Annotated in this window: 216 protein-coding genes, 2 tRNA genes and 2 pseudogenes (2 of these 220 cut by a window edge); 107 read left to right on the top strand and 113 right to left on the bottom strand. The window is 71.1% G+C overall.

All coding sequences use genetic code 11. The features are described from left to right. The 3 genes from DEJ47_RS20585 to bldG form a co-directional block, all read right to left on the bottom strand. A protein-coding gene (locus DEJ47_RS20585; protein WP_150170415.1) for a sodium-translocating pyrophosphatase crosses the window boundary here: on the bottom strand, positions 1-1,291 show its 5' portion. The gene continues 1,112 nt to the left of window position 1, outside the view; 1,291 of the gene's 2,403 nt are visible here — the first part of the coding sequence; the start codon lies at positions 1,289-1,291; its stop codon lies off the left edge, out of view. A 331-nt stretch (positions 1,292-1,622) separates the two neighbouring features. Next, positions 1,623-2,063, bottom strand: a complete 441-nt coding sequence (locus DEJ47_RS20580; RefSeq protein ID WP_150170413.1) for an ATP-binding protein — start codon at positions 2,061-2,063, stop codon at positions 1,623-1,625. 117 nt (positions 2,064-2,180) lie between these two features. Further along, positions 2,181-2,522 (bottom strand): anti-sigma factor antagonist BldG, encoded by a 342-nt coding sequence (bldG, locus tag DEJ47_RS20575; RefSeq protein WP_003975386.1) that lies wholly within the window; start codon positions 2,520-2,522, stop codon positions 2,181-2,183. Positions 2,523-2,602: 80 nt separating this feature from the next. On the opposite strand from bldG, the gene DEJ47_RS20570 reads away from it, so the two are divergent. After that, positions 2,603-5,065, top strand: coding sequence for a DEAD/DEAH box helicase (locus DEJ47_RS20570; protein ID WP_150170410.1), 2,463 nt, complete (start codon positions 2,603-2,605; stop codon positions 5,063-5,065). A 74-nt stretch (positions 5,066-5,139) separates the two neighbouring features. On the opposite strand, the gene DEJ47_RS20565 is transcribed toward DEJ47_RS20570, so the two are convergent. The 7 genes from DEJ47_RS20565 to ssd all read right to left on the bottom strand — a co-directional run bounded on the left by DEJ47_RS20565 (position 5,140) and on the right by ssd (position 10,191). After that, positions 5,140-5,523, bottom strand: coding sequence for an Rv3654c family TadE-like protein (locus DEJ47_RS20565; protein ID WP_150170408.1), 384 nt, complete (start codon positions 5,521-5,523; stop codon positions 5,140-5,142). Beyond that, positions 5,520-5,942 carry a TadE family type IV pilus minor pilin gene (locus DEJ47_RS20560; protein WP_150170406.1) on the bottom strand — a complete coding sequence of 141 codons (423 nt, stop codon included), beginning with the start codon at positions 5,940-5,942 and terminating at the stop codon, positions 5,520-5,522. Before DEJ47_RS20560 ends, DEJ47_RS20565 begins: the two co-directional genes overlap by 4 nt. Next, positions 5,929-6,180, bottom strand: a complete 252-nt coding sequence (locus DEJ47_RS20555) for a DUF4244 domain-containing protein (protein ID WP_398336668.1) — start codon at positions 6,178-6,180, stop codon at positions 5,929-5,931. Before DEJ47_RS20555 ends, DEJ47_RS20560 begins: the two co-directional genes overlap by 14 nt. 60 nt (positions 6,181-6,240) lie before the next feature. Further along, the gene (locus DEJ47_RS20550) at positions 6,241-6,792 is read right to left on the bottom strand and encodes a type II secretion system F family protein (RefSeq protein WP_398336475.1); all 552 of its coding nucleotides are present in this window, start codon (positions 6,790-6,792) and stop codon (positions 6,241-6,243) included. A 233-nt stretch (positions 6,793-7,025) separates the two neighbouring features. Next, positions 7,026-7,898 carry a type II secretion system F family protein gene (locus tag DEJ47_RS20545; RefSeq protein ID WP_223828423.1) on the bottom strand — a complete coding sequence of 291 codons (873 nt, stop codon included), beginning with the start codon at positions 7,896-7,898 and terminating at the stop codon, positions 7,026-7,028. After that, a complete protein-coding gene (locus DEJ47_RS20540; protein WP_150170402.1) occupies positions 7,895-9,064 on the bottom strand; it encodes a TadA family conjugal transfer-associated ATPase in 1,170 nt (389 codons plus the stop codon). The genes DEJ47_RS20545 and DEJ47_RS20540 overlap by 4 nt, the downstream gene beginning before the upstream one ends. After that, positions 9,061-10,191, bottom strand: a complete 1,131-nt coding sequence (ssd, locus tag DEJ47_RS20535) for a septum site-determining protein Ssd (protein ID WP_150170400.1) — start codon at positions 10,189-10,191, stop codon at positions 9,061-9,063. Before ssd ends, DEJ47_RS20540 begins: the two co-directional genes overlap by 4 nt. 514 nt (positions 10,192-10,705) lie before the next feature. On the opposite strand from ssd, the gene DEJ47_RS20530 reads away from it, so the two are divergent. Beyond that, positions 10,706-11,530 carry an HAD family hydrolase gene (locus tag DEJ47_RS20530; protein ID WP_150170398.1) on the top strand — a complete coding sequence of 275 codons (825 nt, stop codon included), beginning with the start codon at positions 10,706-10,708 and terminating at the stop codon, positions 11,528-11,530. 372 nt (positions 11,531-11,902) lie between these two features. Here the strand turns inward: DEJ47_RS20530 and DEJ47_RS20525 are convergent, their stop codons facing one another. Continuing rightward, positions 11,903-12,718, bottom strand: coding sequence for an oxidoreductase (locus DEJ47_RS20525; RefSeq protein WP_150170396.1), 816 nt, complete (start codon positions 12,716-12,718; stop codon positions 11,903-11,905). Between the two features lie 101 nt (positions 12,719-12,819). Between DEJ47_RS20525 and DEJ47_RS20520 the strand changes: the two genes are divergently transcribed. Further along, positions 12,820-13,800, top strand: coding sequence for an ATP-binding protein (locus DEJ47_RS20520; protein ID WP_150170394.1), 981 nt, complete (start codon positions 12,820-12,822; stop codon positions 13,798-13,800). Positions 13,801-13,891: 91 nt separating this feature from the next. Here the strand turns inward: DEJ47_RS20520 and DEJ47_RS20515 are convergent, their stop codons facing one another. Continuing rightward, positions 13,892-15,163 carry a hypothetical protein gene (locus tag DEJ47_RS20515; protein WP_150170392.1) on the bottom strand — a complete coding sequence of 424 codons (1,272 nt, stop codon included), beginning with the start codon at positions 15,161-15,163 and terminating at the stop codon, positions 13,892-13,894. A 296-nt stretch (positions 15,164-15,459) separates the two neighbouring features. Between DEJ47_RS20515 and DEJ47_RS20510 the strand changes: the two genes are divergently transcribed. The 6 genes from DEJ47_RS20510 to DEJ47_RS36990 all read left to right on the top strand — a co-directional run bounded on the left by DEJ47_RS20510 (position 15,460) and on the right by DEJ47_RS36990 (position 23,483). Continuing rightward, a complete protein-coding gene (locus DEJ47_RS20510) occupies positions 15,460-17,850 on the top strand; it encodes a bifunctional SulP family inorganic anion transporter/carbonic anhydrase (RefSeq protein WP_150170390.1) in 2,391 nt (796 codons plus the stop codon). A 208-nt stretch (positions 17,851-18,058) separates the two neighbouring features. Beyond that, complete coding sequence (acs, locus tag DEJ47_RS20505; RefSeq protein WP_150170388.1) at positions 18,059-20,017, top strand: acetate--CoA ligase; 1,959 nt, start codon at positions 18,059-18,061, stop codon at positions 20,015-20,017. A 231-nt stretch (positions 20,018-20,248) separates the two neighbouring features. Next, positions 20,249-21,652, top strand: a complete 1,404-nt coding sequence (nhaA, locus tag DEJ47_RS20500) for a Na+/H+ antiporter NhaA (protein ID WP_150170386.1) — start codon at positions 20,249-20,251, stop codon at positions 21,650-21,652. A gap of 52 nt (positions 21,653-21,704) precedes the next feature. Next, positions 21,705-22,202 carry a phage holin family protein gene (locus DEJ47_RS20495; RefSeq protein WP_150170384.1) on the top strand — a complete coding sequence of 166 codons (498 nt, stop codon included), beginning with the start codon at positions 21,705-21,707 and terminating at the stop codon, positions 22,200-22,202. Beyond that, complete coding sequence (locus DEJ47_RS20490) at positions 22,199-23,140, top strand: alpha/beta fold hydrolase (protein ID WP_150170382.1); 942 nt, start codon at positions 22,199-22,201, stop codon at positions 23,138-23,140. The genes DEJ47_RS20495 and DEJ47_RS20490 overlap by 4 nt, the downstream gene beginning before the upstream one ends. 154 nt (positions 23,141-23,294) lie before the next feature. Then, positions 23,295-23,483 carry a hypothetical protein gene (locus DEJ47_RS36990; protein ID WP_150170380.1) on the top strand — a complete coding sequence of 63 codons (189 nt, stop codon included), beginning with the start codon at positions 23,295-23,297 and terminating at the stop codon, positions 23,481-23,483. A gap of 33 nt (positions 23,484-23,516) precedes the next feature. Here the strand turns inward: DEJ47_RS36990 and DEJ47_RS20480 are convergent, their stop codons facing one another. The 3 genes from DEJ47_RS20480 to nth all read right to left on the bottom strand — a co-directional run bounded on the left by DEJ47_RS20480 (position 23,517) and on the right by nth (position 26,680). Then, positions 23,517-24,722 (bottom strand): MarP family serine protease, encoded by a 1,206-nt coding sequence (locus DEJ47_RS20480; RefSeq protein WP_150170378.1) that lies wholly within the window; start codon positions 24,720-24,722, stop codon positions 23,517-23,519. Positions 24,723-24,770: 48 nt separating this feature from the next. Next, complete coding sequence (locus DEJ47_RS20475; protein ID WP_150170376.1) at positions 24,771-25,430, bottom strand: NUDIX hydrolase; 660 nt, start codon at positions 25,428-25,430, stop codon at positions 24,771-24,773. 266 nt (positions 25,431-25,696) lie between these two features. Then, positions 25,697-26,680, bottom strand: a complete 984-nt coding sequence (gene nth / locus DEJ47_RS20470; RefSeq protein WP_150170374.1) for an endonuclease III — start codon at positions 26,678-26,680, stop codon at positions 25,697-25,699. Positions 26,681-27,039: 359 nt separating this feature from the next. Here nth and DEJ47_RS20465 point away from each other — a divergent pair, with 359 nt between their 5' ends. Continuing rightward, positions 27,040-27,714, top strand: coding sequence for a Crp/Fnr family transcriptional regulator (locus tag DEJ47_RS20465; protein ID WP_016642758.1), 675 nt, complete (start codon positions 27,040-27,042; stop codon positions 27,712-27,714). Positions 27,715-27,817: 103 nt separating this feature from the next. Here DEJ47_RS20465 and DEJ47_RS20460 read toward each other — a convergent pair whose 3' ends face one another. The 4 genes from DEJ47_RS20460 to DEJ47_RS20445 form a co-directional block, all read right to left on the bottom strand. Further along, positions 27,818-28,648, bottom strand: coding sequence for an MBL fold metallo-hydrolase (locus DEJ47_RS20460; protein ID WP_150170372.1), 831 nt, complete (start codon positions 28,646-28,648; stop codon positions 27,818-27,820). Positions 28,649-28,700: 52 nt separating this feature from the next. Then, on the bottom strand, positions 28,701-29,582 hold the full coding sequence (locus DEJ47_RS20455; RefSeq protein ID WP_150170370.1) for an NUDIX hydrolase: 882 nt from the start codon (positions 29,580-29,582) through the stop codon (positions 28,701-28,703). Positions 29,583-29,680: 98 nt separating this feature from the next. After that, on the bottom strand, positions 29,681-30,151 hold the full coding sequence (locus tag DEJ47_RS20450; RefSeq protein WP_150170368.1) for a RidA family protein: 471 nt from the start codon (positions 30,149-30,151) through the stop codon (positions 29,681-29,683). Then, positions 30,148-30,309 (bottom strand): DUF4177 domain-containing protein, encoded by a 162-nt coding sequence (locus DEJ47_RS20445; RefSeq protein WP_003975360.1) that lies wholly within the window; start codon positions 30,307-30,309, stop codon positions 30,148-30,150. The genes DEJ47_RS20450 and DEJ47_RS20445 overlap by 4 nt, the downstream gene beginning before the upstream one ends. A gap of 82 nt (positions 30,310-30,391) precedes the next feature. On the opposite strand from DEJ47_RS20445, the gene DEJ47_RS20440 reads away from it, so the two are divergent. Both DEJ47_RS20440 and DEJ47_RS20435 read left to right on the top strand, forming a co-directional pair. After that, the gene (locus DEJ47_RS20440; RefSeq protein WP_150170366.1) at positions 30,392-31,372 is read left to right on the top strand and encodes an ArsA family ATPase; all 981 of its coding nucleotides are present in this window, start codon (positions 30,392-30,394) and stop codon (positions 31,370-31,372) included. Beyond that, positions 31,369-32,688: an ArsA family ATPase gene (locus tag DEJ47_RS20435; protein ID WP_150170364.1), complete on the top strand. Its 1,320-nt coding sequence runs from the start codon at positions 31,369-31,371 to the stop codon at positions 32,686-32,688. The genes DEJ47_RS20440 and DEJ47_RS20435 overlap by 4 nt, the downstream gene beginning before the upstream one ends. A gap of 61 nt (positions 32,689-32,749) precedes the next feature. Here DEJ47_RS20435 and DEJ47_RS20430 read toward each other — a convergent pair whose 3' ends face one another. Beyond that, positions 32,750-33,094 carry a WhiB family transcriptional regulator gene (locus DEJ47_RS20430; protein ID WP_030782081.1) on the bottom strand — a complete coding sequence of 115 codons (345 nt, stop codon included), beginning with the start codon at positions 33,092-33,094 and terminating at the stop codon, positions 32,750-32,752. Positions 33,095-33,477: 383 nt separating this feature from the next. Here DEJ47_RS20430 and DEJ47_RS20420 point away from each other — a divergent pair, with 383 nt between their 5' ends. Beyond that, positions 33,478-35,733 (top strand): transglycosylase domain-containing protein, encoded by a 2,256-nt coding sequence (locus tag DEJ47_RS20420; RefSeq protein ID WP_150170362.1) that lies wholly within the window; start codon positions 33,478-33,480, stop codon positions 35,731-35,733. Positions 35,734-35,832: 99 nt separating this feature from the next. Here the strand turns inward: DEJ47_RS20420 and DEJ47_RS20415 are convergent, their stop codons facing one another. Next, positions 35,833-36,297: a GatB/YqeY domain-containing protein gene (locus DEJ47_RS20415; RefSeq protein WP_150170360.1), complete on the bottom strand. Its 465-nt coding sequence runs from the start codon at positions 36,295-36,297 to the stop codon at positions 35,833-35,835. A gap of 162 nt (positions 36,298-36,459) precedes the next feature. On the opposite strand from DEJ47_RS20415, the gene DEJ47_RS20410 reads away from it, so the two are divergent. From DEJ47_RS20410 to DEJ47_RS20370, 7 genes are all read left to right on the top strand, one after another. Continuing rightward, positions 36,460-37,386, top strand: a complete 927-nt coding sequence (locus DEJ47_RS20410; RefSeq protein WP_150170358.1) for a metallophosphoesterase — start codon at positions 36,460-36,462, stop codon at positions 37,384-37,386. Positions 37,387-37,485: 99 nt separating this feature from the next. Further along, positions 37,486-38,298, top strand: coding sequence for a Pr6Pr family membrane protein (locus tag DEJ47_RS20405; protein WP_190415479.1), 813 nt, complete (start codon positions 37,486-37,488; stop codon positions 38,296-38,298). A gap of 56 nt (positions 38,299-38,354) precedes the next feature. Then, positions 38,355-38,428 (top strand) — tRNA-Pro (locus tag DEJ47_RS20400). Positions 38,429-39,477: 1,049 nt separating this feature from the next. Then, the gene (locus DEJ47_RS20385; RefSeq protein WP_150170356.1) at positions 39,478-39,711 is read left to right on the top strand and encodes a DUF4287 domain-containing protein; all 234 of its coding nucleotides are present in this window, start codon (positions 39,478-39,480) and stop codon (positions 39,709-39,711) included. A gap of 427 nt (positions 39,712-40,138) precedes the next feature. After that, complete coding sequence (locus DEJ47_RS20380) at positions 40,139-44,428, top strand: hypothetical protein (RefSeq protein WP_223828421.1); 4,290 nt, start codon at positions 40,139-40,141, stop codon at positions 44,426-44,428. A gap of 364 nt (positions 44,429-44,792) precedes the next feature. Then, a complete protein-coding gene (locus tag DEJ47_RS20375) occupies positions 44,793-45,581 on the top strand; it encodes a GntR family transcriptional regulator (RefSeq protein ID WP_150170354.1) in 789 nt (262 codons plus the stop codon). 5 nt (positions 45,582-45,586) lie between these two features. Then, entirely contained in the window at positions 45,587-46,348 is a 762-nt protein-coding gene (locus DEJ47_RS20370) for a glycosyltransferase family 2 protein (RefSeq protein WP_150170352.1), read from the top strand. A gap of 22 nt (positions 46,349-46,370) precedes the next feature. On the opposite strand, the gene DEJ47_RS20365 is transcribed toward DEJ47_RS20370, so the two are convergent. Beyond that, the gene (locus DEJ47_RS20365) at positions 46,371-47,288 is read right to left on the bottom strand and encodes an FkbM family methyltransferase (protein ID WP_150170350.1); all 918 of its coding nucleotides are present in this window, start codon (positions 47,286-47,288) and stop codon (positions 46,371-46,373) included. Between the two features lie 58 nt (positions 47,289-47,346). Next, positions 47,347-48,570 carry an amidohydrolase family protein gene (locus DEJ47_RS20360; protein ID WP_150170348.1) on the bottom strand — a complete coding sequence of 408 codons (1,224 nt, stop codon included), beginning with the start codon at positions 48,568-48,570 and terminating at the stop codon, positions 47,347-47,349. 164 nt (positions 48,571-48,734) lie between these two features. On the opposite strand from DEJ47_RS20360, the gene DEJ47_RS20355 reads away from it, so the two are divergent. The 5 genes from DEJ47_RS20355 (at position 48,735) to DEJ47_RS20335 (ending at position 51,160) form a co-directional block, all read left to right on the top strand. Then, positions 48,735-49,184 (top strand): DoxX family membrane protein, encoded by a 450-nt coding sequence (locus tag DEJ47_RS20355; protein WP_150170346.1) that lies wholly within the window; start codon positions 48,735-48,737, stop codon positions 49,182-49,184. A gap of 91 nt (positions 49,185-49,275) precedes the next feature. Then, complete coding sequence (locus DEJ47_RS20350) at positions 49,276-49,806, top strand: hypothetical protein (protein WP_161237122.1); 531 nt, start codon at positions 49,276-49,278, stop codon at positions 49,804-49,806. Between the two features lie 99 nt (positions 49,807-49,905). Next, a complete protein-coding gene (locus tag DEJ47_RS20345; RefSeq protein ID WP_150170342.1) occupies positions 49,906-50,397 on the top strand; it encodes a hypothetical protein in 492 nt (163 codons plus the stop codon). Between the two features lie 92 nt (positions 50,398-50,489). Then, complete coding sequence (locus DEJ47_RS20340; protein ID WP_150170340.1) at positions 50,490-50,744, top strand: hypothetical protein; 255 nt, start codon at positions 50,490-50,492, stop codon at positions 50,742-50,744. 101 nt (positions 50,745-50,845) lie between these two features. After that, a complete protein-coding gene (locus DEJ47_RS20335; RefSeq protein ID WP_150170338.1) occupies positions 50,846-51,160 on the top strand; it encodes a hypothetical protein in 315 nt (104 codons plus the stop codon). On the opposite strand, the gene DEJ47_RS20330 is transcribed toward DEJ47_RS20335, so the two are convergent. After that, positions 51,157-52,377 (bottom strand): FAD-dependent monooxygenase, encoded by a 1,221-nt coding sequence (locus tag DEJ47_RS20330; RefSeq protein ID WP_150170336.1) that lies wholly within the window; start codon positions 52,375-52,377, stop codon positions 51,157-51,159. The genes DEJ47_RS20335 and DEJ47_RS20330 overlap by 4 nt on opposite strands. 285 nt (positions 52,378-52,662) lie before the next feature. Between DEJ47_RS20330 and DEJ47_RS20325 the strand changes: the two genes are divergently transcribed. Next, a complete protein-coding gene (locus DEJ47_RS20325) occupies positions 52,663-53,085 on the top strand; it encodes an STAS domain-containing protein (RefSeq protein WP_150170334.1) in 423 nt (140 codons plus the stop codon). An 80-nt stretch (positions 53,086-53,165) separates the two neighbouring features. Beyond that, positions 53,166-53,852, top strand: coding sequence for a M23 family metallopeptidase (locus DEJ47_RS20320; protein WP_150170332.1), 687 nt, complete (start codon positions 53,166-53,168; stop codon positions 53,850-53,852). Between the two features lie 15 nt (positions 53,853-53,867). Here the strand turns inward: DEJ47_RS20320 and DEJ47_RS20315 are convergent, their stop codons facing one another. Beyond that, the gene (locus DEJ47_RS20315) at positions 53,868-54,155 is read right to left on the bottom strand and encodes a hypothetical protein (protein WP_150170330.1); all 288 of its coding nucleotides are present in this window, start codon (positions 54,153-54,155) and stop codon (positions 53,868-53,870) included. A 314-nt stretch (positions 54,156-54,469) separates the two neighbouring features. Here DEJ47_RS20315 and DEJ47_RS20310 point away from each other — a divergent pair, with 314 nt between their 5' ends. The 5 genes from DEJ47_RS20310 to DEJ47_RS20290 all read left to right on the top strand — a co-directional run bounded on the left by DEJ47_RS20310 (position 54,470) and on the right by DEJ47_RS20290 (position 56,950). Beyond that, positions 54,470-54,727 carry a hypothetical protein gene (locus DEJ47_RS20310; RefSeq protein WP_150170328.1) on the top strand — a complete coding sequence of 86 codons (258 nt, stop codon included), beginning with the start codon at positions 54,470-54,472 and terminating at the stop codon, positions 54,725-54,727. Between the two features lie 392 nt (positions 54,728-55,119). Next, positions 55,120-55,368, top strand: coding sequence for a hypothetical protein (locus tag DEJ47_RS20305; protein ID WP_150170326.1), 249 nt, complete (start codon positions 55,120-55,122; stop codon positions 55,366-55,368). Positions 55,369-55,506: 138 nt separating this feature from the next. Further along, the gene (locus tag DEJ47_RS20300; RefSeq protein ID WP_150170324.1) at positions 55,507-56,103 is read left to right on the top strand and encodes a hypothetical protein; all 597 of its coding nucleotides are present in this window, start codon (positions 55,507-55,509) and stop codon (positions 56,101-56,103) included. A 147-nt stretch (positions 56,104-56,250) separates the two neighbouring features. Next, complete coding sequence (locus tag DEJ47_RS20295; RefSeq protein WP_150170322.1) at positions 56,251-56,532, top strand: hypothetical protein; 282 nt, start codon at positions 56,251-56,253, stop codon at positions 56,530-56,532. A gap of 121 nt (positions 56,533-56,653) precedes the next feature. Continuing rightward, entirely contained in the window at positions 56,654-56,950 is a 297-nt protein-coding gene (locus tag DEJ47_RS20290) for a chaplin (protein WP_150170320.1), read from the top strand. Positions 56,951-57,007: 57 nt separating this feature from the next. Here the strand turns inward: DEJ47_RS20290 and DEJ47_RS20285 are convergent, their stop codons facing one another. The 7 genes from DEJ47_RS20285 to DEJ47_RS20255 all read right to left on the bottom strand — a co-directional run bounded on the left by DEJ47_RS20285 (position 57,008) and on the right by DEJ47_RS20255 (position 61,385). Continuing rightward, positions 57,008-57,880 carry a tyrosinase family protein gene (locus tag DEJ47_RS20285; protein WP_150170318.1) on the bottom strand — a complete coding sequence of 291 codons (873 nt, stop codon included), beginning with the start codon at positions 57,878-57,880 and terminating at the stop codon, positions 57,008-57,010. 10 nt (positions 57,881-57,890) lie between these two features. After that, on the bottom strand, positions 57,891-58,268 hold the full coding sequence (locus tag DEJ47_RS20280; protein WP_150170316.1) for a tyrosinase cofactor: 378 nt from the start codon (positions 58,266-58,268) through the stop codon (positions 57,891-57,893). Between the two features lie 25 nt (positions 58,269-58,293). Beyond that, the gene (locus tag DEJ47_RS20275) at positions 58,294-58,956 is read right to left on the bottom strand and encodes a vitamin K epoxide reductase family protein (protein ID WP_150170314.1); all 663 of its coding nucleotides are present in this window, start codon (positions 58,954-58,956) and stop codon (positions 58,294-58,296) included. Further along, positions 58,953-59,456 carry a DUF5949 family protein gene (locus DEJ47_RS20270; protein WP_150170312.1) on the bottom strand — a complete coding sequence of 168 codons (504 nt, stop codon included), beginning with the start codon at positions 59,454-59,456 and terminating at the stop codon, positions 58,953-58,955. The genes DEJ47_RS20275 and DEJ47_RS20270 overlap by 4 nt, the downstream gene beginning before the upstream one ends. 269 nt (positions 59,457-59,725) lie before the next feature. Further along, positions 59,726-60,010 (bottom strand): hypothetical protein, encoded by a 285-nt coding sequence (locus DEJ47_RS20265; protein ID WP_150175755.1) that lies wholly within the window; start codon positions 60,008-60,010, stop codon positions 59,726-59,728. A 157-nt stretch (positions 60,011-60,167) separates the two neighbouring features. Next, positions 60,168-60,875 carry a hypothetical protein gene (locus DEJ47_RS20260; RefSeq protein WP_223828420.1) on the bottom strand — a complete coding sequence of 236 codons (708 nt, stop codon included), beginning with the start codon at positions 60,873-60,875 and terminating at the stop codon, positions 60,168-60,170. 270 nt (positions 60,876-61,145) lie between these two features. Continuing rightward, complete coding sequence (locus tag DEJ47_RS20255; protein ID WP_150170310.1) at positions 61,146-61,385, bottom strand: chaplin; 240 nt, start codon at positions 61,383-61,385, stop codon at positions 61,146-61,148. Positions 61,386-61,689: 304 nt separating this feature from the next. Here DEJ47_RS20255 and DEJ47_RS20250 point away from each other — a divergent pair, with 304 nt between their 5' ends. From DEJ47_RS20250 to DEJ47_RS20210, 9 genes are all read left to right on the top strand, one after another. Further along, entirely contained in the window at positions 61,690-62,766 is a 1,077-nt protein-coding gene (locus DEJ47_RS20250) for a DUF3344 domain-containing protein (RefSeq protein ID WP_190415475.1), read from the top strand. Between the two features lie 59 nt (positions 62,767-62,825). Then, complete coding sequence (locus DEJ47_RS20245) at positions 62,826-63,962, top strand: glycosyltransferase (RefSeq protein ID WP_150170308.1); 1,137 nt, start codon at positions 62,826-62,828, stop codon at positions 63,960-63,962. Continuing rightward, on the top strand, positions 63,959-65,458 hold the full coding sequence (locus tag DEJ47_RS20240; protein WP_150170306.1) for an exopolysaccharide biosynthesis polyprenyl glycosylphosphotransferase: 1,500 nt from the start codon (positions 63,959-63,961) through the stop codon (positions 65,456-65,458). The genes DEJ47_RS20245 and DEJ47_RS20240 overlap by 4 nt, the downstream gene beginning before the upstream one ends. Positions 65,459-65,574: 116 nt before the next feature. Then, complete coding sequence (locus DEJ47_RS20235; RefSeq protein ID WP_150175752.1) at positions 65,575-66,894, top strand: O-antigen ligase family protein; 1,320 nt, start codon at positions 65,575-65,577, stop codon at positions 66,892-66,894. After that, positions 66,891-68,570 (top strand): murein biosynthesis integral membrane protein MurJ, encoded by a 1,680-nt coding sequence (gene murJ / locus DEJ47_RS20230; protein WP_150170304.1) that lies wholly within the window; start codon positions 66,891-66,893, stop codon positions 68,568-68,570. The genes DEJ47_RS20235 and murJ overlap by 4 nt, the downstream gene beginning before the upstream one ends. Further along, positions 68,560-69,351 (top strand): polysaccharide deacetylase family protein, encoded by a 792-nt coding sequence (locus DEJ47_RS20225; RefSeq protein WP_165283205.1) that lies wholly within the window; start codon positions 68,560-68,562, stop codon positions 69,349-69,351. The genes murJ and DEJ47_RS20225 overlap by 11 nt, the downstream gene beginning before the upstream one ends. After that, positions 69,348-70,496, top strand: a complete 1,149-nt coding sequence (locus DEJ47_RS20220; protein ID WP_150170302.1) for a glycosyltransferase — start codon at positions 69,348-69,350, stop codon at positions 70,494-70,496. The genes DEJ47_RS20225 and DEJ47_RS20220 overlap by 4 nt, the downstream gene beginning before the upstream one ends. Continuing rightward, positions 70,493-71,143 carry a lipopolysaccharide biosynthesis protein gene (locus DEJ47_RS20215; RefSeq protein WP_150170300.1) on the top strand — a complete coding sequence of 217 codons (651 nt, stop codon included), beginning with the start codon at positions 70,493-70,495 and terminating at the stop codon, positions 71,141-71,143. Before DEJ47_RS20220 ends, DEJ47_RS20215 begins: the two co-directional genes overlap by 4 nt. Beyond that, entirely contained in the window at positions 71,140-72,318 is a 1,179-nt protein-coding gene (locus tag DEJ47_RS20210; protein ID WP_150170298.1) for a GNAT family N-acetyltransferase, read from the top strand. Before DEJ47_RS20215 ends, DEJ47_RS20210 begins: the two co-directional genes overlap by 4 nt. 30 nt (positions 72,319-72,348) lie before the next feature. Here DEJ47_RS20210 and DEJ47_RS20205 read toward each other — a convergent pair whose 3' ends face one another. Further along, entirely contained in the window at positions 72,349-73,491 is a 1,143-nt protein-coding gene (locus tag DEJ47_RS20205) for a glycoside hydrolase family 26 protein (protein ID WP_150170296.1), read from the bottom strand. Between the two features lie 148 nt (positions 73,492-73,639). Here DEJ47_RS20205 and DEJ47_RS20200 point away from each other — a divergent pair, with 148 nt between their 5' ends. Next, entirely contained in the window at positions 73,640-74,938 is a 1,299-nt protein-coding gene (locus DEJ47_RS20200; protein WP_223828720.1) for an ATP-grasp domain-containing protein, read from the top strand. After that, positions 74,931-76,193 (top strand): FAD-dependent oxidoreductase, encoded by a 1,263-nt coding sequence (locus DEJ47_RS20195; RefSeq protein WP_150170292.1) that lies wholly within the window; start codon positions 74,931-74,933, stop codon positions 76,191-76,193. The genes DEJ47_RS20200 and DEJ47_RS20195 overlap by 8 nt, the downstream gene beginning before the upstream one ends. Positions 76,194-76,578: 385 nt before the next feature. Here DEJ47_RS20195 and DEJ47_RS37540 read toward each other — a convergent pair whose 3' ends face one another. The 3 genes from DEJ47_RS37540 to DEJ47_RS20180 all read right to left on the bottom strand — a co-directional run bounded on the left by DEJ47_RS37540 (position 76,579) and on the right by DEJ47_RS20180 (position 78,409). After that, a complete protein-coding gene (locus DEJ47_RS37540; protein WP_150170290.1) occupies positions 76,579-77,481 on the bottom strand; it encodes a chaplin in 903 nt (300 codons plus the stop codon). A gap of 98 nt (positions 77,482-77,579) precedes the next feature. Continuing rightward, a complete protein-coding gene (locus DEJ47_RS20185; protein ID WP_237527685.1) occupies positions 77,580-77,771 on the bottom strand; it encodes a chaplin in 192 nt (63 codons plus the stop codon). 236 nt (positions 77,772-78,007) lie between these two features. Then, positions 78,008-78,409: a rodlin gene (locus tag DEJ47_RS20180; RefSeq protein ID WP_150170288.1), complete on the bottom strand. Its 402-nt coding sequence runs from the start codon at positions 78,407-78,409 to the stop codon at positions 78,008-78,010. 291 nt (positions 78,410-78,700) lie between these two features. Here DEJ47_RS20180 and DEJ47_RS20175 point away from each other — a divergent pair, with 291 nt between their 5' ends. From DEJ47_RS20175 to DEJ47_RS20165, 3 genes are all read left to right on the top strand, one after another. Next, entirely contained in the window at positions 78,701-79,111 is a 411-nt protein-coding gene (locus tag DEJ47_RS20175; protein ID WP_150170286.1) for a rodlin, read from the top strand. Between the two features lie 141 nt (positions 79,112-79,252). After that, positions 79,253-79,651 (top strand): ATP-binding protein, encoded by a 399-nt coding sequence (locus tag DEJ47_RS20170; protein WP_150170284.1) that lies wholly within the window; start codon positions 79,253-79,255, stop codon positions 79,649-79,651. A gap of 123 nt (positions 79,652-79,774) precedes the next feature. Then, entirely contained in the window at positions 79,775-80,269 is a 495-nt protein-coding gene (locus DEJ47_RS20165; protein WP_150170282.1) for a hypothetical protein, read from the top strand. A 15-nt stretch (positions 80,270-80,284) separates the two neighbouring features. Here the strand turns inward: DEJ47_RS20165 and DEJ47_RS20160 are convergent, their stop codons facing one another. From DEJ47_RS20160 to DEJ47_RS20150, 3 genes are read right to left on the bottom strand one after another with little or no spacing between them, the layout of a single operon-like run. Continuing rightward, complete coding sequence (locus tag DEJ47_RS20160) at positions 80,285-80,626, bottom strand: Asp23/Gls24 family envelope stress response protein (RefSeq protein WP_150170280.1); 342 nt, start codon at positions 80,624-80,626, stop codon at positions 80,285-80,287. Next, a complete protein-coding gene (locus DEJ47_RS20155) occupies positions 80,623-81,297 on the bottom strand; it encodes an Asp23/Gls24 family envelope stress response protein (protein ID WP_223828418.1) in 675 nt (224 codons plus the stop codon). The genes DEJ47_RS20160 and DEJ47_RS20155 overlap by 4 nt, the downstream gene beginning before the upstream one ends. Next, positions 81,288-81,830 carry an RNA polymerase sigma factor gene (locus DEJ47_RS20150; protein WP_150170277.1) on the bottom strand — a complete coding sequence of 181 codons (543 nt, stop codon included), beginning with the start codon at positions 81,828-81,830 and terminating at the stop codon, positions 81,288-81,290. Before DEJ47_RS20150 ends, DEJ47_RS20155 begins: the two co-directional genes overlap by 10 nt. A gap of 177 nt (positions 81,831-82,007) precedes the next feature. Between DEJ47_RS20150 and DEJ47_RS20145 the strand changes: the two genes are divergently transcribed. The 4 genes from DEJ47_RS20145 to DEJ47_RS20130 are packed head-to-tail and all read left to right on the top strand — an operon-like array spanning position 82,008 to position 84,261. Beyond that, positions 82,008-82,532 carry an Asp23/Gls24 family envelope stress response protein gene (locus tag DEJ47_RS20145; RefSeq protein ID WP_223828417.1) on the top strand — a complete coding sequence of 175 codons (525 nt, stop codon included), beginning with the start codon at positions 82,008-82,010 and terminating at the stop codon, positions 82,530-82,532. A 3-nt stretch (positions 82,533-82,535) separates the two neighbouring features. Beyond that, a complete protein-coding gene (locus DEJ47_RS20140; RefSeq protein WP_150170273.1) occupies positions 82,536-82,724 on the top strand; it encodes a hypothetical protein in 189 nt (62 codons plus the stop codon). Beyond that, positions 82,721-83,644, top strand: a complete 924-nt coding sequence (locus tag DEJ47_RS20135) for a DUF6286 domain-containing Asp23/Gls24 family envelope stress response protein (RefSeq protein WP_150170271.1) — start codon at positions 82,721-82,723, stop codon at positions 83,642-83,644. The genes DEJ47_RS20140 and DEJ47_RS20135 overlap by 4 nt, the downstream gene beginning before the upstream one ends. Further along, the gene (locus DEJ47_RS20130) at positions 83,641-84,261 is read left to right on the top strand and encodes an alkaline shock response membrane anchor protein AmaP (protein ID WP_150170269.1); all 621 of its coding nucleotides are present in this window, start codon (positions 83,641-83,643) and stop codon (positions 84,259-84,261) included. The genes DEJ47_RS20135 and DEJ47_RS20130 overlap by 4 nt, the downstream gene beginning before the upstream one ends. Here DEJ47_RS20130 and DEJ47_RS20125 read toward each other — a convergent pair. Continuing rightward, complete coding sequence (locus DEJ47_RS20125) at positions 84,248-85,063, bottom strand: RNA polymerase sigma factor SigF (protein WP_150170267.1); 816 nt, start codon at positions 85,061-85,063, stop codon at positions 84,248-84,250. The genes DEJ47_RS20130 and DEJ47_RS20125 overlap by 14 nt on opposite strands. A gap of 208 nt (positions 85,064-85,271) precedes the next feature. Here DEJ47_RS20125 and DEJ47_RS20120 point away from each other — a divergent pair, with 208 nt between their 5' ends. Beyond that, positions 85,272-85,811, top strand: a complete 540-nt coding sequence (locus tag DEJ47_RS20120; protein WP_150170265.1) for a hypothetical protein — start codon at positions 85,272-85,274, stop codon at positions 85,809-85,811. Positions 85,812-85,814: 3 nt separating this feature from the next. Here DEJ47_RS20120 and DEJ47_RS20115 read toward each other — a convergent pair whose 3' ends face one another. Continuing rightward, positions 85,815-86,648, bottom strand: a complete 834-nt coding sequence (locus DEJ47_RS20115) for a class I SAM-dependent methyltransferase (protein WP_150170263.1) — start codon at positions 86,646-86,648, stop codon at positions 85,815-85,817. 135 nt (positions 86,649-86,783) lie between these two features. Between DEJ47_RS20115 and DEJ47_RS20110 the strand changes: the two genes are divergently transcribed. Then, positions 86,784-88,583 carry a prolyl oligopeptidase family serine peptidase gene (locus DEJ47_RS20110; protein ID WP_150175748.1) on the top strand — a complete coding sequence of 600 codons (1,800 nt, stop codon included), beginning with the start codon at positions 86,784-86,786 and terminating at the stop codon, positions 88,581-88,583. Between the two features lie 134 nt (positions 88,584-88,717). Beyond that, positions 88,718-89,548 carry an SURF1 family protein gene (locus DEJ47_RS20105; RefSeq protein WP_150170261.1) on the top strand — a complete coding sequence of 277 codons (831 nt, stop codon included), beginning with the start codon at positions 88,718-88,720 and terminating at the stop codon, positions 89,546-89,548. 10 nt (positions 89,549-89,558) lie between these two features. On the opposite strand, the gene DEJ47_RS20100 is transcribed toward DEJ47_RS20105, so the two are convergent. From DEJ47_RS20100 to DEJ47_RS20060, 8 genes and pseudogenes are all read right to left on the bottom strand, one after another. After that, a complete protein-coding gene (locus DEJ47_RS20100) occupies positions 89,559-89,930 on the bottom strand; it encodes a hypothetical protein (protein ID WP_150170259.1) in 372 nt (123 codons plus the stop codon). A gap of 64 nt (positions 89,931-89,994) precedes the next feature. Continuing rightward, on the bottom strand, positions 89,995-91,125 hold the full coding sequence (locus DEJ47_RS20095; RefSeq protein ID WP_223828416.1) for a hypothetical protein: 1,131 nt from the start codon (positions 91,123-91,125) through the stop codon (positions 89,995-89,997). A gap of 260 nt (positions 91,126-91,385) precedes the next feature. Continuing rightward, positions 91,386-92,048, bottom strand: coding sequence for a SigE family RNA polymerase sigma factor (locus DEJ47_RS20090; RefSeq protein WP_079075189.1), 663 nt, complete (start codon positions 92,046-92,048; stop codon positions 91,386-91,388). A gap of 349 nt (positions 92,049-92,397) precedes the next feature. Then, positions 92,398-93,456, bottom strand: coding sequence for an aspartate-semialdehyde dehydrogenase (locus tag DEJ47_RS20085; protein WP_150170257.1), 1,059 nt, complete (start codon positions 93,454-93,456; stop codon positions 92,398-92,400). Then, positions 93,453-94,724, bottom strand: coding sequence for an aspartate kinase (locus tag DEJ47_RS20080; RefSeq protein WP_055569707.1), 1,272 nt, complete (start codon positions 94,722-94,724; stop codon positions 93,453-93,455). Before DEJ47_RS20080 ends, DEJ47_RS20085 begins: the two co-directional genes overlap by 4 nt. Positions 94,725-94,964: 240 nt before the next feature. Then, positions 94,965-95,436, bottom strand: a pseudogene (locus tag DEJ47_RS20075) (Uma2 family endonuclease). Positions 95,437-96,473: 1,037 nt separating this feature from the next. Next, positions 96,474-96,674, bottom strand: a complete 201-nt coding sequence (locus DEJ47_RS20065) for a DUF397 domain-containing protein (protein WP_150170255.1) — start codon at positions 96,672-96,674, stop codon at positions 96,474-96,476. Continuing rightward, positions 96,671-97,465 carry a helix-turn-helix transcriptional regulator gene (locus DEJ47_RS20060; protein WP_317850825.1) on the bottom strand — a complete coding sequence of 265 codons (795 nt, stop codon included), beginning with the start codon at positions 97,463-97,465 and terminating at the stop codon, positions 96,671-96,673. Before DEJ47_RS20060 ends, DEJ47_RS20065 begins: the two co-directional genes overlap by 4 nt. 84 nt (positions 97,466-97,549) lie before the next feature. On the opposite strand from DEJ47_RS20060, the gene DEJ47_RS20055 reads away from it, so the two are divergent. Next, positions 97,550-97,945, top strand: coding sequence for a hypothetical protein (locus tag DEJ47_RS20055; protein ID WP_398336395.1), 396 nt, complete (start codon positions 97,550-97,552; stop codon positions 97,943-97,945). Positions 97,946-97,959: 14 nt separating this feature from the next. On the opposite strand, the gene DEJ47_RS20050 is transcribed toward DEJ47_RS20055, so the two are convergent. From DEJ47_RS20050 to DEJ47_RS20040, 3 genes are all read right to left on the bottom strand, one after another. After that, positions 97,960-98,619, bottom strand: a complete 660-nt coding sequence (locus tag DEJ47_RS20050) for a DUF5063 domain-containing protein (RefSeq protein WP_150170251.1) — start codon at positions 98,617-98,619, stop codon at positions 97,960-97,962. Then, complete coding sequence (gene recR / locus DEJ47_RS20045) at positions 98,612-99,211, bottom strand: recombination mediator RecR (RefSeq protein WP_055569715.1); 600 nt, start codon at positions 99,209-99,211, stop codon at positions 98,612-98,614. Before recR ends, DEJ47_RS20050 begins: the two co-directional genes overlap by 8 nt. Before the next feature lie 72 nt (positions 99,212-99,283). Continuing rightward, positions 99,284-99,625, bottom strand: coding sequence for a YbaB/EbfC family nucleoid-associated protein (locus tag DEJ47_RS20040; protein ID WP_079075191.1), 342 nt, complete (start codon positions 99,623-99,625; stop codon positions 99,284-99,286). Between the two features lie 242 nt (positions 99,626-99,867). Here DEJ47_RS20040 and DEJ47_RS20035 point away from each other — a divergent pair, with 242 nt between their 5' ends. Continuing rightward, positions 99,868-100,674, top strand: a complete 807-nt coding sequence (locus tag DEJ47_RS20035) for an SLATT domain-containing protein (RefSeq protein ID WP_150170249.1) — start codon at positions 99,868-99,870, stop codon at positions 100,672-100,674. A 13-nt stretch (positions 100,675-100,687) separates the two neighbouring features. On the opposite strand, the gene DEJ47_RS20030 is transcribed toward DEJ47_RS20035, so the two are convergent. The 6 genes from DEJ47_RS20030 to DEJ47_RS20005 all read right to left on the bottom strand — a co-directional run bounded on the left by DEJ47_RS20030 (position 100,688) and on the right by DEJ47_RS20005 (position 107,591). Further along, positions 100,688-101,302: a dihydrofolate reductase family protein gene (locus DEJ47_RS20030; RefSeq protein WP_150175745.1), complete on the bottom strand. Its 615-nt coding sequence runs from the start codon at positions 101,300-101,302 to the stop codon at positions 100,688-100,690. Between the two features lie 120 nt (positions 101,303-101,422). Further along, positions 101,423-102,073, bottom strand: coding sequence for a hypothetical protein (locus tag DEJ47_RS20025; RefSeq protein WP_150170247.1), 651 nt, complete (start codon positions 102,071-102,073; stop codon positions 101,423-101,425). Between the two features lie 117 nt (positions 102,074-102,190). Beyond that, positions 102,191-104,611, bottom strand: coding sequence for a dolichyl-phosphate beta-glucosyltransferase (locus tag DEJ47_RS20020; RefSeq protein ID WP_150170245.1), 2,421 nt, complete (start codon positions 104,609-104,611; stop codon positions 102,191-102,193). After that, the gene (locus DEJ47_RS20015; protein WP_150170243.1) at positions 104,608-105,303 is read right to left on the bottom strand and encodes a GntR family transcriptional regulator; all 696 of its coding nucleotides are present in this window, start codon (positions 105,301-105,303) and stop codon (positions 104,608-104,610) included. The genes DEJ47_RS20020 and DEJ47_RS20015 overlap by 4 nt, the downstream gene beginning before the upstream one ends. Positions 105,304-105,466: 163 nt before the next feature. Further along, positions 105,467-106,822 (bottom strand): aspartate aminotransferase family protein, encoded by a 1,356-nt coding sequence (locus DEJ47_RS20010; RefSeq protein WP_150170241.1) that lies wholly within the window; start codon positions 106,820-106,822, stop codon positions 105,467-105,469. A gap of 271 nt (positions 106,823-107,093) precedes the next feature. After that, a complete protein-coding gene (locus DEJ47_RS20005; protein ID WP_150170239.1) occupies positions 107,094-107,591 on the bottom strand; it encodes a hypothetical protein in 498 nt (165 codons plus the stop codon). 94 nt (positions 107,592-107,685) lie between these two features. Between DEJ47_RS20005 and DEJ47_RS20000 the strand changes: the two genes are divergently transcribed. Both DEJ47_RS20000 and DEJ47_RS19995 read left to right on the top strand, forming a co-directional pair. Next, positions 107,686-108,411 (top strand): response regulator transcription factor, encoded by a 726-nt coding sequence (locus tag DEJ47_RS20000; RefSeq protein WP_150170237.1) that lies wholly within the window; start codon positions 107,686-107,688, stop codon positions 108,409-108,411. Then, entirely contained in the window at positions 108,411-109,787 is a 1,377-nt protein-coding gene (locus DEJ47_RS19995; RefSeq protein ID WP_150170236.1) for a sensor histidine kinase, read from the top strand. Before DEJ47_RS20000 ends, DEJ47_RS19995 begins: the two co-directional genes overlap by 1 nt. Here the strand turns inward: DEJ47_RS19995 and DEJ47_RS19990 are convergent. Both DEJ47_RS19990 and DEJ47_RS19985 read right to left on the bottom strand, forming a co-directional pair. Next, the gene (locus DEJ47_RS19990; RefSeq protein ID WP_150170234.1) at positions 109,723-110,532 is read right to left on the bottom strand and encodes a VTC domain-containing protein; all 810 of its coding nucleotides are present in this window, start codon (positions 110,530-110,532) and stop codon (positions 109,723-109,725) included. The genes DEJ47_RS19995 and DEJ47_RS19990 overlap by 65 nt on opposite strands. Beyond that, positions 110,529-111,176, bottom strand: a complete 648-nt coding sequence (locus tag DEJ47_RS19985; protein ID WP_150170232.1) for a DUF4956 domain-containing protein — start codon at positions 111,174-111,176, stop codon at positions 110,529-110,531. The genes DEJ47_RS19990 and DEJ47_RS19985 overlap by 4 nt, the downstream gene beginning before the upstream one ends. 166 nt (positions 111,177-111,342) lie before the next feature. Between DEJ47_RS19985 and DEJ47_RS19980 the strand changes: the two genes are divergently transcribed. The 4 genes from DEJ47_RS19980 (at position 111,343) to DEJ47_RS19965 (ending at position 116,053) form a co-directional block, all read left to right on the top strand. Further along, a complete protein-coding gene (locus DEJ47_RS19980) occupies positions 111,343-111,948 on the top strand; it encodes a type 1 glutamine amidotransferase family protein (RefSeq protein WP_150170230.1) in 606 nt (201 codons plus the stop codon). Further along, positions 111,945-112,424, top strand: a complete 480-nt coding sequence (locus tag DEJ47_RS19975) for a MarR family winged helix-turn-helix transcriptional regulator (protein WP_150170228.1) — start codon at positions 111,945-111,947, stop codon at positions 112,422-112,424. The genes DEJ47_RS19980 and DEJ47_RS19975 overlap by 4 nt, the downstream gene beginning before the upstream one ends. A gap of 80 nt (positions 112,425-112,504) precedes the next feature. Next, positions 112,505-114,373: a serine/threonine-protein kinase gene (locus DEJ47_RS19970; RefSeq protein WP_150170226.1), complete on the top strand. Its 1,869-nt coding sequence runs from the start codon at positions 112,505-112,507 to the stop codon at positions 114,371-114,373. A gap of 75 nt (positions 114,374-114,448) precedes the next feature. Beyond that, complete coding sequence (locus tag DEJ47_RS19965; RefSeq protein ID WP_150170225.1) at positions 114,449-116,053, top strand: substrate-binding domain-containing protein; 1,605 nt, start codon at positions 114,449-114,451, stop codon at positions 116,051-116,053. On the opposite strand, the gene DEJ47_RS19960 is transcribed toward DEJ47_RS19965, so the two are convergent. Continuing rightward, entirely contained in the window at positions 116,037-117,320 is a 1,284-nt protein-coding gene (locus tag DEJ47_RS19960) for an adenylosuccinate synthase (RefSeq protein ID WP_150170223.1), read from the bottom strand. The two genes, DEJ47_RS19965 and DEJ47_RS19960, sit on opposite strands and share 17 nt — an antisense overlap. 176 nt (positions 117,321-117,496) lie before the next feature. On the opposite strand from DEJ47_RS19960, the gene DEJ47_RS19955 reads away from it, so the two are divergent. Beyond that, positions 117,497-118,396, top strand: a complete 900-nt coding sequence (locus DEJ47_RS19955) for a diacylglycerol kinase family protein (RefSeq protein ID WP_150170221.1) — start codon at positions 117,497-117,499, stop codon at positions 118,394-118,396. A gap of 18 nt (positions 118,397-118,414) precedes the next feature. On the opposite strand, the gene DEJ47_RS19950 is transcribed toward DEJ47_RS19955, so the two are convergent. The 11 genes from DEJ47_RS19950 to DEJ47_RS19900 all read right to left on the bottom strand — a co-directional run bounded on the left by DEJ47_RS19950 (position 118,415) and on the right by DEJ47_RS19900 (position 129,995). Next, positions 118,415-119,641: a cytochrome P450 gene (locus DEJ47_RS19950; protein WP_150170219.1), complete on the bottom strand. Its 1,227-nt coding sequence runs from the start codon at positions 119,639-119,641 to the stop codon at positions 118,415-118,417. 59 nt (positions 119,642-119,700) lie between these two features. After that, positions 119,701-120,369: a response regulator gene (locus DEJ47_RS19945; protein WP_150170218.1), complete on the bottom strand. Its 669-nt coding sequence runs from the start codon at positions 120,367-120,369 to the stop codon at positions 119,701-119,703. Further along, positions 120,366-121,706, bottom strand: coding sequence for a sensor histidine kinase (locus DEJ47_RS19940; RefSeq protein WP_150170216.1), 1,341 nt, complete (start codon positions 121,704-121,706; stop codon positions 120,366-120,368). The genes DEJ47_RS19945 and DEJ47_RS19940 overlap by 4 nt, the downstream gene beginning before the upstream one ends. A gap of 87 nt (positions 121,707-121,793) precedes the next feature. Next, on the bottom strand, positions 121,794-122,474 hold the full coding sequence (locus tag DEJ47_RS19935; protein ID WP_150170214.1) for a response regulator: 681 nt from the start codon (positions 122,472-122,474) through the stop codon (positions 121,794-121,796). Further along, a complete protein-coding gene (locus DEJ47_RS19930; protein WP_223828415.1) occupies positions 122,471-123,811 on the bottom strand; it encodes a sensor histidine kinase in 1,341 nt (446 codons plus the stop codon). Before DEJ47_RS19930 ends, DEJ47_RS19935 begins: the two co-directional genes overlap by 4 nt. Before the next feature lie 10 nt (positions 123,812-123,821). Continuing rightward, positions 123,822-125,003 (bottom strand): acyltransferase family protein, encoded by a 1,182-nt coding sequence (locus tag DEJ47_RS19925; protein WP_150170212.1) that lies wholly within the window; start codon positions 125,001-125,003, stop codon positions 123,822-123,824. After that, positions 124,996-125,967 (bottom strand): alpha/beta hydrolase, encoded by a 972-nt coding sequence (locus DEJ47_RS19920; protein ID WP_150170210.1) that lies wholly within the window; start codon positions 125,965-125,967, stop codon positions 124,996-124,998. The genes DEJ47_RS19925 and DEJ47_RS19920 overlap by 8 nt, the downstream gene beginning before the upstream one ends. 192 nt (positions 125,968-126,159) lie before the next feature. Further along, the gene (locus DEJ47_RS19915) at positions 126,160-127,038 is read right to left on the bottom strand and encodes an alpha/beta hydrolase family protein (RefSeq protein WP_150170208.1); all 879 of its coding nucleotides are present in this window, start codon (positions 127,036-127,038) and stop codon (positions 126,160-126,162) included. Between the two features lie 90 nt (positions 127,039-127,128). Beyond that, entirely contained in the window at positions 127,129-128,352 is a 1,224-nt protein-coding gene (gene kynU / locus DEJ47_RS19910; protein WP_150170206.1) for a kynureninase, read from the bottom strand. Then, a complete protein-coding gene (locus tag DEJ47_RS19905) occupies positions 128,345-129,238 on the bottom strand; it encodes a tryptophan 2,3-dioxygenase family protein (RefSeq protein ID WP_150170204.1) in 894 nt (297 codons plus the stop codon). The genes kynU and DEJ47_RS19905 overlap by 8 nt, the downstream gene beginning before the upstream one ends. Before the next feature lie 130 nt (positions 129,239-129,368). After that, a complete protein-coding gene (locus DEJ47_RS19900; RefSeq protein ID WP_150170202.1) occupies positions 129,369-129,995 on the bottom strand; it encodes a CGNR zinc finger domain-containing protein in 627 nt (208 codons plus the stop codon). A 90-nt stretch (positions 129,996-130,085) separates the two neighbouring features. Here DEJ47_RS19900 and DEJ47_RS19895 point away from each other — a divergent pair, with 90 nt between their 5' ends. Further along, positions 130,086-131,213, top strand: coding sequence for an NADH:flavin oxidoreductase (locus DEJ47_RS19895; RefSeq protein ID WP_150170200.1), 1,128 nt, complete (start codon positions 130,086-130,088; stop codon positions 131,211-131,213). 137 nt (positions 131,214-131,350) lie between these two features. Here DEJ47_RS19895 and DEJ47_RS19890 read toward each other — a convergent pair whose 3' ends face one another. The 8 genes from DEJ47_RS19890 to DEJ47_RS19855 form a co-directional block, all read right to left on the bottom strand. Next, positions 131,351-131,764: a DUF3151 domain-containing protein gene (locus DEJ47_RS19890; RefSeq protein ID WP_150170198.1), complete on the bottom strand. Its 414-nt coding sequence runs from the start codon at positions 131,762-131,764 to the stop codon at positions 131,351-131,353. 76 nt (positions 131,765-131,840) lie between these two features. Then, a complete protein-coding gene (fbaA, locus tag DEJ47_RS19885; RefSeq protein ID WP_150170196.1) occupies positions 131,841-132,863 on the bottom strand; it encodes a class II fructose-bisphosphate aldolase in 1,023 nt (340 codons plus the stop codon). Between the two features lie 90 nt (positions 132,864-132,953). Further along, positions 132,954-133,502 carry an orotate phosphoribosyltransferase gene (pyrE, locus tag DEJ47_RS19880; RefSeq protein WP_062774598.1) on the bottom strand — a complete coding sequence of 183 codons (549 nt, stop codon included), beginning with the start codon at positions 133,500-133,502 and terminating at the stop codon, positions 132,954-132,956. 10 nt (positions 133,503-133,512) lie between these two features. After that, positions 133,513-134,307 carry an aldose 1-epimerase gene (locus DEJ47_RS19875; RefSeq protein WP_150170194.1) on the bottom strand — a complete coding sequence of 265 codons (795 nt, stop codon included), beginning with the start codon at positions 134,305-134,307 and terminating at the stop codon, positions 133,513-133,515. A gap of 25 nt (positions 134,308-134,332) precedes the next feature. Next, entirely contained in the window at positions 134,333-135,229 is an 897-nt protein-coding gene (locus DEJ47_RS19870) for an SRPBCC family protein (RefSeq protein ID WP_190415470.1), read from the bottom strand. A 60-nt stretch (positions 135,230-135,289) separates the two neighbouring features. Next, entirely contained in the window at positions 135,290-136,858 is a 1,569-nt protein-coding gene (locus DEJ47_RS19865; RefSeq protein ID WP_150170190.1) for a polyamine aminopropyltransferase, read from the bottom strand. Between the two features lie 26 nt (positions 136,859-136,884). Next, a complete protein-coding gene (locus DEJ47_RS19860; protein ID WP_150170188.1) occupies positions 136,885-137,421 on the bottom strand; it encodes a DUF2617 family protein in 537 nt (178 codons plus the stop codon). Between the two features lie 386 nt (positions 137,422-137,807). Next, the gene (locus tag DEJ47_RS19855) at positions 137,808-138,095 is read right to left on the bottom strand and encodes a hypothetical protein (RefSeq protein WP_190415468.1); all 288 of its coding nucleotides are present in this window, start codon (positions 138,093-138,095) and stop codon (positions 137,808-137,810) included. 129 nt (positions 138,096-138,224) lie between these two features. Here DEJ47_RS19855 and DEJ47_RS19850 point away from each other — a divergent pair, with 129 nt between their 5' ends. Continuing rightward, positions 138,225-139,430, top strand: a complete 1,206-nt coding sequence (locus tag DEJ47_RS19850; RefSeq protein ID WP_150170186.1) for a pyridoxal phosphate-dependent aminotransferase — start codon at positions 138,225-138,227, stop codon at positions 139,428-139,430. 78 nt (positions 139,431-139,508) lie between these two features. Here DEJ47_RS19850 and DEJ47_RS19845 read toward each other — a convergent pair whose 3' ends face one another. Together DEJ47_RS19845 and clpB are read right to left on the bottom strand one after the other, a co-directional pair. Then, the gene (locus tag DEJ47_RS19845; RefSeq protein WP_150170184.1) at positions 139,509-140,051 is read right to left on the bottom strand and encodes a YbjN domain-containing protein; all 543 of its coding nucleotides are present in this window, start codon (positions 140,049-140,051) and stop codon (positions 139,509-139,511) included. Between the two features lie 174 nt (positions 140,052-140,225). Next, positions 140,226-142,844: an ATP-dependent chaperone ClpB gene (gene clpB, locus DEJ47_RS19840; RefSeq protein ID WP_150170183.1), complete on the bottom strand. Its 2,619-nt coding sequence runs from the start codon at positions 142,842-142,844 to the stop codon at positions 140,226-140,228. 147 nt (positions 142,845-142,991) lie between these two features. On the opposite strand from clpB, the gene DEJ47_RS19835 reads away from it, so the two are divergent. Then, the gene (locus tag DEJ47_RS19835; protein WP_161235341.1) at positions 142,992-143,447 is read left to right on the top strand and encodes a pyridoxamine 5'-phosphate oxidase family protein; all 456 of its coding nucleotides are present in this window, start codon (positions 142,992-142,994) and stop codon (positions 143,445-143,447) included. A 113-nt stretch (positions 143,448-143,560) separates the two neighbouring features. Here the strand turns inward: DEJ47_RS19835 and DEJ47_RS19830 are convergent, their stop codons facing one another. Beyond that, positions 143,561-143,917, bottom strand: coding sequence for a hypothetical protein (locus DEJ47_RS19830; RefSeq protein WP_150170179.1), 357 nt, complete (start codon positions 143,915-143,917; stop codon positions 143,561-143,563). A 370-nt stretch (positions 143,918-144,287) separates the two neighbouring features. On the opposite strand from DEJ47_RS19830, the gene DEJ47_RS19825 reads away from it, so the two are divergent. From DEJ47_RS19825 to DEJ47_RS19795, 6 genes are all read left to right on the top strand, one after another. Beyond that, positions 144,288-145,277 carry a helix-turn-helix transcriptional regulator gene (locus tag DEJ47_RS19825; protein WP_150170177.1) on the top strand — a complete coding sequence of 330 codons (990 nt, stop codon included), beginning with the start codon at positions 144,288-144,290 and terminating at the stop codon, positions 145,275-145,277. A 52-nt stretch (positions 145,278-145,329) separates the two neighbouring features. Then, positions 145,330-146,253, top strand: a complete 924-nt coding sequence (locus DEJ47_RS19820; protein WP_223828414.1) for a helix-turn-helix transcriptional regulator — start codon at positions 145,330-145,332, stop codon at positions 146,251-146,253. Between the two features lie 38 nt (positions 146,254-146,291). Further along, the gene (locus DEJ47_RS19815) at positions 146,292-147,266 is read left to right on the top strand and encodes a helix-turn-helix transcriptional regulator (RefSeq protein WP_150170173.1); all 975 of its coding nucleotides are present in this window, start codon (positions 146,292-146,294) and stop codon (positions 147,264-147,266) included. A gap of 101 nt (positions 147,267-147,367) precedes the next feature. Next, positions 147,368-148,342: a helix-turn-helix transcriptional regulator gene (locus DEJ47_RS19810; protein ID WP_150170171.1), complete on the top strand. Its 975-nt coding sequence runs from the start codon at positions 147,368-147,370 to the stop codon at positions 148,340-148,342. Positions 148,343-148,920: 578 nt separating this feature from the next. Next, positions 148,921-149,619 carry an ABC transporter ATP-binding protein gene (locus DEJ47_RS19805; RefSeq protein WP_150170169.1) on the top strand — a complete coding sequence of 233 codons (699 nt, stop codon included), beginning with the start codon at positions 148,921-148,923 and terminating at the stop codon, positions 149,617-149,619. After that, positions 149,616-151,862 carry a hypothetical protein gene (locus DEJ47_RS19795; protein ID WP_161236039.1) on the top strand — a complete coding sequence of 749 codons (2,247 nt, stop codon included), beginning with the start codon at positions 149,616-149,618 and terminating at the stop codon, positions 151,860-151,862. The genes DEJ47_RS19805 and DEJ47_RS19795 overlap by 4 nt, the downstream gene beginning before the upstream one ends. A gap of 201 nt (positions 151,863-152,063) precedes the next feature. Here DEJ47_RS19795 and DEJ47_RS19790 read toward each other — a convergent pair whose 3' ends face one another. The 5 genes from DEJ47_RS19790 to dnaK form a co-directional block, all read right to left on the bottom strand. Then, the gene (locus DEJ47_RS19790) at positions 152,064-152,576 is read right to left on the bottom strand and encodes a hypothetical protein (RefSeq protein ID WP_150170165.1); all 513 of its coding nucleotides are present in this window, start codon (positions 152,574-152,576) and stop codon (positions 152,064-152,066) included. Positions 152,577-152,665: 89 nt separating this feature from the next. After that, complete coding sequence (locus tag DEJ47_RS19785; RefSeq protein WP_150170163.1) at positions 152,666-153,121, bottom strand: heat shock protein transcriptional repressor HspR; 456 nt, start codon at positions 153,119-153,121, stop codon at positions 152,666-152,668. Positions 153,122-153,125: 4 nt separating this feature from the next. Then, the gene (dnaJ, locus tag DEJ47_RS19780; RefSeq protein ID WP_150170161.1) at positions 153,126-154,319 is read right to left on the bottom strand and encodes a molecular chaperone DnaJ; all 1,194 of its coding nucleotides are present in this window, start codon (positions 154,317-154,319) and stop codon (positions 153,126-153,128) included. A gap of 33 nt (positions 154,320-154,352) precedes the next feature. Then, positions 154,353-155,078: a nucleotide exchange factor GrpE gene (grpE, locus tag DEJ47_RS19775; RefSeq protein ID WP_150170159.1), complete on the bottom strand. Its 726-nt coding sequence runs from the start codon at positions 155,076-155,078 to the stop codon at positions 154,353-154,355. Further along, complete coding sequence (gene dnaK / locus DEJ47_RS19770; RefSeq protein ID WP_150170157.1) at positions 155,078-156,943, bottom strand: molecular chaperone DnaK; 1,866 nt, start codon at positions 156,941-156,943, stop codon at positions 155,078-155,080. Before dnaK ends, grpE begins: the two co-directional genes overlap by 1 nt. A gap of 361 nt (positions 156,944-157,304) precedes the next feature. Between dnaK and DEJ47_RS19765 the strand changes: the two genes are divergently transcribed. Continuing rightward, positions 157,305-159,572, top strand: a complete 2,268-nt coding sequence (locus DEJ47_RS19765) for a (Fe-S)-binding protein (protein WP_150170155.1) — start codon at positions 157,305-157,307, stop codon at positions 159,570-159,572. 65 nt (positions 159,573-159,637) lie between these two features. On the opposite strand, the gene DEJ47_RS19760 is transcribed toward DEJ47_RS19765, so the two are convergent. Further along, positions 159,638-160,054, bottom strand: coding sequence for an ATP-binding protein (locus DEJ47_RS19760; protein WP_150170154.1), 417 nt, complete (start codon positions 160,052-160,054; stop codon positions 159,638-159,640). A 248-nt stretch (positions 160,055-160,302) separates the two neighbouring features. On the opposite strand from DEJ47_RS19760, the gene DEJ47_RS19755 reads away from it, so the two are divergent. The 7 genes from DEJ47_RS19755 to DEJ47_RS19725 all read left to right on the top strand — a co-directional run bounded on the left by DEJ47_RS19755 (position 160,303) and on the right by DEJ47_RS19725 (position 170,123). Further along, positions 160,303-161,154 carry a helix-turn-helix domain-containing protein gene (locus DEJ47_RS19755; protein ID WP_150170152.1) on the top strand — a complete coding sequence of 284 codons (852 nt, stop codon included), beginning with the start codon at positions 160,303-160,305 and terminating at the stop codon, positions 161,152-161,154. A gap of 3 nt (positions 161,155-161,157) precedes the next feature. Further along, positions 161,158-161,430, top strand: coding sequence for a DUF397 domain-containing protein (locus tag DEJ47_RS19750; RefSeq protein WP_150170150.1), 273 nt, complete (start codon positions 161,158-161,160; stop codon positions 161,428-161,430). Positions 161,431-162,690: 1,260 nt separating this feature from the next. Beyond that, positions 162,691-164,085, top strand: coding sequence for an FG-GAP-like repeat-containing protein (locus tag DEJ47_RS19745; protein ID WP_150170148.1), 1,395 nt, complete (start codon positions 162,691-162,693; stop codon positions 164,083-164,085). A 66-nt stretch (positions 164,086-164,151) separates the two neighbouring features. Next, positions 164,152-165,603: an FG-GAP-like repeat-containing protein gene (locus tag DEJ47_RS37380; protein ID WP_150170146.1), complete on the top strand. Its 1,452-nt coding sequence runs from the start codon at positions 164,152-164,154 to the stop codon at positions 165,601-165,603. 332 nt (positions 165,604-165,935) lie between these two features. Continuing rightward, positions 165,936-167,423, top strand: a complete 1,488-nt coding sequence (locus DEJ47_RS19735) for an FG-GAP-like repeat-containing protein (protein ID WP_150170144.1) — start codon at positions 165,936-165,938, stop codon at positions 167,421-167,423. A gap of 96 nt (positions 167,424-167,519) precedes the next feature. Then, on the top strand, positions 167,520-169,004 hold the full coding sequence (locus DEJ47_RS19730) for an FG-GAP-like repeat-containing protein (RefSeq protein WP_150170142.1): 1,485 nt from the start codon (positions 167,520-167,522) through the stop codon (positions 169,002-169,004). A 126-nt stretch (positions 169,005-169,130) separates the two neighbouring features. Continuing rightward, positions 169,131-170,123 carry a Yip1 family protein gene (locus DEJ47_RS19725; protein ID WP_150170139.1) on the top strand — a complete coding sequence of 331 codons (993 nt, stop codon included), beginning with the start codon at positions 169,131-169,133 and terminating at the stop codon, positions 170,121-170,123. A 103-nt stretch (positions 170,124-170,226) separates the two neighbouring features. Here the strand turns inward: DEJ47_RS19725 and DEJ47_RS19720 are convergent, their stop codons facing one another. Both DEJ47_RS19720 and dcd read right to left on the bottom strand, forming a co-directional pair. Continuing rightward, entirely contained in the window at positions 170,227-170,724 is a 498-nt protein-coding gene (locus tag DEJ47_RS19720; RefSeq protein ID WP_150170137.1) for a phosphoribosyltransferase, read from the bottom strand. Between the two features lie 8 nt (positions 170,725-170,732). Next, the gene (gene dcd / locus DEJ47_RS19715) at positions 170,733-171,308 is read right to left on the bottom strand and encodes a dCTP deaminase (protein WP_055565996.1); all 576 of its coding nucleotides are present in this window, start codon (positions 171,306-171,308) and stop codon (positions 170,733-170,735) included. A 519-nt stretch (positions 171,309-171,827) separates the two neighbouring features. On the opposite strand from dcd, the gene DEJ47_RS19710 reads away from it, so the two are divergent. Continuing rightward, positions 171,828-171,901: transfer RNA gene (locus DEJ47_RS19710), tRNA-Gly, on the top strand. Positions 171,902-171,984: 83 nt separating this feature from the next. Here the strand turns inward: DEJ47_RS19710 and DEJ47_RS19705 are convergent. The 6 genes and pseudogenes from DEJ47_RS19705 to DEJ47_RS19680 all read right to left on the bottom strand — a co-directional run. Continuing rightward, positions 171,985-172,545 (bottom strand): annotated as a pseudogene (locus DEJ47_RS19705) (UTRA domain-containing protein); the annotation flags it as partial. A gap of 415 nt (positions 172,546-172,960) precedes the next feature. Then, entirely contained in the window at positions 172,961-173,947 is a 987-nt protein-coding gene (locus tag DEJ47_RS19700) for a hypothetical protein (protein WP_150170135.1), read from the bottom strand. Positions 173,948-175,225: 1,278 nt separating this feature from the next. Further along, a complete protein-coding gene (locus DEJ47_RS19695; RefSeq protein ID WP_223828718.1) occupies positions 175,226-175,534 on the bottom strand; it encodes a PadR family transcriptional regulator in 309 nt (102 codons plus the stop codon). A gap of 423 nt (positions 175,535-175,957) precedes the next feature. Further along, positions 175,958-176,401: a PIN domain-containing protein gene (locus DEJ47_RS19690; RefSeq protein WP_150170133.1), complete on the bottom strand. Its 444-nt coding sequence runs from the start codon at positions 176,399-176,401 to the stop codon at positions 175,958-175,960. Beyond that, positions 176,398-176,664, bottom strand: coding sequence for a CopG family transcriptional regulator (locus DEJ47_RS19685; RefSeq protein WP_150170131.1), 267 nt, complete (start codon positions 176,662-176,664; stop codon positions 176,398-176,400). Before DEJ47_RS19685 ends, DEJ47_RS19690 begins: the two co-directional genes overlap by 4 nt. Positions 176,665-176,742: 78 nt before the next feature. Continuing rightward, positions 176,743-177,261, bottom strand: coding sequence for a hypothetical protein (locus tag DEJ47_RS19680; RefSeq protein ID WP_150170129.1), 519 nt, complete (start codon positions 177,259-177,261; stop codon positions 176,743-176,745). 303 nt (positions 177,262-177,564) lie between these two features. Between DEJ47_RS19680 and DEJ47_RS19675 the strand changes: the two genes are divergently transcribed. From DEJ47_RS19675 to DEJ47_RS19665, 3 genes are all read left to right on the top strand, one after another. Further along, positions 177,565-178,428 carry a GAF and ANTAR domain-containing protein gene (locus DEJ47_RS19675; protein WP_150170127.1) on the top strand — a complete coding sequence of 288 codons (864 nt, stop codon included), beginning with the start codon at positions 177,565-177,567 and terminating at the stop codon, positions 178,426-178,428. Between the two features lie 18 nt (positions 178,429-178,446). After that, positions 178,447-179,214 carry a GAF and ANTAR domain-containing protein gene (locus DEJ47_RS19670; RefSeq protein WP_150170125.1) on the top strand — a complete coding sequence of 256 codons (768 nt, stop codon included), beginning with the start codon at positions 178,447-178,449 and terminating at the stop codon, positions 179,212-179,214. 114 nt (positions 179,215-179,328) lie between these two features. Beyond that, positions 179,329-180,042 (top strand): DUF4232 domain-containing protein, encoded by a 714-nt coding sequence (locus tag DEJ47_RS19665; RefSeq protein ID WP_150170123.1) that lies wholly within the window; start codon positions 179,329-179,331, stop codon positions 180,040-180,042. A gap of 27 nt (positions 180,043-180,069) precedes the next feature. On the opposite strand, the gene DEJ47_RS19660 is transcribed toward DEJ47_RS19665, so the two are convergent. Then, on the bottom strand, positions 180,070-180,687 hold the full coding sequence (locus DEJ47_RS19660; protein ID WP_150170121.1) for a hypothetical protein: 618 nt from the start codon (positions 180,685-180,687) through the stop codon (positions 180,070-180,072). A 163-nt stretch (positions 180,688-180,850) separates the two neighbouring features. Between DEJ47_RS19660 and DEJ47_RS19655 the strand changes: the two genes are divergently transcribed. Beyond that, on the top strand, positions 180,851-181,216 hold the full coding sequence (locus DEJ47_RS19655) for a PH domain-containing protein (protein WP_150170119.1): 366 nt from the start codon (positions 180,851-180,853) through the stop codon (positions 181,214-181,216). A 93-nt stretch (positions 181,217-181,309) separates the two neighbouring features. Here the strand turns inward: DEJ47_RS19655 and DEJ47_RS36965 are convergent, their stop codons facing one another. Then, positions 181,310-181,510 (bottom strand): hypothetical protein, encoded by a 201-nt coding sequence (locus DEJ47_RS36965; protein ID WP_223828794.1) that lies wholly within the window; start codon positions 181,508-181,510, stop codon positions 181,310-181,312. A gap of 90 nt (positions 181,511-181,600) precedes the next feature. On the opposite strand from DEJ47_RS36965, the gene DEJ47_RS19650 reads away from it, so the two are divergent. The 3 genes from DEJ47_RS19650 (at position 181,601) to DEJ47_RS19640 (ending at position 184,315) form a co-directional block, all read left to right on the top strand. Beyond that, the gene (locus tag DEJ47_RS19650; protein ID WP_317850823.1) at positions 181,601-182,533 is read left to right on the top strand and encodes an abortive phage infection protein; all 933 of its coding nucleotides are present in this window, start codon (positions 181,601-181,603) and stop codon (positions 182,531-182,533) included. Positions 182,534-182,631: 98 nt separating this feature from the next. Beyond that, the gene (locus tag DEJ47_RS19645) at positions 182,632-183,576 is read left to right on the top strand and encodes an SGNH/GDSL hydrolase family protein (RefSeq protein WP_150170117.1); all 945 of its coding nucleotides are present in this window, start codon (positions 182,632-182,634) and stop codon (positions 183,574-183,576) included. Between the two features lie 295 nt (positions 183,577-183,871). After that, positions 183,872-184,315 carry a hypothetical protein gene (locus DEJ47_RS19640; RefSeq protein WP_150170115.1) on the top strand — a complete coding sequence of 148 codons (444 nt, stop codon included), beginning with the start codon at positions 183,872-183,874 and terminating at the stop codon, positions 184,313-184,315. A gap of 2 nt (positions 184,316-184,317) precedes the next feature. On the opposite strand, the gene DEJ47_RS19635 is transcribed toward DEJ47_RS19640, so the two are convergent. Together DEJ47_RS19635 and DEJ47_RS19630 are read right to left on the bottom strand one after the other, a co-directional pair. Continuing rightward, positions 184,318-184,947, bottom strand: a complete 630-nt coding sequence (locus DEJ47_RS19635; protein ID WP_150170113.1) for a MarC family protein — start codon at positions 184,945-184,947, stop codon at positions 184,318-184,320. Positions 184,948-186,121: 1,174 nt separating this feature from the next. Continuing rightward, positions 186,122-187,036 carry a LysR family transcriptional regulator gene (locus tag DEJ47_RS19630; RefSeq protein ID WP_190415464.1) on the bottom strand — a complete coding sequence of 305 codons (915 nt, stop codon included), beginning with the start codon at positions 187,034-187,036 and terminating at the stop codon, positions 186,122-186,124. 168 nt (positions 187,037-187,204) lie between these two features. Between DEJ47_RS19630 and DEJ47_RS19625 the strand changes: the two genes are divergently transcribed. Beyond that, positions 187,205-188,494 (top strand): SGNH/GDSL hydrolase family protein, encoded by a 1,290-nt coding sequence (locus DEJ47_RS19625; RefSeq protein WP_150170112.1) that lies wholly within the window; start codon positions 187,205-187,207, stop codon positions 188,492-188,494. After that, positions 188,494-189,894 carry an MFS transporter gene (locus tag DEJ47_RS19620; protein WP_150170110.1) on the top strand — a complete coding sequence of 467 codons (1,401 nt, stop codon included), beginning with the start codon at positions 188,494-188,496 and terminating at the stop codon, positions 189,892-189,894. Before DEJ47_RS19625 ends, DEJ47_RS19620 begins: the two co-directional genes overlap by 1 nt. Here DEJ47_RS19620 and DEJ47_RS19615 read toward each other — a convergent pair. Together DEJ47_RS19615 and DEJ47_RS19610 are read right to left on the bottom strand one after the other, a co-directional pair. After that, on the bottom strand, positions 189,879-190,277 hold the full coding sequence (locus tag DEJ47_RS19615) for a hypothetical protein (protein ID WP_150170108.1): 399 nt from the start codon (positions 190,275-190,277) through the stop codon (positions 189,879-189,881). The two genes, DEJ47_RS19620 and DEJ47_RS19615, sit on opposite strands and share 16 nt — an antisense overlap. A gap of 39 nt (positions 190,278-190,316) precedes the next feature. Next, positions 190,317-190,742, bottom strand: a complete 426-nt coding sequence (locus DEJ47_RS19610; RefSeq protein WP_150170106.1) for an SH3 domain-containing protein — start codon at positions 190,740-190,742, stop codon at positions 190,317-190,319. Positions 190,743-190,938: 196 nt separating this feature from the next. Between DEJ47_RS19610 and DEJ47_RS19605 the strand changes: the two genes are divergently transcribed. From DEJ47_RS19605 to DEJ47_RS19585, 5 genes are all read left to right on the top strand, one after another. Beyond that, positions 190,939-191,958 carry an ATP-binding cassette domain-containing protein gene (locus DEJ47_RS19605; RefSeq protein WP_150170104.1) on the top strand — a complete coding sequence of 340 codons (1,020 nt, stop codon included), beginning with the start codon at positions 190,939-190,941 and terminating at the stop codon, positions 191,956-191,958. Then, on the top strand, positions 191,955-192,806 hold the full coding sequence (locus DEJ47_RS19600) for an ABC transporter permease (RefSeq protein ID WP_150170102.1): 852 nt from the start codon (positions 191,955-191,957) through the stop codon (positions 192,804-192,806). Before DEJ47_RS19605 ends, DEJ47_RS19600 begins: the two co-directional genes overlap by 4 nt. A gap of 66 nt (positions 192,807-192,872) precedes the next feature. After that, entirely contained in the window at positions 192,873-193,712 is an 840-nt protein-coding gene (locus DEJ47_RS19595; protein WP_150170100.1) for a hypothetical protein, read from the top strand. Between the two features lie 87 nt (positions 193,713-193,799). Beyond that, entirely contained in the window at positions 193,800-194,834 is a 1,035-nt protein-coding gene (locus DEJ47_RS19590; RefSeq protein WP_398336297.1) for an endonuclease/exonuclease/phosphatase family protein, read from the top strand. Between the two features lie 44 nt (positions 194,835-194,878). Further along, positions 194,879-196,882 carry an FUSC family protein gene (locus tag DEJ47_RS19585; RefSeq protein WP_150170096.1) on the top strand — a complete coding sequence of 668 codons (2,004 nt, stop codon included), beginning with the start codon at positions 194,879-194,881 and terminating at the stop codon, positions 196,880-196,882. A 77-nt stretch (positions 196,883-196,959) separates the two neighbouring features. Here the strand turns inward: DEJ47_RS19585 and snpA are convergent, their stop codons facing one another. Further along, the gene (snpA, locus tag DEJ47_RS19580; RefSeq protein ID WP_150170094.1) at positions 196,960-197,619 is read right to left on the bottom strand and encodes a snapalysin; all 660 of its coding nucleotides are present in this window, start codon (positions 197,617-197,619) and stop codon (positions 196,960-196,962) included. 222 nt (positions 197,620-197,841) lie between these two features. Between snpA and DEJ47_RS19575 the strand changes: the two genes are divergently transcribed. Beyond that, complete coding sequence (locus tag DEJ47_RS19575; RefSeq protein WP_150170092.1) at positions 197,842-198,828, top strand: LysR family transcriptional regulator; 987 nt, start codon at positions 197,842-197,844, stop codon at positions 198,826-198,828. 198 nt (positions 198,829-199,026) lie between these two features. Then, positions 199,027-200,085, top strand: coding sequence for a hypothetical protein (locus tag DEJ47_RS36480; RefSeq protein ID WP_161235697.1), 1,059 nt, complete (start codon positions 199,027-199,029; stop codon positions 200,083-200,085). Between the two features lie 75 nt (positions 200,086-200,160). On the opposite strand, the gene DEJ47_RS19565 is transcribed toward DEJ47_RS36480, so the two are convergent. Continuing rightward, positions 200,161-202,272: a PhoX family protein gene (locus DEJ47_RS19565; RefSeq protein WP_150170090.1), complete on the bottom strand. Its 2,112-nt coding sequence runs from the start codon at positions 202,270-202,272 to the stop codon at positions 200,161-200,163. A gap of 299 nt (positions 202,273-202,571) precedes the next feature. Between DEJ47_RS19565 and DEJ47_RS19560 the strand changes: the two genes are divergently transcribed. Next, entirely contained in the window at positions 202,572-204,413 is a 1,842-nt protein-coding gene (locus tag DEJ47_RS19560; RefSeq protein WP_150170088.1) for a VWA domain-containing protein, read from the top strand. A gap of 136 nt (positions 204,414-204,549) precedes the next feature. Next, positions 204,550-206,178 carry a methionine--tRNA ligase gene (metG, locus tag DEJ47_RS19555; protein ID WP_150170086.1) on the top strand — a complete coding sequence of 543 codons (1,629 nt, stop codon included), beginning with the start codon at positions 204,550-204,552 and terminating at the stop codon, positions 206,176-206,178. Positions 206,179-206,256: 78 nt separating this feature from the next. On the opposite strand, the gene DEJ47_RS19550 is transcribed toward metG, so the two are convergent. Continuing rightward, complete coding sequence (locus DEJ47_RS19550) at positions 206,257-206,646, bottom strand: hypothetical protein (RefSeq protein WP_317850821.1); 390 nt, start codon at positions 206,644-206,646, stop codon at positions 206,257-206,259. A gap of 170 nt (positions 206,647-206,816) precedes the next feature. Continuing rightward, positions 206,817-207,221, bottom strand: coding sequence for an ATP-binding protein (locus DEJ47_RS19545; RefSeq protein WP_150170084.1), 405 nt, complete (start codon positions 207,219-207,221; stop codon positions 206,817-206,819). A gap of 246 nt (positions 207,222-207,467) precedes the next feature. Here DEJ47_RS19545 and DEJ47_RS19540 point away from each other — a divergent pair, with 246 nt between their 5' ends. Genes DEJ47_RS19540 through DEJ47_RS19530 form a run of 3 tightly spaced genes read left to right on the top strand, consistent with a single transcriptional unit; the run spans position 207,468 to position 208,836 of the window. Next, on the top strand, positions 207,468-208,319 hold the full coding sequence (locus DEJ47_RS19540; RefSeq protein ID WP_150170082.1) for a helix-turn-helix domain-containing protein: 852 nt from the start codon (positions 207,468-207,470) through the stop codon (positions 208,317-208,319). An 8-nt stretch (positions 208,320-208,327) separates the two neighbouring features. Then, positions 208,328-208,516, top strand: a complete 189-nt coding sequence (locus DEJ47_RS19535) for a DUF397 domain-containing protein (protein ID WP_150170080.1) — start codon at positions 208,328-208,330, stop codon at positions 208,514-208,516. A gap of 50 nt (positions 208,517-208,566) precedes the next feature. Then, positions 208,567-208,836 carry a hypothetical protein gene (locus DEJ47_RS19530; RefSeq protein WP_150170078.1) on the top strand — a complete coding sequence of 90 codons (270 nt, stop codon included), beginning with the start codon at positions 208,567-208,569 and terminating at the stop codon, positions 208,834-208,836. Between the two features lie 28 nt (positions 208,837-208,864). Here the strand turns inward: DEJ47_RS19530 and DEJ47_RS19525 are convergent, their stop codons facing one another. Beyond that, positions 208,865-209,461 carry a TetR/AcrR family transcriptional regulator gene (locus tag DEJ47_RS19525; RefSeq protein ID WP_150170076.1) on the bottom strand — a complete coding sequence of 199 codons (597 nt, stop codon included), beginning with the start codon at positions 209,459-209,461 and terminating at the stop codon, positions 208,865-208,867. Positions 209,462-209,566: 105 nt separating this feature from the next. Between DEJ47_RS19525 and DEJ47_RS19520 the strand changes: the two genes are divergently transcribed. Both DEJ47_RS19520 and DEJ47_RS19515 read left to right on the top strand, forming a co-directional pair. Continuing rightward, positions 209,567-210,451, top strand: a complete 885-nt coding sequence (locus DEJ47_RS19520; RefSeq protein ID WP_150170074.1) for an NAD(P)-dependent oxidoreductase — start codon at positions 209,567-209,569, stop codon at positions 210,449-210,451. 408 nt (positions 210,452-210,859) lie between these two features. Next, positions 210,860-211,039: a hypothetical protein gene (locus DEJ47_RS19515; RefSeq protein ID WP_150170072.1), complete on the top strand. Its 180-nt coding sequence runs from the start codon at positions 210,860-210,862 to the stop codon at positions 211,037-211,039. Positions 211,040-211,133: 94 nt separating this feature from the next. Here the strand turns inward: DEJ47_RS19515 and aspS are convergent, their stop codons facing one another. Next, positions 211,134-212,897: an aspartate--tRNA ligase gene (aspS, locus tag DEJ47_RS19510; RefSeq protein WP_150170070.1), complete on the bottom strand. Its 1,764-nt coding sequence runs from the start codon at positions 212,895-212,897 to the stop codon at positions 211,134-211,136. Positions 212,898-213,084: 187 nt separating this feature from the next. Between aspS and DEJ47_RS19505 the strand changes: the two genes are divergently transcribed. After that, positions 213,085-215,313 (top strand): SpoIIE family protein phosphatase, encoded by a 2,229-nt coding sequence (locus DEJ47_RS19505; RefSeq protein WP_150170068.1) that lies wholly within the window; start codon positions 213,085-213,087, stop codon positions 215,311-215,313. Here DEJ47_RS19505 and DEJ47_RS19500 read toward each other — a convergent pair. The 4 genes from DEJ47_RS19500 to DEJ47_RS19485 form a co-directional block, all read right to left on the bottom strand. After that, positions 215,232-216,332, bottom strand: coding sequence for an AI-2E family transporter (locus tag DEJ47_RS19500; protein ID WP_150170066.1), 1,101 nt, complete (start codon positions 216,330-216,332; stop codon positions 215,232-215,234). The two genes, DEJ47_RS19505 and DEJ47_RS19500, sit on opposite strands and share 82 nt — an antisense overlap. Positions 216,333-216,398: 66 nt before the next feature. Next, on the bottom strand, positions 216,399-217,355 hold the full coding sequence (locus DEJ47_RS19495) for a pirin family protein (RefSeq protein WP_150170064.1): 957 nt from the start codon (positions 217,353-217,355) through the stop codon (positions 216,399-216,401). 83 nt (positions 217,356-217,438) lie between these two features. Further along, on the bottom strand, positions 217,439-218,854 hold the full coding sequence (locus DEJ47_RS19490; RefSeq protein WP_150170062.1) for a glycerophosphodiester phosphodiesterase family protein: 1,416 nt from the start codon (positions 218,852-218,854) through the stop codon (positions 217,439-217,441). 53 nt (positions 218,855-218,907) lie between these two features. Next, positions 218,908-219,399 carry an SseB family protein gene (locus DEJ47_RS19485; RefSeq protein ID WP_127913024.1) on the bottom strand — a complete coding sequence of 164 codons (492 nt, stop codon included), beginning with the start codon at positions 219,397-219,399 and terminating at the stop codon, positions 218,908-218,910. Between the two features lie 128 nt (positions 219,400-219,527). Here DEJ47_RS19485 and DEJ47_RS19480 point away from each other — a divergent pair, with 128 nt between their 5' ends. The 3 genes from DEJ47_RS19480 to DEJ47_RS19470 form a co-directional block, all read left to right on the top strand. After that, positions 219,528-221,354 (top strand): acyl-CoA dehydrogenase, encoded by a 1,827-nt coding sequence (locus DEJ47_RS19480; protein WP_150170061.1) that lies wholly within the window; start codon positions 219,528-219,530, stop codon positions 221,352-221,354. 132 nt (positions 221,355-221,486) lie between these two features. Next, the gene (locus DEJ47_RS19475; RefSeq protein WP_223828413.1) at positions 221,487-222,098 is read left to right on the top strand and encodes a Uma2 family endonuclease; all 612 of its coding nucleotides are present in this window, start codon (positions 221,487-221,489) and stop codon (positions 222,096-222,098) included. Between the two features lie 42 nt (positions 222,099-222,140). Next, positions 222,141-222,428 carry the beginning of a M18 family aminopeptidase gene (locus tag DEJ47_RS19470; protein ID WP_150170057.1) on the top strand. 1,011 nt of this gene lie beyond the right edge of the window, so only the first 288 of its 1,299 coding nucleotides appear in the window; its start codon is at positions 222,141-222,143; its stop codon lies beyond the right edge, outside the window.

Raw genomic sequence — 222,428 nt, 5'->3', positions numbered from 1 at the left:
AGACGGCCGATTCCAGACCGATGGAGATACCGGCGAGGACGACGGTGGCCGGGCCGGTGAGCGAGGTCTTCCCGATGTCCTTGACGGGGCGCCGGGTGGTCTCGGTGAAGTAGCCGGTGAGCTGCTGGATCAGCGCGGCCATCACGATGCCGATGGCGACGGCGACGAGCGCGAGGACCCGCGGATCCCCGTCGTGGCCCTTGATCGCGGCGTCCGTGACACCGTCCAGGTCCGCGTACGTGGACGGCAGGTAGACGAAGACCGCCACGGCCACGAGGACGAGCGAGATGACCGCGGAGATGAAGAAGCCGCGGTTGATGGCGCTCATCCCGCTGCGGTCGGAGCGCCGGGGCGCCACGGCGAAGATGCCGATCATCGCCGTCACGACGCCGATGGCCGGGACGAGCAGGGGGAAGGCGAGACCGGAGTCGCCGAACGCGACCTTGCCGAGGATCAGCGCGGCGACGAGCGTCACGGCGTACGACTCGAAGAGGTCGGCGGCCATACCGGCGCAGTCGCCGACGTTGTCGCCCACGTTGTCGGCGATGGTCGCGGCATTGCGCGGATCGTCCTCCGGAATGCCCTGCTCGACCTTGCCGACCAGGTCGGCGCCGACGTCGGCGGCCTTGGTGAAGATGCCGCCGCCGACACGCATGAACATCGCGATCAGTGCGGCACCGAGGCCGAAACCTTCGAGCACCTTCGGCGCGTCGGCCGCGTAGACGAGCACCACACAGGAGGCGCCCAGAAGACCGAGCCCCACCGTGAACATGCCGACGACGCCGCCCGTGCGGAAAGCGATCTTCATGGCCTTGTGCGAGACAGCGGTGAGATCCTTTTCGGGTTCACCTTCTGCCGGAGTGGCCTCTCGGGCGGCGGCTGCCACGCGCACATTGCTGCGTACGGCGAGCCACATACCGATATAGCCGGTGGTCGCCGAGAACGCCGCTCCGACCAAGAAGAAGATCGATCGTCCGGCGCGCTGATTCCAGTCGTCCGCGGGCAGCAGCATGAGCAGGAAGAACACCACGACGGCGAATACGCCGAGAGTGCGCAACTGGCGGCCCAGATAGGCATTCGCGCCTTCCTGGACCGCTGCCGCGATCTTCTTCATGCTGTCGGTGCCCTCGCCCGCCGCGAGCACTTGTCGTACGAGCACACCCGCGACGACGAGCGCCGCCAGCGCGACGGCTGCGATCACCATCACGATGAGACGGTTGTCATCTGTCAGGACTGCGGCTGCGAAGGTTGTGGGATGGTCAAACTGATGAGGGGTAGAAAGCCCCGCCATTCGTCCTCCTTGACGCTTGGGCTGAGCTCAAGATGTGGACGGATTGTAGGGAGCGGAACCTGATCAAAACAGAGCGCCACAAACGGAATTGACCTGAGATTGCTTCTCAGCAAATGATCGTGCGTCTGGATTGACCCCGAAAGCGGTAATGCCTCAAAACCGTTGACAGTTGACCGGCGAAAGATCGGTTAAAGATCGTCGATCTAGGGCCGTAAATGATCGGAAAAACAAAAGGCCCAGTTCACCGTGGTGGTGACAGGGCCTTGGAGGCAGAACGGGGGTGGGACGGAGCGTATCGGGCCGGGCGGGGTCCGCGTTGAGGCGGGGCGGGTCAGGGCACGAGCGGTGCCGGCGTCGTCGGCCAGCTCATGCGGATGAGGCCTCCCGCCTCACCTGCCGTGACCTCCACGTCGTCCACGAGGCCGCTGATGACCGCGAGGCCCATCTCGTCCTCGCCCTCGGCATCCGCCTCTTCGCCGTCGTCGAGACGCCCGCCGGGCACCCGGTCACCGGGCGCCGCACGGGGAGCCTCGTCGCCGACCTCGATGGAGAACTGCTTCTCGTCCTCGATCAGCGCGACCCGCACCGGCGCCGTCACTCCGCTGCTCTGATGCAGCCCGACGGCGCGCGTGCAGGCCTCGCCGACGGCGAGCCTGACCTCGTCGAGAACGGCTTCGTCCACCCCGGCCCTGCGCGCCACCGCGGCCGCCACCAGACGGGCGGTCCTGACGTGCTCGGGCAGGGCGCTGAAGCGGAGCTCAACGGTGGCCATGCATCCCCCTCGACATACGCACGTGCTGTCAGGGGGCCGGGCCGCAGGCCCGGTCCCCTGCTGTACTGCCGTCCCGGGCCCTGGGGCCCGGGAGGTCCGGCGCTCGGCCGAAGCCACTCAGTCGGTGGCCGCGACCGCTTCCTCGACCGAGGTGTGGATGGGGAACACCTTGGTCAGACCGGTGATACGGAAAATCTTGAGAATGCGCTCCTGGTTGCAGACCAGGCGCAGCGAGCCCTCATGGGCACGCACACGCTTCAGGCCGCCGACCAGCACGCCGAGCCCGGTGGAGTCGAGGAAGTCCACGCCCTCCATGTCGACGACCAGATGAAAACTGCCGTCGTTCACCAGCTCGACCAACTGCTCGCGCAGCTTGGGCGCGGTATATACATCGATTTCGCCACCGACCTCGACGACCGTACGATCGCCGACGGTACGGGTCGACAGGGACAGGTCCACGGATCCTCCAGCACCTTGCTATCGAGCGGTCATCCCTCGGGACACCTCGGCAGAGCCCCCAGGTCGGATCGCCAGCCGCGATGGCATTCAATCACTTACCGGCAGGCGTGCACGACGCCTTCGGACCATTGTCCATCCCGCCAGTGACACACTCGATGCCGATGGCCAAAATTTCTCCTTCCGGAGGACCCCCTGCGGGCGCCCCGGCACGCACGTCCCCGCGGACCGTTCTCGACCGGCTCACCGCGGGGCCGAGCCGTGCATCGCGCGTCACTCATACGGAGCACCTGCCCCCACGTGAGGCTCGGTATGCAGTCTGGCCCGACCGCATCCGGTCCGAGGTCATATCCGCCGTCCAGGCGTGCGGTATCGAGCACCCCTGGGCGCATCAGGCGCTCGCCGCGGAGCACGCCCTGGATGGCGAATCCGTGGTCGTAGCCACCGGCACCGCCTCCGGCAAGTCCCTGGCCTACCTCACCCCCGTCCTCTCCGCCCTCCTGGACGGTTCCGAGGCCCCGAACGGACGCGGCACCACCGCTCTCTACCTCGCCCCCACGAAGGCCCTCGCCGCCGACCAGCGCCGCGCCGTCCGCGCGCTGGCCGCCCCTCTCGGCAACGCGGTGCGCCCCGCCGTCTACGACGGCGACACCCCCTTCGAAGAACGCGAATGGGTCCGGCAGTACGCCAATTACGTCCTGACCAACCCCGACATGCTGCACCGCGGGATACTCCCCTCCCACCCGCGCTGGTCCTCCTTCCTGCGCTCCCTGCGCTACGTCGTCATCGACGAGTGCCACACCTACCGCGGCGTCTTCGGCTCCCACGTCGCCCAGGTCCTGCGCCGCCTGCGCCGTCTCTGCGCCCGTTACGGCTCCGAGCCCGTCTTCCTCCTCGCCTCCGCCACCTGCGCCGACCCCTCGGCGTCCGCGGAACGCCTCACCGGCCTGCCCGTGAAGGAGGTCGCCGACGACGCCTCACCCCGCGGCGACCTCGTCTTCGCCCTGTGGGAACCCCCTCTCACCGAGCTCCACGGCGAGAAGGGCGCCCCCGTCCGCCGCACCGCCACCGCCGAGACCGCCGACCTCCTCACCGACCTCACCGTCCAGGGAGTCCGCTCGGTCGCCTTCGTACGCTCCCGGCGCGGCGCCGAACTGATCTCCGTGATCGCCCAGGAACGCCTCGCCGAAGTCGACCGCTCCCTGCCCCGGCGTGTCGCGGCCTACCGCGGCGGCTACCTCCCCGAGGAGCGCCGCGCCCTGGAGCGCGCCCTGCACTCCGGGGAACTCCTCGGCCTCGCCGCCACCACCGCCCTCGAACTCGGCGTCGACGTGTCCGGCCTCGACGCGGTCGTCATCGCCGGGTATCCGGGCACGCGGGCCTCGCTCTGGCAGCAGGCCGGGCGGGCGGGGCGCTCGGCACAGGGCGCGCTGGCCGTCCTCGTCGCCCGGGACGACCCGCTGGACACGTATCTCGTCCACCATCCCGAAGCGCTGTTCCAGCAGCCCGTCGAGTGCACGGTCCTCGACCCCGACAACCCGTACGTCCTCGCGCCCCACCTCTGCGCCGCCGCCTCCGAGCTGCCCCTGACCGAGGAGGACTTCGCCCTCTTCGGCCCCACCACCGAAGAGCTCCTCCCGCAGCTGGAGGCCGCGAAGCTCCTCCGGCGCCGGACGAAGGCCTGGCACTGGACCCGCCGGGAGCGGGCCGCCGACCTCACCGACATCCGCGGCGAGGGGGGAAAGCCCGTCCAGATCGTCGAGGAGGGCACGGGACGCCTCCTCGGCACGGTCGACGCGTCCGCCGCGCACACGACCGTGCATGAGGGCGCGGTCCACCTCCACCAGGGGCGTACGTATCTCGTCCGCCACCTCGACCTGGACGACTCCGTCGCCCTCGTCGAGGAGGCCGCGCCGCCCTACTCCACGACCGCCCGCGACACGACCGCGATCTCCATCCTGGAAACGGACACGGAGATCCCCTGGGGCGCGGGGCGCCTCTGCTACGGCTCCGTCGAAGTCACCAACCAAGTGGTCTCCTTCCTGCGTCGCCGCGTCATCACGGGTGAAGTACTCGGCGAGACCAAACTGGACCTCCCTCCTCGTACGCTGCGGACGCGCGCGGTGTGGTGGACGGTGACCGAGGACCAGCTCGACGCCGCGCGCATCACCCCCGAGATCCTCGGCGGCGCGCTCCACGCCGCCGAGCACGCGTCCATCGGCATGCTTCCGCTCTTCGCCACGTGTGACCGATGGGACATCGGTGGCGTCTCCGTCCCACTGCACCCGGACACGCTCCTTCCCACGGTCTTCGTGTACGACGGCCACCCCGGCGGGGCGGGCTTCGCCGAGCGCGCCTTCCACACGGCCCGCGAGTGGCTCACGGCCACGCGCCAGGCCATCGCCTCCTGCGAATGTGAGGCGGGCTGCCCGTCGTGCATCCAGTCCCCCAAGTGCGGCAACGGCAACGATCCGCTGCACAAGCGGGGGGCGGTGCGCTTGCTTTCGGTGCTGTTGCGCGACGCGGGCGTCGGCGAGGGCGTGTAACTGCGCGTGGGGGGGCCGGGAACCCCTTGGGTTGGTCTGTGGGTCGGGGTAAACGGTCGGACGGATTGGCGCTCCTACCCGGTAGGGCGCCGTAGCAGCGGCATAGGTGTCGCCGGGCCCGCTCGGGCCCGCACCGTCGCGGTGAAGGGCCCCGCCGAGGAGGAGACCGAGACCTCCGCGGTCTGGCCCCGCACCCCGCACCGGACAACCCGCGCCGCCTGCGCCGCAGCCACCCGCCCCGCTCCCGCACACGCCTCCTCGGAACCCGCCGCCCACCGGTCCGCCGCAGCGAGCGCCGCCAGATCCGCCGCGCCGCCCGCCCGGTGCCGGACGACGACGGCCTGTGTCATCGCGAGCACCGCACCGCAGATCACGCCGAGCACGGCCGTCACGACGACCACCCACACCGTGGCGGCCCCACGATCGCGACCCGCACCGCGCCACGTAGCAACTCTCATACGGTCACCCCCACGCTCTCCTCGGCCAACGCCACCGCTTCGGACCGCAGACGCAAGCCCAGGCCCAGCACTTCCGGGCCCGGCGCGTCCGCCACCACCTCGACCCGCACGAGGCCGGCGTCGCGCCGCACGGACACGTTCGCCCCGCGCGGCGCCGCCTGCCGAGCCGCGGAAACGGCCACGTCGTCGGGATCCTGCCGGGCCGCCGCACGCGCTCCCGCCCTGGCCGCGTCCACGCACTGGATCTGCGCGGAGGCCGCCAGCAGTGTCCAGATCAACGCCATCGTGAAGAGCACCAGCGTCGGCAGCACCACGGCCGCCTCCGCCGTCACGAACCCCCGGTCCGAGAAGCGCGTGTGACGCGTCCGGAGTCGGGCGCGGCACCGCCCGCGTCGAAGGCCCGTCTCAGAACGGCACATCGAGCGCCCTCTCCACCAGCCCCTGCAGCGCCGCCTTGACCCGACCGCTCGTCACCACCTTGTAGAGCAGACCGGCGAAACCCACCGCCGCGATCAAGCCCATGGCGTACTCGGATGTCACCATCCCCGCATCCGAGCCCAATGGCGTCAGCGACCGCCGGGCCCTCCGCCTCGGAGCGCCCAGCCTTCGCAGCATGCGCCCCCGCTTCGCGCTCTTCGTCATACCGACCCCCGTCATCGCAACCTCCGTCATGTTCTGCTCGGTCCCACTTCGTGTTCGTTCGGCTCAGTCAGCCGCTCAGCCCGCCTGCAACAACCCCTCTGCCAGCCCGATCACCACCGGCAGCACCCCGACCGCCACGAACGCCGGCAGGAAGCACAGACCGACCGGGGCCGTCATCAGGACCGCCGCCTTGCGTGCCTCGGCCGTCGCCGCTCTGGCGCGGTTCGCCCTGGCGTCCGCGGCGAGGCGGGCCACCGGGTCCGCCGTCGGCGCGCCGGAGTCGCCCGCGCGCTCCAGGAGGCGGGCCAGCGGCGCGGCGCCCGGTATCGCGGCCAAATGGCGCCATGCGTCCGATGGTTCGCCACCCAGCCGTACCTCGGCCGCGCCCCGGGAAAGCCGGACACCGACCGGCCCCTGCAAGGACTCCCCCACCGCGTGCGCCGCAGCCAGCGGGCTCGCGCCGGACGCGATGCACGCCGCCAGGAGGTCGGCCACCAAAGGCAGTTGGCGGGCGGCCTCCTGCGCCTCGTCACGCCCCGCCGGAGACGACGCACGTCGCTGCCGTACATGGCGCCAGGCCAGGTATCCGACGACCGGCGCCGCCAACGCCCCCAGGACGCCACCCACGAGCACAAACGCCGCACTCGCCGCCCCGGACGCCGTCAGCCAAAGCCGTTGCCGCGCCCAGCGGTTCGGGTGCGGTGGCCTCCGGTCTTCACTCTCCGGTGGCTTTGCTCGGGGCCAGGCTCTCTCCGCCCGCCTTCGCTGTGTCCTCTCCGTGCGCGCGGCCAGACCCGTCAGCGTCAGCCAGAGCACGGCCGCGGCCACCCACACCATCACCCCCAGGCTGTGGACAACGTTCACCGCTCCTCCGCCCTTCGCACGATGCGCAGCGCCCACCACACCCCGACGCCCTCCAGGACTCCGCCCACGCCCAGGCACGCCAGCCCCGGTCCGGTGTGGAGCAGCACCCGCAGTGGTTCCGCTCCCAGCGCGCTGCCCATCAACAGGCCCAGTACGGGGAGGGCGGCCAGCATCACGGCGGTCGACCGGGCGCCCGCCAGTTGGGCCCGCAGGTCTGCGCGTTGGTCGCGTTCGGAGCGCAGGGCGGCCTCCAGTCGGCCCAGCCCGGCGGCGAGACCCGCGCCTCGGTCCACCGCGACCCGCCAGCACGCCGCCAGCCCCAGGAGGCCCTCGGCGCCCGGCTCCCGGGCCGCTGAGCGCAGCGCGCCCGGCACATCACCGCCGAACCGTGCCGCGGCCAGGACCGTGCTCCGGGCGGCTCCCGGGCCTGCGCCGGCGTCGACGGAGTCCTGGAGCGTCAGGCGCAGCGCATCTCCGGGCTGGCGGCCCACCCGCACCTCGGCCGCCAGCTCCCCGAGCCACGCGATCACGGCGGCCCTGCGCCACTCCCGCTCCCGGCGTGCGTCCCGGGCCCGTCGTACACCCGCCGCCAATGGCACCCCGGCCGCACCGACGGCGAGCGGCACCACCGACTCACCCAGCAGCGCCACCGTCGCCCCCGCCGCCAGGCACCACCCTTCGGGACGCAACCGGCCGCGGGCTGCCGTGATCAGCTGTTGCCACCGCGGCATGGGGGACGGTTGCCGGGCGTGTGGTGCCAGGAGCTTTCGGAGGCGGCTCGCCTCCTGGTCCCGGTGGCCCAGCAGCCAGACCGCGGCCCCCGCGCCCATCGTCAGCGCCGCTGTCCACACAGCCGTCAACGTGGTCATCGGCCCTCGCCCCCGCCTGCGAGAAGGGTGTTCAGGCGGCTCCAGCCCCGCTCCCGGGTGAAGCCCCGTTCGCCCCACCTCAGTGCCGGTACCGTCACCACCAGACCCGACGCGGTCCGCTCCAGGACGTGCACCTCGGCCATGCGGCGGCGGCCCGTCCGGTCGCGTACGAGATGGATCACCACGGACAGGGCTGCCGCCATCTGGCTGTGCAGGGCGGCACGGTCGAGGCCCGCGGTCGTGCCGAGGGCCTCCAGACGGGCGGGTACGTCCCCGGCGGCGTTGGCGTGAACCGTGCCGCAGCCTCCCTCGTGCCCCGTGTTCAGCGCGGCCAGCAGGTGCACGACCTCCGCACCGCGCACCTCGCCCACGACCAGGCGGTCCGGGCGCATCCGCAGGGCTTGGCGCACCAGGTCGTCCAGGCCGACGAGTCCTGCCCCTTCCTGGTTCGCGGGCCTGGATTCCAGGCGCACCACGTGCGGGTGGTCGGGTTTCAACTCCGCCGAGTCCTCGGCGAGCACGATCCGCTCCATGGGACCGACCAGGCTGAGCAGCGCGCTCAGCAGGGTCGTCTTGCCGGTGCCGGTGCCGCCGCTGATCAGGAAGGAGAGGCGGGCTTCGAGCAGGGACCGCAGGATTCCGTCGCCGTTCGGCGGGATCGTCCCCGCTTCGACCAGTTCCGTGAGGGTGAAGGCTTTGGGACGTACGACCCGCAGGGAGAGGCACGTCGAACCGACGGCCACCGGCGGCAGGACGGCGTGCAGACGGGTGCCGTCCGGGAGGCGTGCGTCCACCCAGGGACGTGCGTCGTCGAGGCGGCGGCCCGCCACGGCCGCGAGGCGCTGCGCGAGCCGGCGAAGGGCCGCGGCGTCCCGGAACGTGATGTCCGTGAGCTCCAAGCCGCCGCCCCGGTCCACCCACACCCGGTCGGGTGCGGAGACCAGCACGTCGGTCACGGAGGCGTCCGCGAGCAGTGGCTCCAGAGGGCCTGCCCCCACCAGTTCCGAGCGCAGTTGCTCCGCCGCGCCGAGGATCTCCGTGTCACCGAGCACCCGCCCCTGGGCACGCAGGGCCTCGGCGACCCGGGCGGGGGTCGGCTCGGTGCCGCTCTCGGCGAGCCACTGCCGCACTCCGTCCAGCATCCGGGCCCCCACGACGGCACTCATACGCCCCCGCCCACGGCGTCGGCCGGCACCCGGCCCCAGAAGGCGGAGCAGAACCGTGCGAGCGGCCCGCGTGCCACACCACCCGGAGGCGTCCCGGAGGCCTGTTGCGCCGTCAGGCCCGCATCCCAGGGCACCTCCCCGGCCAGCGGAAGCCCGAGGAGTCCCGCGACCTCCTCGACGTCGAGCCCGCCTGGTGCCGGGCCCCGCGCCACCACGACCCGTAGGTCCCGCAGTGCCATGCCCGCCGCGGAAGCCACCCGTCGGGCCCCCGCCACGGCACGCAGCTCAGCGGGGACCACGAGCAGCCCCAGGTCCACCTGGGCCATGGCCTCCGCGACCGCCTCGTCGACGCGGCGCGGCAGGTCCACGACCACCGCGCCGCCGCGCCTCCGGGCCGCGGCGACGACGGCGCGCACGGCCTCGGGGGCGACCGCCACCGCCTCTCCCCGGTCCCAGCTCAGGACCCGCAGCGCGTGCATGTGGGGCAGTGACTCCTCCAGCGCGCCGCCACCGACCCTGCCCCGTGAGGCGGCGAAGGCCGGCCAGCGGAGCCCTTCGGCTTGTTCGGCACCGAGGACGACGTCCAGGCCGCCACCCAAGGGGTCGGCGTCGACGAGCATCGTGCGCCGCCCCTCGCGGGCCGCCGTGACGGCGAGGGCGCAGGCCAGGGTGGAGGCCCCTGCCCCGCCGCGCCCGCCGATGACGCCGACGGTGAGAGCGGGACGCCCCACGCCCTCGGCGACGTCGGCGATGCGGTCCACGAGCCACTGTTCACCGTCCGGCAGGACGAGGACGTGGTCGGCGCCGATCTCCACCGCCCGCTGCCAGACACCGGGATCGTCCTGATCCCGCCCAACCAACACGACGCCACGCCGTCGCACGGCTCCGCGCACCCGGTCCGCCGCGTCGTCCCCGACCAGAACCAGTGGGGCCGCGTCCCAGCTCCCCCGGCGCTCGGGGCCCCCGTGATGCACCTCGGGGAGTACCCCCGCCGCGGCGCACAGCCGCAGCAGGTCATCCAGCAGCTCCACGTCCTCCGTGACGATCAGCGGTCCACCCGGCCCGCCCTCGGCCTGCGCGGCCACGTCACTCGAAAAGACTCCGCCCACGATCCTCGTCCCCCTCATGGCACATGACTCCTGTTAATGCCGCGCTCGTCATCCGCGAAGAACCGGGCAAAGCAATCCGGCCATGAACTTCGCGAGTGGAACGGGCGGAATCAGCGTGCGACGGCGCCGGAAAACATGTGGATCTTGGTCAATAACTGTGGACAAGGCGGAGCCTGTGAATAAACCCATCACCCATACCGGTGACATCCCGCAGCCTTCGCTATGGCTTCCACAGAGCAGCCTCGCGACTACGCACAGTCACGAACCTTGGGCAAGGCGCGAGACGGTCGAGACGGCGACCAGAACGACTCAAGGGCCGAAGGAGGATCGACGGAGGGTTCAAAAACCCATCCGGACATGCGACGACCCCCGCCGGGGGGGAGAGCGGGGGTCGTCCCCACGGTCCGACTCGGGGGGGGAGGAGCCAGACCGGGTTAGCACGGTCGCGAACGATCCGTGACTTCCATGGTGTACCCGAGAGCCTTCTCAGGCAAACCCACGCGCCTCAGCTTACGCCGAATGGTGGGCGCCTATGCTCGGCCTCGTGGAAAACCACTCCCTGCCCCGCACTGCCGCGTTCTTTGACCTGGACAAGACGGTCATTGCGAAGTCGAGCACTCTCACCTTCAGCAAGTCGTTCTACCAAGGCGGCCTGATCAACCGTAGAGCGGTACTGCGCACCGCGTACGCGCAGTTCGTGTTCCTGGCGGGCGGCGCGGACCACGACCAGATGGAACGGATGCGTTCCTACCTGTCCGCGCTGTGCCGCGGCTGGAACGTGGAGCAGGTCAAGGAGATCGTCGCCGAGACGCTGCACGACCTCATCGACCCGATCATCTACGACGAGGCGGCGTCCCTCATCGAGGAGCACCACACCGCGGGCCGCGACGTCGTCATCGTCTCCACATCGGGCGCCGAGGTCGTCGAGCCGATCGGGGAACTCCTCGGCGCGGACCGCGTGGTGGCGACCCGCATGGTGGTCGGGGACGACGGCTGCTTCACGGGCGAGGTGGAGTACTACGCGTACGGCCCCACCAAGGCGGAGGCGGTCAAGGAGCTCGCGCGATCGGAGGGGTACGACCTCGACCGCTGCTACGCCTACAGCGACTCGGCGACCGACGTGCCGATGCTGGAGGCGGTCGGCCACCCGTTCGCCGTCAATCCGGACCGGGCGCTGCGCCGCGAGGCGCTCACGCGCGCGTGGCCGATCCTCGACTTCCACCGCCCGGTGCGCCTGAAGCAGCGCATCCCCGCGCCGCGCCGCCCCGCGCTGGTCGCAGCCGCGGCGGTGGGCGCCGCAGCGGCCACGGCGGGTCTCGTCTGGTTCGCCAGCCGGCGCCGCGCGACGGCGGGCTGACCGCGCCCCGCCGGCCCCGGAGCACGGCCTGCCCGGTTCATGCCTATTTGAACCTAAAAGTAAAGAAGTGCAGCCAGGACTTCCGCTTACCCCAGGACAGGAGTACAAAGGAGTCAACGGCCCGCGAGACCAAGGACATCCGAGAGGATCACCTTCAAACGCAGTAAAGGCCCCACGGACCGAAGCATGGACATCGAGCACCCACGCGACGTCGACCCGTCGATTACGGGCCAGCCGCACCAGGTGACGGGCAACGTCCCGACCTGATGGGCAACATTTCGAGGACGCTTGGTAACCCGGTGAACATGCCAGCGGCGGTACGGATTCCGTACCGCCGCAACCCTGTTCAGGCCCTCGCCCGCCCTTGGCTTCTCACGCCGCCCCGCGCTGCAGCGCCTCACAAACCGCCGTCGACTCCCTGACGCCGAGTTCGACCGCCTTGCCGCAGTGGGCGATCCAGGCCGCCATGCCCTCAGGGCGGCCGGACGCGTAGCCGTCGAGAGCCGCCACGTAGGCCGCACGCCCCAGCTCGCCGTAGCCCGCCTCGGCCGGGCAGACCGACTTCGGGTCGAGCCCACTGCCCACCAGGACGATGCGTTCGGCCGCGCGCGCCACCAGACCGTTGTACGAGCCGAAGGGGCGGAGGCTGGCCAGCTCGCCGTGGACGACGGCCGCCGTCACCAGCGCCGGCGCCGCGCTGCCCGCGATGATCAGCTGTGAAAGTCCCTCCAGGCGGCCCGCCACCTCGTCCGCGTCCGGCACGGGAAGCTCGATCAGCGGTTCGTCGACGGGCTCACCGGCGAGCCGCGGGCGGCCCGCGCCCTCCGCGGAGTCGGCCGCGGCGACCAGATGGAGGCGCGCCAGGACCCGCAGCGGCGACTGCCGCCAGATGGACAGGAGCTGGCCCGCCTCCGCGGTGAGTCGCAGCGCCGCGCCGACCGTGCGCTCCTCGCCGTCACCGCTGAAGTCGGTACGCCGACGCACCTCTTCGAGCGCCCAGTCGGCGCCGGAGAGCGCCGCCGAGCCCCGGGCGCCGCGCAGCGCGGCCTCCGAGGTGATCTCGTTGCTGCGGCGCCGCATGACCCGGTGTCCGTAGACCCGGTCCACGGCCTTGCGCACGGAGTCCACGGAGTCGGCCACGCCGGGAAGTGCCCCGAGGGCGGCAAGAGGATCGGCTGTCGTACTCATGAGTACGACCCTACGTACTTCCGGGCCTCGCTCCACGAAGGAGTGGTCTTCTTCACGCGCGCGACCCACGCAGGGTGAGCGAGCCGCTACGCTTTGTGGTTATGAAAATCGCTTTCGTAGGGAAGGGCGGCAGCGGCAAGACCACGCTGTCCTCGCTCTTCATCCGGCACCTCGCCGGCACCGGCGCGCCCGTCATCGCGGTGGACGCCGACATCAACCAGCACCTGGGACCCGCCCTGGGCCTCGACGAGGCGGAGGCCGCCGAACTGCCCGCCCTGGGGGCGCGCCTGCCACTCATCAAGGAGTATCTGCGGGGCTCCAATCCGCGCATCGCCTCGGCGGACACGATGATCAAGACGACGCCGCCCGGCGAGGGCTCGCGGCTTCTGCGGGTGCGCGAGGACAACCCCGTGTTCGACGCGTGCGCGCGGACCGTGGAACTCGACGACGCCACCGTCCGTTTGATGGTCACCGGGCAGTTCACCGAAGCCGACCTCGGTGTCGCCTGCTACCACTCCAAGACCGGAGCGGTGGAGCTCTGCCTGAACCACCTCGTCGACGGCCGCGACGAGTACGCGGTCGTGGACATGACCGCAGGTTCGGACTCCTTCGCCTCCGGCATGTTCACCCGGTTCGACATGACGTTCCTGGTGGCCGAACCGACGAAGAAGGGGGTCTCCGTCTACCGCCAGTACAAGGAGTACGCCCGCGACTTCGGCGTGAGCCTCGCGGTCGTCGGCAACAAGGTGCAGGGCCAGGACGACGTCGACTTCCTGCGCGAGCAGGTCGGGGACGACCTCCTGGTGACCGTCGGACACTCGGACTGGGTGCGCGCCATGGAGAAGGGGCGTCCGCCGCGCTTCGAGCTCCTGGAGGAGGAGAACCGCCGCTCCCTGCAGGCACTGCAGGGAGCGGTCGACGCCTCGTACGAACGCCGGGACTGGGAGCGGTACACCAGCCAGATGGTCCACTTCCACCTGAAGAACGCGCAGAGTTGGGGCAACGAACGGACGGGAGCGGACCTGGCCGCCCAGGTCGACCCCGACTTCGTGCTCCGCGAGCGCATGACCGCCACGGCCTGAGTGCTCCGCGAGCACATGACCGCCACGGCCTGAGCCCGGAAACGATCGGAATCCAAGCCCGAAATCCAGGCCCGGACCGTGACGCCGGGCGCTACCGCTTCTCCGCCGGAGCGCCCGGGACGCCCTTCGGGGCCGGTGCGGGCTGCGCGGAGAGGAACGCCGTCCAGCCTTCCTTCGGCGCCTTGCCGACCGGCAGCCCGGTCAGCTTCGCGAGGACCTTCGGGTCCTGCGCGTCGAGCCAGTCCGCGAGCTGCCGGAAGGAGACACAGCGCACGTCGCGCTTGGTGCAGACCGCCTCGATGGTCTCCTCGATGGCGCGCATGTACGTGCCGCCGTTCCAGGACTCGAAGTGGTTGCCGATGATCAGCGGCGCGCGGTTGCCCTTGTAGGCGCGTTCGAAGCCCTGGAGGAGGCCGTCCCGCATCTGGTCGCCCCAGTACTCGTGCTGGGACGGATCACCGTGCGAGGTCGAACCGGACTGGTTGACCATGAAGTTGTAGTCCATGGTGAGCGTCTCGAACTTGCGGCCGGGAACCGGCACGAGCTGCATCGACAGGTCCCACAGCCCTTCCTTCTTCTTGGGCCAGACCTGGTTGTTGACGCCGCTGGTGTCGTAGCGGAAGCCGAGTTCGCGGGCGGCCCGCATGAAGTTCTTCTGGCCTTCGAGGCAGGGCGTGCGGGCGCCGATCAGTTCCTTGTCGTAGTCAAAGGGCAGGGGCTGCGCCTTCTTCGAGCCGGTGTTGGTCTTCCAGGCCTTCACGAAGGACTTCGCCTGATTGATCTCGTCCTTCCAGTCCTCGACGGACCACTCGCCCACGCCGCCGCCCTTGCCGCAGAAGTGGCCGTTGAAGTGCGTGCCGATCTCGTTGCCCTCGAGCCAGGCGCCGCGGAGCTGCTCCACGGTGTCCTTGATTCCCTTGCGGTCGTTGAAGCCGATGTCCGAGCTGCCCGCCATGTGCTGCGGCGGCTTGTAGAGCTTCCGCTTCCCCTCGGGGAGCATGTACACGCCGCTCAGGAAGTACGTCATCGTCGCGTCGTTCCGCTTGGCGACCTTGCGGAAGTGCGAGAACAGCTTCTGACTGTCCTCCCCCGCCCCGTCCCAGGAGAAGACGACGAACTGCGGGGGCTTCTGGCCCGGCTTCAGGCGGGCGGGTCTGGGCAGATGCGGCTGCTTGCCGGTGAACGCCGTGGAGCCGTCACCGATCAGGCGGACGGCGTTCTTGGGGGCGTGGGCACCGGCGCCCTTCTTCGGACCCTGTGCGCCTTCCTTCGCTCCGGTGCTGCCGTCGGCGCAGCCGGCCAGTGCCGCTCCGCATGCCGCCAGGGCGGTCAGGCTCGCGGTGATCCTCCGGGTGGCGGCCATGTTCCGCCCACCTACTTCCGTGCAAGTCGGGACAGTTCGGACCGAACCTCGCACGGCATACGGAATCCGATGTTCCGACGAGCCGATTAAATTCTTTATTCACTCATCAGGGTGACCGATTGCACCATTTGCCCTGAAAATCCGTCCCAGACCTTTACTCTGGATTACGATCCGTTTACCGAGAGTTGAGAAATCCCGCCGCTGCACGCCGTGACCCACGGCCGCGCAATGCCCTCCGGAGACCTCCGGAGGACCCCTTGTCCCGCGACCGCGCTGCCCCGGAGGAGACGGGAAACATGTCTGCCTGCGTCCCCACTCGCACCCCTGACTCGGCTCACACGCCTCGCGCCAACAACCCCCACGCCCCGCCACCCGGCAAGAGGTTCCGCATCGCCGGTGCCGACCTCTCCGCGTCGATCGCCGTCTTCCTGATCGCCCTGCCGCTGTCGCTGGGCATCGCCCTCGCCACCGGAGCACCGCTCCAGGCGGGCCTCGTCGCCGCCGCCGTCGGCGGCATCCTCGCCGGAGCGTTCGGCGGATCACCGCTGCAGGTCAGCGGCCCCGCCGCCGGCCTCACCGTCGTCACAGCCGACCTCATCCACCGGTACGGCTGGCAGACCACATGCGCCATCACGGTCATGGCCGGAATCGCCCAACTCGGGCTCGGCCGCCTGCACGTGGCCCGCACCGCGCTCGCCGTCAGCCCCGCCGTCGTCCACGGCATGCTGACCGGCATCGGGGTCACCATCGCCGTCGCCCAGCTGCACATCGTGCTCGGCGGCACCCCGCAGAGCGCCGTGCTCGACAACCTGCGGGCGCTCCCCGCCCAACTGGCCGACCTGCATCTGGCTGCCCTGACGATCAGCCTGCTCACCCTGGCGATCCTGCTGCTCTGGCCACGGATTCCCGGGCGGGCCGGGCGTTTCACCCGCGTCCTGCCCGCGGCCCTCGTCTCCGTCGCCGCCGCGACAGCCGTGTCCGCGCTGGCCGGGCTGCGGGTCGACGAGGTCGACCTGCCGTCCTGGCGCAGCCACGCGCTCGTCGGGCTGCCGGAAGGGCCCGCGCTCGGCCTCGTCGCCGCCGTGCTCACCATCACGCTGGTGTGCAGCGTGCAGTCGCTGCTCGGGGCCGTCGCCGTCGACAAGGTCATCGCCGGGCAGGCCGAGCTCCACCCGGGCGTGCGCCGCTCCGACCTCGACCGCGAGCTGCTCGGCCAGGGCGCGGCGAACATCGTGTCCGGGTCACTCGGCGGGCTCCCCGTCGCCGGAGTCGCCGTGCGCAGCATGGCCAACATCCGGGCGGGCGCCGTGAGCCGGAACTCCACGATGCTGCACGGCGTTTGGGTAGTGGTCGCCTCACTGCTCCTGGTGCCCGTCCTGGAACTGATCCCCCTCGCCGCCCTTGCCGCGCTCGTCATGGTCGTCGGCATCCAGATGGTCAGCCTCAACCACATCCGCACCATCACGCGACACCGCGAGATCGTGGTCTACGCCGTCACGAGCCTCGGCGTGGTCTTCCTCGGCGTCCTCGAAGGCGTGGCGCTCGGCGTCGCCGTCGCCGTGGGCGTCTCGCTGCACCGGCTCGCCCGCACCCGCATCACCCACTGCGAGGACGACGGCGTCCATCACGTGCGGGTGCGCGGCCAGTTGACGTTCCTCGCGGTGCCGCGCCTCAGCAAAGCACTGCACCAGGTGCCCCACGGGGCCGACGTGATCGTGGAGTTGGACGGATCCTTCATGGACCACGCCGCGTACGAATCGCTGCAGTGCTGGCAGGACGCGCACACCGCGCACGGCGGCAGCGTCGAGGTCACCGGCCGCGCCGGGACCCGTATCTCCGTGCCCGCCGGGGGCTCGGGGCCGGGGAGCCGCGAGCTGGTGGGTGCCTCCCACTCCTGTTGCAGGCCGTGGGCGCCGTGGCGCAACCACCACTGCGACCGGCCGCAGGAGGAGCGTCAGGAGGGACAGGAGGGGCGCCGGCCCAGCGGGCACCAACTGGCCAGCGGGATCAGCGCCTTCCAGCGGAACACGGCACCACATGTGCGGGGCGAGCTGGCCCGGCTCGCGCGTGAGGGGCAGCAGCCCGCTCAGCTCTTCCTGACCTGCGCGGACTCCCGCGTCGTCACGTCGATGATCACGTCGAGCGGTCCCGGTGACCTCTTCGTCGTCCGCAATGTGGGCAACCTGGTGCCGCTGCCGGGGGCCGAGAGCGGGGACGACTCGGTGGGCGCCGCCATCGAGTACGCGGTGGATGTCCTGAAGGTGCGGTCCATCACCGTGTGCGGGCACTCCGGGTGCGGCGCCATGCAGGCGCTGCTCAACACACCGCCGGGCGGCGCCCAGACGCCGCTGAAGCGGTGGCTGCGGCACGGCCTGCCGAGCCTGGAGCGCATGGGCGCGCAGGACAGGGCGTGGGCACGTCTCGCCGGACGCGCGCCCGCCGACGCGGTCGAGCAGCTCTGCCTCACCAATGTCGTGCAGCAACTGGAGCACTTGAGGGCGCACGAGTCGGTGGCGCGCCGACTTGCCGAAGGTGATCTTGAACTGCACGGTATGTACTTCCACGTCGGTGAGGCGCAGTCCTATCTGCTGACGGAGGGCAGCGGCGCCGAGCCGCTTCCCGACGAGGTCTTCGACCAGGTGGCGCCCACAGCGCAGGCCGAGGTCGAGCGAACTCCGTCCGGGTGACCCCTCCGGGCCACCCCGCTGCATGATCCCGACGGGCAACCCCGCCGCATGCTCCCGACGGGTCACCCCACCGGGTGACCCGTCGGGCACGCACGAGTAAAGGTCTAAACCAATTTTCGGCAGACCCTTGTCACCACGGGTTGTGTCTGATGAGCTGTGGCTTCGGACACAACGGTCGCCTCCGGCAAAGCAGCGCAAGGGAGATGTCGTGAGCAACGAAAGCCTGGCCAACCTCTTGAAGGAGGAGCGTCGCTTCGCGCCGCCGGCGGAGCTGGCGGCCGCCGCCAACGTCACGGCGGAGGCGTACGAACAGGCCAAGGCTGACCGGCTCGGCTTCTGGGCCGAGCAGGCCCGTCGGCTGGCCTGGGCCACGGAGCCGACCGAGACGCTCGACTGGTCGAACCCGCCGTTCGCCAAGTGGTTCGCCGACGGGAAGCTCAACGTCGCGTACAACTGCGTCGACCGCCACGTGGAGGCGGGCAACGGCGACCGCGTCGCGATCCACTTCGAGGGTGAGCCCGGCGACAGCCGGGCAATCACCTACGCCGAGCTGAAGGACGAGGTCGGCCGCGCCGCCAACGCCCTGACCGAGCTGGGCGTCCAGAAGGGCGACCGCGTCGCCGTCTATCTGCCGATGATCCCCGAGGCGGTCGTCGCGATGCTGGCCTGCGCCCGCATCGGCGCCGCCCACTCGGTGGTCTTCGGCGGCTTCTCCGCGGACGCCATCGCCGCCCGCATCAAGGACGCCGACGCCAAGGTCGTCATCACCTCCGACGGCGGGTACCGCCGGGGCAAGCCCTCCGCGCTCAAGCCCGCCGTGGACGAGGCCGTGAGCCGCGTCGACGGCGTCCGGCACGTCCTCGTCGTACAGCGCACGAAGCAGGACGTGGCGTGGACCGAGGGCCGCGACGTGTGGTGGCACGAGATCACGCGGAAGCAGTCCGCCGAGCACACCCCCGAGGCCTTCGACGCGGAGCACCCGCTCTTCATCCTCTACACCTCGGGCACCACCGGAAAGCCGAAGGGCATCCTGCACACCTCCGGCGGCTACCTCACGCAGGCGGCGTACACCCACCACGCCGTCTTCGACCTCAAGCCGGAGACCGACGTCTACTGGTGCACGGCCGACATCGGCTGGGTCACCGGCCACTCGTACATCACGTACGGCCCGTTGGCGAACGGTGCGACGCAGGTGATGTACGAGGGCACCCCCGACACCCCGCACCAGGGCCGCTTCTGGGAGATCATCCAGAAGTACGAGGTCAGCATCCTCTACACGGCGCCCACGGCCATCCGCACCTTCATGAAGTGGGGCGACGACATCCCCGCGAAGTTCGACCTGAGCAGCCTGCGGGTGCTCGGGTCGGTCGGTGAGCCGATCAACCCCGAGGCGTGGATCTGGTACCGCAAGAACATCGGCGGCGACCGCTGTCCCATCGTGGACACCTGGTGGCAGACCGAGACCGGCGCGATGATGATCTCGCCGCTGCCGGGTGTGACCGAGACCAAGCCGGGCAGCGCCCAGCGCGCCCTGCCGGGCATCTCCGCCACCGTCGTCGACGACGAGGCGAACGAGGTGCCGGACGGCGGCGGCGGTTACCTGGTCCTGACCGAGCCGTGGCCGTCGATGCTGCGCACCATCTGGGGCGACGACCAGCGGTTCATCGACACGTACTGGTCGCGTTTCGAGGGCAAGTACTTCGCCGGCGACGGGGCCAAGAAGGACGAGGACGGCGACATCTGGCTGCTCGGCCGAGTGGACGACGTGATGCTCGTCTCCGGCCACAACATCTCCACCACGGAGGTCGAGTCGGCGCTCGTCTCGCACCCGGCGGTCGCCGAGGCGGCGGTCGTGGGCGCGGCGGACGAGACGACGGGCCAGGCCATCGTGGCGTTCGTGATCCTGCGCGGCACGGCGAACGCCGAGGACGAGGGGCTCGTCGCGGACCTGCGCAACCACGTGGGCGCCACGCTCGGCCCGATCGCGAAGCCGAAGCGGGTCCTGCCGGTGGCCGAACTGCCGAAGACCCGGTCCGGCAAGATCATGCGCCGTCTGCTGCGGGACGTCGCGGAGAACCGCGAGCTGGGTGACGTCACCACGCTCACCGACTCCTCCGTGATGGACCTCATCCAGACGAAGCTTCCGGCCGCTCCCAGCGAGGACTGATTCCCTCCGCCAGACGGCAAGGGCACCCGGCGCCAAGCGCGCCGGGTGCCCTTTTTGCACTTAAGGTGAAGATCACTGGATTCGTCCGGGCGTACGTTAGGTAAGCTAAGGAACGCGTCAACGTCGCGACAAGATCACACGGCGGTACGACGCGCGAGAAGTACCAAGGTGCGCCGGGAAGTCTGGTCGGCATGTGCTCAGCCCTGCCTACCCGACCGGAGGTCGACTCACGTGTCCGCGCCCGTCCCCAGCAAGAACGACCGCAAGGTGCTCGGACGCCTTTCCCTCCCCGAGCGGAACTTCGTCGCGGAAGCCCTGCGCGCCGAGACCGTCGGTGGTGTCCTGCTGCTCGTCGCCGCCGTCGCCGCGCTGATCTGGGCCAACACGGCCGGCGGATCGTACGACTCCGTCCGGAGCTTCCACCTCGGCCCCGGCTCGCTCGGCCTCAACCTCTCCGTCCAGCACTGGGCGGCCGACGGGCTGCTCGCCGTCTTCTTCTTCGTGGCCGGCATCGAACTCAAGCGTGAACTGGTCGCGGGCGACCTGCGCGACCCCAGGGCGGCGGCACTGCCCGTCGTCGCGGCGCTCTGCGGCATGGCCGTGCCCGCGCTCGTGTACTTCCTCACCAACACCGCGGGCGGCGGCTCACTGGACGGCTGGGCGGTACCGACCGCCACCGACATCGCCTTCGCGCTCGCGGTCCTCGCCGTCATCGGCACCTCGCTGCCGTCCGCGCTCCGCGCCTTCCTGCTCACCCTCGCCGTCGTCGACGACCTCTTCGCGATCCTGATCATCGCGGTCTTCTTCACCAGCGACCTCAACTTCGCCGCGCTCGGCGGCGCCGTCCTCGGCCTCGTCGTGTTCTGGCTGCTGCTCAGGAAGCGGGTGCGCGGCTGGTACATCTACGTTCCGCTGGCGCTCGCCATCTGGGGCCTGATGTACAACAGCGGCATCCACGCCACCATCGCGGGCGTCGCCATGGGCCTGATGCTGCGCTGCCACAAGGAGGACGCCGGCGAGGAGCACTCCCCCGGCGAGCACATCGAACATCTCGTACGTCCCCTCTCCGCGGGCCTGGCCGTGCCGCTGTTCGCCCTGTTCAGCGCCGGAGTCGTGGTCACGGGTGGCGCGCTCGGCGACGTCTTCACCCAGCCGGAGACGCTCGGCGTGGTCCTCGGCCTGGTGGTCGGCAAGGCCGTCGGCATCTTCGGCGGCACCTGGCTCGCTGCGCGCTTCACCAAGGCGGAGCTGAACGACGACCTGGCCTGGCCCGATGTGTTCGCCGTCGCCTCACTGGCGGGCATCGGCTTCACCGTCTCGCTGCTGATCGGCGAGCTCGCCTTCACCGAGGATCCGCTGCTCACCGATGAGATCAAGGCGGCCGTCCTGACCGGCTCTCTCATCGCGGCGCTGTTCTCCGGGATCCTGCTGAAGATGCGCAACGCCAGGTACCGCAAGCTGTGGGAGGACGAGGAGCGCGACGACGACCTCAGCGGTGTCCCCGACATCTACGAGATGGACGACCCGGAGTACCACCATCGGATGGCCGCCATCTACGAGAAGAAGGCCGCGGAACACCGAAGGCTTGCCGAAGTAGCGGGTGGGGAACGCGAGGATGGCAACGGTCCGGCATGATCTGAGCAGACACTTCTCAGAAGAGATCAGAAGAGAAAAAGGGGAGAACGCGATGAGCTCACCCGACGGCCCCGTCGGCGCCGAGCGCAGCCTCGGCCAACTGGTCGCCACGGCGACCGGTGAGATGTCCGCGCTGGTCCACGACGAGATCGCGCTGGCCAAGGCGCAGCTGCGGCAGGACGTGAAGCGCGGTGCGATCGGCGGCGGCGCGTTCGCCGCGGCCGGAGCGGTCCTCATTTTCTCGCTGCCGATGCTGAGTTTCGCGCTCGCGTACGGCATCCGTACCTGGAGCGGCTGGAACCTCGCCGTCTGCTTCCTGCTGTCCTTCGCCGCGAACGTGCTGGTGGCCGGGTTGCTCGCGCTGATCGGCGTCGTCTTCGCGAAGAAGGCCAAGAAGGGCAAGGGCCCGCAGAAGGTCGCCGCTTCGGCCAAGGAGACGGCTGCCGTACTGGGGAACGTCAAGCCGCATCCCCGCGCAGTGGGCCCCACGGGTGCCGTCGACGTACGAATCGGTGAGACGGGGGCCACTGTGGCACGCTCGTCCTCATGACGGACCCCGCCGCCCAATCGGCCCAATCCTCCGCCTCGGTCGTACGCATCGAGGGACCCTGGACCCACCGGGATGTGGCCGCCAACGGCGCGCGCTTCCACATCGCCGAGATGGGGGACGGGCCGCTGGTCCTGCTCCTGCACGGTTTCCCGCAGTTCTGGTGGACGTGGCGGCACCAGATGGTGGCGCTCGCGGACGCCGGTTTCCGGGCCGTCGCGATGGACCTGCGGGGCGTGGGCGGCAGCGACCGCACGCCTCGCGGCTACGACCCGGCGAACCTCGCTCTCGACATCACCGGTGTCGTACGTTCCCTGGGTGAGCCGGACGCCGCGCTCGTCGGGCACGACCTGGGCGGGTACCTCGCGTGGACGGCGGCCGTGATGCGGCCCAAGCTGGTGCGCCGCCTCGCCGTCTCCTCGATGCCGCATCCGCGGCGCTGGCGTTCGGCGATGCTGTCGGACCGCAAGCAGACCGCGTCGGCGTCGTACGTGTGGGGCTTTCAGCGGCCCTGGGTGCCGGAGCGTCAACTCGTCGCCGACGACGGGGCCCTGGTGGGCCGTCTGGTGCGGGACTGGTCCGGGCCCGGCCTGCCGGACGACGAGGCGGTCGAGACGTACCGGCGGGCGATGTGCATCCCGTCGACGGCGCACTGCTCGATCGAGCCGTACCGCTGGATGGTCCGGTCGATGGCACGCCCCGACGGCATCCAGTTCAACCGCCGCATGAAGCGCCCGGTGCGGGTGCCGACGCTGCATCTGCACGGTTCGCTCGACCCCGTGATGCGGACGAGGAGCGCGGCGGGCTCGGGCGAGTACGTCGAAGCGCCGTACCGCTGGCGGCTGTTCGACGGGCTCGGCCACTTCCCGCACGAGGAGGACCCGGTGGCGTTCTCGACGGAGCTCGTGAACTGGCTGAAGGACCCCGAGCCCGATCGCTGACGGCCCGTGAGGCGCATCGCCGACGGCCCGTGAGGCGGATCGTCGACGGGTTCATACGAACGCCTGTCCTACGAACGCCAATTGCCTCGCGCATAGGCCAATTGGGGCCCCTGAGCGCGATTACCGACCATGAGGCACGGGCACACGTCGGGGTATGGGCTGGACGCACGACTACAGTGACGTAGCACGCAATCGCCGCTCGGCCGCAGCGCTGAACAGCCGTGAGAGGGGCGTGCCGCAGGACCCGGGTCATCACGGCCCCCCTCAGGAAATGGGCATTCCCCGCATTCTCCGCCGGAGGGCCCGCTGGGTCTCCGCGCGGCTCCGGCACACCCGCGACTGACCCCGCTCCTCCTCCGGGCCCCCGACCGCCGCTCTAGAGCGCGCAGCCCTCGCTGTCGACCTCCTGGTTGGCGGTGCGGCCCTTCTCGATGTCCTCGCGCACCTCGTCCGTCGTCAGCGCATAGCCGGTGTCCGGGTCGTCGAGGGACTTCGCGAAGACCACGCCGTAGACCTTGCCGTCGGGCGTGAGCAGCGGGCCGCCGGAGTTGCCCTGGCGGACGGTCGCGTAGAGCGAGTACACATCACGGCGCACGGTGCCCCGGTGGTAGATGTCCGGGCCCTTGGCCGTGATGCGACCGCGTACGCGCGCGGGACGCACGTCGTAGGGCCCGTCCTCGGGGAAGCCCGCGACGATGGCGCCCGCGCCGCTCGCCGCGTCCTTGGACGTGAACTGCAGGGCGGGTGCCCGCAGCGTGGGCACGTCCAGTACGGCGATGTCGCGCTCCCAGTCGTACAGGACGACCTTCGCGTCGTAGATCTGACCCTGATCGCCTATCTGGACCGTCGGGTCGTCCACGCCGCCGACCACGTGCGCGTTCGTCATCACGCGGCGTTCCGCGAAGACGAAGCCGGTGCCTTCGAGGACCTTGCCGCAACTGCGGGCCTCGCCGCGGACCTTCACGATGGAGCGCTTCGCCTTCGTGGCGACCGGGCTCTTGGCGAGCTTGGGGTCCGGAGGCTTGACCTCCGTGATCGGCTCGTCCGAGAACGGGCTGAAGACCTGCGGGAAGCCGTTGCGCGCGAGGACCGAGGAGAAGTCCGTGAACCAGGTGTCGGCCTGGCCGGGCAGGGCCCGGTCGACGCCGAGCAGCACCTTGGAGTTGCGGACTTCCTTGCCGAGCGTCGGCAGCGTCGCGCCCGCCAGGAGGGAGCCGATCAGCCAGGCGACGAGGAGCATCGCGACCACGTTCACCAGGGCGCCACCCGTCGCGTCCAGGGCGCGGGCCGGCTGCCACGTGATGTATCTGCGCAGCTTGTTGCCGAGGTGCGTGGTGAAGGCCTGCCCGATGGAGGCGCAGACGATCACGATGACGACGGCGACGACCGCCGCGGTCGTGCTCACCGTGGCCGCGTCGTCGTCGTTGAGCGCGTCCCAGACGATCGGCAGGAGGTAGACGGCGACGAGGCCACCGCCCAGGAAGCCGATCACCGAGAGAATGCCGACCACGAAGCCCTGGCGGTACCCCACGACCGCGAACCACACGGCGGCGAGCAGCAGCAGGACGTCCAGCACGTTCACCGATTCAATCCTCGCCTCGCATCGCGGTCGCCGTACCCCGCAACCTTGTCATGCGCGCCAGTCGAGCGGGACCTGCCTGCTGCGGTCCCAGGGGCGCTCCCAGCCCGCGAAGTGCAGGATTCTATCGATCACGCCGGCCGTGAAACCCCAGACCAGGGCGGACTCGACGAGGAAGGCGGGGCCGTGGTGACCACTGGGGTGGATCGCCATGGCCCGGTTCTCGGGGTCCGTGAGATCTGCCACGGGAACCGTGAAGACCCGGGCGGTCTCGTTCGGATCGACGACGCCGACCGGCGTCGGGGTGCGCCACCAGCCGAGGACCGGGGTGACGACGAAGTCGCTGACGGGGATGAACAGGCGGGGCAGCTCGGCGAAGAGCTGGACGCCGCGGGGGTCGAGGCCCGTCTCCTCCTCGGCCTCGCGCAGCGCGGCACGCAGCGGGCCCTCGCCCTGGGGGTCGCCGTCCTCGGGGTCGAGGGCGCCGCCGGGGAACGAGGGCTGGCCCGCGTGCGAGCGGAGGGAGCCGGCGCGCTCCATCAGGAGTATCTCCGGGCCCTTTTCGCCCTCTCCGAAGAGGATGAGTACGGCGGACTGGCGTCCGGCGCCGCTCTCCGGGGGCAGGAACCGGCTCAGCTGGAGGGGCTGGACGGTCTGCGCGGCGTGGATGACCGGGTCGAGCCAGGAGGGCAGACCTGCGGTGCTGAGCAACTCCCCTTGGGCAGCCCGACTCGCGCGGGCCGCGTCGCTCGCGTGGCTTGCCCCGCTTCTCTGGGTCGCCCCGCTCACGTGGGTCGCCCCGCTCACGTGGGTCGCCCCGCTCACGTGGGTTGCCCCGCTCACGTGGGTCGCTCGGGTCGTGTCGCCGTTATCGGTGGCGTTCGTCGTCTCGCTCGCGTGCGTCATCGGCACCCCCGTCCGTCTCTGGACAACGCTCTTTCCCCTGCGGTTCGTTCCACACCTGCGTCGGTGTCACTTCATCCGGCGGCGAGCGGGGGCGCCGGCTTGCCGGGATAGTCCGGCGGCGGCTTGAGGCGCTGGCCGGGGAATCCGCCCATCTCGTACTTCAGCAGCTTCTTCGCCTTCTCCGGGTCGGTCTCCCCCTCCCCGTACGACGGGCAGAGCGGGGCGATCGGGCAGGCGCCGCACGCGGGCTTGCGGGAGTGGCAGATGCGGCGCCCGTGGAAGATCACGCGGTGCGACAGCATCGTCCACTCGCTCTTCGGGAAGAGCGCGGCGACCGCCGTCTCGACCTTCACGGGGTCGGTCTCCTCGGTCCACTTCCAGCGCCGCACCAGACGGCCGAAGTGGGTGTCCACGGTGATGCCGGGGACGCCGAACGCGTTGCCGAGCACGACGAACGCGGTCTTGCGGCCCACGCCCGGCAGCTTCACGAGATCGTCTACGCGGCCCGGGACCTCGCCGCCGAAGTCGTCCCGCAGCGCCTTCGCCAGGCCCATGATCGACTTGGTCTTGGCGCGGAAGAAGCCGGTCGGCCTGATCAGCTCCTCGACCTCCTCGGGGACGGCCGCCGCCAGGTCCTCCGGGGTCGGGTACTTGGCGAAGAGGCGCGGGGTCGTCTGGTTCACGCGCAGGTCGGTGGTCTGGGCGGAGAGGACCGTGGCGACCAGGAGCTCGAAGGGGTTCTCGAAGTCCAGCTCCGGGTGCGCGTACGAGTACACCTCCGCGAGCTCCCGGTTGATCCGCCGGGCACGGCGGACGAGGGCGGCGTGGGACTCCGGCGTCTTCTCGGCGGCGGACGTCTTGGCCGCAGTGGTCTTCGCGGGTGCGGGCGCCTTCTTCACCGCGGTCGTCTTCTTGGCGGCGGTCTTCTTGGCCGCCGTGGACGTCTTCGCCGCGGTCACCTTCTTCGCCGCGCTGGTCTTCTTGGCTGCCGCGGACTTCTTCTTCGCGGGCGTCGCCGCCGCTGTCGTCGTTTCCGTCGTCTTCTTCGTGCTCACAGGGCCGACCTCATCGCCGGGGACATCAGGGAACCTGTCCGATTTGTCGCTTTGTCAGGGGTGTAGGACGCATGTTCGCCCACAGCGGAATCGCGGGGTGCGGCCACCTGCTCAGCCCCCTCGGCCTGCGCTCTCACCGGCTTTTTGGACACCCGGCCAGCCTAGAGCCCAGCACTGACATTCGTCCTTGACCCCCGGGATCGGCCCCCAATTGGCCCCCTCCCGCACAGCTTGCGACGCCGGTGCGGCAGACTTGTGACTGATCACACTGTTTGGACCGTCCGGCAAAATGGGGAACACGGACCCCTGATATGCGGGGGAATCAAGATCCCCTGAGCAGGTCGACAAGGAGAGAACTCGTGGACGACGTTCTGCGGCGCGCCCCGCTCTTCGCGGCGCTCGATGACGAGCAGGCCGCGGAGCTCCGCGCCTCCATGAGTGAGGTGACGCTCGCGCGCGGGGATGCTCTTTTCCATGAGGGTGACCCCGGAGACCGCCTCTACGTGGTCACCGAGGGCAAGGTGAAGCTCCACCGCACCTCGCCCGACGGGCGCGAGAACATGCTCGCGGTGCTCGGCCCCGGCGAGCTCATCGGTGAGCTGTCGCTCTTCGACCCGGGCCCGCGGACCGCCACGGCCTCCGCGCTCACCGAGGTGAAGCTGCTCGGCCTGGGCCACGGCGACCTCCAGCCGTGGCTGAACGCCCGCCCCGAGGTGGCCGCCGCGCTGCTGCGCGCCGTCGCCCGGCGCCTGCGCAAGACCAACGACCAGATGTCCGACCTGGTCTTCTCCGACGTGCCGGGGCGTGTGGCCCGCGCACTGCTCGACCTGTCGCGCCGCTTCGGCGTGCAGTCCGAGGAGGGCATCCACGTCGTGCACGACCTCACGCAGGAAGAGCTGGCCCAGCTGGTCGGCGCCTCCCGCGAGACGGTCAACAAGGCGCTCGCGGACTTCGCGGGCCGCGGCTGGCTGCGGCTCGAGGCCCGTGCCGTGATCCTGCTGGACGTGGAGCGGCTGGCCAAGCGGTCGCGCTGACGCTGTATCTGTACGTGGATGGGTCCCGCCCCTTGGGAGGCGGGACCCATTCGCGTTGTCCCGAGCGTTGTCCGCGCGGTGCACGGGCGGTGTCCCAGCCGCGTCAGATCAGCCCGTGCTCCCGCAGGTAGTCCAGCTGCGCCCTGACGGAGAGCTCCGCCGCGGGCCACAGGGAGCGGTCCACGTCGGCGTACACGTGCGCGACGACGTCGGAGGCCTCCGCGTGACCGTTCTCCACGGCCGTCTCGACCTGGGCGAGGCGCGTGGCGCGGTGGGCCAGGTAGAACTCGACGGCCCCCTGTGCGTCCTCCAGGACCGGCCCGTGGCCCGGCAGGACCGTGTGGACGCCGTCGTCGACCGTCAGGGACCGCAGCCGCCGCAGGGAGTCCAGGTAGTCGCCGAGGCGGCCGTCGGGGTGCGCCACGACCGTGGTGCCGCGGCCGAGGATCGTGTCGCCCGTCAGGACCGCCTGGTCCGCGGGCAGGTGGAAGCAGAGCGAGTCCGCGGTGTGGCCGGGCGTCGCCACGACGCGCATCTCCAGGCCTCCCGTGGTGATGACGTCGCCGGGCGCCAGGCCCTCGTCGCCGAGGCGCAGGGCGGGGTCCAGGGCCCGCACGGGGGTACGCGTCAGCTCGGCGAAGCGGGCGGCTCCCTCGGCGTGGTCGGGGTGGCCGTGGGTGAGCAGGGTCAGGGCGACGCGCTTGCCGAGCTTTTCGGCCGTCTCTATGACGCGGCTCAGGTGGGCGTCGTCCTGGGGGCCCGGGTCGATGACCACGGCGAGCGGTGAGTCCGGCTCGGACACGAGCCAGGTGTTCGTGCCGTCCAGGGTCATCGCGGAGGGGTTGGGCGCGAGAACGTTGACCGCGCGGGTGGTGGCGGGGCCGCTGAGGACCCCGCCGCGGGGCTGCCCGGGGAGGGCGGCTGCATCGGTCATGCGAAGGGGACTCCTGTCTGGGGCGGGCGGATGCCGAGCGGGGGTCGACCCTTCATTCCCCGCCCGCCCCCACCCGCTTGGTGAACTCGTCGTGCCCCGGCCAGGAGAGCACCAGCGTGTCGTCCTCCAGGCGGGCCTGGGCGAGCACCGGCGTCATGTCCTGGCCCGGGGCCGCGGCGAGGGCCGCACGGGGCGTCGGGTGGGCGCTCAGAGAGCGCAGGGTCGCGATGGTGGGCGGCATCATCAGGAGTTCGCCGTCGTCGTATCGGGCGGCCGCCTCCGAAGGACGGATCCAGACCGTGCGATCGGCCTCCGTGGAGGCGTTGCGCGTGCGCTGGCCCTCGGGGAGCGCGGCCACGAAGAAGAACGTGTCGTAGCGCCTGGGCTCGAACTCGGGAGTGATCCAGCGCGCCCACGCGGCGAGCAGATCGCTGCGCAGGTGCAGGTTCCTGCGGTCCAGGAACTGCGCGAAGGAGAGCTCGCGGGCCACCAGCGCCTCGCGGTCGGCCTCCCAGTCGTCGCCCGTGGTGTCGCCGACGACCGTGTCCGGCGTCTGCCCCGCGAGCAGGACACCGGCCTCCTCGTACGTCTCGCGGACCGCGGCACAGACGATCGCCTGGGCCTCCGCCTCGTCGTCGACACCGAGCCTGGCCGCCCAGGACGCGCGCGTGGGGCCCGCCCAACGCACCAGGTGGTCGTCGTCGCGCGGGTCGACGCCGCCGCCGGGGTACGCGTACGCGCCTCCGGCGAAGGCCATGGAGGCGCGTCTGCGCAGCATGTGTACTTCCGGCGCGCCGTTCCCCGCCTCGTCACGCCCGTCCCTGAGCAGCATGACGGTCGCGGCACGGCGCGGCGTCGCCGGCGTCAGCTCGCCGCTCGCGAGGGCGCGGATGCGGTCGGGCCACTCCGGGGGGTACCACTGCCCATTTGCCATGGGCGGAGGCTATCTCCTGGTGAGCTGATGTTCGAGAGGCAACAATCGGGCCCTACGGAGCGCCGCTTGGTGAGAACGGCCACTCCGGAGGGACCGTTTCACGCCTCGGTGAGCTCGACCTGGAACTCGACCTCGACCGGAGCGTCCAGCGGCAGCACGGCGACGCCGACGGCGCTGCGGGCGTGCACGCCCTTGTCCCCGAGAACCTCGCCGAGGAGCTCACTCGCACCGTTGATCACGCCGGGCTGGCCGGTGAAGTCCGTGGCGGACGCGACGAAACCGACGACCTTCACGACGCGCGCGATGCGGTCCAGGTCACCGGCGACCGACTTGATCGCGGCAAGGCCGTTCAGCGCGCAGGTACGGGCCAGGTCCTTGGCCTCCTCCGGGGTCACCTCGGCGCCGACCTTGCCGGTCACGGCGAGTTTGCCCTCCACCATCGGGAGCTGGCCCGCGGTGTGGACGTACACGCCGGACCGGACGGCCGGCTGGTAGGACGCCAGCGGCGGCACGACCTCCGGCAGCGTCAGTCCGAGCTCGGCGAGGCGGGCCTCGACTGCCCCGCTCACGCCTGCTTCTCCCGCTTCAGGTAGGCCACGAGCTGCTCGGGGTTGTTCGGTCCGGGCACGACCTGGACCAGCTCCCAGCCGTCCTCGCCCCAGGTGTCAAGAATCTGCTTCGTGGCGTGGACGAGCAGAGGCACGGTTGCGTATTCCCACTTGGTCATGTGGCCGACTGTAGTCGCTGTGAGGGGCTGCTCAGGGTGGGCTCCTGCGTGGTCCGGGCGGCGACTGGTTAGGCTCGGAAGGGTGAGCAGGCTCCAGGTCGTCAGTGGCAAGGGCGGTACCGGCAAGACCACGGTGGCCGCGGCCCTCGCGCTCGCCCTCGCGACGGAGGGCAAACGCACCCTCCTCGTGGAGGTCGAGGGCAGGCAGGGCATCGCGCAGCTCTTCGAAACCGAAGCGCTGCCTTATGAGGAGCGGAAGATCGCCGTCGCTCCCGGGGGCGGGGAGGTGTACGCCCTCGCCATCGATCCCGAGCTCGCGCTGCTCGACTACCTCCAGATGTTCTACAAACTGGGGGGAGCGGGACGCGCCCTCAAGAAGCTCGGGGCCATCGACTTCGCCACCACCATCGCGCCCGGACTCCGGGACGTGCTGCTGACCGGCAAGGCCTGTGAGGCCGTGCGCCGCAAGGACAAGCGCGGCCGGTACACGTACGACTGCGTCGTCATGGACGCCCCGCCGACCGGTCGCATCACGCGCTTCCTGAACGTGAACGACGAGGTCGCCGGGCTCGCGAAGATCGGGCCGATACACAATCAGGCGCAGGCCGTCATGCGGGTCCTGAAGTCCCCGGAGACGGCCGTTCACCTCGTGACGCTGCTCGAGGAGATGCCCGTCCAGGAGACGGCGGACGGGATCGCCGAGCTGCGGGCCGCGCAGCTGCCCGTGGGCCGCGTCATCGTCAACATGGTGCGCCCGGCCCTGCTGGGCGACGCCTCCCTGGAACCGGTGCTCGACCGCACGCCCCGTACCGCCATCGCCAAGACGCTGTCCGCCGCCGGGCTCGGCGGGGCGCGGCGGGGCGGGGGCGCGGAGCGGCTGGTCGACCCGCTCCTGGAACAGGCCGCGGAGTACGCCGAGCGGTACGCCCTGGAGCGCGACCAGCGCGCCCAGCTGACCGAGTTCGGCCGGCCGCTGCACGAACTGCCGCTGTTCGCGGGCGGAATGGACCTCGCGGGCCTGTACGAGCTCGCCACGGAACTGCGGAAGCAAGGGATCTCATGACCAGGGACCGCACGACCAGGGACCAGACGCCCCAGGAACCGGCACGCACCCTGACCCCCGAACGCACGCTCGACGTGGACGCCCTGATCGACGACCCGAAGACCCGGATCGTGGTCTGCTGCGGCTCCGGAGGCGTCGGCAAGACGACCACGGCCGCGGCCATCGGGCTGCGGGCGGCGGAGCGGGGCCGCAAGGTCGTCGTCCTCACGATCGACCCGGCGCGCAGGCTCGCCCAGTCCATGGGCATCGACTCGCTCGACAACGTCCCGCGCCAGGTCAAGGCGATCGAGCCCGTCGAGACGGCCGATGGCTCGGGCGGGTCCGGCGAGCTGCACGCCATGATGCTCGACATGAAGCGCACCTTCGACGAGATCGTGGAGGCGCACACGGACAAGGAGCGCGCGAAGGCGATCCTCAACAACCCCTTCTACCAGTCGCTCTCCGCGGGCTTCGCCGGCACGCAGGAGTACATGGCGATGGAGAAGCTGGGGCAGCTGCGGTCCCGGGACGAGTGGGACCTGATCGTCGTGGACACGCCGCCGTCGCGCTCGGCCCTGGACTTCCTCGACGCTCCCAAGCGCCTCGGGTCCTTCCTGGACGGGAAGCTGATCCGGCTCCTGATGGCCCCGGCGAAGGTGGGCGGCCGGGCCGGGATGAAGTTCCTGAACGCCGGCATGTCGATGATGACGGGGGCCCTCGGCAAGCTGCTCGGCGGTCAGCTCCTGCGTGACGTGCAGATGTTCGTGACGGCCATGGACAGCATGTTCGGCGGTTTCCGTACGCGCGCCGATGCCACGTACCGGCTGCTGCAGGCGCCCGGCACGGCGTTCCTGGTGGTCGCGTCGCCGGAGCGGGACGCGCTGCGGGAGGCGGCGTACTTCGTGGAGCGCCTGGCCGCGGACGACATGCCGCTCGCGGGGCTGGTGCTGAACCGGGTGCACGGCAGCGGCGCCTCCCAGCTGTCGGCCGAGCGGGCCCTGGCCGCCGCGGAAAATCTTGAGGAGGGCGGCATTGTGGATCAGGAGGACGGGAAGGTAGCTGTTCGTAACTCCCCTGAGAATGACGCGACTTCAGAGACTCCCGCGCCGTCCGACTCCCCCGACCTGTCCGTCGAGAGCCCGTCCGTCGAGCAACTGACAGCGGGTCTGTTGCGGCTGCACGCGGAGCGCATGCAGCTGCTCGACCGTGAGCAGCGCACGCGTGACCGCTTCACCGCGCTCCACCCCGAGGTGGCGGTGGCCGAAGTGGCCGCGCTCCCCGGAGATGTGCATGACCTTGCGGGGCTCCGGGCCGTAGGGGACCGGCTGGCAGGCTGACGGAACGTGGGGTTCATCGGCCCGGATGCCCGGTTGCGCGGTCTGCTCGACCGCCGCCGGTCTACCCGACCGCCGCGTAGCTCTCGTACGTCTCCTCGTCCTCCAAGTCCACGGGCAGCAGGCCCGCGCCGCGCTCGTACTCCGAGCGTGCGGTCTCCAGGAGCCTGCGCCATGAGGTGACGGTGGGACGCCTGCGCAGCAGTGCGCGGCGCTCTCGCTCCGTCATGCCACCCCACACGCCGAACTCGACGCGATTGTCCAGCGCGTCGGCCAGGCACTCGGTCCGCACCGGACATCCGGTGCACACCGCCTTGGCCCTGTTCTGCGCTGCTCCTTGAACGAACAGTTCATCCGGATCGGTAGTGCGGCAGGCCGCCTGCGCACTCCAGTCGGTTACCCAGCCCATACCGGCGCCGTCCTCTCCCGAATCGAGGCTCCCCCACGGCGGCAGCGGCATATGCACCGCCGCCAGTTGAGGACGTTACGGAAGGTGGGCACAGCGCAACACCCCCTTCGGGCCCAATCTTGGATGGCCCGAACGGACTATGGGTAAGCGGCAGATCACCCGACGGAGTGAGCGGGCGACATCCGTGAGGAACCCGGCATTCCGGGACAGTTCAGTTGAGTCACAACGGACGCCGGGCGCCACATAAGGCGAATTCGGACATGATTCCGTCGGATGCGGGAGCGAGCAGGGCTTGGTGCCGAACCACTCTGCTGTGACAGTTGGGAGCAGCTTAGGCCAAGGCATTAAGGCCTGTCCGGCGAATCAGAACGTAGGCTGCACTCATGGGAAAGAAGCGCTCGGGCGGTGGTCTGTCACCTACTCAGCAGGCCGCGAAGTTCCTCGGAGTCAGCGTTCTGGCGGGTGCGGTGCTCGCCGGGATCGCCCTGCCCGCCTTCGGGGCGCTGGGCCTCGCGGCCAAGGGCTCGGTCGAGGGGTTCGACGAGATCCCCGCCAACTTGAAGCAGCCGCCGCTCAGTCAGCGCACCACCATCCTGGACAACAAGGGCGGTGCGATCGCCACGGTCTACTCGCGTGACCGCACGGTCGTCCCGCTCAAGGACATCTCGCCGTACATGCAGAAGGCGATCGTCGCGATCGAGGACGCCCGTTTCTACGAGCACGGCGCGGTCGACCTCAAGGGCATCCTGCGCGCGCTCAACCAGAACGCGCAGAGCGGCGGCGTCTCGCAGGGCGCGTCGACGCTCACGCAGCAGTACGTGAAGAACGTGTTCGTGGAGGAGGCCGGCGACGACCCGACGAAGGTCGCCGAGGCCACGCAGCAGACGATCGGCCGCAAGGTCCGCGAGCTGAAGTACGCGATCCAGGTCGAGGAGGAGCTGGGCAAGAAGCGGATCCTCAAGAACTACCTGAACATCACCTACTTCGGGCAGCAGGCGTACGGCATCGAGGCCGCCTCCCAGCGGTACTTCTCCAAGCACGCCAAGGACCTGAAGGTCCAGGAGGCCGCGCTCCTCGCCGGCATCGTGCAGTCGCCGAGCCGGTACGACCCGGTGAACGACGCGGCCGAGGCCACCAAGCGGCGCAACATCGTGCTGCAGCGGATGGCCGAGACGCACGACATCACGCAGGCGGAGGCCGACGCGGCCAAGAAGACCGACCTCGGGCTGAACGTGAGCCGCCCGAAGAACGGCTGCATCACCTCGGTCCGCGGCGCCGGTTTCTTCTGTGACTACGTACGCGAGGTGTTCCTCAACGACCCGGTCTTCGGCAAGACGAAGGAGGACCGGGCCAAGGTCTGGAACCGGGGCGGCCTGAAGGTCCGCACGACCCTTGATCCGCAGGCGCAGGACTCGGTGCAGGCGTCGATCAAGAATCACGTGAACAAGACCGACGACGTGGCGACAGCCGCCGCCATCGTCGAGCCGGGCACGGGCAAGATCCGCGGCATGGGCCAGTCGCGCCCTTACGGCTTCAAGAAGGACGAGACCACGATCAACCTCTCCGTGGACGACTCCATGGGCGGCGGCGCGGGCTACCAGCCCGGTTCGACGTTCAAGCCGATCGTCGCGGCGGCGGCCCTGGAGGGCGGCAAGTCGGCGGGACAGAGCTACTCGTCCCCGTACGAGATGCCCTACCCGGAGCGGGTCTCCACCTGTGGCGGCAAGCAGTGGGTGAACTCGGGCGGCGCGAAACTGGCCAACGAGAACGAGTCAGAGGTCGGCCCGTACGGCATGCGGGAAGCGACCGCGAAGTCCGTCAACACGTACTACGTGCAGCTCATCGGCGACATCGGCATCTGCCCGGTGACGAAGCTCGCCGCGAAGATGGGCGTCGAGCGCGCCGACGGCAAGAAGATGGACCAGGCGCCGTCGATCGCTCTCGGCACGCAGGAGATGTCGCCGCTGACGATGGCGGGCGCGTACGCGACGTTCGCCTCGCGCGGCACGTACTGCACGCCGATCGCCATCGAGTCGATCGCCACGCTCGGCGGCAAGTCGCTGCCGGTGCCGAAGTCGACGTGCTCGCGCGCGATGTCGGAGAAGACCGCCGACACCATCAACACGCTGCTCAAGGGCGTGGTCGAGGACGGTACGGGCAAGCAGGCCGGTCTCGGCTCCCGCGCCAGCGCGGGCAAGACGGGTACGACGGACTACCGCTACGCCGCCTGGTTCGTGGGCTACACGCCGAACCTGTCGGGCGCGGTCTGGGTCGGCGACCCGATGCACAAGCGGCGCATGGTCGACATCACCATCGGCGGCGTCCCCTACGGCAAGGTCTTCGGTGGCGAGGTGCCGGGCCCGATCTGGCGCGATGCGATGAGCGGCGCGCTCGCGGGCAAGCCGGCGCCGAACTTCCAGACCGTCCACATCCCCGGCGGGGACAAGGACGAGGACGACCACGGTGGCGGCGGTGGCCACGATGACGGCAAGCCTGGTGGTGACGGTGGCGGAGGCGGCCACGGCGGTGGCGGTGGCGGGAACCCGTGGCCCGACATCTCCATCCCCGGCGGGAACGGAAACGGCTTCGGCGGCGGAAACGGCTTCGGCGGCGGGATCGGTGGTGGCTGGCGGAGGTAGCTCCGGCCGGCTCACGGGCTCTGGCTGACGTGAGGCCTGTACGTGGATGAGGGCGCCCCCTGAGCAGGGGGCGCCCTCATCCACGTACCGGGTGGAGACTCAGCCCGCGAGGAGCTTCTTCACCGTGGCGGCGACACGGCCGCCCTCGGCCAGGCCCGCGACCTTCGGGTTCACGATCTTCATGACCTGGCCCATGGCGCGCGGTCCCTCGGCGCCGGCGGCCTTGGCCTCGGCGACGGCCTGGGCGACGATTTCCTGGAGCTCGTCGTCGGAGAGCTGCTTCGGCAGGTACTCGGCGAGGATCTCGCCCTCCGCCTTCTCCTTCGCGGCCTGCTCGGCACGGCCGCCCTCGGCGAAGGCCTCCGCCGCCTCACGGCGCTTCTTGGCCTCGCGGGCGATCACCTTCTGCACCTCGTCGTCGGAGAGCTCGCGGGCCGTCTTGCCCGAGACCTCCTCCTTCGTGATGGCGGTGAGGGTCAGCCGGAGCGTCGAGGAGCGCAGCTCGTCGCGCCCCCGGATCGCGGCGGTGAGGTCTTCGTGCAGCTTCGACTTGAGCGTGGTCATGCGTTGATTGTGGCAGGTGCGGACGATTCTCCGCGCACGGATTTCCCGGGCCTCGACTCCCTTGACACGCGGGCGGGTTGCTCCGGGACCGCCTCCGGGCCGCGCCCCGTCCGCCCCCGGCCACCCCTCAAGGCCACTGCCCGGGTCTGAGACGATGGGGTGATGCGCGCGCGATACGCAGTACCCCTGGGCATCACGGCGACGGCCGCGGCCGGTCTCGCCTATTCAGTGGGCATCGAGCCCCGTTCCTTCCGGCTGAGGCGGGTGACGGTGCCCGTGCTGCCGCCGGGGATGCGTTCCCTGCGGGTCCTCCAGGTCTCCGACATCCACATGGTGTCCGGGCAGCGCAAGAAGCAGCGGTGGCTGCGTTCGCTGGCGGGCCTGCGGCCCGACATCGTGATCAACACGGGCGACAACCTGTCGGACCCGGAGGGCGTGCCGGAGACGCTGGACGCGCTCGGGCCGCTGATGGAGTTCCCCGGGGCGTACGTCTTCGGTTCCAACGACTACTACGGCCCGAAGCCGCGCAACCCCGGCCGCTACCTGATCGAGAAGGTGCAGGGCAGGCACGGCCTGAACGGCAACGCTCCGGCCGTGGGCGTGCCCCGCAACCCGTGGGAGGGCCTGCGCGACGGCTTCGACGCGGCGGGCTGGGTCAACCTCACGAACACGCGGGGCGCGCTGAAGATCGACGGCTACGAGATCGCGTTCACGGGCCTGGACGACCCGCACATCAAGCGGGACCGGTACGCGGAGGTGGCGGGCGGTCCCGAGGCGGGCGCTGACTTCTCGATGGGCATTGTGCACGCGCCGTACCTGCGCTCGCTGGACGCCTTCACGGCCGACGGCTACCCGCTGATCCTCGCGGGGCACACGCACGGCGGGCAGCTCTGCATCCCCTTCTACGGCGCCCTGGTCACCAACTGCGACCTGGACACGGACCGCGTGAAGGGCCTCTCCCGGCACGAGTCCGAGGGCCGGACGTCGTACCTGCACGTGTCCGCGGGGTGCGGGGCGAACCGCTACACGCCGATGCGGTTCGCGTGCCCGCCGGAGGCGACGCTGCTGACGCTGACGGCGCGGGACTGAGAGACCCGGCCCGTACAACCGTCCCGTACACCCGGCCCCGTACTCACGGCCTGTACACACGGAAGGCACGCTTCCGGAGGTCGTGCTTACGGTGGAAGCATGATCGCGCCGACTTCTTCGAAGGACAGGGACCGGGGCAGGGACAGGAGTGGGGGCCGGGGCAGGGGTACGAGCGGACGACGGGACGCGCGCGTTCCCGCGGGGGCGGTCGTGCCCCCGGTCCGCCGCCCCCTCGTGGCCGCGTTCCGTGCGCTGATCGTGCTCGCCGCGGTGACCGGAGTCGTCATCGACCTGGTCATCGGGGACCCGCCGCGCGTCCTCAGCTACTTCACGGTCCAGAGCAACGTGCTGGTGGCGGTGGTGCTGGGGCTCGCGGCGTGGCGCTCGTGGGGAGGCCGGCCCGCGCTCCCGCCCTGGGTGACGGCGGGCACGCTGCTCTTCATCATGATCACGGGCTTGGTGTACCACCTGGTCCTGGCCGACGAGGCGAGCGGCTTCTCGATGACGGAGGGCGCGGCGGCCCTCTCCAGCTGGCACTCGGCGTCCAACCAGCTCCTGCACACGGTGACGCCGCTCGGCGTGGCCCTCGACTGGCTCCTGTTCACCCGCCCGGGCGGCCTCCGCCCGCGCCACGCGGCCCTGTGGCTGCTCTACCCCCTGGCCTACCTGGCCTTCGCCCTGACCCGCGGCGCACTCCTGTCCCCCGGCCCGATGTCCCGCTACCCGTACCCATTCCTCGACGTCGACCTGCACGGCTACACGGGCGTCCTCGCCAACGGCGTCATCTTCGGCCTCGCCTTCTACGCCCTGGCCCTCCTGATCGTCGGCCTCGACCGCGTGCGTCCGGTCCCGCGGGGCCCCGGGAGCGGCCCTACGAAAACCGGATTTCGTCTCCGGCCGCCGGTCCGCTAAAGTAATCGATGTCGCCACGACCTGCCCGCGAGGACAGGCCAGTGGAACAACGACATCGGGGTGTAGCGCAGCTTGGCAGCGCGCTTCGTTCGGGACGAAGAGGTCGTGGGTTCAAATCCCGCCACCCCGACAGCTGAAACACCAGATCAGGGCCAGCTCCTTCAATTGAGGGAGCTGGCCCTGACTCGTTGTGTGAACCTCTCGGGAGTAGACGGGGAGTGGATCAAGGAAATGCACTCCCCGTCATCACCCCGGACGGGCTCTCAGCAAGGCATCGAGCACACGCACCGGTGATCGCGGACGCATGGCCAGACGTGCGTCCAACGCCTCTTCCCACTGAACGGTGAGCTGCTCCATGAGCCGGTTCCTCATCCGCGCAGTGATGTGCGTGTAGCGCCATCGCCAACCTGCGGGTGAGGGCGAACAGCAATGGGGACGTCTTCGGCGACGCCGCAGGCCGCCTCACCGCTGAGGCGACCGGGCGTACCGTCCGGCACACCTATGACGCCGTGGGCCGACCCGTGCGCCGCACGACACCGACGGGTGCCACGACCAGCTGCGCGTACGACGCGGCAGGTAACCGCACCGGACACTCCCACCGGGCATGTCCTCAGCTCCCCCACGACCTCGCTGGGCAGGAACTTCTGCGCACCCTGGACGATGGCACCCAGACCCTTACGCTGCGGCAGAAGACTCGCCTCTCCCGCAAGCCCGACGCCTGACACTACGTCCGCGTCGGCTCCGCCGGTTCCGCTGCGCTCCACCCTTGACTCCCGCCCCTCCACCGCGACCTGCCCTTTGACCCGGACGGCCAGGGTGAGGCGGCGGATCCGGGTGGGAGTCAAGGGTGGAGCGGAGCGGAATCGGCGGAGCCGACGCGTAGCGCAGCGGAGCGCCCTTTACTCGCGGCCCGGAACCGCCACACTCCGGTCCACACCGGGCGGCCCCGGTCACCGTCGAAGACGCAGGGCGGGGTGGTTGCCTGCCCTGCGACGGGTCGAGGGCGTTCGGGACGTCGGCGTTCAGGAGGTTCAGTCCGTCAGTAGCCGAATCCACCGAGGCGCCTGGGGTGGGTTGGCTTGTGGGGCAAGTCACCTCTCAGGCGCGATGAGGCGTTTCGTACGAGGCCGTCTGTACTCGTGACGAGTGATCAGTCAGACCTACGCAGAGGACCCCGCCATGACCCAGACCGCCCCCAAGGGACCCGCCGCCTACTTTCCCTCCATCGAGAAGAAGTACGGGCGGCCCGTCGCCGAGTGGAAAGAGGTCATTCGGGCCTCGCCGCTGCGCAAGCACATGGAGCTCGTGGCATGGCTCAAGGACGAGTACTCCCTGGGGCACGGGCACGCCAACGCGCTCGTCGCGCACACGCTCGCCGAGGCCGCCAAGGATGGCAAGGACGACGGCAAGTAGAGCTCGTACTCCACGTCGTATCGGTGCCGGTCCCTCCCCTCGTGGGGACCGGCACCGATCGACGCGGAGGGCGCCGACCCGTGGTGCTCCCGCGTATCGGCGCGGATCAGGGAAAGTCCGGATTCGCGTTCGATGTGAATGCGGTCCGGGTATGGCCGTCTGCACAAGTCTTCGGAGCCACGCGGCGGCCCCGTCATCACTCCGGCACAAGCCAGGCTCAGAACGATCGGTGGTGTCAGGCGCCTTCGTGAGCAGTGAGCCGGTGACCTGCCAGGACGCTGCGTGGTTGGTTCGCTACTGCGATGAGATCCTGCCAGTTGCGGGTACCGCAGAGGAGGCACCGGATCCGTCCGGACTCCTTCGCCGCAGGTCAGCCGTATAAAGTGAGTTTTCCGGTCCGGATGACCAAGTGCGGCGGAAGTAAGGGGTGGAGGCCTTGAGTTCCGACTCAGGGGCACGCACAAGCTTCGCGGAACGTCTCGCGCTGCTGTACAAGGAAGCCGGCAACCCGCCCCTCAAGCGTGTGGCCGAAGCGGTCGTCCGCCTCCAGCGGGTCGACGAGCGCGGGCGACCCGTACGCGTGTCCGCCCAGCGGATCAGTGACTGGCGGCGGGCCAAGAACGTACCGGCGCAGTTCGCCGCGCTCGCCGCGGTGCTCCACGTCCTCATCCCCGACGCGCGCCGCGAGCGGCCCGCGCCCGTCTCCCCCGGTCTCTACGACATGGCCCAGTGGCACCGCCTCTGGGAGCGCGCCGTCGCCGATCCCGTCGGCGAGCGGTCAGCCACAGCCACGGGTCCCGACGGCACCCCTGACAGGGGAGAGCCGTCAGGGAGTGGGGACGGGGGCGGCCCCGGCGCGGGTGGGTTTGCCGGTGTCTGTCCTTATCGTGGGCTCGCCTCCTACCGGTCTCAGGACGCCCAGTGGTTCTTCGGGCGTGAGCGGAGCACCGACGCCCTCCTCGCCCAGCTCCGCGCCGCCGAGTCGGGCGGTCTCGTCATGCTCGTGGGCGCGTCGGGCGCCGGGAAGTCGTCCCTCCTCAATGCCGGTCTCGTGCCGGCCCTCCAAGGGGGTGCCTCGCTGGCCCGGGAGGAGGGGGGCGCGTGGGTCGCCGGGCCCGTTCTGCAGCTCGTGCCCGGTGCCGATCCCCTCACCGAGCTCACCCGGAACATCCCCGAGCTCGCCCGTGTCCTGCCTGCCGGGGAGGGCGAGCCGGGGGAGGACGAGCCGGCGGTGGACGACCGTGCTCGCGCGTGTGCGCAGAGCGTGCGGGAAGCCGTAGCCGCGTGGGGTGAGCGGGAGAGCGGAACGGCGTCGGCCGGGCGAGAGAGTGGCGCGGCGTCAGCCGGGCGGCAGGACAGCGCGGCGTCCGGCGGCCGGGAGAGCGGCACAGTGTCGGGCGGCCGGGAGAGCGGCACGGCGTCGGGCGGCCGGGGAGACGGCGCGGCGGCCGGTGAGCGCGAGGGCGGCGCGGCGTCCGGCGAGCGTTCCGGTGCCGAGGTGGGCGGTTCCAGCAGCCCCGACACCGTCGCCGTCAGCCGACCCGTCATCATCGTCGATCAGTTCGAGGAGACCTTCACCCTCTGCCCCGACGAAGCCGACCGGCGGGCCTTCATCCGGGTGCTGCACGCCGCCTGTTCGCCCGGGGAGGGCGAGACGCACGCACCGGCCCTCGTCGTTCTCGGGATACGGGCCGACTTCTACGAGGAGTGCCTCGGGTATCCCGAGCTGGCCGACGCGCTGCAGCACCGGCACATGGTCCTCGGGCCGTTGACGACGTCGGAGCTGCGCAAGGCGGTCACCGGGCCCGCCAAGGCCGTGGGGCTCGAACTCGAACCGGGGCTCGCCGAGCTGATCGTGCGGGAGGTGAGCACGGACGGGCCCCGCGGGGCGCACGACGCGGGTGTGCTGCCGCTGTTGTCGCACGCGCTGCTCGCCACCTGGCAGCGGCGGAAGACGGGGCGGCTGACGCTGGCCGGGTACCGGGCGGCGGGCGGCATCCAGGGTGCCGTCGCGGCGACCGCCGAGCGTGCCTGGTCCGGGCTCGACCCGGCGGCGCGGACGGCGGCACGGCTGCTCCTGCTGCGGCTCGTGCGGCTGGGCGAGGACACCCAGGCCACCCGGCGGAGGGGTACGCGTCGGCAGTTGGCCGAGGAGTCGACCGATCCCCACAAGACGGAGGAGTCCCTCGAAGCACTGGTCCGCGCCCGGCTCGTGACCCTCGACGCGGAGACCGTGGAGATCACCCACGAGGCGCTGCTGCACGCCTGGCCGCGACTGCGCGACTGGATCGACGAGGACAGGAACGACCATCTGCTGCGGCAGCGTCTCGAGGAGGACGGCAAGTCCTGGGAGGACTCCGATCGGGACTCGTCGCTGTTGTACAGGGGGTCCCGGCTCGAACAGGCGCGGGAGTGGGCACGGACCGCCGGCGACACGTATCTGACCAAGGGCGCCATGGAGTTCCTGGCCGCCTCCGCGCGGCTGCGCAGGCGCATGGTGTGGATCAGCCGGGGCGCCGTGGCGACACTGGTCGTCCTGGCGATGGTCGCCGTCGTGTCCGCTGTCGTCGCCCGGCAGCAGCGGGACGACGCGGTGTTCGAGCAGGTCGTCGCCGAGGCCGACCGCGCCCAGCACACCGACCCGTCCCTGTCCGCGCAGCTCGACCTGGTGGCGCACCGGCTGCGCCCCGGCGACGAGGGCACCCGCAACCGGCTGATCTCGATCGTGAACGCGCCGCTCGCCACCCCGCTCCTCGGCCACAAGGGCGCCGTCTACCTCACCTCGTTCAGCCCGGACGGGCGGCTCCTCGCCACGGCCAGCTACGACCGGACCGTACGCCTGTGGGACCTCTCCGACCCGACGCACCCCGAACCGCTGGGCAAGCCCCTCACCGGGCACAAGAGCTGGGTGAGCACCGCGGTCTTCAGCCCGGACGGCAACACCCTCGCGAGCGCGTCCGACGACGGCACGATCCGGCTGTGGAACGTACGGGACCCGCGGCATCCCCGGCTCCTCGGCAGCCCGGTGACCGGGCAGGGCGGGGCCATCTATCTGCTCGCGTTCAGCCCGGACGGGAAGACCCTCGCCGCCGCCAACGAGGACAAGGCCGTCCGCCTGTGGGACGTGGACGAGCCGCGCGAGCCGAAGCGGATCGCGAAGCTGACCGGGCACACCGAGGCCGTGCGGTCGGTCGCGTTCAGCCATGACGGGCGGACCCTCGCGGCCGGCGGGGACGACGGCACGATCCACCTGTGGAACACGGACGACCCGAACAGGCCGGAGCCCGTCGACACGGTGCTGCGCGGGCATTCGACCACCGTGCACTCCGTGGCCTTCAGCCCCGACGACGACACCCTCGCGAGCGGTGGCGCCGACAACACGATCCGGCTGTGGGACGTCTCCGACCCGGAGCACGGCAAGGCGCTCGGGACGCCGCTCACCGGGCACACCGGTCCGCTCTGGTCGGTCGCCTTCAATCCGTCGGGCACCATGCTCGCCGCCGCGAGCGCGGACAGCACGGCGAGCCTGTGGAACGTCCGCGACCCGTCGCATCCGTCGCAGGTCGGCGAGTCCCTCTCGGGCAGCAGCGGGGAGATGTACGCCTTGGGGTTCAGCCCCGACGGACGGTTCCTCGCCACCGGGAGCGGCGACAACAAGGTGCGCCTCTGGTCGATCTCGACGGGGGACATGCTCGGACGGATAGGGGCGTTCCGGCCCGACGGGAAGGTGCTGGCGACAGCCTCTCGGGACGAGAAGGTCCGGTTGTGGGACGTACAGCGGCCGGAACGTCCCACTCCGCTGGGCAAGCCGTTCCGTCCCGGGGAGGGCAACGTCCGGGCGCCGGTGTTCTCGCCGGACGGCCGTACGCTCGCCGTGCTGACGGGCAACCGTGCCGTGCAGCTGTGGAACGTCGCCGACCCGAAGCATCCCGTCCCCTACGGGCCGCCCGTCCGGCTGCGCACCCGGTTCGCCGCGGCGCTCGCCTTCAGCAGGGACGGCCGCACCCTCGCGACCCCCTACACCGACCGCACCATCCAGCTCTGGGACATCACCTCGCCCACCCGTCCGCGCAGGCTGGGCGAGCCGCTCACCGGCCATCAGGGGTACGTCAACTCCCTCACGTTCGGGCAGGACGGGCGCACGCTGGTCAGCGGCAGCGCGGACGGCACCGTACGGCTGTGGAACGTGACCGATCCGCGGCGGGCCGTGCCGTTCCAGCCGCCCCTCAAGGGGCACCTGGGTCCCGTCAACACCGTCGTCTACAGCCCGGACGGGCGCACGCTGGCCAGCGGCAGCGACGACGGCACGGTGCGGCTCTGGGACATCGGCGACCCGCGCGAACCCGCCCGGCTCGATGCCTCTCTCACCGGCCACACCGACGCCGTCGTCGCGCTGACGTTCAGCAAGGACGGCCACACCCTGGCGACGGGCGGCAACGACAACACGGTGCGGCTCTGGAACGTCGCCGACCCCACCGACACGTCCCCCATCGGCCAGTCGATGAGCCCCAACACCAAGATGGGGAGCTTCCTGTCCTTCAGCCCGCAGAGCGACATGCTGGGGGTGGCGAGCGGCACGGATACCGTCCGGTTGTGGAACTTGGACACCGAGGAAGCGGTTAAGCGGATTTGCTCGACCACTCGGGGTGTTCTCACCCGCGAGAAATGGGATGAGTATCTGCCCCGGCTCTCGTACGAGCCGCCGTGCGACGAGTAACAGACGGGCCCCACACGGGCTTCACACGGGCCTTTTCGGCCAGGATCCTGCCCGTTCGGGCACGCCGCACGCCTTCTCCGGCGATCGCCCGGGTACGTGATCCCGATCACAACTCCATACTTTATTCGCGGAGTTGACTCCCACTATCCATTCGGGCTTGTTACTGTTGGAACAGAGCCCGATCGCTGGTGCATCCCCCGTCGCCAGCGATCGGGCCCTTCCATTTGCGTCGACGCTTTTACCTTTTAGGCAAGAGATCGTTTCGTACGGAAACTTTCCAGCGCGGTCGTCAACTCCTCTTGAGGAGTCGTAGGGTGTGGGCCGGTCCCGACGGAACGGTCCCCGACGACGGATGGTGAGCGCGATGCCCAAGGCATACGAGCAGATAGCGGACGACATCCGCCGCTCCATCCGCGCGGGCCTGCTGCGGCCGGGCGAGCGGCTGCCCGCCGAGACGAAGCTCGCCGAGCAGTACCGGCGCAGCGTCCCGACGCTCCGCGACGCGCTCCGCCTCCTGCGGGAGGAAGGGCTCATCGAGAAGGAGCACGGGCGCGGCAACTTCGTCCGCAGGCCGCGCGCCGGTGTCGTCCGCGACAACTCCCGCCACCAGTGGGAGAAGAACCGCGTGCACCAGCCGGAAGAGCGCAGGGCGCGCACCGGCGCCACCGAGCACGACACCGGACTCGAACTCCAGGACCTCGTGTTCCACGCGGAGTACCGCGAGGTCCGCGCGGACGCACACCTCGCGTCCGTCTTCGACGTCCCGGAGGGGACACCCCTGATCGAGCGCTCGTACCGGACCCGGTACGCCGCCGAGAACGCCCCCTTCAACCTGGCCACCTCCTACCTGGTCCGCGACCACATCGCCGGGAACCCGGACCTCCTGGACGACACCAAGGAGCCGTGGCCCGGCGGCACGCAGAACCAGCTGTCCACCGTCGGCATCGAGCTGGACCGCGTCGAGGAGCGGATCACCGCACGGCCGCCCACGCCGGAGGAGGCCGCGGAACTGGAGCTGCCGCCCGGCACGTCCGTGCTGCTGCTCCGCAAGACGTCGTACGACACGCAGGGCCGCGTCGTCGAGGTCGCCCATGTCACCCTGCCCGGCGACCGCACGGAAGCCGTCTTCACCACTCCCCTGGAAAGGTGGTGAGTGCCGTGCGCCGGCGCATCATCATCGTCACCGCCGTCCACGCGCCGTCTGCCCCGTTCCTGTCCGACGCGTACGCGTCGCTGCTCGCGCAGGAGCTCCCCGACGGGTGGGAGTGGCACTGGCTGATCCAGGAGGACGGCAGGACGGACCAGGTCGCGCCGCACGTCCCGGACGACGAGCGCGTCACGTTCCGGCAGGGGCGGCCGGGCGGTCCCGGTGTCGCCCGCACGATGGCGCTCGCGCACGCCGACGGGGAGTACGTGAAGGTCCTGGACGCCGACGACCGGCTCGCCCCCGGCGCGCTGGCCCGCGACCTCGCGGCGCTCGAAGCGGACCCGCAGCTCGGCTGGGCCACCTCACGGGTGCTCGACCTGCTCCCCGACGGCTCCACGGTCGGCTTCCCCGGCGACCCGGAGCACGGCCCTGTGGAGCGCATGAGCGTCATCGACTACTGGTCGGGCCACGACTACCGCGCGCCGGTCCACCCCGCGACCCTCTTCGTCCGCCGTGACCTCCTCGTCGCCCTGGGCGGCTGGATGGCGCTGCCCGCCTCGGAGGACACGGGCCTGCTGCTCGCGCTCAACTCCGTCGCGCGCGGCTGGTTCTCGTCCGAGGTGGGGTTGCTCTACCGCAAGTGGGAGGGGCAGGTGACGGGCCAGAGCGCCCACACCGACACCGCGGAGCGGGACGCGCGCATGGCGGTGGTGGCGGAGCGGGCACGGTCGCTCTCCGCGTTGCGGTGGAGCTTCCCGCCGAAGGCGGACTGACTCCGCTCGGGCCAGGAACGCCTCACAGCGTCTCCGCGTCGACCCTGGAGAACACCAGCTCCGTCTCCTCGGTGATCGGCTCCCGCCACCGCACCGGCGGCGCGGGGTGCCGGATCGCCGGAGGGTAGGTCTCGGGGGCGTACTCGTTGATCAGCCGGTACGCGTGGAAGCCCGCCTCCCCCATCGTCTTCATCAGCTCGTCCACCGAGTCGCCGAGCTGTTCCATGCGGTCAGGCGTCACCTCCACAGCGATCTCCACGTCCTCGCGGAGGCTGCCCAGCGCGGGGGCCAGGCCGCGGACGACGCCCCCCTCCGCGCCCTCCACATCGATCTTGATCACGCGCGCGCGGGCCAGCTCGTCGGCCTCCAGGAGCTCGGGCAGCGGTGCGGCGTCCGCGTCGAAGGTGGACTCGGCGGGTCCGTCGTACGGAACGATGCTGTTCGCGCCCATGTTGTGCGAGCTGGCGAGGATGAACGTGAGCCGCTTGTGCGCGTCCGAGACGGCGGCGTTGACCGCGCGGACGTTGGAGCAGCCGTTCAGCTCGGCGTGCAGCAGCACCCGCTCGTGGAACGCGGGCGAGGCCTCGATCGCCACGACGTGCCCCGCCGGGCCCACGAGCCCGGCCCCCAGGACGGCGAAGTACCCCACGTTCGCGCCGACGTCGACGAAGACGTCCCCGGGCCCGAGGCACCCGCGCAGCCACCGTGTCATGTGCGGCTCCCAGGCGCCGAACAGGTACACGTAGCGCTGGATGAGGTCCTGGGTGTCGACGGCGAAGCGGTGGCCGTACCGGTCGGCGACGACGCGGCGGCGAGGGTTCTCGCGGAGGTGCGCGTTCAGGAACCGGGCGGCGAGCGCCGCTTTGCCGACGGTGCCGGGGGCGTCACGCACGTACCGCCGCCCGAGCGTGACCATCGTCTCCGAAAGGGGGGTGCTCATTCGACTGCCTGCCTCTCCGTCACGGTCGAATGAACCGTATCCGCCCCTCCCCCGCCCCCTACCGCCCGGCCCGGTCGAACGGCAGGTCCAGCATGCGGATCGCGTTGCCGCGCAGCAGCTTGTACGCGGTCTCCTCCGGAAGATGGCCGACGTGCTCGGCGGCGACCTCCTTGGTGTGCGGCCACGTGGAGTCGACGTGGGGGTAGTCCGTCTCGAACGTGGCGTTGTCGACGCCGACGGTCTCGATCGCCTCGATGCCGTGCTTGTCGCGGAAGAAGCAGCAGAAGATCTGCCGGTAGTAGTACGTCGACGGGGGCTCCGGGATCAGGTCCTTCACGCCGCCCCACGCCCGGTGCTCCTCCCACACGTCGTCGGCGCGCTCCAGGGCGTAGGGGATCCAGCCCATCTGGCCCTCGCTGTAGGCGAGTTTGAGCCGCGGGAACTTCACCAGGACGCCGCTGAAGAGGAAGTCCATCATCGACGCCATCGCGTTGTTGAAGGAGAGGGAGGCCTGGACCGCGGGCGGCGCGTCCGGGGAGGCGGCCGGCATCTGCGACGACGAGCCGATGTGCATGTTCACGACGGTCCCGGTCTCCTCGCAGGCCGCGAAGAACGGGTCCCAGTACCCGGAGTGGATCGACGGCAGGCCCAGGTACGTCGGGATCTCGCTGAAGGTGACGGCCCGCACCCCGCGTGCGGCGTTGCGTTCGATCTCGGCGACGGCGAGGCCCACGTCCCAGAGCGGGATCAGGCAGAGCGGGATCAGCCGCCCACCGCTGTCGCCGCACCACTCCTCGACCATCCAGTCGTTGTAGGCGCGGACGCAGGCGAGGCCGACCTCCTTGTCCTTGGCCTCGGAGAACGTCTGGCCGCAGAAGCGGGGAAAGGTGGGGAAGCAGAGGGACGCCTCGACGTGGTTGAGGTCCATGTCCGCGAGCCGGGCCTTGGGGTCCCAGCAGCCCTTGCGCATCTGTTCGCGGGTGATGCCGTCCAGCGTCATCTCGTCGCGCGAGAAGCCGACGGCGGCGATGATCCGCTTGTACGGGAAGATGCTGCCCTCGTACTCCCACCAGTCGGTGATCTGTCCCGCCGGGTCGGTCGTGAACCGGTACTTGCCGCCGACGTACTCCAGCTCGCCGATGCCCGCGGTGAAGGGCTTGGGGCCCCGGTCGCGGTACTTGGCGGGGAGCCATGTCTCGAAGAGGTGCGCGGGCTCGATCACGTGGTCGTCCACGCTGATGACCCGGGGGAGTTCCTTGGTGCCGTCCTCGCTGCTGACCACTGTTGTGCCCCCTACTGATCTGACGATCCATCAGATTTGGCGTCGGATCGAGATTATGGGCTCACTCCGCCGGCGGCAAGCGTCCGCCTGCAACTCGGCCCCTTGCGCGTCACGCCCCGATCCGCTGAACTGACGCCCCGTCAGGTTCGTAGGGAGGTCGCGCGATGCAGACGATCTGGCTCGGCGGAGCCGAGTGGGTGGCCGTACTCCGGATCGGGATCGGCCTGTGGTGGCTGGAGAGCTGGCGCCACAAGGACAAGAAGACGTGGTTCGGCGGGGGCGGCATCGGGTGGGCCGCGGGCATCGCCGAGAAACACCGGTGGTCCGCGGTGCGCGAGGGCTTCAACGTGGTGGTCAAGCCGCGGCCGCGCGTGATGGCGTACGTCGTCGCCTACGCCGAACTGGCCCTGGGCCTCGGCCTGATCGTCGGCTTCCTCACCCCCGTCGCCCTGGTCTGCGGATTCGTCCTCAACCTCGTCTACCTCGTCCTGATGATCCACGACTGGGCCGAGCAGGGGCAGAACCTCATGATGGCCCTCGCCTCGTTCGTCGCCTTCTTCGCGATGAGCTGGCAGACATGGTCACTGGACGACGCGCTGGGGATGTTCGTCTGAACACGAGCACGACCCGGCCCGCTCTCGTAAGATCGTCCGGTCATCTCAAGAGGGCACGGCTGGGGGCGGGTTGGGTACCGGAGAGCAACTCGTGACCGTGGGGGCCGTCCTGCTCGGCGCGCTGTCGACGCACGCGACCAACTACCTGATGGAACGCTCCCGCAACCGGCACCAGCTCCTGACCCGCTGGGACGACAGGAAGGTGGAGGCGTACGGCGCCTACGTCGACGCGGCCAAGGCACGGGTCGCCCACGCCGTCCGCCTCTACGAGTTCCGGGAGCACGGGCGCCACACCGAATGGTCGGAGCAGGAACTCCGCGCCGACCTCGCCGACGCGGGCCGCACCTGGGGCAGCGCCTTCGAACGCGTCATGCTCCTCGGCGGCGACGACGCCATCGAGGCAGGTCACGACCTCAACGCCCTGATCGCCGAGATCGACTGGCAGGCCACGGGCCGGATCACCGGGACCCTGGCCGAGTGGCGCGACCGGAACCGCGCCGCGTTCCGCGCCATCAACGACTTCCACGAGGCGGCGCGACGCGACCTCGGCATCCAGGGGAGCGTCATGGGCGAGAAGCACCCGGAGAGGGACCTGCTGCTCCCGCCCGTGGAACGGACCTGAGGTTCCTCCTCACTACGGGCGTACGTATGGCCAGTTGAGGCCCGACCTGTCACCCTGCCGCACATCCGGCACGATCCGCCGACGGACAGGGAGACGGCCATGACGGAACGCAGCCACGCCGCACGTGCCAGGAGCGCGGCCCTCCGCGCCGCCTCGGTCTGCCACCACGTCGAGCGGCACGAGGCGCCGGAGCACGTCGTGTGGAAGGCCGCGCACGCCGCCCGCGTGTCCCTCCAGGCCCTCGCCGTCCTCTCGGAGTCCGCCCCGGACCCGGCGGCGGACTCGCGCTGCGCGCGCAACGCGGCGGCGGCCGCGGCGCAGGCCGCGCAGATGGGGCAGCAGCACGACGGCGACAGCGACCTCGCCGTCGCCGCCTGCCGTGCCGCGCTCGGGGCGTCGCGGGCCGCGTCGGCCGCGGCCGGGCGGGAGGGGCTCGGCGCGGACGAAACCCTGAACGCCGCGGCGGACGAGGCCGAGGCGGCGGCGGTCACGGCCGCCGAACGCGCGGGCTGGATGCGGCCGGGACAGCGGCTCCCCGAGATGTCGACCGGCATGCGCAGCCCCGAGCTGATGTCGATGCTGCACTTCTGACGGACGTACGCGGGTCGCTCGGACGGTGGAATTGCCCGGGTTGCTGACGATGTCGGGCGCACCTTCCCGCCCTCAGCGCCGTTTGAGAGACCATGAACACCTCGAAGCGCATGCTCACCGCCCTGACCCTGACGGCGGCCGCCGCCTCCGTCGCCGCCGCCGCTCCCGCCCAGGCCGACCCCGTCGCCGGTGACGGCACCCGCACCGTGGGCCGTGTCGTCGGCGAGACCCTGATGAACCCGACCGAGACGGGCCGGGACATGCTGGACGCGGGCAAGACCGGTCTGACGGTGGTCGAGACCGGCATGAAGTCCATGCGGAACAGCTCGCGGTCCGTCCACGGCTGAGGTCTGTCGCGGAGCACCGGCGCGGGCGGACGCGACACCGTCCGCGCCGGTGCTCTTCCGTGCCTCAGGACACGGACGGCGGGCCGGAGGAAAATGGAGGCGTGCTGACCGTGCTGGTGCTGGTCGGGCGGGAGCGGGCGACGGAGCTGATCTCCCGGATCGAGAGCATCCCCGAGGTGTGCGTCCTCTCCCACACCCATGACAGCTCCCTGGCCCTTGCCCGCGCCCGGGTGCTGCTGCCGGACGCGCTGGTCATCGACGTGAGCACCCCCTCCGGGGACGCGGACGCGGTCGTCCACCGGGCGCGCGGGCTCGGTCCGGCGAGTGAGGTGATCCTGCACGCGGACGGTCGCCTCCCGCCGGACGGCCTGGTCCGCACACTCACCCGACTGGCCCGCGACCAGCACTCCGTCTAGCGGCCGGGTGTGCGGCGGCTCTGCAGGGTGCGGGCGAGGCGGGGGCCGAGGCTCTGCTTCAGCCGGCGCAGGGGCTGGAGGCGGCCGAGGGCCTGGTCGACGTGGAAGTACAGCTGCGGCGGCACGTAGGGCAGCAGAGGCGAGTGGCGCTGGCCGAGCAGGGCGAACATCTGGTGCGGCGCCAGGGCCATGTAGCGCGGCAGGTTCTCGTACCACTGGGCGCTGTGCCGTGCGGCGCTCTGCACCGGGAGCAGGGCCCGCCTGCGCTCCTGCTCGTACGCGGCGAGGGCGGCGGGCAGCTCCCGCGGTCCGGCGACGGAGCCCACCGCGCGGGCCAGGCTCATCGCGTCGCGCAGCGCGAGGGTGGTGCCGGCCCCGATGGAGTAGTGCGTGGTGTGGGCGGCGTCGCCGATGAGCGCGAGGTTGCCGTGTGACCAGGCCGCGTTCGTGACGGTCGGGAAGGCCTGCCACTGGGCGTGGCTCTCGATGTCCTTGCGGCCGAGGAGCTCATGGCCTTCGAGCAGGTCCGAGAAGAGCTCCTCCAGCAGGCGCAGGGCCTCCGCGTGGCCGAGCCGGTCGAAGCCGAGGGCCGACCAGGTGGTGGCGGAGCACTCCACGACGCAGGTGCTGTGCTCGTCGCTGAAGCCGTACGCGTAGCACCAGATCCAGCCGTGCCCGGTCTCGACGAAGGCGAAGGTGAACGCCGTGAAGACCCGGGTGGTGCCGAGCCAGATGAAGCGGTTGGCACCAGTGGTCACGCGGGTGCCGAACTCCGCCGCGTGTTCCGTGCGGAGCCCGCTGTGCGCCCCGTCGCCCGCGACGACGAGGTCCGCGTCGGGCAGGTCCGCGCGACCGCCGATCTCCCTGCCGAACTCCAGGCGCACGCCCAGGGAGCGGGCCCGGTCGGCGAGGATCGTACGCAGCCGGTGGCGGCCGATGGCGTGGCCGGGGTCGCCGTCGTGCGCGGTGGTGCGGTCGCCGACGTACGCGAACCCGCCCCGCCAGCACACCGACTGCTCCTCGATGAGGCGGGCCGACTCGGGGTCGTGGGCATGCAGGTCCGCCAGGAGGTCTGGCCAGTACGTCACGCCCCAGCCGTAACTGGTGCCTTCCGCGTGCCGCTCGTGGACCGTGACCTCGTGAGCCGGTTCCCGGAGTTTGGCGAGGACGGCCAAGTACAAGGAGGCGGGCCCTCCACCGACACAATCGATCTTCACGCGGGCTCCTGTGTGATCTTCGGGAGGAGCCTCAACGTAAGGGAGGTCGGTACGTGCGGAGTGCGCCACGCTGCGGGACCGGCGCGAGTTCAGCAGATGGGACCGCGCCGACCGGAGCGGTCCGGTGGCCGTACGGGTACGGGTCTCGGCCGTGACGCGTCCGGTGGGCTGACGTCTCTCCGCCGATCCTGTATACCCGCAGAGAGCAGATCGTCCGATCCGGTTCGGTCCTGGTCGGTCACGGTCGGTTCCGCACCCGCTGTCGGCCCCGGAGGTGTGAGGGGTATGTCGCCGCACCGTCTGTCCATCGCGGGCCTCGCGCACTCCGACGTCTGCGCCGTGCTGCGGCTCAGCGGCGAACTCGACCGGGCGTCCGAGAAGTTCTTCATGGACACGCTGGCCGTCCCGGTCGACGCGGGCCGGAGCCACATCATCCTCGACGTGACCGCCCTGACGTTCTGCGACTCGCGTGGTCTGAACTGCCTGCTCGCCCTGCACTGGCTCCTGCGGCGCAGAGCCGGCGCCCTGATGCTCGCGGGCGTGGGCCGCCGCCTCGCCGCGCTGCTCGAACACAGCGGCAGCACGGCCCTGTTCTCGTCGCACACCTCGGTCGGTCAGGCCCTGCGCTCCCTGCCTGAGCCCGCCCGGCCGCACTGGCCGCCGCCCGCGGACCGGAGTTCGGACGAGGGCGTGTCCCCACCCGCGTAGGGGGCGACGTGCTGCCGGACGTACGCCAGGCGGCGCACCCCGAGATGCGATCAGGGCCCCGCACCACTGTGCTGACGGACATGAACGACGACATAGCGAACCCGGTGGAAGCAGCCACCACCCGGCGCCGTGCTCTGGGCGCGGCCGTGGGGCTGCTGGTCGGAGGGGCGGTGCCGCTGACGGCGACGCGCGCGACGGCCAGATCGGACGGCGGGCCGCCGGACGAGTGGGACATGCCGGGCGCGTCCGACCACGTCTGTGCCGGTGAGTACGACCCCGAGTTCGAGGCCGCACTGGCGGCGGCGGACGACCGTCTCGGCACGGAGGAGACGCGGGGCCCACGGGAAGGACCCCCGCAGCAGTACGCGCTGCCGCTGCGCCGCGGGTTCAGGGTCACCGCGCGCTACGGCATCCGCGGCGACTGGCTGGCCGGACACCACACGGGCATCGACCTGGGCGTTCCTCGCGGGACGCCCGTCTACGCCGTGGGCTCCGGCGTCGTGCTCGTGGCGCGGTGGTCGGGTGCGTACGGCAACGCCGTGACGGTGCGGATGCCGGACGGGCACTACGCCCTCGTGGCGCACCTGTCGAGCATCGCGGTCCGTGAGGGCGCGAGGATCGGCGCCGGTGCTCTCCTCGGCAGGAGCGGCGCCACCGGACGTGCCACGGGCCCGCACCTCCATCTGGAGGTGCGGGCCCGCCGCGAGTACGGATCGGACATCAATCCGGTGAGTTACCTGGCCAGGCGCGGAGTGCGGCTCCTGTGACGGTGACGGACGACGTCACTGCACCAGGTTCGTGACGGGGGCCACCTGGTCCGTGAGCTGGTGCAGCTGGCTCAGGTCGTTCAGCCGGTTGAGGCCGGCGAGCTGGTTCGCGAGCCTCGGCATCTGGGCGCGCTGCTCCTCGGGCATGCCGGCCGTCGCGATGCCGTCGACTGTGCTGAGCAGCGAGATCTTGCCGTCGTCGGAGGCGGGGACGGGAGCGGCCGCCTGCGCGGCCGGCGCGGCCAGGGCCGCCGCTCCGGCGGCCAGCGAGACGGCGGCGATGAGTCGTCGTGCTGATGTCATGTCCTCAAAACCTGTCGGACCGCGCGAAGGTCACGGGTTCGCCGCCGCCCTCACTCGGGAAGCTCATCTTCCGTGCCGTGTACGCGTGGGGACGCCCGGCCGCGGCCGGCGGCCACCCGCCCGGACTACTTGTCCCACAGCACGTCATCACCCGCGTCACCCCAGGTCACGGCCGCACGCGCCCGTTGTCGTTCACACGTGCGGACCTGGCACGGATGGTCCGGCCGCGAGCGGACGCCGCAGATCCGGTCCAGCTTGGGTCTGCGCGCGACACACCCGTGCCCGCGTGCACCCGTTCCTCGAAAGGAAGTCTGATGCGCAGCTTCGCCAAGGCCGCGGCCGTGGTCGCCCTCTCCGCTCCCCTCGTGCTGGGTGGTGCCGGTCTCGCCTCCGCCGCCCCGCACGACGACGGCCCGGCCTACGAGAAGTCCGTCCACTCGGCCAGCGCGAACGGCGGTTCGTGCACCAAGATCGTCAGCGGCTTCAAGAACGGCAAGGCCTACTTCTACAAGGTGACCCGCACGGCGGGTCCGCACGGCGCCTGGAGCAGCGGCACGGGTTCGCACTCCTGACGCAGGTGCGGGGCCCCGGCCCGTGTGCTGAGTCTGCGTGGCAACACCGGACGGCGTGTGCCGCCCACGGCGGCACACGCCGTCCTGCGTTTCTCCCCCAGCCGGGCCCCGTCGACAGCGTTCACCCCTTTAGTGCACGCGGGAGAAATCCCCCGGACAGAGGGGTGACCTTGCGTCACCGCAGGTCAACAAAGGGTGACCGAGGCGAACTGACGATCGCACCACGGCGGCCCCGGCATGCTCGGCAGGCATATTCGCCCGGACGCGCACACGGTGGTCTCGGCGGGGCCCAGCGGGCGGGCCCTGACCGTGGCCGGCAGGGCACCTCCTGCTCCCCGTCCTCGGGCTCCCGGTCACTCGGATGCTCGCGTCAACCGAAGGGAATGCGTCACATGCGCAAGCTTGCCAAGGCGATCGCTGTTGGAGCTGTTGTCGTCCCGGTCGTCCTCGGCGGTGCCGCCGTCGCGTCCGCCGACAGTGGTCCGGGCTACGGGAAGTCGGACAACTCGGCGACCGTCTACGGCGGTTCGTCGTCCCACACCCTGAGCGGCTTCAAGGACGGGAAGGCCTACTTCTTGAAGGTCTCGAAGACCGCCGACTCCACCGGTGCGACGGGTAACGCGACCGGTTCGCATTCCTGACCCGGCGGCTCCACCGGAGGGGCCGTAGGGCAGCAGGCCCCGAGGAGCCCTTCCTCGGGGCCTGCCGGTGTGGCCCACTCCCCGCATCCGCACTTCTCCCCCACGCATCCCGCAGCACCCGCCCGAAACGGAGTTCCGATGCCCGCCCCCCGCACCCTGCTGTCCACCATGGCCCTGGCCGTCGCCTGCCTCGCCGTCGGGACCGCCACGACGGCCACCGCCCTGACCGGCCACGAGCCTCAGCCCACAGCCGCGCCCACCGCGCCTGCCGCCGCACCGTCCGCCTTCACGCGCACCGACAGCACCCGCGCCACCTCCGCGATCACCGAACTGTCGGCGGAGGAGATCAGCACGGGAACGACGGCACGTGTGAAGGTCACCGGGCGGCTCGTCGAGGGCTCCACGCTCACCTTCCCGCTGGCCCGGATCCCGCTGACCGTCCAGGTCACCGACGCGACCGCCGGCACGCCCGCGCGCTGCCACGCCCGCACCACCGCCCGCGGCACCTTCGGCTGCTCGGTCGCGGTGACGGCGGGTTCCTCCCGCTCGGTGAAGGCCGCCTTCGCGGGCAACGAACTGTTCGCCCCGAGCACCTCCACGACCAGCATCGACGCCACGGACGACGCCGTGCTCCCCACGGCCCCCGCGACGCCCACGCCCCCGGAGCCCTCGACCGCCCCGGCGAAGGGCACCCCGAAGCACGCCAAGTTCAGCGACACCACCGTCTGGGACTGAAAAGGGCCGGTACTTTGAGCTGATCGGGTTGGATGACCGCATTCCTCACCCCGGCACGGCCGGGGCGCTTCCCACGCCCGCGCACCGGGCGCGCAGAGTAAGACACGTTCGTACTCCTCGCGGCAAGGCCCAGGGAAGGGATGCCTCGTGAAGGCACGTCATCTCCTCATGTCCGCAGTGGCGACGGCCGCCGTCCTCACGGTGGCGGGAGCGCCGTCGGCGCAGGCAGCGCCGAATCCCCCCGACTACAACTCCGAGGCTCCCTCGCCCGGCTGGGCGGGGGAGACCATCTCCTTCGGCAAGGACTCGATGCGGCACACCGTGATCGCTTCCGGGTTCCGCGCGGACGGTACCGCCTACTTCATCAAGAAGGAGATCCGTTTCTCGCCGGACGGAATCTCTTTCAGCAATATCTCCTCGCACTCCTGAAATCGGATCTCCTGCACGGCATTCGGTACGTGTTATGCCGTGACCTCGCCTTGACGAACGGCGTTAGGAATTACGCGGCTGTGTGTAGGCAGCCGCTCTATCCGAGTCAAAGGAGAACGTGATGTCTCGCATCGCGAAGGCAGCCGCTGTCACCCTCAGCACCGGAGCCGTCCTCATCGGCGGTGCCGGCATGGCCACGGCGGACGCCGGTGCGCAGGGCGCCGCGATCGGTTCCCCCGGCGTCCTCTCGGGCAACCTGCTCCAGGCCCCGATCAACGTCCCGGTGAACGTGTGCGGCAACACCGTCGACGTCATCGGCCTGCTGAACCCCACCTTCGGCAACAAGTGCGCCAACGACGGGGGCGGCAAGGGCCACCACGGCGGCCACCACGGCGGCGGCGCCGGCTACGGCAACTGACCGGACCCCGACGAAGCCCCCGGTGCGCGTTCCACCGGGGGCTTCGCGCACGCGGCGCTAATCCCCGTACGCGTAGAGCCCCTCGTGGTCGAGGAGCTCGTCCGGTCCGGCGTCCCACGGCGGCATCGGCTCGTGTCGGGCGACGATGCGTCGGTACTGCCGCTGACCGGGCTCGGGCGGCCGCTCCGGGAGGTAGCGCGCGGAGCGGGGGTGACGGCGCTGCCACCGGTCCCACAGCAGGTCGACGAAGGCGTGGTTCAGCCAGAAGACCGGGTCGTTCACGGAGGCGCCGCCCAGCATGTGTCCGCCGACCCAGCGGTGGACGCGGTTGTGGTTGCGCCAGCGTTCCTTGCCCCGCGCCGACGTCCAGCCCTCCAGCTTGTTGCGGAAGCCCTCGGGCGCCGTCGAGTCCCACGGCGGCACGTCGTAGCGGGGGTCGTCCATGGCCCAGGCCACGTCCCGTGCCGTGGGCAGGTCGATGGGGTCCTGCGGGCGGCCGAAGTCGCGGGTGAGGAACTCGCCGTCGGTGACGTCCTCCTTGATGGTCCAGTGCCCGTTCCGGTACGCGAAGGGACCGGTCATGACCTGCCGGTCGCCCCGGCGTCCGTTGCCGCCCATCAGATCGGCCCCCCAGAGCGTGCCGCCGCGCCCGCGGTCCTTCGTCCAGTCCCAGTAGGGGACGGTGACGGCGGGGTCCACGCGCCGCAGGGCCCGCTCGAACTCCAGCAGGAAGCGGCGGTGCCAGGGGAAGAACGACGGCGTCATGTGGGCGACGCGGAGCCGGTCGTCGCCGTCCGACACGTAGAAGTCGATGTGCGTGCGGACGAATTCGTCGTACTCACCCCGGCGTTTCAGCTTCAGCACCGCGTCGACGAAGCGGCGCCGCTCCGCCCTGCTCAGGCTGCGCTGGTTCCTGCGCACGTGGGTCATGACCGCCCCCTCAGTGTGTGCGGCCGGTGAGGGCGCGGAGGGGGCCGAGCTCGTCGACGGCTCCTTGCGCGGCCGCGAGCGGAGTCGCGTACGACTGGTAGTGGTCCACCATGCTCAGGTAGCTGCCGTCCGCGCGGCGCATGAGGCCGAGCTGCCGTCCGTCGACGGTGATCCGCCAGCCCGCGGAGGCGTGGCCGCCCTGGTGCGCCGTGGGTTCGCCCTGGATGCGCCGCCCCCGGTACGTCTCGTCGAACGGTGTGTCGCCGGACGGGTCCTGCGGGGGCGTGTCCGGTACGGCGCGGGTGATGCCCGCCGCCGCCAGGCACGCCGCGGCGGCGGTACCGATCAGGTGGCGGCGGGTCATGCGGTCGAGGAACGAGGAGCCCATGGCGTCCTTTCGTCGACGGGTCCTGTCAGGCGGTCCAGAAGTCCCACCAGCGCGTCAGGATCAGCATTCCGATGACGCCCAGGTGCAGGGCGGGAAAGACCCACGTGAATTCACCGAGAGCGGTGCGCAGCCATGAGGGTGCGGGCAGGAATCGGGACCGTACGCTGTGCGCTGTCACGTACCAGAACATGAGCGTGGTGGCGGCCCAGGCGAGGCAGCACCAGAGGCACAGTGAATTGATCCGGTAGAGGGACTGGAATTGCAGCCAGCCGCAGAACGCGACACCGAATGCCGTGCCGGCGTTGAAAGTGAGCCAGTACCAACGGGGAAAGCGTGCGCCGCCGATCAGCCCGGCGCCGACGCAGATGACGACGGCGTAGGCGACCAGTCCCAGCATCGGGTTGGGGAATCCGAAGGCCTCGGCCTGTTCGCTCCGCATGATGTTGCCGCAGGCGACCACGGGATTGAGGCTGCACGCGGGGACGTAGTCCGGGTCCTTCATCAGGTGGAGCTTGTCGAGGGTGATGACCCAGGCGGCGAGGAGCCCTGCCGCGCCGGTGACGGCCAGGAGCAGGCCGAGCCGTCGGCCTGCGGCGGGGACGGGCGCGGCGGGTGCGGTGCGCGCCGCACCGGGGGCGCCGACGGCTTGGAGCGGTACCCGGTGCGGCAGGTCGGTGGTGCGGCTCATCGGCGCAGGCTGCGGGCGGGCAGCAGGCAGTGCGCCGCGCTCAGCATGGTCTCCTCGGCCCCGGCGAACTCGGTGAGTCGCTCCTCGGAGACGGGCTCGCCCGGTTTGGCGTCCGGCCACGCGCGCGTGGTGGCCATGAAGTAGGCGTGGCCGCGCTTCTTGACGGCGGCCAGCCATTCCGGCGGTGCCACGCACTGGGCGTTGAGCTGGGGCATGCTGACGACGGCGTGGTCGCCCTCGACGAGGAGGCTGACCGGCAGGGACGGGTTGCGTGCCCCGTCGAGCAGCGGGCCGCCGATGGGCAGTCCGGCGTCCTCGAGGAGGCGGCTCATCGCTTCGGCGGTGGCCTCCGGGCCGCCCTCGGTGTCTCCGAGGGAGTAGGCCAGCAGGAAGGGCATGTCCTTCTCGTCCTCGGGGTGTTCGCCGCTCCAGGCGAGAACAGCCACGGTTCCCAGATCAGTTGCTCGGAAGGGGCGCTGTTCGCTGGAAGTTGAGGTCATGGGGGGAACCGTATAGACGTGTGCGTACGGCTCCGGGCCCGTTGTCACCCGTGTGGCCCAGCGCGGAAACGCCATCACACGATGGGGTCACCCGGTCGGCCGCGGAGCTGACGGCTCGTGCGAACACGGGGTACGAACGCGGCGTGCGGACATGCCGAAGGGCCGGTCCGTGGAAGAGGTGACCGGCCCTTGCGCGCACGGGGCGCTGGCAATGCGCGTGTCCGGGTCCCGGCCAGAAACGTTTGTTCCGCCGGGGAAGGAAGCGCGTTCTACTTGCCGAGGGGGAGTCCGCCGAGGAGCTCGGTGGGGCCGCCCGCGGAGTTCAGGCCGTCCGTGGTGTCCGCGACGGTGCTGACGACCGAGTCCTTGTTCTCCGTGTCGAGCATGTTCGTGCTCACCGGCTTGGTGTCGAGCAGGTGCGGGGTCTGGCCGGCGATGGATTCGAGGCCACCGTTCAGGCTGGTGGGTGTCAGGTCAGCGGCGAACGCGGGCGCGGCGGAGCCGGCCACGGCGATCGAACCGGCGAGAACTGCAGCAGCCTTCAGGGCCTTCATCATGTTCCTTTCCTCGGCGACATGCGTGCCGCCTTTTGGAGCACCGTTCAGGCATCGTTCGCCTGTTGTCTCTTACTCCGGGACTAACGAGCGCGAGACGGTACGGAAACCCCTGGCCCTGAAACTTCCCTGATCCCACTCGAATTCAGAACACGAATCAGAGCGCGGGCGTCCGCGGCAATGCGGGCGTCCTGGGCAGTTCCGGCGTCGTCCCGGGGCCCTCGGCGGGCACCTTGGGCAGAGGCGGCAGGCCCGGCAGGTTCGGCGCGGGAAGTCCGCCGCCCAGGACCGAGGCGACGAGGAAGTTGACGAGGCCGGTGACGACCACCGGGACCTGGGCGACGACCGCCTTGGCGTCACCCGCGGTGGCGGCCTTGAGGAGGCCGTCGACCGCCTTCTGCAGCGCGGCCACCGCGTCGGCCTTGGCGTCGAGCGGCGCCTCGGCGACCCGGGCGGCGACCTGGGGCGCCACCTTCTCGACCGTCTTCGCGGCCGCTTCGTCGGTCGTCTTCGCGGCCGTCTCGTCAGCCGTCTTGGTGGCCCCCTTGGCCGGCGGCTTGGCCGCCGCGTCGAGGGCCGCCTTCACCGCGTCGGCGTGCTTCTTGGCCTCGTCGGCGGAGAGCTTGTTTCCGGGCGCCTTGAGCACGGCGGTCAGCAGTTCGGTGACGGGGGTCAGGACCTTTCCGATGGTGCTCAGCTGCTGGACCTGGGCCATCGGGTCCGGCGCCGCGGGCGCGCTGGTGACGGTCCTGGCCGGGTCGTGTGGGGCGTCGCCGACCGAGGCGAGGGCCGGTCCTGCCGTGCCGAGCAGCAGCGCCGCGCACAGGGTGGTGGTCGCGAGGCGCCGTACAGGCAGAGCGCGCATGGTGTGTCCCTTTCGGTGATGCATCAGATCTTGTGATCACCGTGAAAGCGGTACGCGCCGTCCGCAACCGAGCGACTTCGGAGCGTATCGGCGAGTCGAGGTGCATACGGGCATCTGCGCAGGTGGAGCAGGGATCTGACGGGCTATCGGCCGTTCGGCGACGGCACTCCATTCGGGGCACCGGCGGTCCCGCCGCAGACGCACCGGGACAGGAACGCGGAACGGCCGCCCCCGCTTTGGCGGGGACGGCCGCTCTGAACCGACGGTGCGTCAGTCGTTGACGCACGTGTTGCCGAACGCCGGGTTCAGCAGACCGATGACGTTGACGCTGTTGCCGCACACGTTGACGGGAACGTGGATCGGAACCTGCGCGTTGTTGCCCGAGATCACGCCGGGGGAGTTGGTGGCAGCGCCCTGCGCGCCGCTGTCGGCGGCGGCGACGCCCGCGGAGCCGGCCACGGCGGCGGCGGCGACAGCGGACAGGGCAAGAGCCTTGGTGGTACGGGACATGGAGTGCTGCTCCTTGGTGATGATGCGACGTACGGGCGGGCTGCCCGTCTGGAGGGATCAACTGCCGACGTCGGTGTCGAGTTGTGCGCCCAGACGGGTGATGCGCGGCGGCAACCGCCCGTGACGGGCCTTCACCAATCCGACACACGCCCGGAGGTCGGCCGAGCCTCCCGCGTCAACGGCTACAGTTGCGCTCTCCTTTAGGGCATTCCACTTATATGCCCTCAGACTCCTGCAAACAGGGTGAATCGCCCTTATCTCCGCTGTGGTTCAGAGTTCACACACTCGGAAGGCCAACGCCGTCATGCGTCACTCCCTGGGCCTGCGTCGCGTGTTCGTCATCCCCCTCGCACTGGCCGCGTGCCTCACCGCGACCGGGACCGGCTCGGCCGCCCCGCCCGGCACCGAGAAGACGCGCATCGATTTCGCGCAGCGCTACAGAGCGCTCCAGCACGGCGGGATCGTCCGGGCCGCCAACTCGGCGATCACCTGCCGCCGCGCGGTGGACCGTACGGCGGAGTCCTGCGCCCGTGCGCGAGGCGGCCTTCCGGGTGCGAACGACGACTCCGACATGTTCTACGTCGACGTCGACGACGACCCGAACACCTACAACTCCAGCACGGGCGAGGTCCGGCTGCCCCCGCACTCCCGCGTCTCCTACGCGCGGCTGTACTGGGGCGGCAACCTGCGGGCCGGTGAGCAGAAACCCCCCAAGGACAACGGGCGGGTGCTGATCGCCGAGCCCGGCGGCGCCTACAAGCCGGTCATCGCCGACACCCCGGTCGGCCACCGCGTCACCGACGGCGCCGACGCCTTCCAGGCCTCAGCCGACGTGACCCGGCTCGTCCGCTCGGCGGGCGGCGGCACGTACACCGTGGCGCAGGTCAACGTCGCCAAGGGGCACTCGAAAGCCGGTGCCTGGGGCGGCTGGACGCTGGTCGTGGCGTACGAGAACGCGGCCGAACCGCTGCGCGCCCTCGCCGTGTACGACGGCTTCGACGCGACCGGCGGGCGCGGCCACCGGCACGCGGTGCGGCTGCGCGGCGTGCCGGGTGGGACGGCGGGCACCGTCGGCGTGGTCGCGTACGACGGCGACCGCGGGCGGCGCGGCGACACGGTGGCCGCCTCGTCCGGACGCACCCGCCCCGTGCCGTTGACGGACGCCGCCAACCCGGCCGGTGACGCGCTCAACTCGACCATCAGCGAGCCGGGGGCCCCCGCCCGCAGGACCCCCGCGTACCCGAACACCCTCGGCTACGACTCCGACGTCTTCCCACTGGCCGCGGGCCACAAGCGGCGCGGCGACCTCACGGTCCACCTCGCCTCGCAGGACCCGGCGTGGGTGGGCGTGGTCTTCGCCGCCGTCGCCGCGAAGCGCTAGCACCCGTTGCCCCGCTCCGCTCCGGCGGTGGCCCCGCACCCCACTCGAAGGAGACGCGCATGCCTCTGCCTTCAGCACCCCACCCCCCACGGGTCCTGCACGTCAGCCAGCCCGTGGAGGGCGGCGTGGCACGGGTCGTCGTCGACCTGGCCGCCGCGCAGGCCGCCACCGGCACCGACGTGCACGTGGCCTGCCCCCCGGACGGTTTCCTGCCGGGCGCGCTGCGCGCCCTCGGCGCCGGTGTCCACGTACACCCCTGGACGGCGTCCCGCTCCCCCGGCCGCGGTCTCGGGAGCGAGGTGCGGGAACTGCGGCGCGTCATCGACACCGTGGGTCCCGGCCTCGTCCACGCCCACAGCGCCAAGGCCGGGCTCGCCGCGCGTCTCGCGCTGCGCGGCGGCATCCCCACCGTGTTCCAGCCGCACGCCTGGTCCTTCGAGGCGGTCGGCGGTCCCGCCGCGTTCCTCGCCCGCCTGTGGGAGCGCAGGGCCGCGCGGTGGGCGGCCCGCATCGTCTGCGTCAGCGAGGCCGAGTGGGTGACCGGCCGCCGCGCCGGGATCTCCGGCTCGTACCAGGTGATCCCCAACGGCGTGGACACCGACCGGTTCGCGCCCGCCGGACAGGACCCCACCCACGTCCCGCTGGTGGTGTGCGTCGGCAGGCTCTGCCGCCAGAAGGGGCAGGACGTGCTCCTGCGCGCCTGGCCCGCGGTGGCCGCGCAGGTGCCCGACGCCCGCCTCGTCCTGGTCGGGGACGGGCCCGACGACGCACGGCTGCGGGAGCGGGCCGGGCCTCGGGTGGCCTTCGCGGGCGCGGCGGCCGACGCCGCGCCCTGGTACCGGGCGGCCGACGTCGTCGTCCTGCCGTCCCGCTGGGAGGGCATGGCACTGGCCCCGCTCGAAGCCATGGCCTGCGGCCGTCCCGTCGTGGTCACCGACGTGGACGGGGCGCGGGAGAGCCTGCCGCCGTCCCACCGCCCGCACTCCCTCGTACCGCCCGAGGACCCCGGCGCCCTTGCCGGGGCGCTGGTCGCCCTGTTGCGGGACGGGCGGCTGCGGGACGAGCTGGGGCGGCGGGGCCGCGAGCACGTACTGGACCACCACGACGCACGGCGCGCCGCGGCCGCGGTCGACGCGGTGTACGGCGAGCTTCTGGGCACGGCGCCCACCGAGTACAGGGAGTGCAGCACGACGTGAGTGCGGAACGGACCGTTGCTTCCTCATCGGCTCAGTCACGGCAGGACACCCAGGCCCCGCCCGGCACCTTCGTCGTCGCGCCACGCGAAGCGACGGTCCTGCGCGGCGGGGCGACGGCGCGGCGCCCCGCCCGGCGACGGCGCTCGGCCGCCGCGCTCGTGGCCGTCGACTGCGCCGCCGCCCTGGCCGCCCTGCTCCCGCTCGACGACCCCCTCCGGCAGGCCGTCCTCGCCCCGCTCCTCGTGCTCGGCGTGCTGGCACTGAACGCGCAGGGCCGGCTGTACGAGTACGCCGCGCTGCCCGACACGCTCGGCCAGTTGCCGTCGCTCGCCGGGCGGACCGTGCTCGCCTGGTCGGTCACCGCCGTTCTCGCCACCACCCTGCCCGCCGTCGGACCGCTCGCCCCACGGACGCTGCTCGGCATGGCGGCCCTCCAGTGCCTGCTGAGCTTCTGCGGACGCGCCCTCGTCCACCGGCACCGGCGGACCACCACTGTGCGCAGGCCCCGGCCGGTCCTCGTCCTCGGGCCGAGCGGCCAGGCCCGCGGTGTGGCGGCCGCGCTGCTGCGGCGCCCCGGCTGCGGCATGCGCCCCGTCGGCATCGTCAGCGAGACCGCGGACCCGCCGCAGGACACGGAGGACGGCGCCGAGGCGCAGGCGGGGTCCGGTCCCGAACTCCCCGTGCTCTGCACGGAGGACGAACTCCACCGCGCCGTGATCCAGAACGATGTCGGCGCGGTGCTGATCGTCACCGGGCACGGCCCCGGACCCGCCGGATGGCTGCCGGTCCTGCACGGCCTGGGCTGCGACCTGTGGGAGCTCGAAGCACACCGCGCGGGCCCCGTGCCCGCACCGGACGGGCCACGGCAGTACGTGGCCGGGTTCGCCTGCCGCCCCCTGACGCCCGCCGGGACCGGCCGGACCGGCGTCGGCAAGCGGCTCCTGGACATCGCGGTCTCCGGAGTGCTGCTGCTCGCGGCGGCACCGGTCCTCGCGACCTGCGCGCTGGTGCTGCGGACCGTCGAGGGGCCCGGCGTGATCTTCCGTCAGGAGCGCGTCGGCAAGGACGGGCGGCTCTTCACCCTCCTCAAGTTCCGCACGCACCGGCCCGCCGACCCGCAGGAGGCGGCGACCCGGTGGAGCGTCGCCGACGAGCACCGGATGAGCGCGTTCTGCCGGTTCCTGCGCGGCACCTCGCTCGACGAGCTGCCCCAGCTGTGGAACGTGCTGCGCGGCGACATGAGCCTCGTCGGCCCGCGCCCCGAACGGCCTTTCTTCGTCACGCAGTTCAGCCAGACCTACCCGGACTACGCCCACCGGCACCGCATGCCCACCGGCATCACCGGTCTGGCGCAGATCCACGGGCTGCGCGGCGACACCTCCATCGAGGACCGGTGCCGCTTCGACAACGCCTACATCGACAGCTGGTCGTTCTGGCAGGACCTGTGCATCCTGCTGCGCACCCTCGGCTGCCTCGTCCGCCGCACGGGGAGCTGACCACGGTGACCCACGACCCGTCCGCCGCCGTCCCGTTCGGAGCACGCCTGCAGGACCTGCGCGACGCCCTGCCGCCCGGACTGCGGCGGAACGCCCCGGTGCTTCCCGTGGTGCTCATGATCGCGCTGCTCGCCCTGCCCGCGCCCGCCGAGGGCGTGTCCTCCGGCGGTGGCGGGACCGGCGGCGCGGCCGACGCGGTGTCCGCCCTCGTCGTCGGATACTGCGTCGTCCGCGCCGTGCGCTCCCGGCGGCGGCCGCTGACCCGCACCGCGGCCGTCCTCCTCGGACTGCCCGTCGTGGGCATCACCGTGGCGGCCTTCGGCGCCTCGTCCGCGGCGACCGGCGTCGCGGGGGCCGCCCGCTACCTGCAGATCTTCGTGCTCGTACCGGCCGCCGTCCTGATGCTCGTCCGCGACGCCCACCACTTCCGCCTCCTCGCCTGGTCGTTCGTGGGACTCGGCCTGTGGCAGGGCGTCATCGGCGTACACCAGAACCTCACCGGCACCGGCGCCTCGTACATGGGCGAGGACATCCGCGCCGTCGGCACGTTCGGCTCCACGGACGTCATGGGGATGGCCACCGTCGTGTCGTACGGCCTGGTCTGCGCGATGGCGCTGGCCTTCCGGCCGCACGTGCCGCGTCAACGCACGGTGGCGGTCGTGTGCGCGGGCCTCCTGACGGTGCCGCTCGCCCTGTCCTTCAGCCGTGGCGCGTGGATCGCCACCGCGGCGGCCTGCGTCGTGGTCCTCGTGCTCGCCGGGGTGCGCCGCGCGGCCCGGGTCCTGCTGGTCGCGGGCGCCGCCGCCGTCGTCCTCGTCGCGGGTCTCGGCGTCGGCTCGGCGATGCTCCAGGACCGCCTCAGCAGCATCACCCAGGTCACGGACACCCCCGACCAGTCGGTGACCGACCGCTACACGATGTGGGCGGCCTCCGCCGACATGTGGCGCGCGCACCCGGTGACCGGCGTCGGCCTGAAGGGGTTCCCCGACCACCGCGACAGCCACGCCTCGCTCGCCCTGTCCTCCGGCAGCGACACGGCGGGCGCGGGCAGCGGCTTCGTACGCCAGCCGCTGCTGTCCCCGCACAACATGTACCTGCTGGTCCTCAGCGAGCAGGGGCTGCTCGGCCTCGGCACGCTGGCCGGTGCCTGGGCGGCGCTCCTGGTGTGCGCGGTACGCCGCTGGAATGGGCAGCGCGCGGGGCGGGACGGGGCGGGCGGGCCGCGGCTCGACTGCGCGCTGGTGGCGTGCGGACTGCTCGTCTGGCAGCTGATCGACTTCGTGTACGCCGACATCGGCGGGCCCTCCACCGTCCTGACCGCGATCGCCCTCGGCATGGCCGCCTGGTGGGCGGTCGGCGCCCGCGAGCGTCCCGCGGCGGGCACGGCGGGCACGGCGGAACCGGCGGCCGTTCACGGAGAGGCGGGTACGCGATGACGACCGTGCCGCAGGAGGTGGCTCCCGAGCCGGACGCGCCGCCCACCGCCGGAACCACCGCGCCCACCGCGACGGTCGCGCCCCCGGCCCCGACGCCGGCCCCGGAGCCCGCCGAGAAGACAGGCGGCTCGTTCCTCGCCAAGGCCGCGCTGGTCACCGCCGCGCTGTCCGTCGCGGGATCGCTCCTCGGGCTCGTCCGCGACCAGGCACTCGCGCACTTCTTCGGCGCCGGGACCGACACCGACGCCTTCCTCGTCGCCTGGACGCTCCCCGAGCTGGCGGCGACGCTGCTCATCGAGGACGGCCTCGCCTTCTTCCTCGTGCCCGCGTTCAGCCTGGCCCTCGCGCGCCGCGCGGACGGCCCGCCCCTCGACCCGGTCCGCGAGCTCGTCCGGGCCTCGCTGCCCCGGATGACCCTGTGGTTCGTGGGCACGGCCGTCCTGCTCATCGCGGCCGCCCCCTACCTCGTCGCGGTGCTCGCCCCCGGCCTGCCCGACCCGCGGCTCGCCGTCGACTGCACCCGGCTGACCGCCACCTGCGCCCTCACCTTCGGCCTCACGGGCTACTGCAGCGCCGCGCTCCGCGCCCACCAGCGGTTCGTCGCGCCCGCCACGGTCTACGTCGCCTACAACGCGGCCATCATCGCCGCCCTGTTCGCGCTCGCGGCGCCGTTCGGGGTGCGGGCCGCGGCGGCCGGTGTGGCGGTGGGCGGGGTGCTCATGGTCGTCGTACAGGCGCCGTCGCTGTGGCGGCAGCTGCGGCGCCCGTACCGGCCCGGACCGGGGGCCGCGTCCGCCTCGGCGGGTTCCCCGGACAGGACCCTTCAGACCGCGATCATCTGGACCGTCCTGCTGTTCGCGCTGTGCCGTCAGTCGCAGGTCCTCATCGAGCGGTTCCTCGCCTCGTCGCTGCCCGCCGGGGCCATCTCGCACCTGAACTACGCGCAGAAGGTCGCGCAGATGCCGATGGCCCTCTCGCTCATGATCTGCACGGTCACCTTCCCCGTCGTGGCGCGGGCGCTCGCCAAGGGCGAGACGGAGCGGGCCCGCGAGCGCGTCGAGCGGGACATCGTCCTGGCCGGTTGTGTGGTGCTGCTCGGCGCGGCGGCCGTCGTCGCCGCCGCTCCCCCGCTCATCGAACTGCTCTTCCAGCGCGGCGCCTTCACCGCCCGCGACACCGCCGCCACCGCGTCCGTCATGCGCGTCTACGCCTTCGGCCTGCTCGGCCACACCCTGGTCGGCGCGCTGGCCCGCGCGCACTTCTCGGTGGCCCGCACCACATGGATCCCGCTCTACGCGATGTTCGTCGGCGTCGTCGCCACCGCGGGGATCGGCTTCCTGACCGTCGGCACGTGGGGCGTCCACGGGATCGCCGCGGCCAACGCGACCGGCATCTGCGTCACCGCGCTGCTCCTGCTGCGCGGCATGGGCCCGCGCACCGTGCCGATCAGGACACGGGCCCTCGCCGGACAGCTGGGCCGTCTCCTGGTGGCCGCGGGGTGCGCGGCGGTGCTCGGCGCCCTGTGCGCGCAGCGGGTCGCGCACCCCGCACTCGCGGTCCTCGCGAGCTTCACCGTCGTGACCGTCTCCTTCGTGCTCATCGGGCTGCTCCTGAGGGCGCAGCCCTGGCCGTCCGCCCTTCGCACCGTCAGCAGAAAGCTGCGTCATGTCCGTTGACCTCACTCCGCCCGCGCCGTCCGGCACGGAGCCGTTCCTGCGGCTGCGGCCGCCCCGCACCCCGGCATGGGTGGCGATGTACCACTCCGTCGCGGACCCGTCCGACGATCCGTACGGGATCACCGTCTCCCCGGAGCGGCTCGGCGCGCAGCTGCGCTGGATGCGGCGCCAGGGGCTGCGCGGCGTCTCGATGAAGTACCTCCTGGAGGCGTGCGCGCAGGGCCAGGAGCACAACCTGGTGGGCCTCACCTTCGACGACGGGTACCGCGACTTCACCGACCACGCGCTGCCGCTTCTCCAGCAGTACGACTGCACCGCCACCGTCTTCGTCCTGCCGGGCCGCCTCGACGGCGACAACGCGTGGGACCCGCTCGGCCCCCGCAAGCCGCTGCTCGGCGCCGACGGCATCCGGCACATCGCCGAGTGCGGCATGGAGATCGCCTCACACGGTCTGACCCACGTCGACCTGACCGCCGCCGACGACCGCGTCCTGCGCCGCGAGGTCAGCGGCAGCCGGGCCGCGCTGCACGACCTGACCGGCACCGAGGCGCAGGGCTTCTGCTACCCGTACGGCACCGTCGACGAGCGCGTGCTGACCGCCGTCCGCGAGGCCGGGTACCGGTACGCCTGCGCCATCGCGCCCGGCGCCCTCACCGGCCCGTACGCCCTGCCCCGCGTCCACATCGGGCAGGACGACACCGCCTGGCGGCTCCGCCTGAAGCTGCGCACCAACCGGCTGCGGCGCCGTGCCCTCGTCCGTGCGGCGGTGACGTCCGCATGAGGGTCCTGCACATCATCACCGGTCTCGGTGTGGGCGGCGCGGAGCAGCAGCTGCGCCTGATGCTGCGCCACCTGCCGACGGACTCCGACGTCGTCGCGCTGACCAACGCGGGCACCGTCGCCCAGGGCATCGCGGCCGACGGCATCCGCGTCACCGACCTGGGCATGTCCGGCAACCGTGACCTGGCGGCGCTGCCACGTCTGGTCAGGATCATCCGCGCGGGCCGGTACGACGTCGTGCACACGCACCTCTACCGCGCCTGTCTGTACGGGCGCATCGCGGCCCGCATGGCAGGGGTGCGCGCGGTGGTCGCCACCGAGCACTCCTTGGGCGACTCGCAGATGGAGGGCCGGCCGCTGACCGCGGGGGTCCGCGCCCTGTATCTGGCCGGGGAGCGGCTCGGCCGGGTGACGGTCGCGGTCTCGCCCGCGGTGGGGGCGCGGCTGCACCGGTGGGGCGTGCCGCGGCAGCGGATCCGGGTGGTCCCGAACGGCATCGAGGTGGAGCGCTTCCGCTTCGACCCGGCGAGCCGGGCGCACACGCGGCGGCATCTCCGGCTGCCCGACGGGGCGTTCGTCGTCGGCGGCGTCGGACGGCTCGCCGCGGGCAAGCGCTTCGACGTGCTGCTGCGGGCCGCCGCGCAGCTGCCGGACGACGTGGTCGTCGTCCTGGTGGGAAGCGGTCCCGAGGAGCCGGAGCTCCGCCGTCTCGCGGACCGGCTCGGGCTCGGGGGGCGGGTGCGGTTCGTCGGCGAGTCCACGCACGAGGAGAGCCGCGGGCAGGGCGCCGACGTGCCGGACCTTCCGTCGCTCCTGTCCGCCATGGACGCGCTGGCCTCCCCCTCGCCCGAGGAGGCCTTCGGCCTGGCCCTGGTGGAGGGCCTGGCCAGCGGCCTTCCCGTGCTGTACGCCTCCTGCCCGGCCGTCGAGGGCCTCGACGCGGCGGAGCGGTCCGGTGCCGCGTACTGCCCGAGCGATCCGGACTCCTTCGCGCGGGCGCTGCACGGCCTGCGCGGCGACGTCCCGCCGCACCGCGAGGCACCGGCCGCGGTGCGGCACTACAGCATCAGCCGAAGCGCCGGCCAACTGATGGACGTATACGCGTCAGTTGCCCCCGGCCCGACCCTGGAGGTGACCCCTCGATGAGCGACTCCGTGAACGAGCGCCCGCGCACCCTCGCCCTGCGAGAGCGTGCCGCGCGGCTCCCCCGCTGGTCGGCGCTGCCGGCCTGCGCGGTCCTCGGCGCCCTGGCCGGTGCCGGGTACGGCGCGCTGCAGACGCCGCAGTACACGGCGACGAGTTACGTCGTCGCCGTCCCGCAGGAGAAGGGCGACCCGGCGACGGCGCTCGGCTTCGCGCAGGCGTACGGCCGGGTCGCCACGCAGCTCGCGGTGCTGGGCGACGCGCAGGTGGCGGCGGGCATGTCGGCCACGGAGCTGCAGGACAAGGTGAAGGTCGCCACGTCGCCGGACGCGCCGATGATCGCGGTCTCGGCGACCACGGACAAGCCGTCGTCCGCCGCGATCACCGCCAACGCGGTGGCCCGGTCGCTGTCCACCGGCGCCAACCACTCCAAGGACAGCACGCGGATCAAGCTGATCCCGTTCTCGCGCGCCCTGCCGCCCAACGACCCGGCGTCGCTCTCCACCGGTGTGACGACCCTGGTCGGCGGGTGCGCGGGCGGGCTGCTCGGCGGCCTCGCGCTCCTGGTCCGCCCGCGCGCCCGTACGGAGGCGGTGGCGGGCCCCTCCGTGCCGGGACCCGCGTCCGCGCTGGTGCGGAGCGCCCCGTGAGCACGGCGGCGCGCACGGAGCCGCGCACCACGCCCGACACCCGTACCGCGGCCGAACTCTGCGTGGACGAGGACGAGTTCGACGCGCTCGCGGAGCCGTGGGGCCGCCTCCACCGGTCGTGCGGGGCGGCGACGCCGTTCCAGAGCCACGCCTGGCTGTCGTCCTGGTGGCGGTCGTACGGGAGTCCCGGGCGGCTGCGCGTCCTCCTGGTCCGCGACGGCGCGCGGCTGATCGCCGCGGCGCCGCTGATGCGGGTGGACCGGCCGCTGCCCGCGCTGAAACCGCTGGGCGGCGCGATCTCCGACTTCACGGACGTCCTGGTGGACGACGCGTGCCGTGAGGAGGGCACGGAGGCGCTCCTGGCCGGCCTGTACGCGCTGGCGAGGACCGCGCTGATCGACTTCGGGGAGGTCAGGCCGGGCGCCTGCGTCGAGCACCTCCACGCGCGCTGGCCGGGCCCGCGCCGCACCCTCGCGGCCTCCCCCTGCCTCGAACTCCCCCCGCTGCCCATGGAGGGCCTGCTCAAGCGGCTGCCGACGCCGCGGGCGCAGCGCACCCGCGCCAAGATGCGCAAGCTGTCGGCGCTGGGCGTGGAGAGCCGGGTCGTACCCGCCGACGAGGTGGAGAACTCGGTACGCACGCTGCTGCGGCTGCATCAACTCCAGTGGCAGGGCCGCAAGGTGACCTCCGAGCACCTCCAGCCGCGCTTCCACGAGCACCTGCTGCGCTCGATGCGCCCGATGGTCGCGGCGGGCGAGGCGGTGGTCACCGAGTTCAGTCTGGACGGCGAGGTGATGGCGGCGGACCTGACGCTGCTCTCGGACACGCTGGCGGGCGGCTACCTGTACGGGGCGCATCCCCGGCTCAGGGAGCGGAAGGTCGACGTCGCGACGATGCTCCTCGACGCGTCCACCCGGCACACCGGCGGTGAGCACCCGCGCGCGCTCAGCCTGCTGCGGGGCGACGAGCCGTACAAGCACCACTGGCGCCCGGAACCCGTCGTCAACCAGCGGATCCTCCTGGCCCGCAGGCGCACCGCGCCCCTGGTGTCCGCGGTGGCGTGGGGCGCGGCGGCCCGCCAGTGGGCGAAGCGGCGGCTGCGGGAGCGCGAGGAGCGGCGGAGCGGCGGGGCCGGGCGCGCCGGGAACGGGCGCGGTGGCGGAGCCTCGACGTGACGGCTCGCGCCACCGCGGACCGGCCGGGGGTCAGGACTTCTCCGGGTCCTTCCACCAGTCGAACCGCAGACACAGCTTGCCGCCGAGCCACTTCTCGACCCATTCGCCGAATTCCACGGGCGAACAGTTCGGCGGGTTCACGGGATCGGTCGGCAGCGCGTCACGGCCCGAGAGGAGCTTGCGGTAGATCTCCGCGGACTCCGGATTCTCCTTGCACTGCCACACGCCGTGCGGGCAGTAGTCGGTGACGGTGTTGTACAGCGGCTTCTTCTCCTTCATCCATTCCAGCATGCGGCGCATGTACTCCTCGTTGTCGCCGTTGCGGAACAGACCCCATTCCGGATAAGAGATGGGCTTCTTGTGGGCCGCCGCGAAGTCCACGTGGTGCTGGAGTCCATAGGGCTCCTTCACCTGCTCGTCGAATGACATTCCGCGCGGCTGGTCGTACGAGTCCATGCCGATGATGTCGACCGTGTCGTCCCCGGGATAGCACTGCGTCCACGGAACGGCGTCCCGGCCTCTGCTCGGCGTGAAGTCGAACTGGAACTTCTGTCCCGGCACCGAACGCATCGTGGTGACGATCCTGTTCCAGTACTTCTTCCAGGACTCCGGGTCCGGACCGCAGCGATGGGTGTAGGTCGTGCCGTTCATCTCCCAGCCGAGCACGACCACCGTGTCCGGCACGCCCAGGTCGACCAGGCGCTCCGCGAGCACCCGGTAGTGCTCGTCGAAGGCGCCGGTCGCGCCCCTCTTCAGCATCCCGGCGACCTCGGCGTCGCCGACGCCGTCCTCGTTGCGTTCGAGCATCGGGACGTTGAGCACGAAAAGCCTGTCGCTTTTCGCCTTCCGCCACTCGGCCCATTTCTCCAGGAAGTTCGGAGCGCCCTCGATGTTGCTCCAGAGGTCGCCCGGGAGGTACGTGTGACCGACCCTCAGCTCGGCGCCCCCGAGCCACCGGCTGAGTTCGGTCATCCGCTCGACCCCGCGCGGACCGTAGTCGAGATAGGCGCCGAAGGCGGGGGCCGCGGAGACGCCCCCGGGTGGTTCACCGTCACGTTCCGCATCCGCCGTATGCCCCGGCACGGTCGCCAACGCGAGCGAAGAAACGATTCCCGTGGCGACGAAAGCGACACGTCCACGGCGTCGAAGACGTTGTGGGGTGTGTGATCCCATGCCTGCTCCTCTTTTTCCGGCCTCCGGCCGTGCTCATTCGAACAGCTCACTGACACTCCGTCATATGTATTTCTATTGCGCCAATCGTGCTTCTAATCCTGTGTTCCACCACATCGCCCGCATGGGCGATCGACAATCGAGGGTGACGTTGCAGCCTCTGGATACACGTATTCCTGCCGTCCTGTTGCGGATCGACAGGAATCCCTTTCACCACGGGACGCTCGGCGCCGTACGCTCGCTGGGGCGGGCCGGCGTCGAGGTCCACCTGGTCGCCGACGACCGGCGCAGCCCCGTACAGCGCTCCCGCCACCTCCACCGGATGCACGCGCCCCCCATGCCCGGCGCGTCGCTCGCCGAGGTCGCCGCCGTGCTGCGCCGGGTCTCGCGCCGCCTGTCCGGACCCGCCGTGCTGATCCCCCTGGACGACGCGAGCGCGCTCGCCGTCAGCGCCCTGTACGACGAGCTCACCGACTGCTTCCTGCTGCCCCGCACGGCGGGCAACGTCGCCGAGCGCGTCGCCGACAAGGCGACCCTCGCGCAGGTCTGCGCGCAGGCGGGCGTCGCCCACCCCACGACGCTGGCGCCGGAGTCCGCCGCCGAGGCCGCGGGCGCCGTCGACCGCCTCGGGTCCCCCGTCGTCGCGAAGTGGAGCCGCCCCTGGCTGCTGCCCCGCGACGCCGGCCTGCGCAGCACCACCGTGATCCGGTCCCCGCGCGAGGCCTCCGACCTGTTCGAGCGCCGCGCGGAGGCGGGCAGCCGCCTGCTCCTCCAGGCGTTCGTGCCCGGCGCCCGCGACGCGGACTGGTTCGTGCACGGCTGCGCGGGCCGCGACGGTGTCGTACGCGGCGGGGGCACGGGCCGCAAGCACCGCTCCTGGCCGCGCTCGGCCGGCCTGACGGTGAGCGGTGAGTGGGCCGAGAACCCCGCGCTGCGGTCCGCCGCCGCGCAGGTCGTGGCCGCCCTGGAGTACCGCGGGATCTTCGACCTGGACTTCCGCAGGGACGCCGAGACCGGCGACTACCACCTCATCGACTTCAACCCGCGGCCCGGCGCCCAGTTCCGCCTCTTCGCCGACGGCACGGACACGGACGTCGTACGCGCCCTGCACCTCGACCTCACCCACCGCCCCGCCCCGGCCCCCGACCCCCTGCCCGGCCGCACGTTCCTGGTCGAGAACTACGCCCCGCTGGCCGCCCTGCGCGCCCTCTCCCGCCCCGGCCCGCGCCCGTCGCCCGGCAACGAACTCGCCTGGCACGCCGACGACGACCCGGCGCCGGGCGCCGCCCTGCGCCGCCTGTGGCGCCGCCACGTGACGCGCAGGATCGGCGCAGCCCTGCGCCACCGGACCCACCGGATCCTGACGTCCCTGTCGATCAGGGCGCGGGAGCACGCGCCCGCCGTACTCCCCGGCACGCCCACCAGAGAGCGAGCAGTCACCGATGCATGACCTGCTGATCGTCGGAGCGGGCCCCTACGGCCTCTCGGTCGCCTCACACGCCGCGGCGGCCGGCCTGGACGTACGGATCTTCGGCAGGCCCATGGCGTCCTGGCGGGACCACATGCCGCGCGGCATGTTCCTGAAGTCGGAGCCGTGGGCGTCCGACCTGTCCGACCCCGCGGGCCGCTTCGGCCTGGCCGCGTACTGCGCCCGCGAGAACCTGCCCGCCGAGCACGGCAGGCCCCTGCCCATCGAGCACTTCGCGTCCTACGGCCTCTGGTTCGCCGAGCAGGCGTCCCCACCCGTCGACGAACGCCTCATCGCCTCCGTCCGGGCCGCCCCCGACGGCTACGAGGCACGGACCGAGGACGGGGAGACCCACCACGCGCGTGCGGTGGCCCTGGCCGTGGGCGTGCTGCCCTTCACCGAGATCCCCCGCGCCGTCCGCGGGCTGGGCACCGAGCACGTCTCGCACAGCAGCCACCACGCCGACCTGGCGCACTTCCGCGGCCGGGACGTGACGGTGCTCGGCGCCGGGCAGGCGGCCCTGGAGACCGCCGCGCTCCTGGCCGAACAGGGCACCCGGGTGCGGATCCTCGCCCGGTCCCCGCGCGTGCGCTGGAACACCGTGCCGCCCGCCTGGCAGCGGCCGTGGTGGGAGTCGCTGCGCGCCCCGCACACCGGCCTCGGCTGCGGCTGGCGCAACAAGTTCTACGCCGACACCCCCGGCGCCTTCCGGCTCCTCCCCGAGCGGACCCGCGCCCGCGTCGCCGCCGACGCGCTGGGCCCGGCGGGGGCGTGGTGGGTCAGGGACCGCGTCGAACCGCGGGTCGAGGTGCGGGTCGGCCACCGGATCGCGTCGGCCGACGCCGTCGGAGGCCGCGTCCGGGTGAACACCGTCGCCGCGGGCGGCGGAGGCCTGAGCTTCGCGACGGACCACGTCATCGCCGCCACCGGTTTCCGCGCCACGACCGACCGCATCGGCGTCCTGCCGCCGGAGCTCCGCGGCGGGCTGCGCTCCCTCTCCGACGGCACGCCCTACGTCAGCGACCGCTTCGAGACCTCGCGGCCCGGCCTCTTCCTCGCGGGCCTGACGACCGCGTCGAGCTTCGGGCCCGCCATGCGCTTCGTGTACGGGGCCGCGTTCACCGCCGACCGCCTGGTGCGGGGCGTCGAACGGCACGTAGGGCGCGGACGCCGGACACCCCGGCCGGTCCGGTCGTACGAGGAGCACGCGCGCCGGACGGTGGCGGGCGCACGCTGAACGGGTGGCACCGGGACGCGCGGGGGCGTGGCGACCCGGTGCCCAACTCCGTTGCCTCTAGCCTCGGTTCAGGTGACGCGCCGACGCCACCGGGCTCGGCTTCCGTGTCCGTGATCGCTCCACCGAAGCCGAGCCACCAAAACGGCTCTCTTATGAGTGACACCGCGGGCGAATGGGTGAATGGCTCTTCCCGCGCGGGCCGTGCGGTGATGCACTTGATGCGCTTCATGGGACAGGCCCGGTCGCTTTCCGCCAGCCGTCGGCTTCTATGCCGTGGGTGAGCGACATTCAAAGAGGCAGGTCTCTACCTCCCTTGCGCCGGCAGGGAAGCAATTCCGTCTGCTTCCCTGCCGGCGTATTGCCGTTCCCGCCCCCGCTATTCCGTTCAGCGCCCAGGCGCCGGCATTCCGCGCCGGTACAGAATCGCGCCGCCGAGCAGCAGGGCCACGCTGGTTCCCGCCGCGCCGAGCAGTGTGCCGTCCACGCCCGTCGCCGCGAGCATGTCGCCGGGGGCCGGAGCGGCGTGTGCCGAAGCGGCGTGGACCGGTCGCGCCGCCCGGTCGCCGTGCGGCGCGTGGCCCGGCGCGGTGAACGAGGACGCCTCGGAGTGCCCGTTGGCGCCGGGGTGGCCCGGGGGCATCGCCCGGGGGTGCGTGCCGGGGCCCTGCGGGGTGTGCCCCGCCGGGGGGACGACGCCGGACGGCGGCTGCCGGTGGGGGTCCTGGTGCCGGCCCGGGTGGTGCTGGCCGTGGTGGTGCGACGAGGTACCGGCACCGGCCTCGGCGTTGCAGCCGTTGCCCATGGCGGGAGAGAGGCCGGCCACCACGTCGGCGGTGTTGCCGCAGGCGTTCACCGGCACGTCGGCGGGTGCCTTCGCGTTGTTGCCCGCCAGCACGCCGGGCGAGCGGGCCGCGTCGCCGACGGCGGAGGAACCGGTGGAGCCCGTCGGGCGGGCGGAGCCGTCGGTGGTGTGCGAGGCCGCCTTCGGGGCGCTCGGCACCGAACGCGACGCCCCCGGCCCGGAGTGCGTGTGACCGTGCGCGTGGGAAGAGGAGCCGCACGAGTTCCCGAAGGCCGGATTGCCGGCCCCCGCGCCGTTCACGCTGTTGCCGCAGACATTCACCGGCACCTCCACCGGCGCCTGCACGTTGTTGCCCGACAAGAAGCCTGGCGAACCTGACGCCTGTCCGTTCGCCCCACCGGCGGCGAACGCGGAGGCACCGGACAGGGACAGGATGCTCGTGGCGGCCGCGGCGGAGAGCATTCCTTTGCTGAGGGCCTGTCGCAATCTATTGGTCTTTCTCTGTCGGAGGGTGAAGCCGGCCCCGGCACCGAAAGGGCTGCCGGGGCCGGCTGAGGCACAGCGGGAACAGCTGGGCGCCTACGTCAGTCGTTCACGCACTGGTTGCCGAACGCCGGGTTCAGGAGCGCGATGATGTCGACGGTGTTGCCGCACACGTTGACGGGAACGTGGACCGGCACCTGGATGTTGTTGCCGGAGATGACGCCCGGGGAGCCCACGGCCGCGCCCTCCGCACCGGCGTCGGCGAACGCCGGGGCGCCCATGCTCAGAGCCATGACGGCGCCGGCAATGATCGTTGCGCTCTTCTTGAGCTTCACAGCTTTTCCCTTCTTTCGGGTCACGCCTGAACGGCGACCTGAGTCCTGGTCAACGAGCGGAAGAAGCATAGGGAACCGCGGAGTTGACAATTTTCGGAAGTTCACTCGAATGCGATGACAAGGCATGAAAAAGCTCGGGCCACCCGAGGAGGAAGGAATTCGGGCGGCCCGAGCAATTACTGCGGTGCGGCAGATCAGCCGTTGTGCTCGCCGTTGCCGGCCAGGAGCGAGAGGTCGTCCAGGAGGTGCGACAGCGGCTCGTCGCCCTTGGCCTGGGTCGAGTTCTCGGTGCACTGCTGGTTCTGCGGCGCCGAGAGGATCGGGATGTCCTGGACGCCGACGTTGACCAGGGCCACGATGTTCTGGATGTTGAGCTTGGCCGGGAGGCCGATGCAGGGCTTGTTCAGCGAGCCCTGGACCAGGGACAGCTGCGGGCTCATGTCGCCCTTGGTCGCCGAGTTGCCGAACGACTGGCTGGCGCCGTTGCCGCTCATCGACTCCGTGCCGCTGTCGTTGCCGATGGCCATCGCGGGGGCGGCGATACCAGCGGAAACGGCGACGGCGGCTGCTGCCGTCGCCATAGCCTTCTTAAGCATTTGGGTTCCTTTTCTGGGGCAGACGCTCACGTTACTGCGGCCTGTTCAACTCCCCGCCCCGCGTTTGGTTCCGCGCATTCACTCCATCGGATCGATCAGTGGCCCCCATGACGACGGATCCACCCGGGAAAAGCCCGCACCGAAATAATCGTCTGATTATTCACAGATCACTGTTTCTCACCGCCGCGGGGCCGCGTATTGGGCCATAGGAGTGAATTCCAGCAACTCATCCCGTCCCCGGTAGTTGCTCAGGGCGCTCCGAGGACGGGGCTAACTCAGAGAGGAACACCTGTGATCAAGAAGGTTATGGCTGCAGCTGCGGTCACGGCTTCCGTCGTCGGCATGTCGGCGGCGGCAGCGCCCACGGCTCTCGCCATCGGCGACGACAGCAGCACCGAGACCATGAGCGGCAACAACGCCATGCAGTCGTTCGGCAACTCCGCGACGTACGGCAACATGAGCCCCCAGATGGCGCTCATCCAGGGTTCGCTCAACAAGCCCTGCATCGGCCTCCCGGCCAAGGCCAACATCCAGAACATCGTGGCCCTGGTCAACGTCGGTATCCAGGACATCCCGATCCTCTCGGCGCCGCAGAACCAGCAGTGCACCGAGAACTCGACCCAGGCCAAGGGCGACGAGCCGCTGTCGCACGTCCTGGACGACCTCTCGCTCCTGGCCGGCAACGGCGCCCACAACGGCTGATCCAGCCGACCGGCATCACTCGCCCGGCGGCGCCCTCGGGGCGCCGACCGGGCGAACCGCCCGGACCACGTGTGTGGCGGTGGACTCCTCGGGCAACCGAAGAGTGAACAGTCCCCACACCATCGGTGGGAGTGATGCGCTGTGACAACCGACAGCACGCAGGAAACCTGCGTCCTCACCCGCCCCCGAACCCCGGCCGCCGCCCGGGACGTCGTACGCGCGCTACTGCGCCAGGGGCACAACGACGCCAGTGAAATGGCTGTCGACGACGCGGTTCTGGTGACCTCCGAACTGGTCACCAACGCGCTCAGGCACGGAGGCGGCCTGCGCGGATTCGAATGCCGGGTACGGCCGGGCTTCATCGAGATCGCCGTCGAGGACGGCAGCGACGTGGTCCCACGGTCCCGCCCGCGCACGAGCCTCCTCATGAGCGGCGGACACGGCTGGCCATCGGTGTGCCAGCTCGCCGACGACGTGTCCGTGACACGCCTTCCCGAGGGCGGGAAGTGCATCGTCGCCCGCGTACCGCTGGCCGCGTGAACCACGCCCCCAGGGGCACGGCACGCACCCGTGTGGCTACCGGGCGGACCGGCGGGCACGGGGTTCCATGAGGCCGTACCCCACTCCCTCCCGGAAGGGCCGGTCCCTACGGTGCAGCGATACGTGAAGACAGTCCTCGTGACAGCGGTGGCCGCGGCGACGGCCCTGCTGCCCGGCGCGGCGAACGCCGCCGACCGGCACGAGGTCACCCTGGAGCCCACGGCACGGCTCACCCCGGACGGCACCCGAGCAGTCGTCACCGGCACGTACACGTGCGAGGGCGTCCGAGGGCCCGTACGGCTCAGGGTCACGCTGCGGACGCAGCACAAACGCGAGCTGAACGCGGACGAGAAGCAGGCGGTGTCCGGCCTCTACCAGTGGCTCGGCCTCCCCGAGCTGCCCGTCCCGAAGAAGGCGACGTCGAGCACCTCCAGGGAGCAGATCCTGGAAGGCACCTGCGACGGCACCGCCACGGCCCACCCCTGGCGGCACACCTTCATCGGCGGGGTCGAGAAGGGCACCGAGGCCTCGGTCACCGTGGCCATGACGTCGGTGGACTCGCGTACGGCGCAGACGAAGACGCTGGCCGACGCGACGGGGGACGTCACCTTCGCCTAGGCGGCAGGCGCCGCCTCACACGCGTCCCGTCACCGTCACCGAGACCCGCGACAGCTCGCCGGTCAGCCGGTCCACCGCCTCCGTCACCGCGGCACGCAGCTCGCGGGTGACGTCGAGGGTCCGATGGCCTCGCCGCAGGACGACGTAGACCTCCGCGTGCCAGCCCGCGCCTCCCTTGTCGCGGCCCACGCGGACCGCCGAGGAGCGCGGGGACACGGTGGCGCCGCGTCCCCGCGGGGCGGCGGCGCGGAGGAGGTCGGCGAGGCCGGGACGGAGGAAGGCGACGCCCCGCGTGCCGAGGACGGCCTCCTGGACGGCCTCGGCCACTGCGGCACTGGAAGCGAGTCGTTCCGTCACGGGAACCGTCCTTCCGTGGTGTCGCCGTCGTCGTCGGCGGCTTCGTCGAGGATGTCGGCGACCGTCACGTCGACAGCCGCGACGCGCATGCCGAGCTCGGTGTCGACCGCCTCCAGGATCGCCCGGCGGACCCGCCCGGCGACCTCCTGGAGGTTCCAGGTGAGGGACACCGCCACCTCCGCGCGGATGTGCACGGGACCGCGCGGCCACCGGCTCGCGGGAGCGGTGCCCTCCTCCTGGGCGAGCGCTTCGATGCGGCAGCTGCCCGCCCGTACCCCCGGCAGGGAATCGGCGGCCGCGCGGACGGTCCTGGCCGCGGCGGCCTCCACGATCCACAGGTCCTCCGTCGCCTCACCCAGTGGAAGCGTGCGGCCGGGGCGCAGTTCGAGGCGGACCACGTCCATGACGCGGCCGACGAGCGCGGACGCGTCGGACTCGTACTCCCGCGGATCCCCCTCGCGGTCCCGCGCGACGGACACGACGTCCTCCAGGCGCCACAGCGTGCGCAGTGCCTCGGTGCAGTGCGGGCAGGCCTCGGCGTGCGGATCGCGGGCGCCGCTCTCCGCGTGCTCCCAGACGTCCCACAGCGCACGGCCGCAGGGGAGCCGTTCGTCGGGTCCGTCCGTCGTGGGTTCGTCCGTCATCGGCCCGTGCTCCTCGTTCAGCGCCATGCGGCCATCGCCTCCGTCAGATGGCGCCGCGCCCGGAAGACACGGCCCCTGACCGCCTCCGGGCTGATGCCCACCGTCTCGGCGATGGTGTCGTAGGGGAGGCCGTTGAGCTCGCGCAGCACCCAGCAGACGCGCTGTTCCGGTGACAGTCCCTCCATCGCCCTGCCGAGGTCCTCCACGGCCGCGTGCGACTCGGCGACCCTGGCCGGGGACGCCTCGTGCTCCGGAGCCTGCGGCTCGGGCACCTCGCCGAGGTCGAGGGCGGGGCGGCGGGCCCGCAGCACGTTCAGGCACCGGTTGGTGACGATGCGGTGCATCCACGTGCCGAACTGCGCGTCCCTGCGGAACTCCGGCACCTTCCGCCAGGCGCTCACGAAGGAGTCCTGCACCGCGTCCTCGGCCTCCGTCCGGCTCCCCAGCAGCCGCGTGGCGAGCCGCAGCAGGCCGGGCGCGTGACGGCGCACGAGCTGCTCGAAGGCCTCTTCGTCGCCCTCGGCGGCCCGTACGGCCAGCAACCCGTCGTCGCGCGGCACACGTGGCTCCTCTCGCTCCAGTCGTACACCTGTGACACGCCGCGGGCCACTCGCGTTACGCGGCACGGGCGCGGGCTCCGGCGGAAAAGTTCGCGCGAGACGCGTAACGAATCCGGGGCACACGGGTCCTAGGGGTTGAGCAGTCCCCCACGACCTGACGACGAGGAGATGCCTTTCATGGCGACTCAGGAGAGCACTACGAAGACGGCCGCGACGGCGTCACGCGGCGACGAGCAGGGCTACACCGGCGCCGTGCAGAGCGTGCCGGGCAGCACGACCGTGACGGGCCGCACCGGTGCCGCGGAGCCGGCCGCGACCCGCGGCAAGACGTCCATCGCCGACGTGGTGGTCGTGAAGATCGCCGGGACGGCCGCGCGGGAGATCCCCGGCGTGCACGACATGGGCGGCGGGCTCTCGCGCACGATAGGCGCCGTCCGCGACCGGGTCCCCGGCGGGCGCCCCAACGTCGGGCGCGGGGTGAAGGTCGAGGTCGGCGAGCGGCAGACGGCGATCGACCTGGACATCGTCGTCGAGTACGGCGTGCCCATCACGGACGTCGCCCACGAGGTGCGGGAGAACGTCATCGCCGCCGTGGAGCGCATCACCGGGCTGGAGGTCGTCGAGGTCAACGTCGCCGTCAACGACGTACGACTGCCCGACGACGACAGCGCGGACTCCGCCGGCGAGACGCGCGTGGAGTAACCGGTGAGCACAGCTCTGGTGGGCCTGGTCGCCGGGATGGCCCTGGGGTTCGCCGCGTGGTTCGGCGGTTTCGGGGCGTTCCTGCTGGTCGGCGCGCTCGGCGCCGTCGGCTTCGGGGTGGGGCGCCTCGTGGAGGACGGCACGGATGTACGGGGCTTCCTCAGCGGCGGCCGGGGCCGGGGGCGGCGATGAGCGTTCCCGCGGCGGACCGCGGCGCGACGAAGGTCGCCGACCGCGCGGTGCGGCGGATCGCCGAACGGGCCGCGACGGAGGCGCTCGCGCCCGGTGAGGTGCGGACGGACCGGAGCACGGCGTCGGTCCGCGGCCGCAGGGCCCGGGTCGACGTCGCCGTGACGCTGCCCTATCCCGCGCCGCTCGACGAGTCCGGTGAACGCGTCCGGTCGCACGTCGCCGGTCGCACGGCACGGCTCACCGGCCTCACCGTGCCGTCGGCGCGGGTGCGGGTGCGGGAGCTGAACGTGCGGGCGGCGGAGTTCGGGGAGCCGGAGGCCGCTGAGTCCACCGGCGGGGTGCGGGCGCGGCGGCCGTGGTCCGCGCGCCGTGTGCCCGTGGCGGTGGCGGCGGTCGTCGCTGCCGCCGCCTGCGGCGTGCTCCTGTACGACGTCCTTTCCGTGCACGCGGCGGGACGCGCGCCCGCGCGGTGGCGGGCCGACTTCACGGAGTGGCTCGTCACGCACGGGCCGCACCGGGGCGTGTGGCCGGGCGCCGCGGCGGCGTTCGCGGTGTTCTGTCTCGGCGTGTGGCTGATGGTCCTCGCCGTCACGCCCGGCTCCCGCGGCCGGCTCCCGATGCGACCGCCGCTGTCCGGCGTCCACGCGGTCGTCGACCGGGGCACGGTGGCGGCGCTGCTGCGGGAGGCCGTGTCCGGCCTGCCCGGCATCACGCGCGCGCGGGTCCGCGTCGGACGGCGGAGGGTCACCGTGCGCGCCGGACTCGCGTTCGGTGAAATCGACGCGGCGCGTGCGGCGTTGACGGAGACGGCGGAGCGGACCCTGGCGTCCTGCGGGACGGCGAGGCCGCCACGGCTGCGGGTCGGGCTGCGCACGGAACCGGCGTGGCGCGCGCCCGCGCGGGGAGGTGTCGACGGATGAGCGGCCTCCGTACCGGGGCCAACCGCACCGCCCTGTTCTGTCTGGGCGCCGCGCTCCTCGGCGCGGGCGCCGTGCTCGCCACCGCGACGGATGTCGTACGCGACCGGCTGCCGTCGGACGCGCCGCGGCTCGGCGCGGACCGGGTGTGGGTCGACGGGGCGGAGCTCGGGCGATGGCGCGACCAGGGCTGGTGGACACCGGCTGTGATCGCCGGGCTCTCCGTCGGCGTACTCCTGCTCCTGTGGTGGGTGTGGGCGCAGGTGCGCGGCGGGCGCCTGCGCGAACTGCCGCTCGGGCAGCCCGACGTCACCCTGGCCGGGGCCGCGCTGGCGGCGGCGATGACCGAGCGGGCGCGCGGGATCGAGGGCGTCGCCCACGCGCGCGTGCGGCTGCGCGCGGGGCCGCGGCGCTCGCGTGGAGGTCCGCGCGGGGTGCGTGCCCGCATCACGCTGTCCCTGGCGCCGGACGCCTCTCCGGAGGCGGTGCTGCGGTGTCTCGCCCGGCAGACGGTGGCCGAGACGAGGACGGCGGTGTCACCGCGCCCGCTGACCGCCGACGTACGGCTCACGGGCGGGCGCGGCAGGGACGATCCGGCCCGTGGGGTCAGTGTTCGGTGAGCAGTCCCGAGCGGAGTTTGGCGAGGGTGCGGGTCAGGAGCCGTGAGACGTGCATCTGGGAGATCCCGAGCACCTCGCCGATCTGGGCCTGCGTCATCTCCTGGCCGAAGCGCATCCCGATGATGTGCCGCTCGCGTTCGTCGAGCTGCTCGATGAGCGGGGCGAGCGCGTGCAGGTCCTCGAAGAGGTCGAGGGCGGGGTCGTCCTCACCGAGCACGTCGGCGTAGTCACGGCCCTGCGAGCCGTCGTCCTGGCTGACGGGGACGTCGATGGAGCCCGCCGTGTAGCCGTTGGCGGCGACGAGGCCGTCGTTGACCTCCTGCTCGGTGAGGTCGAGGTGGTCCGCGAGTTCACGGACGGTGGGCTCGCGGTCCAGCTCCGCGCCCAGCGCCTCCTTGGCCTTCGCCAGGTCGACGCGGAGTTCCTGGAGGCGGCGCGGAACGTGCACGGCCCACGTGGTGTCGCGGAAGAACCGCTTGATCTCACCGCTGATGTACGGCAGCGCGAAGGTGCTGAACGCGACCTCGCGGGAGAGGTCGAAGCGGTCGATGGCCTTGATCAGGCCGATCGTGCCGACCTGCACGATGTCGTCGATGTCGGTGCTGCCGCCGCGGAAACGGCCGGCCGCGAAGTGCACCAGCGACAGGTTCATCTCGATCAGGGTGTTGCGCGCGTACTGGTATTCGTGCGTGCCCTCCTCGAGGACCTGGAGCTTGTCGAAGAAGATCTTCGACAGGTCCCGCGCGTCCTTGGGCGCGACGCTTCCCGCGTCCTCGACCCACGGCAGTTCGCTGCTGGACATCTCATCCCAAGGAGCAACAGCCGTGCGCGCTTCCTCTTGTACAGATGCCGCAGTCAACTGTGTGGGTGTCAGCACTGGTTCACCTTCGCTCGGGAGCACGGACCGGATATCCATTGTCCCGCCTGCCCAGTCCTTCCAGGATTAAGCTCACCAAGCGAATTCAGGGTGCGGGGGGAGTCGCCCTCACAGGGCGGAGCGGGAGGCGCACATGGCGGAGATGTTCCTGCGGCGGCTGAGCCGTTGGCAGGCGGAGGGGCAGCGGGAGGCCGTCGCCGACCTCTATACGGAGACCAGTGGCGCGGAGACCGGTGGCGGGGCGAGCGGCGTCCGGGCGGACTTCCTGCGCCGCTTCGAACACGACGTACAGCAGACGGACTTCGACATGGTCGTGGCGCACGTCGCGGGCAACCTGGTCGGCTGCCTCTACGGCTACCGCGCCGACCGGGGCGGCGAATGGTGGGAGGCCTTCCGCCACGTCCTGTCGCCCGCCGTCGTCGAACAGACCTCTTCGGGGCGGGTGTTCCTGCTGAGCGAGGTGATGGTGGCGCCCGCGGAGCGCGGCTCGGACGTCGCGTACCGGCTGCGGACGCTGCTCCTCACCCGGCACACGCCGGACGTCGTCGTCGCCGTCATCAGGCCGGACGACGACCAGGGGCGTGAGGTGCTGCAGTCGTGGGACTGGACGAAGCTCGGCGAGTTCGCGCCGCGTCAGGAGGGCTGGCTGCGCCCGCCCTCCCCTCTCCCGTAGCGGTCACCGGCCCCCGGGTCTGCTCGCCCGCAGGGAGTACATGAGGGGGATCCGGGGCCGGTCCCCGGGGAAGCGGTAGACGCCGTCGCGGAGTTCGAGCGCGCCGAAGCGCTGGAAGAGGGTCTGGTCGCGCTCGCGCAGGAACTCGATGCGCAGGCCCGCGGCGGCGAGCGCGGAGACGACGTCGCCGATCGGGTGCTGCCACTCGACGGTGCGGTTGTGGACGGTGGGCGTCGTCGTGTCCGCGTATCCACCAGGAGTGTCGTCGACCCAGGCGTCGCGCGCGAAGTAGTCGTGCTCGACGCGCGAGCCCGTGGCGTCGTCCAGGACGTCGGTGAGCGGGTGGAACTCGGAGAGGTAGAGGAAGCCACCGGGTGCGACCAGGGAGGCGGCGGTCTCGGCCCAGCGCTGGATGTCGGGCAGCCAGCCGAGGGCGCCCACGCCGGTGTACACGATGTCGTACGAGGCGTCGGGCACCGCCTCCGCCGCGTCGTACACGTCGGCGGCGACGAAGGTGGCCTGCTCAGGGGTGAGGTTGAGTTCGGCGGCGAGCTCGCGGGCCGCCTCGACGGCCGGTTCGGAGAAGTCGAGCCCGACCACGCGGGACGCGCCGTGCCGCGCCCAGGACAGGGTGTCGAGGCCGATGTGGCACTGCAGGTGCAGCAGGGACTTTCCGCGTACGTCGCCGACCTCGGCGAGCTCGTGGTCGCGCAGGGGGTCCTTGCCGGCGCGGAAGGCGTCGAGGCCGTAGTAGTCGCTGGCGAGGTGGAGGGGGACCCTCTCGTCCCAGCGTCTCCGGTTGGTCTCGCGCCAGTCGGCGGGCGTTGGGGAGTACATGGACGGAAAGTTATCCACAGGCTGGGGACTCCCGCCAGCGGATTGTGGGCGGGGGCAGGCACTATGGGGGGCATGAGCGAGACGGGTGCGACGAGCGGGCCGGGTGCAGAGGACGTCACGGGGGCGGGGTCCAGCATGCCGGACATGTCGAGTGAGCCGGATATGCCGGACTGGGAGAAGCGGTTCAGGGCGCCGCGGGTGTCCCTGCCGGACTGGGCGGAGGACGCTCCGGACCGGTCCCTGTTCGTGTCCAACGCAACGGGGACGTATGAGCTGTACGCATGGGACAGGGCGACCGGCGTCCAGCGGCAGGTGACGGAGCGGCCGAACGGCACGACGGACGGCGCGCTGTCGCCCGACGGCCAGTGGATCTGGTGGTTCGACGACACGGACGGCGACGAGTTCGGCGTCTGGCGGCGCCAGCCGTTCGGCGGCGGCGCGGACGAGCCCGCGGTGCCGGGTCTGGAGCCCTCCTATCCCGCGGGCCTCGCCCTCGGCAGGGACGGCGCGACGGTGGTCGTCGGCCGCTCGACGGACGACGACGGCTCGACGATCCATGTCGTACGTCCCGGAAGCCCCGCCCCGGTCGAGGTGTACCGCCACCGGGAGTCGGCGGGCGTCGGCGACCTCTCGCACGACGGCACGCTGATCGCCGTCGAGCACACGGAGCACGGCGACGCGATGCACTCCGCCCTCCGGGTGATCAGGCCCGACGGCTCGACCGTCGCCGAGCTCGACGACACCAAGGGCGGCACGGTCGAGCTGGGCCTGGAGGTCCTCGGCTTCGCCCCGGTCGACGGTGACACGCGCCTGCTCGTCGGGCACCAGCGGCGCGGCCGCTGGGAGCCGATGGTGTGGGACGTCGCGTCGGGCGAGGAGAACGACCTGGTGCTCGGCCTGCCGGGCGACGTGAGCGCCGAGTGGTACCCGGACGGTTCCGCGCTCCTCGTGGCCCACGGCTTCGAGGCCCGGGGCGAACTGTTCCGCTACGACCTGGCGACGGCCGAGCTGGAGCGGATCGACACGCCCGCGGGCTCCGTCTCAGGGGCGACGGCCCGCCCCGACGGCTCGGTGGAGTACATGTGGTCGTCGGCGGCCGAACCGCCGGTGGTCCGGTCCACGGCGGGCGGCGTGGTCCTCGACCCGCCCGGCATGAAAGCGCCGAAGTCCGTCCCCGTGGAGGACGTGTGGGTGGACGGTCCCGGGGGCCGCATCCACGCACTGGTGCAGCGCCCGGCCGGCTCCTCCGGCCCCCTCCCCACCGTCTTCGAGGTGCACGGCGGCCCCACCTGGCACGACAGCGACTCCTTCGCGGCGGGACCCGCGGCCTGGGTCGACCACGGGTACGCGGTCGTCCGCGTCAACTACCGCGGCTCCACGGGGTACGGCAGGGAGTGGACCGACGCGCTCAAGCACCGCGTCGGCCTCATCGAGCTGGAGGACATCGCGGCGGTCCGTGAGTGGGCGGTGACGTCCGGCCTCGCCGACCCCGACCGGCTCGTCCTCGCGGGCGGCTCCTGGGGCGGGTACCTCACCCTGCTCGGCCTCGGCACGCAGCCCGACTTCTGGGCGGTCGGCCTGGCGGCGGTGCCCGTCGCGGACTACGTGACGGCGTACCACGACGAGATGGAGGCGCTGAAGGCGATGGACCGCACACTGCTCGGCGGCACGCCGGAGGAGGTGCCCGAGCGGTTCCGGGCGTCGTCCCCGCTCACGTACGTGGACGACGTGAAGGCCCCCGTCTACATCTCCGCGGGCGTGAACGACCCGCGCTGCCCGATCCGCCAGATCGACAACTACGTGGACCGTCTTTCCTCTCGGGGCGCGACGCACGAGGTGTACCGGTATGACGCGGGGCACGGGTCACTGGTCGTGGACGAGCGCATCAAGCAGGTCGCCCTGGAACTCGACTTCGCCTCCCGCCACCTCCCTTAGCCCCGACACCACCCGGCACCCCACCGCTCCGCCGCGGAGCGGCGGGGTGGGTCTGGGGGAGGCCGGTCGTGTGGGCGGGGAGAGTGGCGGACCCCAGGGGCAGGCGCCCCGTGGGGGCCCCGTACCGTGGGGGTGTGTACCGGTTTCTGCTGACGCCCCGCTGGTGGGGAATCAACGTCTTCGTCGTGCTGGCCATCCCCTTCTGCATCTTCATGGGTTCCTGGCAGCTCGGCCGCTTCGAGGACCGCGTACAGGATCACGAGTCCGCCAAGGAGCAGGCGAAGGAACAGTCCGCGGAAGCGCATGGTGACGCCGCGGCCCGCCCCCTCCGCTCCCTCCTCCCCGTCGACAAGGAAACCTCCGGCGAGCAGGCCACGGCAACGGGCCGCTACGGCAGGCAACTCCTCGTACCGGATCGTGAGTTGGACGAGAAGCGCGGGTTCTACGTGCTGACCCTGCTCCGTACGGACGACGGAAAGTCACTGCCCGTGGTCCGCGGCTGGCTCCCCGGCGACGCGAACGCGGCGAAGGCCCCGGCCGCCCCCAAGGGCGAGGTCACCGTCAAGGGCGCACTCCAGGCCTCGGAGAGCCCGGGTTCCAACGGCGTCAGCGCGGCCGGCGGCCTGCCCGAGGGCCAGCTGGGCGCGATCAGCTCCGCGTCGCTGGTCAACCTCGTACGCGACGACCTGTACGACGCGTGGATCACTCTCGACAAGGCCGACGCGGGCATGAAGGCGGTCCCGGCGACCGCGCCGAACAACACGGGCCTGGACCTGAAGGCGTTCCAGAACCTCGGCTACACCGGCGAGTGGTTCGTCTTCGCGGGCTTCGTCGTCTTCATGTGGTTCCGGCTGTTCCGCCGGGAGGCGGAGTTCGCACGCGACGCACGACTCGGCCTGCTCCCGGACCCGGAACCCTCCGAGACCGAGACCAAGACCGAGACCGGCACCGAAGCCACCGCCTAGGATCCGCGCCTCAGGCAGGAACGAAGACGTCCCCGTCCGCCCCGTCGAGGATGAACCCGTTGTCGAAGCGGACCCGCACGCTCACCCGCGGCGCCCGCTCCTGGAAGGCGGTCCACGCGGGTTCCAGCGCGGCGACCTTCTCTTCGAGCCGCTTCCTGCTCTCCGTGGGCATCTCGACCCCGAAGGCGTCGAGCAGCGACTTGAGCCGCTCGTACTCGCGTACGTCGTCGCTCTCGTCCTGGTGGCCGACCACCTGCTCGACGGTGCCGGCGGTGCCCGCCGCCAGGGACAGGACCCCCACGACGACCCCCGACACCTCGGCCGACTCGGTCAACGGGGTGTCCGCCGCCAGCATCACCCGCTGGCCTGCTTCGAGAGCCATCTGCTTTCCCGTCTTCTTGCGCCGTCACCAGGACGCGATGGTAGACCGCCCCTGAAAACCGACCCTAAGAGGCGGGCAGCACCCCGGTCCGGTACACCGTCCCCGCACACGCGTTGGTGATCGTCGCCCCGGCGGACGGCGCCCCCGCCTCCGCGGTCAGGGACACCACGACGCTGCCGTCGGCCACGCCGCCGTCCGCCCGGCCGAGCTGCGCGCTCATACCGTCGGGCGTACCGCCCTCCGGCGTCCCGCTGCCGCCGCCCTCGGAGGGCGTCGGGTTGGGCGTGGGCTCGCCGCTGTCCGTCGGGCACTTGTCCGAGGGGAGCCAGGCGAACTTCACCTCGTACGCCGCGCCGGGCTGCAGCACGAGCGGGCTGGCCTCGAGCGACGGGTCGGGCAGTCCGGCCGCCGCGTCGCCCGCCGTGTGGTCGACCACGCCGACCTTCGCCGGGTCGGCCGCGCCCTGCGCCACCGCCGCGACGGCACCCGCCGCCTCGACGGTACAGCTGCTGTCGGAGATGTTGGAGACGCGGAAGGAGCCGTAGACCGCTCCGTTGGCGTCCGCCGGGTTCGTGCTGCCCGTGGCGCCGAGCTGGGTGGCGTCGCAGACGGGCGAGGTGGCGACCTCGGAGGTGGAGGGGTCGGGCGATCCCGTACCGCCGCCGCCCGTGCCGCCCTCCCCCTTGCCGTCCTTCTTGCCCTTCTTGTCCTTCTTGTCCTTGCTCTTGGACTTGTCGGGCTTCGCCCCGGTGTCCTTCTCGCCGCCGTCGGGTCCCTTGCCCTGGCCGGAGCCGCCCTGCGCGTCCTGGCTGTTGCCGGCGATCGAGGTGCGGTCGTCCGAGTCGCCGTTGGAGGTGGTGACGTGCACGAGGGCGGGGACGGCGGTGCCGATGAAGAGCGCGGCGGCGGCGAGGCCGACGACGGCCTGACGCTTGCGGGCCCGCCGCGCGGGAACGGCCTGCCGCAGATGTTCGAGAGCGCGGTCGCCCGGCTCGATCTCCTGCACCGCCTGCCGCATCAACCGCCGCAGCGCGAGCTCGTCGGACCCGAGGTCACCCTCGTAACCCTGCACACCTTGCGCGTCCCGCACACCCTGCGTGTCTCGCACGCCCTGCGCGTCCTGCTCGTCCCGCACGTCCTGCGTCCGCGTACCTTCGGAGCCGCGCTCGCCCTCCGCGCCGGAGCCCCCGACCACGGCGCGAAGCCGGTCCAGACCGGCACCGACACCGGCACCCTCGTCCGACCCGGACCCGGACCCAGCCTCGGACCCAGGCCCCGACCCCGGCTCCACCCCTGGCTCGGGCTCGGGCTTCGCCTCGGGACCCGCCCCAGGGCCCGGACCCGCCTCAGGCCCCGCCCCGGACCCGGTATCGGAATCGCCTACAGGACCGTGGTTCACGTCGTCGTTCCTGCCATGCCGCTCAAATCCGCCCTGCTCATCACGCTTGCGCTCACTCATGCCGGCGCCTCCATGGCGACCCGCAGGGCCGCGATGCCGCGCGAGCCGTACGCCTTCACTGAGCCCAGCGATATGCCGAGTGTCTCGGCGACCTGCGCCTCGGTCATGTCGGCGAAGTACCGCAGCACGAGGACCTCGCGCTGGCGCCGCTGGAGGCCGCGCATGGCCTTGATCAGTTCGTCGCGCTCCAGCTGGTCGTACGCCCCCTCCTCCGCGCTCGCCATGTCGGGCATCGGCTTCGAGAGCAGCTTCAGCCCGAGGATGCGCCGGCGCAGCGCCGACCGCGAGAGGTTCACGACGGTCTGGCGCAGGTAGGCCAGCGTCTTCTCCGGGTCCCGCACCCGCTTGCGCGCCGAGTGCACCCTGATGAACGCCTCCTGCACGACGTCCTCGCAGGACGCCGTGTCGTCCAGGAGCAGCGCGGCGAGGCCGAGCAGCGACCTGTAGTGGGCGCGGTAGGTCTCGGTGAGATGGTCGACTGTTGTGCCCGCGGTCATCGTGTCGTCAGCGCCCTCGCGCTGCGCCGGAATGCGGGTCGGACGCGCCGCGGGCATGGGTGCGATCACCGGCATGCCACCGGTCGCGCGGGGACGGCGAGTGGGGCGCAGTGTCGCCGCGCCTCTCGCCTGTACCGCTGTGAAGTCGAGTACCTCTGCCACGCTTGTTGGACACGCTTCCCCCCGTCAGGGTTGTACGCATCCGTCGTTGCGTTTGCGGCAGGTCGCGCGGGCACCGCTCGTGACGATGCATCAAATGCCCCCATGCGTACCAGCTCTTCCCCTATGCCCATTATTCCGGCGCTCGGGCCGCCCCTAAGGGCGACCGCTAAAGACGTCCCCCCGCCTGTCGCCGGTTGCAGTGATCAGAAGCGAATCTTCGAACGCGGAGATGATCCAGTTCAAGGACGCACGACCACTGAGTTGGACACAGAACTTACACAGATCCCACATAGGGCTCGGCCCTGGGGTGGTATGTACCAATACCGCCGGAGACGCGGCTACGGCTGCCTCAGCCGGCCGTGAACTCCCCGGCCACCAGCTCCGCGATCTGAGCGGTGTTCAGCGCGGCCCCCTTGCGCAGGTTGTCCCCGCACACGAAGAGCTCCAGCGCGGTGGGATCGTCCAGCGACCGCCGTACCCGTCCCACCCAGGTCGGGTCGGTGCCCACGACATCCGCCGGGGTGGGGAACTCCCCCGCGGCCGGATTGTCGAAGAGCACGACGCCCGGCGCGGTCGCGAGGATCTCGCGCGCCCGGTCCACCGTCACCTCGTCCTCGAAGCGGGCGTGGACGGTCAGGGAGTGCGTGGTGACGACGGGCACGCGCACGCACGTGGCGGCGACGCGGAGCCCCGGCAGCCCGAGGATCTTCCGCGACTCGTCCCGTACCTTCATCTCCTCCGACGACCAGCCGTCGTCCTTGAGGGACCCGGCCCACGGCACGACGTTCAGCGCGACGGGCTCGGGGAAGGGGCCGGTGTCGTCGCCGACGGCCCTGCGCACATCGCCGGGGCTGGTGCCGAGCTCGCTGCCCGCGACCAGCTGCAGCTGCCGCCGCAGCGTGTCCACGCCGTCCCTGCCCGCCCCGCTCACCGCTTGGTACGAGGAGACGATCAGCTCGCGCAGCCCGAACTCGGCGTGCAGCGCGCCGACGGCGACGATCATCGAGAGGGTCGTGCAGTTCGGGTTGGCGACGATGCCGCGCGGCCGCACGCGCGCGGCGTGCGGGTTGACCTCGGGGACGACCAGCGGGACGTCCGGGTCCATCCGGAAGGCGGCGGAGTTGTCGACCACGACGACGCCCTTGGCTGCGGCGACGGGCGCCCACTGCGCGGACACCTCGTCGGGTACGTCGAACATGGCGACGTCGACCCCGTCGAAGGCGTCCTCGGACAGGGCCATGACCTCGGTCTCCTCCCCGCGCACGGCCAGCTTCTTGCCGGCCGAGCGCGGGGAGGCGACGAGACGGATCTCGCCCCAGATGTCGGCGTGCTGCGACAGGATCTGGAGCATGACGGTGCCGACGGCCCCGGTCGCTCCGACGACCGCGAGCGTCGGCTTACGGCTCATCGGCCGGTGCCTCCATAAACCACGGCCTCGTCCGTGTCGGAGTCGAGCCCGAAGGCGGTGTGCACGGCGCGGACGGCCTCGGTGACGTCGTCGGCGCGCGTGACGACCGAGATGCGGATCTCGGAGGTCGAGATGAGCTCGATGTTCACGCCGGCGTCGCTGAGCGCCTCGAAGAAGGTCGCGGTGACGCCGGGGTTGGTCTTCATCCCCGCCCCGACGAGCGAGATCTTGGCGATCTGGTCGTCGTAACGAAGGGAGTCGAACCCGATGGCCGCACGGGTCTTCTCCAGGGCGTCGATGGCCTTGCGGCCCTCGGCCTTGGGGAGGGTGAAGGAGATGTCGGTCAGGCCGGTCGAGGCGGCCGACACGTTCTGCACGACCATGTCGATGTTGACCTCGGCGTCCGCGATGGCGCGGAAGATCGAGGCGGCCTCGCCCGGCTTGTCGGGCACGCCGACGACCGTGATCTTGGCCTCGGAGGTGTCGTGCGCGACACCGGAGATGATGGCCTGCTCCACCTTGCGGTCCCCTTGCGGTTCGTTGCTGACCCATGTGCCCTGCAGCCCCGAGAACGAGGACCGCACGTGGATCGGGATGTTGTAACGGCGGGCGTACTCCACGCAGCGGTGGAGGAGCACCTTGGAGCCGGAGCTGGCGAGCTCCAGCATGTCCTCGAACGAGATCCAGTCGATCTTCCGGGCCTTCTTCACCACACGCGGGTCGGCGGTGAAGACACCGTCGACGTCCGTGTAGATCTCGCAGACCTCGGCGTCGAGAGCGGCGGCGAGGGCGACGGCGGTCGTGTCCGAGCCACCTCGCCCGAGGGTCGTGATGTTCTTCCCCTCCTGGCTGACGCCCTGGAACCCGGCGACGATGGCGATGTTGCCCTCGTCGACGGAGGTCCGGATGCGGCCCGGGGTGACATCGATGATCCGCGCTTTGTTGTGGACGGAGTCGGTGATGACGCCGGCCTGGCTGCCCGTGAACGACTGGGCCTCGTGGCCCAGATTTTTGATCGCCATGGCCAGCAGGGCCATCGAGATCCGCTCACCAGCGGTCAGCAGCATGTCGAATTCGCGCCCGGCAGGGATCGGCGACACCTGCCCGGCAAGATCGATCAACTCATCCGTCGTGTCACCCATGGCGGACACCACGACAACGACCTGATGGCCGTTCTTCTTGGCGTCGACAATCCTCTTGGCGACCCGCTTGATGCCTTCGGCATCGGCTACGGAGGAGCCTCCGTACTTCTGCACGACAAGGCTCACGTGCGCTCCTCGCTCAGTCCGTCTCTTACCGCACTACTGCGGTCGGCTCAGTCTAACGAGCGGCCGAAATTCGCCAGGGCGATATCGCATCGTGAGATGTCCCGCTCACGACTCGATCACCCCGGCATGCGTGCGTCCCGCGTCCCGGGGCGTACGTTCCGACCGCTCGGCTTGGCACATGCCCGGTTCGGAGCAGGGCACTCCGGAAAGTGGGGTGGGTCACAGGTTCTGGCCGGGGGCTCAGGCGGTGTACTCCTTGAGCTTGGCCGTATGCAGGGTGATACCGACGGGATCGGGGAGCTCGACGGCGTCACCGAACGCTCGCCGGACGAGGCTGCGGTACCGCCCGCCCACCGGATCCGCGCATACCCGGACCTCACCCGCGCCCCGGTCGACGAGGAGATACACCGGAATCCCGGAGGTGGCCCACGAAGTTCTCGTCCGGCGCCAGCACGCCGTCCGGGCGGGCCCGGCCCTTCCGGTACCCCTCGATCTTGAGACCCTGCTCGGGGAAAAGGGACAGCTCGGGCCGCTGCTGCATGCAGTGCTTGAGCAGCCACATCACGATCTGGCCGTGAGAACCGTCCGGCACCGGCTTGACCTGGACCTTTCCATTGATGAACTCCAACCGCACCGTCTCGGGCGCACGGTCGGCCAGCTCCTCGAATTCCTCGACGGACATCTGGGGCCGGTCGGTGGTCCTGGGGGTCATGGCGTCGCCTCCTTGACTCCAAGGTGCCCGGACCGGCACGCCCTGCACGCTCATACGCCCCCCCCTGCCCCGTCGGCAACCCGGCGGCCCGACGCAGCTCCGCCACCCGCGCGGTCACGTCGACCACGCCGTCGTCCCCGGCGGGGCGCGGGCGGGCGAGGAACGTGTCCGGGACGTATCCGGTCCAGTCCTCCAGAGGGCAGCACTCGGTACAGATTCCATTGACCAGCTCCACGGAGGTGTCCGGCTCCTCGCAGAACGGGCAGATCATCACGGCACGGGTGACGCGGGCGCGTGCCTTGGCGAGGGTGCGGTGCGCGGCGCTGGGCTCAGCGTCCAGGGGTGCGGTCGGTTGCGGCTCCGGCTCGGTCACCCTGGCCAGCCCCGACTGGTAGGCGTCGGTTACCTCCCGCCCGTGCCGCTCGCGTACGAACTCGGCCCACCACTCCGGGGTCTTGGGCTCCTTGGACCAGTACGTCCTGGTCAACCCACCGCATCGAGTTGTCCTCGACGGTGATGTGCTCCTTGACCCACCGCAGGTGACCGGCCTCGATGAGGCGTCGGACAGAAGTACGGATGGCCTGCTGGCCGTAGCGGGGGTGGGCTGCGGCGAGGGCTTTGTAACCCATCGCGGCGCCGTTGGGGAGGTGGTGCAGGAACGTCGCGACTTCGGCGTCGCGGGGAAGCAAATGTGCGAAGTCGGGTTCGGGGTCCGGTTCTACGTCACCCACGAGGCGCTTCCCGTACCCCGATTTGGCCATCGGGTGGGACGGGAGGGGAAGGCAGCATTAGGGTTGGTGTAAGCCACGGTCGATACCTCTAATCGATCCGTAGGACTAGGCCTCGGAGCCGGTGTTGGCGCACCGACCGGGGCCGTTCTATTGCCGCGAACCTAGAGCGGCTTTACGCTCCGACGCAAGCTGACTACGGAACGTCACTCCTGAGGGTGACGGAACCCGCAACTCCGCTATGGGGAGGGTTGGTTGGGTTCATTTCATCGGTGAACCAGACCCAGGAAAGAGCTCGGGTCCCGAGGCTCAAGCCCCGGGCTGAACTGCTGCGATGAAGGCGAGCCACGCGGGGGCGGACAGGGTGAGCACGGGGCTGGAGGAAAGCTTCGAGTCCCGGACGCGAAGGAGCGCGGGGTCGGATTCGTGCGTTTCGAGGGCGACTTCCAGGCAGGCGCCGCCCTCGTCGTCGCTGTGACTCGACTTGAACCACGACAACCGCTCGCTCACTGCTCTCCCACCATCCGCTCGATGAACCGGACCGACTCGGCAGCACTGAGGGCCTCTGCCCTGAGCATGCTAATCCGCTCCGTGTATACACCGACGACTTCTGGCTCCGACGTCAGCTGCGAGGCCAACTGGCCTTCACTGAACGCGTACCGCTCACGCTCGCTGGTTTCCAGCAACACCATCGCTCCCAGAAGAGCAGAAGGAATGGCGCGGTCGAAAGGAAGTACCTGGACCCTGACGTTGCCGCGACGCCCTACCTCCAAGAGGTGGAGCAACTGCTCCTTGCCCACGTGTGGTCCACGCAGCACTGCCTCGTACAACACAAAGCTGCAGGCTACCGGCGGGGTGCGTACCAGTAGCGCCTGCCTCTCGACACGCGCGGCGACTCGCTCGTCCACCGTCTCCTCGTCCAACGGCGGGCAACGATTGCCGATCAGGTCCCTGGCGTATGTCTCGGTCTGCAACAGACCCGGCACCAGCGCGACCTCGTACCACCACAGACTGATCGCCTGTTGTTCGTACTCCATGAAGTCCTGTGCGCGCGGCGGGAACTTCTCCGCCTTCACGTAGTCCTTCGCCGCACTAAGCAGCCCAGCCGCCCCGCACATCCCATCGGCCACGTCCAGGACCCGGGCGGTCGGCATCCGAACGCCCTGCTCCATGGCCTTGATGGTGTCCGGCGAATAGTTGGAGGCGGCGGCCAGCTCCTCCCGCGTGACGTTCGCCTTCATACGCCACCGCTTCAGCTGATTCCCGCTGTACCGCCAGGTCGGGTTGTACTGCACGGACACAGCGACCACCTCCATCGGATACACGGACGCGCGTACCCCCTGAGTCACTACCGAGCGTAACCCCGCACGCACCACGCTGTGACCATGACGAACGCAATTCACTGGCCGGAGTGGGTCCCCCTGGCGGGCCACCATCTGCGCGTCTCAGGCGTCCACTTCGACGCCCTCCGCATCCAGGGCGTACGAGGGGAACAGGTCGCCGCGCGGCTCGTCGCGGAGGCGGACGGGAACGCGGGTCCCGTCATCTGCGAGGCGACGGGGTTCCGTTGGATGTACTTCCTCGTGGCCCCGGGGACGGCGCGGGACCACGGCTGGCCGCTGGGCGTACAGCGGTTCGGCGGCGCGGGCTGCCGCACGGTGACGTACATCGGCGTCCCGGCCCTGGCCGGCAACACGTGGCCGCTGTTCTGGTACTCGGAACCGACTCCGACGGCGCCGTACGTCGTACCGAGCCAGTTGCTGGCGGCACTGGGCGAGTAGAAGCCGGGCCCGCGCTACTTGACCGTCCGCAACCCCAGCGGCCCCGCGATCTCCTCCGCCATGACCCTCCCCGCCTCCTCCTCCAGGCCGTCCGCCTGGAGGTCCTCGTCCGTGTCCAGGCCGTCCAGGTCTTCCAGGGGCTGGTTCAGGCGGACGTGGGCCACCAAGGACTGGAGGGCCCGGAGGGCGCCGGAGGCTGTGGAGCCCCAGTTGGAGAAGTAGGAGAACTGCCACCACCACAGGGCCTCGGTCGTGCGGCCCGCGCGGTAGTGGGCCAAGCCGTGGCAGAGGTCCGCGACGACGTCCGCCAGGTCGTCCGAGATGCGGCAGGGGACGGGGGCCTTGCGGGGCTCGTAGGGGTCGAAGACCTCGGAGTAGACGTCGATCGGGTCGAGGAGGGAGGCGAGGCGTTCGCGGAGGTCGTCCACGTCCTGCTCCGGGCCCAGGTCCGGTTCGTAGCGCTCCTCCGGGACGATGTCCTCGTGCGCGCCCAGGCGCCCGCCCGCCAGGAGGAGCTGGGAGACCTCCAGGAGGAGGAAGGGAACCGCCGAGTCCGGTTCCACGCCCTTCGCGACCTCCCTGACCGAGACGATGAAGCTCTCGATCTGGTCGGAGATCTGGACGGCGAAGTCGTCCGGGTTGTCGGTCACGGTGTTCAGCGTGGCATCAGACATCTAGGAGTCGTCTCCCCTCGAAGGCGCGGCCCAGGGTGACCTCGTCCGCGTATTCCAGATCTCCCCCGACAGGGAGTCCGCTGGCCAGGCGGGTGACCTTCAGGCCCATGGGCTTGATCATGCGCGCGAGGTACGTCGCCGTGGCCTCGCCCTCCAGGTTCGGGTCCGTCGCGAGGATCAGCTCCGTCACCGTGCCGTCGGCCAGGCGCGCCAGGAGTTCCCGTATGCGCAGGTCGTCCGGGCCCACGCCCTCGATCGGGCTGATCGCGCCGCCCAGGACGTGGTACTTGCCCCGGAACTCGCGGGTTCGCTCGATTGCGACTACGTCTTTCGGTTCCTCGACGACGCAGATCACCGAAGGGTCGCGGCGGGGGTCCCTGCAGATGTTGCAGAGCTCCTCCTGCGCGACGTTCCCGCAGGTCGCGCAGAAGCGGACCTTGTCCTTCACTTCCAGCAGCGCGTGCGCCAGGCGCCGAACATCCGTCGGCTCCGCCTGGAGGATGTGGAAGGCGATCCGCTGCGCGCTCTTGGGACCGACGCCGGGCAGCCTGCCCAACTCGTCGATGAGGTCCTGAACCACGCCCTCGTACACGGAACGCCTCTCCTGCTGTAGTGCTGCCTAGGGTGTCCGGCTTCTACGTACCGTAGTTGGCCGGGGGGTTTCTTAGAAGGGAAGGCCCGGGATGCCGCCGCCGCCCAGGCCCTGCGCCAGCGGGCCCAGCTTCTGCTGCTGGAGCGCCTGCGCGTTCTCGTTCGCCGCCTGGACCGCCGCGACGACCAGGTCCGCCAGCGTCTCCGTGTCCTCGGGGTCGACCGCCTTCGGGTCGATCACCAGGCCGCGCAGCTCGCCGGAGCCGTTGACGGTCGCCTTGACGAGGCCGCCGCCCGCCTGGCCCTCGACCTCCGTGCGCGCCAGTTCCTCCTGCGCCGCCGCGAGGTCCTGCTGCATCTTCTGGGCCTGCTGGAGCAGCTGCTGCATGTTGGGCTGGCCACCACCGGGGATCACGATCAGCTCCGTTTCGTACGGGTCCGTTTATGCGGGTCCATCTGGCGGGGTTGCCGCCAGGAACGAGCCTACGTGGTCGGCGGGCGGGTCGCCCCAGCACTCTTTCGAGTGAGATCCAGCGTCCTCCTATACCTGATCAAGCAGCTCTTCCGGGCGGAAAAGCCGTGAATCCGGGCTCATGGCCACCCATTGGGCGGTAGGAAGTGGTGTCGATACGCGTGATCTCGTTGGAGGAGTACCGGGTGAGCCAGCCGGAGATGCAGCCCGAGGGGGTGCCCCCCGAGTCCCCCGAGGGCCAGGGGGGTTCTTCTGGGGGGCGGGGGCAAGGGCAGGGCGCTGAGGGCTCTCCCTCGCGGGATTTGACCGGGCGTGCCTTTCCCCTCGGCGACTGGGGCGACCCCGCCGGGCGCCTCGACGAGCTCTACAGATGGGTGGAGCGGGGTGCCCTGAACACCGCCGACTGGTACCTCACCGACCGTGGCAGGAAGCGCCGGGCGGCGCGCCTGCTGCGCGTGGGCGCCGCCCTGGGCGCCGTGGGCGCCGGTGTGTTTCCGCTGCTCGATCTCGCGGGGGTGGGAGCGGGGGCAGGGGGCCCGGGGGCCGCCGGTGGGCTCGCCGGGTGGGGCTTCGTGTCGCTGCTCCTGGGGGTCGCTTGCGTGGGGTGCGACCGGTTCTTCGGGCTCACGTCCGGGTGGATGCGGGACGTGGCGACCGCGCAGGCCGTGCAGCGGCGGCTGCAGGTTCTGCAGTTCGACTGGGCCTCCGAGAGCGTGCGGGAGGTTCTCGGGCCCACCGAAGGGACCGCCGGGGAAGCCGCCGAGCGGTGCCTCGGAGTGCTGCGCAGGTTCAGCGACGACGTCACCGAGCTCGTCCGCGCCGAGACCTCCGACTGGATGGTCGAGTTCCGGGCCGGGCCCGTGCCGCTCGCCATGCAGGCGATGGTCCCGGGCGGGGCGCCGCGCGAGGCACCCGCCTCCCCCGGGCGTTTTCCGCTGCCGCCCGGGGCCAGGCCCAACATGCCCCGGCAGCGGCCGCCCGAGCCCCGGTGACCCCGGAAGCCCGCTACTTGCGCCAGAACAGGTGGTGCGTCACTCCGCTCGGACTCGGCACCACCTCCAGGTGGTAGCGGTCGGTCAGGTCCTCCGGTGAGTTCCAGAGCCGTACCCCCGCCCCGAGCTTCATCGGCGACACCGCCACGTGCAGCGTGTCCACCAGGTCCGCGTCGAGGAACTCTCGGACGGTCGTCGGACCGCCACCGAGCCTGACGTCCTTGCCCTGCGCCGCCTCCTTCGCCTGCTCCAGGACCGTCTCCGGGTCGCCCGCGACGAAGTGGAACGTGGTGTCGGAGAGCGTGAACGACGGGCGCTCGTGGTGGGTCATGACGAAGACGGGGGTGTGGAAGGGGGGCTCGTCACCCCACCAGCCGCGCCACTCGTGGTCCTGCCACGGCCCGCGCTGCGGGCCGAACTTGTTGCGGCCCATGATCTCCGCGCCGATGTTGTGGCTGAAGTCGCGGGTGAAGTAGTCGTCGAGGCCGCGGGTCCCGCCGGCGTCCTCACGGTTCGGCCAGCTCGCCGTCGCACTCGCCCAGGCGGACATCTCCCGGGGGTCGGCGTGGCCGAACGGCCGCTCCAGGCTCTGGCCCTCACCGGTGCCGAAGCCGTCCTGCGACACCATGAAGTTCTGGACCTTCAGCAGCTGCTGCCGCCGCTGCTTCTCCTGTTTCTGGTTCACGTGGCTCCTCCTGTGTGTACGCGCGTACGACAGTCAGACCCGACGGGCCGCCCGAACTCATCGCTAGCTGTAGATGATCATCGAGCCCTGTGCCAGGCTCCGCGTCGCCGCCGCGTGCAGCCCGAGCCACACGTGGCGCTCCCGCGCGAAGGGGCTCTCGTCCGGCGGGGGCGGGGCCGCCGGCTCCTCCAGGGAGGTGGGGGCCGACGGCGGGGCCGGGGCCAGCGGAGGGTTCGCCGGGTCTATGCCGATCGACGGGGCGACGTACTCCAGCTCCCGCAGGAGTGCCTGCGAGGAGCCGAGCGGGCCGCCGCCCGCGAGGAGCTCGTCGTTGGAGAGCGGGACCGGGAAGTCCACGGGGACGTACGCACCCGCGTGGTCGTAGTGCCAGACCAGGTGGGACCGCTGCGCCGTGGCGTCGAACATCTCCAGGAGTTGTTCGTAGTCCCCGCCCAGCTCGTCCACGGGCGTGACCTCCAGGCCGCAGATCTGGAGGAGGTAGGCGCGGCGCAGGAAATGCAGCGCGTCGTAGTCGAAGCCCGCGACCGGGGCGACGTCGCCGGACAGGCCCGGCATGTAGGCGAAGACGGGCACGGGCGGCAGGCCTGCCTCGTGCAGTGCCTTGTCGTAGACGGCGAGCTCTTCCGCGAACGGGTTGTCGGCGCTGTGGCACAAGACGTCGACGAGCGGGACCAGCCACAGGTCGCAGGCCAAGAAGGTCTCCTCGGGTCGGGTGGGGGGCCGGGACACAGGATGACGGCAGGGACGGGGAACGCGCCCACGGACGTGACGCAGTCCCGCGTGCAGGCAGCGTAGCCGCGCCCCTGTCCCCTAACTGCCCTTGCGCAGGTCCCATATCCATACGCCGTCCACCCACTTTCCGGGACGGCCGAGAAGCGCGTCCACGGTCGCGCGCAGTTGTCCGTCGTTCTGCTGCGGCGCCAGGACGAGGAGGCCCGCCTTCCAGTACTCCAGGTCCCGGCGCACCGCCTCGCGCCAGGCGGGCGTGACCTCGGGGACGCGGCCCGAGGAGCGGACGTCGCGCAGGAGGTTGGAGGTGTTGCGGGGCGAGGGGCCGTAGATGCCGACGCGGTCCGGGCCCCACGGGCCGTTGAAGTAGCCGCCGGGGATGCGGAAGCCCAGGCCGGCGGCTACCTGCCAGTGCAGGCCCTCCGCGTTGGCGGGGTCGGGGACCGGCACCGGGACGAGGGTCTCGCCCTTGCCCAGATACGTCCGCCAGGTGCCCTGCGCGATGAACGGCGGCACATCGACCCGGTCCACGGCCTTCAGCGGCGCCGGGAAGACCGGCAGCAGCGCGAGGACGACGGCCGCCACCCCCGCGAACCGGTGTGCGCGCCGGGGAGCGAGGAGCAGTTGTGAGAGCGCCAGCGCGAGCAGCATGCCGAGCGCCGGGGCACACACCATCGCGACCCGCGACTCGATGACGGATTCGAACAGAGGTCGGCCGGAAAGCGCCGCCCACGGGCCCGGCAGGACGATGTCGGTCAGCGGAACGCGGAACTTCGGCCCGAGCGACAGGAGCGCGGCGGCGAGCACGGTGAAGGCCAGCGCCTTGACGACCGTGCGCTCCCAGAGGCGTACGACGATCGCGAAGGCCAGGACGGCGAGCGGCCAGCCGTAGAAGGCGTTCTGCTCGGTCGGGTTCATCGCGAGGTGGTCGGCGGTCTCGTGGCTGCCCGCGAGCGAGCGCTCGGCGAAGGAGAGGAAGGCGAGCGGGCTGTTGCCCGCGTTGTCGCCGTGCAGCACGCTCTTGTAGCTCTGCGGGCCGAAGAACTGCCAGTAGAGGGGGTACGCGACCAGAGGGACCGTGACCGCGAGGGCGATGCCGAGGCCGCGCGCGAGCGGGCGCCAGGCGGCGCGTGCCACGTCACGTCGCACGGCCGCGTACGCGAGCGCGAAGAGCAGCATGCCGAGCGCCGCCAGGAGGAGCGGCTCCTCGCCGAGGAAGATCTGGTACGTCGTGCAGAGCCCGAGGACGACGCCGTCGCGGACGACCCGTGTGCCCTCGCAGAGCCGCAGCGCCCGCTCGATGATCAGCGGGATCATGAAGAGGACGATGAAGTTCGGGTGGGCGTTGGCGTGGCTGACCATCGGGGGCGCGAACGCGGCGAGGGCCGCGCCGACGGCGGCGGCGCCCCGGTGCGGGACGAGACGTCTGCGGATCAGCGCGTACCAGCTGACGGCGGTGGCGGTGAGGCCGCCCGTCATCGCCACGTTCAGGGCGACCGCGGGCCCGAGGAGCCAGGTGACGGGGGCGAGCGGCACGGACAGGCCCAGCATGACCGTGTTGGCCATGAGGTTCACGCCGTCCGGCACGTTCTGCAGGGTCGTGAAGAGGGGGTTGTTCAGGTGGCGGACGTTGTCCGCCGTCACCGCGAAGAACCACTCCCACTGGTTCTGGTCCTGGAGGGAGTCCGGGATGTAGCGGTGGGCGGGGGCCGTCCAGCGGCTGGAGTAGAGGAAGACGGAGAGGGCCAGGAAGAGGAGCGCGACCAGGACGTCGGCCCTGCGGACCATGCGGACCTTGAGGGACGTCAGCTCGGCGAGGACCTTCACGTAGTCCAGCGGCCTGACCTTCGATCCCTCCTGGTGGGACCAGCGCACCGGCACCTCGGCGACGGGCCAGCCCGCCCGCCTGAAGTACTGCAGTATCTCGACGTCGATGCCCCAGCCGTGCAGCCGGGACGCGGCGAACGCCTCACGGGCCCGGTCGCCGTCGAAGAGCTTGAAGCCGCACTGGGTGTCGCGGATTCCGGGGACGGCGACCGACCGTATGAGGAAGTTGCCGGTACGGCCGAGGAGCTCGCGCAACCGGTGCTGGTGGGTGTCGATCGTCGCGCCGGGGCGGGCGCGGGAGCCGATCGCGGCGGCGTGGCCGTCGGTGAGCGCCTTGTCGAGGTGATCGAGCTCCTCGATGGGCGCGGCGAGGTCGGCGTCGGTGACCAGGACGCGGCGGCCGTACGTGGCGAGGACGCCGAGCCGCAGCGCGTGGCCCTTGCCGCGGTTGCGGCCGCCGCGCAGGAGCTGGACGCGGGGGTCCGCGGCGGACGCCTCGGCGGCGATCTCCGCGGTCCGGTCGGTGGAGCCGTCGTCGACGACGATCAGCTCCCACGCCCCCCGGTGGGTCGTTTCGAGGTGGTCGCGGAGCGCGTCGAGGGTGGGGCCGAGGCGCTGCTCCTCGTTGTACGCGGGCACGACGACGGACAGGTCCACGCTCAGGTCCCCGCTCATGCAGCGGCCAGTCGCTCGATGAGGGACAGGGAGTGCGCGTTGTACTCCCTGACGATCGCGTGCGCCGCCTCCGGGTCGTTGCGCACGAGGGCGTCGACGAGCTCGGTGTGCCGGGACCAGAGCAGACCGCGCAGGTCACCGCCGTTGATGTCGCTCCAGCGGCGGAGGTGGGTGACGGCGCAGACCCAGGACTTCAGGCGCAGGCGGTGCAGGAAGTCGGAGAGGTAGGCGTTGCCGAAGAGGGCGCTGAGCTCGCGCCAGAAGCGGAGGTCGTAGCCGATGAGGACGGTCAGGTCGCCCGCGCAGGCGGCGCGGGCGGCTTCCTCGCCGCGGCGGCGGACGGAGAACAGGGCGTCCGCCGTGTCCCTGCGGGCGCCGTGCGCCATGAGGTCGCGGAAGATGCCGTCCGCGATGAGGCCGCGGGCCTCCAGCATGCCGCGGTAGTCGTCCAGGGTGTGCTCGTGGACGCGGAAGCCGCGGTGCTGGTCGGCGTCCAGGAGGCCCTGCGCGGTGAGGTTCACGAGGGCCTCGCGGACGGGGGTCGCGGAGACGCCGTACTGCTCGGCGATCTCCTTCACCGTGAACTCCTGCCCCGGCTCCAGCCTGCCGGCCAGGACCTCGTCGCGGAGGGCGTCGGCGATCTGCTGGCGCAGAGTGCTGCGGATGACGGCGGGGCCGTCGGTGCCGGGCATCTGGTTTCCCCCGCGGAGTCTGACGTGGTCGTCTTGCTCGTCCCGGACGTCTTGCTCGTCTCGGATGTCTTGGTTACGAGCACGTCAGACTACGCGGTCGGGGTTCCGGGGACGGGGGCGTGCGTCACTGCCCCGATCCGTCCGTCACCCCAGGTGAGGGGTGCTACACGGTGTGTTCGTCCGCCGCCGAGAGTGCCGCGTCCAGCGCCGCGAGTCCCTCCTTCGCCTCGGTCTCCGTGATGGTGCACGCGGGGACCACGTGGGTGCGGTTCATGTTGATGAACGGCCACAGGCCGTTCTTCTTCGCGGCGGCCCCGAACGCGGCCATGGGGGCGTTCGCGTCGCCGGTGGCGTTGTAGGGCACCAGGGGCTCGCGCGTCTCGCGGTTCCTGACCAGCTCGAGCGCCCAGAACATGCCGACGCCGCGCACCTCGCCGACGGAGGGGTGGCGCTCGGCGAGCTCGCGCAGGCCCGGCTCGATGACGCAGGCACCGAGGTTCGCCGCGTGCTCGACGACGCCCTCCTCCGCCATGACGTTGATCGTGGCGACGGCGGCGGCGCAGGCCAGCGGGTGGCCGGAGTACGTGAGGCCGCCCGGGTAGGGGCGCTCGGCGAAGGTCTCCGCGATCTTCCGGGAAATGGCGACGCCGCCGAGCGGCACGTAGCCGGAGTTCACGCCCTTCGCGAAGGTCAGCAGGTCGGGGGTGACGTCGAAGAGATCCGCGGCGAACCACTCGCCGGTACGGCCGAAGCCGGCCATGACCTCGTCGAGGATGAAGACGATGCCGTACTTGTCGCAGAGCGCGCGGACTCCGGCGAGGTAGCCGGGCGGCGGGACCATGATCCCGGCGGTACCGGGCACGGTCTCCAGGATGATCGCGGCGACGGTCTGCGGCCCCTCGAAGACGATGGTGTCCTCCAGGTGCTGGAGGGCGCGCTCGCACTCCTGCTGCTCGGTCTCGGCGTAGAAACGGGAGCGGTAGAGGAAGGGCGCCCAGAACCGGACGACGCCCGCGGCCCCCGTGTCGGAGGCCCAGCGGCGGGGGTCGCCGGTGAGGTTGATGGCCTGGTGGGTGCCGCCGTGGTACGAGCGGTACGCCGAGAGCACCTTGGGGCGGCCCGTGTGCAGACGGGCCATCCGGGTGGCGTGCTCGACGGCGTCGGCGCCGGCGTTCGTGAAGAAGATCTTGTCCAGGTCGCCGGGGGTCCGCTCGGCGATGAGGCGTGCGGCCTCGGAGCGGGCTTCCACGGCGAAGGCGGGGGCGAACGTCGTCATCGTCGCCGCCTGTTCCTGGATGGCGGCGACGACCTTCGGGTGCTGGTACCCGATGTTGGTGTAGACGAGTCCGCTGGTGAAGTCGAGGTAGCGGTTTCCGTCGTAGTCCCAGAAGTAGGCGCCCTCGGCACCGGCGATGGCCGGCGGGTCGATGAGCTCCTGTGCGGACCAGGAGTGGAAGACGTGTGCGCGGTCCGCGGCCTTCACGGCGGCGCCGACCTGGGGATTCGGCTGAGGGGTCATGGGGCCGAGGGTAGATGTCCACGGAGTGGACGGGACATGGGCGTCTTGTCGTACGTGACGTCGTGAACCCGACAGAGTGTCGGGGGCGGTCGCTCGCGGGGCGCGGGTGGGGGTGGGGGTGGGTGGGCCGCGCAGTTCCCCGCGCCCCTGGGGAGGGCTCCTGGGCGCCCCCGTGGGAGTTTCCCTCATGGGTTCCGGGTGGGGAAGGACTACCTGGGGGCGCGGGGAACTGCGCGACCGGCCCCCACCGACCCGCACGGGAGGCACTGCCTCAGTCGTCGTCCCTGTCCGGGAGGACCTTCGCTCTCGGCGTCCCGTCCGCGCAGCGGATCTCGTACGGGAGGTCCGGCTGATCGTCGTCGTCGCCCGGCTCCGCCTCCAGGCGGGCCACCGCCCCCGGCCCCCGCTCCACGTCGTCGTCGATGTGGAACCCGTCCGCCGGGCTCCAGGAGACGAGCCGCACCGTGCCGTCCGCCCGGCACTCCACCGTCGCGGAGCCACCGGTGAAGCGGACCGTGGAACGGTCGGCGGAAGGCGTCGGCGTCGGCGGCGTCGAGGAGGGGGACGGCGGCGCGGACGCGGAGGGTGACGCGCGCGTCGGCGTAGATGCCGTCAAGGCAGCCCGTACCGCCGCCTCATCCAGCGGACGACTGTGCGCCGCGCCCCCCGCCCCGTCAGAACTCGCCAACTGCCACGCGCCCAGCGCCCCCGCCGCCGTCCCCACGGCAACCCACGCCGCCGTCACGACCGCGTTCCGCCACTTCCTCATTCCGCCACTGTGCCGCATCGTTTCCTAACGCCCGGTTAAGAGCTCGGCAAGACCCCGCCACGGCGCGTACCCCGGCCCTGACTACGGTGGTTGTATGGCGCATCTTCTCGTCGTCGAGGACGACCCCCAGCTCCGCGGCGCGCTCGTGCGGGCCCTGCGCGACAAGGGGCACGCCGTGGCGACGGCGCCCAGCGGCATGGCCGGGCTCGACGCCGCGGTGACCAGCAGGCCCGACCTGGTCGTGCTCGATCTGGGGCTGCCGGACGTCGACGGGGCGCAGGTGCTCCGCATGCTGCGTGCCGTCAGCGACGTCCCCGTCATCGTGGCGACCGCGCGGGACGACGAGCCGGAGATGGTCACCGTCCTGGAGGCCGGCGCCGACGACTACATCGTCAAACCGTTCGGCGCCGCCCAACTCGACGCCCGCATCAAGGCCGTACTGCGTCGGCTCGGCGTGACCGAGACCGAGGAACCGTTGCGCGTGGGCGGCCTCTCCGTGGACCCGGCCTCCCGTGAGGTGACCCTCGACGAGGCCTCCGTCGACCTGACGCCCCGCGAGTTCGACCTCCTCGCCTACCTCGCCCGCCGCCCCGGCCAGGTCGTCTCGCGCCGCGAACTGCTCGCCGAGGTCTGGCAGCAGCCGCTCGGCGGCGCCGACAAGACCGTCGACGTCCACCTGTCCTGGCTCCGCCGCAAGCTCGGCGAGACGGCCCAGCACCCCCGCTACCTGCACACCGTCCGCACGGTGGGCGTCAAGCTGGCGGCACCCGGGGAGCAGCCCTCCGGCGACCGGACCCCCTGCGACCAGGACCCCGCCTGATGCGCCGCAGCCTGCTCCTCCTGACCGCCGCCACGACCGCCCTCGTCCTCACCGCGCTCCTCGTCCCCCTCACGCTCCTCACCCGGAGCCACGCGGCCGACCGCGCCACCGCCGAGGCCACCGCCCGCGCCCAGTGGGTCGCCCACGCCCTCGGCCCGGTCCTGGCCACGACCGACGAGCGGGAGACGGCCGAGCAGACGGTGGAGAGCGTCAACGGGGAGGGCCTGCCCAGCACTTCGCTCATCCTCGGCGACGGACGCGTCATCGGCCCGCGGGCCGCCGGGCAGGGATCCGCCGTCACCGACCCCGTACGCCTCGCCCGCACCGGCCGCGCCTTCACCTACGAGCCCGGCTCCGGCGGCCGTCTCGTCCTGGTCCCCGTGCAGGGTGCGAAGGACGGCACGGCCGTCGTTCAAGTGACGCTCAGTGAACGGCAGTTGTACGCGGGCACGCTCGCGTCGTGGCTCGTGCTGGCCGGCATCGGCGTCGGCCTCGTGCTCCTGGGACTGCTGCTCGCCGACCGGCTCGGCGCGCGTCTGGTCGGGGCGACGCGCCGCCTCGCCCGTACCGCGGACCGGCTCGCCGCGGGAGACCTGACGGCCCGCGCCGAACCGGAGGGCCCGCCCGAACTGCGCCTGATCGCGGGTGAGCTGAACCGCCTCGCCGCCCGTATCGACGAGCTCCTCACCGCCGAGCGCGAGAACGCCGCCGACCTCGCGCACCGGCTGCGCACCCCCGTGGCGGCCCTGCGCCTGGACGCGGAGACCCTCAGCGACCCGGACGAGGCGCACCGCATCGCGGCGGACGTCTCGGCGCTGGAACGCAGCGTCGACGACGTGATCCGCAAGGCACGGCGCCCCCTGCGCGAGGCGCCGCGCGCGGACCTGGCGGCGGTGGCACGGGAACGTACGGCGTTCTGGGCACCGTTGGCGGAGGACCAGAGCCGGACCGTGCACACCGATACGCCCGACGCCGGGGTCCCCGTTCCCGTCCCCGTCCCCGCGGACGAACTCGCCGCCGCCCTCGACGCGCTCATCGGCAACGTCCTGGACCACACCCCGCACGGCACGGCCTTCTCCCTCACGGTCCGCCGCACACCCGACGGGCGGGCGGAGCTGACCGTGGCCGACGAGGGGCCCGGCTTTCCCGACCCGGGGGCCGCACCCGACCGCGGCACGAGCGGCGCGGGCTCCACGGGACTCGGCCTGGACATCGCGCGCCGCACGGCCGAGGAGGCGGGCGGCACGTTCACCACGGGACCCGCAGCACCCGGGTCGGGCGCCCGCGTCACCCTCGCCTTCCCTCTCCCCCTCACACCACCCCCGCGCGCGCACCCCGCGGGAACGCCGTCCGGACCGCCCGCGCCCACTTGTTGATGCCCAGCTCGGGCCTGACCGCGGCATACCCCCCGCAGTACTTGGTGAAGTCCGCCGCCCGCACCCCGAACCGGTGCAACACGCGGTCGGCGTCGGTCAGATGCCCCTTGGTCTTGGTCTCCACGAGCACGAGTCCGCTGTCGGCGGCGGCGCTGCGTCCCGTCGCCGTGTCCCGCACGACGAGCCCCGCGTCGCAGGTGATGCGCTGACCGTCGGCGACGAAGGTGGCCCGCTGGTAGTCCGTGACGAGCGAGGGCGTGAGGCCGTCCGGTGCCTCGATGCCGTACGACCCGCGCAGCACGCCCGCGAGGAACCCGAGCCGCACCGCGTCGAGGGCGTGGTCGTCGCCTTCCAGGCGCTGCCGGTGCTTGACGGTCTCGCCGCGCCCGCTCTTCAGCTTGATCTCGAACTGCCGCTCGCCGCTGTCCCGGTAGACGCGCTCCCGTATGCGGTAGCGCAGGCGGCGGCCCTGGCGGTGGTCGTGGAAGGTGCCGAGGTCGGGGGTGTCGTAGTACGTCGAGTGGTACCGGAACCAGCGCTTACCGCCGATGCTGAGCGCCCGGAAGGGCCCGCCCGCCCGGCGCGGGTCGGTGAGCAGCGCGGCGAGGTCCTCGAAGATCTCGACCGGTACGAGGTAGCTGTTGTCGAAGCGGGCGAGCAGCTCCGCCCTGGCGTTGACCTCGTCCAGCGCGATGGGGTGCGCGGCGGTGGCGGCGCGGCCGATGGCGCGTACGGCGGGGTTCACACGGTCTCCTTCGGGTGGCTGGGGGCGATCGTGCGGGACCGGGTCGTGCGTCGTCGTACCGTCAACTCCCGGGAGGTCACGGAAGGTTCCGGCTGGCGGAAACGTACTTCCAGGACCATGAGGTCGCGTACGTAATCGACTTCCTGGACGGTCCATCCGAGCGGCTCCCCGAGCCGCCGTGCGAGCTCGGCGCGCAGGGACTCCTCCTCGCGGTGGACGGAGTCCAGGGTGACGACGGTGCGCCGGTCGCGGGCGAAGAGGCGGGGGTGGTCGGCGCCGTACATCACGACGAGCAGGACGCCGGCGAGGAGCGCGGCCACGGGGAGACCGAGCGCGGGCAGACCGCAGAGCAGGCCGAGGACGAGGGTGATGAAGTAGTACGCGACTTCCTGGTGCTGCAGCGCGTCGGAGCGCAGCCGCACGATCGAGAGCACGCCGAAGAGCCCGAACCCGAGGGCGAGCCCGCCGTCCCCGCCGACGGTGCCGAGCCCGGCGACGATCGCGAACAGGGCGACGTTCAGGGCGAGATACGCGGGAACGAGCTCGCGCCTGCGGTGCCGCGGATAGAACACGCCGAAGGTCAGCAGGGCGACGGCGGCGAGGTCGAGTCCCAGGTGGGCGCAGAGGGTCAGGGTGCTGTCCATGACGAGGACGCTAGGGAGCGGGAGGTTAAGCCCGCCCCCGGCGAGCGTTAACGAACGCCTCCAGGCCTTCGCCTCAACCCCATTGACAGCATGCTGCCATTAAGACAGCATGCTTACACAAGCAGAAGCGCAAGGCACGCCACCCGCTCGCACCCCGGAGGCTCACATGTCCCCCACGTCCCGCAAGCCCGTGCACCTCGCCCTCTACGACACGTTCGCCGACTGGGAGACGGGCCACGCCACGGCCTGGCTCGCCCGCTTCGGCTACGAGATCCGCACGGTCGCCCCGACGGCCGAACCCGTCGTCTCCATCGGCGGCCTGCGCGTACAGCCCGACCTCTCCCTCGCCGAACTGCGCCCCGAGGACAGCTCCTTGCTGATCCTGCCGGGCGCGGACCTGTGGGACACGAGCGACGACCTCGCCCCGTTCGCCCGCACGGCCCGCGCGTTCCTGGCCGCGGGCGTCCCGGTCGGCGCGATCTGCGGAGCCACGGCGGGCCTGGCCCGCGAGGGCCTGCTCGACGACCGCACGCACACGAGCGCGGCACCGATGTACCTGACCGCCACCGGCTACAAGGGCGGCGAGAGATACGTCGAGTCGGACGCGGTGACCGACGGCGACCTGATCACGGCGGGCCCGACGGAACCGGTCGCGTTCGCCCGCGAGATCTTCGGCCGCCTCGGCGACGTACTCGACGCCGAGAAGCTCGACGCGTGGTACCGCCTGTTCCACGACTCGGACCCGGCGGCGTACGAGACGCTGAACTCGTGAGCGACAACCGCCAGGACCTCCTGAGCCGCACCGCCCTGACCGTCTTCCGCCTCAACGGCCGGTTCCTCACCGCCTCCGAGGAACTGGCGAAGCCCGCCGGGCTCACCGCGGCCTGGTGGCAGGTGCTCGGCGCGGTGCTGCGCGACCCGCTGCCGGTCGCGGGCGTCGCCCGCACGATGGGCATCACGCGCCAGAGCGTGCAGCGCGTGGCGGACCTCCTGGTCCGCGAGGGCCTCGCCGAATACACGCCGAACCCGGCCCACCGCCGAGCCAAACTCCTCCGCCCGACGGAGGAGGGCAGGGCCGCCGTCTCCCGCATCGAGCCCGGCCACGCGGACTTGGCGGCCCGCCTGGCGGACGCACTCGGCGACGCGGAGTTCGCGGAGACGGCACGGGTACTGGAACGCCTGGCGACGGTGTTGGACGACGTCCTCGACACGGATGCGGGGTCCTCCGGGGCCGTTACGGAACCGTAGGGAGCGGTCCCGGCACATCCTGTCGTACCGCCGCACTATCCTCACTCTGTTGCACACCAATGGGGGAGGTCGGTGCGGCGATGGAGAAGCTCGTGCCCGGGGATCCGCAACGGATCGGCGCGTACCGTCTGTTGGCGCGGCTCGGGGCCGGGGGCATGGGGCATGTGTACCTCGCCCGGTCCGAGCGGGGCCGTACGGTCGCCGTGAAGCTCGTGCGGCAGGAGCTCGCCGAGCAGGAGGAGTTCCGGAACCGGTTCCGGCAGGAGGTGCAGGCCGCCCGGCAAGTGGGGGGTGCGTGGACCGCGCCCGTGCTGGACGCCGACACCGAGGCCGCCATCCCGTGGCTCGCGACCGGGTACGTCGCCGGACCCTCCCTCCAGAGCGTCGTCTCGCACGATCACGGGCCGTTGCCCGAGCGGTCCGTCCACATCCTCGGTGCCGGGCTCGCTCATGCCCTGAAGGACATCCACGCCGCCGGCATGGTCCACCGCGACCTCAAGCCGTCCAACGTCCTCATCACCATCGACGGGCCCCGCGTCATCGACTTCGGCATCGCGCGCGCCCTGGAGACGGTCACCGACGGAGGGCTGACCCGCACGGGCGCGCTCGTCGGGTCGCCCGGGTTCATGGCCCCCGAGCAGGTGCGGGGGGATCGGATCACGCCCGCCTGTGACGTCTTCTGTCTCGGGTCCGTGCTCGCCTACGCCGCTTCCGGCGCCCTGCCCTTCGGGACCGCCAACAGCGGCGTGCACGCGCTGATGTTCCGCATCGCCCAGGAGGAGCCCGACCTGGAGGGGCTTCCCGAAGGGCTCGCCGAGCTGATCGGCGCCTGCCTCCGCAAGGAGCCGGGCGACCGGCCCTCCCTCGACGAGGTGCTCGAGCGTACGGGGGCCGCCGACGCGCTGGGGGACGACGGACACACCCTCGATCCCTGGCTGCCCGGCGCCCTCGTCGCCCAACTGGGTCGGCACGCCGTCCAGTTGCTCGACGCCGAGGACCCCGAGGAGAGCGGGGAGAGCGGGGAGAGCGGGGAGGGCGTAGAGAGCGTGGGGGGCGCGGACGGAGTCGCAGCGGGGTCCGGTGGGGAGCGTGGCGCTGTTCAGGACGCCACCCCTCCCCCGCCCGGCAAGCCCGGCACCGCCCCCCTCGACCACCTGCCCACCATGGTCTCCGGGCAGGCCCCTCCCACACCCCCGCCCGGCGCCCCGGTGTACGGCTACCCGCAGCAGACCCCGGCGCCGCGGCAGGCCCCGGTCCAGCACCCCGCCTACGGGTACCCCCACCAGCCGCCCCCGCCCGGGTTCGGGCCCACGCCTCCCTACGGGCCCACTCCCCCGTACGGGCCCGTCCCGCCGCCCGAGCCCGCGCGGCGCAGTGGGCGGTCCACCGCCGCGCTGGTCGTCGTCGCGCTCATAGTGGCTCTCGGAGCGGGCGGCACCGTCTACGCCGTCATGAACGGCGACAGCGCCGAGGACAAGCGGGGTGACGACTCCGCCAACGGGAACAGCGCCAGCAGCGCACCGAAGACCCCGGGGCCCTCCACGCCGGGGCCCGAGTCGAGCTCCCCCGGACCGTCGCCGTCCGACAGCGACGACGGCACCATCCCGGACAAATACCTCGGCACCTGGTCCGGCGGCCTCGACACCGACAACGGTCACAGCACCCGCGAACTCACCCTCCAGCAGGGCGAGGTCGGCGACACCGTGCTGTCCGTGACGGCCGACGGGCCCGCCGACGGAGGCGGCACCTACCACTGCGTCTTCCAGGGGAAACTCGTGTCCGCGTCCGGCGAGCGACTGCGCATCGGACCCACCGAGGTCACCGTCGGCGAGCCCATGACGTCCTGCACGCCCGGCGACCCGAGCGTCATCACCATCCTCGGCAACGGCAAGCTCCGGCGCGCCAACACCGACGGCAGCGGCGAGCTGACGTACGACAAGGGGAACTGAACCCTCCGGCAACAACTGCCGACAGGACCGCGAAGCCGCCGCCCGCTCGCTCCGCGCCGCCTACCGTCACCGCCCATGGACTGGTTGAGCGCCGAGAACACCATCGCCGTGCTCACGGCTGTCCTCGGTCTCGCCGCCACCGTCGGCGCGCTCTGGTACGAGCGGCGCGTGCCCCGGCGCAAGCGGCTCGGCTACCGGGTCCAGCTGGACACCGCCATAGGCGACAACGTGCGGACGGGCGGCGCCAACGCCCGCCTCGGTCTCTTCGACGAGACCCCCGAGATGTCCGACGCCACGCTCGTCCTGCTGCGCGTCGAGAACGACGGCTCCCAAGCCGTCTCCGACGCCGACTACAGCGGGCGTGCCCTGCACGGGCTCACCGCCGTCTTCACGGGACGCACCGTCCGCGGTCTCGCCGTCACCGCGCCGTCCGGCGACGACCACCTGATGGAGCACTTCACGGCCGCGGCCGGGCTGCGGTACGAGGGCAGCACCCTGCACATCCCGCGCGTCCCGCTCAACCGGGGTCAGCACTACAAGCTGCTCGTCCTCCTCACCGGCGGACCCGTCGGCGGCGACGTCACCCTCTCCGGCGGCATCCAGGCGGGCGACGTGCAGCCCAACCGGTCCACCACCCTCGACGACAAGCCGCCACTGCTGTCCCGGCCCGCACAGCTCCTCACCGTGCTGCTCACCCTGTCCGTCGTCACCCTCGCCTCGATCATCGTGCTCCGCGAGGACGACCCGCCGCCGCCCATCGAGTGCGCGACCGGCGAGCTGACGGTGCTCGGCTCGACGGCGTTCGCGCCGGTCGTCGAGGAGCTCGCCGACAAGTACGAGGGCGACTGCCCCGGCTCCGACATCACGGTCAGCGCCCACGGCAGCGCGGCGGGCCTGCGTGAACTCGACGACGCGGGGCGGAAGTCCACCGGCAAGGGAAGGAACAAAGGAGCACCGGCCCTGCTCGCCTTCTCCGACGGGCCGGGGTCCGACGGCTTCCCCCGCCTCGCCGAGACCCGCGTCGCCGTCTCCGTCTTCGCGCTCGTCCTCAACGACCGCGTACCGACGCGCAATCTGACCCTGCCGCAGGTGCGTCGGATCTACCGGGGCGACGTACGCAACTGGAAGGAGCTCGGCGGGCCCGACCTGCCCGTCGTCCTCGTCAGCCGCGGCTCCAGCTCCGGCACCCGCGACACGCTCCAGCGCCGCGTCCTCGGCGGCACCTTCGAGATCAAGGCGTCCTCCAACGACTGCCTCGGCAAGGACGACCCGTCCGTGCCCGTCACCCGCTGCGAACTCGACTCCACCGACCAGGTCCTCGACGCCGTCGGCCGCATCCCCGGCGCCATCGGCTACAGCGAACTCCGCGCCGCCTCCGGCCTCAAGGGCCTGCACCGGCTCGACCTGGAAGGCCACGCGCCGTCCACCGACCAGCTCCTGAAGACCGGCTACCCCTACCGCGAGATCGAGTACGCCTACACCTACGGCCTCCCGCCCGCCGACTCCCTCGCCGCGGGGTTCCTCGCCTACGCGCGCGGCACCGGCATCGACGTCATCCGCACCCACGGCCACCTGCCGTGCGCGACCCCGGAGGGCCTGCGGGTATGCGCGGAGGGGCGCCCCGGCGACAGTGCCGGGACGCCCCTCCCACAGAGCTCTACGACTAGACGAACGAGTTGATCTCGATCGTCTCCGTGCGGCCCGGACCCACACCGATCGCGGAGATCGGCGCGCCGGACATCTCCTCCAGCGCCTTCACGTAACCCTGCGCGTTCTTCGGCAGGTCGGAGAAGGTCTGCGCCTTGGTGATGTCCTCGGACCAGCCGGGCAGCATCTCGTAGATCGGCTTCGCGTGGTGGAAGTCGGTCTGGTTGTACGGGAGCTCCTCGACACGCTTGCCGTCGATCTCGTACGCCACGCAGACCGGGATCTGCTCCCAGCCGGTGAGGACGTCGAGCTTCGTCAGGAAGAAGTCCGTGAGGCCGTTGACGCGCGTCGCGTAGCGGGCGATCGGGGCGTCGAACCAGCCGCAGCGGCGGTCACGGCCCGTCGTCACACCGCGCTCGCCGCCGATGGTGCGCAGCGCCTCGCCGTCCGCGTCGAACAGCTCCGTCGGGAACGGGCCCGCGCCGACACGGGTCGTGTACGCCTTCAGGATGCCGATGACCCGGGTGATCTTCGTCGGGCCCACGCCCGTGCCCGTGCAGGCGCCGCCCGCGGTCGGGTTCGAGGAGGTGACGAAGGGGTACGTGCCGTGGTCCACGTCCAGGAGCGTGCCCTGGCCGCCCTCGAACAGGACGACCTTGTCGTCGTCGAGCGCGTTGTTCAGGATCAGCGTCGTGTCGGCGACGTACTGCTTGATGTTCTCGCCGTGCTCCAGGAGCTGCTCGACGATCTGCTCCGACTCGATCGCGCGCCGGTTGAAGACCTTGGTCAGGAGCTGGTTCTTCTGCTCCAGGGCCGCTTCGACCTTCTGCTTCAGGATCGACTCGTCGTAGAGGTCCTGGACGCGGATGCCGGTGCGGTTGATCTTGTCGGCGTACGTCGGGCCGATGCCGCGGCCCGTCGTGCCGATCTTCCGCTTGCCGAGGAAGCGCTCGCCGACCTTGTCGACCGTGACGTTGTACGGCGTGATGATGTGCGCGTTGCCGCTGATCAGCAGCTTCGACGTGTCGACGCCGCGCTCGTTCAGACCGCTCAGCTCGGAGAGCAGGACCGACGGGTCGACGACGACTCCGTTGCCGATGACGGGCACGCAGTCCGGGGAGAGAATCCCGGAAGGGAGGAGATGCAGCGCGTACTTCTGGTCGCCGACGACGACCGTGTGGCCGGCGTTGTTGCCGCCCTGGTAGCGCACTACATAGTCCACGGAGCCACCGAGCAGGTCAGTGGCCTTTCCCTTGCCTTCGTCACCCCACTGAGCACCGAGCAGCACAAGTGCGGGCACAGGCGTACACCCCTTCCGGGCGGGGCATGTCCAAGGTCTGGGGCCGTAGCCGCCGTATGGGTGTGCCTTGGATGCTGCCCCGGAATAGACGAAGCCCCTGGCGCAATAGCGCAAGGGGCTCTTGCACAAAGATGCTACCCGAGGTCTCAAAGAACGGCTAAAAGAAAGGGCGCACGTTGTCGGCTCGCGACCAGCTCCTAGTCGTCATCGACCCGGTCGCCCGGCGCACGGACGGTGAGTCGGTACGGATCGCGAAGGATGTGCTCGGCGCGGGCGCCGCGGTCCGGGTCTGTCTCCCCGACGGCCCCGAAGACTTCACGAAAGCGCTGGCCAGGCGGGGTACGCGACGGCTCGTGGTGATCGGCGACGATCGGGCGCTGCTGCGTGCGGTGGCGGCGCTCCACCGGGAGCGGGACCTCGCCGGGTGCGCGCTTTCCGTCGTCCCCGTGGGCGCCGCGCAATCGCTGACGCTGACGCGCGGGCTGGGGGTGCCGGCGGGGGCGGTGGCCGCGGCGCGGGCGGTCCTGGAGGGTGCCGAGCGCAGACTCGACCTGCTGGTGGACGACAGTGACGGGGTCGTCCTCGGTGATCTCCGGATCCCGCCGGTGGGGGCGGGCAGGTCCTCGTCCGTGCCCGAGGACGTCTCCTCGTCCGTGGGCGCGGGCGCCTCAGCGAGGGTGATCGCGGGGAGGGCGGGCGTCGCGGCGGAGGGGCACGCGTGGCTGCGCTCGTGCCAGTCGTTCGTCCGCACGCTCGCGGCGCGCCCCGCGCGCCCGTCCCGTCCCGTACCGCCGGCCCGGCTCCGGATCGAGGCGGACGGGGTCACGCTCGTGGGCCTGGACCAGCCCGTCGAGGGCGTCCGTGTCACGGCCGGGGGCGGCGGCCTGGCCCGTGTGGAGGTCCGCCCGTCCCCTTCGGCGGGGGCGGACGCGTCGCCGGTACGGGTCCGGGCGCGGACGGTGACGGTGTCCGGGGCGGACTTCCGCTACCGGGCGGACGCGGTGGTGGCGGGCCCGGTGCGGACCCGGACGTGGACGGTGCGGGCTCGGGCGTGGGGGCTCACGTTGCCGCGGTGAGGGGGCCCGCGGGTCCCGTCACACCGTCACCAGGAGCTCCTCGAACCCTCGGATCACGAAGTTCGGGGTGCGGGGCGGGTCCGCCGCGAGGCGCAGGGCCGGGGCGCGGCGCAGCAGGGCGTGCAGGGACGCCGCCAGTTCGATGCGGGCCAGGGGCGCGCCGATGCAGTAGTGGATGCCCGCGCTGAAGGAGATGTGCGGGTTGTCGCGGCGGGAGAGGTCGAGCTCGGCGGGGGCGTCGAAGACCGCGGGGTCGTGGTTGGCGGAGCCGAAGAGGAGGGCCAGTTCCGCGCCGCGCGGGATCGTCACGCCGTCGATCTCGATGTCGTCGAGGACCCACCGTTCGAAGAGCTGGAGCGGCGTGTCGTACCGCATCAGCTCCTCGACCGCCGTGGGCACGAGTCCGGCCGGGTCGGCGCGGAGCGCGGCCAGCTGCGCCGGGTTCCGGAACAGCGCGTGCCAGCCGTTGACCGTGGCGTTCACCGTCGCCTCGTGCCCCGCATTGAGCAGGAGCACGCACGTGGAGATCATTTCCTGCTCGGTGAGGGACTCGCCGTCCTCGTGCGCCGCGATCAGGCCCGAGATCAGGTCCTCGGCCGGGTTCGCGCGGCGTGCGGCGATCAGCTCGCGCAGGTACGCCGTGAATTCGAGGGAGGCGCGGACCGCTCGCGCCGCCGTCTCCTGCGACGGGTTCAGCTCGTACATGCCGCAGATCGCCGCCGACCAGGGGCGCAGCAGGTCCCGGTCGCCCTCCGGGATGCCCAGCATCTGGGCGATGACCGCCACCGGGAGCGGTTCGGCGACGCGGGCCTTGAGGTCGCCGCCGCCGTCCGCCACGAGGTCGCGCACGAGGCCGTCCGCCAACTGCTCGACGTAGGGACGGAGCCGGGCGACCGTGCGCGGGGTGAACGCCTTCGCGACCAGGCGGCGGATGCGGGTGTGCGTGGGCGCCTCCAGGTCGAGCATGCCGTTGTCGTTGAGGGTGTGGAACGGCTCGTGCTCGGGCGGCGGGGGTGTGCGGCCGAACTCCTCGTGCGTGAAGCGGTGCAGGTACGTGCGGCCGAGGCGCCGGTCGCGCAGCAGGGCCGCGACGTCCGCGTGGTGCGGGATCAGCCACTGCCCGGTGGGCGGGCAGTAGTGGGCGCGGCCCGCCTCGCGCAGGCGTGCGTACGCCGGGCAGGGGTCGGCCACGAACTCCGGGGAGGAGGGGGTGAACACCTCTGCCGCTTCGAGCGCTGCGTCCATGGGGGGACGCTAGACCCGCTCACCCCGCCATGACCAGCCTCATTCCGTCATGACCAGCCTCACCCCGGTGTGACCAGCCTCGCTTCGTACGCGAACACCGCCGCCTGCGTGCGGTCCCGCAGCCCCAGCTTCACCAGGACCCGGCTGACGTGCGTCTTGATGGTCGACTCGGCGACGACGAGCCGGGAGGCGATCTCCGCGTTCGACAGGCCCTGCGCGATGAGGACGAGGACCTCCGTCTCGCGCTCGGTGAGCTCCCCGTACTGCTGCGCCTGGACGGTCGCCGAGAGCCGCGGCGTCTCCGCCAGCTTCGAGAACTCCGTGATCAGGCGGCGCGTCACGGTCGGCGCGAGAAGCGCCTCGCCGGACGCCACCACCCTTACACCCTCCGCGAGTTGTCGCGCGGAGGCGTCCTTGAGGAGGAAGCCGGAGGCGCCCGCGCGGAGCGCCTGGTAGACGTACTCGTCGAGGTCGAACGTGGTCAGGACGAGGACCTTCGCGTTGCCCTCGGACGCGATGATCTCGCGGGTCGCCTCGATGCCGTTCAGCTGGGGCATGCGGATGTCCATCAGGACGACGTCGGGGGCGAGTTCCCGGACCCGCTCGACCGCCTCGCGGCCGTTGACGGCCTCGCCGACGACCTCGATGTCGGGCATCGCGTTCAGGAGGACGGAGAAGCCCTCGCGCACCATCATCTGGTCGTCGGCGATGAGCACCTTGATCGTCATGCGTCCTCTCCCGCCGGGTTCATGCGGTCCACGGGCGGCACCGGCAGGAAGACCGTGACCTCGTAACCGCCGTCGGCGGCCGGTTCCGCCGTCATCTCGCCGTTCAGCATCGTCACGCGCTCCCGCATGCCGGTGATGCCGTGGCCCGCGCCCGGGGACGGCTTGACCAGGCCGGTCGCCGGGCCGTTCACGACGCGCAGGCCCAGGCCGCCGAGGACGTAGCCGACCTCGACGCGCGCCGCCGCGCCGGGCGCGTGGCGCAGGCTGTTGCTGAGGGCCTCCTGCACGATGCGGTACGCGGAGAGCTCCACGCCCTGCGGCAGTTCGCGGACCGCCCCGGTGACCACCTTGTCGACGGTCAGACCGGCGTCACGGACGTTGTCCAGGAGCCGGTCGAGGTCGGCGAGCGTGGGCTGCGGGGCGTCCGGCGCCTCGTAGTCCTCGGCCCGTACGACACCGAGGACGCGGCGCAGTTCGGTGAGCGCGGACACCGCGTTCTCGCGGATCGTCACGAACGCCTGCTCCAGCTCGGGCGGCGGGTTCTCCACGCGGTAGGGCGCGGCCTCGGCCTGGATGGCGACCACCGACATGTGGTGGGCGACCACGTCGTGCAGCTCGCGGGCGATGTTGGTGCGCTCCTCCAGGAGGGTGCGCTTGTCGCGCTCGATGGCGGTGACGGTGCGCTGCACGGTGACCTCGCGCTGCGCCTCGCGCCGCACGTGCACCACCGTGGTGACGAGGAGCGCGAGCGCCGAGACGAACAGCATCATCGGGGCGTCGGAGGCGCCGGGCGACCCGACCCAGACCTCCGTGACCACGCCGTACGCCGCCGTGGCGAGCCACATCCACAGGGCGGTGCGCGGTCCGGTCCTCGCCGCGACGACGACCATCACCACGATGTGCGCGAAGAACGCGGCGGGCGTCCACGGCCAGCCGTCCCAGGTGTTGCCGAGCACCGCGGTGAACGGGGTCGAGACGAGCGAGACCCAGAAGGCGCCGACCGGCCTGACCAGCGTCATCAGGACCGCCGCCGCCGGGATGAAGCCGGTGAGGAGGTGCGCGACGGCGTCGGTGCCGTAGCCCACGTTGTACGCGAGGGACAGGGTGATCAGGGCCGCGGCGACCACCAGGGCGTGCGGGGTCCACACGGCGTACGCGCGTATCCGCCGCGGGAGGAGACGGGCCAGGCGGCCCTCCGTCGTCCTGGGCGGCAGCAGCCGGTAGGCGAAGGCGTCGTGGAACAGCGCCTCGCGCAGGCCGCCGAAGGCCTCCCGCACGAGGTGGAACTCGGGGCTCTTCGGGCCTCTGGCCTTGAGCTGCTCAGTCGTATCGGTCACGTCTACGAAGGTAAGGGCACGTGGCGGGCCGGTCGTCCACAGCAAGACGGGTTCCGCGGGGTCCGTCGCAGGTACTACTCGCGACCGTCAGGAGGTGCGTCCCGACGGGCGCACCACGCCCGTCTCGTACGCGTACACCGCCGCCTGCGTGCGGTCGCGCAGGCCCAGCTTCACCAGGATGCGGCCGACGTGCGTCTTCACGGTCTGCTCGGCGACGACGAGCCGCGCCGCGATCTCCGCGTTCGACAGGCCCTGCGCGATCAGGGCGAGCACCTCCGTCTCGCGCCCGGTCAGCTCACCCACGCGGGGCTTGAGCGGGCCGCGCGTCCCGCCGTCCATGCGGGAGAACTCCGCGATGAGGCGCCGGGTGATGCCGGGCGCGAGCAGCGCGTCCCCGGCCGCCACGACCCGGACCGCCTCGGCGAGCTGGTCCGCCGACGCGTCCTTGAGCAGGAACCCGGAGGCACCGGCGCGCAGCGCGTCGTACACGTACTCGTCGAGGTCGAAGGTGGTCAGGACGAGGACCTTCACGTCGGCGGCGCCGGGCAGTTCGCCCGTGATGCGGCGGGTCGCCTCGATGCCGCTCAGCTCGGGCATGCGGATGTCCATGAGGACCACGTCCGGCACGAGTGCGGCGACCTTGGCGACCGCGTCCGCGCCGTCGACGGCCTGACCGATCACCTCGATGTCCGGCTCGGCATTGAGCAGGACGGAGAAGCCCTGCCTGACCATGATCTGGTCGTCGGCGATCAGGACCTTGATCGTCATGGCGTGGTCTCTCCGTCGGTGGTCGGTGTCGTAAGGGTGGTCGGGGTCGCGGTCGGCAGGAACGCCGACACCTCGTAGCCGCCGTCCTGCGTGGGGCCCGTGGCGAGGTCGCCGCCCAGCATCGTCGTGCGCTCCCGCATGCCGAGCAGCCCGTGGCCCGCGCCCGGCGAGGGCGGCGCGGCGGTGCGCGCGCCCGAGTCGGTGACCCGGACGTGCACCCCGGCCCGCGCGTACGTGAGGCCGATCCGCACCGTCGAGCCGGGCGCGTGCCGGATCGCGTTGCTGAGCGCCTCCTGCACGATGCGGTACGCCGACAGGTCGACGCCGGGCGGCAGCGGGCGCGGCTCGCCCGCCGTCTCGCGGCGCACGGTCAGGCCCGCCGCGCGGGCGTTGTCCACGAGGACGTCCAGGCGCTCCAGGGTGGGCAGCGGGGCCTGCGGGGCGGCCTCCGGGTCACCGGGGTTCTCCGAGCGCAGGACGCCGAGGACGCGACGGAGCTCGGTGAGGGCTTCGAGGGCGTTCTCCCGGATGCCCGCGAGGTTCTCCCTGAGCTCGTCGGGCGGGTCCTCGACCAGGTGCGGGGCGACCTGCGCCTGGATGGAGATGACGGACATGTGGTGGGCGACCACGTCGTGCAGTTCGCGGGCGATGCGGCTGCGCTCCTCCAGGAGGGTGCGGCGGGCCCGTTCCTCGGCGGTGATGGTCTCCTGCTCGACGAGCCGGGTGCGGGCCTCGCGGCGACCGCGCAGGAGGGTGCCGACGAGGGTGACGGCGCCGAAGACGAGGGCCGCGAGGGGCACGGTGGTGTCGTAGGGCCCGGGGCTGCTCGTCTGCTGCAGCACGAGCGGGACGCCGACGCTCAGCACGCAGGCCGCCCAGGCGGCCCTGGCCGGCAGCCGCAGCGCGAGCAGCAGCGTCGCCGTGCCGTGCGCGAACAGCGCGGGCGGCCCCCACGGCCACGGTTCGGGCCCCTGGAGGAGCGGCACCGTCGTCAGGAGGGAGGCGGTCGTGTTCACGACGAGCGACAGCCACCACGCGGGCACCGGACGCACCAGTGCGACGAGCAGCGCGGCAGCCTGCAGCAGCGCCATCAGCGTGCCGACGGTGTGTCCGAGGTGGTAACGCTGCGACCACTGGTCGAGGTTCCCGACGGCCGTGGTGACGGCGACGCCGACGACCACGACGTGCGCGAACCAGCGCAGCACCCGGGGCTGCCGGAACGGCGGCAGCGGCATCCGCGCCGCCGTCACCAGATCACGGCGCAGCCTCTTGAGCCCGCCCGCGACCGCCCGGTCGAACCGCTCCCCGTCACCGCTCCCGCGGTCCGCCTCTGCCACAAGATCAACCCTAGGCACGCCGCACCGTCTCCCCCGCCGCACCCCTGCCCCCGCGCCGTCCCCGCACGGCGGACGCCGGGCTCCGGCCACCCCTCTCGTACGTATGGAACGCCGACCAGCACACCGCGAGCCCCAGCCCGAACACCGGCAACCAGGCCACGCGGGCCAGGACCCAGCCGAATCCGTCCGGCGCCGTGTGCAGGCCGGGCAGCGGACTCCCGGCCGGCAGGCCGAGCGCGGTGACCGCCATCATTGCCGTCTGGTGCCAGAGGAATATCGTCATCGCGGACAGGTTCACGACGGCCACCGCCGTCCACGCCGCGGGCCTGCGCAGCCACCATCCGAGGGGCTCCCGCAGCAGCACCGCCAGGCCGCACTGGGCGACGCCGAAGGCGACGGCGGCCAGGGTCGGCGGGTCGAGGTTCGACACCGTGGCGCCCGGCACGCCGACCATCGAGGCCGGATAGCCGGCCCACAGGACGAGCCCCGCGGTGGCCGCCGCCCCGCCCACCAGCAGCACCCGCCCCGCGTTCCGCGTCAGCTCGCCCCGCGACCAGGCCGCGCCCAGCGTGTACGGCACGAGCCAGCCCGCCGCCACGTTCATCCAGCCCAGCCAGGCGGGGCCGCCGAAACCGAACCGCACCAGGTCCACGTGGAGAACGACGGCCAGCGGCCACAGCGGGTTGAGCCGCCGCACCAGCGGCGTGGCGGCGGTGAGCGCCGCGTAGACCAGCAGGAACCACAGGGGCGAGAGCGCCGGCTTGACCAGCGTGTGGACGGTGGCCGGGTCCGCGCCCGAGAGGAGCAGACCCGCGGTGGCCGCCGTCCACAGCGCGAGGACGGCGGCGACCGGCCCGAAGAGTCGGCCGAGCCGGGCGGCGAGCCACGCGCGGTACCCGGTGCCGCGCTCGCGCGCCGCCGCGTAACCCTTCGCCGCCACGAACCCGCCCACCAGGAAGAACACGGCCAGCGTCTGGAACACCCAGGAGATCGGGGCGAGCCACGGCATGCCGCTCAGCGGGCTCGCCGTGTGCAGCGTGCCGCCGTCCGGGACCAGGGCGGTGACCAGCCAGTGGCCGCCCACCACGCCGAGAATGGCGAGGGCCCGCAGGGCGTCGACGGCGCGGTCCCTGCCGGGCGGTGTGGCGGCGTCCACACGCCGGACGAGGGCGGACAGGCGGTGCTCACGCATGAGTGACCTCCGTCGCGTCGCCGCGCACGATGCGTGCGAGATTGCCGAGCGGGACCGAGCCCGGCTCCAGGTAGTCGCTGTGGCCGCCGCCGCCCGCCGCGAAGACGCGGGCGCCGAAGCCGTCGGAGACCGGGTCGGTACCGAAGCCGACGGTCGTGCCGAAGACGTCGGCGCTGGTGTGCGGCACGTCGGCGATCCAGTCGCCGGAGCCGCGCCCCGCCCAGATCCGGGCCCGGGTGTGCAGGTCGGCGGCCCGGTCGACGCCGGTGCCGGGGCTGCCGTAGAGCGCGATGTCGGCGACGTCCAGGACGCGCGGGCCCGTCGCGGCACTGGCGCACACCACCGAGCCGTACGAGTGGCAGAGCAGGGACACGCGCGCGTGGGCGTTGATTCCGTGGAGCTCGCCGACGAAGGAGCGCAGGGCGGGCGCGGCGCCGTCCGCGCGGCCCGTGGTGAGGACGGCGGGGCTGACGGTGCCCGGCGTCTCGTACCCGAGCCAGGCCACGACCGCCGTGCCCCGTCCGGGTGCCGCGTGCCGGTCGAGCTCGGCGCGCAGCGCCAGGGCGCCGGAGCGCAGCCTGCCGTACGAGTCGAGGGACGTGTCCGACCCGGGTACGAGGACGGCGACGCGGTCCGCGTCCGCCAGGTCGCCGAACACCTCGGCGGTGCGGCCGGTGCCGCGTCCGTCGAAGGCGAGGAACTGCCGGTGCGGGGAGGCCATGGCGCGCAGGGCCGCGGCCCGGTCCTTCGCGCCGTACCGCGCCGCCTGGGCCGCAGCCTCCGTGGCGTTGGCCCGGTTCGCCGCGTACGCGCCGGGGAGGGTCGCCGCCGTGACGCGGCCGAGGGAGGCGGGGGCGGGGGCCGGGATCTCCGGGCGGGCGGCGCCCGACAGCGGGACCACCACGGCGGCGGCGACACCGAAGGACAGCAGGGTGCGGCGCAGCCGCCCGGCCCGGAACCTCATCACGTCCTGCCTTTCCGCTGGTTCGCGGGCCGGCGTTCCGACTCGCGCTCACGGAAAGGAAGTTATGGATCGGTCTCTGTAGCCCACATCACGCTGGGGTATACAGCGGCACGTAGCTCTCAGGTATTACGGGTGTCCCGGGGCCTCACGGGTGATCAACCCGTGGTCGTCGGAGCGCAACGGACGGGCTCGTCAGAACGCGAGTTGCGCGATCTCCTCCGCGACGACCGCGCACGCGTCCGCCGCCGGGTCGATCAGCGGGAAGTGCCCCACGTCCTCCAGGAGCGTCAGGCCCACGACCTCGCCCGCCTGGGCAGCCGCGTCGGCGTACGCCTCGGACACGGCCTGCGGCACGACGATGTCGGTGCGGCCCTGCACGACGGTCGTGGCGATGCCGGTGGGGAGCAGCGCGGCCGGATCGGCGTACGGCAGCCGCTCCTCGAAGCGGGCCGCGCCGCCCAGGAGTTGCGCGGACGCGCCGCCGCAGACCTCCAGGGCCTCGGCGGTGCGGAAGTCCGCGATCGGCGCGAGCGCGACGACGCCGCGCAGCGGGGCGGGCCGGTCGGTGCGCCAGGGCGCGTCGGCGGGCAGCAGGTGGCGCGCGGCCACCCACAGGGCGAGGTGCCCGCCGGCGGAGTGCCCGGTCACGACGGTGCGGCGCGGGTCGGCCGACGGCAGCGCGTCCCGTACGAGCGCCGGGAGCGCGTCGAACGCGGCGGCCACGTCGTCGAAGGTCTCCGGCCAGCGCCCGGCGACGGGGCTCTTGCCGCCCTGGGCGGGGATCGGGCTGCCCCTGCGGTACTCGATGTTGGCCACCGCGAAGCCGCGGCGGGCCAGGAAGTCGGCGAAGGGGGTGACGTGCTGCCGGTCGTAGGGCGCACGCCAGGCGCCGCCGTGCAGGACGACGACGAGGGGGGCGGGGCGCGGTGTGTCGCCCCGGGGGGCGTAGAGGTCCACGACCTGGTCGGGGTGATCGCCGTACGCGACGGTGGCGTCCGGCTTCACGGCGGGATGCGAGAAGGCGGCTTCGGCCTCGGCGGCATCGCGGGCCACGGCGGCGTCGTCCGTCATGCGGCAACCTCTCCACAGCAGTGCGGCTGGCGTTCGGGCCCCCGCCCTCCCGGCCTACGGAAGAGTGGGGGCAAGATCCGCCGGACGCTATCAGGCCAGCGTGCGCGCGAGGACATGAGCCGCCCGCTCGGCGTCGGCGAAGGAGACGTACAGCGGCGTGAATCCGAACCGCAGCACGTCCGGCGCGCGGAAGTCCCCCACCACGCCCTGCTCGACGAGCCGCTTCATGACATCACCCGCCCCCTCGCAGCGCAGCGCGACCTGGCTGCCGCGCTCGGCGTGTGCGGCCGGGGTGAGGGACTCGACGCGGCCCGTCGGCACGTACGCCCCGACGCACCGCAGGAAGAAGTCCGTCAGGGCGAGGGACTTGGCGCGGACCGCGTCGATGGACACGCCGTCCCAGGCGTCGAGGGACGCCTCCAGGGCGAGCATCGACAGGATGTCCGGCGTGCCGACACGGCCGCGCAGCGCGCCGTCCGCAGGCTCGAACCCGGGCCGCATACCGAAGGGTTCGGCGTGCGAGTTCCAGCCGGGCAGCGGCGAGTCGAAGCGGGGCTGAAGGGCTTCGCGCACGTAGAGGTACGCGGGCGAACCCGGGCCGCCGTTCAGGTACTTGTAGGTGCAGCCCACCGCGAGGTCCACGCCGTGTTCGTCCAGGCCGACGGGGAGGGCGCCCGCCGTGTGGCACAGGTCCCAGACGACGAGGGCACCCGCCGCGTGGACGGCCGCCGTGAGGCCCGGCAGGTCGTGCAGGCGGCCGGTGCGGTAGTCGGCGTGGTTGAGCAGGACGGCGGCGGTGCGGTCGCCCAGGACACCCGGGACGTCGGCGGGCGCCACCGGGATCAGACGGCAGCCGGTGAGGCGGGCCGCCGACTCCGCGATGTACCCGTCCGTGGGGAACGTCGTGGCGTCGACGACGATCTCGTCGCGCCCCCCGGACAGGGCGGAAGAGCTGTCGGGTTCCCGCGCGATGCGGACGGCGGCCACCAGCGCCTTGAACACGTTGACGCTGGTGGAGTCGCCGACGACGATCTGGCCGGGGGCCGCGCCGACGAGCGGCGCGATGCGGTCGCCGATGCGCTCGGGCGCCGTCCACCAGCCGCTCTCGTCCCAGGAACGGATGCGGAGCCTGCCCCACTCGTGGGTCATGACCTCGGCGAGGCGGCCCGGGACGTTCGCGGGCAGGGCGCCCAGCGAGTTGCCGTCCAGGTACACCGTCTCGTCGAGCACGAACTCCTTGCGCTTGGCGGCGAGTTCGTCCTTGCCGTCCCGTACCGCCGCCTCGGCCCGCAGCTGATCGCGCACGTCAGACATGGCTCCTCGCAGTCCACAGCTCGGGGAACACGTTCTTCGTGGCGCGCTTCTCCAGCCACGCCACGCCCGCCGAGCCGCCCGTGCCCGTCTTGGAACCCATGGCGCGGCGGGTGGCGACGAGGTGGTCGTTGCGCCAGCGCCAGACCAGCTCGGCGACGTCCGTGAGCGTCTCGCCGAGCCGCGCCAGGTCGGCGTGCTCGTCACCGGAGTAGAGCTCGGTCCAGACGGCCTCGACCTCCGGCGACGGGTCGTAGCGCTTGGTCAGGTCGCGCTCCAGGACGGACGCGGGTATCGCGTGGCCGCGGCGGGCGAGGAGGCCGAGCACCTCGTCGTACAGGCTCGGCTCGTGCAGCGCCTTCTCCAGCTCCGCGTGGACGCGGGGCGCGCCGCGGTGCGGGACGAGCATCGACGCGGACTTGTCGCCGAGCAGGAACTCCATGCGGCGGTACATCGCGGACTGGAAGCCCGACCCCTCGCCGAGGGCGCCGCGGTACGAGTTGAACTGGGCGGGCGTGAGCTGGGCGAGCGGGCGCCAGGAGGCGTTCAGGGCCTCCAGCTCGCGCAGGCTGCGCTTGAGCGCGTTCTGTGCGGTGGGGATGTCGTCGCGGCGCAGGGCGTGCGCCGCGGTCTCCCACTCGTGGACGATCACCGTGAACCACAGCTCCATGACCTGGGTGGTGACCAGGAAGACCATCTCGCCGGGGTCGTCCGAGCGCAGGTGCTGCAGATGGGTGAGGACGTCCGCCTGCACGTAGTCCTCGTACGGGGTGGTGCCCGCGAAGTCGAGGTTCGGGCTCTCCACCTCGCCTGCCTCGGTGGACGCCGCGTGCTCCGCCGGGGACGCCGCGCGCTCCTCGGGGGCTGCCTCATGCGTCTTGGGGGACATCACTGTCTCCTCGATACGTACTCCGGGTAGCGGTCCGCCCCTGCCGTTACCGGCACGGGGGCCCCGGTCCCCACGGGAATCTTCTGCAACTTTCCCGGAATCGGCAAGGCACACTCAGGCCGGACAGCAGCTAAACGGTGACACCACTTTCCTCGGCCCCTGACTCCGCGCCCGCGTGACCGCGGCGCCGCTCCCGGCAGGCGCGCAGATGGGCGGCGTTCCCGCAGCCGCGGACCGAGTGCCAGACGCCGCTGTTGTTGCGCGAGCGGTCGTAGAACGCGGCGGAACAGGCCGTGTTGCGGCAGATCTTCAGGCGGCGCCAGGTGCCGGACGCCTGGGCGAGCAGCCCCTCGGCGAGCACGGCGGAGGCCAGCCAGCGCGCGCCCGCACCCTCCGGCTCCAGGGTGAGGGTGCCGTCGCCCGCGAGCCCGACGACGACCGGCGCCGAGGTGAACCGCACGGCTTCCCCGCCGCAGTCGCCCGCGGCGAGCGCGCGCCGCACCTGGTCGCGCAGGCAGCGCAGCTTCGGCAGGTCGTCCGCCGACAGCGTCAGGCGCACGTCACCCCGCCCCGTCCCGGCCCCCCAGCCGCGCACGGCCGGGTCGGCCCACCCCTGGGCGCGGTCGAGCGCTCCGTCGGCGAGCAGGTCGACGGAGTCGGGGCGGTCGGCGGGCGCGGTGTTCAGGAGGTCCTGGACAAGGGCGAGACCGCCGGGCGCGGGGGTCAGACCGAGACGCTCGGTCGCGGGCCAGTTCATGCGTCCACGGTACTAGCCCCGCGCTCACCACCCTCCGAAATGACACGACCAAAACTCTTACACTGCTGTCGCGGGGCGTACGATGGCCGCATGACTGCCACGGATACCGCCACCTCGCGCGCCGCCCGCCTCCTCGGCCGCCCCTTCGACATCAACGGCCTCAGCCTGCGCAACCGCATCGCCATGGCCCCCATGACCCGTGAGTTCTCCCCGGACGGCGTGCCCGGCGCCGACGTCGCCGAGTACTACGCGCGCCGTGCGGCGGGCGGCGTCGGCCTGATCGTCACCGAGGGCACGTACGTCGACCACGACTCGGCGGGCGGCAGCCACCGCGTCCCCCGCTTCCACGGCGAGGCCGCGCTCGCGGGCTGGCGGCGCGTCGCCGAGGCGGTGCACGCGGCGGGCGGCAGGATCGTCCCGCAGCTGTGGCACATCGGCACGGACCGCGACCAGGGCCAGGGCCCGGTCCCCGCCGCCCCCTCGGTGGGCCCCTCCGGCCTCGGCCTGGACGGCGACACCAAGGGCCACACGATGACCGGCGCCGACATCGACGACGTCATCAAGGCCTTCGCGGACAGTGCGGCCGCCGCCGAGCGCATCGGCTTCGACGGCGTCGAACTCCACGGCGCACACGGCTACTTGATCGACCAGTTCCTCTGGAGCCGCACGAATCGACGCACCGACGGCTACGGCGGCGACCTCGCGTCCCGCACCCGTTTCGCCGCAGAGATCGTCGAAGCGGTGCGCGCCGCGGTGTCCCCGTCCTTCCCCGTGATCTTCCGGCTCTCGCAGTGGAAGGCGTACGCGTTCGACGCGAAGCTCGCCACGGACCCGGCGGAGCTTGAGGCGCTGCTCGCCCCGCTCTCCGCCGCGGGCGTCGACGCGTTCCACGCCTCCACGCGACGCTACTGGCTCCCCGAGTTCGAGGGCGACGACCTGAACCTCGCGGGCTGGGTCAAGAAGCTCACCGGCAAGGCCACGCTGTCGGTCGGCTCGGTCGGCCTCGACAAGGAGTTCGTCGGCCCGCAGGGCTTCGCCAAGGAGTCCGCGTCGACGGGCATCGATCTGCTCCTCGACCGCATGGAGCGGGACGAGTTCGACGTCATCGCGGTGGGCCGCGCCCTGATCGCGGACCCGGAGTGGGCGAACAAGGCGCTGACGGACCGCCTGGACGAGGTGACCCCCTACGACGCGGGGATGCTGCGCAGGCTGGCCTGAGGGGGACCGGCGCCGGGGATGGTTTCAGCCCGTCCGGCGATTGAGGGCGAGGCCGTTCAGGCCGATGCGAGGGTCCGGGGGCGGAGCTCCCGCGACAGGGGCCCCGGGGTGGCAGCACCCCGGGGCCTGCGCCCACGTCAGCCGAGCGTCTTCGCCGCCGTCTCCGACGAGTCACGCAGGAAGCCCGCGCAGCGCTCGTACTCCTCCTGCTCGCCGATCGACTGCGCCGCCCGCGCCAACGCGTGCAGCGCGCGGAGGAAGCCGCGGTTGGGCTCGTGCTCCCACGGCACCGGGCCGTGGCCCTTCCAGCCGCTGCGGCGCAGGGCGTCGAGCCCGCGGTGGTAGCCCGTACGGGCGTACGCGTACGACTCGACGACGCTGCCGCGCTCATACGCCTCGTCGGCGAGCTGCGCCCAGGCGAGCGAGGACGTCGGGTACTTCGCGGCGACGTCGGCGGGCGCCGCACCGTTCGCGAGCAGCTCGCGCGGCTCGGGGTCGTCGGGCAGGTGGGTCGGGGGCGGTCCCCCGAGCAGATCCTTGTGAATGGCCATGGGCTCAAGTCTGCGCCATACGCGTACGGGCCCGGCACCCAGGGAAGGGTGCCGGGCCCGTAAGGAACCGCGAGGGCTACTTCAGCTTCGTACCCGTGGAGCGCAGGTTCGCGCACGCCTCGGTGACACGCTTGGCCATGCCCGCCTCGGCGGCCTTGCCCCAGGTGCGCGGGTCGTACGTCTTCTTCGAGCCGACCTCGCCGTCGACCTTCAGGACACCGTCGTAGTTCTTGAACATGTGGTCCGCGACGGGACGCGTGAACGCGTACTGCGTGTCCGTGTCGAGGTTCATCTTCACGACGCCGTTCTCCAGCGCCGTGGCGATCTCCTCGGCGGTGGAGCCGGAGCCGCCGTGGAACACGAAGTCGAAGGGCGACTGCTTGCCGTACTTCGCGGCGACGCCCTCCTGGAGGTCCTTGAGGAGCTCGGGGCGCAGGACGACGTTGCCCGGCTTGTAGACGCCGTGGACGTTGCCGAAGGACGCGGCGAGCAGGTAGCGGCCCTTCTCGCCGAGGCCGAGGGCCTCCGCCGTACGCAGCGCGTCGTCGACCGTCGTGTACAGCTCGTCGTTGATCTCGTGCGTGACGCCGTCCTCCTCGCCGCCGGTCGGGGTGATCTCGACCTCAAGGATGATCTTCGCGGCGGCGGCCTTCGCGAGCAGCTCCTGGCCGATGGCCAGGTTGTCGGCGAGGGTCTCGGCGGAACCGTCCCACATGTGCGACTGGAACAGCGGGTTCCGGCCGGCCTTGACGCGCTCGGCGGAGACGTCGAGCAGCGGGCGGACGTACCCGTCGAGCTTGTCCTTGGGGCAGTGGTCGGTGTGCAGCGCGACCGTGATGTCGTACTTCGCGGCGACGATGTGCGCGAACTCGGCGAGGGCGACCGCGCCGGTCACCATGTCCTTGTTGTGCTGGCCGCCCAGGAACTCCGCACCACCGGTGGAGATCTGGATGATGCCGTCGCTCTCGGCCTCGGCGAAGCCGCGCAGGGCCGCGTGCAGGGTCTGCGAGGACGTCACGTTGATCGCCGGGTAGGCGAACTTGCCTGCCTTCGCCCGGTCGAGCATCTCGGCGTAGACCTCGGGGGTTGCGATGGGCATGTGTCCGCTCCTTGTGATGTGCGGGTGTGTGCTTGGCCCTGACCTATGGGGGCGACGTCATCGTCGCCCCCATCTTTCCAGACGCGGCCCTCAGTCCAGGCCGAGGTCGTCCTTCGAGTACGCGAAGAGGTAGGGCACGCCCGCGCCCTCGGTGATCTTCTCGCCGGCGCCGGTGGCCCGGTCCACGATGGTGGCGACGCCGACGACCTCGGCGCCCGCCTCGCGGACGGCCTCGACGGCGGTCAGCGGCGAGCCGCCGGTGGTGGAGGTGTCCTCGACGACCAGGACGCGGCGGCCCTTGATGTCGGGGCCCTCGACGCGGCGCTGCATGCCGTGCGCCTTGGCGGCCTTGCGGACGACGAACGCGTCCAGGCGCTTGCCGCGGGCGGCGGACGCGTGCAGCATCGCGCCGGCGACCGGGTCGGCGCCCATGGTCAGACCGCCCACGGCGTCGAAGTCCAGGTCGGCGGTGAGGTCGAGGAGGACCTGGCCGACCAGGGGGGCGGCCTCGCCGTCGAGGGTGATCCGGCGGAGGTCGATGTAGTAGTCGGCCTCCAGGCCGGAGGAGAGCGTCACCTTGCCGTGCACGACGGCCTTGTCCTTGATCTGCTGCAGCAGCTCGCCGCGTACGTCAGTCATGCCTATGAGCTTAAAGCCGACGCCAGGTCCAGGTCGTCGCCGTCTCCAGCGGCTCGATGGGCGTGACCAGGCGCGGGTCGGTGTTGAGGCCGTTGGGCGGGCCCGTCTGGGGCTCCACGCAGACCGCGGCGTCCTGCTCGTCGTAGACGACGACCCACGGCTCGCGGCTCTTGACGTTCACGGCGATCCGGCCGGGCCAGGTCAGGGTCACGTCGACGCCGTCGGGCATGCCGAAGCAGTCGTCCCAGGGGCCCGGCCGTACCTCGACGCGGCGGCCGGTGGGCAGGTGGTCGTCGCCGCGCTCCTCCTGCCAGGCGGCGTCGAAGTCGATGCGGACGGGCTCACCGCCGTCTTCCAGGACCCGGTTGAACCAGGGGTGCCAGCCGGCCTGCGCGGGGAACGAGTCGCCGTACGTCTCGACGCCCATCCGCAGCGTCAGGCCGTCCTCGGTGAGCTCCACGATCTGGGTGACGCGGCCCGGGTAGGGCCAGGGGTCGGTCAGGTCGTACGTGAAGACCGCCTCGGTCTTCGACGTCCTGGCCGTGCGCCACTCGGCGTCGCGCGCGAAGCCGTGGATGGCGTGGGGCGGGGAGTTCAGCGGCATCTGGTGGACGGCGGCGCCGTCGCGGAACCGTCCGTCGGCGATCCGGCCGCACCAGGGCACCATCGGGAAGCAGCCGTACTTCTTCCCCTGGCGCAGCAGCTCGACGCCGCCGACGCGCAGACTTCCGATGCGGCAGCCGTTGCCCGGCTGCACCGTCACTTCCGCGTCGCCCGCGGTGAGGGTCACGTCTTCGGTACTCACGGGGCCGAGCCTATGACGTGGACGGTCACCGGCGACGGCGCAGGGCCCGGCCGACGACGATCGCCGAGGCGAGGGCGAGGGCCGCGGCGGGCGCGGCCCAGCGGAGCGTGGCGCTGGCGGCGAGGGACTCGGGGGCGGGCGCGGGCGCGTACCGGCCGCGGGGCGGGGCGTGGTCGACCTCTTCGGCGCTGCGGCCGATCATGGTGCGGCGGGCGTGGGCGGCCTCGGCGGGCGGTACGCCGATGGTCTCCAGGTCCTCCAGGTCCTCGATGGTCTCCAGGTCCTCGATGTCGTCGACGTCGTCCAGAACGTTCGTGTCGTCGAGGTTGATGCCGTCGTCGTCCACGTCGTCGAGGTCGTCCACACCGTCGAGGTCGTCGTCGACGTCGCTCAGCGGGTCGAGGGACGGCGGCGGCACCTCGGCCTGGAACACGGTCACCGTGTGGGTCGGGGGTGCCTCCGGCTCCTCGGGCGCCGTGTCGGGCGGCGCCCCCGCGCCGAGCGCCTCGGCGAACCGGTCCAGGAGCCGGCGCACCGCGGACTCCACGGCCTGTGGAGAACCCTCGGTGATCCGCCCGTCGGCGGTCGCGCTCCCGCCGAACACGAGGTTCGTGCCCTCGGGGACCGGTTCGAGCCGCACGGTCAGCGTGAACTTCACGGTGCCGGAGCCGCGCACCTCCTCGCCCTCTGCCTCCAGCGCGTACGTCCCGTCCTTGCGGGCTTCGGTACGCGCCGAGCCGCGGTAGGTGATCGAGTGCCCGTCGACGCGGACTTTCAGGCGCCCGGAGAGCGGCCCCGCCGTCTCCCCCTCGCCCCCTTCGTCGCGCTGGAGTCCGGGCACCGCCCCGGCGACCCTCTCGGGGTCGGCGAGGACCTGCCGGAGCCGCTCTGCGGAGACCGGGACGAACACCTCATGCTCCATGGCAATTGAGCCTACCCACGTGTCCGCCACCATGTGCGACAGTTCGCCGGTCCGTGTACGTCAGTTCGCGTAACGCGGATGCATCAGGGTGGACGGCGCGAGACCCCGCTGCCGCGTCAGCTCGGCCGCGGGCTCCCCGGCGCGCACCACCGCGGAGCCCGCCGCCCTGCGCAGGACCGGGCGGGTCCGCGAGGCCAGCACGAAGCCCCAGTCGCGGGGCGCCGTCGGCCCGCCCGCCGTGCGGTCGGGCCCGGGGGCGAACCCGGACTCCCTGCCGCCCACGCGGTACGCCACCGTCCGCAGCCCCGCCGCGCGCAGCGTCGCCTCGACCGTCCAGAAGACGCGGGGCCTGGTCGCCAGGGGCCCCGCGTGGACGGCGAGGCGGCCGCCGTCGGCGAGGACGCGGGTGGTCAGGCCGTAGAACTCCTGGGAGTAGAGCTTCGTGCTGGGGGTGATGCCGGGGTCGGGCAGGTCGGAGATCACCACGTCGTACCGCGTGCGGGCCAGGCGCAGCCAGCGGAACGCGTCGGCGTGGACCACGCGGACGCGCGGGTCGCGGTAGGCGTGGGCGTTGAGCTCGCTGAGGGCCGGGTCGTGCCGTGCGAGGTCGACGACGCCCGTGTCGAGTTCGACGACGTCGACGCGGCGCACACCGGGGTGGCGCAGGACCTCGCGCGCCGCGAGGCCGTCGCCGCCGCCGAGGATCAGCACGCGCGCGTGGCGCCCACGCATCGCGGGGGCGACGAGGCCGCGGTGGTAGCGCGCCTCGTCGCGTCCGCTGATGCGCAGGCGGCCGTCGAGGAAGAGGTCGAGGGAGCCGAGGCGCCCGCCGGTGAGGACGACTTCCTGGACGTCGGTCTGCACGGCGACCCGCACGTCCCTGCCGTACACGGCGCGCCGGGCGGCCCGCTCGAAGTCGTCGACGAGCACGGCGGCGGAGGCGAGCAGGGACAGGACGACGACGTTGACGGTGAGGAGCACCCAGCGGGCACGGACGCTCAGGTCCTGTCTGAACAGGCCGAACACGAGCGCGCCGCCCGCGATGGCGTTGACGGATCCGGTGAACAGGGCGCCCGTCAGCTGTCCGAACAGCGGCAGGAGCAGGAAGGGGAAGGCGAGCCCGCCGACCAGCGCCCCCACGTAGTCGGCGGCGAACAGGTCGGCGACGGCGCCGCCCGCGTCCTGCCTGCGGATGCGCTGGATGAGCACCATGAGGAGCGGCACCTCGGCGCCGATGAGGATGCCGATGGCCAGGGAGAACGCGACCAGCAGATAGCGCGAACCGCCCGCCCACAGCTCGTCCCTGCCGCCGGACCACGCGAACGCCGCGTACAGCACCATGGCGCTGCACCCGCCGACCAGCGCGAGGACCGATTCGAGGAGGCCGAACCAGGCGGACGCGTGGTGCCTGAGCCGTTTGGCCAGGAGCGAGCCGATGCCCATGGCGAAGACCATCACGGAGAGCACGACGGACGCCTGGGTGACCGAGTCGCCGATCAAGTACGCCGCGAGGGCGACGAGTTCCAGTTCGTAGACGAGACCGCAGGCAGCGCAGACGAATACGCCCGCGAGGACGAGGAAGCGTCCCGTCCGGGGCGAGACCGGCAGGCGCACCGTCGACTCGATCACGCCTGGAACGCTACGTCACCGCACGCTCACACCGGGTCCCCCACATGGGTGTAAACGGGGGTGCGCACCCCCACCCGTGTACGGGTCGCGACGAGTTGGCCCTCCTGCGGGTACGCGTGCCACGTACGCCACATCAGGGATCCTTCGTGCCGCTGCGCGAGGAGCGCGGTGAACGCGTGCGGGCTGCCGGGGAAGACGCCCGCGAGTCCGTGCGGGTGCTCCGCGACGAGAGCGAGCAACTCCTGCGCCCGGCCCGCGAACTGACCGTGCGAAAGGGTTTCCACCCGCGCGGCGAATTCGTACTCCCATTCGCCGACGCGCTTGGATACGCCGAGCGGCAGCGGCGTACTGCTGCCGGGGATACAGGCCACCGTCTCGGAACAGCCGCCCCGCTCCTCCTCCAGGAGGACCTGGTGCGACGCTCCGAGGAGCCTCAACTGCATTCTCGCGTCGTCCAGTTCGAGGTCGAGGGTGGCGAGCGCGGGCAACGGCTCGCGCCCCAGGGCCCAGGCGAGATCCGCGGCGCGCGTGTCGGTATAGCCAGTCTTCAGGGTCGTGAGCATGGGTCGGCTCCGCTAACACGCAATGGAGGTGGGGCCGGCGCACCCGGAAGAGGCTCCGGGCGGTCGGTATGCCGGCTCGTGCCCACGAGAACGTCTTACGGGTTTCCAGAAAGCTGTCCGTAAAACCTGCGCCGGTCCGAGAGACCTGCGCCGGTCGGCGAAACCTGTACCGGACGTCCGAGGGCGGTGCTGACGTTTAAGAGGGAATCATGGTCGGCGACACTGCCACAGCACTTTTACCCAACTACGTGTGGTTTCCATCCCCATGAGGGCCACACAGTTCAACTGTTCAGTACAGCCACATGGCACCACACAGAAACGCCCGGCGGGGGTTTGAGTCGCCCCGCCGGGCGTTTCCGTGGAACCGGTGGACCAGCTGCCCCGTGTCAGCTGCCTCCGCCGCATCCGCCCCCGCCGCCTCCGCACGAGGAACCACCGCCCCCGCAGGAGGACCCGCCTCCGCACGAGGAGCCACCGCCGCACGAGGACCCGCCGTCGTGCCCGCCGCTCCCGTGACCGCTCCCCGCCCACCAGCTGCCGCCGCCCGCGGAACCGGACGCCGCCCCCGAACCGCTCCACCGCGCCCGGTTCCCGCGCCGGCCGCGTCCCCCGTAACCGACCGCCGCGACCAGGGCGAGCACGAGCACCGCCACGAAGACGAAAGCCACGAACATGGCCCCCACACTCCTTCCGTTCCCCCGAAGCCGGTCCCCCCGTGGGCCGTGCTCCGTGCGTGACAGGGGGATGCCCCTGCCCGCACCGGCGCAAAGCAGAGTTGAGGAACTCCAGAGGTTCGGCGCAGGATGGCGGCCATGACCTCCACTTCCGGGAGCGGGCGCCCGCTGCTCAACCGTCGCCTCGCCGAGTTCGGTACGACGATCTTCGCCGAGATGTCCGCCCTCGCGGTGTCCACGGGCGCCATCAACCTGGGGCAGGGCTTCCCGGACACCGACGGCCCCGAGGCGGTCCGCGAGGCGGCGGTGCGGGCGCTGCGCGACGGGCGCGGCAACCAGTACCCGCCGGGGCCGGGTGTGCCCGAGCTCCGCACGGCGATCGCCGAGCACCAACTCGCCCGGTACGCCCTCTCGTACGACCCCGACCGCGAGGTCCTCGTGACGGCGGGCGCGACCGAGGCCATCGCGGCGTCGCTGCTCGCCCTCGTCGAGCCCGGCGACGAGGTCATCGCCCTTGAGCCCTACTACGACTCGTACGCCGCCTCGATCGCCCTCGCCGGCGGCACCCGCGTCCCGGTCACGCTGCGCCCCGGCGACGGCCGCTTCCGCCTCGACCTGGACGAACTGCACGACGCGGTCACCGACCGCACCCGCCTGATCCTCCTGAACACCCCGCACAACCCGACCGGCACGGTCCTCACCCGCGCCGAGCTCACCGAGATCGCGCGCCTCGCGGTCGAACGCGACCTGCTCGTCGTCACCGACGAGGTCTACGAACACCTCGTCTTCGACGACGCCGAACACATCCCGCTCGCCACGTTCCCCGGCATGCGCGAGCGCACGGTCAGCATCGGCTCGGCGGGCAAGACGTTCTCGTTCACGGGCTGGAAGGTCGGCTGGGTCACCGCGTCGCCGGAGCTGGTCTCGGCGGTCCGCTCCGCGAAGCAGTTCCTCACCTACGTCGCCTCGGGCCCGTTCCAGTACGCCGTGGCGGAAGCGCTCGCCCTCCCCGGCTCCTACTTCGACGACTTCCGGGCGGACATGCGCGCCAAGCGGGACCTCCTGAGCGAGGGCCTGACGGCGGCGGGCTTCGACGTCTATCGGCCGGCCGGCACGTACTTCGTCACGACCGACATCACCCCGCTCGGCCTCGCCGACGGCGACGGCTTCGCCTTCTGCCGGGCGCTCCCGGAGCGGGCCGGCGTCGTCGCCATCCCCAACGCGGTCTTCTACGACCACCGGGACGCGGGCGCGCCGTTCGTGCGGTTCGCGTTCTGCAAGAAGACGGCGGTTCTGGAGGAGGCGGTGACGCGGCTCAAGTCCCTGGCGGGCTGAGGCTCACCGAACGCCGAGAGCCCGGCGGAGTGGGCTGTACCCCACTCCGCCGGGCTCTCACGCGCGTACGGGCGGCCCTCAGGCCTCGTCGTCGCCCGGCTTGGTCTCCCCCTCGGCGGAGTCGACCTCGGACTCCAGGCCCAGCTGCTCGACGAGCCAGCGGTCGAACTCGATCGCGGCGCGCACCCAGCTGACGGTCGACGACACGAAGTGCTCCAGCGAGACGCCGGTGCCGATCAGCATCTGGGCCTCACCGATGAGGCGGACCGTGCCGTCGTCGTGCGTGTGGCTGTAGACCTTCGGCCACAGCGTCCGGCGGTTCCAGTCGTCGATCGACTCGAGAAGCCGCTGCTTCTCCTCGATCTGGTGCGGCCGGTCGTAGAACGTCCGCACCGAGAAGACCTGCTGGTCGTCCTCGCCCCGGAACATGAAGTACGTACGGAACTCCTCCCACGGCGCCGCGAGGTCACCCTCGTCGTCGACGACGTGCTTGAGCTCCATCTGGTCCAGGAGCTGCTTGACCAGGTCCTGGTCGGGGACGACGGGGCCCGCCGGTCCTGCGCCCTGCTGCGGTTCGGGCTGTCCCCCGAAATTCGGAATCGAGGACGGGTCGATGCTCACGTACTTTGTCCCTTCGTATGGATGGGCCCATCCTCTCTCAGGAGGGGGCCCCCGGGGCAAGCCCGGCCCCTCGTCTGCCGGGTTTCTGCCGTTCGCCGTCTGCGGACAGGCCGTGCGAGGACGGACCACTGCCCGCAGACGGGCACCTTGCGCCCCGGGCGGACGGGATGCCGCCTACAACGACTTGCCCGTGGGGGAACCGGACGCCGGGCCCACGATCAGGCCGTCCTCGAAACGGTCCACGCGGACCACGTCGCCGTCCTTCACCTCACCCGCCAGAATCTCCTTGGCGAGCCGGTCACCGATGGACGTCTGGATGAGGCGCCGCAGCGGTCGCGCCCCGTACGCGGGGTCGTTGCCCTCGTCCGCCAGCCAGGCCAGCGCCTCGGGCGTGACGTCCAGCGTGAGCCGCCGCTCTGCCAGCCGCTTCGCGAGCCGGTTGATCTGCAGCTCCGCGATGTGCGCCAGCTCGTCCTTGGTGAGCGCGGAGAAGACGACGAGGTCGTCGAGCCGGTTGAGGAACTCCGGCTTGAAGGAGGCCCTCACCACCTCCAGGACCTGCTGCTTCTTCTCCTCCTCTGAGGTGAGCGGCTCGACCAGGTACTGGCTGCCGAGGTTGGACGTCAGGACGAGGATCGTGTTGCGGAAGTCGACCGTCCGCCCCTGCCCGTCGGTGAGCCGCCCGTCGTCGAGCACCTGGAGCAGCACGTCGAAGACCTCGGGGTGCGCCTTCTCGACCTCGTCGAGGAGGACGACGCTGTACGGGCGCCTCCGCACCGCCTCGGTGAGCTGGCCGCCCTCCTCGTACCCGACGTACCCGGGCGGCGCGCCGACGAGACGGGCGACGCTGTGCTTCTCGCCGTACTCGCTCATGTCGATGCGGACCATGGCCCGCTCGTCGTCGAAGAGGAAGTCCGCGAGGGCCTTGGCCAGCTCCGTCTTGCCGACGCCGGTCGGGCCGAGGAAGAGGAACGAGCCGGTGGGCCGGTCGGGGTCGGCGATCCCGGCGCGCGTGCGCCGCACCGCGTCGGAGACGGCGCGTACCGCCTCGCCCTGCCCGATGAGCCGCTTGCCGAGCTCGTCCTCCATGCGCAGCAGCTTCTGCGTCTCGCCCTCCAGGAGGCGCCCGGCGGGGATGCCGGTCCAGGAGCCCACGACGTCGGCGATGTCGTCGGGGCCGACCTCCTCCTTGACCATCGTGTCCTTGGACTGGGCCGCCGCTTCCTCCTCGGCCTCGGAGGCGGCTTCGAGGTCGCGTTCCAGGGCGGGGATCTCGCCGTAGAGGAGCTTGCTCGCCGTGTCGAAGTCGCCGTCGCGCTGGGCGCGCTCGGCCTGGCCGCGCAGCTCGTCGAGCTTCTCCTTCAGCTCACCGACGCGGTTGAGGGACTGCTTCTCCTTCTCCCAGCGTGCGGTGAGCCCGCGCAGCTCCTCCTCCTTGTCGGCGAGGTCGCGCCGCAACTTCTCCAGACGCTGCTTGCTCGCCGGGTCGGTCTCCTTGCTGAGCGCGAGCTCCTCCATCTTGAGCCGGTCGACGGCGCGCTGGAGCTCGTCGATCTCGACGGGCGAGGAGTCGATCTCCATGCGGAGCCGGGACGCGGCCTCGTCGACGAGGTCGATGGCCTTGTCGGGCAGGAAGCGCGAGGTGATGTACCGGTCGGAGAGCGTCGCGGCGGCGACGAGCGCGCTGTCGGCGATCTGGACCTTGTGGTGGGCCTCGTACCGTCCCTTGAGCCCGCGGAGGATCGCGATGGAGTCCTCGACGCTCGGTTCGGCGACCAGGACCTGCTGGAAGCGGCGCTCCAGGGCCGGGTCCTTCTCGATCCGCTCGCGGTACTCGTCCAGGGTGGTTGCGCCGACCATGCGCAGCTCGCCGCGGGCGAGCATGGGCTTGAGCATGTTGCCGGCGTCCATGGCGGAGTCCCCGCCGGCCCCGGCGCCCACGACGGTGTGCAGCTCGTCGATGAACGTGATGATCTGCCCGTCGCTCTCCTTGATCTCGGAGAGGACGGTCTTGAGGCGCTCCTCGAACTCGCCGCGGTACTTCGCGCCGGCGACCATGGCGCCCAGGTCGAGGGAGACGAGCCGCTTGTTCTTCAGCGACTCGGGGACGTCCCCCTTCACGATGCGCTGTGCGAGCCCCTCGACGACGGCGGTCTTGCCGACGCCGGGCTCACCGATGAGAACGGGATTGTTCTTGGTCCGCCGCGACAGCACCTGCACGACGCGCCGGATCTCCTGGTCCCGCCCGATGACCGGGTCGAGCCTGCCCTCGCGGGCCGCGGCGGTGAAATCGGTGCCGAACTTCTCCAGGGCCTTGTACTGGCCCTCGGGGTCGGGTGTCGTCACCCGGCGCCCTCCCCTGGTCTTCTCGAATGCGTCCAGCAGCTTCCTGCTGCCGGCTCCGTGCTCGGTGAGTACGTCACCCGCCCTGCCACCCTTGGCCGCGATGCCGATGAGCAGGTGCTCGGTGGAGAGGTAGTCGTCCCCGAGCTCCTTGGCGCGCTGTCCGGCGTCCGCGACGACGGCCAGCAGGTCGCGGTCGGGCTGCGGCGGCGCGACGGTGGACCCCGTCACGCTGGGCAGCGCGGCGAGCACCCGCTCGGTGTCCGCGCGGACGGCGGCCTGATCGGCGTCGACCGCGGCGAGCAGGTCGACGATGTTCTCGTTGTCCTCGCCCTCCAGCAGCGCGAGCAGCAGATGAGCGGGGGTCAGGTCGGGGTGACCGTCCTTGACCGCACGGCTGGTGGCCGCGTTGATCGCGTCCCGGCTCCTGTTGGTCAGCTCGGCGTCCACGCGTGTCTCTCCTCCTTACGGGGTCCGGCTACAGGGCCCGGCACTCTCCCGGGTCCTGACTTGTCCAACGTACACAAAGTTGAGTCTATTCCACTCAAGGGAGCCCCGGAAAGTCCGGGCGGCCTACGGGCGGCTAAGTTCCGCCCCATGGCACCCACGACACCTTCGACACCCGACACCCCTCCGAGCCGGCGCATCGACCTCTCCGCCCCTCCCGAGCCCTACCTCAGCTTCTGGCGGGAACGGCGCGTCTGCACGTTGACGACCCTGCGCCCGGACGGCACGCCGCACGTGGTGCCGGTCGGCGTGACGTACGACCCGGAGGCGCGGGTCGCCCGGGTCCTCGCCCGCAAGACGAGCCGCAAGGTCGCGCACGTCCTGGCGGCGGCGGGAACGGAGGGCCCCGGGGCGCGGGTGGCGGTCTGCCAGTTCGAGGGCAGGCGCTGGGCGACGCTGGAGGGGCTCGCGGAGATCCGCACGGACCCGGCGGAGATAGCGGAAGCGGAACGCCGCTACGAGGAGCGCTACGGGCGGCGCCCGTCCCCGAACCCGGACCGGGTCCTGATCGAGATCAGCCTGACGGCTGCGCTGGGCAAGGTCTGAGTACCCGGGCCCTCCCCCGCTACACACCACAGCGGCGCCACCGTGTTCAGGTCCACGGTGGCGCCGCTGCTGGGGGAAGTACCTGCGCGATTTACAACGACGGGGGAATCGCGTCAGGCACTGCGGGGGGTGGCTGTGATGTTGTCCGGGACGCTCACGGCGTCCGGGTCCTGCTGGCCCTGCTGCCCGACCATCTGGTGGTCGCGCCGGTCGAGATTGACGAAGACCATCCCGTACCGAATGGCACACCGCACGGGCTGGGGCGCCCCACGGGGCCGCCGCAGGCACCGGTAGGCCCGGATCTCCTCCTCGTCGTCACGGGTGACGACGATCGGCTCCCCGAGCAGGGTCACCATCAACGAGTCGCCGCGGTGGGGGATCGCGGTCACAAGGTCGATGAAGTGCCATCCGGATCGATAGGCGGTGGCCATTTCACGACGGAAAGTGCGGTCGTCGGGAGGGGTGCTCATGCCGCGCCTCCCTTGGGAACGGACGACCAAATGACATCGCCTTTACCGCCGGACGCCCATACGACGTCCCCCTTGGCGGAAGAGCTCCAGATGACATCCTGGGTCGTCACACCCGACTCCGACGCGTGCGTTGCAGCGGCATCGGCGTCCGAGAGCGCATCGAGACCACTGAAGGCGCTGGCAGCCAACCCAACGGAGAAGGCACAGACAAGTACCGAGCGAAGCATTCCCTTGCGCATAGCGGGCTTCGTCCTCACTTCCATAGCGACTCTCCCCCGGCCTTCAAAGACGATGGCTCATTCAGCCATGCGAACACCACAGGACCGATGCATCATGTTCCTGCACGTTCAGGACCCTGGGGGGTGGAGCTATGACAACAAACAGCCCAATTAGGGCACATCCACACGCCATGGCCGAACTATGTGACGCGGGAAAGCGGCTCTACGCCACGGCGCTGCGGGCCGGACGCATCCGGCGAGCGGAAGCGGAAGCCGCTCCCTGCCTGATGGAGTTCGCTCTTCTCGATCCCGATCCCGACGACGCCGAGTGGCTCCGCCCCGTTCCGCCGACGTCTGCCCTCGCGCAGCGTCTTCGGCCCATCGAGCGGGAGATTCAGGAGCGGAGGACCCTCGCGAACGAACTCTCCGACACTTTCGAGCCATTTATGGCCATCAGTGCCCAGGACCGGCCCGCCGTGCATTCGATCACCGTCCTGGAGGGCGGGAGTCGCATCAACGCGGCCATACAAGTCGCGATAGCCGAGTGCCAGTCGGAGGTCATCACGGTGCAGCCCGGCGGGGGCCGCAGCGAGGAGATCGTCACCGAAGCCGTGAAGCAGAGTCAGCGCATCCTCGACCGCGGCATCCGGATGCGGACGCTCTACCAGCACACCGCGCGGCACAGTCAGGCCACCATCGCCTATGCCGAGCACATGCGGCAAGGGAAAGTCGAGGTGCGCACTCTCGAGGAGCTCATCGAGCGGTTGATGATCTTCGACAGAACCGTCGCCTTCATCCCGGCCCGCGAAGACCGCCAGGCAGCCCTCGAGCTCCGCCACCCGGGGCTCGTCCAGTACCTGGTCAACGTCTTCGAGCAACTCTGGCAGCGAGCGGCCCCCTTGCTCGAGGAGGCGCCGTACGCTCCGTCGACCGACGGCATCACGGGAGTCCAGCGCTCCATAGCCAAACTCCTCGTGGAGGGCCACGTCGACGAGGCGATAGCCCGGCGGCTCGGGATGAACGTCCGTACCTGCCGCGCCCACATCGCCAAGATCGCCGCCGCTCTCGGCAGCGGCAGCCGCGCCCAGCTCGGCTATCTGATCGCCCAGTCGGGCATCCTCGACCCGGGCCACCCGAAGTGACCCCCGAACCCCACTCCCACGGCCGGACGAGCTGTGCGAGGCGGGTTCGGAGTTGTACGCACGTGCCCTGCGGGAGCGTCACGTACCGCGTGAGGACGCCGAACCCACGCCGTGCCTGGTCCGGTTCGGGCTGCTGCGCCCGGACCCGGAGGACCCCGCCCGGCTCCGTCCCGCCCCGCCCGCCGTCGCCCTGCCCCGGCTCCGCGAAGCCCTCCAGGAACGCATCACCCGGGAAATGCGCCGCCAGACACGTCTGGCCGAGCAGTTCGCACCACTGATGACGATCGCCCGCGACGGCCGGACACCGGTCACGGACCCTTCCGTCACCGTCCTGAACGGAATCCCCCGGATCCAGCAGGCCGTCGCCGAAGCGCTGGACTCCTCCAGCCGGGAGTCGCTCGCCATCCAGCCGGGCGGAGTCCGGCTGGCCGAAGGGCTGGAACAGTCGCGCCCGATCGCACAACGCCTTCTCTCCAGGGGTGGCCGGATGCGCACTCTGTACCAGCACACGAGCCGGCACTCACTGCCCGTCCTCGCCCACTACGAACGGCTGCGGGGGGACAGGGAGGTCCGCACCCTGGACGAGGTGACCGAGCGGCTCTTCATCTTCGACCGGAGAGTGGCGTTCATCCCGGCGAACAAGGACCGCAGCAAGGCACTCGAACTCCGGAACCCCGTCCTCATCGACTACCTCGTCAGCATCTTCGAGCGCCTGTGGCGCCTGGGCACCCCGATGTTCCCGCAGACCGCACAGCTCCCCTCGGACAACGGCATCACCACCCGCCAGCACGCCATCGCGAGTCTCCTCGTCGAAGGTCTCACCGACACCGAGGTCGCCGAACGCCTCGGCATGAACGTACGCACCGCCCGCGTCCACATCGCCAAACTCGCCGCCGCCCTCGGCAGCAACAGCCGCGCCCAACTCGGCTACCTCATCGGGCGGTCCGGGGTGCTGAACCGGGACAACGGCGCATAGAATCACCGGCCCTTCAACCAACTCGCAGGGAGCGCAACGTGCCCGTGGAGCACATACCGCACGGAGTGGAGAACCTCTGCGAGCCGGGAGCCGCCGTCTACGCCCGTGCTCTGCGCGACGGCGGGATCCGCGCCGTCGACGCCGAAGCGGCGCCCTGCCTCATCGACTTCGGCCTGCTCCACCCCGGCCCGGACGACATGCGGTGGCTGCACCCGACCGCGCCCGCCGTGGCCCTGCCCCGGCTCCTGCGCACCATCGAGAACCGGGTGGCCCAGCACCGCCGCCGCGAGGAGAAGCTCACCGCGGTCTTCGAGTCCTTCCTCGGACTCGACAGCGTCTCCCCGACCGACGGGGAGGCCCCCGCCATCCGCGTCCTCCAGGGCCTCCCCCGGATCGAGGGGGCCATCGAACAGGCCATCGCCGAGGCCCGTGACGAGGTGCTCGTCATCCAGCCCGGCGCGATCCGCCCGCCCGAGACACAGGCGCGGATCGGCGACCGCGAGCAGGAGATCCTGTCCCGCGGCGCCCGGCTGCGGACCCTGCGCGTGCACACGACCCGCGAGTGCCTTCCCGAACTCGCCCACTACGAAGAGCTGGACGGCGACATCGAGGCCCGCACCCTCGACGAGGTCACCGAGAGTCTCTTCGTCTTCGACCGGAGCGTGGCATTCATCCCGGCGAGCAAAGACGACGGCATCGCCCTCGAACTGCGCCACCCCGCCCTCGTCGAGTACTTCGCCACCACCTTCTGGCGCCTGTGGCGCCTGGCCACCCCCATGTGGCCGAAGGCGGCGCACCCACCGGTCGACAACGGCATCACCGCCCGGCAGCAGACCATCGCGGGCCTCCTCGTCGAAGGCCTCACCGACGCCGAGATCGCCGAACGCCTCGGCATGAACATCCGCACCGCCCGCGTCCACATCGCGAAACTCGCCACCATCCTCGGCAGCCACAGCCGCGCCCAACTCGGCTACCTCATCGGCCAGTCGGCAATCCTCGATCAGGACCGGTGACACCCCCGTCCAGAAGCAGTCACTCCACCCGCGGGATCCGGCCCGGCCGCTCACAGCCTGCATAGAATCGCGACGCTTCAACCAGGCAGGAGGGGGCTCGCATGGCCACGAAGCACTTATCGCACACCGCCGAAGAGCTCTGCGAGGCGGGACTGTCCGTCTACGCCCGCGCCCTGCGCGAAGGCCGGATCCACAACAGCGCCGCCGCACCCGCTCCCTGCCTCGTCGACCTCGGCCTCCTGCAGCCGAGCCGCGACGACCTCCAATGGCTGCACCCGACCGCCTCCGCCCTCGCACTGCCCCGTCTGCTCCGGTCCATCGAGAGCCGCGCCCGGACACCCCGCCGCCGTGAACTGCGGCTCAGCGCCGCCTTCGAGCCGTTCGCCTCCCTCGACCTGCGCATCGGCCCCGGCGCCGACGCCCCGTCCATCACCGTCCTGGACGGTCTCGCCCGCATCAACACGGCGATCGACCGGGCCATGAACGAGGCCACCGAGGAATTCCTCGCCGTCCAGCCAGGAGGCACCCGGCCGCCCGAGACACTGGCCGAAGTCTTCCCCCGGGACCAGGCGATCCTGTCCCGTGGATGCCGGATGCGGACCCTTTACCAGCACACAACGCGCCATTCTCTGCCCGTGCTCGCGTACTACGAACAACTCGACGGCGACACCGAGGCCCGCACCCTCGACGAGGTCACCGAGCGCCTCTTCGTCTTCGACCGGACCGTGGCGTTCATCCCCGCGAGCAAGGACCGCAGCGTCGCGCTCGAACTCCGCCACCCGGCGCTCGTCGAGTACTTCGCCACCACCTTCTGGCGCCTGTGGCGCCTGGCCACACCCATGTGGCCGCAAACGGCGCCGCAGCCTTCGGAGGGCGGCATCACCACGCGGCAGCGGGCCATCGCCGGCCTGCTCGTCGAAGGCCTCACCGACGCCGAGATCGCCGACCGGCTCGGCATGAACATCCGCACCGCCCGCGTCCACATCGCCAAACTCGCCGCCACTCTCGGCAGCAACAGCCGCGCCCAACTCGGCTTTCTGATCGCACGGGCAGGAATCCTCGACCGGGCCCTTTGAGCGTGCAGCCCTCACCGCCGCCCTACCGATGCCCCTCCCAAGTCCGTGCCCATGCCCCATGGCATCACCTGCCCGATGAGCAGCCAGGAGCGTAGTGCGCTAAGTCACCCTTCAGCACCATTTGGCCGACCCTCCGTTTGCCACAGAACAACAAGCTGACGCTGGCGGCCCGCCGCACGGCTCCAGCATGGTGAATGGCACCAGCGAGGGGGCGGGCAGGCGCATCTGAGCATCTCTCTTGCCCTGCCCCAGGTCCCTCCCTGGTAGGACCTCATCGGATCAGAGCGGTGGTTGTTGGCTCAGGTTTGTGAAGAGCGCAACGCCCTGCCCGACTACTGCAGCGGGTGGGACAGCTTCCAGGGTCACGCCATCACGGATCACCGGCTCAATGAGTGACCGCAGAAGCGAATGGTGATGGGGAGGCGGCCTCCGTTACAGGACGCCTCCCCATCGACCACAACAGTAGGGCAGGACGAGCCGCTCGACGCCCTTCCCGTCCTGCGCTGATGCTCACGCCGTTGCGGTTCCCAGAGGAGCAATGGCCGACGGCACGACGGGAAGGACGCAGGACACACACCATGGAAGAGATGACGGGCCGTGAGGCTCTCGAACTGAGCGGCCTCGCGTGCCGTGTTCCGGATCGGCTTCTTTTCGCTCAGGTGGATCTCCGGTTACGGACCGGCGAGTCGATGTCGGTGACCGGGGCCAGCGGCAGCGGCAAGAGCACGCTGCTGATGTGCGTTCTCGGCCTGGTGAAGCCCGATGCCGGAAGCGTCCGCGTCGTCGGGGCCGACGTGGGGCGGATGTCCGCTCGCGCACTCGCCCGGCACCGGCGGGACAACGTCGGCATGGTGTTTCAGTTCGGTGAGCTGCTGCCGGAGCTGTCGCCGCTCGAGAACGTCGCCCTGGCCGGTCTCCTCAGCGGAATGCGGCGCACGGAGGCTTATGAACGAGCAGCTGAATTGCTGGACGACCTCGGGGTGCCGACGAGTTCAAGCGGAACGGAGACCCTGTCGGGAGGTGAGCGGCAGCGGGCTGCGGTGGCCCGCGCGCTCATCAACGACCCCCCTCTCCTCCTCGCCGACGAACCCACCGGCTCCCTCGACCGGGCTCACCGTGACGCGGTGGCAGACCTGCTGTTCGAACTGCCCCGCAGCCGGGACTGCGCCTTGCTCCTTGTCACGCACGACCCCGACATGGCCGGTCGTGCCGACCGGCAGGTGACTCTCGCCGAGGAGACACTGCACCCGGCAGGGACCAGCGAGGAAGCGGCGTGAGCGCCGCGGGCAGACCGAGCGCGGAGGCCGCATCCGGGAAGGCTGCCGCAGCCGAGAGGGGCACTACGGACGGCGGTGGGCTCCTCCGTCGGCTGCTCCGGATCGGTGTCTCCGCTGCCCGGCGCGCGGAAGCCGGGCGGATCAGGCTCTGGTCACTGACCCTTGCCACGGCCCTGCTGGGCCTGGCGATCGGCGGACTGGTCCTCGCCCAGTCGTCGTTCGACGGACGCGCGGACCGAAGTGCCGACAGGTCACCTCGGCTCCTGACCGTTCACCCGGGTGAACCCGCACGTGCCCTGCTGAAATGGTCGATCTCCTCCCACGACGGCCACCCGTATGACATCACCTACGTGGAGCCGGTCTCCGACGGTGCGGCACCGCCTCCGGGGTTGCCACGCTGGCCCGACCCGGGTGAAGCCTTTGTGTCGCCCGCACTGCTGAAGGCTGCCGGTGGCGAGGCGGGCGTAGGACGCGAGTACGGCCGTTTCGGCGGCATGATCGGCGAAGAAGGGCTGGAGTCACCTTCCGAATTCTTCGTCTACGCGCGCCCCGACAGCCGTATGCTTGACCGCTCGGAAATGATGAAGATATCCGGTTTCGGAGATCCGGATATTCCTGGACTCACCGGGGAGCACGCCCATTTCTTCGGGGCGTCCGAGTTGTACTCCGCCTACTCCGGTTTATTCGTTCTGCCTGCCACCGTCTTCCTGATCATTGCCGCCAGAGCCGGTGCCGCTTCCCGAGACAGAAGGACCGCTCTGCTCACGGCCCTAGGGGCGGGCAAAGCGGCGCGCACCTGTTTCACTCTCGGGGAAGCGATCGCCCCTGTGGGGCTCGGCACTGTCGTCGGCTCGCTCGCGCTTCTGCCCCTGTTTCTGCGCAACACGTCCTTTCCCGTCGTGGATTTCACTCTTGCCGCCGACGACGCACGAAGCGCGCTGCTTTCCGTGTGCGCCTCTCAGTTCGCCGTGCTGCTCGGTGTACTGACGTGCGTCGTCCTCCTGCAACCGGCCGCACGCCGTACGCGGTCGACACGACCGACGAGTGTCTCGGCGCGACACCGCACGTGGCCTCTGTGGGTCTTCCCACCGGCCCTTCTGTTCACGGCACGCATCGTCGACTTCGCCCCCACCGGCATGACCGTCCCCCTGTACGCCGTCGGCTGCCTCGTCACGCTCGCCGCCCTGCCCCCGATCGTCGGCATGGCAATGGGCCGGCTCAGCCCCCTGCTCGCCCGGCTCGGGGAGCGTCTGGGCAGCCCTTCCCTGCTCGTGTCCGGGCGTCGGATGAGTGCCTCCCCACGGGCGGCCACCCGGCTCGTCGCCTCGTTGGTCATCGCCATCGCCGTCGCGGTCCAGGCCCAGGTGTGGGCAGGTGCGATGACAGAGGCAGGGCAGGCGGCCATGGACTCACGGGATCGGGTCGGGACAAGCATCCTCAAGGTGCGGCCCTACGCAACGCCGGAGCGGCTCCGCGCCTTCGAAGCCGCCCTGCCCGAAGGAGTACACGCCCTGTCGGCCGCGGTGCCCGTCAAGGAGCACGGCCGCATCGAGGTGGCCGGTTCCTGCGCCGCACTTCGGGAGGTGGGTCTCCCTTGCCGGTCCGCCGACACCCCGGCAGTGCCGGGCCCCGTGGACGCCCGCCTGCAAGAGGCCATCGGCTCATGGGGTGGAGCGTCCATTGCCGCGCACCCGGGCGGTGTCGGGAAACTTCCCCGTGAGTCCGCGGCTTCTCGAGGCCTGCTGATCGTGGGTGACGACCATCGGCAGCTCTCGATGACGGAAATCAGCAGAATCGCCCACCGAGAACTCTCCATGGCCCCCACCGTGCAACAGGTGAACAACTACGGGAGCGTCGGAAAACTCAACACCGCCGTCGGCTGGCTACGCCTTCTTTCCCTCGTCGGGATCGGCGTCATCGTCCTCGCCACCGGCACGGGAGCCCTGGCGGAATTCCTCCGATTCGGCCGTGACCTGGCACCCCTCAGCGTCCTCTCCGCCAATACGCGCATCTACCGCGCGGCAGCGGCATGGTCGCTTTTCCTCCCGGCCGTGCTTGCGTCCGCCGCAGGAGTGGTCGTCTCTTGGTGGCTGTCGGCAGCAGTACGGAGCGTCGCGGCAACCGACCCCTGGAGCGTGGCCCCCATCAGCCTCGGCGCCCTCGCCTGCTCCGCCGCCCTCGCCGTCTGGGGCGCGGCCACAGCGGTGCGCGCGGCCCAGAGATGGCGTCCGTCCGGAGGCTAGCGGGAATGTGCCGCCCAATGCCGGAAACAGGCCGTTTTGTCTCCTCCTCAGCCCACTGCACCGCAACAAGATGGCGCTACCGCCGCTCCTCGCCGCCCGGCAGGCTGGGGGCAGCGGCGGGGGCACCTAGTCGGCCCCCCTTCCGCTTCCCCGGGCGCCCCGGTCAGCTGCTCCCCCGTAGCCGACCGGGGCGCCCTCATGTCACGACAGGAGACCGCACCACTCCCGCAACAACGCCTCCCGCTCCCCCGCCCGGGGCGACCCGCCCTCGCGGCGGCGGCCCCAGTCCGACATCGCGGTCAGGGTGGTGAGGAGGGAGCCCGCGCCCTCCGTGAGGCGGGACAGGAGGGCGCGGGAGAGGTCGTACTCCGTCTGGGAGTAGCCGACCGCCGCCGCCGTGTACGCCGTCAGCTCCGTCTCCGTGCCCGTCGCGTCCGTGACACGGACCGTCATCGTCGGTGCCTCGTCGCCGCCCCCGAGGCCCACCGTGAGCACCATGTCGACCGCCGCGCCCACGTGCCGCTTCAGGGACTTCACCGGGACGTCGTCGATCGTCAGCGCGTGTACGTCCTCCCAGGGCCACATGCCGGACTGCCGGTCGCCGAGGGCCAGGACGCCTTCCGTGGTCAGGCGCACGCCCGGAGCGAGCCCGGCCGGCTTCGCGCCCACGTACACGTCGCCCTCGGCGATCCAGAACAACCCCACCATGGCCATGAACGGTTCCCCTCCCTATACAGCGATACAGGGCCGGGAGGTTGTCACCTCCCGGCCCTGTATCAGGGTACGAAACCGGAGATCGAGACCTACTGCTCCGTCGATCTCTTCGGACGCCACACCACCAGCGCGCTCGCCTGCTGCACGTCCTGGTACGGGACGAGGTCGCGGCGGTACGAGGCGTGCACCGCCGCCTCGCGCTGCTGCATGGCCGCCGCGGCGCCGTCCACGGCCGCGGAGAGCTCCGCGACCCGCGACTGGAGCGCCGCGACCTGGTTCTCCAGCTCGATGATGCGCTTGATGCCGGCGAGGTTGATGCCCTCTTCCTGCGACAACTGCTGCACGGTGCGCAGCAGTTCGATGTCGCGGGCGGAGTAGCGTCGGCCGCGGCCCGCGGTGCGGTCCGGGGAGACCAGACCGAGACGGTCGTACTGCCGCAGGGTCTGCGGATGGAGACCGCTCAGCTGGGCCGCCACCGAGATGACGTACACCGGCGTTTCATCGGTCAGCTGGTACGGATTACGACGACGGCCGACCCTGTCCATGGGGTCACGCTCCCTTCGCGGCCTGGAACAGTTCTGCCCGCGGGTCGTCGCCCGCAGTCGCCTTGCGGTAGGACTCGAGGGCGTCCTTCGCCGACTCCGACAGGGAGGTCGGAACCGACACCTCCACCGTCACGAGCAGGTCGCCCCGGGTGCCGTCCTTGCGGACCGCGCCCTTGCCCCGGGCCCGCATGGTACGGCCGTTCGGCGTACCGGCGGGCAGTTTCAGGGTGACGGGCGGGCCGCCCAGCGTCGGCACCTTCACCTCGCCGCCGAGCGTCGCCTCCGGATACGTCACCGGGACGGTGACCGTGAGGTTGTCGCCCTTGCGGCCGAAGACCGGGTGGCTGTCGACGTGCACGACCACGTACAGGTCACCGGCCGGGCCGCCGCGTTCGCCGGGCGCGCCCTTGCCGCGCAGCCGGATGCGCTGCCCGTCCGAGACGCCGGGCGGAATCCGCACCTGCATCGTCCGCGACGACTTGGCGCGGCCGCTGCCGCCGCAGACCTCGCAGGGGTTCTGGGCGATCAGCCCGCGCCCCTTGCAGTCCATGCACGGGTCGGTGAGGGAGAACCCTCCGCCGCCGCCCCGCGAGACCTGGCCCGTGCCGACGCAGGTCGGGCACACGCGCGGTGTGCCGTTCTTGTCGCCGGTGCCGGAGCACGCCTTGCAGGCGGCCTGGGAGGACATGCGGAGCGGCACCGTCGCGCCGTCCACCGCCTCCGTGAAGCTCAGCGTGACCTCGGACTCGATGTCCTGGCCGCGCCTCGGCTGCGTACGCGTGCCGGCTCCGGCACCCGCACCGCCGCGGTTGAACAGGCCCCCGAAGACGTCACCGAGGCCGCCCCCGAAGCCGCCGCCGGCCGCTCCACCGCCACCCGGGGCGCCGCCTCCGAAGAGGTCGCCCAGGTCGAAGTTGAACGAACCGCCGCCGCCTCCGGGGCCCTGCCGGAATCCGCCGTTGCCGAAGAGAGCACGCGCTTCGTCGTACTCCTTGCGCTTCTTGGGGTCACCGAGGACGTCGTTCGCCTCGGAGATCTCCTTGAAGCGCTCCTCCGCCTTGGTGTTGCCGGTGTTGGCGTCCGGGTGGTTCTCGCGCGCGAGCTTCCGGTACGCCTTCTTGATCTCGGCTTCGGTGGCGTCCTTGGGGACGCCGAGGACCTTGTAGTAGTCCTTCTCGATGAAGTCCTTGGTGCTCATCCCCGACGTCCCTCCTCACTCATGTCGTGACCGTCAGCCCTCGTCCGGGCCACCGGTCTCCTTCTCGTCCGCCTTCTCCGCGGCGGAGCCCGCAGAGCCTTCGGGCTCCTCGCCCTTGACGGTCTGCGCGCCCGGCTGCGGCTCGGCGACGGCCACCCGCGCGGGGCGGATGGTGCGCTCCCCGATGCGGTACCCGGGCTGCAGGATCGCGACGCAGGTCGTCTCGGTGACGTCCGGGGCGTAGCTGTGCATCAGGGCTTCGTGGATCGTCGGGTCGAAGGGCTCGCCCTCCTTGCCGAACTGCTGGAGGCCCAGCTTGGCGACGACCGTCTCGAGCGACTCGGCGACCGACTTGAAGCCGCCGACCAGCTCGCCGTGCTCACGGGCGCGGCCGATGTCGTCGAGGGTGGGGAGGAGCTCGGAGAGGAGGTTCGCCGAGGCGATCTCCTTCACCGCCACCTTGTCCCGCTCCACACGACGGCGGTAGTTCTGGTACTCGGCCTGCAGCCGCTGGAGGTCCGCGGTGCGCTCGTTGAGCGCGGTGCGCACCTGGTCCAGCTGGGCGGTCAGGCCAGTCAGGCTTGCGTCCTGCGCGTCCTGCGCGGACGTCTTGCTCGCTGCTGCGTCCCCGGCCGGGGCCGCCGGGCTCTCCTCGGTGGAGGGCTCGGCGGCCTTCGGCGCCGCGTCATCAGGGGTGGCGCCGGAGGGGACGTCAGGCTTCTCGGCGTTCTCGCCGAAGCCCGGGGTCTCCTCGGTCATCAGGCGGCGCCACCCTTCGCGTCTCCGGGCTTCTCGTCGTCGACGATCTCGGCGTCGACGACTCCGTCGTCCTCCTTGGCCTGGTCGGCACCCGGGGCGGCGCCCTCGGGACCGCCCGCGGCCTGCGCGCCTTGGGCGTCGGCGTACATGGCCTGGCCCAGCTTCTGCGAGACGGCGGCGACCTTCTCGGTGGCGGTGCGGATCTCGGCCGTGTCCTCGCCCTTGAGCTTCTCCTTCAGCTCGTTGACGGCTTCCTCGACCTCGGTCTTCACGTCACCGGGGACCTTTTCCTCGTTGTCCTTGAGGAACTTCTCGGTCTGGTAGACGAGCTGCTCGCCCTGGTTGCGGGACTCGGCGGCCTCGCGGCGGGCGTGGTCCTCGTCCGCGTACTTCTCGGCCTCTTCGCGCATCCGGTTGACCTCGTCCTTCGGCAGCGAGGAGCCACCGGTGACGGTCATCTTCTGTTCCTTGCCCGTGCCCAGGTCCTTCGCGGTCACGTGCATGATGCCGTTGGCGTCGATGTCGAAGGAGACCTCGATCTGCGGGACACCGCGCGGGGCCGGCGGCAGGCCCGTCAGCTCGAACATGCCGAGCTTCTTGTTGTACGCCGCGATCTCGCGCTCGCCCTGGTAGACCTGGATCTGGACGGACGGCTGGTTGTCCTCGGCGGTGGTGAAGATCTCCGACCGCTTGGTCGGGATCGTCGTGTTCCGCTCGATCAGCTTCGTCATGATGCCGCCCTTGGTCTCGATGCCGAGGGACAGCGGGGTCACGTCGAGGAGCAGGACGTCCTTGACCTCACCCTTGAGGACACCGGCCTGGAGCGAGGCGCCGATGGCGACGACCTCGTCCGGGTTCACACCCTTGTTGGCGTCCTTGCCGCCGGTGAGCTCCTTGACGAGCTCGGCGACGGCGGGCATGCGGGTGGAGCCACCGACGAGAACGACGTGGTCGATCTCGGAGAGCTGGATGCCCGCGTCCTTGATGACGTTGTGGAACGGCGTCTTGCAGCGCTCCAGGAGGTCGGACGTGAGCTGCTGGAACTGGGCGCGCGTGAGCTTCTCGTCCAGGTGCAGCGGGCCCTCGGCGGAGGCCGTGATGTAGGGCAGGTTGATCGTGGTCTCCGTGGAGGAGGACAGCTCGATCTTGGCCTTCTCGGCCGCCTCGCGCAGGCGCTGGAGCGCCATCTTGTCCTTGGAGAGGTCCACGCCGTGGCCGTTGTTGAACTGCTTGACCAGGTAGTCGACGACGCGCTGGTCCCAGTCGTCACCACCGAGGTGGTTGTCGCCGTTCGTGGCCTTCACCTCGACGACGCCGTCGCCGATCTCGAGGAGCGAGACGTCGAAGGTGCCGCCACCGAGGTCGAAGACCAGAATGGTCTGGTCGTCCTTGTCGAGGCCGTAGGCAAGGGCGGCGGCGGTGGGCTCGTTGACGATGCGCAGGACGTTCAGACCCGCGATCTCACCGGCCTCCTTGGTGGCCTGGCGCTCGGAGTCGTTGAAGTACGCCGGGACAGTGATGACCGCGTCGGCCACCTTCTCGCCCAGGTACGACTCCGCGTCGCGCTTCAGCTTCTGCAGGATGAACGCCGAGATCTGCTGGGGGTTGAATCCCTTGTCGTCGATGTCCACCTTCCAGTCGGTGCCCATGTGGCGCTTGACCGACCGGATGGTCCTGTCGACGTTCGTGACCGCCTGGCGCTTGGCGACCTCGCCGACGAGCACCTCGCCGTTCTTCGCGAAGGCGACGACGGACGGCGTGGTCCTGGCGCCCTCGGCGTTGGTGATGACGGTGGGCTCGCCGCCTTCGAGAACGCTGACGACGGAGTTAGTCGTGCCCAGGTCGATGCCGACCGCACGTGCCATTTCGGTTCCTCCAGATGTACTTCTTGAGTGGATCTGACTCAAGCATGCATGAGCGCTGCGCCGGCGTCAACAGATGTGAGTCGGGGGCACTCAAGTCTTATCCAGCACTTACGCGCAAGGAGGGGCCCTTCCGGGGGTGTGTTGTTCGACTGCGGGCGCGTCGTGGCTGGTCGCGCAGTTCCCCGCGCCCCTGGGCACAACACGGCGCCCGGCACCCGTCCGTACGCGCGAAGGGTTGCCTGAGCGACGCAGATCACCGCCTTGCTGGCTACAGTGCGGCGGAGTAAGTGGGTAGTCTCAGACGGACTGCATAAGTTACCGCTTAGTAATAGTTCGCCTCGCAGGCCCGAGGAGCCCCCAAATGCAACTCGCCGCGATCATCGTGTCGCTGGTCCTAATCGCGGTCGGCGTCGCGCTGTTCGGCCGTGCCATCGTGCAGATCTACAAGTTCGTGCGACTCGGCCAGCCCGTGCCCGCCGGACTCAGGACCGACAACCCCTTCCAGCGCACCGTCACCGTGGTCAAGGAGTTCCTCGGTCACACGCGCATGAACAAGTGGGGCGTCGTCGGCTTCGCGCACTGGTTCGTGGCGGTGGGCTTCTTCTCGCTGCTGCTGACGATCGTCAACGCCATCGGCCAGCTCTTCAAGGCCGACTGGATGCTGCCGATCATCGGTGACTGGGCGCCGTACAACATGTTCGTCGAGTTCATCGGCACGATGACCGTGCTCGGCATCCTCACGCTGATCGTCATCCGGCAGCTGAACCGTCCCGACAGGCCGGGCCGCAAGTCCCGCTTCGCGGGTTCCAAGACGGGCCAGGCGTACTTCGTCGAGACCGTCATCCTCATCGTCGGCGTCTGCATCTTCACGCTGCACGCCCTCGAGGGCGCCCAGCACCACGTGGGCAGCTACGAGGCGTCGTTCTTCATCTCGTACCCGTTCGTGTCCTGGTTCGCGGGGATGGACCTCTCCACCCTCCAGAACCTCACGTACTTCTTCGCGGGCCTGAAGATCGCGACCTCCTTCATCTGGATGATCGTGGTCGGCCTCAACACCAACATGGGTGTGGCCTGGCACCGCTTCCTGGCCTTCCCGAACATCTGGTTCAAGCGCGAGGCCGACGGCGGTACGGCGCTCGGCGAACTGCAGCCCATGACGTCCGGCGGCAAGCCGATCGACTGGGAGGACCCGGGCGAGGACGACGTCTTCGGCGTCTCCCAGGTCGAGCAGTTCAGCTGGAAGGGCATCCTCGACTTCTCCACCTGCACCGAGTGCGGCCGCTGCCAGTCGCAGTGCCCCGCCTGGAACACGGGCAAGCCGCTCTCCCCGAAGCTCCTCATCATGTCCCTGCGGGACCACGCGCACGCCAAGGCGCCGTACCTGCTCGCGGGCGGCGGCAAGACCATGGAGGGCGAGGAGAAGGCGACCGAGGAGCAGCTCAAGGACGTGCCGGCCGCGGCTCTCGCGGAGGCCGAGCGCCCGCTCATCGGCACGCACGAAGAGAACGGCGTCATCGACCCGGACGTCCTGTGGTCCTGCACCACGTGCGGTGCCTGCGTCGAGCAGTGCCCGGTCGACATCGAGCACATCGACCACATCGTCGACATGCGCCGCTACCAGGTGATGATCGAGTCGGCCTTCCCCTCCGAGGCGGGCACGATGCTCAAGAACCTGGAGAAGAAGGGCAACCCCTGGGGCCTCGCCAAGAAGCAGCGCCTGGAGTGGACGAAGGAAGTCGACTTCGAGGTGCCGGTCGTCGGCAAGGACATCGAGGACCTCACCGAGGTCGAGTACCTGTACTGGGTCGGCTGCGCCGGCGCCCTGGAGGACCGCGCCAAAAAGACGACGAAGGCGTTCGCGGAGCTGCTCCACATCGCGGGCGTGAAGTTCGCGATCATGGGCGGCGACGAGAAGTGCACGGGTGACTCGGCCCGCCGCCTCGGCAACGAGCCGCTGTTCCAGCAGCTCGGCCAGGAGAACGTCGCCACGCTGAACATGGCGTTCGGCGAGGATGACGAGGACGAGTCGACGAAGAAGCCGAAGACGGCGAAGAAGATCGTCGCGACCTGCCCGCACTGCCTCAACACGCTCGGCAACGAGTACCCGCAGCTCGGCGGCGACTACGAGGTCATCCACCACACCCAGCTGCTCCAGCACCTCATCGACGAGGGCAAGCTGATCCCCGTGACGCCGGTCGAGGGCCTCATCACCTACCACGACCCGTGCTACCTGGGCCGCCACAACAAGATCTACACGCCCCCGCGCGAGATCATCGGCAAGGTCCCGGGCCTCCGCAACGAGGAGATGCACCGCCACAAGGAGCGCGGCTTCTGCTGTGGCGCCGGTGGTGCGCGCATGTGGATGGAGGAGCGGATCGGCAAGCGGATCAACACGGAGCGGGTCGACGAGGCGCTGTCCCTGAACCCGGACATCGTGTCCACCGCGTGTCCGTTCTGCCTCGTCATGCTGACGGACTCCGTCAACGGCAAGAAGAACGACGGCCAGGCCAGGGAGTCCCTCCAGGTCGTGGACGTCGCGCAGCTGCTGCTCGACTCGGTGAAGACGCCGGCGGATCCGGCGGACGAGGCGGAGTCGGCGGACGAGCCGGAGCCGGAACCGGTGAAGTAGCCGCCGGCCCGCTGAAGTGGCCCGACCCCGTTCCCTCCTCTCGGAGGGGGCGGGGTCTTCGCCGTTCAGGCAGCTGCCACGTCCCCCGTCAGCTCACACCACACGAGCTTCCCCCGCCCCTCGTCACGCTCCCGCGCGCACCACCCCCACCCGTCCGCACATTCCCGTACGAGCCCGAGCCCTCTGCCCGTCGTCTCACCCCACCCCGTGGCCCCCCTGGCCGGGGACGGCGGCGTGGGATCCGTGTCCCACACCCCGATGCGGAGCACCGCGTCCGCCCACTGCATGCGCAGGGCGGCGGGGCCCTTGGTGTGCTGTACGGCGTTGGCGATCAGCTCCGTGGCGACGAGCTCGGCGGCGTCCGCGAGGTGGGGCAGGCCGTATGCCCTCAGGATGAGGCGGAGGGTGTGGCGGCTCACGGGGACGGCGAGGGGATCGTTGGGGATGGCGAGGGTGTAGGTCCAGGTCTCGGTTTCCGGCATCGGTGAACTCCGTTGTGAGATACGGATGTTGGCCTGCTGCGGCGGTCACCTGGCGGTGGCTGTGGCGCAACCGCCATGGCATGGCGGTGCGGTGCGCTTCCGTTGATCCGGGACCTCAGCGTGTGCGACGCGTCACTGACAGTAGGGCTAAAATATTCTCCCCCGCAAGTCGCTCGCGTACTCTGACACCCGAATGGGGTGCATCAACCCCACGTTCCGACACGGTCGTTGGCGGAGGTAGCAGTCGCGTGCCAGCAAGGATTCAGCCAACCGCCCGGCAGCGGCGCCTCGGAGCCGAGCTGCGCAAGCTCCGGGAAAGCGCCGGCCTCTCGTCCGGTCAGGCCGCGGGGCTGCTCGGGGTCAAGCAGGCCCAGATGAGCCAGTTCGAGGCGGGCAACGCGGGGATCAACGAGGAGCGGGTGCGTCGACTCGCGGCGCATTACGGCTGCGCGGACGCCGAGTTGGTCAATGCGCTCGCGGCCATGGCCACGGAACGTACACGAGGATGGTGGGAGGAGTACCGGGACGTACTACCGCCCGCTTTCGCCGACTTGGCTGAGCTGGAGCACCACTCTCGGTTCATGCAAGTGATTGACACTGCACATGTTCCGGGGCTGCTCCAGACCGAGGAGTATGCGCGTGCCGTACTCGGCTATCGCGTGCCGCAGCTCCCAGCCAGTGAACTGGAGCCGCGATTGGCCCACCGGATGCGCCGCAAGCTGGCCCTGTCCGGTGAGGGGGCGACTCCATACGAAGCGGTACTGCACGAGTCCGTGTTGCACACCCGCGTCGCAGACCGTCGCGTGGCCCGCGCACAGCTGGCCGCGCTGCTCGGCGAATCCGAGCGCCCCGAAGTCACCATGCGAGTGGTCCCATTCGACGTGGACGGTTTTGGTGGAGCAAGCTCGATGATGCTGTACGCGGGCGGCGCGGTACCCACGTTGGACACCGTCCAGAGTGAAACGCCGTATGGGCCGGTATTCATGGACGCGTCCGGCCAACTAGAAGCGATGCGAACACTTTTCCGTAAAGTGGAGTCCGCATCGCTCGAACCCGTTCCCTCGCGGGACCTCATTCACCGCCTGATCAAGGAGCTCTGAGCCGTGCCCCCGTGGCAGAAGTCCTCCTTCTCCGGTCCGGCCGACGGAAGCCAGTGCGTCGAACTCGCCCGCGACAAGAGCAACCTGCTCCTCCGCGAGAGCGACGACCCCGACCACATACTCACCCTCACCCCCGGTGCCCTCTCTGCCCTCATATCGCACGCCACACAACCGGGCACGACCCGTGAGGAATTCAACCTGCCCTCCGAGAGAGCGGCACCTTCGACCACACACATTTACCCTCGCCACCTCGCCACCTCGCCAGGAAGCAGTTGACTTCGGCCCGCACCGGATGGTTGCCGGGGCCGCCCGGTGTGGTGCGGAGTGTGGCGGTTCCGGGCCGGCAGTAAAGGGCGCTCCGCTGCGCTGCGCGTCGGCTTCGCCGATTCCGCTGCGCTCCACCCTTGACTCCCGTCCCTCCACCGCGACCTGTTTCTTGACCCGGACGGCCAGGGGTGGGGGCAACAGGGACCGCTTCGTTAGTCATCAGCTTTCGCTGCCGGGTGCGGCCCGTCCCAACGCAAGCCACCCTCACCGTCCGGGTCGGGTCATCGGCTCTCGCTGCCGGGTGCGGTCCGGTCCATCGTGGGCGGAAGTCACGGTCGATGAGCTGTATCCGGCCGGAGGCCGCCCCCCTCCGGCACCTACTTCGGGAAAGTTGCGAATGCCTTCGCCGCACGCCCCCCTGCCAAGCCGCACACGCCCCCCTGCTCACGGGCTTACCGCGCCGGATTCGCGACATCCATGACATAACTGACGGCGCACAGGGAAGCGAGAAGGGGGCGCGCGGCCCGCCGATTCGCAACTTTCCCAAAGTAGGTGCCGGAGGGCGCGGCGCCCCCCGGACCACAGCTCATCGAGCATGGCTCCCGCCCACGTTGGGCCGGTCCGCACCCGGCAACGAAAGCGGCCGACCCACCCCGAACAGTGAGGGCCACTCACGATGAGCCGGTCCGCACCCGGCAGCGCGAGCGGATGACCCGAGCGGCTCGGCCGCGCGGCGGGCGGTCACGCAACCCTGGCCGTCGGCCACGATGGACCGGGCCGCACCCGGCGATGAACGGCAATGACCCACCCACCCAGATCCGCCGCCTCACCCCTGGCCGTCCGGGTCAAGAAACAGCTCGCGGTGGAGGGACGGGAGTCAAGGGTGGAGCGCAGCGGAATCGGCGCAGCCGACGCGCAGCGCAGCGGAGCGCCCTTTACTCCCGGCCCGGAACCGCCACACTCCGCAAAACCCCGGGCGGCCCCGGCAACCATCAAAGACACCGGCCCACCGAAGTCACCGCCCAACCCGGCCCCGGTGGGACGAGAACGGGACGTACGAGGGGACAGTCGGGGCCTCGTCGTCGTGTACCCGGGCCGCGACGGAAGCCCCGTGGCGCCCGGCCCACGGTTCGTCTCCTCCGCCGCGGCGTGACCAACTGCCGTTCACCCGACGGCTACCGCGCGCACACTGTCACACAACCCTTCATACGCCTCACGAGTCACACCCCCGGAAGCCATACCCAAAGGCCCACCCTCCGGGAGATCCACGTGCGCGTAAGAAACCTGGCCGTCACCGCCACCGTCGCGGCCCTCGCGGCGGCCGGACTCACGCTGCCCCTGGCCGGTACGGCGAGCGCCGCCCCCGCCCTGAAGGACGACTTCAACGGCGACGGCTACCGCGACCTCGCCATCGGGTCCCCCGACTCCAACTCCGTCACGGTGACCTTCGGTTCGGCGAGCGGGGTGTCGGAGGGCCGGTCCGTCACCGTCAGCCAGGACACCCCCGGCGTACCCGGCGTCACCGAGCCCGGCGACGAGTTCGGCGAGAGCGTCACCAGCGGGGACGTGAACGGCGACGGCTTCGCCGACCTGATCGTCGGCGCCCCCGGCGAGCAGGTCACCGGCAAGCCGTCCGGCTCCGTCACCGTCGTCCACGGCGGCCGGACCCCCTTCACCTCCGGCGGCCGCGCCCTGAACTCCCCCGCCGACACCACAGGACGCTTCGGCGAAGCCGCCGTCTGGACCGACCTGGACTACGACGGCTCGCCCCAACTGGCCGTCATCAGCGGCGACAACTGGTACTACTACACCGGCGCGGGCGAGAACGGGCACGTGCACGGCCTGGAGGTCGACTTCCTGCCCGAAGGCGTCCGGCTGGACGGCATGGTCGCCGGCAACTTCAAGTACAAGGACGGTGTCGGCTTCGTCCTGTACGGCGAGCGCGCGGACGGCGGCGCCTGGACCGCGCACATGAACGGCGGCGTAGGCGACTACGGCTACCGGGCCGAGGTCCTCGCCGAGGGCGGCGACCCGACGGCGACGCGCGACGCGGCCACCGCGGGCGACGTCGACGGCGACGGCTACGACGACCTGATCACCGGCAACGCACGCGACGCGGCGGGCGGCAGTGGCGGCTCGGTCACCGTGCGACGCGGCGGCGACGGCAAGTTCGGTACCCCGGTGACGTACCACCAGGGCAGCGCGGGTGTGCCGGGTGCCGACGAGGCGGGCGACGGGTTCGGCGCGGCCGTCTCCGCGGGCGACGTCACCGGCGACGGTCTCGCGGACCTCGCGGTGGGCGCGCCCGGTGAGACGGTCGACGGGGTGGCCGAAAGCGGCAGCGTCACCCTGCTCACGTCGGAGCGTGGCGCCTTCACCGCGGGCCGCGCCTGGCATCAGGAGACCGCCGGCGTGCCCGGCATCGCCGAGGACGGCGACGGCTTCGGTACGTCCGTACGCCTCAAGGACATCAACAAGAACGGCAAGGCCGACCTGGCCGCGGGCGCGCTCGGCGAGGACATCGGCACGACGCGGGACGTCGGCGCCGTGTGGGTCCTGCGCGGCACGTCGACGGGCCTGACGGCGTCCTACGCGGCCTCGTTCAACGGCACGGACTTCGGGGCCGGCGGCGCGGGGGCGGGGTTCGGGCGCACGCTGCGCTGATCCGGCCCACACCGCACTTCACCTACGTCAACTCCCGCATCCCTCACACACGTTGGAGACCTCTCCATGGCCACGTACACCCGTAACCGCCTCCTCGGCGCCGCCGCCCTCTGCGCCGCCACCGCCCTCGGCGTCACCGGCGTGACCGCGGGCAGCGCCGCGGCCGTCGACGCCCCCTCCAAGATCCGCGGCGACTACAACGGCGACGGCTACGTGGACCTCGCGGTCGGCGTGCCGAGCGCCACCGTGGACGGCAAGGCCGAGGCCGGGTACGTCAACGTCGTCTGGGGCGGCGCGTCGGGCCTCGGCAAGCACGGGTCGACGACCGTCAGCCAGTCCACGGCCGGGGTGCCGGGCACCGCGGAGGCGGGCGACGGCTTCGGGTACGCCGTCGCGTCCGACGACATGAACGGCGACGGCTACAGCGACCTGGTCGTGGGCGCGCCCGACGAGGACACCACCGTCGGCCTGAGCGTCGGTACCGTCGCCGTCGTGTGGGGCGGCGCGGGCGGCCTCAAGGGCGGCTTCACCGCCGCCAACGGGAACTTCGACAGTTCGCGGTACGGGGCGCAGCTCGCCACCGGCGACTTCGACAAGGACGGCGACAACGACATCGCCTTCAACGCCCACTTCGACGAGTCCAGCTCCGTGCGGATGCGGCCGGGACCGTTCACCGCGGGCTCGCCCGCCACGCTGGAGCGGGTCGCCGGCTGGCACTTCGCGGGCTCCACCGCCCTCGCGAGCGGTGACTTCGACGGCGACGGCGGGGACGACCTCGCCGTCTCGTACAACGGCATGGAGATCAGCGGTACGACGGTCATGAACCGCGCGTCGGGCGAGTGGAAGGAGACGTGGCGGACCTCCGACCGCACGAACACGTCGCTCGCCACCGGCGACTTCGACGGGGACGGCACGACCGACCTCGCCGTCGGCAACGTACAGCCCAACCCCGAGACCGAGCAGACCCACTGCGAGGACCGGCTCGGCGGCGCGATCCTCACCGTCTACGGCAAGAAGGACGGCGCGCTCGGCGACGGCGGCACCGCGTGCACCACCCAGTCCTCGCCCGAGGTCGGCGGCACGGCGGAGGCCGACGACAACTTCGGTGCGCACCTCGCCGCCGACGACCTCGACGGGAACGGCGGCGCCGAGCTGATCGTCGGCGCGGACGCGGAGGCCGTCGGGACCGCCCGGAACGCGGGCACGTACTGGACCCTCGCCTCGGCCGGCGCGGGCCAGCCCTTCACGGGCCCCGCCGTCAGCCAGAACACCGCGGGCGTCGCGGGCACGGCGGAGGCGGACGACCACCTCGGCGCGTCCGTCGCGACCGGCGACTACGACGGCGACTCCCGCCCCGACGTCGCGGTCGGCGCACCCGGCGAGGACGGCCGGAAGGGCGGCGTCTGGTACGCGCGGAGCCCGAAGGACGGGGGCCCGCGGCCGGAGGTCACGTCCGTGACGCCGGGGAAGCTGGGGCTCGCGGGGGCGCGTGAGTACGGGACGGTTCTCGGGCGGTAGGTGGGCGCCGTCGCCCACTCGCCACGGTCGGACTCCGGCGCGGTCGCATCACCGGCTCCGCCGAGTTCGTCCTCGAACGCCGGACGGGCCGCGATCCAACCCGGCCCGTCCCGCGGCTGACCACCGGGCCGGTCGGAACCTCCACCCCGGCCCGCCCGGCGACCGAGGCGTGAGACAACTCGGCGCCCCCGTACAACCCTTGCCCGCCACCATCGGTCTCTCCTTCGCCGACCGTGGCGTGACGCCCGGGCCAATGTCCGGTGAACACGCCCGTCGCACCCCATCGACTGCGGATGCCCGCCAGGCATCCCCGCACGCTGCAGGAGAACCGCATGGCCAAGCACAAGCGCACCTCCACCACCGGCCGCCCCAGACGTACGCGGCTCGCCGCCGCGACGGCCGTCACGGCCGCGCTGACCGGTGGACTGCTCGCCGCCACGGGAGCGACCGCCTCCGCCGCACCGGCCGAGCCGCTGCCCTCGCACGAGGCCGACTTCAACGGCGACGGCGTCGCCGACCTCGCCACCTCCGCGTTCAACGCGAACGTCGCGGGCAAGGACGGTGCGGGTCAGGTCGCCGTCACGTACGGCGGCTCGACCCTGCGCCACAAGACCTTCAGCCAGAACAGCGCGGGCGTCCCCGGCTCCGCCGAGACCGGCGACCTCTTCGGCTACGACACCGCGTACGGCGACTTCGACCGCGACGGCTACGACGACCTGGCGGTCGGCGCGCCCGGCGAGGACGTCGGCAGCGACAAGGACGGCGGCACCGCGCAGATCCTGTGGGGCTCCCCGAACGGCCTGTCCGGCGGCACCACGCTGAAGGACCCCCGCCCCGGCGGCCACGACTTCTTCGCCGCGCCCATCGAGGCCGGCGACTTCGACGGCGACGGCAGCACCGACCTCGCCGTCGGCGCCCGGTCCGGCGCGGCCACCATCGACGTGGTGAACGGCAAGATCTCCCGCTCCACGGGCACCGGCAGCGGCCACTACACGATCAAGCCCGCCATCCAGAGCGGCGAAGGTGCCGGCCCCTTCAACCTGCACTCCGGCGACGTGAACGGCGACAAGAGGGAAGACCTCATCGTCGACGGCTACTCCACCGGCGACGGCTACAACGCCAACCTGTGGGTGCCCGGCACCCCGGACGGCCTGAAGACGACCAACCAGCAGCGGCTGCCCGGCGGCATCATCACCGACGTCGGCGACACGGACAGCGACGGTTACGGCGACATCGTCATCGGTCTCGAATGGGACGACGAGATCGCCGGCGCGAACAAGGGCGGCACGGTGTACGTCGCCCACGGCGCGGCCAACGGCCCGTACGGCGAGACCCAGGTCTTCACCCAGGACACCGAGGGCGTCCCGGGGGCGGGCGAGAAGGGCGACTCCTTCGGCAACGAGCTCGACCTCGGCGACATCAACGGCGACGGCCACCTCGACCTGGTCGTCGGCGCGGCGGGCGAGGACGTCGGCGGCGTGAAGGACGCGGGCGCGGTCACCGTCATCTACGGCAAGGCGGACGGCTCGGGCCTCTCCACGAACGGCGCGGTCTTCCTCGACCAGAACACGCCGGGCGTGCCCAACTCCAACGAGACGAACGACTTCTTCGGCTCCGACGTCCACGTCGACGACCTGAACGGCGACGGGCGGGGTGACGTGACGGTCGGCGCGTACGGCGAGAACGGCACGAACGGCGCGTTCTACCCCCTGATCAGCAAGCAGGACGGCTCCCTCGCCGGTTCCGCGGGCGTCTACACGTCGACCGTGGGGATCTCGGCGACGGGAACGCCGCGGCTCGGCATGAACTTCGCCGACTGATACATGACCGGTCGCCCTCACGGCTGACCACCGGGCCCGCACCGCCGGTGCGGGCGGGCCTCTCCTCCTGACCTCCTACTTCTCCCCGGAGCCCCCATGCGCGCACGTACCCACACCCTGGCGTTGGCCGCGGCGACCGTCCTGGCCGCGACCGGCCTGACCCTCCCCTTCACGGCCACTGCCACCGCGGCCCCGGCCGCCCCGGCCACCCCCCTGAAGGCCGATTTCGACGGCGACGGATACGCGGACCTCGCCGTGGGCGTGCCCGCCGGCACCGTCGACGGCAAGGCGAAGGCGGGATACGTGAGCGTCGTCTTCGGCGGCACGGACGGCCCGGGGTCGAGCAACGTGCGGCGCATCACGCAGGCCACGGTCGAGGTGCCGGGCACACCGGAGACCGGCGACCGCTTCGGCGCGGCCGTCACCACGGCGTACATAGACGACGACAAGTACGCCGACCTCGTCATCGGCGCGCCCGGCGAGGACATCGACGGCAGGACGGACGCGGGTTCCGTCACCGTCCTCTACGGCACGGGCGACGGCTTCGCGCTGGCCAACACGGCGGGGCGGGGCGCGAAGGCAGGCGACGCGTACGGGAACGCGCTGGCCGCCGCCGACTTCACCGGCGACACGGACGTCGACCTGGCGATCGGCGGCAAGGACCAGGTCGTCCTCAACGCCAACCCGTACACCGCCGACACCTCCCCCGGCATGGCCCGCCGCATGGACGGCCGCGCCCCCGTCCTGACGACCGGCGACTTCGACTCCGACGGCCTCCCCGAGCTGGCCGTCGCGTACTACGAGCAGAACGCCACCCGCACCCAGTCCCACGTCCAGCTCTACCGCTACGACAAGAACGACGAGGTCCCCGGCGACCTCGACCTGACCTGGAGCAGCGACAACAGCGCCGCGAACGCGCTGGCCGCGGGCGACTTCAACGGCGACGGCCACGACGACCTCGCGCTCGGCAACTGCCGTGAGATCGCCGACGAGAACATCGACGACCCGTGCGGCCCCGAGGAGCTCGCCGAGGGCGGTGGCATCCACATCCACTACGGGGACGGCGACGGCCTCGTGTGGGAGGGCCAGACCCTCAACCAGGACACCCCGGGCGTCCCGGGTGTCGCCGAAAAGGGTGACGACTTCGGCGACGCGCTGGCCGCCGCGGACATCGACGGCGACGGCAGGGACGACCTGATCGCGGGCGCCCCGGGCGAGGCCATCGGCAGCGCGGCCGGCGCGGGCGCCGTCACCGTCCTCAGGGGCGGCGCGAACGGCATCCTCACCGAGGACGGCAAGGCGGTCGGCGCGGTCTCGTACCAGCAGAACTCCCCCGGCGTCCCGGGCGGCGCCGAGGCGGGCGACCGGTTCGGCGCGGCGCTCGGCTTCGCGGACCACAACGGCGACGGCGGCCCGGACCTCTCGGCCGCCGCGCCCGGCGAGAACGCGTCGGCGGGCGGCGTCTGGAACCTCCCGCACCTGGCGACCGGCACGACGGGCGCGTCGGTCGTCACCCCGAACTCGCTGGGCCTGCCGACGTCTTCGGGCCCGCTGACGTACGGAGCGTCGCTGGCGCGCTAGCACGCGTACGGGTACCCGGGGGGACCCCTCCGGGTACCCCTAGGGGTTGTCACAGGTCGGCCGCAAAGCCGCGTCTCCTCCCGAGGAGGGACGACCCCACCCCCGCAGACCAGGTACGTTCGATTCGTGGCTGGATTCAGGATCGGACGCGGCCGGGACAACCGCGCCCCGCGACCGCAACAACAACCGCGACCGCAACCGCAACCGCATCAACAACCGCGGCAGCAGCCGTACGGACAGCAGGCCCCGCAGCAGGGAGGGCAGCAGCCGTACGGCTACCCGCCTGCGCCGTCGGCCCCGCAGTACGGGGGCGGCGCACCGCAGGGCGGTGGCCGGCCCTACGGCGGCGGTGGCGGCGGCAACCAGCAGTGGCCCCAGGCGGGCGGCGGCCCCGGCAACCACGGCGAGCCGGAGTACTTCGGCGGCCCCGACGACCGCGGCCATGGCGCGCCCCAGGGCGGCTACGACCCGTACGCGGCGAACAACCCTGGGCACACGCAGGCCTTCTCCATCGGCGAGGACCCGTACACCCAGGGCGACACGTACCGCGCGGGCCAGGCGAGCGCGGCCCCCGTGGGCCCGCGCCTGCACTGGAAGGACCTGCTCCGCGGCGTCGTACTCCGCCCCGGCCCGACGTTCTTCCAGATGCGGGACTACGCGATGTGGGCCCCCGCCCTCATCGTCACGTTCCTCTACGGCACGCTGGCGATCTTCGGCTTCGACGAGGCGCGCGAGGACGCGATCAACGCGACGCTGTCGTCGGCGGTCCCGTTCGTCCTCACCACCGGCGTCGCGATCACCATCAGCGCGTTCGTCCTGGGCGTGGTCACCCACACCCTCGCCCGCCAGCTCGGCGGCAACGGCGCGTGGCAGCCGACGGTCGGCCTCTCCATGCTGATCATGTCGCTGACGGACGCGCCGCGCGTGATCGTGGCGATGTTCCTCGGCGGCGGCCAGCCCTTCGTCCAGCTCCTCGGCTGGGCGACGTGGCTCGCGGCGGGCGCGCTGCTCACGACGATGGTCAGCAAGTCCCACGACCTGCCGTGGCCGAAGGCGCTGGGCGCGTCGACGATCCAGCTGCTGGCGATTCTGTCGATCATCAAGCTGGGCACGTTCTAGAAGTACGAGGCACGAACGAGCAGAGCGCACGAACAAACAGGGCGCACGAACGAGCAGGGCCCGGGGGACTTCCGTCCCCCGGGCCCTGCTCGTTCACGCCTGCTCAGGCGTCGAGAACCTGCCCCTGCCGCTTCACGACGGGAGGCTCGACACTCCACGGGAAGTTGATCCACTCGTCGGTGCGCTTCCACACGTACTCGCACTTCACGAGGGAGTGCGACTTCTCGTAGATGACGGCGGACCGCACCTCGGCGACGTGGTCGAGGCAGAAGTCGTGTACGAGCTTCAGCGTCTTGCCGGTGTCGGCGACGTCGTCGGCGATCAGCACCTTCTTGTCGGTGAAGTCGATGACGTTGGGAACGGGCGCGAGCATCACCGGCATCTCGAGCGTCGTTCCCACCCCCGTATAGAACTCGACGTTCACCAGGTGGATGTTCTTGCAGTCGAGTGCGTACGCGAGGCCGCCCGCGACGAAGACGCCACCGCGGGCGATGGAGATGATCACGTCGGGCTGGTACCCGTCGTCGGCGACGGCCTGCGCGAGCTCGCGCACCGCATGGCCGAACTTGTCGTACGTAAGGTTCTCGCGCACGTCACTCATGCTGGATGTCACACCTGGGTCCGATGGAAGTTGAGGAAGGAACGGGAGGCGGTGGGGCCCCGCTGTCCCTGATAACGCGATCCGTACCGCTCCGACCCGTAGGGGGCCTCGGCGGGTGAGGTGAGCCGGAACATGCAGAGCTGCCCGATCTTCATCCCGGGCCAGAGCTTGATCGGCAGAGTCGCCAGGTTCGACAGCTCAAGGGTCACGTGCCCGCTGAAGCCCGGGTCGATGAACCCGGCGGTGGAGTGCGTGACGAGCCCGAGCCGCCCGAGGCTGGACTTGCCCTCGAGCCGACTGGCGAGATCATCGGGCAGGGAGATGACCTCGTACGTCGAGGCGAGCACGAACTCCCCGGGGTGGAGGATGAACGGCTCGTCGCCCTCGGGCTCCACGAGCCGCGTCAGGTCGGCCTGCTCGACGGAGGGGTCGATGTGGGGGTAGCGGTGATTCTCGAACACCCGGAAGTAGCGGTCCAGCCGCACGTCGATGCTCGAGGGCTGCACCATGGATTCGTCGTACGGGTCGATCCGCACCCGTCCGGAGTCGATCTCGGCCCGGATGTCCTTGTCTGAGAGAAGCACGCACCGAGGATACGCAGAGCGCGCGGGCCGCCCCCAATCGGACGGACCCGCGCGCCTCGGTGCTCGTGTTCTACCGTCGCTGCAGGGTCACCGGCACGGCGTGCCGGAGCCGGGCACACCGCGGGCAGCGGATGAGCCGGCCGGGACCGAGCCGGTCCGCCTTCTGCATCGGGAACGAAGCGGTGCTGAACACGTGCCCTTCGGCACATCGGACGACGGTGTGCTCCATCAAGTCCTCGAGTCCCTTCCCCAGTCGTAGGTGAGCTCGTACGTACCCGTACCACCCGTACCAACTCGTCTCACGCTCGCCTCCGAGCCGACGACGAAAGGCCACATTACGGTATGAAAGGGACGCTCATCCAGGCGGCACGACCGCGTGCCACGGTACGCCCCAACTCCCTGCGGACGCACGGCACGTCCCCCTCCCGGACAGCACTCGGGCCCCGCGGCGAGAGCGCCGGGGGCCCGGGATGAGGTAGAGTGTGCGACGTTACGACACCGGTTCATACGGCGTCTTTCGCGGGTGTAGTTTAGTGGTAGAACATCAGCTTCCCAAGCTGAGAGTGCGAGTTCGATTCTCGTCACCCGCTCCACGAAGAAGGCCCAGGTCATCGACCCGGGCCTTTCTGCTGTCCGCTTCCGCTCAGCCGTCGCGTGCCACATCCGTGTCAGTCCCTCACGTGGCCGGGAGCTGGTACGACAGGACGTAGGCGTCCGCCGCCATGACGGTGTCGCAGACCTCCACAGCCCGCCCTTCCGTGTCGTACGCGGTGCGGACCAAGTGGATCACGGGTACACCGGAGGCCAGCCGGAGCGTCTTCACCTCGGACGGTGCGGGCATCCGGGCCCGGATCTCCTCGTCGAAGTGGTCGAGATGGTGGCCCAGTTCTTCCAGGCGGGCGTAGATGCCGCCGGGACCGGGGTTGGGTTCGGCGATCTGCGTACCGCGTGCGATGTCGAGCGGGAGGTACGAGGCGGCGAACTCGACCGGCCGGCCGTCGAGCAGATACCGCCGCCGACGAGCGAGCACCCGCCGCACCGAGCCAAGCCGGGTGGAGATGTCCTGACTGGCCTTCTCCTCCTTGACCTCCAGGCTGTCCACCTGGGGGTGACTGCCCGCAGCGTCGGCCTCGACGATGAAGGCGGACTTGCCCTGCTCACGGTGGCGCCGGGCGAAGCGGTCGGAGGCGAGCCGTCGCACGGGAGGCCGCGGTCGTACGAAGACCAGTCCTCTTCCTGCCCCTCGCACACTGGCGGGCGGCAGAACTCCCAGCCTGCGCACACGACTTCAAGCCCCGGCAGCCGGGCTGAGTTACAACTTTCTCTACTGGTTCAAGGCGGCTCGCTCCGCTCCCCGCGCGCGGTACGGCCCCCGGCCGGGCCTGCGCTCCTGTCTCCGCCCCGCTCCAGCCCGGCCGGCGCCCGTGCCGCGCTCAAAGCATGCAGCCGCCTGATGCCAGAGAAGGCGTACGTCGTGGCTGGGGCGGTCGGTTACGCGGTTTTACGGAGCCACTTTGGCGCGAGCCTCGAAGATCATGGCCCCAACGTCGTGCTTTACCGGGCAGGTCCACAGACTGCCCGACGCGCCGGAAGCTTACGGGGCCATGATCACTCGCGCCAAAGCAGCGCCACCCCAAAGCCGCTCCGCCGACCTACGGCTGCACCTGCACCAATTCTGTACGGCGAGGAATACCTCTGTAGACAGCGAACGGGATAAGGGAAAAACCAGGATGCTGAGGCAGGTCGATAAAGCCGATCCTACCGAGGTTACGCATTTGAGCATTCATGGTCTCGGCGAATAGTCCACGATTAATGTCTCCGCCGGGATTGTAGAAGTTCATATCGGGCAGTTCGGTTTCTTCGGTTCCGTAGCTTCCGATGCTGCCGACTAGTGTCCAATCGTGTCGCTCCGTGCCGTAGCGGGCGAAAAGAATCTCTGCCTCTGTATCGAGATATTGACGCCCCTCCTGGAGGCGTGCGCTGATCAGGGCGCCCTCGGCTGGGGTCATGTTCATGTGCAAGCCTGGGGTGAATACCCCCTTTGAGATCTGCACGAAAGATCGGAGAGTGTTCCCGTCCGTTCCGTTGACCGCTGGGAAGTCCGGGATTGCATCCTCCAGCTGGACGGCGCTGACCTCTCCGTTCTTTGCTGCCCTCGGGCGTTGCTGGCTCTGCTTACCCTTTCCTGTCCGCTGTGGCTCGTTAGACGGCGAGGCCCCGATTCCCTTAAGTCCGACATTCACATGGCCGAAGGCTGCGAACGCGGCGGCCGCATACCTGGTGTCGAATAGGGACCCTGGGGCTGTGATTCGGACGAGTGATCCCGGGGGGTATTTGGTCTTCAAGCTACCTGATTCCCAGGCGTCGGCATCCGATGCTTCCTCTGAGATGTCATGTAGAAGGAGTTCGGATTCCAACGCTTCTTCAAGTGTTGGGAAGAGTGCGTCGCCGAGGGACTTGTTTGTGTAGCTCTCACTGCCGGTTCCCTGTAGCTGCTGAGCTGCCGAGCGCGGGCCGAAAGTGGTTCTCTTCTCTTTGCGTTCCGTTTCGCGCGATTCTTCCGCGATTCCGCCGTCGAGTTGAGCGAGTAGGGCGCGCACCTTATCGGTGTCGACGTAGAGGAACTCACGTAGGATCATTGGTCTCTCCTCGCCTTGCACGTTCTTCGCGGGCTCGACCGCGGCCCCATGTGACGAGATTGAACACCCAACCTGCGCAGGTGTCTCGATTTTCGCAAAAGGTGATCCTCTGCCGTACTTGCCCGTGTCGGCGCTCGAGGGTCGGCGCGCTCGGATCCCTGGGCCGTCCCTGGGCCGTCCGAGGGCGACCAACGCCGACAGTCGGCACCCACAGGTGACCACCCCCACCCCGCTCTGGCCTGGGCACCCTGAGTTGATCTGCCACGCTGGAAGGGTTATGCCGAAGCCCGGAGAACTGATCTGACATGCGCTAATCCCGTGACCGGGAGGTGCACTTCATCCTCTCCAGGCGGGCGGACGATGGCTGGCGGATCTGCCAGACGTTGTGGAGGTGTAGCGGTCGGCATGTCTGGTGGACCTGGGCCGACCGGCTGGACGAGCCCGTGGAGCCCTGCCCAATGCCGGAGCTCTTACCCTGACATCCAACGTTGACATCAACGCCCCCGGACGACGGCGACCCTCGGCACCCAGATGCGGCACCGGTGGCTGAGCCGGGCTCCATCCAGGGCGACAGGGGATCAAACTCCTAAAGCGCCTGTCACCGGTTCTCGTTCAGAAGCGGCAGCACACGAAAAACCGGCCCGCACGAGATCAAGGGCCGGTCGTTCGCAGGGCTGGCCAGAATGGAATCTCAGCGAGCCGTGCGCCGAAGCCTTCTCAGCCGGGCCCAGCGGTGCTGGTGAATACGGCATCCCAGCAACAGACCGCGTGCGTTGTTCCGGCATCCCGTGCCATCACGAGTCGCAGCACCACAGTAAGTCGGCACCTGAAATGCGAAGTACAGGACGCTCGCGCCAGCAAGGACTAGGGCCAACGCCACGCCCTCAGTCATCCAAACGGCTGGCGACAGCACAGACGTTGCGTAGCCCCAGTACGAGCGAAGCCCACCAAGGCTGTCCGGAAATGCTAGCCGCACATGAGAACGGGGCCTCCGCCTTCGCTCCCTCGCGCCGGCTCCTGTATCCGCTGTACGGAAGATGTCTCGCATCCGCCAGGACGCTCCGACAACGATGGAGATCGCAGAGATCAGTTGCAGCAGCTTTCCAGGGCGATCTTCGAGGCCAGCAAGCCACTCCTCTTCGTACCGCTGAGCCATCGAAGCATCAGTGATGCGCCGCGCAGACCAACGCACCAACTTACGAGCCAGCCAGGGACAGACGTCAATCGCCTCGTTGACGACGGCACCTAGCACGAGAGGGACGAGGATCTCGAGCGCGCTCACCAGGCGTACCCCCAACGGAGCATCAGCCGTAGGGCAGGCCGTAGTCTGCCCCCACTCCGTGCGGAGGGTAGTTCGCCTCGCCTCTCCAACACGGTGGCCCTGCTTGCTGCGGCCCCGTCACTGGTGAGGGAGTAGAAGCGCCGCCGAGGGCGACCTTCCTCAGGGTGCTCATCCTCCCAACGGCTCTCCAGCCATCCGGCCTGTTCCAGGCGGGCAAGGATGGGATACACACTGCCCGTCGGCCTTCCTGCAGCTCTGGCCACAGCGAACCCGTGCAGCTCGCCGGAGGTCAGGAACGCCTCCATGACGTCGAGCATCGCCGACGTGATCCGAAAGGGTTGCTCCATAGGCTAACTCTACATATATAGCAGAAGAGTTGGGGGCACTTTTCGCGACTGCTCGTGGCGCACGTCCGGCTACGGCGGTACCGACGCGGCCTTGAGGTAGGTCACAGGTCATGTGCCAAATCCGTGCCAGATCCTGCGGGGAATCACGGGGAACACCGGGCAGCAAGGGGGCGCCCGTTCGCGCACCAGCACAGCTCCACCGCAGGTCAGCAAGACAAGCGCCCATAGATCACCTCAGCTTCCCAAGCTGAGAGTGCGAGTTCGATTCTCGTCACCCGCTCTTACTCGAACCCCCGGGTCATGGACCCGGGGGTTTCTTGCTGCCCCGCTGCGTTCGTACGTGGCGACGGGCAGTTGGCGTGCACAGCCCTGGTCTTTCCGTCAGAGAGGCAGGTCGTCGGGCAGTACGCGAAAAGCCTTGTGGCGGCCCAGGGGTCGTACGGCGCGGAAGTCCCGGCGGTCGAGGGTGAGGATCGCGTCCGTGTCGTAGTCGGCGGCGAGCGCGACATTCACCGCGTCCGTGAGGTCGAGGTCCAGTGCGCCGTGGCGCGCCCTGACCGCTTGGGCGGCGCCCAAGTGATCGTCCGTGATCTCGGGGGCGATGACGCGGCCTCGACCCATCCACCGCCTGATGTCGTCGATCGCGCTGAGCGCGGCCTCCCTGCCGAGTTCGCGCGTCGCTACGTGGTCGAGTTCGGCGAGCAGAAGCGGGGACATGACGAGGAGGCCGGCAGCCAGGATCGCCTCGTTCGCCGCCTCGTGTTCGGGGTGCGTGGAGTCCAGAGCGGCCAGCAACCCGGAAGTGTCCGCGACGACGATGATCACGCGGCGGTTCCGGAGTCCGTGTCGCGATCACTCCGTACCGCGTCAGCGACCGTCTCGCGGACCTCGGCCTTGGACGGCGTGCGTCCCGAGCCTGTGAAAGTGCGCGAGAACAGGGGCTCGTCCCAGACACGGTTTGCCATGGCAGCGAGGTGGATGCCCTGGCGGATGATCTCCGCCTCGCTTATGCCTCGGCGCTTGGCGGCTTCCTTGATGATCGCCAAGTCGTCGGGATCGGCATAGACGTTCGTACGCTTCATGGACATGTACCAATGTTAGTCCATGTACCAGGTTGGGACATGTCAGGACGCGCAGGAGCGCGGCGTGGTCTTCGGGGATGCCGCTCAGAGCGCCGTCGGGCGGTCCTCGATGTCGCGGAGGATCGTGGGGGCGTTCGCGGCGGCCGTCCTGGTGCGCTCCTTCGACCTCTTCAGGCGGCGTCGCCAGGTCAGGCGGGAACGCTGTGGGTGCCACAGGGACTGGTAGACGAGTTCCGTGGCTCCGGAGAACGCGTCCATGTACGTCGTGGACACGCCTCCGCCGAACTCCGGGTCAGGGTTGCGCTCCCACTCGCGGCGGCTCTCCAGGTAGATGGCCACGCGTGTTTTCACGTACCAGCCCGAGACCTCGCGAGGCACTCCCGCCGCCATGGCGGCCGACTCGAAGGCGTGGACCGCTGTGCGCAGTTGCGGCCATTCGTTGTCCCTGCCGTGAGCCCAGTGCGCCTGCTCAAGGGTCGCCATGGCCTCGCGGGCGGTGGCACGAGCCCGGCGGCGTTCCGGGCCGGCCGACACGTACTGCGTCACGACGGCGCCGACACTGCCGGCTCCGAGCAGCTGGATCAGGGAGGCTAGATCGGCCATGCACGGACGGTACAGCGTCCGGTGCTTCTGCGATCCCTCACCTGTGAAGGGCCCTGATGCTGAACGATCACGGGGCTTGTGGTGTCGAGCATCGTCGTCCAGTACACGGACCTTCTGCGGACCAGCGCCTACGAGGACGGGCCGCCCGACCCGGGTATCAACCGGCTCCGCCGCCGGACGCCATCCAGGCGACTTGCGACACCGTCCGCGACCTGCACGGCGGTCACAACGGCGGGGTCGTCCTGATGATGGAAGAGAGCCGGATTCCCCCGCCGAACGAGGCTGCGGGCGTACGCTTCTGGCATGGAGCCGCAGGGGTACGACGAAGCCCTCGGCCTGGTGTCGACCGCACGAGGACGTGCCTCCCGCGCGCTCGACCGGGCGGAGAGGGCCGCGGCCTCGGCCGCCCGGCACGAACACCTCGCGGCGTCCGATCCAGACCCCGACTGCAGGAAGTTCCACACGCACGTCGCCCAGACCCACCGGCGGTCGGCCGCCTGCCACCGCTCCTTCGCCGTCCTGCACGCCGCCTTCGCCGACCGTACGTCGGCGTGGGTCCGGGGCAAGGGGAGCCGGCCCCGCTTCATGACCGGCGTGGCGGAGGCGCTGGGCACGGCAAGCGCCGCGATCACGCTGGTCGACTCCGCGCAGAACCAGCTGGCGGTCGCTGTCTCCGACGAACCCGCCCTGTCCGCCCAGGACTTGGAGTTCGTCCTGGGCGAGGGGCCGAGCCGCGACGCGGCGTACGAGCGCCGTCCGGTCCATTCGGCGGGCGCGCAGATCGAGCGGCGCTGGCCCGGGTACGGCCCGGTGTTCACCTCCATGGGTTTCACGTCGGTGCTCGCCGTCCCCCTGGAGACGCAGGCCGGCTGCTTCGGTTCCCTGGCGGTGTTCGACCCACGCGCGGGGCTCCTGAGGTCCACCGACCTCGCGGAGGTCACCGCCGCCCTCACCCGCATCGTGCTGCTGGGGCCGGACGCCGATCCGGAACTGTACGGCGGCACGGACCACAGGGACGTCGTGCAGCAGGCGGTGGGCGTCCTCTCCGTGCGGATCGGCTGCGGCATCGCCGACGCACTGGCACTGATCAAGGCACGGGCGTTCGCCGACGAGACGACGACCGCGGCCATCGCCCGGCGGATCCTGAACGGAGATCCGTATCCCTGAATTCCTGAGGAGCTCGGCATGACGCCCCAACAGCAGCTGGCCGACGTGTTCGTGGCCCTGGCCGGCAGCGCGACGGAAGGCTCACCGGACGTATCCGAAACCCTCGCGATTCTGGCGGACCGCAGCCCGGCCCTGCTCCAGGTGCGCGCCGCGTCCGTGGTGTACACGCCGGGCGGGCGCGAGAAGGCGCGGGTGAACGGTTCCGATTCCGACGTGACGCGCCTGGAGCACGAGGCGCTCTCCTGGCAGGAGGGCCCCGGCCACGGCCCGCGCCGCACCGACGCGCGCCTCACGGCGCCGCTGTCGCTGGACGACACGCCGCTGCGACGCCACTGGCCCCGCTACGTCCCGCGGGCCCTGGCGCTCGGTCACACGCACGTCGTCGCCCTGCCTCTCGTGGTGCCGGACCGTACGCTCGGGGCGCTCGTCCTCTTCTCCGACCGGGGAAACGTCCCCTCGGCCGACGCGCGGGCGCTGGGCCAGTCCCTCGCCGACTTCACCGCCGTCACGCTGCACCGCGCGCAGGAGGCCGAGCAGGGCCGGACGCTCACCGGCCAGCTGGAGCGGGCCCTGACCAGCCGCGTGGTCATCGAGCAGGCCAAGGGCGTGCTCGCGACGCGCAGGTCGCTGACCATGGACGACGCGTTCGACGCGCTGCGCTCGCATGCCAGGTCCCAGCGGCGGCCGCTGAACGACGTGGCGCGCGAGGTGGTCGACGGACAGGCTGACCCGGCGCTGACCGACCCCACCGGCGCGGCCCCGGAGGGGCGCGACAGCGGGACGTGAGCGGTACGGCAGCGGAACGTGAGCGGGGCCGGTCAGAGTGGTGCGTGTCGGCAGGCCTGCAGGTCAGGCGCTGACTCCCAGCAGTTCATGACCATTCACCTCGGGGGAAATCCCATGCGTACGTTCCGCAGCCGCACCACTGTCCTCGGCCGCTCCACCGCTCTCGCCGCCACCGGCGCCGCCGTGCTCGCCCTCTCCCTCACCGCCTGCGGCAGCGGCTCCGACACGAAGGCGGCGGAGCCGGCCGGGGCGACGGTCGCGGCGACCGGGACCAAGGCGGAGTCCAAGGCCGGGGCCAAGTCCGAGGCCAACGGCGAGACCACGGTGACCGTCGGCGGGTCCCACGACGTCAAGGCCGCGGGTGCCACGGTTGCCGCCAAGCCCGGCGGCAAGCGGACCGCCGCGGCCGCCGCGCCCGTCTGCACCACCAAGGACGTCACCATCAGCGCCGCGCGCCACGGCGGCCCGCCCTACACCCACATCGTCCTGACCGCGAAGAACACGTCGGGCCACAGCTGCAAGATGACCGGCTTCCCGGAGATCCAGTTCCTGGAGAGCCACAAGCAGGACGTGCCGGCCGTCGCCAAGAGCAAGCCCGCGTCCCCGGTCGTCCTGAAGGCGGGCGCCCCCGCGTACGCGCTGGTCAAGATCTCGGACGGCGGCGTCGACGAGACCAACGAGCCCGTCTCGGCCTTCCAGGTGACGCTCCAGGGCGGCGGCATGGCCGCGGTCAGGGCCCCCGGCAGCGCCGGCATCGCCGTCGACCCGGCGAAGGCGCTGACGGGCTACTGGACGTACGAGCTGCGCAATGGCGCCGACGACTTCTAGGACCTGTGCAGGAGCCGTTCGGCGCGGTCAGCGGGTGCGGATGTGCCACATGGAGAGCTCGTCGTCGTGGGCGCGGAGGCGGGCCACGGCCTGCTCCAGGGTGCGGAGCTCGGTCAGCTCGTAGAAGAGGAACAGGGGCGCGAAGACGCTCGCGTAGCCGAAGGGGGCGCCCCTGGGGGCCACGCAGGCGCTCGCGCCCGCGTCGAGGAACGCGTCGACGAGTTCCGGGTCGCCGGCGTCGCAGCCGGTGAGGATGACGACACTGCCGGAGAGACGGACGTGCGTGCGCACCTCGGCCGGTCCCATCTCGCCGTCGAACGGCTGGAACCGCGCCAGTTCGGGGGCAAGTTCGGGGAGGAGGATGCGGCCTTCGTCGCCGTGGCAGGCGATGATCACGTAGGGGGCGTCAGGGTCGTCCAGGGCCGCGATCAGGTGGCGGGGCTGGCCCACCCGTACGTAGGTGACCTGGACACCGAAGACTTCGAGGGCGTCCCGTAAGGCGCGGGCGCCGCCCTCCTCGACGTCGAGCAGGTCGACCCGGGTCCACGCGGGCCGCCCAGCCTGCACTTCGCGGATGCGGGAGGGGCGTTGGGTGGCGAGCCAGCGGGCTTCGGCCCCGGGTTCCGGCTTCGACTCCCTCGTCATCGGCGTCCCCCTTCTCCGTAGGGGGAGACGTGGATTTCCCGGACGGGGTTGCCGCCCGGCCACGTCGCACAGACCTTCGACGCTGCCCCGCTCACCCCCGTACAGTGGCGAGATCCCGCATTCCATCCGGGACGATTCGTACTTCTACCAGGGGGGCCTGACCATGGCACTGTTCGGAAACGCGCACACCGTAGACCCGATGAAGGCGCAGAACGAGTACGCGCGGCTGCTCGGCCACGGTGAGCAGGTGCACGCCGCGTACACGCTGATACGCGACACCATGCTGTTCACGGACCGTCGACTGATCATGGTCGACAAGCAGGGGATCACCGGCAAGAAGGTCGAGTACCACTCGGTGCCGTACCGCAGCATCACGCACTTCGCCGTGGAGACCGCGGGCCACTTCGACCTCGACGCGGAGCTGAAGATCTGGATCTCCGGCAACCCCGCGCCGATGCAGAAGACGTTCACGAAGGGCGTCGACATCTACGAGGTCCAGGCGATCCTCACCCAGTTCGTGGCCCGCTGACCCGTCCCGCGGGGTCGTCGGTGCCGACCTTCGGCGGCCACGCGTAGACCAAAGTGCGATGAGCGCGCCCCGCGCTGATCGGCATGCTCGGGATCACCGGACGGCGGCGGTTGGGGCCGCCGCCGGTTCGGGATCACGGGAGGCGCTGTGCGGGACGACGTCGGTGGGATCAGTGCGGTCGGCGGGATCAGTCGGGGGCGGTTTCTGGCGGGGAGTGCGGCCGTAGGGGCCGCGGTGGCCACCGGGGTGCTGGGGGCGGGCGCGGGCGAGGCCGGGGCCGCCGTCGGTGCTCACACTCCGCCCCGGCGCGGGTTGGCGTATCGGGGCGTCTGTTACGAGGTGGGGGACGGGGACGGGCCCGCCACCGCGTGGAGTGCGGACCGCATGCGGCGCGATCTGCGCGCCATCAGGCACGAGCTGCACGCCGACTCCGTCTCCGTGTACGGCACCGGCGTCGACCGCCTCGCCGCCACCGCCTCCGAAGCCGCCGAGCGCGGGCTCCACGTCTGGCTGCAGCCGCGCCTCGCCGACGTCCCGGAGCGGGACATCCTCGACCACCTCGCCGAGACCGGCCGGCACGCCGAACGCATGCGGCGGCAAGGGGCGCGCGTGTACCTCAGCGTCGGGTGCGAGTTCGTGCTGTTCGTGCCCGGGATCGTGCCGGGCGCCGACGCGCTGGAGCGGGTGCGGAACATCCTCAGGGGCAACTACGACCCTGAGCGCATGGTCCGGGAGGTCCGACGCTTCGTCGGGCTCGCCGCGAAGACCGGTCGCCGCGTCTTCCGAGGCCCTTTGACGTACGGCGCCGCCCACGACGACGACGTCGACTGGTCCCTCTTCGACCTGGTCAGCGTGAACTACTACGGGTACCACGCGAACGCGCGGGGCTACGTGAAAGACCTCTCCCCGCACGCCCGTTGGGGCAAGCCCGTCGCCATCACCGAGTGCGGCTCGTGCACGTACGAAGGGGCTCCGCAGGACGGGGGCATGGGATGGTACGAGTCCATCGACTACTCCGTGGAGCCTCCGGTGATCACGGGTGGGCTCGTACGCAGCGAACGTACGCAGGCCGCTTACCTCTCCGACGTCTTCGACGTCTTCGAGTCCATGAACCTGCACGCGGCGCTGGTCTACCAGTTCGTCAGCCCCGAGCTGCCGCACCGGCCCGACTCGCCCCGTCATGACCTGGACGTCGCCAGTTACGGGCTCGCCAAGGTGTTGCGGAAGCGTCCGGAGGACCCGGGGTCCCCCTGGCACTGGGAGCCGAAGGAGTCGTTCCGGGCGCTGGCGGACCGTTTCGCGCGCGCCCAACGTTGATAACCTCGGCGTCGGCTTGGCCCGTGAGGGTCTTCCCTCCCCGCCGCGCGTGTGTTTGCCTTAGGGCCATTTCGGCTGTCTGGGGCGGGAGTTGCCGCATGCGGAAGCGGAAGCGGAGTCTTTGGGGCGCGGGGGTCGTCGCCGGGCTGCTGTTGCTGGGCGCGTGCGGGGACCCCGGGTCCGGGGACGCGGCACCGGCGGATCTTCCCCAGGCGTCGGAGTCCGCGGCGCGCTCGGGTTCGTCCGCCGGGCCGTCCACGACGCCCCGTGAACGCGCGGCGCGCAACGCCCCGGGCAAGCCTGTCCGCGCCCCCAAGGTCCTCTACCTCGGCGACTCCCTCGCCATGGAGAACCAGGTCGTCCTCGGACAGCACCTCAAGGGCCGCCTCGGTGCTCGGTACCGGAGCGCGCCGTACTCCGGCACGACCCTCTGCGACTACCTCGACGGCACGGGTGAGGCCTCCCTCGTCCCCGACAAGGACAAGGCGGCGGCTCTCGTACGCGCTCAACGGCCCGACTACGTCATCCTCCAGTTCTGGGGCAACGCGTGGGGCTACACGCCGTGCATGAAGGGGATCACCTACGACAAGCGGCGCGCGGAGTACTTCGACCGGTACGCGGCGGACGCGCGGCGCCTCGCCGCGCAGATCCGGGGCGCGGGGGGTGGGCGGACGCGTGTCGTGTGGGTCCTCCAGGGACCCGACGCGATCACGCCGGACCGCGTGCGCCGCGTCAACGCCATCTACCAGGCGCAGGCCCGCGCCTCGGGGGGCCTCGTCGCCGACGCGGGCAAAACGGTGGCTCCGGGCGCGGATCGCTACACGTGGGTGGAGAAGTTGCCCTGCACGGCGTACGAGCGGGCCCACGCGGCGTACTGCACGGAGCCGGGTGCGGGGCTCACGGCTCTCCACCGTGACAAGGACTACCTGCACTTCTGCCTTGCGCCGACCACGGCCAGGTCCCGGCCCTGCCCGGTGCGTTCGCCGGGCATCCGGCGCATGGCCGAGGCGGTCACCTCGCGGGTCGCGTCAGATCTCCGCTGACTGTGCTGCCGCGACGAGGTGGGTGAAGGCGGTACGGGTGACGGCGCCGCGTCCACCCGTTCCGCGAAGTCCCTGGGCGGCACCCTTCTGGTCGTCTCCACCTGCCCGATCAGTGACGCCGTGAGGTCGCGCAGTTCGACCCCTGCGCACAGGGTGATCAGAGCGTCGCTCTGAGATGACGCGCATCACGTAACTCGTCCGTCACCCGTTCGGCCCACACCGCTGGCCGCGCGCGCCTCCCCGCTCGACGCTGAAAGTCCCCTGTGTGTCCCTACGGAAGAAATGGGGCGGCGCCATGAGCAGCAGTGCCACCGCGCCCGACAAGCCCGCCGATCACCGCCACGACGAGAGCGGCTCCGCGCTCTGGGCGTCCGGCGGGACGATGTTCGCCGGTGTCCTGATGATGGTGAACGGCATCCTCGGCATCTTCGAGGGCATCGCCGGTATCGCGAAGGACGACGTGTACGAACGCGTCGGCGACTACGTCTACAAGTTCAACCTCACCGCGTGGGGCTGGATCCACCTGGTCCTCGGCATCCTCGTGACCGTCGTCGGGTGGGGCATTCTCAAGGGTGCGAGCTGGGCCAGGGCGACCGGCGTCGCGCTCGCCGCGCTGGCCATCGTGGCGCAGTTCCTGTGGCTGCCGTACACGCCCGTGTGGGCGCTGATCTCCATCGCGATCGGCGTCTTCGTCATCTGGGCGCTCTGCAACGACCGTTCCGACGTCGCGGGACCCTGAATTCAGTGGCCGGCGCGGTCCGCCGGGACGCCGAGTGACGTCAGGCCGTCCAGGACCAGGTCCACGCCCACGGCCGCGAGCAGCAGGCCCAGGAGGCGGCCAAGGAGTTCGATCGTGGCGTGGTGCGTGCGGCTGAGGATGCGGGCCAGGACGACGACGCACAGCAGGTCGATCACGATCACGGTGACGTACGCGCCGACCACCGTGGACCGCCACGTCCACGAGTCGCGGGCCGCGCCCTCGATCAGTACCGCCGTCATCGCGAGGGGGCTCACCACGTACGGCATGAGCAGTTGCCGCACCCCGCTGACCAGGTCCGGTGCGTCGGGGCCCGAGGCCTCCGTGCCGAGGTGGACGCCGAGGACGAGGCCGACGGCGTAGATGAAGAAGATGACGCCGCCCGCGACCTGGAGCGCGGGGGTCGAGATGTGGAAGAGGTCGAGGAGCCAGGGCGAGGCGATGCCGGTGACCAGGCCCACGAGGATCGCCGCCGACGACGAGATCAGGGCGATTCGGCGCAGCTCGGTCGTGGGGTGGGTCTGGGCGAGGCCGGCGAAGGCGAGCAGGACCTTTGGGGGGCCGACGACGGAGAAGAACGTGATGAATGCGGCGGAATAGCTCAGAGCGGTCATGGGGGCATCCTGCATGTCGGCGCAGGGGGTGCCTGGGAAGGCGGGCGGTGACTTCGGTGGGCCTGCGTCTTCGATGGTTGCCGGGGCCGCCCGGGGTTTTGCGGAGTGTGGCGGTTCCGGGCCGGGAGTAAAGGGCGCTCCGCTGCGCTGCGCGTCGGCTGCGCCGATTCCGCTGCGCTCCACCCTTGACTCCCGTCCCTCCACCGCGAGCTGTTTCTTGACCCGGACGGCCAGGGGTGAGGCGGCGGATCCGGGTGGGTGGGTCATTGCCGTTCATCGCCGGGTGCGGCCCGGTCCATCGTGGCCGACGGGTCACGGTCACGGGCCCGCCTACCGCGCGGCTTGGCCGCTCGGGTCATCCGCTCGCGCTGCCGGGTGCGGACCGGCTCATCGTGAGTGGCCCTCACTGTTCGGGGCGGGTCGGCCGCTTTCGTTGCCGGGTGCGGACCGGCCCAACGTGGGCGGGAGCCATGCTCGATGAGCTGTGGCCCGGGGGGCGCCGCGCCCTCCGGCACCTACTTTGGGAAAGTTGCGAATCGGTCGGCCGCGCGCCCCCTTCTCGCTTCCCTGTGCGCCGTCAGTTACGTCATGGATGTCGCGAATCCGGCGCGGTAAGCCCGTGAGCAGGGGGGCGTGTGCGGCTTGGCAGGGGGGCGCGCGGCGAAGGCATTCGCAACTTTCCCGAAGTAGGTGCCGGAGGGGGGCGGCCCCCGGCCGGATACAGCTCATCGACCGTGACTTCCGCCCACGATGGACCGGACCGCACCCGGCAACGAGAGCCGATGACCCGACCCGGACGGTGAGGGTGGCTTGCGTTGGGACGGGCCGCACCCGGCCACGCGAGCCGATGACCCGAGCGGCCAAGCCGCGCGGTAGGCGGGCCCGTGACCGTGACCCGCCGCCCACGATGGACCGGGCCGCACCCGGCAGCGAAAGCCGATGACTGCGCCAGCGGTCCCCGTTGCCCCCACCCCTGGCCGTCCGGGTCAACAAGCAGCTCGCGGTGGAGGGACGGGAGTCAAGGGTGGAGCGCAGCGGAATCGGCGCAGCCGACGCGCAGCGCAGCGGAGCGCCCTTTACTCCCGGCCCGGAACCGCCACACTCCGCAAAACCCCGGGCGGCCCCGGCAAGCATCGAAGGCGCGGGCCCACCGAAGTCACCGCCCGCCCCCGACCTAGTACGCCGCCGGCCCCCCATTCGCCCCCACCACATCCCGTACCACCCGAACAAACCCCTCCACCCGCGCATCCGCCCCCACACCCACCAACCGGTGGATCAGCGCGACCTCCGCGGACGGCACGTCGTCGAGGGGCACGAACGTGACGCCGGGCCGGGCGTAGTACTTCTCCACGGAGGCCACGACCGGTGAGATGCCCTGGCCCGCCGCGATCAGGGTCATCAGTTCCTGGAAGGACGCCACCGCCTGGCCCCGGCGGATCTCGCGCCCGCTGGGCGTACGCGGCGGCACGTGGAAGTCCCACCAGTACGCGGGCGCGCCGTTCACGACGCCGAAGAACGTCTCGCCCGCCAACTCCTCCAGGGAGACGGAGGTCCGCCCTGCCAACGGGTGGCCGACCGGCATCGCGAGGAGACGCGGCTCGTTGATGACGACCGGGCCGACGGCCAGGTCCGGCTCCTGGACGGGCAGGCACGTGAAGAGCACGTCGATCTCGCCACCCCGCAACGCGCCCAGCGGATCCTGGTACTGGGTCTCCCGCATCCGCACCTCGACCCCAGGACTGCGCTCCCGGAACAGCGTCAGAATCGGGGCCGTCAGCGTGCCCGCGCCCGCCCCGAGGAAGCCGACGTTCAGCTCACCGCCGACGCCCCGCGCGACATTCTTCGCGCGGGCCACCGCCGCCTCCATCTCCTTGTGGAGCGGCGCCAGATCGTCGTACAGCTGACGCCCCAGCGGCGACAACCGCACCACACGGCTCGTGCGCTCGAAGAGCGGAGCACCGATCTTGCGCTCCAGCTTCTTCACCGTCTGGCTGACCCGCGCCTGCGAGAGCAGCAGCCGCTCCGCCGTACGCCCGAAATGCAGCTCCTCGGCCAGGGTCAAGAAGGTCTCCAGCTCTTGCCGCTCCATCGCAGTACCCCCTGTGACCTGCATCGATAAGCCTGAGCGCGTCGATCGTTTCATGGATCGCCGTTGATGACGGATCGCCGTCGGCGGATCTTTGAGGAGTCGGGACGGCGGACCGCCGAACGGACGCCTTCTCCCTCCTCGTCACTCCTCGACCAGCCGGAGCCTTCGATGATTTCGCGTGCCCGCACGTCCCTCGCCACCACCGTCACCGCCACCGCCGCCGCTCTCGCCCTGACCGCCGGGCTCGCCGTCACCGCTGGAGCCCAGGCCGTTCCGCCCTCGTCCGCGCATCACGGCGTCTCATGGACCGCTGCCTGGGCGAGCGCCCCACAGCGCCCCAGCACCGGCTTCAAGCCCAACTGGTCCGAAGCCGGCTTCGACGACCAGACCCTCCGCCAGGTCGTCCGCGTCACCGAAGGCGGTGACGGAGCCCGCATCCGGCTCTCCAACGCGTACGGCAGCTCTCCGCTGCGGATCGAGAGCGCGACCATCGCCCGAGCCGGGAAGGGTGCGGCCGTGGAGAAGGGATCGGTCACGCGGCTCACCTTCGGCGGAGAGTCGGGCGTCACCATTCCCGCTCGCGGGCACCTGCGGAGTGACGCCGCCGGGTTGGGACTCGAACCCTTCGAGTCCGTCACCGTCACCCTCCACCTCTCCGGCACGACCGGGCCCGCCACCTTCCACGCCCAGTCCTTCGCGACCAGCTACCGCGCCGCCGGGAACCACACCTCCGACACGGGCGGCCGGGCCTTCGGCGAGTCGACCGAGTCCTGGTACTACCTCTCCGGCGTGGACGTCGGCAGCTCCCGCGCCCCGGAGAAGCGCGACGGCGTCGTCCTCTTCGGCGACTCCATCACCGACGGGTTCGCCTCCTCCACCGACCGCAACCGCCGCTGGTCCGACGCCCTCGCCGAGAGACTCGACAAGGCGGGGAAGTCACAGCCCGTCCTCAACGCCGGCATCGGCGGCAACATGGTCCTCAACGATTCGGCCTGGTACGGCGAGAAGAGCGCCAACCGGTTCTCGCGCGACGCCCTCGACCTGCCCGGCGTGGGCACGGTCGTCGTCCTCGAAGGCCTCAACGACATCGGGTTCAGCGAGACCGACAAGCCGACCTACAAGCCCGCTCCGGTCGTCTCCGCCCGCGAACTCATCGAAGGGCACCGGGAGTTGATACGCAAGGCGCGCGCCAAGGGCGTACGGGTCGTCGGCGCCACCCTCCTGCCCCTCGGCGGCTCCGACCACTACGGCAAGCACGCCGCCGCCGTGAGCGACGAGTTCAACGACTGGGTGCGGACGTCCGGCGAGTACGACGCGTACGTCGACTTCGACAGGGCCCTCGCCGACCCGCGGGACCCCGAGCGCATCGCCCCCGCGTACGACAGCGGCGACCACCTGCACCCGAACGACGCGGGCTACCGTGCCATGGCCCGCGCGGTGGACCTGGAGGCCCTGTGATGACCGGGCGGCAGAAGCTCGTCCTCACCCTTCTCCTCGGGTCCCAGTTCATGGTCGCCGTGGACTTCTCCATCCTGAACGTCGCCCTGCCCGTCGTCGGCGAAGGGCTCGGCTTCTCCCTCGCCGATCTTCAGTGGATCGCCACGTCCTTCGCGCTCGCAGCCGCAGGTTTCACGCTCCTCTTCGGCCGTGTCGCGGACCTCTTCGGACGCAAGCGGCTCTTCATCGGCGGCATGGCGCTGCTCGGCCTCTCCTCGGCCCTCGGGGGTCTCGCCACCTCCCCGGACGTGCTGCTCACGGCGCGGGTGCTGCAAGGACTCGCCACGGCGGCCGTCACCCCGGCGGGGCTCGCGCTGCTCACCACCGCGTTCCGCGAGGGGCCGCTGCGGGACCGGGCCCTCGGACTCAACGGCGCGCTGATGTCCGCCGGCTTCACCACCGGCGCCGTCCTCGGCGGGCTCCTCACCGAACTGCTCTCCTGGCGGTGGGCGTTCTTCATCAACGTGCCCGTCGCGGCCGTGGTCGTCGCCCTCGCGCCGGCCCTGCTCACCGACTCGCGGATCGTGTGCAGGCACCGGCTCGACCTGCCGGGCGCGGTCACCGTCACGGGCGGGCTGCTGGCCCTCGTCCACGGGCTCACGCGGGCCGGGGAGACCGGCTGGACCGAGCCCCACGCGCTCGCCTCGCTGCTCGCGGGCGGCGGTCTGCTCGTCGCCTTCTGGTTCGTGGAGCAGCGGTCGCCCGCGCCGCTCGTACCCGTCCGCATCATGCGGCGCCGGTCCGTCGTCTGGGGCAATGCCGCCGGCCTGATCGCCTTCGCGACGGAGACCTCGCTGGTCTTCCTCATGACGCTCTACTTGCAGGAAGTCCTCGGCTACTCCGCTCTCGCCACGGGGCTCGCGTTCGGCGTCCTCGGCGTCGGCACGGTGGTCGGCGGGCTGCTCGGCGGGCGGGCCGTGAGCCGGTTCGGCGGGCGGGCGACGATCCTCGGCGGGGGTGTGGTGCAGGCCGCCGCCACGGTGTCGCTGGTCGCGCTCGGTACGTCGGGCGGATGGCTGTATCCGCTGCTTGCCGCGACGTTCGTGGGCGGTGTCGGCAACATGCTTCTGATCGTGGGGTTCATGGTGACCGCCACGTCGGGTGTCGCCGACTCCGAGCAGGGTCTGGCGACCGGTCTCGCGACCATGACCCAGCAGGTCGGCATCACGCTCGGCATCCCCGTGATGAGCGCAATCGTGGCGGCCCGGACAGGGGGCCCCGCGGATCCGCGGGGCGTCCTGTCCGGGGTGAGTGTGGCCGTGGCCGTCAACTCCGCGCTGGTGCTGGGGGTTTCAGCGCTCGCCGCACACCGGCTCGGCGAGGGCGCCCGCGGGAAGAGCGCGGCTCACTCGGTCGTGTAGTAGCGGTAGAACATCACCGCGAAGACACCCGCCGCGACCACCGACGCGATCACGGTGGACCTCAGCACACTCGCACCGCCCAGACTGCAGAGGAAGCCGAGCGCGATGCCCGCGAACGCCGCCCAGGACAGGGCGCGCAGTTCGCGCGGGAGCGAGGGCGCGAGGCGGTGCAGGGCGAACATGACGGCGGCGAAGATCAGGCCGGTCACCACCCCGAGCATGACGTTCCCGGTGGTGATCGGCCCGCCGTCGCGTCGGATCGCGCAGGCCCAGAGGCCGTAGACGATCCCCGCGAGCAGGGCGAGGCCCGCCCAGCGGGACGCGGAGGTCGCGGTCGTCCGGGGGGAGCGGGGCGCGTAGCGGACGGGTGCGGTGTGTGCCATGACGGTTCCCTTCTCGGCCCCCCGACGACGACGTGCGTATCAGTGGTTGCGGTAGGAACAGGGGCCGCAGTCCTGGTGGTCGCGGTGGTCATGGTGGTCACGGTCGCGCCACTTCGGGCACGGGTCCTCGGACCACGACCCGCAGCTCGGCACGTGACGGCCGCCCGTGTCGACGTACTCCGCGCTCACCCAGCCCCGCTCGCCCTCCAGCCAGTACCAGTGCGGGTTGCCGTGCACGGACATGCCGCGTACGGCGCACTTGACGCGGTCCTCGCTGCCGTACGGCATCTTCGCCAGGATCTTGCCGTGCGTACTCGGCTCGTCCCTGACCTTCAGGTCCGGCCCCGAGACGACGGTGCCCCAGATGACGCTGTCGTTGTCGTGGGCGGGAGCGGCGGTAGCGGTTGCGGTGGCAGCGACGGTCCCGAAGGTCAGCAGCGCCGCCACGCTCAGAGCGATTCGCATGATCAGCCTCCTCGCCCCCTCATCCAGGTAACACCCGATCGGCCGAGCGCTCCACCGGAAGCTTCCCTACGCTGAAATCGATGAGCTGAAATCGAAGAGCTGAAGCGATGAGCCGAGCGATGAGTTTCCGGGGCGGGCCCGGTCTGCCCTCATGACGAATCCTTTACCTCTTGCTCCTGTGAGAAGGCGGGCGGACATGAGCAGCATGGCCATCGAGACCGCGGGTCTGGTGAAGACCTTCGGCGACAACCGCGCGGTCGACGGCATCGACCTCACCGTCCCGGCCGGCACGGTCTACGGCGTACTGGGGCCGAACGGGGCGGGCAAGACCACGGCGGTCAAGATGCTCGCCACCCTGCTGCGGCCCGACGGGGGCGAGGCGCACGTGTTCGGGCACGACGTCGTGCGGGAGGCGGACGCCGTACGCGGCCGGGTGAGCCTGACCGGGCAGTACGCGTCGGTCGACGAGGATCTGACCGGCCTGGAGAACCTGATCCTGCTGGGCCGCCTCACGGGCCACTCCAAGCAGGCGGCGCGCGGCCGTGCCGGGCAGCTGCTCGACGCGTTCGGGCTCACGGAGGCCGCGGCGCGGCAGGTGAAGAACTACTCGGGCGGCATGCGGCGCCGTATCGACATCGCCGCGTCCATCCTGAACACCCCCGACCTGCTGTTCCTGGACGAGCCGACGACGGGGCTCGACCCGCGCAGCCGCAACCAGGTGTGGGACATCGTGCGCGCGGTCGTCGGTCACGGCACGACGGTCCTGCTCACCACGCAGTACCTCGACGAGGCCGACCAGTTGGCGGCGCGGATCGCCGTCATCGACCGGGGCAAGGTCATCGCGGAGGGCACCAAGGGCGAACTCAAGGCGTCGGTCGGCGCGGGCTCGGTCCATGTGCGGTTGCGGGAGGCCGCACAGCGCGAGGAGGCGGCGCGGCTGCTCGGCGCGGTGCTCGACGCGCAGGTGCAGCTCGAACCGGATCCGGTCGCGCTGACGGCGCGGGTGGGGACGGACGAGGCGGGTGCCGGGTCCAGCGGGGGTGGCGCCGCCGAGCAGGCCTCCCGGGCGCTCGCCGAGCTCGCCCGCGCCGGCATCACCGTCGACAACTTCTCCCTCGGCCAGCCGAGCCTCGACGAGGTGTTCCTCGCCCTGACCGGCACGGACGCCTCGCACCAGACCCCCACCGCGGACCTGAAGGAAGAGGCCACGGCATGAGCACCGCAGCCGGCACCACCGAGACGCAGGACCTCGCCCCCGTCAGGACCGAGTCCCTCGCCGAACTGCTCATCGCCACCGAGCGGCCGGCCAGGCCCACCGCGCTGTCCGCCTGCCTCACGTTCGGCTGGCGCGCCATCCTCAAGATCAAGCACGTGCCGGAGCAGCTCTTCGACGTCACGGCGTTCCCGATCATGATGGTGCTGATGTACACGTACCTGTTCGGGGGCGCGCTCGCCGGCTCCCCGTCCGAGTACATCCAGTACCTGCTGCCCGGCATCCTCGTGATGTCCGTCGTCATGATCACGATGTATACGGGCGTGTCGGTCAACACCGACATCGAGAAGGGCGTCTTCGACCGCTTCCGTACGCTGCCGATCTGGCGCCCGTCGACGATGGTCGGCTACCTCCTGGGCGACGCCCTGCGCTACGCCATCGCGTCGGTCGTCATCCTGACCGTCGGCCTCATCATGGGCTTCCGCCCGGACGGCGGCTTCGTCGGCGTCGTGGCGGGGATCGCGGTCCTGCTCGTCTTCTCCTTCGCGTTCTCGTGGATCTGGACGATGTTCGGGCTGCTGCTGCGCACGGAGAAGTCGGTGATGGGCGTCAGCATGATGGTGATCTTCCCGCTGACGTTCCTGAGCGACATCTTCGTGAAGCCGGAGACGATGCCGGGCTGGCTGCAGGCGTTCGTGAACAACAACCCGATCACCCACTGCTCGTCGGCGGTGCGCGCCCTGATGGACGGCACGTCGCCGACGACGGAGCTGGCGTGGACGCTCGGCTGGGCGCTGCTCCTGGTGGCGGTGTTCGGGCCGGTGACGATGCGTCTGTACAACCGTAAGTAGCCCGTGTTGCCCCATATGCAGTCGCCCCGGTCGCGCCCCGCGTGACCGGGGTCTTGCCTTGGAGGCGTGCCGAAATCCGTCCGCGGTCCGCTGTCCGCCGCCCTCCTGGTCCTCGCCTGCGTCCTGGTTCCGCTCGGCGTGCTCTCGATCTGGGCGACGTACGAGATCGGGGACCGGGACAGTTACGTCGCCACGATGGCGCCCCTCGCCTCCGACCCGGCGGTGCGCGCGGCGGTCGCCGACGAGGTCACGGGGTCGGTGATGAAGGAGATCGACGTGGGCCCGCTGCAGGGCACCGTCGAGTCGTTCGTACGGGACGCGGTGGCGTCGTTCACGGAGACGGCGTCGTACAAGACGGCCTGGAACGCGGCGAACCGCGCGGCGCACGACGCCGTGCAGTCGGCCCTGAACGACGACTCGAGCGGCGAGGTCACCATCGACCTCGCGCCCATCACGCAGCAGGTCAAGCAGCAACTGGTGGACGATGGGGTGCCGTTCGCGTCGAAGATCCCGGTGAAACACACGGACATCACGGTCCTGCAGTCCAAGGACCTGGGCTGGCTGTGGCACAGCTTCCACGCGCTGCAGGTGGCGGGCGTCTGGCCCGCGGTCGCGGCGGCGATCCTGGCCGCCGCGGGCATCCTCCTCGCCGGCCGGCGACGCAGGGCGGTCCTCGCCACGGCCCTCGGCATGGCGGTCGGCGCGGCGATCCTGGCGGCTGCGGTGGCCATCGGCCGGGCCCTCACCCTGGACGATCTCCCCTCGGACATCTCCCATGACGCGGCGGGCGCGGTGTACGACGCGCTGACGGAGACGCTGCGGGTGACGGCGTGGGTGATCATCGGGGTGATGGTGGTGGTTGCGGTGGCGGCGTGGCTGGGGCCGCGGGTGCGCCGCCGCGCCTGACCCCGGGCGGCGGCCGTCGGGCAACCGCCGTCCGCCGTGTCCCGTCTCTGGGGGAGGATGCGGGTGACCGGTGTGAGGGGTGGCTTCTTGGACAGCGCGGAGAGTGTGGCCGTCGGGGGCGACGTCGAGGGGGACCTGGACACGCCGGAACCGCGGCGGCGGAGGCGGGTGGGGCGGGTTGCCGCGTGGGGTGCCGGGCTGCTGCTGGCCGGGGTCAGCGTCGTCGCCGGGTTCCGGGTGGCCGACTCCGACGGAGTCACCCCCGTGCCGCAGGTCCTGGCGTTCCTGCCGTGGCTGCTCGTGCCCGCCGGTGCCGGACTGCTGCTGGCCGTGCTCGCGCGGTGGCGGGTCGGGACGGTGTGGGCGGTCGTCGCGCTCGGGGTGGTCGCCTGGTACGTGGAGCCGTACGGGAACACCGACGCGCCGAGCGGGCCCGCCGTCGCCGAAGTGCGGGTGCTGACGTCCAACGTCGAGTTCGGGGGCGGGACGGAAGGGCTGATCGAGGCCGTGCGCGAGGAGCGGCCCGACCTGCTCTTCGTCGAGGAGTGCGACTTCGCGTGCTCCGCGCTGCTCCGCGAAGAGCTGCCCCGCGCCGACTACCCCTACCGCGAGTCGGTCGAGGCGTCCGGCGCGGAGGGCTCCGTCATCCTCGCGAAGGTGCCGTTGAAGAGCGCGGACGGCGTCGAGGGCACCCTCGGCATGCCGGGCGCCGTCGCCGACGTGCGGGGCCACGCCGTACGCGTACAGCTCGCGCATCCCATGCCGCCGCTGCCCCGCGGGGTCGGCCTGTGGCAGTCCGAGCTGCGCCGGATCCAGGAGTACGCCGCCTCCGGGGGCGGCACGCCCACCATCATCGCCGGGGACTTCAACGCCACGCAGGACCACGCGGCGTTCCGGAAGGTCCTCGACGAAGGGCTCCGCGACGCCGCCCGCCTCTCCGGCGCGGCCCGCACCCCGAGCTGGCCCGCCGCCGCGCCCGCCCCGCTCGGCGCGCAGATCGACCACGTCCTCGCCACGCCCGACTTCTCCGCCCGGGACGCCCGCTTCCTGAACATCGGGAACACCGACCACCGTGCCCTCGTCGTCACACTGACCCTGCACAAAGCCGAAACAGAGCGTTGATCCTCCGGCCAGGGCAAGTCACGTAAAGCGCCGATAATGGGCGCATGCCCCGAGAGTCCCGCCCCGCCCGTCCGGTCCCACTGGGCCCGCTCACCCCACCCGACTGGCTGGTCAGGTCCCTCAAACCGCAGTCCGCGCCCATCCCCTGGGCGGCCGTGGCCCGCGCCTCCGTCGCGATGGCGCTCCCCCTCGCGCTCGGCATCCTCGCCGGGCAGCCCTCGTACGGCGCCCTCGCCTCCATGGGCGCCCTCTCCGGCGTCATCGGCGACACCGCCGACGCCTACCGCATGCGGATCTTCAACATCGCCGTCCCGCAGCTCTTCGGCGCCCTCGGCGTCACCCTCGGCTCGCTCGTCTTCGGGCACGGGTGGGTCGCCGTGGGCGCTGTCACCTTCGTCGCGCTCGTCTCCGGGATGATGTCGACGATCGGCGCGGTCGCCTCCGTGTCGGGGCTGCTCCTGCTGCTCAACTGCGTGGTCGGCGCCGGGCTGCCCATGCCGGGGCAGTGGTGGCTCGCGCCGCTCCTGATGACCGGCGGCGGCCTCCTCGTCCTCACCCTCGCCCTGCTCGCCTGGCCGCTGCGCTCCGGCGTCCCCGAGCGTGCCGCCGTCGCCGCGTCCTACCGTTCGGTGGCCGCGCTCCTCGACGCGGCGGGCACGGACGCGTACGACGAAGCGCGCACCGCGGTCACCGCCTCCCTGAACCAGAGCTACGACCTCGTCCTCGCCCGCCGCACCCGCGACCACGGCCGCAACCCCGAACTGGTGCGCCTGGTGGCCCAGCTGAACGCCTTGACCCCCATCATCGAGGCGGCCCCCGCGGCCGACCAGGCCGCCCGTCACGCCTGCGTACGCCTGCCGCCCGAGGTGCCCGTCGCGGTCCGCGCGCTCGCCGACGCGGTGGAGCGGGGCGAGACCCCGCGCACCGACCCCGCCGAGGCGCCCGCCCGCGCCGCCGCGCGCATCCCCGAACCCCAGGACCACGCGGCCCGCGCCCTCGACCACGCCGTACTGCACGCCGCGGAGACCCTCGCCGACCCCGACCCGCTCGGCGTCATCGAGGCCGACGACCGCCTCGGCCGCCCCGCCGACCTGCGCGTCCGCGCCCGCCGCGCCGCCCGCAACGTCGTCCTGTCCGGCGCCTCCTGGCGCTACGGCCTGCGCCTCGCCCTCTGCATCGGCCTCGCCCAGTCCCTGGTCTCGATCATCGACGTACCCAGGTCGTACTGGGTGGCGCTGACCGTCACGTTCGTCCTGAAGCCCGACTTCGGCTCGGTCTTCTCGCGGGCGGTCCTCCGCGCGCTCGGCACGGCGGCGGGTCTGGTGGTGGCGGCGGCGGTCCTGGCCGAGGTCCCCCACGGCTGGTGGGACGTCCCGGTGATGATGCTCCTGGCCCCGCTGATCCCGGCCCTGACCACCCGGGGCTACGGCTACCAGACAGCCGCGATCACCCCGGTGATCCTGCTCCTCTCCGACATCCTCAACCACCAGGGCCTCGGCCTCGTCGTACCCCGCCTCGTCGACAGCCTGATCGGCTGCGGCATCACGCTCGTCGCCGGGTACCTGCTCTGGCCGGAGAGCTGGGGCACGCGGATCGGCGACCGGCTCGCCGACGCGGTCGCGGACACGGCGCGGTACGTGGAGTGCGCGTTCGGCGACGGCGACGCGGCGGCCCGCGCCCGCATGCGCCGCGGCCTCTACCGCGACCTGTCCGTCATCCGCTCCGAGTTCCAGCGCGCCCTCACCGAGCCGCCGCCCACGGGGACGCGGGCGGCGGCGTGGTGGCCGTTGGTGGTCGCGGTCGAACGCATCCTGGACGCGACGACGGCGGCGAGGGTCCGCATCCGGCACGGAGCGGCTGCGCCGCGGCCGGAGGAGGTGGCCGAAGTGGCACGCGAGCTGCGGGCCCTGGCGGACCGGCTGCGGGCGTCGGTGGTCCTGGAAAAGGGCCACGTGAACTTCACGAACGACTCTCAGGACAGCGTCCTGGAGCCCCTACGCCAAGAGGTGGGCGCGGCACGAGCGGTGGCGTCCCCACAGGATAGGTGAAGGGGGCGCGGGGCACTGCGCGACCGGCCACGACCGGCCCGCAGCTCCCCGCGAAACCCAAGAAACGCGCGGGCCGCCTAGCGGACCTTGTGCAGCGCCTTGGCGAACCCGTTCGCCCAGAGCTGGTCCACCTTCGCCCGCTCCGTCGCATCCGGCTTCGAGTTCGTGCAGGACGGGCCGGGCCCGCCGCCCGACATCAGCTGGCTGCACGGCCCGTCGTACGTGTCGGGCAGCCCCAGCACGTGCCCGGTCTCGTGCGCGGTGACCCGCGTCGAGTCGTACTCCTTGTTCTGCGCGTAGTCCAGGAAGATGTACCCCTTGCCGTGGCCGTCCGTGCTCGCGTACGAGCCGCGCGCGTCATTGCCCTCGCGGTACGAGAAGCTCGCGCCCGAACTGCCCTCCTGCAGCTTGACGTTGGAGACCGAGCTGTTCCAGATCGACGTGGAGCTGGCTATCTGCTGGGCGAACGTGGGCGCGCCGGACGCGTCGTACGTGACGGTCACCGACTTCGCACCCGGATTGGCCGCACGCTTCTCGGCGACCGCCTTCACGACGGCCTCGAAGAACGCCTTGTTGGCCTTGGCCTCGGCGGCAGAACCCTCGTACGCGGCGTACGACGAGGTGGCGGAGACCGGCGCCGGCGCGGAGCCGGCAGGCGTGGCCGTGGCCGACGTCGCGCCGAGTCCGGCGACGGCAAGGCCGAGGGCAGCGGCGACAGACAGGTAACGCTTGTTCATGTGTGGGGGGCTTCCTACTCGTTCCACGACCGCGTGGGGGCGGTCGATGAAAGGTGAACGGTTCGGTAGCTGTGAGTGTCGGGGAGCGTGGGGCGCGTGGGAATGATGGCAACTCGCGATAGCCCGGAGCTATCGCCATGACCCGGCCTGCCCAGAACGGCCGGTTCTCATGGGGTTTGAGCGTCTGGTGCAGCGGCCGTACCGCCTCTACGCTCATCGGCCATGGAGCTCGAGGTGAGGCACCTCCGCGCACTGTGCGCCATCGCCGACACCGGCAGCCTGCACAAGGCCGCGCGGCAGCTCGGCATGAGCCAGCCGTCGCTGACGACCCAGCTGCGCCGCATCGAGCACGCGCTCGGCGGCCAGCTCTTCTCCCGCGAGCGCACGGGATGCCGCCCCACCCAGCTCGGCCGGGTCGTCCTCAGCCGCGCCAGGCCTCTCGTCACGGAGATGCGGGCGCTGGTCGCGGAGACGAAGGCGGCCGCCGCGCGCACCGCCGAGGGCCCGCAGCTGCGCATAGGCTCCACGGCGAGCCGCGCCATACCGGGCTGGCTGCGCAAGCTGCGCGCACGCCTCCCCGGCACCGAGATGTCGCTCCAGATGGACGTGTCCGCCAACGCGCTCCTGCGCATGGTGGAGACCGGCCACCTCGACATCGCGTTCGTGCACGAGGTGGAGGGCTGCCCGCTGCGGCTGCCGGAGAGCCTCCGAAGACGGGTCCTCCTCGACCGTGAGCCGCAGTTCGTCTCCCTCGCCGCGGACCATCCGGCGGCGGACCGGCCCGTCGTACGCCTCTCCGACCTCGCGGAGGACCGCTGGATGGTCGACCCGACGGTCGACGGCGAATGGGACGGCCTGCGCCGCGTCCTGACCGCGGCCGGGCTCAACCCGCGTGTCCTGCACGGCGATTACCTCACCGCGGCGTCCCTCGTCGCCACGGGCGAGGTCGTCGCGCTCTGCCAGCCGACGTCGCGCGGCAGGACCGACATGGCGGTACGTCCGCTGTACGGCGACCCCCTCGGCGTACGCCTGATCCTGGCGGCGCGCACGGAGGAGGAGCTCGACGCGGTGTACGGGGAGCTGGAGGCGGCCTACTGGGAGGCGGCCCGGCAGGCGCCCGCCTATGTGGAGTGGCTGCTGCGGTCCGGCGACGGCCGGGGGACGACCGGCGGGGCGCCCGGCGGGACGTTGGTCCCCGCGAGCCGGTGACTTTCGCCAGAACCCCCTCTGACCTGCACTTTCAGTCGCTTTACGGTACTGGGTCACGTCCTGGGCGCACTTGTTACGTTCCCTACGGATGACGCACACATGGCGCCCGTAACTTCATGTCCGTCGCCACCGCAAAGGGGCACAAACACGGACAGCTCGTCCGACCCATAGCCTGAGTAGACGAGGGAAGTCACCGCCATGCGCGCCACCCGCCGTACCTTCCGCACCGCCGCCATCGCCACCGGAGCCATCGCCGCGCTCGCCGTCCCCACCACGGCCGCGTTCGCGGTGGACGCGCCCTCGACACCGCAGGGCGGCCAGGTCGCGCAGGACGACCAGCAGAACGCCCAGGACCAGGACCAGAAGCAGGACCAGAAGCAGGAGCAGAAGCAGGACCAGGACCAGAAGCAGGACGAGAACAACCAGGACAAGACGAAGGACCAGGACAAGACGAAGGACCGGGACAACACCGACCAGTCCGACAAGGACAAGGACAAGGAGCAGCCCCCCGTCCCCGGCGGCTGGGAGTCGAAGGGCACGACGGACCTCGGCAAGGGCTGGACCGCGAACGTAGAGGTCAACGCCTCCGCCCGCACCGCCAAGGCGACGATCTCCCTCAGCGGTGCCGCGAAGGGCTCCCTCACCGCCTACGAGAAGTCCGCGTCGACGACCATCGACGGCAATACCTTCACCCTCACCCCGAGCGGTGCCATCACGATGAAGGCCAAGCCGACTCCGCCGAAGCCGCAGCCGAAGCCCGACCACAAGCGCGTCTTCGTGCGTGAGTACAAGAACCTCGGCGGCAGCGGCTTCGACGCGAAGGTCTACAAGGTCTCGGACGGCTACGAGGCCGACATGATCGCCAAGGCGCCCGACACCGGCAAGAAGTCGGTCTGGGACACGCTGAAGCAGACCGGCGACAAGCCCGCGTACGGCCGGCACAACGGCGCCCACTTCGTCCTCAACCCCGACGGCACCATGAAGGGCTGGACCGAGGGCCGGACGAACGGCAACGGCCACCACGAGCGCCACGACAACCACGGCACCAAGCCGCAGCCGCGGCCCCACTCCCACCCGCGCGACGAATCGCAGCGGGTCGTCCCGAGGGGCGGCGTCAAGGCCGGAGCCGAAGGCGTCCGGTCAAGCTCCGAGTCCTCGTCCGACGACGCCCCGCTGATCGCCGCGGGCGGCGGCATGGCGGCGGCGGGCGCGGCGGGCCTCGGCTTCGCGCTGTACCGCCGCAAGCAGAACGGCTGAGCACGATCCGACAGCGGTACGACGATGGGGCACCCCGCACCGAGCGGGATGCCCCGTTTCCGTACTGTCGGCGTCTCAGACGCCGATGTCGCAGCCGTCCTCGCGCCACACCGAGACGACCGCCGGGCGGACGATCTTGCCGGGTCCGTCGGGCCAGGCGCTCGCCGGCTTCTCCACGGACGCGCCGTCGATTTCGCCCGGGTGCTGCACGGAGACGAGGACGCGCCGGTCCTGGATGATCGGCCCGCACGTCTCGGCGCCGGTCGGCATCGTCAGGAACTGCTTGAGCTCACCGCGCCGGTCACCGCGCGTGGCGACGCCGAACAGGCCGTCGTGCGATCCCAGTTGGTTGCCGTCGGTGGAGATCCACAGGTTGCCGTGCGGGTCGAAGGCGACGTTGTCCGGGCAGGAGATGGGGGAGACCCGCTCCTTGGGGAAGCCCGCGAAGTACGTGGCGGGGTCGTTCGGGTCACCGGCGACGAGGAACAGCGACCAGCCGAAGGAGGTCGCGTCCGCGCGGTTGCGGCGCTCGGTCAGCTCCAGGATCTGCCCGTGCTTGTTGAGGTTGCGCGGGTTGGCCTCGTCGGCACCCGTTTTGCCCGCCTTGCCGCGGTCGGAGTTGTTCGTCAGGGCCACGTACACCTTGCCGGTGTGCGGCGACGGCTCGATGTCCTCGGGCCGGTCCATCTTCGTGGCGCCCACCTTGTCACCGGCGAGGCGCGTGAAGACGTACACCTCCTCGGCGGTCATGCCGTCGACGTGGCTGACGGCCTTGCCGCCGGGCCCGGCGGTGGCGAGCGGAATCCAGGTCCCGCTGCCGTCGAACTCGCCGTCGGCGGGAAGCGTCCCCTTCCCGTCGATCTGGTCGGCGGGCGAGTCACCGGTCAGCTTGGCGACGTAGAGCGTCCCCTCGTCGAGCAGGGTCAGGTTGTGCTCGTGCGCGGCGCGGGACGTGCCCTTGGCGACGCGCTTGCTGCTGACGAACTTGTAGAAGTAGTCGAACTTCTCGTCGTCGCCCATGTAGACGACGGGACGGCCGTCGTGCGTGAGGCGCGGCTGTGCGGCCTCGTGCTTGAAGCGGCCGAGCGCGGTGCGCTTGCGCGGGGTCGAATCGGGGTCGTACGGGTCGAGTTCGACGACCCAGCCGAACCGGTTGGCCTCGTTGGGCTCCTGGGCGAGGTCGAAGCGGCGGTCGAACCTCTCCCACTTCCGCTCGGAGGCGGCACCGGTCACGCCGTACCGCTTGAGGCGGGCGGCGGTCTTCGGGTCGGTGACCTTGTCCGCGTTGCCGAAGTACTGGTTGAAGTTCTCCTCGCCGTGCAGGGTCGTGCCCCACGGGGTGGTGCCGCCCGAGCAGTTGTTGAGGGTGCCGAGAACGGTGGTGCCGCGCGGGTCGGCCTTGGTGCGGACGAGCTCGCTGCCCGCGACGGGGCCGGAGAGCCGGAACGGGCTGGTGGCGGTCAGCCGCCGGTTGAGCTGGTGCCGCGAGACGGCACGCAGCGCCCCGCTCCTCCTCTCCCCCTCCACGACGACCACGGACAGACCGTGGGCGGCCCAGGCGATCTCGACCTGCTCACGGGTGGGGTTCGCGGGGTCGTACCCCTTGAACATCAGAACCTCGTCCGTGTACTCGTGGTTGGCGACGAGGACCTGCCGGCCGTGCTCGCGCCGGAGCGGCAGCAGGCTGAGGAAGTCGTTGTTGTACCCGAACTGCCCGGCCTGGGCCTTGGCGGTCTGCTTCTCGGCGTCGAAGGCGGGCGCGCCGCGGAGGATGGGCTCGCCCCACCGTATGACGATGTTCTGCTCGTACCCGTCGGGGACGGTGACGGTGTCGGCGGTGTTGGGGGCGACGGGGGTGAACCGGAGCCCGCGGGCTCCCTTGTTCCTACGGTTCTTGCCGTGCCCGTAGCCGCGCTCCGCGGCCGTGGGCGCGGCGGCGACGGCCTCTCCCGCTCCCGGCCCGGCCAGGACCGCGCCGCCCGCGGCGGTGGCGACCGTCACGACGGCGGCGGCGCGCATCATCGAACGTCGGCTGAGCGCACCGGCGATGACGTCGCCGACGTACGCGTTGTCACTGGTGTTGGGCACCTCGCCGAAGCAGGCGTCACCGCAGCGGAACCGGCAGGTCAGGGCGGAACGGCCGCCGCTCCCCTGATGCGAGGTGATGATCGGCAGCAGCTTGGGCACGAGTCCTCCGTCGTTGTGGCTTGATTCCGCCGTGAGGCTAGGCGCGGGGTTCGGCACGGCGGCGGCCTGCGGGTGAACGGACGGTGAATCCGTGGCGCATGGGAGGGAGTTGTGGTGCGGGTTTGTCGACGCCTCCGCACGACGGTTCGTGGAGTGGCTCGCGCGGTAGGTTCGCGGGGGTGGCTCGCGTGGGTGACGGCTGATGACCCTGCCCAAGATCGCGTACAGCGGCGGCTAACCTTACGTGTCCGCCCTGGCCAGGGATTTTCGGGAATCAACTCACGCGAAGGGTTGCGCACATGGGCATTCTGAACCGCCTGCGGAACGCGTTCGGACGGTCACGCAAGGAGAGCGTTCCGGAGGCACGGGAGCCTGAGCGTGCGACGTCGACCGAGCAGAGCTCGGCTTCTCCCTCTCCCTCCGCCCCGGAGAAGGACTCGCCCTCCGGCCCGGAGCAGGACACGGCTCCCCCCGTATCGGTGACGGTCCCGTCCCCGTCGCCGGAGCCGACCCCACCCCCGAAGGCGAAGCTCCCCTCCCCCAGCAAGGAGCCCACTCCGACGGTGGACGACCTGGTGGCAGCAGCCTTCGACAACGTCACGGTCCCGTCCCCGTCCCGGGAACGCACGCCCGCACGCGGGGAGAACGCCGAGCCGACTCCCACGGAGCCGGAGGCCGAGGCCAGCTCGCAGGCCAGCTCCGAGCCGAAGGCTGACGCCGCCGACCCCGAGGCCGCCACCGCCAAGCCCACGCCCGAGCCGGAGGCACAGGTCACGGAGACCGAGGCCACCACCGACCCCGAGCCGAAGGCCGACACCGCCGAACCCGAGGCCGCCACCGCCAAGCCCACGCCCGAGCCCGCGCCGGAGGCTGAGCCGACCCCCGAGCCGGAGCCCGAGACCGCCCCTGAGGCCGAACCCGAGCCGAAGGCTGACGCCGCCCCGGCGCAACCCGCAGCAACTCCGGACCCTGAACCCGAGGCGGCACCGAAGGCTGACGGCACCAAGACGGAGGCCGCTCCCGCCGAGCCCGCGGCGACGCCGAAGGCAGACGGCACCAAGACGGAGGCCGCTCCTGCCGAGCCCGCGGCGACGCCGAAGGCAGACGGCACCAAGACGGAGGCCGCTCCTGCCGAGCCCGCGGCGGCACCGAAGGCTGACGCCGCGGGGACCGAGACCGCCACCGCCGAGCCCGAGCCCGCGCCCGCGCCCGCGCCGAAGGCTGACGGCGCCGAGACGGAGGCCGCTCCTGCTGTGGGCAATCGTCCCGCTGGGCGGGACGGGTGGGCACAGCCCCCGGTGCAGGGTGCCGATGAAGAGGGCGCTTCCGAGGACAGGCCCGAGCCGCAGGCTGAGGCCACCGCCAAGGCCGACCCCGAGCCGCAGGCTGAGTTCAGCCCGGAGGCCGACCCCGAGCCACAGGCTGAGGCCACCGCTGAGGCCGGCCCGGAGGGTGACGGCCACCCCGCCCCGGGGAGCGGAAAGCCCGCCGTCCCGGCAGCACGGGTGCGCTCCAAAGCCCCGGCGCTGGCCACCGCATACCGAGCCGCAGGCACCGCCCTGAAGAAGCACGACCTCACAGGAACCCGAGCCCAGGTCTACCTGGTCCTCGACCGCTCCGGCTCCATGCGCCCGTACTACAAGGACGGCTCCGCCCAGAGCCTCGGCGAACAGATCCTCGCCCTCGCCGCCCACACGGACCCCGAGGCCACCGTCCACGTCGTCTTCTTCTCGACGGAGATCGACGGCACCGGCACCCTCACGCTCGAAGAGCACGAGAACCGCATCGACGAGATGCACGCCGCCGCGGGCCGCATGGGCCGCACCAGCTACCACCGCGCGATCGAAGAGGTCGTGGCCCACTACGAGAAGTCGGACCACAAGGGCGAGCCGGCGCTGGTCGTCTTCCAGACGGACGGCCCCCCGGACACGAGGGGCGTGGCGACGCAGGCGCTGGCGGACGCCGCCGCGCACCCCCTGTTCTTCCAGTTCGTCGCGTTCGGCGACCACGACGCGAAGGGCTTCGACTACCTCCGCAAGCTCAAGGCGGACAACGCGGCGTTCTTCCACGCGGGCCCGACCCCTCGGGAGCTCACGGACAAGGAGCTGTACGAGGGCCTGCTGGCGTCCTGGCGTCCGTAACCCGAGGCACCCCACTCCAGGGGGCGCACCGAAAGCCACCGGCCGCACCGGAACCCACCGGCCGCACCGGAGGCCCTCGGTCCACCCCCTGGAATCGAGGTGAGTGGATCTTCACAGGGCCGTTAGGATTTCGACCATGGCGGCCACTGGATCCGAGAAGCAGGGGACGAGCGCAGACAGCGCAGACGCGAAGGCGTACTACGTCTCGACCCCCATCTACTACGTAAACGACGCTCCTCACCTGGGCCACGCCTACACGACCGTTGCAGGGGACGTGCTCACGCGCTGGCACCGTCAGCGCGGCGAGAAGGTGTGGTACCTCACCGGCACGGACGAGCACGGTCAGAAGATCATGCGCACGGCCGAGGCGAACGACGTCACCCCCCAGGAGTGGTGCGACAAGCTCGTCACCGAGGCCTGGAAGCCCCTCTGGGAGCACCTGAACATCGCGAACGACGATTTCATCCGTACGACGGAGAAGCGTCACACCGACCGCGTGCAGGAGTTCGTCCAGGATCTCTACGACAAGGGCGAGATCTACAAGGGCGGCTACGAGGGCCCGTACTGCGTGGGCTGCGAGGAGTACAAGCTCCCCGGCGACCTCATCGAGGCCGAGGACGGCACGAAGCTGTGCCCGATCCACAAGAAGCCGGTGGAGCTCCTCAAGGAGGAGAACTACTTCTTCAAGCTGAGCGAGTACGGAGACAAGCTCCTCGCCCTCTACGAGGCGAACCCCGGCTTCATCCAGCCGGAGTCGGCCCGCAACGAGGTGGTGAACTTCGTCAAGCAGGGCCTCCAGGACCTCTCCATCTCCCGCTCGACGTTCGACTGGGGCGTCAAGGTCCCCTGGGACGACAAGCACGTCATCTACGTCTGGGTCGACGCCCTCCTGAACTACGCGACGGCCGTGGGCTACGGCGCGAACCAGGAGAAGTTCGACTCGACCTTCCCCGCGAACGTGCACCTCGTCGGCAAGGACATCCTCCGCTTCCACGCGGTGATCTGGCCGGCGATGCTGCTGGCGCAGGGCCTGCCCGTGCCCGGCAAGGTCGCGGCCAACGGCTGGCTGATGGTCGGCGGCGAGAAGATGTCGAAGTCGAACCTGACGGGCATCAAGCCGCAGGACCTGACCTCCCACTTCGGCGTGGACGCGTACCGCTGGTACTTCCTGCGCGCGATCGCGTTCGGCAGCGACGGCTCCTTCTCGTGGGAGGACTTCTCGGCCCGCTACACGAGCGAGCTGGCGAACGACTACGGCAACCTCGCGTCCCGTGTCGCGGCGATGATCGGCAAGTACTTCGGCGGCGAGCTGCCCGCGGCGACGGCGTCCGGTGACGCCGAGCAGGCGGTCCAGGACGGCCTCGCCAAGGCCGTCGCGACCGCCGACCGCGCGATCGGCGAGGAGCTGGACTTCCAGGGCGGCATCCTGGCGATCTTCGACTTCGTGAAGCAGGTCAACGGCTACATCACGGAGCAGGAGCCGTGGAAGGTCGCGAAGGACGACTCCGAGGCGGGCAAGGCCCGCCTGGCGACGATCCTCTACACGGCGGCGGAGTCCCTCCGCGCGGTGGCGGTCCTCCTGAACCCGGTCATGCCGGAGACCTCCCGGAAGCTCTGGGACTCCCTCGGCGCGGAGCCGCTCCTGGGCGCGCTCGCCGACCAGGACGTCCGCGCGGCCGCCACGTGGGGCACGCTCCCCGCGGGCGCGACGGTCACGAAGGGCGCGGTCCTGTTCCCCCGCCTGGAGGAGAAGCCGACCGCGTAGCGGTACGCAGCGCTTTGCCGGGAAAGTCCCGGTGCCGCCCCCTGACACACGAGGGCAGCACCGGGACTTTCCCGTACGTCAGGCTTCGTCGCCGTCGCCGTCGAACAGCGCAGCCGCGTCGGGCACCTCATAGGAACGGTCGAGCCACACCGCGAGACGGTCCAGGTCACCGCAGGACCTCACCCGCTCCCGCTCCGTCTCGGAAAGCTCGACGCCGCGCCAGTCGAGCGTGCGCAGGATGACTCGCCCCCGCTCCTCGGCCCGCGCCTCCTCGCGCCCTACTTCCCGCACCTTCTCGGCGACCTCGTGGCGGAAGAAGTAGTTGGTCGTCGTCATCAGGTCCCTCCAGATTTTCTGCGTCCGGGGGTCGACCAGGCCTGACTCGGTGAGCTGGGCGAAAACCGCCGCGCTGTCGGGGTCGATGGTTTCCAGGCCGGCGGCCAGTGACGAACAGGTAGTTGCCCTCATCGGTGTCCACCCGTAACAGGGTGTCGCACCGCCGCTCGATGGGTTCGATCTCGGTGAGGTCCGCGTTGAGGATCGCGATGTCCCGGGGCTCCGGGAGCGAAGATCCGGTGCAGTGCCTCGTGTGACGAGCCGACCATCGGTTCTTCTTTCTGTTCGGCATGATCAACGAGCTAGGCGGCGTTGAGTTCGCACCAGACGTATTTGCCGGAGTCGGTGGCCTCGGGGTGCCAGCCCCAGCCGTCCGCGCAGGCCCGTACGAGGTCGAGCCCGCGTCCCTGCTCGGCCTCCGCGTCGGCGACGCGCGGAGGCGGGGCGGGCGGCGTCGGGTCCGCGTCCCACGCACCGATCCGCAGCACCCCGTCGGCGTAGCGGACGCGGAGGGCGGCGGGGCCCTTGGTGTGCCGCACGGCATTGGACACGAGCTCCGTCGTCAACAGCTCGGCCATGTCGATGAGTTGCGGCAAGCAGTGCAGGGCGAGGATGAGACGGAGGGAGCGGCGGCAGATCGTGACGGCGCGGAGGTCGTGGGGGATGTACAGGGTGTACTCCCAGGGTTCGCTTTCGCTTCCGGGCATGCGAGAACTCCTGTGGTCAGGGGGGGAGTTACCGGGCGCGGCGGGTTCTGGGCGGTGGCAGTGGCACCCTCGTCACGGCATGGCGGGGTGGTGCGCTTCCGGGATCCCGGTTCTCGCAGCGTGTGCGACGCGTCACTGACGGTAGGGTAGAAATTCATACCCCCGCAAGGCGGCCGCGTAATCTGACACCCGAAGGGGTGGCTCAACCACGCCTGACGTCAGCGCCGTTGAGGAGAACAGACCCGGATGACGATGCGGAACGAGCCCACTGCCCGCCAGGTACGCCTGGGTACGGAGCTGCGCCGACTGCGCGAAGCCGCAGGCATGTCGGCCAAAGAGGTCGCGGGACTGCTCGGCTCCAGCTCTGCGCACATGAGTCAGATCGAGGCGGGCAGATCCGGCATCAGCGAAGACCGACTGCGCAGGCTGGCGGCGCACTGCGCCTGTCGGGACGAGCAGCTGATCGACGCGTTGCTGCTGATGGCGACGGAACGCTCACGCGGGTGGTGGGAGGAGTACCGGGGCTCGCTGCCCACCGCGTTCCTGGACATCTCCGAACTCGAACACCACGCCACGTTCCGGCGTGACGTCGAGTTCCTCCAGATCCCGGGCCTCCTCCAGACGGAGGACTACGCCCGCGCGCTCTTCTCGTTCAGGGTCCCTGAGCTCCCCCAGAGCGAACTCGAACCACGCGTGAGCCACCGCATGAGGCGTCGTACCGTCATCGAGGCTCCCCGGGCCATCCCCTATGACACCGTCATCCACGAGTCTGCGCTCCGCTTCCGGGTCGGAGACCGCTCGGCCGCCCGGACTCAGCTCACTCACGTCCTCGAACTCTCCGACATCGACAACGTCACCGTGCGCGTCATCCCATTCGACCTGGACGGGTTCGCCGGTTCCAGCAGCGCGATGGTGTACGCAGGCGGCACCGTTGCCCAGCTGGACACCGTCGTACGGGATGCGCCACACGGCACCGGGTTCCTGGACTCCCAGGCCCAACTGGCTCGGTTCCGAACACTCTTCCGTAGGGTGGAGGAGCTAGCGCTCACCCCTGAACGGTCACGGGATTTCATCCACAAGTTGGCGAAGGAACTGTGAGGCCCGCCATGTCCACCCCTCAACACTGGCAGAAGTCCACCTTCTCCGGCGGGGGCGACGGCAACGCTTGCGTCGAACTGGCAAGCACCGACGCCTACATCTACCTCCGCGAAAGCGACGAGCCCAGCGTCGAACTGACGACTGCCCCAGCCACCCTGAACCAGCTACTGCGGGCCATCAAGGCAAGCCAGCAGTGATCGCTCCCCGAGTTGAGAAACTCGGCCCGTGATCCGCCCAGCTTCCTCACATGGTCACATCGCAACACGAGGCCTCGCACAGGATCTTCCAGGATCGCCCCGAGCTCCTGACGCCCGTCTTCCGGCTCCTGGGCGTGGCGCTCCCCGAGAATCCGACCGTCGAGGTGATCACGCCGGACGTCACGGAGACCCGGCCCATCGAGCGCCGTGTCGACACCCTGCTCCGGGTCAGCGCCCCGAACGGCCGCGCATTCCTGCTGTTCGTAGAGGCCCAACAACGCAAGGACCGGGAGAAGGCGGTGAGTTGGGGGAGCGAGTAAGCCCAGACGCCCGCCTACGAGGCGGGCGTCATTCCCCGTACGCCCCCACCAACCGCGCCAACTGCCGCCCCACCGCCCGCAACGGCTCCTCGCTGCGGGCGACCTGCGCCGTGACCTCGGCGCCTTCCAGCGCGCCGATCACGGTCGTCGCCACCTCGCGCGCGTCCTGCACCGAGAACCCCGCCCCGAGCAGCCGCTCCTCCACGATCCGCTCCCAGCCGCGCAGCGCCTCCGCGCACACCCGCTGGATCTCCGAGTCCGTGCCGAGCGTCTCCAGGGCCGCCGCCGTGACCGGGCAACCGTCGACCCACCCCGACTCCCGCAACCCCACGGCGAGTTCACCCGCGCAACGCTCGATCGCGGCGCCCGGGGCGTCGTCGCCGGCCAGCCCCGCCCGCAGCAACTCCGCGAACTCCTCCGCGCTGTAACCGATCGCGGCCACCGCGACCGCCTCCTTCCCGCCGGGGAAGAAGTGGTAGACGGAGCCCAGCGTCGCCCCCGCCTCCTTGGCGATCTGCTTGATGCCCGTACCCACGTAGCCCTGCCGCTGGATGAGGCGTGCGGCGACGACCACGATCCGGTCGCGGGTGCCGAGGGCGTCGAGCGCTGAGCTGTTCTGGACCATGTCCCCACCCTACCCGCCATTAAGTAGAGCGTTCGTTCTAGAGGCGTGCTACGTTCTCTCCACGCACTAGATAGAGCGATCGTTCTAGAGAGGTCGGAGTCACCCATGCCCAACGCACCGCAGCAGTCCGTCACCGTCATCGGCCTCGGCCCCATGGGCCAGGCCATGGCCGCCGCCTACCTCGACCGCGGCTACCACGTCACCCTCTGGAACCGCACCCCGTCCCGCGCCGACGCCCTCGTGGAGCGGGGAGCGATACTCGCCGACAGCGTCGAGAGCGCCCTGCTCGCCAACGAGCTCGTCATCCTCAGCCTCACCGACTTCGACGCCATGTACGAGATCCTGGAGCCCGCCAAGGACGCCGTCGCCGGCCGCACCCTCGTGAACCTCAGCTCGGACACCCCGGAGAAGGCACGGGCGGGGGCCCGTTGGGTGGCCGGGCTCGGCGGGACGCAACTCACCGGCGGCGTCCTCTGCCCGCCGCCGCTCATCGGCACCCCGGAGGCCTCGACGTTCTACAGCGGGCCTCGCGAGGCGTACGACCGGCACCGCACCGCACTCGAAGTCATCACCGGGACGACCGACTACCGGGGCGAGGACCAGGGGCTCGCCGCGCTCATGTACCAGCTGAACATGGCGGTCTTCTGGCCCGCGATGATCGCCTTCTGGCAGACCGCCGCCATCGCGGGCGCCCATGGCCTGACCGCTCAGGAGATCGCGCCGTACGTCACGGAGAACTTCGCCGGCATGGGCCACTTCGTCGACTTCTACGCGTCCCGCATCGACGCGGGCAACCACGCGGGCGACGTCGACCGCACCGCGATGGGCCTGGCCAGCATGGAGCACGTCGTCCACACCGCATCCGACGCCGGCGTGGACACCGCGTTCCCGGAGGCCGTGCACGACATCTTCCGGCGGGTCGTGGACGCCGGTCACGGCGCGGACAGCTTCTCGCGGGCCGTGGAGCTCATGAGCAAGCCCGCCGCCTGAGCGGCCCGAGCAGCCGGAGCGCCCGAGTGGCCTGAGACAGCGACCGAACTGGTCCACAGCGCCGTCAATTCGTACGTGATCGGCGTGACGGCCGGCGAAGCCGCGTATCTTGATCTCATCGCCCGACGCGGCGTGGCAGAACGGGAGTTCGCGGAGAAGCTGCGGGGTGACGGGGGGCCGGAGACGCGTACGGGCGATTCTGAGCGGGTGCGCGAGGAGACTTTCACCCACGGGCTTCAGCGCGTCAGCGACGGTCCCCAGGCGCGGTTGGACTCGACTGCCCCTTGAATCACGCTCGGTTCGACTGCCCACTCGAAACGGGAGATACGCGTCACGGTGAGCTAAGTCATGCGCAGGGGAGGCTTAAATTGACGCCGCCTTCACACCTGTGTACGTAAGCTTCACGACATGGCCACGACTCCCTCCCCCGACCGGCGACGCACCGCCGACGAGGTCAATGAGGAAATCCGTGCGCTGTGGTTGCGCGCGGGCGGACGCCTCCGACCGGACGAACGCCTCGTATACGAACGGCTCGTGACGGAATGGGCCGAGGCGGAAGCGAACTCCTCCCCGACGACAGCGGCTTGACCTCCAGAGCCCTGGAAGACCTCCAGAGCAGAAGGCCCCGGAACCATAGGTTCCGGGGCCTTCTTGCGACGTCACCCCGTCGCAGGGGAAACCGCTACTGCGCCGCCGGCTTCCGCAGGGAGATGTTCAGCTCCCGCAGACGCGACTCGTCGAGCTCCGTCGGCGCCCCCATCATCAGGTCCTGCGCGTTGCCGTTCAGCGGGAACGAGATCGTCTCGCGGATGTTCGGCTCGTCCGCGAGGAGCATCACGATGCGGTCGACGCCCGGCGCGATGCCACCGTGCGGCGGCGCACCGAGGCGGAACGCGCGCAGCATGCCCGCGAACTCGTGCTCGACGGTCTCCGCGTCATAGCCCGCGATCTCGAACGCCTTGAGCATGACCTCGGGCTCGTGGTTCCGGATCGCGCCGGAGGAGAGCTCGATGCCGTTGCAGACGATGTCGTACTGCCAGGCGAGGATGTCGAGCGGGTCCTTCTCCTCCAGGTCCTTCATGCCGCCCTGCGGCATCGAGAAGGGGTTGTGGGAGAAGTCGATCTTGCCGGTGTCCTCGTCCTTCTCGTACATCGGGAAGTCGACGATCCAGCAGAAGCGGAAGACGCCCTCCTCGAAGTGGCCCGCGCGCTTCGCGGCCTCGACGCGGACCGCCGACATGATCTTCGAGACCTCGTCGAACTCGCCCGCGCCGAAGAAGACCGCGTGGCCGGGGGCGAGGGAGAGGCGCTTGGTGAGCTCCTCGACGTTCGCCTCCGTCAGGAACTTGGCGATCGGGCCGCTCAGCGAACCGTCCTCGGCGACGCGCACCCAGGCCAGGCCCTTCGCGCCCTGCTCGACCGCGTAGTCGCCCAGGCCGTCGAAGAACTTGCGGGACTGCGACGCCGTGTCCGGCACCGGCAGCGCGCGCACGTGCTTGCCCGCGAAAGCCTTGAACTCCGAGTCGGCGAAGATGTCCGTGATGTCGACGAGTTCGAGCTTCGCGCGCAGGTCCGGCTTGTCGTTGCCGTACTTCAGCATCGACTCGCGGAACGGGATGCGCGGGAAGGGCGACGTGACCTCGCGACCGCCGCCGAACTCCGTGAAGAGCTCCGTCATCAGCTTCTCGATGGGCTGGAAGACGTCTTCCTGCTCCACGAAGCTCATCTCGACGTCGAGCTGGTAGAACTCGCCCGGCGAGCGGTCCGCGCGGGCGTCCTCGTCGCGGAAGCACGGCGCGATCTGGAAGTAGCGGTCGAAGCCCGAGATCATCAGCAGCTGCTTGAACTGCTGCGGGGCCTGCGGGAGCGCGTAGAACTTGCCCGGGTTGAGGCGGGACGGGACGACGAAGTCACGGGCGCCCTCGGGGGACGTCGCGGTGAGGATCGGCGTCGCCATCTCGTTGAAGCCGAGGGCGACCATCTTCGAGCGGATCGAGGCGATCACGGCGCTGCGCAGCATGATGTTGCGGTGCATGCGCTCGCGGCGCAGGTCCAGGAAGCGGTACTCCAGGCGGCGCTCCTCGTTCACGCCGTCCTCGGCGTTGATCGTGAAGGGCAGCGGGCCCGCAGCGCCGAGCACCTCGACCTCGCTCGCCTCGATCTCGATCTCGCCGGTGGGCAGCTCCGGGTTCACGTTGTCCGAGCCGCGCGAGACGACCTTGCCGTCGACACGGACGACGGTCTCCTTGGACAGCTTGTCCAGGACCTCGGCGGCCTTGGTGCCGGGGCGGGCCACCAGCTGCGTGATGCCGTAGTGATCGCGGAGATCGATGAAGAGAATGCCGCCCAGGTCTCGGCGATTGTGCAGCCAGCCGCTCAGCCGGACGTCGGTGCCGACGTCAGAGGCGCGGAGCTCGCCGCAGGTGTGGGACCTGTACCGATGCATCGTCGTTCATCCAGTCTTCGCGAATAGGGGAGAGAGCAGACCCCCACAAGGCTACCGTCCGGCCGAAGATCGGTTTCCGGATATCCGTGCCGGCCACCCTCCCGAGGGCCCGGTGAGGGCCCCGGGACCGGCCTGGCTCGACGGGGCTCGGTGGCGCCTACCGTGTACATCTTCCTAAAGTGGGTCAATGCGCACCGACGATCCCCTCCTGCAGGTGGGGGACGACTCCCTGCCTCCCGTACGGGACGTCCTGGCCGCGATCGCGACCGGTCTGTGGCGCTGGGACAACGCGTCCGGAACTGTCACGCTCGACGCCGAGGCGGCCCGGCTCCTCGGCCTGCCCGCCCGCGCCCAGACCCTTTCCGAGGCGGGCGTGCGCTCCCGTTTCCACCCGGTCGACTGGAACGAGATCTACGGAACCGTCCAGCTCGCCGTCGCCGAGGGCACCCTCGCCGAGGCCCGGCTGCGGATCATGGACGAGACCGGGCGGCGGGTGCTGCGGACCGTGCGCAGCCGCTCCAAGCCGGTGATGCACGGCGCGACCGAGGCGTACGAGCTGGTGGGGACCTTGCAGGAGGTCACCGAGCCCGCGCCGGGGACCGCCGCCCGCACCCCCGTCACCGGGGACTGGCGCCGCTCGCGCGAGGCGTTCCTGCTCGACGCGGGGCGCGCGCTCGCCGAGGCGCGCTCCACGGAGGAGGTCCTCAGGGTCGCCGGCGGGCTCTCCATGCCGGGGTTCTCGCCGGACGGCCTCGCGGTCTTCGGGGTCGAGGGCGAGCGGCTGACGATCATCGGGCACCACGGCCACGAGCCCGGCGACGACGGCCCCTTCTCCGCGATGCCGCTGGACACGGACTACCCGGCCGCGGAGGTGGTGCGCACGGGGCGTGCCGTCTACCTCTCCACCCCGGAGGACTACCGCAGGCGCTATCCCGCCGCCTGGCCGCTGGCCAGCCGCTTCGAGCGGCAGTCGTGGGCGTTCCTGCCCCTGACGGTCGCCGGGCGCACGATGGGGGCGTGGATGGCGGCGTTCACGTATCCCGTCTCGTTCACGCCCGACGAGCGCTCCGTCCTGACGACGGTGGCGCGGATGCTGGCGCAGGCCCTGTCGCGGGCCGGGGTCGCGGAGTCCGAGCGGGAGCTGACGGAGGGGCTGCAGCGGTCGATGCTGCCGATGCTCGGGCCGCAGATCCCGGGGATGAGCGTGGCCGCCCGCTATGTGCCGACGGGCGGCGGGCTGCAGGTCGGCGGCGACTGGTACGACATGATCCCGCTGCCCAGCGGCCGTATCGCCTTCGTCATCGGCGACGTGCAGGGGCACGACGTGCGGGCGGCGGGCCTGATGGGGCAGCTGCGGATCGCCCTGCGCGCGTACGCCTCCGAGGGGCACCGCCCCGACGCGGTCCTCTCCCGCGCCACCCGCTTCCTCTCCGGGATCACGGAGTCCATCACCTACGGGTCGAGCGGCACGGGCGCCGACGAGGCCAACGAGTACGACCCGCGCTTCGCGACCTGCCTGTACGTGGAGGCCGACCCGGCGACCGGCGTCCTGGAGATGGCGCGTGCGGGCCACCCCGAGCCCGCGATACGCATGAGCGACGGAACGGTTCTGCTGCGCCCCGCCGCGGGGGGCCTGCCGCTCGGCATCGATCCCGACGCCGACTACCCCACCACCCGGCTCGTCCTTGAACCCGGCGAGACGATGCTGATCTGCACCGACGGCCTCATCGAGACCGGCGGCCACGACCTGGACACCGGCTGGTCGCGGATCAGGGCGACCCTGGAGGAGTACGCGGGGGAGGGCGAGCCCGACGCCCTGGAGCAGCTCGCCGACGCGCTCGTGCAGGCCGTGCACGGGCCCTCCTCGCACCACACCACCGGCCCCTTCGCGGACCGCCGCGAGGACGACATAGCCGTGCTGCTGCTGAGCAGGACGGGCCACCCGGAGCGGCGCACGGACGCCCGCCGCACCGTCCTGACCGTCGCGCAGGCCGAGCCGGAGCGCATCGCGGGGGCCCGCAGCCACCTGCGGGACCTGTTGCACGACTGGGCGGACGACGACCAGGTCGACTCGGCGGTCCTGATGGTCTCCGAGATGCTCACGAACGTCCTCGTGCACACGGACGGCGACGCCCTGATGGTCGCCGAGGTCACCGGTGAGCCCGGGGCGCGGCGGCTGCGGGCCGAGGTCGCCGACGGCAGCGACGACCTGCCGCACAAGCGCCACCCGGGCGAGCTCGCCTCGTCCGGTCGTGGCCTGGTCCTGATGGAGCTGCTCGCCGGGGCGTGGGGCGTGGATCCGCGCGGCGACGGCAAGAGCATCTGGTTCGAGCTCTACGAGGACGCGGGCGCCTCCGGCGGTTTCGTGGACGTGGACGACTTGGCCATGGACGCGGACGCCGACGTTCCGGAGTAGCGTCCCCGCAGCTCGGAGACGATGCCGAACGCCGCCGCCGTCAGCGGCACCGCGAGCAGCATGCCGAGGATCCCGGCCACCGAGGCGCCCGCGGTGATCGCCAGCATCACGACCGCCGGGTGCATCTGCACGGTCCTGCTCTGGATCATCGGCTGGAGGATGTGGCCTTCGAGGAGCTGGACGGCGAGGACCACGCCGAGCGCCCACAGCGCGATGGCGAAGCCGCGGTCGGCGAGGGCGACCAGGATGGCGACGGCGCCGGACAGGAACGCGCCCAGGTAGGGGATGTACGCGCCGACGAACACGAGCGCGCCGAGGCCCCAGGCGCCGGGGACGCCGAGGATCAGCAGCCCCACGGTGATGCACAGGGCGTCGATGAACGCGATGATCGTCGTGCCGCGCATGAATCCCTCGATGGCCTCGAAGGCGCGCCGCGCCATGGCCTCGATGGAGTCGGCGCTGTCGCCCGGGGCGAGCTGGCGCAGGGTGCCCATGGCGCGCTCCGAGTCGCGCAGGAAGAAGAAGACGAGCAGCAGCGCGAGGACGGCCATCGCCATCATCTCGCCGACGGTGCTGAGCCCGCTGATCACTCCGGACGCGGCGGTTCCGCCGAACTTGCCGAAGAGTTCCTTGGCGTTGGACGCCATGTCGTCGAGCGAGGTCCCGGCCGCCCCGAAGTACTTCGACAGGTCCGTGGCGGCCTGCTTGAGGGAGGCGAGGATCTGGTCGCCGCTGTCGATCAGCGCCTTGACGACGATGTAGCCGGCGCCGCCGACGACGGCGACGACGGCCGCGCAGGTGAGGCCCGCCGCGAGGGAGCGCTGCACCTTCATCCTGAGCAGGCGCCGGTACAGCGGTCCGAGGAGCGCGGTGCCGAGCAGCGCGAGGAGGACCGGGGTCACCGCGGTCTTGAAGGTGACGCACAGCCAGATCCCCACGGCGGCCACGCCGGTGACGAGCAGGAGGACGACGCACCAGGCGGCGATGCGGCGCACGGGCTCGGGCAGGAGGGTACTCACTCCTCCTACCCGAGCACGTCGCTCCGGGCGCCGCACGTTATGTACGGCTGCCCGCCCACGACGTGGCTACATGCCGTGCACGGCGGGGACCGTGCCGAGCAGGCCCTTCTGGAAGTCCTCGAAGGCCTGCTGCAGCTCCGCCCGGCTGTTCATCACGAACGGGCCGTAGTGCGCCATCGGCTCGCGGATCGGCTGTCCGCCGAGCAGCACGACCTCCAGGTCGGGGGCGTGCGCGTCCTGGCGTTCGTCCGCGCGGACGGTCAGCGAGGACCCGGCGCCGAAGACGGCGGTCTGGCCCATGTGGACCGGGCGCCGCTCGGTGCCCACGCTGCCGCGTCCCGCGAGGACGTACGCGAGGCCGTTGAAGTCCTCGCGCCAGGGCAGCGTCACCTCGGCGCCGGGCCGCACGGTCGCGTGGATCATCGTGATCGGCGTGTGCGTGATGCCGGGGCCCTCGTGGCCGTCGAGCTCACCGGCGATGACGCGGAGCAGCGCGCCGCCGTCCGGGGTGGTGAGCAGCTGGACCTGGCCGCCGCGGATGTCCTGGTAGCGGGGGTTCATCATCTTGTCCTTCGCGGGCAGGTTCACCCACAGCTGGAGGCCGTGGAAGAGGCCGCCGGACATGACGAGGGACTCCGGCGGCGCCTCGATGTGGAGCAGGCCGCTGCCGGCCGTCATCCACTGGGTGTCGCCGTTCTGGATGGTGCCGCCGCCACCGTTGGAGTCCTGGTGGACGAAGGTCCCGTCGATCAGGTACGTGACCGTCTCGAAGCCCCGGTGGGGGTGCCAGGGCGTGCCCTTCGGCTCGCCCGCCTCGTACTCCACCTCGCCCATCTGGTCCATCATGATGAACGGGTCGAGGTGCTTGTAATTGATTCCCGCGAAGGCCCGGCGCACCGGGAATCCCTCGCCCTCGAAGCCGCTCGGCGCCGTGGTCACGGTGAGCACGGGGCGCGGCGTCGCGTCGGCCTGCGCCACCACTCGGGGCAGGGTCAGCGGGTTCTCGACAGTCACTGCAGGCATGGTCGGTACCTCCTGTGCACTCACTTTAGTTGAACGTAGAACTTTCTGCCACCTGGAACGAGCGGGGCCCGGCGGGAATTCCCTCAGGGCTCCAGCTGGAGGTAGTCGAGGTTCCAGTTCTGGAAGGCGCCCTCGTCCAGGGAGAGGCGCAGGGTGTGCCGGCCGCGGGTGAGCTGCCGCGGGTCACGGCTGTCCTGGAGGAAGAAGGCGTGGTGGGCGGTGGTGCCCGCGACCCGCACGGCCTTGCCGGGCCTGCCGCCGTCGTACGCGATCCGGTAGGTCCCCGCGGGTTCGTACGGGGACGACACCCGGACCTTGAGCGTGTACCGCCCGGTCTTCGGCACGTCGATCGCGTACGTGAGCCACTCCGAACCGCGCATCCAGCACACGACCACGGCACCGTCGTGGTCGCACACGTCGACGTTCTCGTCGCGCCGCCCCGGCCCGTCCCCCCGGTTCCCGTCGTCGGTGTCGTGGTACGCCTTGCCCTCGCCGCCAGGGACGTACCCCTCCGCCTGGACGCGGACCGCGCCGGGCGGCACCCGGCCCGCGGCGCCCGTGGTCAGGTAGGACCTGAGCGTCTCCACGTTGTCGGTCTGCAGGATCGTCGCGCCGTGGTCGGCGATGAGCTTGCCCCAGCCGCGCGCGGGGTCGATCAGGGAGGCCTCGTCCGTGAAGCGGGCGGCGAAGCCGTCCCGCATGGTGTTGAACCAGATGCGGCCGGTCGCCCGCAGCCCACGGACGAAGGCGGGCGCGGCCACCTTGTCGCGGACGTCGTCGAAGACGACCTCGAAAGCGGGCGGCCTGCTCTTCCCGAACTCCCCGACGGACGCCGCGTTGTCGTCCTCCACGACGTGCATGTAGAGCGCGTCCTTGTGGCGGCCGAGGAACGCGCGCACCTCCGGCACCGGGGCGCCGGACTTGAAGAGGCCGTTGCGGACGGTGCCGGTCTCCTCCAGGACCCGCCAGACGGCCTCGCGGTCCTCCCAGGCCTGGTCGAGGTTGACGAGCCCGAGCGTGCGGGCGGCCTTCATGGCGTCGGCGACGGTGGGGACGCGTTCTCCGGTGAGCGGCGCGTGGCGGCCGCCGAGCCCCGCGCGCAGTCTGAGGCCGCGCAGCTGGGCGAGGGTGAGGTCGGAGACGCGCCCCTTGCCGTTCGTGGTGCGGTCGACGGTCGCGTCGTGCATGAGGACGGGGACTCTGTCCTTGGTCACGCGGACGTCGACCTCGACGATCTCCGCGCCGTCCGCGAAGGCCGCCCGGAGCGCGCCGATGCTGTTCTCCGGGGCTTTGCGCCACTGGCCGCGGTGCGCGGCGGTCATGACGGCGGCCTTGGGGCCGTGGTCGAGGAAGAGACGGCGGGCGCGGTCGGCGCCGTTCTCGGCGGGAGCGGCGGTCTCCGCGGGAGCGGTGCCGAGCAGGGCCGCGCTCACCGCCGCGCACACGGCGGTGGTCACGAGAACGGTGGGGCGGCGACGCGAGATCCTGGACGAGGGCATAGGTCAGAGCATCGGCGGCGGCCCCCGCCCACCCATGGATCAACGCGCGCGCGTCACCCGTACATGCGTCGCATCGCGAAGTCGACCATCTGCTCCACGGCCTTCGCGTCGAACACCATGCGGTGCTCGCCCTCCATGTCGAGGACGAATCCGTACCCCGTGGGCAGCAGGTCGATGACCTCCGCGCCGGTGATGACGAAGTACTTGGAGTCCTTGCCCGCGTACCGGCGCAGTTCCTTGAGGGAGGTGAACATCGGGATCACGGGCTGCTGCGTGTTGTGCAGCGCGAGGAAGCCGGGGTTGTCGCCGCGCGGGCAGTAGACCTTCGACGTGGCGAAGATCTGCTGGAAGTCCTCGGCGGACATCGACCCCGTCGTGAAGGCGCGCACGGCGTCCGCGAGGGACGGCGGCGAGGGCTCGGGGTAGAGCGGAGGCTGCTGGCCGTAGCCACCGCCGGGCATGCCCTGCATCTGCTGCGGTGGCGGCTGCGCGCCCGGCGGGGCGTACTGCTGCTGGGCGCCGGGGTTCTGGTCGTAGCCGTACATGCGCGTAAGCGTACTGAGTCACGGACGTCACAGATGGGCGGTTAGGGGTTGCGCCTTATTACCGACGGGTAGCATCATCGTAGCTACTTGCTGGTATTCATCCCTTTCCTGCTTACGGAGCCTTCGCCATGGGCCACTACAAGTCGAATCTCCGCGACATCGAGTTCAACCTCTTCGAGGTGCTCGGCCGCGACAAGCTGTACGGCACCGGCCCGTTCGCGGAGATGGACGTCGACACCGCCAAGAGCATCCTCGACGAACTGCGCCGCCTTGCCGAGAACGAGCTGGCCGAGTCCTTCGAGGACGCGGACCGCAACCCGCCGGTCTTCGACCCGGCGACCAACACCGCGCCCGTCCCGGCGTCCTTCAAGAAGAGCTACCAGGCCTTCATGGACTCCGAGTACTGGCGCCTCGGCCTGCCCGAGGAGATCGGCGGCACGACCTCCCCGCGCTCCCTGATCTGGGCGTACGCGGAGCTGCTGCTCGGCTCGAACCCGGCGGTCTGGATGTACTCGTCCGGTCCCGCGTTCGCCGGCATCCTGCACGCCGAGGGCAACGAGGCGCAGAAGAAGATCGCGCAGATCGCCGTCGAGAAGCAGTGGGGCTCGACGATGGTCCTGACCGAGCCGGACGCCGGTTCGGACGTGGGCGCGGGCCGCACCAAGGCCGTGCAGCAGGAGGACGGCTCCTGGCACATCGAGGGCGTGAAGCGCTTCATCACGTCCGGTGAGCACGACATGTCGGAGAACATCCTCCACTACGTCCTCGCCCGCCCCGAGGGCGCGGGCCCCGGCACCAAGGGCCTCTCCCTCTTCCTCGTGCCGAAGTACGAGTTCGACTGGGAGACCGGCGAGCTGGGCGAGCGCAACGGCGTCTACGCCACGAACGTCGAGCACAAGATGGGCCTCAAGGCGTCCAACACGTGCGAGATGACGTTCGGCGACCAGCACCCCGCCAAGGGCTGGCTGATCGGCGACAAGCACGACGGCATCCGCCAGATGTTCATGATCATCGAGTTCGCCCGCATGATGGTCGGCACGAAGGCCATCGCGACGCTCTCGACGGGCTACCTGAACGCGCTCGAGTACGCCAAGGAGCGCGTGCAGGGCCCCGACCTGGCCCAGTTCATGGACAAGACGGCCCCCAAGGTCACCATCACGCACCACCCGGACGTCCGCCGCTCGCTGATGACGCAGAAGGCGTACGCGGAGGGCATGCGCGCCCTGGTGCTGCACACCGCGGCCGTCCAGGACGACATCCAGGTCAAGGAGGCGGCGGGCGAGGACGCGTCGCAGCTGCACGCCCTCAACGACCTGCTCCTGCCGATCGTGAAGGGCTACGGATCGGAGAAGTCCTACGAGCAGCTGGCGCAGTCGCTCCAGACGTTCGGCGGCTCGGGGTACCTCCAGGAGTACCCGATCGAGCAGTACATCCGTGACGCCAAGATCGACACCCTCTACGAGGGCACGACGGCCATCCAGGGCCAGGACTACTTCTTCCGGAAGATCGTCCGCAACCAGGGCGCCGCGCTGAACGGCCTCGCCGAGGAGATCAAGAAGTTCCTCGCGGTCGGCACGGGCGGCGAGGCGCTGGCCGGCGCCCGCGAGGAGCTGGCCAAGGCCGCGGTCGAGCTGGAGGCCATCGTCGGCGTCATGCTGACCGACCTCGCGGCGACCGAGCAGGACGTGAAGTCCATCTACAAGGTGGGCCTGAACACGACCCGCCTCCTGATGGTCTCGGGCGACGTCGTCGTCGGCTACCTGCTGCTCCGGGGCGCCGCAGTGGCCGCCGAGAAGCTGGCCACGGCCTCCGCGAAGGACAAGGCCTTCTACGAGGGCAAGATCGCGGCCGCGAAGTTCTTCGCCGCGAACGTCCTCCCGACCGTCGCCACCGAGCGGAAGCTCGCCGAGGGCGTGGAGCTGGACCTGATGGAGCTGGACGAGGCGGCGTTCTAGTCCGTACGGGCCGTACAGGCTCGGTTCGCACGTCAGCGCGATGCCGCCACTCGATCCTTTCGGGTGGCGGCATCGTCGTAGGCCCTGGGTACGCTGACGGAACGGCCGAGAATCCCGTCCATGGGAGGAACCATGACCGCCGAACCCCGCACCGAAGCGCCGCACGCGCTCCAACCCGACGGCTCGGCGTGGCCGATGCCGCCTCAGGACGGCTACACGACGGACGAATTCTTCAGCCTCGACCTCCCGCCGCACACAGAGTTGATCGACGGGAGCCTGATCTTCGTGAGTCCGCAGCGCAAGTTCCACACGCTGGCGATGGACCTCTTGGTGAACGGGGTGCGCGCCACCGTCCCCGAGCACCTGCGGGTCCGCCGCGAGATGGCCGTCGTCCTCGGACGCAAGCAGGCGCCTGAGCCCGACCTCGTGGTCGTGGCCGCGGAGGCCGACGCCGACCAGACGCAGACGCGCTACCAGGCCGAGGACGTCCTGCTCGCCGTCGAAGTCGTGTCGCCCGACTCCGAAGAGCGTGACCAGGACACCAAGCCCCGCAAGTACGCCGCAGCGGGCATCCGGCATTACTGGCTGGTCACGATGGACGAGAACGACCGGCCCGCGGTCCACACCTACGAACTCGACCCGCACACCGGCGCCTACGCGCCCACCGGCATCCACCACGACCGGCTCAAGCTCGCCGTCCCCTTCACGATCGACATCGACCTCACCGAGATCGACCGCCTCTGATCGCCCCGCCACCCGGACAGCCGCCCCATTAGGCTGGCTGGCATGCGCACACCCTCCGGGCCCTTCGACCGTGGCCACACCGAAGACCTCATGACCTTCCTCGCGGCGAGCCCCACGCCGTACCACGCCGTGGCGAGTGCCGCCGAGCGTCTTGAGAAGGCCGGTTTCCGGCAGGTCGAGGAGACCGAGGCCTGGGACGGCACGACCGGCGGCAAGTACGTGCTCCGCGGCGGCGCCATCGTCGCCTGGTACGTCCCCGAGGGCGCCTCCGCGCACACCCCCTTCCGCATCGTCGGCGCCCACACCGACTCCCCCAACCTGCGCGTGAAG

The sequence above is a fragment of the Streptomyces venezuelae genome, from assembly GCF_008642355.1.
Taxonomy (GTDB): Bacteria; Actinomycetota; Actinomycetes; order Streptomycetales; family Streptomycetaceae; genus Streptomyces; species Streptomyces venezuelae_B.
Note: the sequence above shows the minus strand (reverse complement) of the source record. Positions and strands in the feature narration are given on the sequence as shown.

What these genes read in the sequence shown, in the direction of transcription:
- DEJ47_RS20580 (WP_150170413.1), bottom strand. Translation starts at nt 2,063, where the DNA reads ATGGCCACCGTTGAGCTCCGCTTCAGCGCCCTGCCCGAGCACGTCAGG.
- DEJ47_RS20570 (WP_150170410.1), top strand. Translation starts at nt 2,603, where the DNA reads ATGGCATTCAATCACTTACCGGCAGGCGTGCACGACGCCTTCGGACCA.
- DEJ47_RS20565 (WP_150170408.1), bottom strand. Translation starts at nt 5,523, where the DNA reads ATGAGAGTTGCTACGTGGCGCGGTGCGGGTCGCGATCGTGGGGCCGCC.
- DEJ47_RS20560 (WP_150170406.1), bottom strand. Translation starts at nt 5,942, where the DNA reads ATGTGCCGTTCTGAGACGGGCCTTCGACGCGGGCGGTGCCGCGCCCGA.
- DEJ47_RS20555 (WP_398336668.1), bottom strand. Translation starts at nt 6,180, where the DNA reads ATGACGGGGGTCGGTATGACGAAGAGCGCGAAGCGGGGGCGCATGCTG.
- DEJ47_RS20545 (WP_223828423.1), bottom strand. Translation starts at nt 7,898, where the DNA reads ATGACCACGTTGACGGCTGTGTGGACAGCGGCGCTGACGATGGGCGCG.
- DEJ47_RS20540 (WP_150170402.1), bottom strand. Translation starts at nt 9,064, where the DNA reads ATGAGTGCCGTCGTGGGGGCCCGGATGCTGGACGGAGTGCGGCAGTGG.
- ssd (WP_150170400.1), bottom strand. Translation starts at nt 10,191, where the DNA reads ATGAGGGGGACGAGGATCGTGGGCGGAGTCTTTTCGAGTGACGTGGCC.
- DEJ47_RS20530 (WP_150170398.1), top strand. Translation starts at nt 10,706, where the DNA reads ATGCTCGGCCTCGTGGAAAACCACTCCCTGCCCCGCACTGCCGCGTTC.
- DEJ47_RS20525 (WP_150170396.1), bottom strand. Translation starts at nt 12,718, where the DNA reads ATGAGTACGACAGCCGATCCTCTTGCCGCCCTCGGGGCACTTCCCGGC.
- DEJ47_RS20520 (WP_150170394.1), top strand. Translation starts at nt 12,820, where the DNA reads ATGAAAATCGCTTTCGTAGGGAAGGGCGGCAGCGGCAAGACCACGCTG.
- DEJ47_RS20515 (WP_150170392.1), bottom strand. Translation starts at nt 15,163, where the DNA reads ATGGCCGCCACCCGGAGGATCACCGCGAGCCTGACCGCCCTGGCGGCA.
- DEJ47_RS20510 (WP_150170390.1), top strand. Translation starts at nt 15,460, where the DNA reads ATGTCTGCCTGCGTCCCCACTCGCACCCCTGACTCGGCTCACACGCCT.
- DEJ47_RS20495 (WP_150170384.1), top strand. Translation starts at nt 21,705, where the DNA reads ATGAGCTCACCCGACGGCCCCGTCGGCGCCGAGCGCAGCCTCGGCCAA.
- DEJ47_RS20490 (WP_150170382.1), top strand. Translation starts at nt 22,199, where the DNA reads ATGACGGACCCCGCCGCCCAATCGGCCCAATCCTCCGCCTCGGTCGTA.
- DEJ47_RS36990 (WP_150170380.1), top strand. Translation starts at nt 23,295, where the DNA reads ATGGGCTGGACGCACGACTACAGTGACGTAGCACGCAATCGCCGCTCG.
- DEJ47_RS20460 (WP_150170372.1), bottom strand. Translation starts at nt 28,648, where the DNA reads ATGACCGATGCAGCCGCCCTCCCCGGGCAGCCCCGCGGCGGGGTCCTC.
- DEJ47_RS20455 (WP_150170370.1), bottom strand. Translation starts at nt 29,582, where the DNA reads ATGGCAAATGGGCAGTGGTACCCCCCGGAGTGGCCCGACCGCATCCGC.
- DEJ47_RS20445 (WP_003975360.1), bottom strand. Translation starts at nt 30,309, where the DNA reads ATGACCAAGTGGGAATACGCAACCGTGCCTCTGCTCGTCCACGCCACG.
- DEJ47_RS20435 (WP_150170364.1), top strand. Translation starts at nt 31,369, where the DNA reads ATGACCAGGGACCGCACGACCAGGGACCAGACGCCCCAGGAACCGGCA.
- DEJ47_RS20430 (WP_030782081.1), bottom strand. Translation starts at nt 33,094, where the DNA reads ATGGGCTGGGTAACCGACTGGAGTGCGCAGGCGGCCTGCCGCACTACC.
- DEJ47_RS20420 (WP_150170362.1), top strand. Translation starts at nt 33,478, where the DNA reads ATGGGAAAGAAGCGCTCGGGCGGTGGTCTGTCACCTACTCAGCAGGCC.
- DEJ47_RS20415 (WP_150170360.1), bottom strand. Translation starts at nt 36,297, where the DNA reads ATGACCACGCTCAAGTCGAAGCTGCACGAAGACCTCACCGCCGCGATC.
- DEJ47_RS20410 (WP_150170358.1), top strand. Translation starts at nt 36,460, where the DNA reads ATGCGCGCGCGATACGCAGTACCCCTGGGCATCACGGCGACGGCCGCG.
- DEJ47_RS20405 (WP_190415479.1), top strand. Translation starts at nt 37,486, where the DNA reads ATGATCGCGCCGACTTCTTCGAAGGACAGGGACCGGGGCAGGGACAGG.
- DEJ47_RS20385 (WP_150170356.1), top strand. Translation starts at nt 39,478, where the DNA reads ATGACCCAGACCGCCCCCAAGGGACCCGCCGCCTACTTTCCCTCCATC.
- DEJ47_RS20375 (WP_150170354.1), top strand. Translation starts at nt 44,793, where the DNA reads ATGCCCAAGGCATACGAGCAGATAGCGGACGACATCCGCCGCTCCATC.
- DEJ47_RS20365 (WP_150170350.1), bottom strand. Translation starts at nt 47,288, where the DNA reads ATGAGCACCCCCCTTTCGGAGACGATGGTCACGCTCGGGCGGCGGTAC.
- DEJ47_RS20355 (WP_150170346.1), top strand. Translation starts at nt 48,735, where the DNA reads ATGCAGACGATCTGGCTCGGCGGAGCCGAGTGGGTGGCCGTACTCCGG.
- DEJ47_RS20345 (WP_150170342.1), top strand. Translation starts at nt 49,906, where the DNA reads ATGACGGAACGCAGCCACGCCGCACGTGCCAGGAGCGCGGCCCTCCGC.
- DEJ47_RS20340 (WP_150170340.1), top strand. Translation starts at nt 50,490, where the DNA reads ATGAACACCTCGAAGCGCATGCTCACCGCCCTGACCCTGACGGCGGCC.
- DEJ47_RS20325 (WP_150170334.1), top strand. Translation starts at nt 52,663, where the DNA reads ATGTCGCCGCACCGTCTGTCCATCGCGGGCCTCGCGCACTCCGACGTC.
- DEJ47_RS20320 (WP_150170332.1), top strand. Translation starts at nt 53,166, where the DNA reads ATGAACGACGACATAGCGAACCCGGTGGAAGCAGCCACCACCCGGCGC.
- DEJ47_RS20315 (WP_150170330.1), bottom strand. Translation starts at nt 54,155, where the DNA reads ATGACATCAGCACGACGACTCATCGCCGCCGTCTCGCTGGCCGCCGGA.
- DEJ47_RS20310 (WP_150170328.1), top strand. Translation starts at nt 54,470, where the DNA reads ATGCGCAGCTTCGCCAAGGCCGCGGCCGTGGTCGCCCTCTCCGCTCCC.
- DEJ47_RS20305 (WP_150170326.1), top strand. Translation starts at nt 55,120, where the DNA reads ATGCGCAAGCTTGCCAAGGCGATCGCTGTTGGAGCTGTTGTCGTCCCG.
- DEJ47_RS20300 (WP_150170324.1), top strand. Translation starts at nt 55,507, where the DNA reads ATGCCCGCCCCCCGCACCCTGCTGTCCACCATGGCCCTGGCCGTCGCC.
- DEJ47_RS20290 (WP_150170320.1), top strand. Translation starts at nt 56,654, where the DNA reads ATGTCTCGCATCGCGAAGGCAGCCGCTGTCACCCTCAGCACCGGAGCC.
- DEJ47_RS20285 (WP_150170318.1), bottom strand. Translation starts at nt 57,880, where the DNA reads ATGACCCACGTGCGCAGGAACCAGCGCAGCCTGAGCAGGGCGGAGCGG.
- DEJ47_RS20280 (WP_150170316.1), bottom strand. Translation starts at nt 58,268, where the DNA reads ATGGGCTCCTCGTTCCTCGACCGCATGACCCGCCGCCACCTGATCGGT.
- DEJ47_RS20275 (WP_150170314.1), bottom strand. Translation starts at nt 58,956, where the DNA reads ATGAGCCGCACCACCGACCTGCCGCACCGGGTACCGCTCCAAGCCGTC.
- DEJ47_RS20270 (WP_150170312.1), bottom strand. Translation starts at nt 59,456, where the DNA reads ATGACCTCAACTTCCAGCGAACAGCGCCCCTTCCGAGCAACTGATCTG.
- DEJ47_RS20265 (WP_150175755.1), bottom strand. Translation starts at nt 60,010, where the DNA reads ATGAAGGCCCTGAAGGCTGCTGCAGTTCTCGCCGGTTCGATCGCCGTG.
- DEJ47_RS20260 (WP_223828420.1), bottom strand. Translation starts at nt 60,875, where the DNA reads ATGCGCGCTCTGCCTGTACGGCGCCTCGCGACCACCACCCTGTGCGCG.
- DEJ47_RS20255 (WP_150170310.1), bottom strand. Translation starts at nt 61,385, where the DNA reads ATGTCCCGTACCACCAAGGCTCTTGCCCTGTCCGCTGTCGCCGCCGCC.
- DEJ47_RS20250 (WP_190415475.1), top strand. Translation starts at nt 61,690, where the DNA reads ATGCGTCACTCCCTGGGCCTGCGTCGCGTGTTCGTCATCCCCCTCGCA.
- DEJ47_RS20245 (WP_150170308.1), top strand. Translation starts at nt 62,826, where the DNA reads ATGCCTCTGCCTTCAGCACCCCACCCCCCACGGGTCCTGCACGTCAGC.
- DEJ47_RS20235 (WP_150175752.1), top strand. Translation starts at nt 65,575, where the DNA reads ATGATCGCGCTGCTCGCCCTGCCCGCGCCCGCCGAGGGCGTGTCCTCC.
- murJ (WP_150170304.1), top strand. Translation starts at nt 66,891, where the DNA reads ATGACGACCGTGCCGCAGGAGGTGGCTCCCGAGCCGGACGCGCCGCCC.
- DEJ47_RS20225 (WP_165283205.1), top strand. Translation starts at nt 68,560, where the DNA reads ATGTCCGTTGACCTCACTCCGCCCGCGCCGTCCGGCACGGAGCCGTTC.
- DEJ47_RS20220 (WP_150170302.1), top strand. Translation starts at nt 69,348, where the DNA reads ATGAGGGTCCTGCACATCATCACCGGTCTCGGTGTGGGCGGCGCGGAG.
- DEJ47_RS20215 (WP_150170300.1), top strand. Translation starts at nt 70,493, where the DNA reads ATGAGCGACTCCGTGAACGAGCGCCCGCGCACCCTCGCCCTGCGAGAG.
- DEJ47_RS20205 (WP_150170296.1), bottom strand. Translation starts at nt 73,491, where the DNA reads ATGGGATCACACACCCCACAACGTCTTCGACGCCGTGGACGTGTCGCT.
- DEJ47_RS20195 (WP_150170292.1), top strand. Translation starts at nt 74,931, where the DNA reads ATGCATGACCTGCTGATCGTCGGAGCGGGCCCCTACGGCCTCTCGGTC.
- DEJ47_RS20185 (WP_237527685.1), bottom strand. Translation starts at nt 77,771, where the DNA reads ATGGCTCTGAGCATGGGCGCCCCGGCGTTCGCCGACGCCGGTGCGGAG.
- DEJ47_RS20180 (WP_150170288.1), bottom strand. Translation starts at nt 78,409, where the DNA reads ATGCTTAAGAAGGCTATGGCGACGGCAGCAGCCGCCGTCGCCGTTTCC.
- DEJ47_RS20155 (WP_223828418.1), bottom strand. Translation starts at nt 81,297, where the DNA reads ATGGCGCTGAACGAGGAGCACGGGCCGATGACGGACGAACCCACGACG.
- DEJ47_RS20145 (WP_223828417.1), top strand. Translation starts at nt 82,008, where the DNA reads ATGGCGACTCAGGAGAGCACTACGAAGACGGCCGCGACGGCGTCACGC.
- DEJ47_RS20135 (WP_150170271.1), top strand. Translation starts at nt 82,721, where the DNA reads ATGAGCGTTCCCGCGGCGGACCGCGGCGCGACGAAGGTCGCCGACCGC.
- DEJ47_RS20130 (WP_150170269.1), top strand. Translation starts at nt 83,641, where the DNA reads ATGAGCGGCCTCCGTACCGGGGCCAACCGCACCGCCCTGTTCTGTCTG.
- DEJ47_RS20125 (WP_150170267.1), bottom strand. Translation starts at nt 85,063, where the DNA reads ATGTCCAGCAGCGAACTGCCGTGGGTCGAGGACGCGGGAAGCGTCGCG.
- DEJ47_RS20120 (WP_150170265.1), top strand. Translation starts at nt 85,272, where the DNA reads ATGGCGGAGATGTTCCTGCGGCGGCTGAGCCGTTGGCAGGCGGAGGGG.
- DEJ47_RS20115 (WP_150170263.1), bottom strand. Translation starts at nt 86,648, where the DNA reads ATGTACTCCCCAACGCCCGCCGACTGGCGCGAGACCAACCGGAGACGC.
- DEJ47_RS20110 (WP_150175748.1), top strand. Translation starts at nt 86,784, where the DNA reads ATGCCGGACATGTCGAGTGAGCCGGATATGCCGGACTGGGAGAAGCGG.
- DEJ47_RS20100 (WP_150170259.1), bottom strand. Translation starts at nt 89,930, where the DNA reads ATGGCTCTCGAAGCAGGCCAGCGGGTGATGCTGGCGGCGGACACCCCG.
- DEJ47_RS20085 (WP_150170257.1), bottom strand. Translation starts at nt 93,456, where the DNA reads ATGAGCCGTAAGCCGACGCTCGCGGTCGTCGGAGCGACCGGGGCCGTC.
- DEJ47_RS20055 (WP_398336395.1), top strand. Translation starts at nt 97,550, where the DNA reads ATGACGAACGCAATTCACTGGCCGGAGTGGGTCCCCCTGGCGGGCCAC.
- DEJ47_RS20050 (WP_150170251.1), bottom strand. Translation starts at nt 98,619, where the DNA reads ATGTCTGATGCCACGCTGAACACCGTGACCGACAACCCGGACGACTTC.
- DEJ47_RS20030 (WP_150175745.1), bottom strand. Translation starts at nt 101,302, where the DNA reads ATGGTGTCGCAGGACGGCTTCGGCACCGGTGAGGGCCAGAGCCTGGAG.
- DEJ47_RS20020 (WP_150170245.1), bottom strand. Translation starts at nt 104,611, where the DNA reads ATGAGCGGGGACCTGAGCGTGGACCTGTCCGTCGTCGTGCCCGCGTAC.
- DEJ47_RS20015 (WP_150170243.1), bottom strand. Translation starts at nt 105,303, where the DNA reads ATGCCCGGCACCGACGGCCCCGCCGTCATCCGCAGCACTCTGCGCCAG.
- DEJ47_RS20010 (WP_150170241.1), bottom strand. Translation starts at nt 106,822, where the DNA reads ATGACCCCTCAGCCGAATCCCCAGGTCGGCGCCGCCGTGAAGGCCGCG.
- DEJ47_RS20005 (WP_150170239.1), bottom strand. Translation starts at nt 107,591, where the DNA reads ATGAGGAAGTGGCGGAACGCGGTCGTGACGGCGGCGTGGGTTGCCGTG.
- DEJ47_RS20000 (WP_150170237.1), top strand. Translation starts at nt 107,686, where the DNA reads ATGGCGCATCTTCTCGTCGTCGAGGACGACCCCCAGCTCCGCGGCGCG.
- DEJ47_RS19995 (WP_150170236.1), top strand. Translation starts at nt 108,411, where the DNA reads ATGCGCCGCAGCCTGCTCCTCCTGACCGCCGCCACGACCGCCCTCGTC.
- DEJ47_RS19985 (WP_150170232.1), bottom strand. Translation starts at nt 111,176, where the DNA reads ATGGACAGCACCCTGACCCTCTGCGCCCACCTGGGACTCGACCTCGCC.
- DEJ47_RS19980 (WP_150170230.1), top strand. Translation starts at nt 111,343, where the DNA reads ATGTCCCCCACGTCCCGCAAGCCCGTGCACCTCGCCCTCTACGACACG.
- DEJ47_RS19970 (WP_150170226.1), top strand. Translation starts at nt 112,505, where the DNA reads ATGGAGAAGCTCGTGCCCGGGGATCCGCAACGGATCGGCGCGTACCGT.
- DEJ47_RS19965 (WP_150170225.1), top strand. Translation starts at nt 114,449, where the DNA reads ATGGACTGGTTGAGCGCCGAGAACACCATCGCCGTGCTCACGGCTGTC.
- DEJ47_RS19950 (WP_150170219.1), bottom strand. Translation starts at nt 119,641, where the DNA reads ATGGACGCAGCGCTCGAAGCGGCAGAGGTGTTCACCCCCTCCTCCCCG.
- DEJ47_RS19945 (WP_150170218.1), bottom strand. Translation starts at nt 120,369, where the DNA reads ATGACGATCAAGGTGCTCATCGCCGACGACCAGATGATGGTGCGCGAG.
- DEJ47_RS19935 (WP_150170214.1), bottom strand. Translation starts at nt 122,474, where the DNA reads ATGACGATCAAGGTCCTGATCGCCGACGACCAGATCATGGTCAGGCAG.
- DEJ47_RS19925 (WP_150170212.1), bottom strand. Translation starts at nt 125,003, where the DNA reads ATGCGTGAGCACCGCCTGTCCGCCCTCGTCCGGCGTGTGGACGCCGCC.
- DEJ47_RS19920 (WP_150170210.1), bottom strand. Translation starts at nt 125,967, where the DNA reads ATGAGGTTCCGGGCCGGGCGGCTGCGCCGCACCCTGCTGTCCTTCGGT.
- DEJ47_RS19915 (WP_150170208.1), bottom strand. Translation starts at nt 127,038, where the DNA reads ATGACGGACGACGCCGCCGTGGCCCGCGATGCCGCCGAGGCCGAAGCC.
- kynU (WP_150170206.1), bottom strand. Translation starts at nt 128,352, where the DNA reads ATGTCTGACGTGCGCGATCAGCTGCGGGCCGAGGCGGCGGTACGGGAC.
- DEJ47_RS19905 (WP_150170204.1), bottom strand. Translation starts at nt 129,238, where the DNA reads ATGTCCCCCAAGACGCATGAGGCAGCCCCCGAGGAGCGCGCGGCGTCC.
- DEJ47_RS19900 (WP_150170202.1), bottom strand. Translation starts at nt 129,995, where the DNA reads ATGAACTGGCCCGCGACCGAGCGTCTCGGTCTGACCCCCGCGCCCGGC.
- DEJ47_RS19895 (WP_150170200.1), top strand. Translation starts at nt 130,086, where the DNA reads ATGACTGCCACGGATACCGCCACCTCGCGCGCCGCCCGCCTCCTCGGC.
- DEJ47_RS19890 (WP_150170198.1), bottom strand. Translation starts at nt 131,764, where the DNA reads ATGGCCATTCACAAGGATCTGCTCGGGGGACCGCCCCCGACCCACCTG.
- fbaA (WP_150170196.1), bottom strand. Translation starts at nt 132,863, where the DNA reads ATGCCCATCGCAACCCCCGAGGTCTACGCCGAGATGCTCGACCGGGCG.
- pyrE (WP_062774598.1), bottom strand. Translation starts at nt 133,502, where the DNA reads ATGACTGACGTACGCGGCGAGCTGCTGCAGCAGATCAAGGACAAGGCC.
- DEJ47_RS19870 (WP_190415470.1), bottom strand. Translation starts at nt 135,229, where the DNA reads ATGGAGCATGAGGTGTTCGTCCCGGTCTCCGCAGAGCGGCTCCGGCAG.
- DEJ47_RS19860 (WP_150170188.1), bottom strand. Translation starts at nt 137,421, where the DNA reads ATGCTCACGACCCTGAAGACTGGCTATACCGACACGCGCGCCGCGGAT.
- DEJ47_RS19855 (WP_190415468.1), bottom strand. Translation starts at nt 138,095, where the DNA reads ATGTTCGTGGCTTTCGTCTTCGTGGCGGTGCTCGTGCTCGCCCTGGTC.
- DEJ47_RS19850 (WP_150170186.1), top strand. Translation starts at nt 138,225, where the DNA reads ATGGCGGCCATGACCTCCACTTCCGGGAGCGGGCGCCCGCTGCTCAAC.
- DEJ47_RS19835 (WP_161235341.1), top strand. Translation starts at nt 142,992, where the DNA reads ATGGCACCCACGACACCTTCGACACCCGACACCCCTCCGAGCCGGCGC.
- DEJ47_RS19830 (WP_150170179.1), bottom strand. Translation starts at nt 143,917, where the DNA reads ATGAGCACCCCTCCCGACGACCGCACTTTCCGTCGTGAAATGGCCACC.
- DEJ47_RS19825 (WP_150170177.1), top strand. Translation starts at nt 144,288, where the DNA reads ATGACAACAAACAGCCCAATTAGGGCACATCCACACGCCATGGCCGAA.
- DEJ47_RS19810 (WP_150170171.1), top strand. Translation starts at nt 147,368, where the DNA reads ATGGCCACGAAGCACTTATCGCACACCGCCGAAGAGCTCTGCGAGGCG.
- DEJ47_RS19805 (WP_150170169.1), top strand. Translation starts at nt 148,921, where the DNA reads ATGGAAGAGATGACGGGCCGTGAGGCTCTCGAACTGAGCGGCCTCGCG.
- DEJ47_RS19790 (WP_150170165.1), bottom strand. Translation starts at nt 152,576, where the DNA reads ATGGCCATGGTGGGGTTGTTCTGGATCGCCGAGGGCGACGTGTACGTG.
- DEJ47_RS19785 (WP_150170163.1), bottom strand. Translation starts at nt 153,121, where the DNA reads ATGGACAGGGTCGGCCGTCGTCGTAATCCGTACCAGCTGACCGATGAA.
- dnaJ (WP_150170161.1), bottom strand. Translation starts at nt 154,319, where the DNA reads ATGAGCACCAAGGACTTCATCGAGAAGGACTACTACAAGGTCCTCGGC.
- grpE (WP_150170159.1), bottom strand. Translation starts at nt 155,078, where the DNA reads ATGACCGAGGAGACCCCGGGCTTCGGCGAGAACGCCGAGAAGCCTGAC.
- dnaK (WP_150170157.1), bottom strand. Translation starts at nt 156,943, where the DNA reads ATGGCACGTGCGGTCGGCATCGACCTGGGCACGACTAACTCCGTCGTC.
- DEJ47_RS19765 (WP_150170155.1), top strand. Translation starts at nt 157,305, where the DNA reads ATGCAACTCGCCGCGATCATCGTGTCGCTGGTCCTAATCGCGGTCGGC.
- DEJ47_RS19760 (WP_150170154.1), bottom strand. Translation starts at nt 160,054, where the DNA reads ATGCCGGAAACCGAGACCTGGACCTACACCCTCGCCATCCCCAACGAT.
- DEJ47_RS37380 (WP_150170146.1), top strand. Translation starts at nt 164,152, where the DNA reads ATGGCCACGTACACCCGTAACCGCCTCCTCGGCGCCGCCGCCCTCTGC.
- DEJ47_RS19735 (WP_150170144.1), top strand. Translation starts at nt 165,936, where the DNA reads ATGGCCAAGCACAAGCGCACCTCCACCACCGGCCGCCCCAGACGTACG.
- DEJ47_RS19730 (WP_150170142.1), top strand. Translation starts at nt 167,520, where the DNA reads ATGCGCGCACGTACCCACACCCTGGCGTTGGCCGCGGCGACCGTCCTG.
- DEJ47_RS19720 (WP_150170137.1), bottom strand. Translation starts at nt 170,724, where the DNA reads ATGAGTGACGTGCGCGAGAACCTTACGTACGACAAGTTCGGCCATGCG.
- DEJ47_RS19700 (WP_150170135.1), bottom strand. Translation starts at nt 173,947, where the DNA reads ATGATCCTACGTGAGTTCCTCTACGTCGACACCGATAAGGTGCGCGCC.
- DEJ47_RS19695 (WP_223828718.1), bottom strand. Translation starts at nt 175,534, where the DNA reads ATGGAGGCGTTCCTGACCTCCGGCGAGCTGCACGGGTTCGCTGTGGCC.
- DEJ47_RS19685 (WP_150170131.1), bottom strand. Translation starts at nt 176,664, where the DNA reads ATGTCCATGAAGCGTACGAACGTCTATGCCGATCCCGACGACTTGGCG.
- DEJ47_RS19680 (WP_150170129.1), bottom strand. Translation starts at nt 177,261, where the DNA reads ATGGCCGATCTAGCCTCCCTGATCCAGCTGCTCGGAGCCGGCAGTGTC.
- DEJ47_RS19675 (WP_150170127.1), top strand. Translation starts at nt 177,565, where the DNA reads ATGGAGCCGCAGGGGTACGACGAAGCCCTCGGCCTGGTGTCGACCGCA.
- DEJ47_RS19670 (WP_150170125.1), top strand. Translation starts at nt 178,447, where the DNA reads ATGACGCCCCAACAGCAGCTGGCCGACGTGTTCGTGGCCCTGGCCGGC.
- DEJ47_RS19665 (WP_150170123.1), top strand. Translation starts at nt 179,329, where the DNA reads ATGCGTACGTTCCGCAGCCGCACCACTGTCCTCGGCCGCTCCACCGCT.
- DEJ47_RS19660 (WP_150170121.1), bottom strand. Translation starts at nt 180,687, where the DNA reads ATGACGAGGGAGTCGAAGCCGGAACCCGGGGCCGAAGCCCGCTGGCTC.
- DEJ47_RS19655 (WP_150170119.1), top strand. Translation starts at nt 180,851, where the DNA reads ATGGCACTGTTCGGAAACGCGCACACCGTAGACCCGATGAAGGCGCAG.
- DEJ47_RS19650 (WP_317850823.1), top strand. Translation starts at nt 181,601, where the DNA reads ATGCGGCGCGATCTGCGCGCCATCAGGCACGAGCTGCACGCCGACTCC.
- DEJ47_RS19645 (WP_150170117.1), top strand. Translation starts at nt 182,632, where the DNA reads ATGCGGAAGCGGAAGCGGAGTCTTTGGGGCGCGGGGGTCGTCGCCGGG.
- DEJ47_RS19640 (WP_150170115.1), top strand. Translation starts at nt 183,872, where the DNA reads ATGAGCAGCAGTGCCACCGCGCCCGACAAGCCCGCCGATCACCGCCAC.
- DEJ47_RS19635 (WP_150170113.1), bottom strand. Translation starts at nt 184,947, where the DNA reads ATGACCGCTCTGAGCTATTCCGCCGCATTCATCACGTTCTTCTCCGTC.
- DEJ47_RS19630 (WP_190415464.1), bottom strand. Translation starts at nt 187,036, where the DNA reads ATGGAGCGGCAAGAGCTGGAGACCTTCTTGACCCTGGCCGAGGAGCTG.
- DEJ47_RS19625 (WP_150170112.1), top strand. Translation starts at nt 187,205, where the DNA reads ATGATTTCGCGTGCCCGCACGTCCCTCGCCACCACCGTCACCGCCACC.
- DEJ47_RS19620 (WP_150170110.1), top strand. Translation starts at nt 188,494, where the DNA reads ATGACCGGGCGGCAGAAGCTCGTCCTCACCCTTCTCCTCGGGTCCCAG.
- DEJ47_RS19615 (WP_150170108.1), bottom strand. Translation starts at nt 190,277, where the DNA reads ATGGCACACACCGCACCCGTCCGCTACGCGCCCCGCTCCCCCCGGACG.
- DEJ47_RS19610 (WP_150170106.1), bottom strand. Translation starts at nt 190,742, where the DNA reads ATGCGAATCGCTCTGAGCGTGGCGGCGCTGCTGACCTTCGGGACCGTC.
- DEJ47_RS19605 (WP_150170104.1), top strand. Translation starts at nt 190,939, where the DNA reads ATGAGCAGCATGGCCATCGAGACCGCGGGTCTGGTGAAGACCTTCGGC.
- DEJ47_RS19600 (WP_150170102.1), top strand. Translation starts at nt 191,955, where the DNA reads ATGAGCACCGCAGCCGGCACCACCGAGACGCAGGACCTCGCCCCCGTC.
- DEJ47_RS19585 (WP_150170096.1), top strand. Translation starts at nt 194,879, where the DNA reads ATGCCCCGAGAGTCCCGCCCCGCCCGTCCGGTCCCACTGGGCCCGCTC.
- snpA (WP_150170094.1), bottom strand. Translation starts at nt 197,619, where the DNA reads ATGAACAAGCGTTACCTGTCTGTCGCCGCTGCCCTCGGCCTTGCCGTC.
- DEJ47_RS19575 (WP_150170092.1), top strand. Translation starts at nt 197,842, where the DNA reads ATGGAGCTCGAGGTGAGGCACCTCCGCGCACTGTGCGCCATCGCCGAC.
- DEJ47_RS36480 (WP_161235697.1), top strand. Translation starts at nt 199,027, where the DNA reads ATGCGCGCCACCCGCCGTACCTTCCGCACCGCCGCCATCGCCACCGGA.
- DEJ47_RS19560 (WP_150170088.1), top strand. Translation starts at nt 202,572, where the DNA reads ATGGGCATTCTGAACCGCCTGCGGAACGCGTTCGGACGGTCACGCAAG.
- metG (WP_150170086.1), top strand. Translation starts at nt 204,550, where the DNA reads ATGGCGGCCACTGGATCCGAGAAGCAGGGGACGAGCGCAGACAGCGCA.
- DEJ47_RS19550 (WP_317850821.1), bottom strand. Translation starts at nt 206,646, where the DNA reads ATGAGGGCAACTACCTGTTCGTCACTGGCCGCCGGCCTGGAAACCATC.
- DEJ47_RS19545 (WP_150170084.1), bottom strand. Translation starts at nt 207,221, where the DNA reads ATGCCCGGAAGCGAAAGCGAACCCTGGGAGTACACCCTGTACATCCCC.
- DEJ47_RS19540 (WP_150170082.1), top strand. Translation starts at nt 207,468, where the DNA reads ATGACGATGCGGAACGAGCCCACTGCCCGCCAGGTACGCCTGGGTACG.
- DEJ47_RS19535 (WP_150170080.1), top strand. Translation starts at nt 208,328, where the DNA reads ATGTCCACCCCTCAACACTGGCAGAAGTCCACCTTCTCCGGCGGGGGC.
- DEJ47_RS19530 (WP_150170078.1), top strand. Translation starts at nt 208,567, where the DNA reads ATGGTCACATCGCAACACGAGGCCTCGCACAGGATCTTCCAGGATCGC.
- DEJ47_RS19525 (WP_150170076.1), bottom strand. Translation starts at nt 209,461, where the DNA reads ATGGTCCAGAACAGCTCAGCGCTCGACGCCCTCGGCACCCGCGACCGG.
- DEJ47_RS19520 (WP_150170074.1), top strand. Translation starts at nt 209,567, where the DNA reads ATGCCCAACGCACCGCAGCAGTCCGTCACCGTCATCGGCCTCGGCCCC.
- DEJ47_RS19515 (WP_150170072.1), top strand. Translation starts at nt 210,860, where the DNA reads ATGGCCACGACTCCCTCCCCCGACCGGCGACGCACCGCCGACGAGGTC.
- aspS (WP_150170070.1), bottom strand. Translation starts at nt 212,897, where the DNA reads ATGCATCGGTACAGGTCCCACACCTGCGGCGAGCTCCGCGCCTCTGAC.
- DEJ47_RS19505 (WP_150170068.1), top strand. Translation starts at nt 213,085, where the DNA reads ATGCGCACCGACGATCCCCTCCTGCAGGTGGGGGACGACTCCCTGCCT.
- DEJ47_RS19495 (WP_150170064.1), bottom strand. Translation starts at nt 217,355, where the DNA reads ATGCCTGCAGTGACTGTCGAGAACCCGCTGACCCTGCCCCGAGTGGTG.
- DEJ47_RS19490 (WP_150170062.1), bottom strand. Translation starts at nt 218,854, where the DNA reads ATGCCCTCGTCCAGGATCTCGCGTCGCCGCCCCACCGTTCTCGTGACC.
- DEJ47_RS19485 (WP_127913024.1), bottom strand. Translation starts at nt 219,399, where the DNA reads ATGTACGGCTACGACCAGAACCCCGGCGCCCAGCAGCAGTACGCCCCG.
- DEJ47_RS19480 (WP_150170061.1), top strand. Translation starts at nt 219,528, where the DNA reads ATGGGCCACTACAAGTCGAATCTCCGCGACATCGAGTTCAACCTCTTC.
- DEJ47_RS19475 (WP_223828413.1), top strand. Translation starts at nt 221,487, where the DNA reads ATGACCGCCGAACCCCGCACCGAAGCGCCGCACGCGCTCCAACCCGAC.